Below are 230,686 nucleotides of genomic sequence, written 5' to 3'. Positions count from 1 at the left end.
GATATGGATGATCACAACGTGCACATCGGTCCTTCGGATTATGTTGCTTGGCTTGACGACCGCAAGTTTGCGTTTGTGCGCTTAGAGGGCACCACTTTTGGCGATGTTCCGCTTAGCTTAGAGTACAAGCTCGAAGTGTGGGATTCGCCTAATTCTGCAGGCATTGTTATAGACGCTGTGCGCGCGGCGAAGATTGCATTGGATCGCAAGCTTTCGGGGCCTATTTTGGCTCCTAGCTCCTACTTTATGAAGTCGCCAGCTGTTCAGCATGAAGATAGCGAGGCGCGCGAACTCGTTGAGCGCTATATTGCTGGAGATGTTGAGGCAGATGAGTCGCAGCTTAATGCAGATGTTGAGGCTGCAAAAGAACATGGTAAAAGCGTGTGGCGCGCCTAATGGTGCGGTTTCTTGCGACTTGCGCTCGACTTGTAGCCAAAATCGTGTAATATAGGTAGAGCCTCCGCGTGGCACTACGTCACCCAATCCCCCCAGGGCAGGAATGCAGCAAGGGTAAGTGGCCTCTGGTGGGTGCGCGGGGGTTTTCTTGTATTTTTGTACTGCAAGTGCTCTGTCGCGAGTGGAGTGTTGTTTGATAAAATGCTTGGTATGAGTCTATTTGAAGGCAGCAAGATTAGCGATGGCAGCGACGACAGTGATAATAGCCAAATTAGCGGCATTGGTGAAAATATCAAAAATAGTCAAAATTCTCAAAGCAGCGAGGCTAATCAAGATATTTCTAAGCTCGATCCGCTGATGAATCGTCCTAGAATATCAACAATAGCTTTGTGTGCGCTGTGTGCTGTTCTTTTTGCATCTTTTGCATCAATCATGTGGATTCTAGCCGTTAGAACCGCAATAGGTCAGTCGTATGAAGAAATGGTGATTAGTACTTTTGGATATAGTGCCATTCCGTCGTGGCTGTCTGTTGTACTAACTCCGCTTAGAAGTTCCATACTCGTTATAGTCTTATCTGCCTTGATTTGCGCTGCGGCAGCAATAATATCAATCATAAGAAAACGCTGGTGGCTGATTGCGCAATGCGCTGTAATACTAGTTTTATCTCTAGCTGCAGAGCCTCTAAAACGTGTGCTTCCGCGTCCGATCCTAGTAAATGTAGCAACGCTTGCAAAAAATTCCGCTCCATCTGGTCACATGCTACTAATGGCGGCTGCGTGCGCGTTGCTTGTTTGCGCTGTAAGTCGCGCTTTTAGAGCATGGGTTGCACTTGGCTCAGCAATAATCACATTTCTGCTTGCCATAGCTCTTTTGGGAGGCAGATGGCACAGACCGGCAGACGTTATGATATCCGTACTCATAGTTGGTGCTGTAACGTCAACAGTGTTGATTTTTACAAGATCATCTGGAATGGACGTGCCAGGTTCAAGAAGATCATCTATAAGCGTGCAAATCGTTGGAAGCGCAATGATCACAATGGGAATAATCTGCCTAACTTACTGTTCGTACATGATTTACCAGATTATGCCAGGAATAGATTTAGGTGCAAAATGGGCTATAGGAGTAGCGCACTCTTCCTCATATTGGGCTGTAGCAGGAGTGTGTAGCTTGACTTTCGGCGTTTTGATGGTTCTTAGACAATCCAGTGCAGCTCCTTTAAGTAGGCTCGGATTAGTTGGTGCTCCGCCTACTCCTCCTTCAAAAAGCGAAGTTCCAAAACGTCAAGATGAGGACGATTTATTGTTAAGATTATCGTCTAATTGAATAAAAAATAAGTAAAGTGGTATATATAGGAGTATATGCTGATATTTCGCAAAGTTTGATTTTGTTGATTTTGTTGAATATGAAACGCGTATTGCGTTAGAGTTTGCGTGGATTGAGTAGTAAAAGCGCGGAATATGCATACAAAATGCATCTGTACGAAAGGAGAGCGTATGACAGAGCAGAACAAGCTTGTCATTGTGGAGTCTCCCACTAAAGCGCGTAAAATAGGCGGATATCTTGGAAACGGATACACTGTTATGGCATCCGTTGGCCACATTCGTGATTTAGCACAGCCAAGTCAGGTGCCAGCTGCTAAAAAGGCAGAATTTGGCAAGTTTGGCGTAGATGTAAACAATGGTTTTGAGCCATACTATGTTGTTGGCGCGGATAAAAAGAAAACAGTTTCAGATTTAAAGGCTGCGCTCGCAAAGTCGGGCGAATTGTTCCTCGCAACTGATGAGGACCGCGAAGGAGAAGCGATTGCGTGGCATCTTGTGCAAGCACTTAAGCCAAAAGTGCCAGTAAAGCGCATGGTGTTTCACGAGATTACAAAAGATGCGATTCAAGCTTCGCTTGCTAACACGCGAAACGTTGACGACCATATGGTTGATGCTCAAGAAACACGCCGCGTGTTGGATAGATTGTACGGCTACGAGCTTTCGCCAGTTTTGTGGCGTAAAGTTGGGCCGGGTCTTTCTGCTGGGCGAGTGCAATCTGTTGCAACGCGTTTGATTGTTGAGCGCGAGCGCGAGCGGATGGCGTTTAAAAAGGCGAGCTATTGGGATGTTTGCGCGGATTTGAGCGCAAACGGCGTTGATTTTCAGGCGCGAATGACGGCTCTAAATGGAGAGCGTTTGGCTGCTTCTAAAGATTTTAATTCGCTTGGCGAGCTTCAAAAAACTAAGGGCGAATCTGCTTTAGCGCACTATTTGAATGAGGCAGATGCTTGTGCGATTGCACAGAGTCTTGGCGCGGCTGATTTTGTTGTGAGCTCAATGGACACTAAGCCGTATCGCCGCCGCCCATTGCCTCCGTTTACAACTTCCACTCTTCAACAGACTGCTGGAAACCGCTTGTCGATGAGCTCTCGCCAAACTATGCGCGCGGCTCAATCTTTGTACGAAAACGGTTACATAACCTACATGCGTACGGATTCTGTAACGCTTTCTAAAGAGGCGATTTTTGCGGCGCGAGATTGCGTTAAGTCTAGTTTTGGAGACGAGTATTTAGCGGATTCTCCAAAACAGTATGCTACGACTTCTGCAGGCGCTCAGGAAGCGCATGAGTGTATTCGTCCTGCTGGATCTACGTTTAGAAATCCTGCGGATTTGGCTGGCGTTCTCCCTGCCGATCAGCTTAAACTTTACACGCTTATTTGGCAGCGCACTCTTGCTTCTCAAATGGCAGATGCTACTGGTTTTACAGCTACAGTTAAGCTAGACGCTTCGGCTGGCAGCTTTGGAACGGCTAATTTCCAAGCTTCTGGAACCGTGATTGAGTTTGCTGGATTTATGAAGGTGTTTGGCGGATTTAGCGAAGACGAGCAGTCTAAGGCTTTGCCTCCTATGGATAATGGCGATGTTCTTAAAGCTTTGCGAGTTAGCGCGGATGGTCATGAAACTCAGCCGCCAGCTCGCTACACGGAAGCGTCTTTAGTTAAAACGCTTGAAGCTAAGGAGATTGGTAGGCCGTCTACTTACGCTAGCATTATTTCCACGATTATTGACCGCGGATACGTGTATGAGCGTGGGCGCGCATTGATTCCAAGCTGGCTTGCTTTTGCGGTTATTAAGCTTTTGGAATCTAATTTCCCAACTTACGTTGACTATGCGTTTACGGCGGACATGGAAAATGGTTTGGACCGCATAGCACATGGCGAGGAAGCTGGTAAAGATTGGCTTTACAAGTTTTACTTTGGAGATAATGGGGCGGTTGCTGGCGACTTTGCAATGCATGAAGGTTTGCAAAAACAAGTTGATCAGCTTGGCGAGATTGACGCTCGAGAAATCAACACGATTGATATTGGCGGCGGATTGCACGTGCGCGTAGGCAGATACGGCCCGTATTTGGAAGATACGAAGAATCTAGACGAAGATGGCAATGCGCGCAGAGCTTCGATTCCAAGTACTTTGGCTCCAGACGAGTTGACTGAGCAAGTTGCGCGAGATTTGATTGAGAACAACTCCGACGGTCCGCGCGTTTTGGGTACAGATCCGCAAACTGGAGGCAGTGTAGAAGTTAGGAACGGGCGTTTTGGAGCGTACGTTGCTCTTGTTGAAGCCTCGGATGAGGATGGGTCGAAAGCCGCCGACGATTCTGCTAAAACTGGCGCAAAGTCTTCTGCAAAATCTAAAAAGTCTGCTAAAGCTAAGCCAAAAATGGCGTCTTTGTTTAAAACAATGGACCCTGCAACAATAACTTTGCAAGATGCTTTGCGACTTTTGAATTTGCCTCGATTGGTTGGCGTTGTGGAAGAAGTTGATGAGCAAGGCGAAGTAAAGCGCGCGAAGATTGAGGCGAATAATGGTCGATATGGACCTTATTTGACTAAGACTTACGAGCGTGCGGATGCTGGCGATTCTGCAGCGTCTGCGGATACCAAGCCAGACAATCGTTCGCTTGCAAGCGAAGACGCGATTTTTAGTGTGACTTTAGACGAAGCCAAGGAGCTTTTTGCTCAACCGAAGTATGCAAAGCGCACTCGTGGAGCCGCAAAACCGCCGCTTAGGGAGCTTGGAGAAGATCCAGAAAGCGGCAAGCCAGTGGTAATTAAAGACGGCTTCTATGGAGCTTATATTACAGACGGCGTTACGAATCGCACGCTTCCAAAGCAGTACACGCCTGAGTCGATTGAGCCGCAAGTTGCGTTTGAGCTTTTGGCGCAAAAGCGCGCGGCAGGGCCTGTAAAGCGCAAGAGAACTGCTGCAAAGAAGACGGCCGCTAAGAAAACGGCCGCTAAAAAGCCTGCTGCAAAAAAGAGCACAGCAAAAAAGTCCACGTCTAAAGGCGAGTAAACCTGGTAGAGGTATGCAAAAATGGCTATGGGTCTTAAAAACAGCGGGCTTAGCGGTTTAAACAAAGGTCTTAAGGGTATTTTTATATCTTTTGAAGGTATAGACGGCGTTGGGAAAACCACGCAAGTTGAGGCTTTGCGTGATTTTTTGCAAGCACGCGGACTTGAGGTTGTTGTAACGAGAGAGCCTGGCGGAACACCGTTGGGCGAACAGTTGCGCAACATTCTTCTACACGGCGGAGCGATTTCTGCGCGCACCGAGGCGCTTCTGTTTGCTGCGGATCGCGCTCAACATGCTGCGCAAATCATCATCCCAGCCTTGCGGCGCGGTGCGGTGGTTATAACGGACCGTTACATTGACTCATCGCTAGCGTATCAGTCTGGGGGGCGCGAGCTCACTATGCAAGACGTGCGCGATTTAAGCGAGTGGGCGTCTAATTGCCTTTGGCCAAATCGCACGTATTTGCTAGATATGAGCGAGAAAGATGCTGCTGTGCGATTGCATGGGCAGGCGGATCGCATGGAAAGTGCAGGGCTTGATTTTGCGCGCCGCACGCGTGAAGCGTTCTTAGATCTTGCTAAACAAAATGCGCAAAGATTTTGCGTTTTAGACGCCACTTTGCCAGCTTGCGACTTATCTAAGTTGATTGCTAAAGACATGTGCGAGTTGCTGGATAATGCTGGAATATGTGACAAAAAATCGTCAGAAGCCCCAGAAAATCAAGGATTTTAGGATTTTAGGACTATAGGATTTTAGCAATGGACGTTTGGGAATCGGTAGTTGGTCAAGCGCAAGTTGTTGGACGCCTTAAAAAAGTAGCGCAAGGCGATTCAAGCAAAATCGCGCAATCATGGCTTATCTGCGGATCTGCTGGATTCGGGTGTGCAAAAGTGGCAAGAGCGTTTGCAGCGGCATTGCAATCGAGCGCAAAAGTCGCAAGCAACCGCGCCGCCGAAAACTCCGCCACTCAAATAAACACTCAAATAAACACAGATAAAATCGCAAGTGAAGTATTAGCTGGAACAAGCCCAGACGTAAACATTTTAAGCACGGACAAAGTTACAGTAAGCATTGACGAAGTGCGCGAACTCGTATCAATATCCGAGCAAATGCCAAGTGTTGCACCGTGGCGAATCATAATAATCGAAGACGTTGGGCGCATGCTTGAGCGCACAACAAACGTTTTGCTAAAAGAAATCGAAGAGCCAGCACCTCGCACAATATGGATTCTTTGCGCGGCAAGCGCGGCAGATGTTTTGCCAACAATTCGTTCTAGGTCTCAAATAGTGAATTTGGCTCAACCAAGCGACCAAGATGTGCAAGAATACGTGCAACAAAGCGCACACATTGATGCAAAAACGGCGGCGAGCGTGGCTCGCATAGCTCAAGGAAACGTTGATTTAGCAATGCTCTACGCTACAAGCGAGAGCGCTAGAAGCAGAAGAGAAGAGCTTGTTGCAGGCGTTTTGCGTCTTAGCAGCGCAATAGATGCTATTATGCTTGCACAAACGCTAATAGAAGACGCTAAAAGCCAGGCAGAAGACGAAGTGCAAAAGTCTGTTGAAGCTGAGCAAAGCGATTTTTTGCGCATAAATGGCATTAAGCCAACAGATAAAATCCCACCTAAAATTCGTAGCGCATACAATGCGATTGGCAAAAAAGACGATGTTAAGCGCAAAGTCACTCGCGTAAGCAGAGACGTTTTAAACCGCGCAATAGATGCGATTTGCAGCGTTTACAGAGATGTGCTTGTTGTGCTAAACAATGCGCAATCGCAAACGCCACTTGTGAATCAAGAATTTAAAGCAGAAATTATGCAGCTTTCTAAAAAAAATACAGCAGAGCGCGCGCTTAAATGCCTTGATGCGCTTGCGGTGGCCAAAAAGCGGCTTGCTGGCAATGGAAACGCAACGCTTGTTTTTGAAGCACTTTTATGCTCGCTGTAACGCGCGAGCGTCTTTGCTTGGTATTGTTGTATGAGGGCTGGGTGTTTCTACGTTCGCGCGGTCTAAGCGCGTGAACGTCTTCGCTTGCGTTGAAAGCACACCGTGCTTTCAACCTTAAGCAAGCTCAGCGCTCAGAATTACCTTTTCGCGCTACGATTCTCAAGCGAAAAGGTAGGTCGTCGCGTATAGTCACAGCGGTAGTAGATACTTAAATTATGAATATTTCTGCAGATTTCACCACTATTCCAGACAACTTTGCAAAAGCTGCGCCGGAAGAAAACAAGATTAACGGCGTTCCAGTCGTGTCTTTTCCATTTTATGTAGACAAGTTGCCGGATTTTGTGCACTACTTGCATTGGCGATTTGTAGACGATGACGCTATACCAGTGTGCGGATTCCAGTGGATTCATTGGGTTGTAGCAAATGTTCCAGTGGAAGCGCTTATGTTTGACTTTAACGACTCGCGCGCTTTGCAAATTCCGCAAGACTTTTCTCGCACAATGCCAACCATGATTCCAGAAGTTGTACAAGGGCGAAACTCGCAAGCTAGCCGATTTGTGGGGTGCACGGACCCTGCAATTACAATGCGCTACAATGGCCCGCAGCCGCCAGACAAGGATCACGACTACATGCTAGAAGTGTTCGGCACGCAAAAGCCTCTTCCAAATCTTAAAGAAGGCTTCTATCTTAACGAAATGATGAATGAAATCAGGCATTACGATTCGTATGTAGACGTTAACGGATTATATTTGCGAGGAAAAGCTTAGAGTTTAGGCTTTAGAATTTAGGATTTAGGCTTTATATGACTTCGTGCGGATTAGTCGCAAGCAGCTTACGACTATATATGCGTGCGTAAAATAGTCAAAAATAAGCAAAACCAATCAAACTAATCTAAACAAACAAAATAATCAAAAATAATCAAATAACCAAAATAATCAAAAATTAGAAAAATGAGGATGCAAATATGGCATGCACAACAATTTTAGTAGGACGCAAAGCGAGCTACGACGGATCCACGCTTATCGCGCGTAACGAAGACTCAGCAAATGGCGAGTTTAATCCAAAGCGCTTAGTGGTAGTAAAGCCGCAAAATCAGCCTCGCGTTTATAAGTCCGTGCTTAGCCACGTAACAGTAGAGCTTCCAGATAATCCAATGCAATACACAAGCGTTCCAAACGCAGACTTGCGCGAAGGAATTTGGGGAGAAGCTGGCGTTAACGAAGCAAACGTGGCAATTAGCGCAACCGAAACGCTTACATCCAACGAGCGCGTGCTGGGCGCCGACCCAATGGTTGAGCTTCAAAAAGCGCAAGGCAAGGAAGGTGACGCTGATTATAAGCCAGAAGTTCCAGGCGGAATCGGCGAAGAAGACTTCTTAACTCTTGTTTTGCCTTATATTCGTAGCGCTCGCGAAGGCGTTGAGCGTTTGGGCGCGTTGCTAGAAAAGTACGGCACTTACGAGATGAACGGCGTTGCGTTCTCGGACGTAAACGAGATTTGGTGGATGGAAACTGTTGGCGGACACCACTGGATTGCTAAGCGCGTGCCAGACGAGGCGTATGTTGTTATGCCAAACCAGCTTGGAATCGACGAGTTCGATTTGGAAGACGCTTTGGGAGACCAAGAAGAGCACATGTGCTCTGCTGATTTGCTTGAGTTTATTGAAGAAAATCACTTAGATTTGTCGGTAGAAAACGCTTCGCCATTTAATCCTCGAGATGCTTTCGGCTCTCATTCAGATGCCGATCACGTGTACAACACTCCTCGCGCGTGGTTTATGGAGCGTTTCTTGAATCCTTATGACGAAGTGTGGGATGGCAAAGACGCGGATCACAAGCCAGATAGCAACGATATTCCGTGGGCGCGCCAGCCTGAGCGCAAAGTGACGATTGAGGATATTAAGTACGTTTTAAGCTCTCACTATCAGGGCACTGAGTATGATCCTTACGGCAAGCTTGGCGATGAACATACTCGTCATCTTTTCCGTCCAATCGGCATCAATCGTCAAAGCGAGCTTGCTGTAATGCAAATCCGCCCTTACATGCCAGAGCCGATGCGCGCAATTCAGTGGATTACTTACGGTTCTAATCCTTTCAACTCTTTGATTCCGTTCTATCCAAATGTAAACGAAACTCCAAAGTATTTGGAAGATACAACTACTCGCGTAACAAGCGAAAACTTCTATTGGGAGAATCGCATTATTGCAGCTCTTGCGGATGCCGCATTTAACGACACTGCAAACGCGATCGAGCGTTACCAAGAAGTTGTCGGTTCCCTTGGTCACGCAATGGTTAAGTCTACGGATGCTGCCGTGGCAGATATTCTTGGCGTTTCTTTGAAGGATTACGAACCTGAGCGCGAAGGTGATGAAGGCGAAGATTACGATGATTTAGTTCGCGATCCTGAAGCAATTATTGCAGAGCTTCGTAACGACAAAGTGCGTGAAGCTTTGGCTGAAGCGAACGACGATATGGCAGCAAAGTTAAAGAAAGAAACCGATTCTTTGCTTGACACAGTGCTGTACATAACTAGCATGCGTATGAAGAATGGTTTTAATCGTTCCGATCACTGATCGCAAGCTGTTATAGACATTAGTGATAACGCGCATAGTTTTAATGTAATATTGCTATACCACGCCCATGCAATCGTATAGTATAAAAATTGTTCATTTACATTAGCTATGCGCGTTTACTATTGAGCGTTTATTGGGCATCTGTTATTGAACGTTTGTTATTGAACACTATTGGGCATCTACTAGGCTTTTTGCTTATGAAAGTGGGGAATATGAGCATTCTTGATTCGTTTACTACGCAATTTGGACTGGTTAAAAAAATAGACGCTTTTGGATTTATTGATTATCTAAAGAGGAATCCAAGCGAGCCAAGAAAGCACGGTAAAGTGCTACTCGTTACAGCTGATACTCCTCTTAAGGCTTCTAGAGGAGAAGGCAAAACAACCACCACTATTGCGCTTGTAGACGCGTTGCGTGAGCGCGGAGTAGATGCGGCGGCTGTTTTGCGCCAGCCAAGCATGGGCATTACTGCAGCGGGTTCAAAAGGCGGCGCTAGTGGCGGCGGAAAGTCCTCGCTTTCGCACCCTGAGCTAATCGATTGGGGATTGTGCGGAGAAATGGCTGCCATTGAATGTGCGCAGAATTTGCTTGTTTCTTTTGCAGAAAAAGCGATTGACGAGGGTATTTTAGACACGATTTTAGTGCCGCGCGTAAGTGAAGTACCTTCAAGATCTTTGCGTAGTATTGCTGTTGACTTTGGCAAGGGCACGGTTGCGGAGCGCGTTGTGTTAACGCCAACTTGTGAGCTTATGCAAATTGTAGTGCTTTCGAGAAGCATGGAAGAAATCGCAAATCGCGTTGCTGCCATGATTGCTGGCACAAAGGACGGAAATCCTGTTAAATTTGGCGATTTTGTTGACTTGTGGCGAATCACAAATATTCTTGCCGATGCTGTAAAGCCTGCAAAAACTGAGACGATTAATGGTTCTCCGATTTACGTTCATTGCGGGCCATTTGCCAACGTATCTCTTGGTATTCCAAGCCTTGTAAGCGTTGAAATGGCTTGTGCGTTGCACGATGTTGTTGTTGTGGAAGCAGGGTATGGCACGGACGCTGGTGCGCAAAAGTGGCTAGATATTGCTGCTCGCGAGTTTGGCGCAAAGTGGCCTGCTGCTGCGGTTGTTGTTACTCGTGCAACTACTTGGCGAGATGACGAAACGCTTGCGTGGCGTTACCCATTCCACGTTTCGCGCCTTGAATCTCTTAATATTCCTACTTTCCCTCTTATTAATTTGTGGGAAGGGGAAGATGGACAAGTCCCAGATTTGCTTGAGCAAGCTAAGAATTTGGGATTCCGTAAGCCGATTGTTGGCAATTTATTCCGAGATGGCGGAGATGGGTTGGCAGATCAGCTAGACGATTTTGTGTCTGTGATTACCGCTGATGCTGAAACGAAAGTTCCAGAAAGTAGGCGAGGAAAGTCGCTTCGCGAGCGCATTAATCTGCTTTGCTCCGAGGCGTATGGTGTTCCTGCTGAGCGCGTAATCGACAAAGCAGGTTTTGCTGATTCGTTGAATGAAGCGCAGGATTTGTGCAATAAAGCTGGTGTTGATTTTGATAGCTTGGCTCTTGTTGCTGTAAAGTCGCCAGCAACCATGACTGACGATGATCATGCGCCTGAGGATTCTCGCACTGTGACATTGAAGAAAGTGGAAGTTCACGCTGGAGCTGGGGTTGTTCAAGTCAACCTTACATCTTCACTAACAACGCCAATGCCAAAAATCGTGTGATCTTTCTCAACTATTTCCGCATTTTGCGCGACGACCTGCCTTTTCGCTTGAGAATCGTAGCGCGAAAAGGCAATTCGGAGCGCTGAGCTTGCTTAAGGTTGAAAGCACGGTGTGCTTTCAACGCAAGCGAAGACGTTCGCGCGCTTAGACCGCGCGAACGACACAAAACACCAAAATTCGGTACAAACGCACTACAGTTTTGCGTGCTTATGTAGTGCGTTTGTATCACGACACGCCGTAAACTCAGTACAATCGCACTACATGATTACGTCAAGTGAGGTGGAGATTCGAGATTTTTCGCACTGAATGAGATGAACCTCAGCATGAAATGGTGATTCATCGAATGAAGAAGAAAAATCGAGAATCTCAGCGATTAAGCAATACGCAATTGTTCAAGAATGTAAGAGGGCTGGGTGATTCTTGGTCGAACAGTATAAGAGCGGCAGCCGATACCAAATAATCCAATGATCAACCACTACAAACAAACTTCAACCCAAAAACAAAATCAAAGCCAAAACGGAACAACCGCAACTCTAGACTACACGCAAGAGGCGGAGCGTTGTGAGACAAGAATTAGCCAGCCCTCACACAACAGTAAACAGAGAATGTCGCGCGCTACGCTCTAAGCTCGAAGGCAGGTCGATTAGCACGCAAATGTGCGACGAAGCCAATCGCAAGCAAGCTCAATCCACTGCTGAACTTCTGGCTGAACAAACTCAGGCAGCACTGCGCCATTCTCATCGCGCTTAGCAGTCTCTTTAACAGCCAAAGCCAAGCCGTGCGGACCCTTAGGGAACAAATGCGCTTCCACGCTTACGCCAGCTTTAACACAAGCATTAATAAACATAATTGAGTTTTGAACTGGAACCGTTTGGTCTGTAATCGTTTGCCAAACGAACACAGGTGGAGTCTTAGAATCCACATGATTTTCAAGCGAAAGCTGTTCAACGAGTTGCGCGCGAGTACTAGAATCTACGCTTCCAAAAAGACGGTCGAAAGTTGGCTTATGTGCGTATTCGCCAGCGGAAATCACTGGGTAAGCAAGCATAAGAGCGTTTGGACGAACATCATTTGCGTTGTATCCATTTGCTTCTTCAACATCGTCGCTAACGCTAGTCGCAAGATTTGCTGCAACATGGCCTCCTGCAGAGAATCCAATAATCGCCACTTTTTGCGCATCTACATGCCATTCTTTTGCATTATCGCGAATCAATTGCATAGCTTGTGCTGCTTCCAAAAGCTGAGTCGGGTGTGCACTAGGAACAAGAGAGTAACGCAGAACAAATGCGTGGAATCCAGCTGCAGCAAACTTCATAGCAATAGGTTCTGCTTCGCGATTAGAAACTCGCAAGAATCCGCCGCCTGGCAAAATCAGCACTGCTGGGCGTGTTTGATCCCCTTCGCTATCTAAGTTGTCATCTAAAACATATCCAGTAAGAAGCGCGTTGCTACCGTCAATGCCTTTAATTTGGCGTTCTATAATCTTCATGGTATCTCTTTTCGTTTTGCTTATTTGCAATTCATGTTAAGCATAATTACTAAGCGCAATTACTAAGCATAATTCTAATCAAATATCTTATTTTTTAAGTGCGTTATTTTATAAATTCGTGTAGAGTCTTAAGAAGTTTCATAAGGAGATTTAAGATGCGTAATGAAGAAGATAATTTAGGTAAAGTTGTTCTTGCAGCCACTCCTATTGGCAATATGGGAGATGCTTCATCGCGCTTGATTAATCTTCTAGAAACCGCGGATATTGTTGCAGCGGAAGACACGCGTAGGCTTTACGATCTTGCAAATCGCCTTGGCGTGCATGTTTCTGGGCAAGTTATTGCATATCACGATCACAATGAGCACAATAAGGCAGATGGCTTGCTGGACAAGGTTGAGCAAGGCAATACCGTTCTTGTTGTTTCCGACGCTGGTATGCCTACGATTAACGACCCAGGGCTTGCGATCGTTCGCCGTGCAATAGAGCGCGATTTGCCTGTTACTTGCGCTCCTGGGCCGAGTGCCGCACTAGATGCTCTAGCGCTTTCTGGCTTGCCAACAGACCGCTTCTGTTATGAGGGTTTTTTGCCGCGTAAATCTGGAGACAGACAGCAGCATTTGCGCTCGCTTCTTTCAGAGCGGCGAACAATCGTTTTTTATGAGGCGCCGCACAGAATTGCGGAGTCAATGGAAGATCTTCTTGCAGTTTTTGGCGCAGATCGCAAAATGGCGTTATGTCGCGAGCTTACAAAGGATTTTGAGGAAATAAGGCGAGGAACAATTTCTCAAATATGCAAAAGCGTAGAAAACGACCCTCCGCGCGGAGAAATTGTTCTTGTGATTGCGGGAGCTAGCGATGAAGAAATCAAGCAGCAAAACGTTGATTTGAGCGTTGAACAGCTTGCGCAAATGTCTTACGATCTTTCGCAAAATGAGGGTTTGCGTATTAAAGATGCTATAACGCGTATTGTTTCACAAAATCCTCTTTCAGACGGTTCTTTTGCTAATCGTAAAGAAGTTTATGCTGCTTGTTTAAATATCAAGTCATGAAATCTGTTTCGCGTAATCGTAGCTTTCTAAAAGTACGTCTAAGCTATGCTTAACATCTGGACCGCCTTTCTGTGAAATATACTCCAGTATTTTTGCGTCAGCGGCTGGGTTTGCTATAACCCATTTTCGTAAGTGCGGAATGTTTCTCGCTATGTGCCAAAGTATTTCTTTGTCTGTATTTTCGCAGCATGCTACTTGTTCTGTGAGAATAATTGGCGGTTTTGGTGGTAGATCTTTTGTTTGTGTTTTATGGAAATTTTCTGTATTTTCTTGTACTTGATTTAAATGTTCAATATTAATATTCATAAAAAATATCTTCCTGTTCTATAACGTTTTTTAGCCAATCTTTTGCTTTTTGCGCTCCTGGAAAATGTGGGTTGCTATTTATGATTTTTTCGCATTCTTTAAAGCTTGTGCCATATTCTTGAATCAGATTGAAAATTGTGTCTTTTTTGCGTATCTCGTCGTAAATATTTTTAGACGGTGTTAATGCTATGTCGCAGATTGTTCGAGCAGGAGATGTTATGCGCAAATCTTTAATCACCTTTTGTTCTCTCTTCAACAATTTTCGTCTGAATACTCGTAATGGATGATCATGTGGTACTACACGATAATGGCTGCCAGAGATAACGTCTAATATGTTTGGAATTGTTCCTCCAAGCCAAATCCATGATGCTGTAAACATGCATGCTGCAGAGTCTCGTGGTATTAGCTTTTTGAGTATTTTGCACCGCCCCTCAATGGACTTTGCAGTGGAATGTGCAAATCCGCTTCTTATTGACAATCGTTCAAAAGCTCCGAATTTAGATAATTTCTTCATGCACAATGGTCCTGGCAGATGCGTTGTGTCTAGTAAGGTTGGAAGATTTTTACTAATGTCAATGTGTTGATTTTTATTGTCGTAATTTTCAAGAATTATTTTTGTTTCTTGAGCTATATCTTTAGTCGTACTGTATTTATTCGCATCATAGTTTCTGCTTTTTGAAGTCGTTTTTGAATTGTGCCTTGAAGTCTTTTTTAAATTTTTAGCGATTGGCTTGATCGTGGATTTATCTGTTATTTTATTTGTTCGCTTATCGGTTGTTTTGCATATGTATTTATTTGTAGCATTAGTCGAATTGTTAATAGTTTTGTTTGCAATAATTTCTGCTTCGTTATTCATAATCCCTCCTTTCTTGTTAGACATAATGATTGGGAATAATTTTTTAGACATATGGTTTTAGACAGAATAGATACGTTTGTTCATGTTGTCCATAAGATTTTTGCGAAATGTGTAAAAGTGGATTTTTAAGCCTTTTTACATTAAAAAATGTGCATATGTGTATATGTTTTTTATTAAGGTGTCCTCGCTGAACAAGATAATATTTGGCTATGAGTCATATTTTGGTGAATGTTGCATGGCCTTACGCAAATGGCCCTCGTCATATTGGTCACGTTGCAGGATTTGGTGTTCCTTCAGACGTGTATGCGCGTTATGAGCGCATGAAGGGCAATGACGTGCTTATGGTTTCTGGTACAGACGAACATGGCACGCCGATTTTAGTTGAGGCAGATAAAGAAGGCGTTAGTGCTCAGGATCTTGCAAACCGCTATAATCGCGTGATTACTAAAGACTTGTGCGATTTGGGTTTAAGCTACGATTTGTTTACGCGCACGACTACAGCAAATCACGAGCATGTTGTTCAAGAGATGTTCCGTCAGTGCTTGAAGAACGGCTATATTTATAAGGGTACTCAGAAGGTTGCGATTTCTCCTTCTACAGGTCGTACTCTTCCAGACCGCTACATTGAGGGCACATGCCCACTTTGCGGCGCGGATGGAGCTAGAGGCGACCAGTGCGATGCTTGCGGTAATGAGCTTGATCCAGATGAGCTTATTAATCCTGTTTCTAAGATTAACGGTGAGACTCCGCGATTTGAAGAAACAGAGCATTACTTCCTTGATTTGCCTGCTTTAGCTGATGCTAATTTAAGCTGGCTTAATTCAAGGGATGGTTGGCGTACAAATGTTATCAACTTCTCGATTGGATTATTTAAGGAAGTTAAGCCTCGAGCTATTACGCGTGATATTGACTGGGGTATTCCTGTTCCTGTAGAAGGATGGGTTGATAACCCAAATAAGCGCTTGTACGTGTGGTTTGACGCTGTTATTGGATACTTGTCTGCATCTATTGAATGGGCACGTCGTCAAGGTAAGCCGGATGCGTGGCGCGATTGGTGGTGTGACCCTAAGTCTCCTGGCTACTACTTCATGGGCAAAGATAACATCACCTTCCATTCTCAGATTTGGCCTTCAGAAATGCTTGCATATAATGGCGCTGGCTCTAAGGGTGGCGAGGCTGGAGTTTATGGCCCGTTGAATATGCCTGAGCAAGTTGTTGCTTCTGAGTTTATGACTATGGAAGGCAAGAAGTTTAGTTCTTCGCGTGGAATTGTGATTTACGTGAAGGATATTTTGGCGCGTTATCCTGTGGATGCTGTACGTTACTACATTTCTATTGCTGGTCCTGAAAATTCTGATGCCGACTTTACTTGGGCAGAATTTGTTCGTCATAATAACGAAGAGCTTGCTGCCAGCTGGGGTAATTTGGTAAATCGTGTCGCTAATTTGATTCATAAGAATTTCGGAGAGATTCCTGCGCTGGACGAAAATTCAATGACAGATATGGATCGCGCGCTTTTGGATCAAACCTCTAATGCTTTTGAGATTGTTGGTGGTTTGATTGAACGTCATCATCAGAAGAATGCGCTTAACGAGGCGATGCGTGTTGTGTCGGATATAAACAAGTATATTTCTGCAACTGAGCCTTGGAAGATTAAAGATGATGAAGCACGTCTTGGTACTGTTTTGCACGTTGCAGCTCAAGCCGTCTCTGATGCTAATCATTTACTTGCTCCATTCTTGCCACATTCTGCGCAAAAAGTATGGGAAGCTCTTGGTGGTACGGGTGTGTTCTCTCCTTTGCCAAGAATTGAAGAGGTGACTGACTTAGATAATCCAGATTTTAAGTATCCGATTATTACTGGTGACTATCGTCTTGGTGAAACTGTTCACCCGTGGGAGAGTGAGGAATTAGTGACTGGTACGCCTGTCGCTAAGCCAACTCCGATTTTTGCCAAAATTCCTAAAGAGGCTATTGATGAGGAGCTTGAGCGTTTTGAATCTGCGCTTGCCGCTCGTCGTAAAGCTGACGAAGAAAGATTGGCTGCGGCTAAAAAATCACTAGAATCTAAATGATTAAACGAAAAATTTTAAGTTATAGTGATGCATGTAACAAAAAATAGGTTGACTATCAGGATTTAAAAAATTTTTTAAGGAAATTTTTAGGTTATATGCGTGTTTTGCGAGAAAAGTGTGGTTATAATGAGTATTGCTGATGGTTATCCATCAGTGAGGTTCGTTCGCGGACCCCATAACTGAAACCTTCTTCTCTCTTTCTCTCTGCCCCGGTGGGTCTTCTCTTTCCCACCGGGCTTCTTTTTATCTTTTTCAAGCTCTTGCAGTCTACTCGTATCGCTTGCGTTATATTTGCATCACGAGCGAGACAAATATAACGAAATTAAGCCAAAAAACGTTATAAATATCTCATCAATGATGCAAATATAACGAAAATCAGTCAAAAAACGTTACAAATGCCTCACGAGCGAGACAGATGTAACGAATCTGGGTCAAAAAAAACGCAGACTGCGTGGCAATCTGCGTTTATAAATCAGTTACACTCTATATCAAGTTTAGCGGCAGCGCTTTGTAAGTGGAATCCACGGATCAAGCATTACAGGCTCCTGATCCAATATTGCTCGCGTTGCTTCATCAAGATACTTCTTGTTAATAATGATTTCTGTAACGTAGCGGTCAAACCACTGTGCGGAGCCGACATAGTATCCGTCTTCGCCGTTATCTTTACCCCAGCTGTTTTCAATCTTCCAGCGGTCTGGCTCACCATCTTTGTTAAGGTTTACGCCAGTAAAGGTCATTGCGTGGTTGCCTGGGCAATCCATATATTCCAAACCTTTAGCTTTGTCGAATGTAAACTCTACATCGAATAGTTCGTCTACGCGCACAACTGCAGGATCAAAGAACCCATCTTGTCTGAGTGAGAACTGAGTGCAATCGCAAGCGAACCAGATTGGATGTCCGTCTTTTAGCTGATCGACAGCGGCTTTGCGGAATACTTCTAGCGCAACGTTTGCAAACTCCATTTCCTTCGTCTCAGCAACGTTTGTGGTGTATTTAAGCTGGTAGAGCTTGTTGAACGGAGTGTGTTCCATTGGGGAGTTGCACAAGCTCACAAAGTCGTTTACGTCAATTGGAACGTATTTCTTTGCGAATTCTAGTGGTGTTATTCCATATTCGCGAATCATTGGACGATCGTCTTTGCCAGTCTTTGGCTTATCGTCCTTCTTATCGTCTTCTTTGGCTTCGTTCTTTTTGTCGTTCTTTTCGTCTTTCTTATCGTCGTCATCTTTAGTACGTGCAATAAAGTCGAAACGCTCTGGTGGCTCGCCAAGTGCGATAGCTGTCATACGGTATACGGTTTCAAGGTCGCGGATTTTCATTTCGCGCAACTCTTCTATGGAAGTACCGTTCTTGTGTGCTTCGCGCAATTCAGCCGCGAATTCACGCAACTTGGTGTTTATGTATTGCACGAATGCATCTGAGTCAATAGCATTCTGTGAATCTGGGTATGCGCTTTTTGGTACGAGTCCGTACTTGTTTACCAAGTTAACGAACATTTGCCACCATCCGCCGTCGTCGATCGGACCGTAGTTAATGTTTTCAAAGACTCGACTATCTAGGGTTTCGTCTAATGTTGCCAACACGTTTTCCAAGTACGCATTTGCCTTTTCAATCTTGTCCCAGAAGAACAGGTAGCTTTCGGAAAACTCGAAGTCGTCTAAATTCCACTTGTGCATTAATTCGTAACGCAAAGTGTTAAGGGAAGCGAACATCCAGCAACGTCCAGAGTGCTGTTGGTTTGTTATTGACCCTTGTTTTAATTCTATGGAGAAGTTGCGTGGTAAAGCGCGTTGTCCTTGATAGCTTGTTGCAGCTTTAAGAACGCCGCTCGCTACAGAAGCGTTTGCGGCTACTCGATTTGCTCGCTGTTCGTTAAAATGCTTGGAATATTCGCGCACGTTGTCTATGGTAACGGCTTTTACGTTTTCAGACATATATCTCCTTTTGTTGTTAGGTTGAAAATAGGCGAATAAGCGTTATTGTAGCGTGTTCAATGCACGAGTAGCGTTTTGCGTGGTCTGTGCTTTTTTAATAGGATACTAGTAAAACTAATTGCAATGTGTTTTGTTAGTACGAAATGTTATTGTATTTACACTTTTATTACGATTTACAAAACTAATTTTCGTAAAATTTAAATAATTCCGTTAAATATTCTGATGTTCTGTTGATTTTGTGTATTAATTTTTGTGATAATTGATATTTATTCCGTATTATTGCATGTTTATTTTAAGCAATGTACATAGGTTAGCTAAAAATATACTAATTACATGTCCCATTTATGAGGGCTTACTTAAGTGTGCCTTGAGTATGCTTTTGATTTGCTTTTGCAACTGGGTATAGCAAACGATAGCAGTGTGCAGGCTTGAGGCTTGCAGTTACCAGATGGAGGTAACAATGTTTAGACGTAGAAAAGAGTCACAATGATACGATACATCGTTAAACGATGCCTGAATTATGTTGTGATGCTGTTTGTCTCCGTATCCATGACGTATTTCTTGGCAAGTGCTTTTATGGATCCGCGATCGAATTATATGTCTAGGCATCCGCATCCACCAATTCCTTCGATTAACCGTTCTTTGGATTTGGCGAACATTAACGACCAAACTCCAGTTATTACGAGATATTTGCGTTGGATTACTGGCGTTCTTACTCGTTGGGATTGGGGATTAAGCCCAGAGCAGGCTCCTGTTGGTCCTGCGATTGCGGCTCGTATTGGTGCGTCTGTCCAATTAGTTACTTGCGCAACTGTTCTTGGTATTGTTTTCGGTGTTAGTGTTGGCGTTTATACTGCTATTCGTCAATATAAGTGGCAAGACAGGGTTCTTAACTCTATTGCTACGTTCTTACTTGTTGTTCCAGCTGCTGTGTTTGGATTGCTTATTGTGTTAGCTGCAATTAGCGTTAACAATGCTGCTGGCTCTCGTTTATTCTTTGTTACGGGATTGCATTCTTATCAAGGTTCTAACCCTATTGCTTTTGTTCTTGACTTCTTACAGCATTTGATTTTGCCGACAATTGTTATGACTGTTCCTGGCATGGTTGGATACCATCTTACGCAGCGCACTTATTTGCTTGACACTATGAATGCTGATTATGTTCGCACTGCTCGTGCTAAGGGATTGCCTTTGAACATTGCTATTCGCCGCCACGCTTTGCGTACTTCTTTGATTCCTACAGCTGTGGACGTCGCCTTCTCTATTGCAGGTGTGTTCACGGGTGCTGTGATTACTGAGACCGTGTTCGCAATTAACGGTTTGGGTAGCTATTTTGTGCAAACAATTTCTAATAATGACATTAATGGTTCTGTTGCTATTGCTGCATTCGGAGCTGTGTGTACTTTGGCTGGAGCTTTGCTGGCAGATATCTTCTCTGCTTGGCTTGATCCACGTATTCGCTTGAACTAATTGCAGAACAGTGTAGGTGTTATTGATATGAGTAAAAAAGATGTATCTTCAAACCTTCAAGAGTCTGCTGCAGACAAGAAGGCGACTGCTAATTCTTGGGGTAATTTTAAGCGCACTGGCAAGATTACGCTTTATACGCGTCGTTTCTTTAGGCGACCGTCTGCCGTCGTTGGCTTGGTTTTGCTTGTGTTCTTGATTCTTCTTGCGTTGTTTGGATCTAAGATTAGTAAGTGGGGTTACGATGAGCCTGATTTTACTGCTCTTGCAACTCCTCCTAGCGCAGAGCATTGGCTTGGCACAACGCCTGGCGGTTCTGACATGTATGCAATGGTTGTTCGCGGACTTGGTCGTTCGCTTTCTATTGGTATTGTAAGCTCCATTTCTATTACAATTATTGCTGCTTTGGTTGGTACTGCTATTTCTTACTTTGAGGGTTGGTTTGAGCAAGTTGGCATGTGGGTTTTGGACATGCTTTTGATTGTTCCATCCTTCTTGCTTATTGCTTTGATTGTTAGCTCCGCGACCGGTGGCAATGATTGGCTTTGGCTTGCGTTTGGTATGACTTCCTTTGGTTGGATTGGTTATGCTCGTACGCTTAGAACTTTGACTTTGAGTTTGCGTGAGCGTGAATATGTGCGCGCAGCCAAGTTTGAAGGTGTTTCTTCGTTCCGCATTATTGTTCGCCACCTTGTTCCAAATCTTGGTTCTGTGTTGATTATTAATACGGTTCTCGGTGTTATTGGTGCAATCAACGGCGAAACCGCATTGAGCTTCTTGGGTCTTGGTATCAAGGCTCCAGATACTTCTCTGGGTACTCTTCTTAATGTTGGTCAAAGTAGCGTTATGACCTCTCCTTGGGTTCTTTTGGTTCCTTCTGCGGTTTTGGTTATTTTGACTTTCTCTGTTCAGCTTATTGGCGATGGTCTTCGCGATGCGATTGATCCATATTCTAGGTCTGTTGGTAAGGCCGAGTAAGGCTTGTTGGAGGTTTAAACATGACTGATATGGTGAATGACGCAATTAAGGAAGATTCTGTGATGGAAAATCAGAACAACGAACCACTTCTTTCTGTACGCAATTTGCAAGTTAGCTTTGCTTCGGAAGCTGGTACGGTTCATGCAGTACGCAATATGAATTTTGATTTGTACCGCGGAAAAACCATTGGTATTGTAGGTGAATCTGGATCTGGTAAGTCGGTTACTTCCCTTGCTGTTATGGGCTTGCTGGATAAGAACGCGTCTGTTAAGGGTTCTGTTGTTTATAAGGGCGAAGAGCTGTTAACGAAGTCTGATGCAGAGATGAGTAAGATTCGTGGCAAGAATATTGCTATGGTATTCCAGGATCCTCTTTCTGCTTTAACTCCAGTGTTTTCTATTGGAGATCAGCTTAAGGAAGCTTTGGTTATTCATAATCCAGATATGACCGAAGAACAGATTCGTGAGCGCTCTATTGAATTGCTTAACTTGGTTGGTATCACTAAGCCAGCTGAGCGCTTAAAGTCTTTCCCTCATGAGTTTTCTGGCGGCATGCGTCAGCGCGTTATGATTGCTATGGCAATCGCGAATAACCCAGATATTATTATTGCTGATGAGCCTACTACCGCTTTGGATGTTACGATTCAGGCTCAAGTTTTGGATGTTTTGAAGAAAGCGCAGAAAGAAACTGGCGCCGCAATGATCTTCATTACTCACGATTTGGGTGTTATTGCTGGCGTTGCAGACGAAGTTATTGTTATGTATGCGGGTCATTTGGTTGAGCATAATAGCGTTGAGGAGATTTTTGCTCACCCAACTCAGCCATACACAATCGGCTTGCTTGGTGCTGTTCCGCGCGTTGATCAAAAGCGTACTCGTCGCTTAACTCCAATCTCTAAGCCAACAATGGATATGTTGATGGCAGAAGAAAAGAGTGGAGATACTAGCGACATGATGGGTCTGGAAGCAGAAAGCGAAACTGTTCGCGCGCTGCTTCATGCGGAAACCGAAAAAACGATTAAGCCAATGTTTGAGGGCATTCCTCGCGAGGATCGCAAGGTTGTTTTGGATGTTAAGGGATTGGTTAAAACGTTCCCAATTACAGGTGGCGGTTTCTTGCGACGCAAGGTTGGCGAGGTTCGTGCTGTTGATGGTATTGACCTTGAGATTCGCGAAGGCGAAACTGTAGCTCTTGTTGGCGAATCTGGTTCTGGTAAGTCAACTACTTTGATGGAAATCATGAGTTTAAAGAAGCCAGAAGCTGGCTCTATTACAGTTTTTGGCACCGAGCTTAACGATAAGTTGACTAAAGAGCAGCGTCGCGAGCTTCGTTCTAAGATTCAATACGTGTTCCAGGATCCTATGAGCTCTCTTGATCCTCGTATGCTTGTTTACGATATTTTGGCAGAGCCTCTTCATGTTCAAAAGAAGTCTAAGGAAGAGATTCGTCAGCGTATTGCGGAGCTTATGCAGCTTGTTGAGCTGAATCCAGATCAGGTTGATCGCTTCCCAACGCAGTTCTCTGGTGGCCAGCGTCAGCGTATTGCTATTGCTCGCGCTTTGGCTGTAAACCCTAAGCTGCTTCTTCTTGATGAGCCTGTTTCTGCCTTGGATGTTTCTATTCAGGCTGGAATTATTAACTTGCTTGAAGATTTGCAAGACAAGTTGGGTGTTGCTTACTTGTTTGTGGCTCACAACATGGCGGTTGTTCGTCATATTTCTAGCAGAATTGCTGTTATGTACCACGGACGCATTGTTGAATCTGGCGAAACGGATGAGGTGTTTGATAATCCTAAGCATCCGTACACTAAGGCTTTGATTAGTGCTGTGCCAATTCCAGATCCTGCGATTGAGAAGAATCGTAAGCGTATTATTCTCAATGAAGAAGATTCGTTTGATGACGTTGCAAGCGTCTGATTCTAATCTTTTGTGAATACGCCTAAACTTTTGTTTAGGGCAATTTTGATCGCGTGTGTTATGCAAGACACACGCGATTTTTTGTTACAGGCACATAAATTCTAAAAAAAGTAATATATTTTGTTTTTTAATTAAAATAAACTAAAAAATTTTCTGTTTGACTGTTTTATGTATTTAATTTTCTTTTTTATGGATTAAATCTTAAGTAACAAAAGCTTAAATTCAGTATTTGTTAAAAAAGTCGTAACACAAAATGTCAAAAGATTAGATATACTCTACACACATACCAGAAAGCGGACATCATTTCTGGGGAATGAGAGGAATCATGAAAAAAACTAATGCAGGCAAATTAACTGTATTCGCCGCAGCTGCACTTTCTGTTGCAATGCTGCTCGGCGCTTGCGGTGGCACAACTGCTACTACAGCAGATAAGGCCAAGGGCGGTATGACCGAAGAGCCAGCCGCAGGTGTGGATACTTCCTACACTGGCGCTCTTCCAATGCCTAAGGTTGACAAGCGCTATGACAATCCACAGCCTCGTGACAATGTTAAGGATGGCGGTACTTACACGTTCTCGCTTTCCGACATGGGTCCAAACTGGAACTACGCTTCTAACGACGGTAACACCGCTTACATGGCTACTTTGTGGGGCTTCTACCAACCATCGTTTACTTATTATGACACTGTTAAGGGCGAGAAGGTTAAGTACAACCCTGATTACATTACTTCTGTTAAGAAGGTTAGCGACAAGCCACTCGTAGTTCAGTACGATTTGAACCCAAAGGCTAAGTGGAACGATGGCACAGACATCGATTACACTGCTTTCAAGGCCACTTGGGAAGTTATGAATGGCAAGAACGAAGCATACTCCGTTCCATCTCACGAAGGCTATGATTGCATTGAGTCCGTTGAGCAGGGCGCAAATCCTAAGCAAGTAATCGTTAAGTACAATAAGCCATGCGCAACTTGGGAATTGCTTTTCGCTCCATTGGTTCATCCAAAGGCAACCGATCCTACTGTGTTCAACCAGGGTTGGGTAGGTAATCCTCACAACGAGTGGGGCGCAGGTCCATTCGAGATTCAGTCCGCAACCGAAGATCAGGTTGTTTTCGTGCGCAATCCAAAGTGGTGGGGCAAGAAGGCAAAGCTTGACAAGGTTGTTGTAAAGCGTATGGAAGATACCGCTGCAATGAACGCCTTCCAGAACGGCGAAATCGATTCCGTGGATTCCATCTCCACCAAGGATAAGGTTAAGGCTGCTCGTAGCGTTAAGGGCGCTCAGCTCCGTTACGGCTACAGCACCAAGATTCGTGTTATTAACTTAAACGCAAAGGCTGGCGCATTCAAAGACAAGGCCGTGCGTAAGGCCGTTGTCCAGGCATTCGACGTTGCCACCTACAACAAGATTCAGTTCCAGGGTATGAACTGGAAGAGCGAGCAGCCAGGTTCGGAGCTTCTCTCCATGTTCCAGGCTGGCTACAAGAACAACCTCCCAGCTGATGGTAAGTTCAACGTAGAAAACGCTAAGAAGACTCTTGAAGCCGCTGGCTACAAGATGGGCAAAGACGGTTACTACGCTAAGAATGGCAAGACCGTTCAGTTCACATTCACCTTCTTCGGCGATGACTCCACTCAGGCAGCTCTTGCTAACGCATTCCAGGCCATGATGAAGAAGGCTGGCATGAAGTGCAAGACTGTAAACAAGCCTGCATCTAAGTTCTCTAAGACTGTAAGCTCCTTCGACTTCCAGGTGCTTCCAATGGCTTGGGTTTCCCAATCTCCATTGAGCTTCTTGGCAGCCGCTTCCCAGGTCTACGGTTCTAAGAGCGATTCCAACTTTACTGGCACTGGCAGCAAGAAGATTGATGCTGTTCTAGCCAAGATTGGCAAGACCTACGATTACAAGGAACAGACTGCATTGGCCAACAAGGGTGAGTCCATGGCTTTCGCCGAGTATGGTACGCTCCCAGTTTCTGCTCCTCCAACCTACCAGGCATACAAGAAGGGCTTCGCTAACGGCGGTCCTGCTGGATATGCTAACGTTTTTGTTGAAAACATCGGTTGGCAGAAGTGAGTAAATTTGTAGCGATAACTCGCGCAAGTTTACTAAGCTGATTGCTTAACTTATAGCATGTGGCGTGTGGTCTTTGGCTGCACGCCACATGCTTTCGTGCGCTTTGACTGAGCTTGAAATCAACAGGATTTCAAGCTCCTTCAAAGCGTGATTTGGCTCAATTGTGAAGCACGGTGTGCTTCACATGCCAAATCAGCCGAACGGCTATGCCGTGAGGAATAAGCGCTCGCTACGAAACTCGCTCAACACCAAACAAGAGCTGTCGATTAAACTATAAATTTAAGATTAAGTCTCAAAAAACAAAGTCAAAAATAAGGGAGAATCTAGCGCATGTATGTAAATCCAAGTAAACGCAAAGACGCGAGTAATGTGCGCTGGGTTTTGCAATATTGTAAGCCAGATATGTGGAGAGTAGGCGTATCGCTAGTTCTTTTTACTATAAACGACACAATGGCAATGACAATGCCGCTGCTTTCGGGCTTTATTGTAGACAAAGTCATTATTGGAAAACAGCATGATTTGCTTGCTTTTGTATGCGTGCTAATGGTTGCAATGATGATTATTCGCGTAGGCTCAAGATATATCTACCAGCTTCAAATGGAAAGATTTGGCCAAAACGCCGTGTATCGCCTTGTAAGCGACGAGTACGAGAAGCTGCATTCGCTTGATTTTACATACTTTAATCACACGCGCACAGGCGACATTATGAGCCGCATGACTTCGGATACGGACGCGATTCGCCACATTTTAAGCTGGGTGTCTTATATGGCGCTGGATTGCTTAGTAATGTTTGTGTTTGCGCTAGTTATAATGTTTTCAATCCAATGGCAGCTAGCTCTAGCGCTTATGGCAATTACACCATTTTTGTTCTGGCTTGCAAAGCTTATGGGCAAGAATGCTAGGCCAAAGTTCCTTGCGATTCGCGAATCGTTTGCACGCATGAATTCAATGGTAGAAGAAAACATTGAAGGCAATCGCGTTGTAAAAGCTTTTGTGCGCGAGCCTTTTGAAACACAGAAATTCGATAAATGCAACGAAGACTACTTTAACCGCAATATTACGCTTGCAAAAAACACGCAAAAATACATGCCATGGCTTGACGGCATGGGCTTTGCGCTAGAGCTTGTAACAGTAGGATTTGGCGGATGGCTTGTGCTTAACGGAAGCATGACTTTGGGCGCGTTTGTAACGTTTAACAGCTTCCTTTGGATGCTCCACATGCCAGTAAGAATGGTTGGGTGGCTTATTAACGATTGGCAGCGATTCAACGCAGGATGTGTAAATATTCGTAAGCTTCTTACGCAAGAATCGCATATTGATTTGCCATCTGCCTCCGAGAAAAACGTTAAGGTAAAGGGCCATGTAACTTTTGAACACGTTGATTTTGCATTCCCAGACGATCTTGATTCGCCAATTTTAAGCGATATTGATTTAGATGTTCCAGCAGGCACAAAGCTTGGAATCTTAGGCGAAACGGGATCTGGAAAATCAACTCTTGTAAGTCTTATAGCGCGTTTTTATGATCCTACTCGTGGTCGCGTTTTGATTGATGGAAAAGACGTTCGCGAATGGCCTCTAGAAACTGTTAGAAATCAAGTTAGCATAGTCGCGCAAGAAACATTCCTGTTCTCCGATACGATTGCAGGAAATATTAGCTTTGGATTGCCTCAAAACGAGGAAAATTGCAAAGAATTAGATAACACGATTAGGCGTATGGCAAGAATCGCAGATGCAGACGATTTTATTATGAGCATGCCAGAAGGCTACGAAACCGTTGTAGGAGAACGAGGAGTTGGCCTTTCGGGCGGTCAAAAGCAGCGCTTAAGTCTTGCTCGCGCGCTAGCTAATAATCCTGCAATCTTGATTATGGACGATACAACTTCTGCAGTAGACATGGAAACTGAGGAGCATATCCAAAAAGAGCTAAAAAAGTTAGATGGTTCTCGCACAGTAATCACAATTGCTCACAGAATCTCGTCTGTTAAAGACGCAGACATGATTATTGTGCTAGATCACGGCAAAATCGTAGAACGCGGAACGCATGAGCATCTTGTGGCGTCGCATGGAAGATATTGGGAAATCTACAAAAAGCAGCTTGGTATGCAAATGGGCAAAGCTTTGGGATTTGAAGATTTAGACAAGGCTAAAGGTGAGTAGAATGGCGCAACGCAACACTTATAAAGAAGATGAAAGCCAAGAAGAGCACGTAAATTTACACGAGTTGATGCGCGTTCGCAAATACATAAAGCCGTACGCATGGCAACTAGTCAAAATAGTTTTAGTTGTTATTAGCGGAAGTTGCATTATGACAGTAACTCCAATGATTACAAAAACACTTATAGATGTAGTTTTGCCTAATAAAAACGTTTCTTATTTGTACGTGCTTATTGCATTGTTTGGCGTGCTTATTGTGCTGTATGAGCTTGGGTTAGCCTACAGAACGCTTGCAATTACGCGACTCGGCCAAATGATAATTAAAGATATGCGACGAGATATTTTTACGCACGTGCAATCGTTATCGTTTGATTACTTCGATTCGCGCCCACACGGCAAGATTTTGATTCGCATAGTAAACTACATAAACACGCTTTCCGACACGCTTTCTTCTGGTTTAATCAACGTGTTTTCCGATGTTTTTGTGCTAATCATTACACTAATCGCAATGTTTGCTATGGATTGGCGAATGGCATTGTGGAGTCTTGTATTATTCCCAGTTTTTATAATCTGGACTCGCACTTTGCAAATTTTGCAACGAAAAGCGTCTAAAAAACTATCAAATAAGCAAAGCAATCTTAACGCATATTTGCACGAATCAATCGCAGGCGTAAAAACAACTCAGACTTTTGCGCGCGAATCGGAGCAATACGCTACATTCCAAGAGCAGCAGTCGGGAGTTAGAAAAGCGTGGATGCAAAATGTTAGAGTGCAAATGCTGCTTTGGCCTGGAGCTTCGATTATTGAAAGCGCAGCAATTTCGCTGCTCTACTATGTTGGCATAACAAACGCGAGCAGTATGAACATAAGCACGGGTACTCTTATAGCATTTGTGTGGTATTCGAGCACTTTCTGGGAGCCAGTTGTAAACATTGGTAACTTCTACACGCAACTTATAACATGCTCAGTGTATTTGGAGCGTATTTTTGAGACTCTAAGCATTAAGCCAAATATTGTAGATAAGTCAGATGCAAAAGAATTGCCGCAAATTAAAGGCAGGGTTGACGTAAACGACGTTGTGTTCCGCTACGAAGAGAGCGGAAAGCCGATTTTGAATTTAATTGACTTGCACATTGAGCCTGGAACAACGGTTGCGCTTGTAGGTCCTACTGGAGCGGGTAAAACAACGCTTGTAAGCCTGCTTTCTAGATTCTACGACGTTTCCGAAGGCTCAATCACAATTGACGGCTACGATGTGCGCTCAATAACGTTAGCATCTTTGCGCAAACAAATGGGCGTTATGCTTCAAGACAGCTTTATATTTAGCGGAACTGTTAAAGAAAACATTCGCTACGGCAAGCTTGACGCAACAGACGAGGAGATTGAGTCGGCGGCTCGCGTAGTTCACGCGCACGAGTTTATTGAAGAATTGCCTAATGGCTACGATACGGAAATTGAGGAGCGAGGAGCCACTCTTTCTGCAGGACAAAGGCAGCTTATATCGTTTGCCAGAGTATTACTTGCGAATCCGCGAATTCTAATTTTAGACGAAGCAACAAGCAATATAGATACGCGTACAGAAGAGGCGTTGCAAGCAGGATTAGCTCAATTGCTTAAAAATCGCACTTCTTTTGTAATTGCACACAGGCTTTCTACAATAGAGAATGCGGATTTGATTTGCGTGATTGACCATGGGCAAATCGTGGAGCGCGGAAGCCATGAGCAACTTATGGCGCAGAAAGGTGCGTATTACAGGCTTGTGGAATCGCAATACGCTGCGATTAGTGCTGCGATCCAGTAAGCGCAAAAGTTGCGTTTTAAGTCACGTTTCAAGCCACGTTAAATATGCGACTACACTTGTAAATCATGAGTAAGCATCATCGCGAACACAATTGGGCGCCTTCTTTAACAGAGCAGTCTGAAATATGGCAGAATCTAATTAAAGAAGGCATAACAATCGCAGACGACCACACGCACATGTTAAGCGTAGTGGATTTTGCAAAAAATCTTAATCAAGAATTATCGCAAAAAGGGCGAGAACCAATTGCGGAACCAAGTGCAGATGACTTAGTAAATAGTGCAAAAGCATCAGGCGTTTCTAAAATGATTGAGGTTGGATGCGAATATCCAAATTGGCAGCCAACAATAGATTTTGCGGCAGCTCACGCGGATTGCGTGCGTGCTGCAATAGCGATTCACCCCAACGAAGCGCCTCTACATGGTCATAGGGGAGCAGAAGGACCAGACGGCTTACCGGTGGTTTATAAGCCGTATCATGATATTTCATTTGACGAAGCGATGCAACACTTGCGCTCGCTAGTCGTAGGTAACGCAGAAGAAGTAGTGGCAATAGGTGAAACGGGATTAGACTATTTTCGCACAGGCGAACACGCAAGAATTTACCAACGCGAATCATTCCGCGCGCATATAGCACTTGCAAAAGAGCTTAATTTGCCGCTTCAAATTCACGATAGAGATGCTCATAGTGATGTTGTAGAAATTTTGCTAAAAGACGGAGCGCCAGAGCACACAGTGTTTCATAGCTATTCTGGCGGGAAAGACTTAGCTCAAGTATTAAAAGAAAACGGATGGTACGCGAGTTTTTCTGGAACGATTAGCTATAAGGGTAACGAAGATTTACAAGAATCTGCGCGAATTATCGGCAAAGATCACATTACTGTTGAAACAGATGCGCCGTACCTTACGCCAATGCCGTATCGAGGTCGCCCGAACGCTCCTTATATGGTTCCTTATACACTTGAATCGTTAGCAACCGCGCTTGACTGTTCTTTGCTAGAAGTAGCAAAGTCAACTTTAAAAACAACGAAAGAAATCTACGGTTTTTAGATGATCTAGTCTTATATTCTTGCTTTGATTAAGCCTTATTTTTCAAGGATTCTATGCTGACTTTGCTTTATATATCTGTTATTGTATACAATATTTAGGTACAAATAAATAAAACTGTAAGCAGTAAGACCATATGCGACTTCTTATTATGGCAGATTATTGCAAAGAAGAGGTCTTACTTTTTGGAGGAAAAATCAAGCATGACTAAGTCACGCGTTTCAGCGCTATCTAACGATAACGCTAAGGATCTTCGCAACGGGGCGAAGGAGTCTGAGAAGGCTGCTAAGGGAGTAACGAACCCTAAAGAGGCGATCCTAAAAGCCGCTTCTTTTACAAAAGCGCCAAAAGTTTCTCAGAAAACCACCACTCGCGAAGAACGAGAGGCGTTGGCGTATCAGCAGGCTAAAGAAGTTAAAGAGGCTGAAAAGCTTGCGGATAGTGCGGTTAGAGGTCCACTTGGCAGATGGTGGGCAAAGATACAAACCAGCTCAGATAAATTTACTTTAGGTATGTCGATAGTGGCATTGGGCGTTGTTTATGGAGATATTGGAACTTCTCCTTTGTACACTGCTCAAACATTCTTAGCTGGTCAAGGCGGATTGCAAAACATTAGTCGCGAAGCCGTTTACGGAATGTTATCCCTAGTGTTTTGGTCAATCACGCTGATCACAACCGTAAAATACGTGTTTGTAGCTATGCGCACAGACAACAAAGGCGAAGGTGGAATTTTTGCACTCTACTCGCTTATTAGACGAAAAGGCGCGTGGCTTGCGATTCCAGCAATGATTGGCGGTGCTGCGTTCCTTGCGGATTCTGTTCTAACTCCAGCAGTTTCAATATCTTCCGCAGTTGAAGGTCTGCGAACTATATCTGCGTTTAGGCCTATTTTCTTAGAAAACGACAATCTATCTTTAATGATCACCGTGGTTATTATTGTGATTCTGTTTTCGGTTCAACAGCGAGGAACTGAAAGAATAGGCAAAGTTTTCGGCATAGTAGTTATGATATGGTTCGGATTCCTAGCGCTTGTTGGAATCATGAATATTGGAGAAGATTGGGCAATTTTTGAAGCTTTGAACCCAATTTACGGCTTGAAGTTTTTGTTTAGTTCGCACAATGTGCAAGGAATGGCGTTAATGGGCATCATATTCCTTTCCACAACAGGTGCGGAAGCCTTGTATTCTGATATGGGTCATGTTGGGCGTGGAAACGTTTACGTTACGTGGCCATTTATTAAAGTTGCTCTTGTTCTAAACTACTTTGGTCAAGGCAGCTGGATGCTACAACATCAAAACAATAAAGCATTATGGTCTATAGAAGGCTTAAATCCTTTCTTCCAGATGCTCAGCCCGAATTTACGTTATGTAGCAGTTGTGCTTTCTGTAACAGCAGGCATTATTGCATCACAGGCTTTGATTACTGGTGCATTCACTATGGTTTCAGAAGCTACAAGCCTTAATTGGATGCCTCATCTCCAGGTGCGTTACCCTGCGCGTACTCGTGGTCAGCTTTATATTCCAGTTGTTAATTTTGTGCTTTGTCTTGCAACTCTTACGGTTTTAGCTGTGTTTAAAGATTCAGAGCATATTTCTGGAGCATACGGTCTTGCGCTTACGCTTACCATGATTGCTACAACAACACTTCTTACTGTTCACATGTGGTATCAAAAGAAGAAGATTGCTGCTTTAATTTTTGCCACTGTGTTCTTGATTATCGAGATTTTGTTCTTTATAGCATCTATGGCAAAATTCATGCATGGTGGCTGGTTTACCATGATTCTTGGGGCTACGATTCTTATCGTTATGCTCACTTGGAAGGATGGCACTAAGATTGAGCGTTCGCAACGCTTGCACATGAAGCCTAAGGATTTTTTGCCTGTGCTAGATAAGCTTCATCGTGATTTCCGTATTCCTTATTTTGCAGATAACATTGTTTATTTGACTTCAGATAAGGAAATGAAGCGTTTGGATACTGGAATCTTCTTCTCTATTTTTGCGGATCATCCTAAGCGTGCGCGCGCGTGGTGGGCTGTGTCAGTGGAAACGGATGATGCTCCGTTTACTCGCGAATATTGCGTGGAGAATTTTGGTACGGACTATTTGTTCCGCGTTAAGATCAAACTTGGGTTTAAGGTTTCTCCTTCGATTCCTGCGTATTTGCATCAGATTATGCACGATTTGTCGCATACTGGCGAGCTTCCGCAACAGCAATCTGTGTACCCTAAGGTTGATGCGGATCCAGATATTGGCCCAATTCGTTACGTGCTTTTGCATAAGGCTTTGATGCCTGAGTCGAATATTTCTTTGCGTGGCGCATTGTCGCTAAAAATGAAGTATGCGATTCGTCATATTGCTGGAACGCCTGTTAAGTGGTTTGGATTAGCTCCGTATAATCCTGTTGTAGAAGTTCAGCCGTTGTTTGTTTCCACTCGTAGGCCTCCTCGTTTAAAGAGAGAAGAAGTTGCTTCTTCTAGAGCAGTTCAGTCTTTGCAAGGTTCAGGAGTTGTGTCTGATGTTGCGTCGGATGCTGAACAAACAACTATTATGAACGCTAGAGATATTGTTAATGCAAATGTTTCTAGCGATGGCAAGTCTGAGAAGTCTGAAAAGTCTGCAAATAAGGATCCTAAGGAATCTAAAATATCTAACACTGGCAAAATCGCTAGAATAGATACTGGCCAGATTAAAGCAGTTAAAAAGTGAAGTGATTTAAGCAACTAAGCAACAAGTGCTTTGTTTGTGTTGCTTTGTTGTGTTGCTTTGTTTTAAGGAGCGCGGTGTAATTATGCTTGCAGATTTGCCTGATTTTAATAGGATCGAAAAGTTGCATCGCGCTACTGCGCCAAGTGAAGCTGCGTACAATTTGATTCACTGCCATTGTGTTGTTATTGCTACGATTTCTTGGATGATCGCAAGACACCAAAATCAGTTGTTGGCTTTTAAGCAGCTTGGTAGTATTGAGGATTTTGCGGATAAGTCGCCAGCGTCCGTTGAACAGATTATGCTATGTCAAATATCTAAAATCAATAAAGACTTAAAAAGTAGATGTGATTTAGCAAAGTCGTGTCTTGAAAGATTAATAAATTTAGATCCGTTATCTCTTCCTCAAATCGATGGAGGTGCGGCTCCAAGTGATTATGTAGACGAATATGCTGCATTTGCTGGCGGATTGTTGCACGATATCGGAACTTATTTTGTTTTAGATAAAGACGGTTCGCGCGAAGAGAACGGTAAGTTGGAGTTTGACGGTCCTCATTATATTTTGCACGGCTTGCGCGGCTACAATTATTTGATTGATAACGGTTTTAGCGAAGATACTGCGCAATTTGCGCGTAATCATACTGGTGTAGGGCTGACTCGCGAGCAAGTTGTTTCGCAGAATTTACCGCTTCCAGCTGGCGACTATATTCCGCAAACTATTGAACAAGAAATTGTGATGGTTGCAGATAAATACAACAGTAAGTCGATTCCGCCGCGATTTTTAACAGTTGATACATATAGACGTAAAGCTGAACGATTTGGCGAAGAAAATGCAAAGCGATGGATGTTCTTGGTTAATAAGTATGGCAGAGTGAGTGTTTGCAAGCTTGCAGATTTCTTTGGGCTTAAGGTTGATTAGGCAAGGTTGATTAAGCAAAGTTGATTAAGCTTTGCTTTTATGGCTATAAAGCCGCTAATCCAAGTGCAGTGTTTACTTCTGCTACAATATCGTGCATAGCAGCGCTTGCTGCAGCTGCGTCGCCTTCCATAATTGCCTGCGTTACCTTTTTATGGTTTAATATCGCTTCTTTGTTTGGTTTTTGCGGATAAAGATTTAGCTCAACTCTGCCGCGTAATACGCTTTCGACTATTGAACTAAGTTTTGCAAAAATCGGGTTACCGCTATTTGCAAGCAAAAGAGTATGGAACTGGATATCTGATTCATGAAAATCTGCCAGTCTATTTTCTTCTACCGCTTTTACCATATCGTGACCAATTACGCCCAATTTATAGCGTATTTCTACATCTCCGCGTAATGCACATCCAGCTGCTGCGGCAGGTTCTACAACAAGACGAAGTTCTGTTAATGCTCGTAGTTCATTTTCTCTGTATGGTGAATGTAGTTTCCATGTGATTACTCGTGTATTTAAATCGTCCCAATTTTCTGGATTGCAAGCTATTACGCCTGTTCCGCGTTGAAATTGTACGCAACCCAAAGATGCTAGTAGTCTTGTTGCTTCTCGAGCTACTGTTCTAGATATTCCATATTGTTTTTGAATATCTTCTAGTTTTCGATTAGTTTTTGGCTCCCATTTGTTATTTACTATTTCATCTGCGAGAGAATCTGCTATAGATAGATGTAAAGGAGCGTTTTCGGTCACTAAGTCACTAGAAATTTGACTTTGTGTGGTATTAGACACCATATTTGCCTCGCAGTTTTATGTATATTTATGGTTTCATCCTAGCAAATAGAAAATGAAAATATAGTTATGCTCAAAAAATACCACACAAAGACTCTTAATTCTTTGACAAAGAGTCTTTGTGTGGTATTCTTATAGTGTTGTCAATAACAAAGGAGCTATTATGGCGATTCACATTGTAGTGATGGGCGTTGCTGGTTGCGGCAAGTCTACTGTTTCTGAGGCAATTCGTGATCAACTTGGTTACACTCTGGCAGAAGGTGATGATTTTCATCCAAAAGCTAATATAGATAAAATGTCCGCAGGAATTGCGCTAACAGATGAAGATCGTTGGCCTTGGTTGGATCTTATTAACAAATGGATGGTTGCGCGTGAAAGTCTTGGAGAAAACACAGTTGTTTCAAGCTCTGCATTAAAACGGTCATATCGCGAAGTTCTTTCTAAAAATCTAAACGTGTACTTCTTGCATTTAAACGGAAGCCATGAGTTAATAGCGCAGAGGCTAAAAGATCGTAAAGGACACTTTATGCCACCATCTTTATTGCCAAGTCAGTTCGCAATTTTGGAGCCTCTAGGTAAAGAAGAAAACGGAACCGTTATATCGATTGAAGGTTCTGTTGAAGATATGGTTCATAGAGCTATCAAAGCAGTGAAAACATATGAACAATCGCAGCTGCAAAAACAATCATAAATGCAAAACAATAGCAATTGTAAAGTGGCGCAATTGTAAAGCAGCACAAAAATATACATTCAAAAATTACTAACGCAAATAACAAAGTTGTTAGCGCATTGATCGTAAACAAAAGATCACAAGGAATTATAAATAAAGCATCACAATAATTAAAACAATTCACAAAATCATGGAGGATTTATGAGTGGGTTAATTCTTGCGGCAATATTAGGTATAGCGCTTATTGTCGTACTTATTGCAGTGGTAAAAGTACATCCCTTCCTATCGTTAATGATTGGTTCGATTGCAACTGCAATCATTGCAGGAGTTCCATATGATAAAAGTCTTACAAGCTTTACTAATGGAGTTGGTTCCACAGCATCAGGAGTTGGATTACTCATTGCTTTAGGCGGAATTATTGGAATTCTTCTTACGCGTTCTGGTGGAGCAGACGTGATTTGTGACACCATACTTAAGAAAGCTCCAGAACATAAGCTTCCATGGGCTATGGCGCTGAGCGCATTTATTGTTGGAATTCCACTGTTCTTTGAAGTTGGTGTAGTGATACTTATACCAATTATTCTTCTTGTTGCTCGTCGTACAAAAATGCCAGTAATTGCTTTAGGAATACCGGCGCTCGCAGGCTTATCGGCTTTGCATGCTTTTGTACCGCCACATCCTGGACCACTTGTTGCTATTGATGCTTTGCATGCAAACCTTGGATTGACTTTGGCTTTTGGTTTGATTATCGCCATACCAACTGTAGCAATCGCAGGACCTCTAATGGTTCATTGGATGGTAAAAATGGTTCCTATTCAAGCTAAGCAAGAAGAAGACAATAAGAAGGAAGATAAGCCACAAAATCGCCCTACATTCGCGGAAGCGTCTAGCGTAATTTTACTTCCAGTAATTCTTATGCTTGCAGCCAGTGTTGTTGATATTACGGGGCAATCAAAATCTACATTTGGTAGTGTAATCGCATGGATTGGAACACCACTTGAAGCGCTTACAATCACTACTATTTTTGCGATGATATTATTTGCTATTCGCGCAAAGTGGAGTAGAGATACATTAAATTCTCTGGTAGGCCTTTCGTTCTCCTCAATTGCAAGTATCTTGTTGATCGTTGCTGCTGGAGGTGGATTCAAGCAAACTCTTGTAGATTCTGGAATTGGTAAAGTTATTGCTACGGGCATTGTTCAGGCAAATCTTAATCCTCTTCTTGCTGGATGGATTGTTGCTGTACTAATTAGGCTGGCGACTGGATCTGCAACCGTTGCAACCGTAACGGCATCTGGAATTGTTGCGCCTTTGGCTGCAAATCTAAATCAAGTACAATTAGCGTTACTCGTACTAGCTATTGGTGCTGGATCAATCTTCTTATCTCATGTAAATGATGCTGGATTCTGGTTGGTTAAAGAATATTTCGGTATGAGCGTAGGACAAACATTTAAAACATGGTCATTAATGGAAACAGTATTGTCTGTTGTTGGACTTGCAATTATTATGCTAGTTTCTGCTGTTGTTCCTGTGTTCATATGAAATTAAAAAGATTATCTGAATAAGTTTTGTGTAGGAACAGACGGTTTGTACAAATATTTTTTGCAGATATTTGTAGCAGATATCTTTAAAAATTATTTATAAGAACCATAGATACAAAAGATACAGACGTCAGAATTATTTTATAAAAATTTTATAAGACAGTTTTGCAAAAGTTATTAAAAGTTATCAAAAAATTTGAAAGAAGGCATTTATTATGCAATTAGGTGTTATCGGTTTAGGACGCATGGGTGGAAACATGGTTAAGCGCTTGCGCGAAGGAGGTCATGAAGTTGTTGGATACGATGTTAGTGCCGAATCAAATCGAGATGTTGACTCTTTAGAAAAATTGGTACAAAGACTTTCTAGTCCGCGTATTGTATGGGTTATGGTTCCAGCTGGTTCTCCTACAGACACAACTATCGAAAAATTAAGCAATCTTCTTGAAGATAATGATCTAGTAATTGATGGAGGTAATACCAGGTATATTGATGATCAGCGTCATTCTGCTGAATTAAAAGCAAAAGGAATCCATTTTATGGATGTTGGAGTTTCAGGAGGAGTTTGGGGCTCGACTCGTGGTTACGCATTGATGGCTGGCGGCTCCGATGAAGATTATCAGAGAATGCTACCAATTTTCGAGACTTTGAAGCCTGAAGGCCCTGACGGACTCGTTCACGCTGGTGCTGTTGGCGGTGGTCATTTTGCCAAGATGGTTCACAATGGAATTGAATATGGCATGATGCAGGCTTTTGGTGAAGGCTTTGCAACAATGATGCGTTCAGAATTAATAGATGATCCAGCTAAGGTTATGTCTTCATGGCGCCAAGGTTCTGTTGTTCAGTCTTGGCTTCTTGACTTATTCGCGCGCGCTGCAAAAGACGATCCTACATTAGAATCTATGCCTCCTGTTGCTAATGAATCTGGTGAAGCAAAGTGGATGGTTGAAGCTGCACTTGAACTTGGTGTTCCAACCCCAGTTACAGCATGCTCATTGTGGGCTCGCCAAGTATCTCGCGGAGGTGGAGATGACACTTTGCGAGTAGTTTCATCGTTGCGTGCGCAGTTTGGTGGTCATGTCACTAAAAAATAGTCAAAGTAAGTAGAAAATATCTAAGGTAAAAATAGGTAAAAAATAGATAAAGATTGTATAGATGGGCAGTTATGTGTTAATTGTCCATCTATTTTTGTTTGCGACACTCCCGGGTTTTGTGTTTTTTATGGTTTTTTGTTTGTTTTTTGGGTTGTTTTTGGTTTTGTGTTGGTGGTTGTGGTGGTTTGTTGTGGTTTTTTGCGTGTTTTCGACACGCCGATGTTTTGGCTTGTTTTCAATGGTTTTGTGGTGTTTGTTTGGTGTTGGTTTGCGTTTTGGTGGGGTTTGGTGTAAGTTTATCTCTTGCTGCTCAGCGCGGCTGGTTCTCCTCGGTTGAGGTTGATGAGCCGGCTGGTGTGGTGGTGGTTTGAGAACTCAAGAGCGTGTCTGTACTACTTATTAGTTAATTATTGCCAGTTCATTGTCAGCCTCACAGATTGTGGGGTGCCTGAGAGATGGTTAAATGATGGTGAGGTTTTTTGTTGGGATGTTCTTTCCTTAAAGAATGTCTCGTCTTTTTCTTTTATATTGGAGCCTTTTGTTGGCTCTTCATTGAAGTTTTTCGTGGAGGGTTCGATTCTGGCTCAGGATGAACGCTGGCGGCGTGCTTAACACATGCAAGTCGAACGGGATCTGACCAGCTTGCTGGTTGGTGAGAGTGGCGAACGGGTGAGTAATGCGTGACCAACCTGCCCCATGCTCCAGAATAGCTCTTGGAAACGGGTGGTAATGCTGGATGCTCCAACTTGACGCATGTCTTGTTGGGAAAGTGTTTAGTGGCATGGGATGGGGTCGCGTCCTATCAGCTTGTAGGCGGGGTAATGGCCCACCTAGGCTTCGACGGGTAGCCGGCCTGAGAGGGCGGACGGCCACATTGGGACTGAGATACGGCCCAGACTCCTACGGGAGGCAGCAGTGGGGAATATTGCGCAATGGGGGGAACCCTGACGCAGCGACGCCGCGTGCGGGATGAAGGCCTTCGGGTTGTAAACCGCTTTTGATTGGGAGCAAGCCTTTTGGGTGAGTGTACCTTTCGAATAAGCGCCGGCTAACTACGTGCCAGCAGCCGCGGTAATACGTAGGGCGCAAGCGTTATCCGGAATTATTGGGCGTAAAGAGCTTGTAGGCGGTTCGTCGCGTCTGGTGTGAAAGCCCATCGCTTAACGGTGGGTTTGCGCCGGGTACGGGCGGGCTAGAGTGCAGTAGGGGAGACTGGAATTCTCGGTGTAACGGTGGAATGTGTAGATATCGGGAAGAACACCAATGGCGAAGGCAGGTCTCTGGGCTGTTACTGACGCTGAGAAGCGAAAGCGTGGGGAGCGAACAGGATTAGATACCCTGGTAGTCCACGCCGTAAACGGTGGACGCTGGATGTGGGGCCCATTCCACGGGTTCTGTGTCGGAGCTAACGCGTTAAGCGTCCCGCCTGGGGAGTACGGCCGCAAGGCTAAAACTCAAAGAAATTGACGGGGGCCCGCACAAGCGGCGGAGCATGCGGATTAATTCGATGCAACGCGAAGAACCTTACCTGGGCTTGACATGTGCCTGACGACTGCAGAGATGTGGTTTCCTTTCGGGGCAGGTTCACAGGTGGTGCATGGTCGTCGTCAGCTCGTGTCGTGAGATGTTGGGTTAAGTCCCGCAACGAGCGCAACCCTCGCCCTGTGTTGCCAGCGGGTTATGCCGGGAACTCACGGGGGACCGCCGGGGTTAACTCGGAGGAAGGTGGGGATGACGTCAGATCATCATGCCCCTTACGTCCAGGGCTTCACGCATGCTACAATGGCCAGTACAACGGGTTGCTTCATGGTGACATGGTGCTAATCCCTTAAAACTGGTCTCAGTTCGGATCGTAGTCTGCAACTCGACTACGTGAAGGCGGAGTCGCTAGTAATCGCGAATCAGCAACGTCGCGGTGAATGCGTTCCCGGGCCTTGTACACACCGCCCGTCAAGTCATGAAAGTGGGCAGCACCCGAAGCCGGTGGCCTAACCCTTTTGGGATGGAGCCGTCTAAGGTGAGGCTCGTGATTGGGACTAAGTCGTAACAAGGTAGCCGTACCGGAAGGTGCGGCTGGATCACCTCCTTTCTACGGAGTTTTTGTGCACGCTCGGATTGAGTGTGGTTACTGGTGTGGAAAACAATAGTTAATGTTTTAGATGAGTTTGTTGGGCATGCTTTTGGGTTCCCGGATTGCCACCCCCCTTTTTTTGGGGTTGCGGTCCTGGCCCTTGGATTACAGGTTGAGGCTTTTTGGTTTTTGGCTTGTGTTCTTGGTGTTTGGTGGTTTGAGAACTGGATAGTGGACGCGAGTAAGAATAGTGAGACTGTTTTTTGGTTTTGCTTGTTTTTACTTTTATCAATTTCAACCGGCTCCATTTTGGTGGAGTCGCTTGATCGTTTTGTGATCGTTTAGTGTGATGATTTATTGTCTAGAGAGTTAAGCGATAGGCTTTTTACTGGTGTATCACTGGTAAGGGCGTATGGTGGATGCCTTGGTAGACAGGACCGATGAAGGACGTGACGGGCTGCGATATGCCTCGGGGAGCTGCCGAGTGGGCTTTGATCCGAGGATTTCCGAATGGGGAGACCCGGCCACTGTTATGGGTGGTCACCACAGTTTTTGTGGGGGGTACGCAGGGAAGTGAAACATCTCAGTACCTGCAGGAAAGGATACTCCGTGAGTAGTGGCGAGCGAAAGCGGATCAGGCTAAACCGAGTACGTGTGATAATCGTCAGGTGTTGCGTATTCGGGGTCGTGGGATTGACTGTTCAGCCTCTGACGGGGTTGAGAAGAGTGATAAAATGTCGTGTTATGTGAATGGGATTGAATTCCCAGCCGTAGAGGGTGATGGCCCCGTAGCAGGTTGCGCGATGTCTTTTTATGTTTATTCCCAAGTAGCGCGGGCCTCGTGGAATCCCGCGTGAATCTGCCCAGACCGTTGGGTAAGCCTAAGTATTCCTGTCTGACCGATAGTGTACTAGTACCGTGAGGGAAAGGTGAAAAGCACCCCGGGAGGGGAGTGAAATAGTTCCTGAAACCGTGCGCTTACAATCCGTCGGAGCCTTCTTTGTGGGGTGACGGCGTGCCTATCGAAAAATGAGTCTGCGAGTCAGTGGTATGTGGCGAGGCTAACCCGGGTGGGGGAGCCGTAGCGAAAGCGAGTTTTAAAAGGCGTTTTAGTCGCATGTCCTGGACCCGAAGCGGGATGATCTAGCCCTGAGCAGGTTGAAGCGCGGGTAAGACCGTGTGGAGGACCGAACCCACCTAGGTTGAAAACTGGGGGGATGACTTGGGGTTAGGGGTGAAAGGCCAATCAAATTCCGTGATAGCTGGTTCTCTCCGAAATGCATTTAGGTGCAGCGTCATGTTATTGCTTACAGGGGGTAGAGCTACTGGATGCTTGCGGGCCCATACCGGGTACTAATAGCAGCCAAACTCCGAATACCTGTTAGGTTTATCATGGCAGTGAGTCGGCGGGGGATAAGCTCCGTCGTCAAAAGGGAAACAGCCCTGATCGTCGTCTAAGGTCCCGAAGCGCGTGCTAAGTGGGAAAGGATGTGGAGTCGCATAGACAGCCAGGAGGTTGGCTCAGAAGCAGCCATCCTTGAAAGAGTGCGTAACAGCTCACTGGTCTAGTGGTTCCGCGCCGACAATGTAGCGGGGCTTAAGCACGCCACCGAAGACGCGGCTGCATGATTTAGTTCATGTGGGGTAGGAGAGCGTCCTGTATGGGGTGAAGCGGCAGTGTGAACTTGTCGTGGACTTTACGGGAGTGAGAATGCAGACATGAGTAGCGAGAGACAGGTGTGAATCCTGTCCGCTGAATGACTAAGGGTTCCGGGGCCACGTTCGTCGTCCCCGGGTGAGTCGAGTCCTAAGGCGAGGCCGACAGGCGTAGTCGAATGGATGAACGGGTTGATATTCCCGTACCGGTGTTACACCGTTCGAACTGAATCTGAGAGTACTAACCTTCGTTATTCTGGTTGATTATCTTTCGGGGTTTTCTTCTGGTTTAGTGTTGGGACTGTATCGGTAGTAGGTTAGCGTGGGAGTGACGCGGGTAGGTAGCCGGCTGCGGAGGTGGTTTTCCGTGGCTAAGCGTGTGGGCTGTCCTCTAGGTAAATCCGGGGGATGTTAAGCTGAGGCGTGATGGGTAGGCTGTAAGGCTGATTCCGGTGATCCTGCTTGCCGAGAAAAGCTTCAACGTGAGGTGTGATTCCGCTCGTACCCTAAACCGACACTGGTGGTCTGGTAGAGTATACCGAAGCGATCGGGCGAATCCTGGCCAAGGAACTCGGCAAATTACTCCCGTGCCTTCGGCATAAGGGAGACCCCTGATGGTGATGTTTTTTACAAGCGGAGCTGTTGGGGGTGGCACAAGCTAGGGGGTAGCGACTGTTTACCAAAAACACAGGAGCGTGCGAAGGCGTAAGCCGCTGTATACGCTCTGACGCCTGCCCGGTGCCGGAAGGTTAAGAGGATCCGTTAGCTTCGGTGAAGCGGTGAATTTAAGCCCCGGTAAACGGCGGTGGTAACTATAACCATCCTAAGGTAGCGAAATTCCTTGTCGGGTAAGTTCCGACCTGCACGAATGGCGTAACGACTTCCCCACTGTCTCGGCCAGGAGCCCGGCGAAATTGCAGTACGAGTAAAGATGCTCGTTAAGCGCAGAAGGACGAAAAGACCCCGGGACCTTTACTATACCTTGGTATTGTCGTTAGGTGTGGATCGTGTAGCATAGGCGGGAGGCTGTGAAGCGTGGGCGCTAGCTTGCGTGGAGTCGATCAGTGAAATACCGCTCTTTCCATATCTGGCGTCTAACCTCGACACGTTATCCGTGTTAGGGACAGTGCCTGGCGGGTAGTTTAACTGGGGCGGTTGCCTCCTAAAGAGTAACGGAGGCGCTCAATGGTCCGCTCAGCCCGGTTGGCAATCGGGTGTTGAGTGTAATCGCACAAGCGGGCTTGACTGTGAGACTGACGGGTCGAGCAGGGACGAAAGTCGGAGATAGTGATCCGGTGCCGGCGTACGGACGTGGCATCGCTCAACGGATAAAAGGTACCCCGGGGATAACAGGCTGATCATTCCCAAGAGTCCATATCGACGGGATGGTTTGGCACCTCGATGTCGGCTCGTCGCATCCTGGGGCTGGAGCAGGTCCCAAGGGTTCGGCTGTTCGCCGATTAAAGCGGCACGCGAGCTGGGTTCAGAACGTCGTGAGACAGTTTGGTCTCTATCCTCTGCGCTCGTTGGAATGTTGAGGAGACCTGCCCATAGTACGAGAGGACCTGGGTGGACGAACCTCTGGTATGCCGGTCGTCACGCCAGTGGCGCTGCCGGTTAGCTACGTTTGGAAGGGATAACCGCTGAAAGCATCTAAGCGGGAAGCCTGCTCCAAGATTAGCATTCCTTGCACTTTGTGTGTGAGCCCCCATGTAGAACACGTGGTTGATAGGCTGGATGTGGAAGCCCTGTAAGGGGTGGAGCTGACCAGTACTAATGGGCGATTGTGATACTACTTGTATTGCTTATCGTTTAATTCTCTTAGATAGTATGGAGTGTTAGACGATCATGATTATGGTTGAGTTGTTGATTTTGATGATTGTTTTTCTGTTGCTCGCGTTCATGTCCGGTTCCCAAACCGCCAATTTGCCGCTCGCTTATAGTGAGTGTATAATCTAGTTTTGCGGTGGTCATGGCTCAGGTGAGACGCCCGGTCCCATTCCGAACCCGGAAGCTAAGGCCTGACACGGTGAGGGTACTGCACTCGATAGGGTGTGGGAGACTAGCACGCTGCCGCATTATTCTTTTAGCGGGGAACTTGATTGTTCCCCGCTTTTTTATTATTTAAGTTTAGGTTATCGTTCGCGCGGTCTACTCGCGCGAACGATACATCTCATTCAGTGCGAAAAATCTCGAATCTCTACCTCACTTGCGCTGAAACATGTTAGTGTAAAGAATCTTGTTAGTGTAAAGAGTAGTGTGTAAGTGTAGCTTTAACACAATTAAACTGATTAAACGGAAGTATGTATGAAAAAGGCTCTTATTAACATTGATTACACGAATGATTTCGTGGCAAGTGATGGCTCGCTTACAGTAGGAGAACCTGCGCAAAAGCTCGAGAAGCGCATTACCGAGATATCGCAAGAATTTCTCGATGCTGGTGAATTCGTGGTTTTTGCAATCGACACGCATCATCTAAACGATCCGTATCATCCAGAAACTAAGCTTTTCCCACCTCACAATATTGCTGGAACTCATGGTCAGGAGCTCTATGGAACTCTTGGTGATTTTTATGAGGCAAATAAAGATAAAAGCAACGTGTATTACATTCATAAAACTCGCTATTCTTCCTTTAATGGCACGGATTTGCTGATTAAGCTTCGCGAGCGCCATATTGAGGAGTTGCACTTGGTTGGAGTTTGCACGGATATTTGCGTGCTCCACACTGCTGTTGACGCGTATAATCTTGGATTCAAGATTGTGGTTCACAAAGATGCAGTCGCAAGCTTTGATCCTCAAGGTCACGAGTGGGCTTTGCGCCACTTTAAGACTTGTCTTAATGCAGATATTGTAGAAGGCTAAGATCTTTATCTAAAAATATTAAATAATTATTAAATAATTAATTATTAAATAATCGACGCTGGTTGCTTTGAGCTGCCAGCGTTTTTGTTTATTCGGAGTGTCGACTTGACTATTAATGAGAATCATTATTATTATTGATAGACGTTGTAAAGATGTCTTCAATAGTTATTCGTGAAAGAAGAGCGCGAATAGGCGAATTTGAGAAGATGAAGTGTAGAGAGCGAAACAGTAACATGACTAAGGTCATTAAGAATATGGTAAAACGCGCGTTCGCGATGTGCGGCGTTGCGATACTTGCGTTTGCGGTGCTGGTATCGGGGTTCAGTGCTGCAAATCCTGCGTATGCGGATGAAGAACAAACTACCTATAAGTATGATGCAAGCGCAAAAGATGTGTTGTCAAACGGCCATATGGACATCTTCTATCCATTTATGCATGATGACAAGCTAACAATGGGTTTTGAAGCCAACTCTATGCTATACAAGCCTGAAAATGTGACAATGAAGGTTGGCGAGTCATCATACAGTACGCAAGATTTTGATAATTACAAAAACAAGTTACCATTCGATGCTTCACAAGGTTATTGGCTCTTAGACGAATCTGGTAATAAACAAGATAAAGAGCTGTTCCCAGGGTGGGATACGTCTATAGCAAGATACGCTGTTGACGAAGAAAATCAAGATGGCGCATCAGCAGACATTGTTATACAAAAAGTAACAGCTCCTAAAGGCGGAAAAGTTTTAATATGGCAGTCTGCAAAAAATAAGGATAAAGAATCCATAGCAAAATCATTTGAATATCAAGATAAAGATGATGAAAAAGAAGAAGGCAGCCGATTCGAGCTTCCAGGAGTGATTCATCAATCTCAAGTTACACATCAACATACAAACTGGGTATTCACTCAGCCTGGAACCTATACATTAGAAGCGTACGCTGTTATTAAAAACAAGACAACGAAAGAAACTAAAACCACTAATACTGCCAAATATACTTTTATTGTTGAAGCAAGCCATAATCATACCGTGCCATCTGAGTCTGTCGTTAAAGAACGCGGAAAAGCGGAAATTCCAGTTTTGGATGCAAACACTAAAGACGATGATCCTTCTGAAAACTCTGACTGTGCCGATGGCAATCTGTGCATACTAGGGATTCGCAATACTGGTAGCCACCCACATTATCATTCCTATGAGCCAGGCGGTGGATTGAATCTTTACACGTATCGTGAAGGATTCAAAAAAGATATTGAAGATGGAAAAATAAAACGACCATCATATGAATGGTGTATAAACAGGGCTGACGAACAAGAAAACACATTTGCATCATGCTTCTTAGGTGAAAGGCTAAAGCTGCCAGCTGAACCTGCGATGAACGGAATGAAAGTTCGCGTGATTTTAACTGGAGAAGGAATTGGACCTTTTGATAGAGATAGAGCTTTTGGAACAATAGTCGTAGAAGATCATGGCACTGACGGACGCCCAGTAGTACAAGCATACGGAAAGTCCAAAGTCAATTTAGGAGAAAAAGTTCATCTAAAAGCTAAACTGTTCTCCCCACGAGTTCCTACTGTAAAAGGTGAAGCGTCTGATCCAGAAGAGCCAGCTACATCCATAGTAAAAAAATACAAGTGGATGATTAAAAAAGATGGCGAAAAAGAGTTTAAAAATATTGAAGGTTCTGCCGACGGAAGCACATGCGAATTAACAATTGATGAAAGCATGCAGGATGCTGTCGTACGCGCTTATCTTGTGCTAGACGACGGAACGTTATATAGGAACGCAGGTTTCGATGATTTTTGCGATTGGAATGTCAATATAAAGAATTTAGACAAAAAAGATCATGCGCAACCTGAAAACTCAAAAGATTCTAAGAATAAGAAGAACAACAAGAATAAAAACAACAATAAAACAAAAAACAAGAAGAATAAGAAAAATAAGAAGAATCGTAAAAAGAATAAGAACCATAAGTCTAATGGAAACGATGAATCTGATAGTCAGAATGAGATAGAAGACGGCAATCAGAACGAAGAATCCAACAACACAGGTGGATCAAAGGAAAAGAATAGCAACAAGGAATCAGAGTCAGATAATAAAGATTCTAAAAAGAACAAAAAGAAAAACGATAAGGATAAAGATAAAAAGAAGAATAAGAATAAGTCAGATGAAAACGAAGATGATTCCAATTCGTCTGATTCTTCCAATTCGCATAACTCTTCCGAATCGTCAGACTCTGACAATAACAGTTTTAAGCAATCCGCAACCACTCCGTTAGTTGCAAGAGCTAATACTAATAATGTATTTACAAATGCTAGTGGAAGCTTCACAAAATCTTCTTCTAAAGGATTAGGCGGATTGTCAAATGGTATTTCTTCTTCAAAACATTCTAAGAAGATGAAAAAGTGAAACTGCTTAGTAAAAAAGGCAAAAAGTCAAATAAGACTAAAGCTGCTTCATACAATTCTGATGATGAAAACATTGAGGATTCAGAAGTACTAGAAGATTCAGAAGAAGAACAAGAAGCAAAAAGTCACAAAACAAAATGGGTAGCTGCTGCTGTAGGAACTGCAAGCGTGAGCTTGTGTGCTGTAACAGGAGCTGGGGCTTTCTTGATGAGACCACGTATGAAGTTGTTGTAGAAGGAGAAGAAAAATGACTAAAAACAAGCACTATATAGCAACGGCAATAATAGCATCAATATGCACAGCAATTATGCTACTAGCTACGGCTCTACTCCCGTCTCCATTTATGGGGTCCGCCAAAGCTGCAACAAGCAACCAGCCAGTTATGATTCAGGCAGGTCACGCAGATTTTGGACCAACACTTTCTGGCGGAAATTGGAAAATACAAATTCGCGATGATACTGGCGACGAACCAGTATGGAGAGACCCAGAAAACGTAGTATTCAAACTTGGCAACAGCTCAATAGTTCCTATGCCAAACGATGCAACGTACAACTTTATCGGCGAAAAACCAGGAACAAAGCTTTATGTGATTCCACAAACACAAAACTCTAATGTGGTATGGCTCGGATGGAACACGCAGGAAGGTGGAGTGCTTAACGAGCTAGATCGCGGAGCAAACCTTTCGCTTGATGGCGTTAGCGGACCTGGAAAATTGCACGTCTACCTTGAAAATGGCAATAATGCTCCACAGCAATTATGGGATAGTACTAAAGGATATCCACAAAACAGTTGGATTGAAGCGAACGCGCACACTCACGTAAATTGGGTATTCTCGAAGCCTGGAATTTACCATGTAAAGCTCACTTTTTCTGGAAAACTAAAGAATGGTCGCGCTGTAAGTGACACTCGTGTGCTTAATTTTGCAGTGGGAGAAAAAACAGATCCACAAGCTGCGTTATCTGGAGCAGCGGGAGCAGCCTCTTCAGGCGCGCACTCTCAGTCTGGCTCATCGAATGCAAACGAAGGAAACGACGGAGAAAATAACGAAGAGTCTGACGCAGACAACAATGATGAGAATGCGGAAGGAAGCGAATCGAGCAATGCTTCCGCCAGAAAGCATAAGAAATCTAGTAGCGCTGACGATACAGTAGCGATAGCACAGATTGTGATGATTGTGTTTGTAATTCTAACAATCGTAATTATTGCGTTTATTGTATTTGCTGTAATTAAAAGCAAGAAGGCAAAGCAGCAGGCGATTAGCCAGCATGGTGCGAATCAGCAAGTTTCGCCAATGGCTCCTATGCAGCAACCAACGCAACCGCAAATGGTGGCTCCAGTGCAGCAAATGCAACCGCAGTACGTACAACAGCATGTACAACAACAGCAGTATGGCGTTCCGCAGCAACCAATGTATGCTCAGCCTAATGTGCCAGTGCAACCAGTTGCGCCAGCACAGACATATGCTCAGCCATATTCTCAGCAGTATGTTCAGCCTCAAGTGAATCAGACTTATGCGAATCCAAATCCTCAGTATGTTGAAAATCAAAGTTCACTAAGTGACTTAGTGAATCCTACAGAGGAAACAACGATCTTACCGAACACAGATTTTAATAATTTAGGACAGAACAATGCGTAGTAAAACATTAATTTGTTTCAAACTAATAAGCGCGATTATAAGCGCAATAATATCTTTTGGATTCTTGGCATCGATGTGCTGCTGCAATTGCGGTAGCGCGTATGCGAGTGAAGCACAAAAAAATGGGCTTTCTGCTACAGAAAGTGATAATAGTAGCGATGAGGATGAAGATCCTGACGAGAACGTATATTCGGATGATCCAAGTAGTGATGATTCTTCCAATATGCCTAAAACTGATCAGAATCCTGCAAAAGATCCAAAAAAGAGCAATAATCCTAATAAAACCAGCAATGAAGAAGCTTGCAAGGCCGCTGTTGTAGCTAAAGATTCCAGTAAGCCAAAGGATTCATACACACGATACGAAAAGTGTAAGGTGTACAAGGGGCACACTGATGGCATAGCTGTGTATATGGATAAAAGCGGACATCTTGTGTTAGGCACACAAGGAGATTATTTTCCAGGCGTACCCAAAAATGGTGTTAGGTACAATTCTGATCGCATAGAATTTATGCTTGGAAGCAACACAAAATTAAAAAAATCTGTTTTTGCTAAAGAATTAAGCTTCCTTCCTAAAGATAACAGTGGCGAGTATGTTTGGGCTTTGCCTCAAGTACAGGAAGATAACAAGTTGTGGTTAGGTTTTACAACACAAACATTGCCTCGTAAAACTGTTTCCGCTGTAAAGTTTCGCTTAAAGTCTGCGGATATTCCAGAAGGCGGGGCAGTGTATGCTTATGAGAATGATTCTCACGGTAAGGTAATACCTGTTTTAGGGTCTCCTAATACTGATTTCCCTCATAAGTTTTATAGAGACGACAATACGCATTTGCATGTTAATTGGGTGTTTACCAAACCAGGTAAATATGTGTTGTGTATAGAAGTAACAGTTAAAACAAAAGACGGGAAAATACTTAAAGATTCGCAAGGATACACGTTTAATGTGGATATGCAAGGTGGTGCTACTGGGCAATTTCACATAGAAGATAAAGATTCTGATAACGATAGCGAATTAAATAAACACGAAAATCAAAGTGCAAGCGAAGGTGACGAAGACGGCGACGATAGTGATAATGAAGATGAAGAATCTGAAGACAACGAAGATGAAGATGATGAAGATTCTTCCACTTCGATTGTTATAAACGGAAACAATAACAGAGTTTACGTAACACCATGGCCTGGTGCCAAGCCAAATGGCGGACTAGCTAACCAAAGTTCCGACGAGGAAGATGGCAATGGGAAAAGTGAAGGCGGTGACGGATCTGAAACCGAATCTGGATCTGAAGCCGAATCTAAAGGCAAAAACAAAAAGCAAAAAACCGTCAAAAAATGCTCAAAATTTAAGGATTTACAAGGCGATAAGCTAGTTATTAAACATGGTCACGTTGATTTAGCAACCTATTCAACTGGTAACGGAATAGGATTTGCTGTACAAGAAGACGTGACTGGAAGCCACGTAAAGCGTGACCCGAGCAAAGTTGTGTTTTATGCTGGAAAATCAGCTAAAGATAAAGGTGTGTGGCGACTTCCACAAACGCAAAAAAATAGCGTACCGTGGGTTGGCTGGAGTAACCAGAATTTAAGCCCACACAAGCCAAGCAAAATCAGCCTTAAATCTGTAAAAGGGCCAGGTAGCGTGCGAATTTGGTTGCAAGGCGGACTTGGTGTAAAAGCTAAAACACTCATGTCTAGCAGTGGAAACAGTACGTATACAATCCCAGCAAACACGCATATGCATTTAAACTGGGACTTCTCAAAGTCTGGATATTATACGATTACTTTTGCTGTAAGCGCAAATGGAAAAACAGTTACAAAAGACTTCCACTTTGCAATTGGTGTGGATCCAATGGAAAAGCCAATGAGCTGCTCTATGACAAAGGTTGATGATGAAGACGGAGATTCAGACGATAAATCAAATGAAACTGATGAAAATGGTGATGACTCTGAGAATAACTCCGACGACGAAGACAAACAAAACAACAATAAAAATAACAAAGATAACAATAATAACAGCGACAATAACAACGACAATTCTGGAAATAATAGTGGCGCGACGCCATTAGCAGCTGCAGCTAGAGGAAACTCTGGTTCGGGAGCGTCATTCTTTGGTGGTGGAATTGGAGCATCGAAAAGCGCTAATCGAGGCAAAACTGGCAGGTCTGTAAGTCTTTCTGGCGGAATTGGAAATCATGCAAACAAAGGCATCCAATCAAAATACAATTCCAAACGAGTTAAAGGTCTAAGAAAAAGTTTGCAAAGCGGCGTTAAAAGCGAAGAGCCTAGAGGAATAGTAGGATTGTTCAAACACAAGCCAGTAGTTGCATACACGGCTTTAAGCCTTGGTATTACAGCAATTTCTGGAACTTGCGCAGCTGGATTGTTTATTCTACGCAAACGTGGACTAATACCTGCAGGAGGCTTATTTAGAGCACTTATGAATTTGAAATAAAGCGTAGAAAACGTTGGTAAAATTAATGAAAATCGTTGATTTACTAGGTAAAAAAAGTGTGAAGCGCGCGGTTTCTGCTGCTCTAGCAGTTTTAACCGCGCTGCCGCTGGGCGCGTGCGGTGCGCCTAACAACGCGCTTCGTGCAAATAGCGCGAATAACGCAAAATCTGGGAAAATTAACGTTGTAACAACAACGGGCGTTTTGCGAGACATGGTGGCGAATGTTGCAGGAGACGCTGCAAATGTAAGTGCGATTGTGCCAGATAACGCGGATCCGCATTCGTACGAGCCGCGTTTGCGTTCAATTCGAGATGTTGTGTATGCGGATGTAGCTTTTAGTAACTACATGATGCTGGAAGAGCACGGCGTAATTACAGCTTTGGACGCGAATTTGCGAAAAGGCGTGCCAAATGTGCAACTTGCAGAAGAAAGTGTGAAGCACGCGGCAGATATTATTCCGATGGTAGAAGACGTGTCTTTAGACACGATTTGGCTAGGGCTTGCTACAGAACGCATGGCTGCGCAACCGAGCGAGGAAGCGCATAGTGCGCAAGGCGCTACAAATGCAAATACGCAAAAGCGTGCGGAAGAATCGCCCTCGGCGGCGGCTGGTGAGTTAACTTCGCTAAACAATCTCAATAAAACAAAAACAAATTCAAAACAAGATAGCCAACTAGAAAAGTCAGGCCAATCTTTGCAATCAAATGCGCCTTCAACTGCAACAAAAGAAGGCCGCGCAACTGTAATAAAGCCGAACGCATACAACATGAAAAGGTCCGATAGAATACGCTTAACAGCTACAAAAGTAAGCGGACCAGGCGCGCTTTTTGCTTACTTGACTGGCACTTTTGGAAGCGTAGAAACATACTTTAACAGCGCAAACGGCATAAGCGCAGAAGACCACGTAGACTTGCCAGCAGACGCGCACACGCATTTAAGCTGGGCGTTTAGTAAGCCAGGCGAATACACACTTGACTTGCACGCCGACATGCTAAACGCGCAAAACGAGGTAGTTTCTAGTCTTGGAAACGCTAAAATGCGATTTGCTGTAGGCGTAAATGCGCAAAAAATAGCCAAAAAGCGTGGAGCTAGCGTAGTGCTGAACAAAGGTCATGCAGATTTAGCTTACGACTTAGCAAAACGCGGATTTGTGTACCGCGTAGATACTTTGCAAGAAAAACGCTCCACTACGCCAAAACGCGTGTATTATGCGCCTCGCGATGTGGTTGTAGAAGTTCCAACTAACGCGCTAAAAGAGATACCAGCCGAACAAGGATACAGGTTTTTGGGAGCTGCAAGGCAAAAGATTTATCAGCTGCCACAAGCAGTTTTAGGAAAGCACGTTCACGGAGATATTGATCCGCATTTGTGGCAATCCGTAAAAAATGGCATAGCATACGTGCGCACAATCGCAGATCGCCTTTGTGAAGTGGATGCTAAAAATGCTCGTAAATATCGCGAAAATGCAGATCGATACATTAACAAGCTATTAGATGTAGACGCTTATATGCGCAAAAAAGTGGCGTCAATACCAAAAGAGAAGCGCAATTTGGTTACAACACACGATGCTTTTGCGTACTTAGGTAAAACTTACGGCGTGAATATTGCAGGATTTGTAACGATTAATCCTTCGAGCGAGCCGAGCGTGCAAGATAGGCGTAGATTGCAGCAGATTTTGCGCGATTTAGAGATTCCAGCTGTGTTTTTGGAGCCAAATTTAATATCGCGTTCGTCTGTGCTCAAAGAGCTTGCGGCGCAAGCGCACGTAAAAGTCTGCCCGATTTATGGAGATGCTTTCGACTCTAAAGTTAGAACTTATGCGGATATGATGCGAGCGAACGCGGATTCTTTAGCGAAGTGCTTGAAGTGAGATTGAAGTTGAATTTATGAAGATTAATAAGGGAAATATGGACGCGAATATGGACGAAAATACTGTTATAAGCGCGCAAAACTTAATCGTAAGTTACGGCAGTCGCACGATTGTAAAAGACGTTTCGTTTACGATTAAAAGCGGCGAATTTGTGGGACTTCTTGGTGCAAATGGAGCTGGTAAAACAACGCTTTTCCGTGCGATTATGGGTTTGATTCCGCATACTGGAAAACTCGAAGTGCACGCTAATAAAAGCGGTGAATCTTTGATTAATCCGCGAGTGAGTAACGTTGGATACGTGCCACAACGCCACGATATTGCGTGGGATTTCCCACTTTCCGTACTAGACGTGGTAATGATGGGCCGCATTCGCCACATTGGCTACGTTCGTCGTGCAAAAAAAGAGGACTACGAGATAGCGCTCGCTTCTCTTGAGCGCACAGGAATGGCGGATTTTAGGGATCGCACAATCGGCGAGCTTTCAGGCGGCCAAAGGCAGCGCGTACTTGTTGCGCGTGCTCTTGCAGGGCAGCCGCGATTGTTGCTTTTAGACGAGCCATTTACAGGCTTAGACATGCCTACTCAAGAGCTGCTCACGAGTCTTTTTTTGGATTTAGCAAAGTCGGGAGAAGCGATTTTGATGAGCTCGCACGACATAATCGGATCCATAAACTCGTGTTCTAGAATCATGCTTTTTGACGGAAGCATAGTAGGAGACGGCGCTCCAGAATCATTAAACGCAAATCAATGGGTGCAAACATTCCATGTGGATGCGCAAAATCCACTAATCAAAGCTGTAGAGCGCGTTATGGCGCATGAAAGTGTGGTAGAAAAATAATGCTATCCCCAATCGACTTTATACAAGACCTTACAAACCCAGACCTTTGGTTCTTACTCAAAGCGCTTATAGTAGCGTGCCTTTCTAGCGTAATATGCGGAGTTGTAGGATGCTACGTAGTGCTACGCGGAATGGCGTTTATTGGAGACGCAGTAGCGCACTCCGTGTTTCCAGGACTCGCAATCGCATTTGTGTTGCAAGGAAACTTGCTATTTGGCGGCGCGCTCGCAGGAGTTGCAACCGCGCTAATCGTATCAATCTTTAGCCAAAATCGTAGACTTCGCGAAGACTCGTTTATTGGCGTATTTTTTGTGTCTGCCTTTGCGCTCGGAATCGTAGTAATATCAAAAGCTTCTGGCTATGCAGGATCCCTAGAATCGTTCCTATTCGGCTCCATTACAGGAATACCAGACTCTGACATTGCTGTAGTAGCAATAACAGGGCTAATAATCGTAACGCTTCTAATGATGTTCCACAAAGAGCTAGTATGCGTTTCAATGGACAGAGAAACAAGCCGCGCAATGGGTTTGCCAGTAGCATGGTTGGATGGAATGCTATACGTTTTAGTTGCGATTGCTGTAGTAGTATCTGTGCAAATAATCGGAAACGTGCTTGTTTTAGCGCTTTTGATTACGCCTGCGGCGACTGCGCGATTGCTTACCGACAGACTTGGGAAAATGATGATTTTGGCGCCTGCTATTGGGTGCGCTTCTTCGATTCTTGGAATGTACTTGTCTTGGAGTTTAGACACTGCTACTGGCGGCACAATCGTTTTGGTTGCGACTTTTATGTTTGTTCTAGCGTGGGTGTGCTCGCCTAAACATGGGTTGGTGGCGAGGATTGTGCCGAAACTGCGATCAGTCGTTGCATAAGCGCGCTGTAACGCGCGAGCGACATTTAATATTTACTATTTACTGTTGCGAGAGGGCTGGCTAATTCTTGTCTCACAACGCTCTGCCTATTACGTGTAGTCTAGAGTTGCGGTTGTTCCGTTTTGGCTTTGATTTTGTTTTTTGTGTTGAGGTTTGTTTGTAGTGGTTGGTCATTTGGATTATTTGGTATCGGCTGCCGCTCTTATACTGTTCGACCAAGAATCACCCAGCCCTCTTACGTGCTTGAACAATTGCGTATTGCTTAAACACCGAGATTCTCGATTTTTCTTGCTACTTCAGCGAATCACCATTTCATGCTGAGGTTCGCTTCATCCGCTGCGAAAAATCTCGAATCTCTACCTCACTTGGCGTAATCATGTAGTATGGTTATGGAAATTTTGCGGTTTATAGTTTGCGGCACAATAGACGTATGGTATCTAAAGGAAAGCCTTCGCCTAGAAGCGCAGTTAAGCCGCTCAGTGATGAGCAAGTAGAACGCTTAGCGCGAGCACACAAGTTAGTTGACCCTACTTACTACTACCCAACGGGCGCGCGGACGCCAAATACGGCAGAAATCAACGCGCAAAATCCAAAGGCAACTGAGCGACTTCTCGAAGGAACGTCTCGCGTGCTTAGATCTCGTTGTAAAGTGCGCGCATGGGGATTAGAGAATGTGCCAGAAGAAGGCGTGTTTATAACCGCTTGCACGCACGTTACAATGTTCGACGTTTTCGTGCCAATGACGTCTCTATTCCACCAAGGCCGACGTCCGCGATACATGGCAAAAGCAGAACTCGCTCATTGGCCAATCTTAGGAAAATGGTTCCAGCTTGTTGGCATGCAACCAGTTCCACGCAGAAGCGGAAAAGCGCGCGAAATCGAAGAAGAATCGATTAAAATCCTAACAAACGGTAGGCCGCTTAGCGTATGGCCAGAAGGAACAGTTACGCGCGACCCTCAAAAATGGCCTATGAGCATGAAGCCAGGAATCGGAGTTATTGCGCTCGAAGCATCGCGCAGGCTGGGGCATCAAATTCCGCTATTTTGCGCTGTTACATGGGGTGCTGCCAGCATTAATCATTGGTGGCCGTGGCCAAAAAAGAACGTTGTAATGTGCTACGATGCGCGTCTTGATTATTCGGATCTTCTAAAAGATATGGAAAATTGGGGTGATTTGCCGCCTATGGAGTCTGCTGCCGAATTAGCTCGTCGCGTACGCGTGCGCATGACGGAAATTATGGAAGAGATCCGCGGAGAAAAAGCACCAGAAGGATACTTTGACTATAGACTTATGAAGAGAGTCAAAGAATAGTGACTGTAAATTTGCGGTTCACTAAGCCGTAAAACTTTTGTGAATCATCCGTAAAGCGGGCTGTGTAGAATTATGCAATAGTTTGATTAAAAGTATGCAAACATAAAATCGTAAATACTTAAATCACAAAAGTATATAGATTAAAACCGAAAGGCTAGGCGTAAACATGAACGTTACGGTGTTGGGTGCTGGAGCTTGGGGTACGGCGTTTGGGCAAGTGCTTGCAGACGCGGGAAATCAAGTGACAATGTGGGCAATAGAGCCGCAAATTGTGGAAGGCATTCGAGATAATCACCGCAACGAAGTGAGGCTGCCAAGCGTAGAGCGTTTGCCAGAAAACATGACTGCTACGGGGGATCGCGAAGAAGCTGTAGCAAACGCAGACATTGTAGTAGTTGCGATTGCAGCACAATTTGCGCGCGTTGCACTCGAAGAATTTGCTGGCAAAATTCCGCAACATGCGATTGTTGTTTCGCTTATGAAGGGCATTGAGCGCACAACAGGCAAGCGTATGGACGAAGTTGTGTGCGAAGCTTTAAGCTTACCGCGCAACCGTTTTGCAGCATTATCGGGGCCAAACTTAAGCAAAGAAGTGGCGTTAAGGCAGCATGCGGCGGCGGTTGTGGCGTGCGAGAATCGCGCAAATGCCGAAGTGGTGGCAAAAGCTTGCTCAAACAGCTACTTTAAGGCGTTTGTATCAACCGACGTAATCGGCGTAGAAATGTGCGGATCGCTTAAAAATGTGGTTGCGCTCGCAGTTGGCATGGCTCGAGGCGCAGGATACGGCGAAAACACGGCTGCTATGATTGAAACGCGTGGACTTGCAGAGTTGACGGCATTGGGCGTTGCAGAAGGCGCAGATTCGCGCACATTCGCAGGACTTGCAGGCTTTGGTGATTTAGTGGCAACTTGCGGGTCTCCGCTAAGCCGCAACTACACTTTTGGATCAAATCTTGGAAAAGGCATGAGCGTTGAAGAAGCAACTGCCGTAAGCAATGGTGTGGCTGAAGGCGTTCCAACTACTAGCGCGGTTGTTTCAATGGGTAAGCGTTTGGGAGTTGCTACTCCGCTTGCAAGTGCGATGGCTCGTGTGCTAGAAGAAGGAATATCATGCCAAGAGATGCTTGCAATGCTTTTCGATAACGATGTTTGCGAAGAGTAGTGAAATTCCTTATAAGCCGCGCGCGTAGATAATTCAAAATAATTAAAATAATTAAGATAATTAAAATAATTTTCAAAGGAAAAAAATGACGAAAAAGCGTGTAGTGTTCTTGTATGGCGGTAAAGCAGACGAACATTCGATTTCTTGCATATCGGCTGCTGGAGTACTCAGTGCTGTAGACGAAAGTCGATTTGAAATCGTACGTATTGCAATCACAAAGCAAGGCGAGTGGATTGTTGGCGGCGAAGATCCGCGAAACTTCCGCATGGAGCAAGGCGAGTTGCCAGTAATCACAAAAACCGAGCAGACGCGCGATGTTGTGCTAGACCCAGCTAAAGGTGCCGACGGATTTTTGGTGCGAGAGGCAGATGGCACGCTTACAAGTTTGGGTCATATTGACGCTGTTTTTCCGGTTCTTCACGGCCCAAACGGTGAAGACGGAACCTTGCAAGGTTTGCTAGAAATGATGCAAGTTCCATACGTTGGTTGCGGAGTTTTGGCATCCGCCGCGTGCATGGATAAGTATTACGCTAAGCAACTTTTTAAGGCGGCTGGAATTGATGTTGCTCCAGGAATAGCGCTGGATGTGCGAAAGTTCGCTAATGATTGCGCAAATCACTTTGACGCGTACGCAAACGAAATTCTTGAGCAAGTTGAAGAAGCAAAACTCGAGTATCCACTTTTTGTAAAACCAAGCCGAGCAGGATCTAGTTTTGGAGTTACAAAAGTTGAATCGCGCGATGCTAAAGCTTTAGCAGATGCCGTTTTTGAGGCTTCGAAGCACGATTGGCGAGTATTGATAGAGCAAGGAATTGACGCGCGAGAAATTGAGTGCGCGGTTCTTGCCGCTCGCGACGGCGAAGAGCCTAAAGCGAGCTGGCCTGGAGAAGTTGTGCTGGACAAGCGTCAGGCTGGCGAAGACCAGTTCTACGATTTTGACAGCAAATACATGGATTCCGCAGCTTCGCACGTGGAAGTGCCAGCAAATCTGCCAGAAGAAACTTTGCAGCGCGTTCGCAATACTGCGCTCGCAGCGTTCAAAGCAGCGGACGGTCGAGGACTTAGTCGCGTGGATTCTTTCGTTACTCCAGAAGGACATGTAATGATTAACGAGATCAACACCATGCCTGGATTTACGCCAATTTCCATGTATCCAAAAGCTTGGGAAGCAACGGGAATAAGCTACAGTGATTTAATCACAAAACTTATTGAAGGCGTGATTTTAGACTGAGACAATCTTCAAAAAATCATGGTTTTTGAGGATTAGTCGCCAGCAACCGAAGAATTTGTGCAAATTTGCGCAAATATCAAATCTTAAAGTCTGTATAAAATCAGATTTAAAAGAAAACTTAAAACACAAACGAAGAGGTAAAAATGCGGAAAACTCAGCATAACGACATGTACCATTTAGCGCGAAAACGTCAAGGAGATGTTGGTGTATCGCTGTGCTTATTCCTATTTGTTTGGATTCTTGCAACTATTTTAATAGGTGAACTTATAGGCTTGTTCATTCCAAAAGGTGTTCTAAGTCCTTCATTAAGCTCCTTCGTTTCGTCAGACATTGCGCAATACTTAATAGCGTTGCCGATAGCGATGCTTGTTTTAAGACGAGTGCCAGCGGTAGAAACACGCAAATTCACAATGACATTCAGACAGTTTGCTGGATTTTTCGCAGTGAGCGTACCGATAATGTATGCAGGAAACTACCTAGGTTTGGCGATTTCTGCGCTTATATCTGGCGGAAAAGCTGAAAACAGGATTGCAGATATAGTGGCAGGCGGAAACGTATGGGAAACCATGATTTTCGTTGTTTTCCTTGCTCCAGTTGTGGAGGAATGGCTGTTTAGAAAGCAGATTATAGACAGGCTGCGAGTGTATGGCGAAAAGCGCGCGATTGTGTTCTCGGCTCTGGCGTTTGCGTTGTTCCATATGAACATGTTCCAGTTCTTCTATGCTTTTGGGCTGGGACTTGTGTTCGGCTACATGTATGCGCGTACATCACAGCTTAGATACAGCGTATTTTTGCACATGATTGTAAACTTCCAAGGAAGCGTTATAGCGATGTGGATTTCCGACAATATGATGGATTCAAACGGGAACTTAATTAAAGTTGAGAATCTTACAACGCAAGAAATCGCGGATTTGGCTCCTGGATTCATGTTTATAGGTCTTTACGCGATGTTCATGATTGTTATGTTTGTGTTTGGAATTGTGCTGTTAGCAAGGAGTAAAAAATATCTCGAATTCTACGATTCGCCGCTTGAAATTCGCGGAAGTGCTGGAATAAAGGCGCTTTACGGAACAGTCGGCATTATGGGTTTCCTTGTGGTTTCAGTGCTTATGAATATGATAATGCTTTTTGTGTGAGCGAGAACGCGTTTAGTGTGATTTCGGATTACGGGATTATTTGGGATTGATTAGTGTATTGGAGGCGATTTTATGGTTACGGTAAATGCAGAAAATGCAGAAAATAGTGATGGATTGGTTGCTGGCGACTTTTCTGCTGAGCCAATCCGCGTGGGTCTTTTAGGAGCCGGAACAGTAGGATCGCAAACAGCGCGTCTAATAGTCGAAGAAAATTCTGAACTATCGGCGAGAATCGGCGCTCCGCTAGAGCTTGCAGGAGTAGCATGCTTGCATCCAGAAGATGTGGATGCTCCATGGATTGCCAAAAATCTTCTAAGCGCAGACGCTCTAGCATTATGTGAACGTGAAGATATAGACATAATCGTTGAGCTAATTGGCGGTTTGGAACCAGCGCACACATTTGTAAAAACCGCTCTAGAATGCGGAAAGTCGGTTGTGACAGCAAACAAAGCGTTGCTTGCAAAGTTTGGTCCAGAACTTTACGAGTGCGCGCAAAAAAACGGAGTGGATTTAAGTTTCGAGGCGTCTGTGGCAGGCGCAATCCCAATTTTGCGTCCGCTTAGAGAGTCGCTTGTAGGCGACAAAATCACGCAAATTTTTGGAATCGTAAACGGAACTACAAACTATATTCTTGACGAGATGACGGTGCGCGGGCTTGATTTTGATTCGGCTTTACGCGCGGCTCAAGAAAAAGGGTACGCGGAGGCGGATCCTACAGGAGACGTTGAAGGATTTGATGCGGCAAACAAGGCTGCTATTCTTGCGACGCTTGCATTCCAAATGCCAATAAGCATTGATGACGTTAGCGTTGAAGGAATTAACGCGATTACGGCTGAAGACATTGCTGCGGCAAGTGCAGAAAATCGCGTGATTAAGCTGCTTGCGGCGGTTGCTTGCGATTCGAGTGGCTGTGTGAGCGCAAGCGTTTACCCAGCGTTGGTTAGCAAAGAGCATCCGCTGGCTTCTGTTCATGGCAGCTTTAACGCCGTTTTTGTTAAAGCGCAAGCGGCGGATGATCTTATGTTCTACGGCCGCGGCGCTGGTGGCGCGCCAACAGCCAGCGCGGTTGTTGGAGATATTGTTGGATCTGCTAGAAATATAGCGCGCGGTTGCAGCGATGCCAGCGTGCCAATGTATAACGCCAAATCTTTGGCTTCCACGCGCTCGATTCGTGCGGATTTTGTTGTACGATGCAGCATGGAAGATGCTTCGCTTGCTCTTTGCAGCGAAGTGATGGATGTGTTTGATGCGCATGGAGTTAATGCGGAACGATTGCCTATGCTTTGCCAAACTCAATATGAGGGCGAAGGTGATTGCCCAGCTTGCGGAATCGGCGGTCCTGGCGATTTGCGTGTGCTTGTAAAAGATTGTACAGAGGCGGATTTGCGCGCAATTCTTTCCGATTTGCAAAAAGTGGATGTTGTGTGTGCAAAACCGCTTGCTTTGCGAATTATTGAGTAATCGCGTAATTAAGTAATTAAGTAATTAAGTAGGCTGCTCGAACGGAAAAGGTGCGAAATGAAACCAGTATGCAACAGTGTGTCAGTTTGCGTGCCAGCAACCAGCGCAAATCTTGGGTCGGGATTTGACGTTGCAGGAATTGCGCTTGATTATGCGGATTCGCTAGTTTTTACGCTTGATGATGCTCTTGACGATTCGCAAGATGTTCGCGTGATTATTCATGGCGAAGGCGAAGATGCGTTGCCCAAAGACGAGACTCATCTTGTTGTTCGCGCATTTCGCAAAGCGTGCGAAGCGTTTGACTTGCCGCATTTGCGCTTTACTCTAGAAGCGCATAATCGCATTCCGCAAGCGCGAGGAATGGGGTCTTCCGCCAGTGCGATTGTTTCGGGTGTGGCTGCAGCTTGGGCTTTTGCGCATAATGGAAATCTTAATAAGCAGGCGATTTTTGAGCTTGCAGCTGCGATTGAAGGACACCCAGATAATGTTGCTCCAGCGGTTTTTGGCGGATTAACAACCAGTTGGAAGAATGGCGATGAGTTCCACACTGTTCGATACGGCGTTTCTAAGCAAATTCGTGCAACGATTTTTGTGCCAAACTTTACTCTTTCAACGCAAATGGCTCGCCAAGCGCTTCCAGAAAAAGTGCCATATGCAGATGCCGTATTTAACGTTTCGCGCGCTTGCTTATTGCCGATTGCGTTTGGTGATTTTGGTGATTCTCGCGATTCTGCCAACTCTTGCGTAAAATCCACTCTTTCTAGAAACGATTTGCTTTTTACAGCTACTCAAGACGCTATTCACCAGCCATACCGAGCAAGTCTTATGCAACCAACTTGGGATTTAGTAAAAGCTTTGCGAGACAAGGGGTTTGCGGCTGCAATCTCGGGAGCTGGATCTTGCGCGGCGGTGTTCTATGATGAAAAGTCGCCAGCAACCGTAGATGAAAATAACGCTACTAATATAAGCGAAAAAATAGAAAAAATTGCAGAACCGCTTTTAAGCGGCTGCGATTGGAAAGTTTTGCATGTGCATGTTGATTCTATTGGTGTTGCAATAACTCGCGAATAATTTGTGTGAAGTTGAGGATTATCAAGTCAATAAATTGTGGTACAATTAATTGCGTGTATGAGAATTTAGCTGATGAAAATGTGTCTGCTCCAAAAAATCCTCCTGCAGCTCAATTTTCAGGAGAAGACGCTGCAAAAATTATGCAAACTCTGCTTTCTGAAGATTCCAATGCAACTGAGATATTTGCATCTTTATCTGGACCAGGAAGACCAAATTCAAAAGAAAGGCGCGAAAACAGTGTTCAAGAGCGTTTTCGTGTTCCTAAATCTTGGAGTGAATATATTTCTCGCGCAGCTAAGAGAGATGGTATGCCAAATAAAAGCAAGTATTTACAGTCTTTGATTTTGAGAGATGCTCAGATGCATAATGAGCAATGTCAATTACAAGCAGCGTTGCAATAACTCGCGAATAATTTGTGTGAAGTTGTAAGTGAAGTTATGAGTGAAATCGCAAAAAGAGGGAATATGAAAGTTTCGTTGATTTTGGCTTCTCAATCGCCAGCGCGTAGATCTGTGCTGGCTGCTGCAGGCGTGATTCCTGTGATTCACGTGAGCGAGGTAGATGAGCCAGCGGCGTTGCATAATGCTGCGAATGCGAAAGGTATTAGCGTAGAGCAGATGAGCGCCGAGGAGCGCGTTTCGATTTTGGCGCAAGCAAAGGCATTTGCAGTGTATGAGTCGTGGAAGCTTGTGGCAGATACGGCGGCGAGCGCTAGTGGCGATTTAGTTGTGGGGTATCCGCTGGAGGCTGAGGCTGAGTCTGAGAATGCAGAATCTGAATATTCTGAAACTGCTAGTAGCGCTTTGGCAGACGATTCGCACTCAGACGTAACGCATAACGTAGATACTGCGCAAACTCGCGATTTTTCTGGCGTAAAAGTACCTACCAAGACTTTTGATATTCACGATTTTGCGCATATGAATGAATCTTGTAACGATTGCAACAGCGTGCTTATTGTTGGCTGCGACTCCATGTTTTTGCTAGATGGCGAATGCTACGGCAAGCCGCATACTCCTGAAGTTGCTGCTGCGCGAATCAAGCAAATGAGCGGAAAAACTGGAGAATTGTTTACTGGCCATTGCTTAATCGACGCAAAAAGCGGCAAAACCGTGTGCAAAGTGAGTCGCGCAAGCGTGACTTTTGCACATATGAGCGATGAGGAGATCCGCGCGTACGTAGAAACTGGCGAGCCGCTGGAAGTGGCAGGATCCTTTACGCTAGAAGGCTTTGGTGGTGCGTTTATTGAGGGAATTCAGGGAGATCCACATGGAGTTCTTGGAATCAGCTTGCCGATTCTTAGACAAATGGTTTGCGATCTTGGGTACGCTTGGCCAGATTTGTGGAATAGTCGCAAGTTAGAAAGCGAGGCGATTAAAGACGATCCAACTTCCGAAGAAGTGCCTAAAGAAAACGTGCATCAGCCAGGAGACGGATGGGTTATGTGCGATTGTGGGCGCAAGCATTGGGGCCATAATGGCGCGGCTGGCGTGTTGCTTGCTAGGCGAGACGATGCCACTGGGCGCGTGACTCACGTTGTTATGCAACATCGCGCGCTTTGGAGCGCGGAAGGTGGCACGTGGGGGATTCCTGGTGGCGCAATATCTGATGGTGAAACTGCGATTGAGGGCGCGCTGCGCGAGTCGTTTGAAGAAGCGAACATAACGTCTCAAGACATTGATGTTGTTGGAGCGTATTGCGAAAATCACGGGAATTGGCGTTATACAACGGTTTTTGCGTTTGAAAAGCCAGGGCATTGTGTGAATCCGTGCGCGCACGACGACGAGAGTATGGAAATCAAGTGGGTGCCGATTGACGATGTTCCGAAGCTAAAGCTGCTTACGGCAATGCGCACGGATTGGCCGTCTTTCCGCGCTCGCCTTGATTCTCTAGCATCGCAAAGGTAGCTGTGCAAAGAGATCTGCAGTTTGGAAGTAGACTTCCAAACGTTAGCTAGTTTTTGGGATTTATTAAACGCTACACTTCTATAGTTGTTAATGGCGGTAGAATTAGAGTAATTTGTTTTTTGCAGGTTTTGAGCAAATAGGGCTACGATTATGGAAGTTGGAAAATTTGACCAGTGGGCAAAGCAGCTGTTGGATACTGGTAAGAATCGCAATAACTTAATTAATTTTAAGGATACTAAAACTTCAACATTAGATGTTTTGCTTCCAAGCTGTGAAGATATTTTTCAAAAGTTTTCATCAGAAAATTCTGGTTCATTTAAAATATTTGACCCAGAAGAAGAATTTAATAAAAAGCATAACGACAAGTATTATGTAGATAATTTAGATACGGATGATTTTCATGAGATAGAATATGCAGATGGTAACCCAAGAAAAAAATATGAATCAAAAACTGATTTTAAGAATAATTATTCCAACAAAATAAAAGCTAATCAAATTCTTGCATATAGTTCATCTGGAAAGCCATTAGAAGCAGCAAGAAATATTATGAGAAAATCCAGGGAGATTATTGAAGAGACTGGAGTAAATGTTGCGTTCATTACATTTGGGCTAATTCATTGGAAAGAAGCTAATTATGCTGATACTATTTACAATGCACCAATACTTTTAATACCTGTTCAATTAATTAGTGAGTCGATTGGACGGTCATATAAAATATCTGTTTTAGATAATGATGTTATTGTAAATAGAGCATTTTCTTACAAACTTGATAACGAGTATGGCATAACTCTTCCGAATTATAATAGTGAAACCACGTTAGAAGAATATTTTGAAAATGTACAAAACATGGTTTCTAAACTCGGATGGGTAATAAGTAAAGAGTGCAAAATTGGGCTATTTTCATTTGCAAAGATTAATATGTATGTGGATCTTAAGGAAAATAAAAATGATATTTTAAATAGCCCTACTGTTCGTCAACTTTTTGGCGAAGTAGTTGATTCTGGTAATTCATACTTAGATAGCGAAGATATTGATAAATCTGATTACGATTCAATAATTGATTTATGTAACGTTGTAGATGCTGATTCTAGCCAAATAGAGGCTATAGAAATGGCTAAATCTGGTAAAAGCTTTGTTTTGCAGGGGCCTCCAGGAACTGGTAAGAGTCAGACAATTACGAATATTATTGCTGAATGTCTTAATGATGGTAAGAAAGTATTGTTTGTTTCAGAAAAACTTGCTGCTTTAAACGTCGTTTATAACAAAATGAAGCAGGTTGGTCTTGCGGATTTTTGTCTTCAACTTCATTCAAATAAAGCTAACAAAAAGAGTGTTATTGAAGATATATGCAGAAATCTCAATATTAAGAAGGATATTGTAAGTAATATTAAATTTGATGAAGAAATAAAAGCTAAGAAGAATGTTAAAGAAAAATTAGATTCTTATGAACGTACTCTTCATGAGGTGCAACCCGTAATAAATAAAAGTTTATATGATTTATACGAGTCACTTGCGAAATGGGATTATGCGCCAGAATTTATATGCCCCACTGAAGATATATCAAAATTAGGTTCTGAATACTTGGATAGGTCTACTGATCTTTTAAGAAGCTATGTTGATTATTCATATTATATCGGTTATGACTATCGCAAGAATCCTTGGTATGGGTATATAAATCAAGATAATTCAATTGCCGAAGAAGTGCGATTAAAGGGCAGTATTTCTTCTGCTGTAGATACTTTGAACGACCTAATTCCATTGTTGGACCGGATTTCTGAACAGTATGGTGTTCGTTGTGAAAGTTTAAAAGATGCTCTATTCTGGGGGAAATTCTTTGACTTTGTTGCTAATTCAGCATTAGTTACGCCATCTATATTAAAGAGACAGAATTTTGATATTGCTTACAATGCGCTAGAAAATCTAGAATCAATGAGCAATAAAATACATGCTTTAATGCAGAAATTATCTGATTGTAATGAGGATATTTATTATCTGGATGGTTTAGATAACTACAATAATTTAAGACAATTTAGAAGCGTATTATCTAGAATTTTTAATTCTGAATATAAAAAAATTGTTTACGATATACGTTCATGCAAGAAAGTAAATAAAAAACCTAATTATAAAGAATCAATTCTTTTGATGGAGCTTTTGGCGAAATATCAGAAATCTATTAGTGAATATTCTGACGCTGAAGCTTCTATAAAATCATTGCTTGGTTCGGCTTATAAAGGTATTGATACTGATTGGAATTATGTTAGCAGTCAAATGAGAATTCTTAAAAATATGCTTGATAGTGGATACTCATTTGAATCCTTGGAAAGATATTCAAGCTTTGCGTCTGAAAGCAAAATTTTTGTGGAATATTCTCATCAAATTAACAATATTTTGAATGAAAATAGCATCAAAAATATAGATTACGTTTCTGGATGTTTTGATAAAAATATTGTTGATTTTAATGCAATTGATGCTGTTAAAGTTCAATCTAGATTGCATAAGTGCATTGAGTCTTCTGATACATTGCAAAAATGGTGTACTTTTAGAGACATTCTTGCTCGTTTAGAGAAGAATGGGCTTATTCCTTTTATTCATGAACTTATAAAGAATAATGTTAGTAAAGATAATATTGTTCCTACATTTAATAAGCAATTTTATTTACAGTGGATTGATTTTGTAATTTTAAAAAGTCCGATTCTTTCTCAATTTAATAGAGCAACTCAGGATAGATTTATAAAAGATTTTATAGAGAAAGATTTAGAAGAATTTGATATTAATAGAAAAAGGTTGCGTGCAAAGTTAGCAAATGCATGTCCTGTAAGGGAATGTGCTGTTGCTGGGAGTCAATTAAGTGAGCTTTTGTATGAGAATCAAAAATCAAGGAATAAAAAGAATATACGTTTACTTCTTTCAGAAACCAAAGATGCTGTACAAATAGTTAAACCTTGCTTTATGATGTCTCCTTTAAGTGTGAGCACATTTCTTAATTATAAAGATTTAAAGTTTGATGTTGTAATATTCGATGAGGCTTCTCAGGTCTTTCCATGGGATGCGGTTGGTGCAATTAGCCGTGCTAAACAAGCTATCATAGTTGGTGATTCAAAGCAGATGCCACCTAGTAACTTTTTCGCAACATCTGTTAATAATGATGATGACATAGATGACTATGACGATATTAGGAGCTTCGATTCCATACTAGATTTTGCTTCTAGCACTATGCCTCAGCTTAGACTAAATTGGCATTATCGCAGTCGCAGTGAACAACTTATTGCATTTTCAAACAAGAATTTTTACAACGGTAGCCTTATAAGTTTTCCCGCTGCTAAAGATAATTCAGAAGGTATGGGTGTGGATTATTACTACGTAAATGGAGTATTTAATCGTTCATATCATAATAATCGAAAAGAAGCTGAATATGTTGTCGATTTAATTTATAAAAACATTGAGAAATATCCTAATAGGAGTTTAGGCGTTGTTGCTTTTAGTCAGTCTCAACAAAATCTCATAGATAATTTGCTTTTTAAGCGCCGTCAAATTACTCCTGAAAAAGAGTTTTTCTTTGATTCTGGTAAGGAAGAGCCTTTCTTTATAAAGAATCTTGAAACAGTTCAGGGAGATGAACGTGACGCAATCATTTTTAGTATTGGTTACGGTCCTGATAGTAATGGAATGTTCTCAACTAATTTTGGTCCTTTAAATCGCGATGGAGGGCAAAAGAGGCTGAATGTTGCCGTTACAAGGGCAAAATATAATATTCAAGTTGTTTCTTCCATGCATGCAACTGATATAGATTTAAGTCATAGTGAGTCAGATGGCGCTCGTCTTCTTCGAGAATATCTTGATTTTGCTGAGAATGGTGAGATTGCCTTGCAGCGCAGTGAAAGCGTGGCGAGTTATGATCAGTTTGATTCCGATTTTGAGGTTGAAGTATGTGAGTTTTTGCGGAATCATGGTTATTCGGTTGATACGCAAGTGGGATGCTCTGGATTTAGAATAGATCTCGGTGTTAAAGTTCCTAATAGTTCAGATTATCTACTTGCTGTCGAATGTGATGGCGCCACTTACCATTCGTCAAAGAATGCGCGAGATCGTGATAGATTGCGACAAACAATTCTAGAAAATATGGGTTGGAAGTTCTATCGCATTTGGTCTACCGAATGGTTCAGGAATAAGATTTCTGAACAAGATAAACTTTTAGGATTTGTTCGTAAGGCAGTGGACAACTATAAAAATCATAAAGATGATTATGCAGAGAATCTTGAAGACAGACTGCCTGTAAGTTCCTCATTTTTATCTGATACTGAGGCTGATTTATGCGGAAAATCTTTATACAATGCTGAGTTCTCTGAAGAATCAACTAATAGTATTCTTAATGATATTCCTTTTAGTTTTGTTAAGTATAAGATGGCGGATACTAATAAGGATTGCAAGAATATTTTTAGTAAATATAATAACGCTGATTTCAAAAGTAGTGTGAAAGATATTTTGGAAGTTGAGTCGCCTCTATCAGAAAATCTTCTTTTACAAAGAATACTTTGGTATTTCGAGCGCGAAAAGGTTACTTCATCAGTGCAAAAAAGGTTTGACATCAAAATGCGTGGATGCGAATATTTTGGTATTGTCAGGGAAAATGGATTTATGTATTTGAAGGATAAACCGATTACTTTCCGGCTCCCAGGAGATATTGTTCGTGATTTTAAACAAATTGCTCCAGAAGAGCTAGGTGTTGGCATGATGGAAATTATTAGTAAAAATGTTGTTTTGGCGAAAGAAGGATTATATCGCTTTATGCTTGGCTTGTATGGTAAAAAGAGAATTGGTAAATTAGATGGCGAGGCTTTAGATAATGCTTTATCTATGCTGCTTCAATCCGAGAAAATAGTTGAGACTGATGGACAGATTTCAGTCAAATAGTTGTTTTTTATAGTTTTACTGGTGTAAAAGTGCAATCAAATGGCTGATTGAGCGATATCAAGTAGTTGTAGATAAGAAGACTGGTATTGTACGAAATCCAAACGGAGCTTGTGATAATCCGCGTTACATTGTTGATTTGGTTAAGAAGGTAGTTCGCGTTAGTGTAGAAACAATAAACATTATTGACGGTTTGCCAAAACTTAATGAAATCACTAATAAGCCAGATTGTTGGCCAGATGCGTGGAATTAGAAAGTGTGGAGTGACCGGAAGTAGTCTTACAGCTTGCATAGTTTTAGTTAGAGCATTGTTTTGAGGATTAGCTCTTTATTTTGCTTTTCGCTTTTTGTTGTTCAACACGCCGTTTTGAGCGACATTCTCGGGAAATCCTCTTGCTTTGTAGAATTATATTTATGCGCTGATGCATGCTAGTTTTCTACTAGTTGTTAGATGTTATATGGCTTGTGCTTGATTTTTGTAATTTTGTTTGTGATTCATGGGTTTTGTGTTAAGCGCATAGAAATAAAGTAAACAAATCAAATAAAGCAACTATTTGCGTAGATTTGCGTAAAAATTAGGGGGGAAATTATGTCTAATGCGTCAAATATTAAAAAAGATACTATTAAGGCAAAAGGCTTTACAATTCAGGTTTATACGGAAGATTTTAGGAATGATTACGTTAGTTTAACCGATATAGCGAGATATAAAAACAAAGAAGAGCCTAATGTGGTTGTTGCAAACTGGATGAGAAATTACAGTACAATAGAGTATTTAGGCATATGGGAGAGACTAAACAATCCGAATTTTAAACCCGTCGAATTCGAGGGGTTTTTGAAAGAAGCTGGTAGCAATGCTTTTACGCTATCTCCTAAAAAATGGTCAGAAATCACGAATGCAATAGGTTTACTTGTAAAATCCGGTAGAGGTGGTGGAACTTACGCTCATAAAGATATAGCATTTAAGTTTGCAGCTTGGATTTCAGCAGAATTTGAACTATATATTATCAAAGATTATCAAAGACTTAAATCTGATGAGAACTCAAGGCTTTCACTGAATTGGAATTTGAACCGTGAGATTTCGAAGATTAATTACAAGATTCATACGGATGCTATTAAAGAATATTTGTTGAAGGATTTGACTCCTGAGCAGTTGATGTATAAGTATGCAAATGAAGCAGATTTGTTAAATGTTGCACTGTTTAATAAGACTGCTAAACAGTGGAGAGATGCAAATCCTAAGTCAAAAGGCAACATTAGAGATGAGGCGAGTATTAATGAGCTTTTGGTATTGGCGAATATGGAAAGTTATAACGCTGTTTTGATTTCTAAGGGCTTGCCACAGGCTGATCGAATGGTGGAACTTAGAAATTTGGCTCGAACGCAGATTTTATCTCTTGAGAATTTGAATAATTCTGGAATAAAGAGTTTGGATTCCGTGCTAAAAAATTGAGTTTAATCACGCTTTGAAGGAGCTTGAAATGCGTTATGCAATTTCAAGCTCAGTCAAAGCGCACTACAGTTTTGTGTTTACATAAGGGTAGCTGCGGTTTGTAAGTAGGCTTCCAAGTATGAGCGAGTTTTGCGTAAGTTGTAAGTAGGCTTCCGATTTTTGCCGTTCGGCTGGTTTGTGCAAAGTTTGTGTAAAAAATGACGCGTGTTGTTGTGTGAAAATATTGATTTAGGGCTACGGGGGGGGGTATTCTAAGTGCTGATAGTCCATGTTTTAGGTCTTAGATTGCGAGAATATTCAGTTGTATTCTTGCGATTGCTCTCTTCGCACGCTTATACGTGAGAAGGAAGAAGAAAGGAAGATCATGTTAAATAAGAAAGCTATTGCTGCGTTTGCTGCAGCCGCGACGCTGGTTTCTGGACTAGCGCTTGCTGTTCCTGTAGCTGCTACTGCATTTGCTGAACAAAGCACTCAGACTCCTCCAGCTCCAAAGGTTGATACTACTAAGGAAGATGCTGAGTTTAAGGCGGCTCAAGATTTGGCCTCTCAGAAGGCTCAGAACGCGTTACTCCTGAAGCAGATGGCAGAAGGTAGTGTTAAAGCTTTGCAAGCTAAGGTTGCTAAGGCTACTGGTGCCGAAAAGACGAAGCTTCAAGAACAGTTGGAGAACGCTCAAAAGATTGCTAATTCGCTTAGCGAGTTGAATGATAAGGCTACGAGCATGGTCAAGGCTTACACTCAGGCTGCAACTATTCGCGGCGAAGTTAAGACTCTTGAAGGAAAGGTTGCCGCGGCTCAAGCAAAGTTTGACGAGTTGGCAAAGGAACAGACTGGTCCAGCAGGCTCAGAAGCTTACAATAAGGCTGCTGAGGAGCTTGGAAAGTTGCAGAAGCAGCTTACAAGCAAGAAGAATCTTCTCGAAAAGGCTAATAAGGGTGTAACCAAGGCTGAAGAAACGCTTGTAAAGCGGGAAACTAAGGTTCAAGAAGTTCAGAATCCTAAGAAGCAAGACCCTCAGACTCCTCCAGTAGTACCAACCCCAACTCCAAAGGTTGATACTACTAAGGAAGATGCTGAGTTTAAGGCGGCTCAAGATTTAGCCAACCAGAAGGCTCAGAACGCGTTACTCCTGAAGCAGATGGCAGAAGGTAGTGTTAAAGCTTTGCAAGCTAAGGTTGCTAAGGCTACTGGTGCCGAAAAGACGAAGCTTCAAGAACAGTTGGAGAACGCTCAAAAGATTGCTAATTCGCTTAGCGAGTTGAATGATAAGGCTACGAGCATGGTCAAGGCTTACACTCAGGCTGCAACTATTCGCGGCGAAGTTAAGACTCTTGAAGGAAAGGTTGCCGCGGCTCAAGCAAAGTTTGACGAGTTGGCAAAGGAACAGACTGGTCCAGCAGGCTCAGAAGCTTACAATAAGGCTGCTGAGGAGCTTGGAAAGTTGCAGAAGCAGCTCAAGAGCAAGAAGAATCTTCTCACGGCTGCTAATAAGGGTGTGACTAAGGCTGAAGAAACGCTTGTAAAGCAAGAAACTAAGGTTCAAGAAGTGCAGAATCCTAAGAAGGAAGAGCCTCAAGCACCAAAGTTTAACGTTCATGATGCTCTCGCACAGGTTAATGGCGATACGGTTGCAGACTACAAGTTGACTCCAGCTGATGTGAGTGAACTTGTTGGCGAAAAGAAGAATACAGATCCAGTTGTTCCACCAGCTCCAAAGCCTGTGACTCCAGAGCCAAAGCCAGTGACGCCTGTGACGCCTCATCATGATAACCCATCGGTTACACCGTCTGTGACGCCAACTCCTTCGACTCCATCGGATGAGACTCCATCTTCTGATGACACGACTCCATCCTCGTCTTCCACTCCGTCTGTAACAACTCCATCCGCTTCGACTCCTGCTCCAGCTGCATCGTCTCCATCCGCTGCTTCTGCACCTGCGTCTGCTCCTGCTCCTACCTCCACAGCTGCACCTGCTCCTGCTTCTGCACCTGCGTCTGCGCATGCTGGTGTTCCTGCTGCTCCAGCTTCTGTTGCTGATTTGTTGCCAGAGTTGAAGGGCATGATTACGGTTGGCACTAATAATGTTGCTGTTGCTGGTGCTGTTAATAGAGTGACTTTGAGCATTTCTAACCAGGCGTTCCTTGATCGTTTGAATCGTGATGGTTCTGCTAAGGCTTATGCGTTCATTTACTCTAGCCCACGTCTTCTTAAGGGTGCTGAGGGTACGGATTATGTGACTGTTCGCTTGGTTAATGGTAAGCCTCAGTTTGATGCCATGTTCCCTGCTGGTTATTCTGGCAAGCATACGGTTGTTCTTGTTGATGAGCAGGGCAATCAGCTTGGTTGGACTGATATTACTGTGAAGAATGGTACTGCTACTCAGGGTGAAGGATTGCCTAATTCTGGTGTTGGCATTGCTTTGATTGCTTTGACTGCTAGCGTTTTGGCTGGCGCTGGTGCAACATTCCGTAAGATTCGTCGCTAAGCTACCGCTTGTGTTTAGTGCTGAATGGTGCTGAATACAGTAGAGACTAATATAAAAGGTCTTTGTGCGTAATGTGTGCAAAGACCTTTTTGTATGTATTGCGCCATTTTGCGTTATTTTGTGTTAAATATAAAATTGAGCGGTACCATTGATTTCGTGAAGATTGAGAGAAATAATACCTTGATTTTCGTGAAAATCCAGCATATTTTTACCACTGATTTTGTGAAATGTTTATAGCAAAACAGTAGTGTTTTCAACGGTTTTGTGTTAATTAATAAATGCTTTTAATATGTCGCCTGTTTTCGTTTCCTTTTGCCTGCGTTTGTTTCTATTCTGCTAAAAGAGGGAACAAACTCGGGAATTTAATTGGGTGCGATTGTCTTGTAGTGTGGTGTTGGTTTGACGTCGGTATTGTGTTGGTGGGGTGTCGGCGTGTTGCGTGTGTGATGTGTGTGGAATGTTGATTTTTCAATGGTTTTATAGTGTTAGTGTTCTTGTTCGAGTAGTTTCCTGAGAAAAGTCTGGGAAAATTCTTTAAAAACCTTGAAACAATGTGTTTTTACGGTTTTATTAGTGTTAATCCACAAATATTATGGTGAAAATAGTTTTTATTGTGGATTAGTTTGTGTGTAACATTATTTTTTTCTGTTTGTTTTGTGTGATTGCCTCTTGACTTTTTTAAACGGGGGGGGGGTATGTTAATAACAGCTGCTAGCTAGATGCTCTAGATGGTGGTTATCCACAATGTTTTGAATGTTGTTGGATGTTTAAGATTTTTCTTCGTGTACCTGCACGGAGGAGAAGAAGAAAGGAAATTAAAATGATGAATAAGAAAGCTATCGCCGCTTTCGCTGCTGGCGCTACTTTGCTTGCCGGCTTCGCTGCCGCTCCAGCATTCGCTGCAAACATTAATCCAAAGGATTTTCCAGCTTTCCAAAGCCCAGAGTATAGCGCGGATACTGAAAATCACGCTAATGTAAATGCAGCAAAGAATGATCGTTCTTTGGAGCTTGCTCGTATTAAGGCCGCTAAGACAAACGGAATGCGCTATGGCACCTTGAGTGAGCGTACTCAGCTTGTTGGTGAAGCTAGGTTGGCTGCGGCAACTGCTCTTGAGACAGCTAAGAATGCTGCTAATGCTGCTAAGGCTAATGTGAATACAGCAAAGAATACTTTTGATGCGGCTGAGGTTGCTGCGAAGGCTGGTTATGCTGCTGCTAAAGATGCTGTTGAAGAAGACGGTACTCTTAAGGCTGGTTATGCTTTCGGCACTGGTACAGCTTTAAAGGGTAAGGTAGTTAAGGTTGATGCTGCTACTCAAGCTGAATCTCAGGATGCTGCTGCTAAGGCTGCTGACACTTATCTTGGCTTGTTAAAGACTGCTAATGAGGCGAACGGTAAGTATGTTGAAGCTCAGGATGCTGCTAAGTCTGCAGAAGAAGCTTTGGCGAAGGCTCAGACTCCAGATCAGGCTGAACTTGCTGTTACTAGCAATTATCTTGTTTTGACTGCTGATGGTGAGCATGTTGATTCTGCTACTACTGCAGCTGCTTTGGAGCGTGTTGATGAGGATGCTTATGTTAATGGTCGTATTGCTTCCACTAGCGAAGATGATGTTTACGACAAGGATGGCGAGCATTCTAATAATCGTACGATGAACAATGATCATCGTAAGGGTTTGAAGAAGAATCACAAGAAGTCCCACAAGAAGGACGACAAGAAGAAGGATGATACTACCACTCCTGATGAGAAGATCAAGGATCTTGGTAAGTTGAACTTGTCTGATGCTGCTAAGAAGAAGCTTGCTGCTCATTACGTGTATGAGGCTAAGCTTGCTTTGGATGAGGCTGATAATAATCTTGCTGAGAAGAAGGCTGATTATGCTGCTAAGAGGAAGACTCTTGTTGAGACTATGACTGAGCTTGCTGCTCGTAAGGCTGAAGGTGCAGCTGCTAATCAGGCTTTGACTGATTTCTTGGCTTCTGGTGAGAATAATTCTGCTAAGGAAACTGCTCTTCGTGATGCCGTAGACCGTGCTAATGCTCATGCTATGCGTGCTTTTGATGCTGAGCAGAAGGCTGAAGCTGAGTTTAATGCTGCTCGTGATGCTGCTTTCGCTGCTGTTGCTGCTTATAACAAGGCTTTGGCTGAGTATAAGGATGCTTATAATGATGCAGTTCGTTTGGGTGTGAATCCTGCTGCTCTTCCTGCTGTTGTGACTTCTGATCCTTTGGCTGCTGATTTCCCAGCTGTTCCTGGTACGAAGCAGATTTATGCTGATGCTTTGAATGGTAAGTTTGGTCCTGCTGCTCAGGCTTCTGCTAAGAAGACTGAGGCTGCTAAGGCTCAGGCTGCTGCTCCAGCCGCTGCTGCTGGTAAGGCTGGCGCTGCTGCTGCTAAGGGTGAGCTTGCTACAAGGGTGGCAATGGCCAGTAAGGCTGGTGAGAAGCTTGGTAATGCTGGTGTTGGTGTTGCTTTGACTGCTTTGGCTGCTTCTATGCTTGCTGGTATGGGTGCTGCTGTTCGCAAGATGCGTCACTAAGCATTATTTACCACCTTATTTAGGGTTTGCGCTCAACGACTAGTGTGGTGTTTTGTAGGGAAACATCACACTGGTTTATTCCCGATTCTCTTTGGTTTTATTGTTTTAACATTGGTTTGCTATTGTTTTTCTTTTCTTCCCAGTGTTGATTCGTTTAGCTTGTTGGGTTTTGGGTGTTGAGTGTTGTTGCTTTCGGTTTTGTTTGCTACTAGGGGCTTGCAAAACCGGAAGCATTTTTTGTTTTTAAGGGCTTATTGTGTTGTTTTGTGGATATTGTGTTTGGTTGTAGAGTGCGGTCACATTGTTCGCATGGATTAGCTGCGTTTACATCTTCGCCGCGCGTAAAGTCCACTGGACTTTACGTTTGAGCGGCTCAGCGCTCCAAATTGCCTTCGCGCGTTACACTTTAAGCGCGAAGGCAGGTCGTCGCGCCCATGTTTGTAGTCAGATTTGCTTAAAAAGGGAACAAACGCGGGAGGATTAGTCACCCTAAAACTGCTGCGATTAACGCAATACAAATCGGACTCGTAACCGTAGAAAACAGGATTCCATCGCGCGCAAAACTCAAGCCAACATTGTATCTTGCAGCGTAATTGTACACGTTTTGACCAGTCGGCAGCGCCGCCAGCACAACACACGCGTAAAGAGTGGCACCTCGGAAACCCATAACAAAATAAGCCAATAAAAACGCAACAATTGGCATAATCAAGTTTTTTAAAATCGCAACTGTAGCAATAGCAGCGCGATTAGAATCCTTTTGTAGCGGCTTGCTGCCGTAAAGTGACATTCCAAAAGCCATTAAAATCATAGGAACCGCGGAATCGCCAATCATCTTAATCGGGTCATAAAGAAAATTCGGCACAGGGAAATATCCAACTTTTGCGGAAATTGCCGAAATAATAATTCCTCCAAGCGATCCGATTAAAAGTGGTTGTTTAAGAGGCTGCTGAGCAATGCGTTTAAGCGAGCACTTTCCAGTAGTTGTAACGTCTAAAACCGTTAGTCCAACAGGCGTAAAAACAGCTTGCTGCATAACTAAAATCGGTGCAACAAGCGCGGGATTTCCAAGAATATAAGTTGCAACAGGCAAGCCAATGTTGTTTGAGTTTAAGTAAAGCGAGTTAAGCGCGCCAATTGTGCAATCCGCCGCAGGAAGGTGGAAAAACAGGCGATTAAGCAGAATAAATGCAACGCCAACAATCATTGCGGAGAAAAACGCAACAAAAATTGACGAGTGGAAAATCTCAAAAATTGGCTCTTTTGCAAGGATTGCAAACATTAAACAAGGACTAGATACGAAGAAACTCACGCGATTAAGCACCATTTGTGCTTGCGATCCGCCGATGTGAAGACGCGCGGTTACATATCCAGCGGCAATGACGATGCCAATTACGCAAAAGCCTTGCATAGCACTGATTAAACCCATGAAAACGATTTTAGCGCTGATTTTTGGATTGTGGGTAATGCGCAATCGACTTTTATTGGCGTATGTTACTTTTATTGGCGCATGTTATTTGACGTTGCAATATGGCATACTAGAAAACGGTGGTGCTGCAAGCCGCCAGAGCATTCGACGGCGTCGATCCCCTCACGTGATTTTCACGCATGATTTTGGGCGAGGCTGGTGTCCGCTGTCGTGCAGCTAGACTTTATTGATAGCCTTAGGGGTGGCTCGCATAAGCGTGTGCATTCTTCAGGCTAAGAGCGCGAAACTATTGCAGAGTTTCGCTAGGAGCATAGTGCCCAGAGTAACACGAGAAGGCTTCACCGTGCCCGAAGCCAATAATGATAAAAATGAAGATAAAAATCTTTCATTCGTAGCAGCAAATTCAAGCGCGAACGAATCTACTAACGCAGCTGACGAGCAAAGATCAGCAGCTGCATCAACTATTACATCACCCGTTACAGCAGGCGTTGTCAATGTGGTTTCAGGTTCGCAAGACGCAGCGTCAAGCACACGACGCAGAAGAGCTGGAAGACGCGTTGTAAGAGTTGCAGGAGCAGCTGGCGAATCGATGAAACTACACGTACAAGGCGGAAACGATTACGATACACGCTCTGAGGAAACTGAATCTGAAAGTGTTGTTGAGCACCAAACTCCTGTAAGACCGATAACATCGCTACTTTTTCAGGAGCCTGTTTTACCTCATCGTTTGCCTGAAAACAATAGTCGTATGCGCGATTTAGATTACGACGATGATGCAAATGAAAGCGATAGAGAAAACAGTCGAGATGATTTAGACAAAGACAATAGTCGCAGTTCACGAAAGTTGCGTAAAACGCGTTCTGGCAGGAATGACAGGAAGAATCGCAATGAAGACGAGGATTTAAGTAGAGTACGTAGTCGCAAAAATCGCAATAATCGTGACAATTTTGACGATAACTATGATTCTGAATCTGACGATGATACACGTGTTATTCGTGTGCGTTCCAGAGTAAATCGTGCAGATCGTGCAGATCGATCCAATCGTGCAAATCCTGAAGATTCAAACGAAATTGATAATAGAAGCGATAGCAGAATAAGTAGAAATAATCGAGATTATCTGGATAAGGATAGCTTGGATAAGTCTAATTTTGATAAAGCTAACCTTGACAAAGATAATGGTGACAAATATAGCGATAATAACAATAATGGTCGTAAGAATCGTGACAATCAGGATAATTACGATGATCAAAATCATAGAAAGTCACGCAAGAATCGCAGACTAAACGCTGCCGAAAGACGCGCCGCCGCAGAAGTCGAGCAAATAGAAGAAGACCTTGAATACGATGACATAGTTTATTCTCCAATCGATGATGTAATTGACGAAAGAATTGAAAATAGTGTTGAGTTAGATAATGATGTAGATTCTGAATCAACCCGCAAGTATGCAAAAACTTCTGATTTAGAAAATAATGATGATGAAGACGGAGAAATGATAACCCGTCGTCGCCGTCGTCGCAGACCGTCTCGCGCAGATAAGGAAGATAGGACAGATAGGGCAGATAAGTCTGATAGATCAAGCCGTAGAACAACATCCGACCTATCTTCGGATGATTCTTCATATGCTGACGATTATGACATAAACGAAATAGAAGTTTCTCAAGAAGACCGCGATTTAATTCCAGATCCAGACGAGTTGCGATCTCAAGATGACGAGGAAGTGTACACTCGTCGTCGCCGTCGTCGCAGGTCGAAATCTTCTGACGATTCGTCTCAAAGTTCCTCAAGTTCGCAAAGTTCGCAAAATTCACAAAGCACACAATCTCGTTTTGTGTCAATAGACTCCGATTCGTCTAGTCGAAGATCTAGAAAACAGCAGTATATTGACGAGATTACGGATATTGAAGGTTCTACGCGACTTGAAGCCAAAAAACAGCGTCGTCGCGACAATCGCAGAGAGCGTAATCGCCAAAACTTGCTTATGGAGCAAGACTTTTTGGCAAGGCGTGAAAACGTTGACCGACTTATGGTTGTGCGCGAGCGCGATCGTCACACGCAAATTTCTGTAATCGAAGACAATATTCTTGTAGAACACTATGTTTCTGATATTCAAGAAGTTGCAACCGTTGGAAATATCTACCTTGGTCGTGTACAAAACGTGCTGCCAAGCATGGAGGCTGCATTCGTAGACATTGGTCAAGCCCGAAACGGCGTGCTTTACGCTGGCGAAGTCAACTGGGATACAACACGATTAGAAGGACAGCCACGAAGAATGGAGCTTGCGTTTAAGGCAGGAGATCCTGTTTTAGTGCAGGTTACTAAAGACCCTATAGGCCATAAGGGTGCGCGACTAACATCGCAAGTAACGCTTGCTGGTAGGTTCCTTGTGCTTGTTCCGTCTGGAGCTATGACGGGCGTAAGTCGCAAGCTATCCGACCGTGAACGCAGCCGACTTCGCGCAATCGTAAGCAAAATCGCGCCTAAAGACATGGGCATAATCATTAGAACCGCCGCAGATGGTGCTAGTGAAGATGCGATTGAAAAAGATCTTGAATCGCTTGTAAAACAGTGGGAACGAATCGAAGCGAAGCGAGAAGAGTTCTTGCATGGCAAGCGTCCAAAGCTTTTGCAAGGCGAGCCAGATGTGGCTATTCGCGTTGTTCGAGACATATTTAACGATGACTTCCAAAAGATGATTGTGGAAGGCAAGGGCGCGTATGACCGCATTTGTGAATACTTGGAGATGATGGCTCCTGATTTGCGCAGCAAGATTGAGTATTGGGATCCTGCTGAGCATGAAGGCAAAGACGTGTTCGACAAGTGGCAAATCGACAGCCAGCTTAGAAAGGGCATGGAGCGCCAGGTTTATCTTCCTGCAGGCGGTTCGATTGTTATTGACCGAACGGAGGCAATGACAACGATTGACGTAAATACGGGTCGTTTTATTGGTCGCGGTAAGTCTTTGGAAGAGACTGTGACTCGCTGCAATTTGGAAGCTTCCGAGGAGATTGCGCGTCAGCTGCGACTTCGCGATATTGGCGGCATGGTTATGATCGATTACGTTGACATGGTTATGCCAGCGAACCGCGATCTTGTTTTGCGTAGGCTTGTTGAGTGTCTTGCGCGCGACCGCACAAAGCATCAGGTTGCGGAGGTTACATCTCTTGGTCTTGTCCAAATGACTCGTAAGCGTGTTGGACAGGGTCTGGTCGAGGCGTTTTCGGAGGAGTGCCCGACTTGCAAGGGTCGTGGGTTTATTCTTCACGACGAGCCGACTGTGTCTTCGGAGTATGCGGATCCTTACGCGCTTAAGGGCGGTGATCCGTTTATTAAAACCAATAAGCACGGTCATGGAAGTATTGCGGACCCTATGCCTGTGGTTAAGCAGGAGTCCAGTGCGGATGTTCGCGCCAAATTAGCGCGTATTGCTGCCGCTGCAGCGTCGTCGGCTTTCTTGGAGGAGTCTTTGCGCAAAAGTGACGAAAAAGACTATAACGATAATAAAGACGATAACAATAATGATGTGAATGCTGTAGCTGCAGATGACGTTGCTAATGGTGACGATGCAGGCGATAGTGTTGTTGACAGTGTTGATGGTGTTGACAGTGTTGATGAATCTTCGGTTGCTGGCGACTTTTCTGCAGTAGATGCGAGTAATGAATCTGCAGAAAGCAGTGAAGAATCGCAGGTAGTCGGGAAAATTGAGGAATCTGATGATTCGCAAGAATCTCAAGAATCTCAAGAATCCACAGAAAGCTCTCAAGAATCTAGTGAAAACTAAAAAATAGACGCAAAGTATACGGCTCGAGTACAATAATGTCTATTGCTTATTTCGACTTTATGAATTAAGACTTGACGTTAGTACAGGGGTCGGTGTAATTTTGATAGTCGGTGTCTTGCCGCAGGTTCAACGCTGCGCGTGAGGCAATAGTAAAGCTTTCAATTTAGCTAAGGAACGAATTATGTACGCGATTGTGAAGGCCGGTGGCCATCAAGAGAAGGTTGAGGTTGGAGACGCCATCCTCGTAAACCGTCTCGATGCAAAGAAGGGCGATACCGTGGAATTCCCGGTCGCGCTCGTTGTTGACGGTGCTAAGGTGACCTTAAGCGCTAAGGATCTTGCAAAGATCACAGTTAAGGCAGAAGTTCTTAACGACGAAGCTAAGGGTCCAAAGATTAGCATTATGAAGTATAAGAACAAGACTGGCGTGGCTCGCCGCAAGGGTCATCGTCAGAAGTTGACTCTCGTCAAGATCACGGCCATCGCCTGATTGACGGTGTTATAAACCTGAAAGGACAGCAAGATGGCACATAAGAAGGGTGCGTCTAGCTCGCGCAACGGTCGCGACTCACAGGCGCAATATCTTGGCGTTAAGAAGTTCGGTGGAGAAGCTGTTGTGGCTGGAAACATTATTGTTCGCCAGCGCGGCACCAAGTTCCATGCAGGACAGAACGTTGCTTTGGGTAAGGATCACACGCTGTACGCTTTGGTGGACGGCAATGTGAAGTTCGGCATTCGTCGCGATCGCAAGGTTGTAGACGTAGTTACCGCCTGAGTAACTCATTAATCTTCTAGCCGCACCCAGTTCGGTGCGGCTTTTTTGTTTTTGTAAATCTGGCGAGTATTGACGCTTTTTGTTGTTGATTTTGGCGTTTTGAGCTACAAAGTGCGTAAGTGTTTTCCGCTTTTTGTACCAAATTTGGCCTAAATTACGTACAAAATGCGGAAAGGCAGGTCAAGACGTTCGCGCGTTACAGCGCGCGAACGTCTTCGCCGCGCGTAAAGTCCACTGGACTTTACGCTTAAGCGGCTCAGCGCTTTGAAGGAGCTTGAAATGCGTTATGCAATTTCAAGCTCAGTCAAAGCGCAGGCAAATCTGGCGAGTATTGAGCATCAAGTAAGGTAAAAGTTATGAGCGATTTTGTAGATCGAGTAACGGTACATGTTAAAGGCGGCGACGGCGGCAATGGATCCGCAGGCGTGCGCAGAGAAAAATACAAGCCACTTGCAGGTCCAAATGGCGGAAATGGCGGAAATGGCGGAAGTGTTATATTCGTAGCCGATCGCAACGCTAACAGCCTACTCGACTACCGATTCATGCCACATCGCGTAGCGCAGAGTGGCACAATGGGTCTAGGTGATACAAAGGACGGCTCCAAAGGAGAAGACCTTATGTTGCCAGTGCCAGTCGGAACCGTAATTTTTGAGGCGAAGGGTGCATCGGGCGCGCAAAAAAAGCCAGGCAACGTTTTGGCTGATTTGCAACATGTAGGCGACACATTCGTAGTCGCAGCAGGAGGAGCAGGCGGGCTTGGAAACGCCGCTCTTGCCAATAAAACTCGCCGCGCTCCAGGTTTTGCACTACTAGGCGAACCTGGTGAAGAACGAGACGTAATCCTAGAACTAAAGTCGATAGCAGACGTGGCGCTAGTGGGCTTCCCGTCTGCAGGAAAGTCAAGTCTTGTAGCTTCAATCAGCGCTGCAAAGCCAAAAATCGCAGATTATCCGTTTACAACGCTTGTTCCAAATCTTGGTGTGGTCAGCTTTGGCGAATACCGCTACACAATCGCAGACGTGCCAGGATTGATCCCAGGAGCTTCCGAAGGAAAAGGGCTTGGTCTAGAATTTTTGCGCCACATTGAGCGCACGGAAATAATCGCCCACGTAATCGACTGTGCAACGTTAGAGCCAAATCGCGACCCAATCAGCGATTATAAGGCTTTGGAACACGAGCTTTCGCAATACGCAAACAAGTTGGATTTGCCGCTTGGAGCAATTCCGATTCCAGAGCGTCCGCGAATTATTGTGCTAAACAAGATTGATGTGCCAGAGGCAAAAGAGTTGGCAGAATTTGTGCGAAGCGACTTTGAAAAAATGGGCTTTCCAGTTTTTGAGATTTCTACTGCGTCTCACGAAGGCTTGAAAGAGCTTGGTTTTGCGCTTGGAAAGATGGTGGCTAGTATGCGCGAAAAGCTTGCTGAGCAAGAGGCGGCACGTGAAGAAGAGCGAGTTGTTATTCAGCCGCTTGAACAGCCAGCATTGAGACGACGCAGAGATGATGGCCGCGGAAGTGCTAGCGACTTTACAATCGAGCGCGAAGAAGACAAAAATGGCGACTTCTGGTTTACTGTTACGGGCGCTAAGCCGGAGCGTTGGGTTGTGCAAACAAACTTCGACAACGACGAGGCAGTTGGCTATTTGGCGGATCGCCTAGCAAAACTTGGTGTAGAAGACGAGTTGCGCAAGAAGGGTGCGCGTCCAGGAGACGAGATTAGGATTGGTCGCGGAAACCGCATGGTTTGCTTCGACTGGGATCCAAGCATTGCAGCAGGTGCGGAAGGTTTGGACGGTGCTAGCTTGGGCGCGCGTGGAAAAGACTTGCGACTTGAAGCAAATGACCCGCGTGGCGCAAGGCGCACGAATGCGGAGCGCAGACGCGATTATCACATGATGATGGATGCAAAGAGCGCTGTACGAGACGCTATGATGGCGGAACGAAAGCAAGGTCATTGGGCAGATCCATCGGTAGATGACGACAAACACGATGAGCAGAGTTTATTTGGACGTGGTGAGTAAATGATTAATAAGGCAGTTGAGCCTACCGAAGATGAGATTCGGCGTTCAATTAGCAATGCGAACACAATAGTCGTAAAAGTTGGCTCTAGCTCGCTTACAGACTTATCTGGTCATTTAGACGTGCAAAAATTACGTGCTCTTGTTACGGCTATTAGCCGTGCTCAAATGTCTGGAGCTAATGTAGTTTTAGTATCTTCTGGTGCTATCGCAGCGGGATTTGGACTACTTGGTTTTAATGAACGTCCTAAAGATGTGCCGACTCAGCAAGCAACAGCATCAGTTGGACAAGGCTTGCTCATGTACCAATATGAGTCAGCATTTGCGGAATTCGGCATAAGAGTAGGGCAAATGCTACTAACGGCAGACGTTACTATAAGCCCTTCGCGTTACCGTAATGCCCAACGCACAATGCTTAGGCTGCTAGAATTGGGCGTTGTGCCAATCGTAAACGAAAACGATGCTCTGTCTAGCAACGAAATACGTTTTGGTGATAACGATAGGCTTGCGGCGCTTGTGGCGAACATTGTGCGAGCAGATGCGCTGGTTCTTTTAACAGATGTTGACGCGCTTTACACGGCTCCGCCTAGCGAGCCAGATGCTAAGCGGATTAGTTTTGTTCCAGATGTTACGCGCGCGCTAGACGATGTTAAAGTTGGCTCCAGCATTTCGGGTGTAGGCACAGGCGGAATGATAACCAAGATGGATGCGGCGCACGTTGCTGCTGTTTCTGGGATCCCAACACTTTTGACATGTGCTAGTAACGCGGAGGACGCACTATCGGGGAAAGCAGTTGGAACCGTGTTCGCGCCACTAAATTCGCGCGCGTCTTCCAGAAGACTTTGGATTGGTTTTGCGTCTAATCCACATGGCTCGATTATTGTAGATTCTGGTGCAGCTGCAGCCGTTCGAGGAGGGAAGGCAAGCCTGCTGGCTGCTGGAATCGTAGGGGTTGCTGGCGACTTTTCTGCAAGCGATCCAGTGTGGATTGATGATGAGCATGGCAATCATTTAGCCAAAGGGCTAGTTGCATTTGATTCAGACGAGATACCGCAGGTAATGGGTCTTACTACGGACGATTTAGAGGCGACTTTGGGGCGGCAATACGCGCATCCTGTGGTGCATCGCGACAATCTTGTGCTTTTATAGGATTTTGTTGCGCGAGCGATATTCTTTGTTTGGTGTTGCGCGAGGGCTGGCTAATTCTTGTCTCACAACGCTCCGCCTCTTACGTGTTGGTTGTTGTTGCGGTTGTTCCGATTTGGCTTTGATTTTGTTCTTTGGGTTGAAGTTTGTTTGTAGTGGTTGATCATTTGTATTATTTGGTATCGGCTGCCGCTCTTATACTGTTCGACCAAGAATCACCCAGCCCTCTTACGTGCTTTAACAATTGCGTATTCCTTAATCACCGAGATTCTCGATTTTTCTTGCTCTCTCGGCGAGTCACCATCTAGCGACGCTGAGGCTCACCTCGCTCGCTGCGAAAAATCTAGAATCTCTACCTCACTTGCGCTCCGACCTGCCTGAGCGCTTAAAGCGTAGCGCGCGAAGGCAATTCGGAGCGCTGAGCCACTCAAGGCAGAAGCACTGCTTCTGCGTGGCGAAGACGCTCGCGCGCTTAGAGCGCGCAAGCGATTTTCCTGACTTTGTACCAAATTCTACCCAATTTATGCGCAAAATCGGGAAATAACGTGTAATGGTTACACTGTAGAGTATGGCAGAAAATATCGCAGCAAATACGGCAGCAAACGCATCAAACTCTCAATGGCGCTCTATGAGCAATCGCATTAACAAAGTGGCACCGAGTGCAACGCTTGCTGTAGATGGCAAAGCAAAAGCAATGAAAGCCGCAGGAATCGACGTTATTAGCTTCGGAGCAGGCGAACCTGATTTTCCAACGCCGCTCTACATTGTTGAAGCCGCAGCCGCCGCATGTAAAGACCCAAAAAACTACAAGTACACGGCTACGGCTGGTCTTCCAGAGCTTCGCGAGGCGATTGCGCGCAAAGTCAAGCGCGATTCTGGCTACGATGTTTCCCCAAATCAAGTTGTTGTAACGAATGGCGGCAAACAAGCTGTTTACGAAGCATGCCAGATTTTGTTAAACGATGGCGACGAAGTTATAATCCCAGCGCCATATTGGACAAGCTACCCAGAGGCAGTAAAACTTGCAGGTGGCATGCCTGTTCCTGTTATGTCTGGCGCGGATCGCGGTTTTGAGCCAGATATTGAGGCGATTGAGGCGGCTCGCACCCCACGCACGCGTGCGATTATTGTAACTTCGCCTTCTAATCCAACAGGCGCTATTTGGAGTGCGCAAACGATTCGCGCGATTGGCGAATGGGCTGTAAAACACCATATTTGGGTACTTTCCGATGAAATCTACGAACACTTGCATTACGATGGCGTAAAAACGTCGTATATTGGCGTAGAAGTGCCAGAAGTGCGCGACCAGCTGCTTGTTTTGAACGGTGTCGCTAAAACTTACGCAATGCCGGGTTGGCGTGTTGGCTGGATGGTTGCGCCGCTTGATGTTGCAAAAGCTGCGATTAAGCTTCAAAGTCACATGACGTCTAACGTTTCCAATATTTCACAGCGCGCAGCCCTTGCAGCGGTTGGTGGGCCCTTAGATGAAGTTGCAAAAATGCGTGATTCCTTCGATGCTCGTCGCAAGGCGATTGTGCAAGCGTTAAACAGCATGGAAGGCGTAACTTGCCCTCTTTCGCACGGCGCTTTCTACGCGTTTGCAAACGTTGAGGCGCTTCTTGAGTGCCCGATGGGCAAGGATTCTAAGATTCCAGGCACGTCGTCTGTGCTCGCGCAAATGCTACTTGATGAAGCGCATGTTGCCGCTGTTCCTGGCGAGGCTTTTGGTGCGCCTGGCTACTTGCGATTCTCGTGTGCTTTAGCAGACAGTCAGCTTGCCGAGGGCATGAGGCGTATGAAGCAGTGGGTTGAAGGCGGCAGCGCGTTTTAAAGGCGCCAGCGCGTTGTTTACGCGCGCAAAAGTCGCCAGCAACCGAGCGTTTAGCGACACTCGCTAATCATAATAAAACCCTTAAATCTTGCCCTTCCGCTAACATATCTACTTGGCGGTTTTGCCAAGTCAATCTTTTTAAGGTATGATTAGCAAGTTCACCTAGGGATGTGGCGCAATTGGTAGCGCAACGGTCTCCAAAACCGTAGGTTGTGGGTTCGAGTCCCGCCGTCCCTGCCAGTTTTATTGTTAACAATTTTCAAACGAAGGATTCAAGCATGGCCAAGGCAAAAGAGAAGAAGCCGAATTTGTTCATGCGTATTGGCATGTTCATTAAGCAAACTATTGATGAGACTCGCAAAGTCGTTGCTCCTCACGGCAAGGAATTGTTTGCTTGGTCAGCTTCCGTGTTTATTTTTGTTATTTTCTTGATGGTTTTCGTCACTGTTATGGACTTCGGTTTGGGTAAGTCTGTTATGTGGCTGTTTGGCTGATTTCAACGAATTTTGAGGGTGTGCGAATATGACTGACGAGTTGAATCTCGAAAATGTTGATTCTGTGAATGATCTTGCGGATTTTGACGCAGCTGATATTTCGGCTGATTCTGCAAATGTTGAGAACACAGATGCTGCAGATACTGTTGTCGTAGAAGATGCTTCTGAAAATAGTGAAAACGTAGCTGGTGAGACCGAGTCTCCTGCTGAGCCTACTGAAACGGTTGCTGGCGATTCTTCCGCTTCGCAAGAAGTTGATGCTACAGATGCTGGTGCTGCCGCTGTTGCGGAATTCTCTAAGACTTTGCGCACTCTTGAAGGCAAGTGGTACGTTCTTCACACCTACTCTGGCTACGAGAAGCGCGTTAAAACTAACGTTGAATCTCGTGTACAAAGCTTTGGTTTGGAAGACAAGATTTTCCAGATTGAAGTGCCAATGGAAGAGGTTGAAAAGCACACTGACAAGGGTAAGAAGGTTATTACTCGCGTTCGCGTTCCAGGTTATGTGCTTATTCGTATGTGGCCAGATGAGAATGCTCGTCGTATTGTGCGCGAAACTGAAGGCGTTACTGGTTTTGTTGGCCCATCTAAGGAGCCTGCTCCTCTTAGCCGTAAGGAAGTTATCGATATGATGGCTCCTATGATTGCGTCTGAGGCTTTGAAGAAGGCTGGAGATAAGCCTGCTGCGGCTCGTAAGCGTACCGTTGAGGTGGCTTACAAGGTTGGCGATCAGGTTACGGTTACCGATGGTCCATTCGCTACTATGGCTGCCGTGGTGTCGGATGTGGATCCTACAACGCAGAAGCTTACGGTTCTTGTTTCTATCTTTGGTCGCGAAACTCCTGTGGAGCTTGGATTTAACCAGGTAGAGCCTATTGTTTGATTTTTAATGCGCGTTTTGTGATTGTTGCGCGTATCTGATTTTATCAGTGCATAAGTCGGGGTGTGGTGTTTGCTGCATCCCGACTTTTGTTTTGCTTTGTTTTTTTTGGGGGGGGGGGGATAATCCGTAATTTTGTAATGTAATTTTTTATAATGTAATCAAAAACCCCGAGTTATTAACCCGGGGTTATGAAAGAGAAGAGAAGAAGAGAGGTTCAGTTATTAGTTCTTGCAAATCATTCGTTATGTTGATTTGCTTTTTCCTTGATGTCTCTATAATAGGCATCCTTTACTTAAGACAAAGATGTTATTGCCTGTGAATTACCTGAAAATCTTGTAAAAAATCTCTACGTTTCGCCATTTTTGTGTATATTTCTTTATTTTTCTGTAGTTCGAGTGCAGTCTTAATAACTTCGCGTTAAATTCTTTGAATTTTGTTAAATCTTTTGTTGATACTGTTCTCTGATGTGCCGTATGCTTGAATCATGTCAGAAATTGCAGAATCTACGAATAGCGATGAGTCTAAAGTTTTACCCACTTCTGAATCGGCTAATTCTTCTGAATCGGATAATTTGCCGATGTCTATTTCTGCACGATTAGGTAAATTGCAATTCCATCTTTCTGGCAAATTTCGTGTTTTGCAGTTTGCAGATGTTCAGGATGCTCCAAAAATTAGCAAAGATACAATTAGGCTTATAGAGTCCGCTTGTGATGCTGTTAAGCCAGATATTGTGATTTTTACTGGTAATCAAATTGCTGGATATGTTAAAGATTTTGCAGATACATTTGTACGCAGACGCTGGTCTTCGGAGGCTTTCGACTCTTCCTCAGGACGATTTTCTGATAATTACTCGCCTAAGGATGAGTCGTATGCAGAAAAACTAGATGCAACGCGAAAAAAAGTTATTGAGCACATTAAGCGTATGGTGAAGCCTTTGGAAGATCGTTCAATTCCATGGGCGCTGACTTACGGAAACCATGATTTTCAATGTGGGTTAAGCAATGAAGAATTGGATTCTTTGTATCAAGAGTTTAAGGGTTGCATGAACCGTTCTTCGCAAAACAAGTCGAATAATTATGATTCTTCTAGTTGCAATGTTGCAGCTTTGCAATCTACTAAATGCATATTGCCAAATCAAATTATTTTTCCTTGTGAAGCTGGTACGTTTGCGCTTCCAGTTATGGATGTGAATCAGGAAAATGTTGTATTTTCATTAGTTTTGGTTAATTCTGGAGACTATGAGAAGAGTGGAGGTTATGGGAAACCTTCGGATAAGGCACTTGATTTTTTGAGAAATTTGCCAAAGTTATTGCCTCCAAAATTCTGTGTTTTCCAGCATTTTCCTCTTCCTCAATACTATGGTTTAATGCGTGAAGTTTCTAAAGATTATGCGTCTCAGGAACACGCTATCGAGGGGTACAGGCGTTTCGCTGGAAAATATTACGCGTTAGACGATAATCGCGTTTTGCCAGATGGTTATCTTGGAGAAGGTGTGAGCTGCCCAGATAAAGACAGTGGGGAATATGATATTTTGCAAAAGATTGGCACTTTCGCTTTCTGCGCAGGGCATGATCACAGAAACGCGTTTGCTGGACGTTGTAAAGATTCGGATATGCTACTTATGTCTACTGCAACGTGTGGTTTTGGATCTTATGGGCCAGCTGCATCTAAATGTGGTGCAAGACTTATCGAATTTGACATACGTCACCCATATGAGCCTAGAACGCAAATGCTTGAATTTGGTGATTTAGTTGGAAAACCTTCGTCTAAAAAGGCGTATACATATGGTCTAAACGCGGATTGCGATCACGATTTGCCAGAAGTAGATTTATTGCAAAAACCTTCGCTTTTTGCAAGGCTATTGAGAAGATGGCGGTCTCGCGCAGCAAAGTAGCTTGGTTAATGCTCGAATTGGTACGTGTTATTGGCACGCATGTCGGTATTATAGTGATTAGTTTTAGTTGCAAACGAAAGAGGTAAATGTGTCTGCGCATAATACGGCTGAACAGAACGAAAGTGGCATTGACACTGCAGACGTTTTGCATGTAGAAGGTGGCAAGCCGCTTAACGGAGCTATTAAAGTTCGTGGTGCAAAAAACTTTGTTAGTAAAGCAATGGTTGCAGCTTTGCTTGCTCCTGGGAAATCCGTGTTAAAGAATGTTCCAGAAATCAGAGATGTTCACGTTGTTTCTGATTTGCTGCGTTTGCACGGAGTAAACGTAGATGTCGATGGTGCTGCAGGCGTTGTTAGCATTGACGCAAGCAAGGTTCAGCTTGCTGATGTTGCAGACGTAGATACATTATCAGGATCTTCGAGAATACCTATTCTCTTCTCTGGTCCGCTTCTTCACAGACTTGGTGAGGCTTTTATCCCAGCTTTAGGTGGGTGCAATATTGGAGGGCGTCCAATAGATTTCCATCTTGAAACTTTGCGTAAACTTGGTGCGAATGTAGATAAAGATCATGAGGATGGTATTCATATTACTGCTCCTAACGGTTTGCATGGCACTAAAATTCATCTACCTTATCCATCGGTTGGTGCTACTGAGCAAACTCTTCTTGCAGCCGTGCTTGCAGAAGGTAAAACAGAGCTTTCGGGTGCTGCAATTGAGCCAGAAATTATGGATTTGGTGGCTGTTTTGCAGAAAATGGGCGCAATCATTTCTGTAGACGTTGATCGAACATTTAGGATTGAGGGTGTTGATAAGCTTCAAGGCTACAATCATACGGCTTTAACAGATAGGATTGAGGCGGCATCTTGGGCTTCGGCGGCGCTCGCGACTCATGGTGACGTGTTTATTAAAGGGGCTACTCAGCCAGAGATGATGACCTTCTTAAACGTGTTCCGTAAAGTTGGTGGTCAGTTTGACGTTACGGATAACGGTATTCGCTTCTGGCATCCGGGTGGTGATTTGCATCCTGTTGCTATTGAAACCGATGTTCATCCTGGTTTTATGACTGATTGGCAGCAGCCTCTTGTTGTTGCTTTAACGCAGGCTAAAGGTTTGAGTATTGTTCACGAAACTGTTTATGAAAATCGTTTTGGCTTTACAAAACCGCTTGTTCAAATGGGCGCTATGATTCAGTTGTACCGCGAGTGCTTAGGTTCTCTTCCTTGCCGATTCCAGCAGCGAAATTACAAGCATTCTGCTGTGATTTTTGGTCCGACGCCTCTTACTGGTCAAGATATTGATGTTCCTGATTTGCGAGGTGGTTTTAGTCATCTTATTGCTGCTCTTGCAGCTAAGGGTCCATCTAACGTTAAGGGTATTTCGCTTATTGACCGCGGCTATGCAGATTTCCGTGGTAAGTTGACTGCTCTTGGCGCGGATATTGATTGAGCAATGTGAGCAATGTGGATAACTTTTCCCTTATTTTTCTAGGGTTTTGATGGCTTTGGTACACATTGTTCTATAAGTATTTTCAATACGCAAATTAGTCTATAAAGTTTGCAGCACAGGATTATTGTCATTTTGATTTTATGAAAGTGCGGCAAATATGGTTTGTGCGGGCGGAAGATATCAGATTCTCGGAAAACTGGGAGCTGGAGGAACATCTACTGTTTATCTTGCGGTAGATAATGTTCTTCATAAGCAGTGGGCTATAAAAGAAACTGCTACTGATTTTGATGACGATAAAAAAGCCTTGATTTTGCAGTCTTTGCGTGCAGAAGTTGAGGTTTTAAATCACTGCAATCATCCTTCTATACCTAGAATTGTTGATTTTTTTGAGGAGAATGGCAGAGCATACGCTGTTCGCGACTATGTTGACGGATTTTCTTTAAAATCAATGATTTTACAAGAAGGTGTTATGAATCCTGCCGAAGTGTGTAATTTAGGTATACGATTGTGTGGCTTATTGCAATATCTTCATTCACTTAATCCTTCTATTGTTTATTGCGATTTAAAACCATCTAACATTATGCTTGGTGCGGATTCAAAAGTTTATTTAATTGACTTTGGATCTGCGTTAGAAATTAAAAATAAAGATGGTGTGTTGGTGCAACCAAGCAGATTTAAACAAGATGCGCGTTTTGCTACTCGTGGATTTGCTGCTCCAGAACTTTTTAAGACTGAATCCAAAATAGGCGTTTTTACTGATGTGTATTCTCTTGGTGCTACATTGTGGTTTGCTCTTACGGGTAAATGTTTTTCTGATAATAAGACTATAGACTCAGAAAACTCAGAGCATTATGATGCTACAAAGCACTTTACTAACTTCGACTTAGCTGATGGTGGTTTTGCTAACGATCTTCAAGCTGTTTTAATGCGCGCTATGTTAGAAAATCCTTTGGAGCGTTATGCGGATTGTAAAGAATTTGCTCAGTCGTTAGAGGATTGTTTAGAAAATTATTTAGGAGACAATTTAGATTCTGGCGTAGAGGGTATAGAAAATATCAGGTCGCGTGTAAATCATTATAAGAATAATCGTCGTGATAAACGTAAGAGTAGTCGTAGGAGTATGCGTAAAAATACTCATAAAAAGAGTGGTAGGAATAGTTATCGAAATATTGTAATCAAAATTATTTGCTGCATACTGATGGTTGTTGTTGGATGCTTTTTGATAGGAACATCATTGCATTCTTTAACATCAAATAGTCAAATAAGTAGTCGAAAAAATGATTATGCGCGACTGACTCGTAACAATGATGAAAAAAGAAACAAGAATGCTATAGAGAAAATAAGTGATGTTGAAAAGTATAAAAACTACATGAGAACAGCGGCAAAATCAGTGGATTCTAAGCAGGTGATTCAAAATGTTAATCAAGCCATGCGATTGCAAATAAAACTTTTTAATGCAAATATTCAGCCGCTTTCCATTCAACCAATACTCAGACTTTTAGTGCATCAAATTGAAGATTTTCGGTGGACTCTTGATGAAAGAGAAGATTTTACAGCGTTGATCAATGAGTATAAAAACACGCTTAAAAAATCTGAAGATTGGTATGAACTGTGCTTATCTGTGGGTAAAGCATATTGGTATTATAGCGTTGAAAATGGGGAAGAAGTTAGTGATTCAAATAGAAAAACTCGCATAACAGCAGCATCTGAATGGTTTAAAGAAGCGTTAAAAGGTGTTAAATCAAAAGACTATGAGTTGGCATCAATGTATTATTCGATTGGAAGTGAGTATTTAAGCTTTGCATCTTATGCGGAAGGAAAATCCAAGCCGCAAAATGTTGATTATATTACGAAGTTGCATAATTTTATTGAAAATGCTAAGAAAAATCAGAACGAGATTGTAAAAATAGATGCGTGTGAACTTGTTTTTAATTCGCTAAAATCGTGGATTAGTTTATTTAAGTCTTATGCTGTTAGTCAAGATAGTATTGAAAATATTTTTGACGACGCATTAGATTTAGCGCGATCTATAAAGTCGCAAAATAAAAACGTTGACAATAGAGTTAAGCAAATAATGAGCCAAGCAGATCCGTTAATTGATTCAATTGAAAATATATTTGATTAGTCTATACGCAATTGTTCATAAGTGTAAGAGGGCTGGGTGATTCTTGGTCGAACAATATAAGAGCGGCGCCGATACCAAATAATCCAATGATCAACCACTACAAACAAACTTCAACCAAAAAACAAAATCAAAACCAAATCGGAACAACCGCAACAACAACCAATACACAAAAGGCAGAGCGTTGTGAGACAAGAATTAGCCAGTCCTCGCGCAACACCAAGTAAGGCGAATCGCTCGCGCGGATTAGACGCGCTCACGTCTTCGCTTGCGTTGAAAGCACACTGTGCTTTCAACCTTAAGCAAGCTCAGCGCTCCGAATTGCCTTTTCGCGCTACGCTTTAAGCGAAAATGCAGGTCGTCGCGCCCGCGCAACAGTAGGTAAGAAAAGCGCGCAACAAAATGCGCCAATCTAGTTTAATAGTAAATAAGGAGGATTTGCAAAGAAAAAGCCCACTGCGGTGGAATGAATGCAGTGGGCTTAGTGGAGCTAATGGTAATCGAAACCACGACCTCTTCGATGCGAACGAAGCGCTCTACCAACTGAGCTATAGCCCCATTGTTCTACAACAACTCTGCACACTGTACTACAAGGTGCGTAAAAGTACAATGCTAAACCAGTATGGAGTGTTGCAAAAAACGTTTAAATGTCAATAATAATGTGCCTAATGCTTATTTGTATTTTCATATAGTGCACACATTTATTATGCATATGTGGAAGCTACATTGCTGTCATAAATCCGCCAAAAATCACCACAAGAATCGCTAAGACTTCAATAGTATAGAACATTATTAATGATGCCCAGCTGCGAGTCAGCACATTTAAGCGTGATGTTTTAGGCACTATTACAAGTAGTCCTACGAATAAAACAGCGTATACAGCAACGCCAAATCCTGCAGATATTATTCCAAGGTTTGCTGCATTAGCCAGTCCAGCTGCAGACCCATAAACGACGTATGTTGAGTACCAAAAGCTTAGTCTTAGCAAGCATAAGCCGCTTATAAATTGTTCAATCGTTAGAAAAATAACGAATAAGAATCTCCACAGCCATTTTTTAGACTCTATTAATGCCATTGCTAGTGTTGTAGCTGTTGCAACGGTTGTAACCCATGCTATAAACACAACGCCTTGTGGTGTTAAACCAGAATAATGTTGAACAACCCATGAAGTGTGTTGTACGGCTAATGTTCTACCTATCCAATATGGAATGACTATTGCTGCTAGAAGCACTGCAAAGTAGAGTATCCAGCGTTTAGGATTAGAGTGACGTTTGGAAATATCTGCTATCGATAGCTCAGATTCCAATTCGTTAGGTGATCCAAGTGTTTTATCTGCGTTAGCATCAGTGTTTGCTTTACGCTGATCCATCTTTTGCCACTCTCCTTTAAACGCGTTAAACACTTTAAAGCTAGATCAAATTTGTAATATCAAATTCTCAATGACTACATTACCAGCAAAATAAAATATACGCGAAAAACGCCTGATTGTCTGTAAAAAATCTCGAATCGTTAGCTTGTTAATCATCTTGTTAATCATGTTTAATCGTTAGTCTGTATTGCGTGTGCACGGTAAGTGCGCTAGCGTTCTTGGTTTTGTAGTCAAATGTCGGTTTTAAGGAAACAAAGTCGGGATTCAAAAATGAAACAAATTCAGGATTCAAATCATAATCTCATAATCTAAAGCGTGCAATATAATTGTTAATCCGCGCAAAATGCGTGCATAGAAAGTGCAACACGGCACTACAAAACAGGATTTTAGGTATTCGTATGGGATTTATTCATTTTATTCTTAATCTTCTTAAAGACCCGCGTTCAGCTATAGCTGGTTGGATTGCTATGGGTACAGCTCCTGCTTTGGGATTGATATTCTTAATCGTTTTTATTGAAACAGGCGTTGTGTTTTTCCCATTTTTGCCTGGAGATTCTTTGCTTTTTGCAGCAGGATTCTTTGCCGCTCCAGATTCGCAAACTGGTAAAAGTTCTCTTCCGCTTATGCTTTTGCTCGCGGTTGTGTGGATAGCACCTATTGTTGGCGACCAGTGCAATTATTTCATCGGACACTTTTTCGGCAGAAGAATTGTTGAATCTGGTAAAGTTAAGGCATTGACTCCAGAACGCGTTGCTAAAACAGAGAAGATGATTGATAAATGGGGTCCTCTTGCTGTGTTTTTAGGTAGGTTTTTCCCGTTTATACGAACTTTTATGCCTTTTATTTCGGGTATTTCTGGAATGCGTTGGACTCGTTTTACTCCTTTCTCGATTTTTGGTGGAGTGGTATGGTCGTCGCTTTTTACAATGCTCGGATATTTCTTCGGCAATATTCCTTTTGTTCAGAAGAATTTTGAGCTTGTTATAGTGGCGATTCTGCTGATTTCTCTTGTACCAACGTTTATTGGACTTTATAAAGCTCATGCTGCTAACAAAGCTAAGAAATGTTTGGAGAAGTAGGGTATTGGTAGAATTACGAGTATTCAATCGAATTAATCTTGTTAACACGTTGTTGTAGAATCAACACTTGGCGTGTAACGCCCGCGGATTGAGAGCGCTGCATCATAAGGTTGCAGCACCGCGCAGTGATATTAAGGAGGACGCCGTGGCATTGACGGCTGAAGATAAGAAGAGCATCATCAACGAATACGCGACACATGAGGGTGACACGGGTTCCCCAGAGGTCCAGGTTGCTTTGTTGAGCAAGCGTATTGCTGACCTTACTGATCACTTGAAGGAGCATAAGCATGATCACCACTCTCGTCGTGGTATGATGCTCATGATTGGTGATCGTCGTCGTCTTCTTGATTATTTGAAGCGTGTAGACATCAACCGTTATCGTTCTTTGATCGATCGACTCGGATTGCGCCGATAAGTCTTTTTTGCCCGGGCATAAGCTCGGGCTTTTATATTTTCATGATGAATATTTTCATTATGTATTTATCGGGTTTATCGGTTTTAGTGGGTTTGAAGTAGAATAGAAAAGCTTGAATTAAATCTATTAGTTTTAAACAGACTTATAGTGTCTAATTTGTAAAGTTATAGAAAAACTATAGAAAATATTGTAGAGACTTATATTTTTGGATTTTAGAATTTAGGATTCATAAGATTTATAACTGAAGATTTAGAAGCATAATTGAATATGGATGATTGAAGTAGCCGAAACAAAAAACACTACGAAAAGAAACATTGGCATATGCAAATTTGCAAATTCGCGTGGATGTTAGAGGTAAACAAATAACAAAAGCGAAGTTGTCAATGTTATTACGCATGTTGGTTGATTAGGTAAGTTAAGAAAAGGAGGAACCCGTGGAGGGTCCCGAAATTAAGGCTGTAGAAGCCGTTATTGATAATGGTTCATTTGGAAAGCGTACGCTACGCTTTGAAACTGGTCGCCTTGCTCAGCAAGCAGACGGTGCTGTTGCCGCATATTTGGATGATGATTCCATGATTTTGTCGACGACGACTGCAGGATCTAGCCCAAAGGAAAATTACGATTTCTTCCCATTAACTGTTGATGTGGAAGAAAAAATGTATGCTGCTGGAAAGATTCCAGGATCTTTCTTCCGTCGTGAAGGCCGTCCTTCTAACGAAGCAACATTAGCGTGCCGTATTATTGACCGCCCATTACGCCCATTGTTCCCACACACTTTGCGTAACGAAGTGCAAGTTGTGGAAACGATTTTGGCAATTAATCCAGATGATGCATACGATGTTATTGCTTTGAATGCTGCATCTGCATCTACTATGATTTCTGGATTGCCGTTTGAAGGCCCAGTTTCTGGTGTGCGTTTGGCTTTGATTGATGGTCAGTGGGTTGCTTTCCCACGTTGGAGTGAGCGCGAGCGTGCAGTATTTGAGATTGTTGTGGCTGGTCGTGTTATTGAAAATGGCGATGTTGCTATTGCAATGATCGAAGCAGGCGCTGGCAAGAACGCTTGGAATTTGATCTATAATGAGGGTCAAGTAAAGCCAGATGAAGAGGTTGTAGCAGGTGGTTTGGAAGCTGCAAAGCCTTTTATTAAGGTTATTTGCGACGCTCAGAATGAGTTGAAGCGTATTGCAGCTAAAGAAACCAAGGAATTCCAGCTGTTCCCAGAATACACTGACGAACTTTATGCCAGAATCGATGAGATTGCTCATGCTGATTTGAACGAGGCTCTTTCTATTGCTGAAAAGCTTCCTCGTCAAGATCGCATTGCTGAAATTAAGGAAGGCGTGCGTGCTGCAATCGCAGAAGAGTTTACTGATATGGACGATGAGGAGAAGGAAAAGGAGCTTGGTAACGCCTTCAAGGAGTTGCAGCGCCAGATTGTTCGTCGTCGTATTTTAACGGAAGATTACAGAATTGATGGTCGCGGTTTGCGCGATATTCGTACTCTTAGTGCAGAAGTAGATATTGTTCCACGCGTTCACGGTTCTGCGCTATTCCAGCGCGGAGAAACCCAGATTTTGGGCGTAACTACTTTGAACATGCTTAAGATGGAGCAGCAAGTGGATGCGCTTTCTGGTCCACAAACCAAGCGTTATATGCACAATTACGAAATGCCTCCATATTCCACTGGTGAAACTGGTCGCGTTGGATCTCCAAAGCGTCGCGAGATTGGTCATGGTGCTTTGGCGGAGAAGGCTTTGGTGCCAGTTTTGCCAAGTCGTGAAGAGTTCCCATACGCTATTCGTCAAGTCTCGGAAGCTATTGGTTCTAACGGCTCCACTTCTATGGGATCTGTTTGCGCGTCTACGCTTTCTTTGCTTGCAGCTGGTGTGCCTTTGAAGGCTCCAGTTGCTGGTATTGCTATGGGCTTGGTTTCAGGAGACGTGGATGGAAAGCATATCTTCAAGACTTTGACAGATATTCTCGGTGCAGAAGATGCTTTCGGAGATATGGACTTTAAGGTTGCTGGTACTTCCGAGTTCATCACTGCTTTGCAGCTTGACACTAAGCTTGATGGCATTCCAGCTGATATTTTGGCTGCCGCTTTGCAGCAGGCTCACGAAGCTCGTGCAACGATTCTTGAAGTTATCAACGAGTGCATTGATTGCCCAGCTGAGATGAGCCCATTTGCTCCACGCATTATCACAACTACGATTCCTGTAGATAAGATTGGTGAAGTAATCGGACCTAAGGGCAAGATGATTAACCAGATTCAAGAAGAAACTGGTGCCGAGATTGCCATTGAAGACGACGGTACTGTTTATATTTCTTCTGAAGGCGGCGAAGCTGCTCAAAAGGCTAAGGAAATCATCGACTCTATTGCAAATCCTCGTATTCCAAAAGCTGGTGAAACTTTCACTGGTAAGGTTGTTAAGACAACAAGCTTTGGTGCTTTTGTAAACTTGACTCCTGGAAGTGACGGATTGCTGCACATTTCTCAGATTCGTAACCTTGCTAATGGTGAGCGTATTGATACCGTTGAAGATGTGCTTAAGGAAGGCGATAACGTAGAAGTAATCGTACAAAGCGTGGATGAACGCGGTAAGATTTCTTTGGCCATTCCAGGTTTTGAGAATCAGGAATCTTCTACTCCAGCGCCTCGCGAAAACCGTGGTCGCGCTCCTCGCGAAGATCGTGATGATAGGGATGATCGCAGAAGCGATCGCCGACGCGCTCCACGTGACGATAGGGATGATAGGGGCGATAGGGATGAGCGCCCTCGCCGCCGTAATGTTCGTGATGATCGTGATTCGCGTTATGACGATAGGAATGATCGAAACGATAGAAGCGATCGTTCTGACCGTTACGAGGATCGTTCTTCCAGAAGGGATGATCGCAGGGATAATCGTTACGATAACAACGATTTTGAAGATCGTCCTCGCCGACGCGCTCCTCGTGAAGATCGCTATGATGATAGGGATGATCGCAGGGATAATCGCGATGATCGCCATGAAGATAGGTCTGCTCATCGCAATGCCGATCGTCGTGGAAACGACCGTAATCCACGTTACGCAGCTGATGACGATCACTATGATGAGTATCGCGCGTCTCGCGAAGAGCGTTCTGAGCGTCCTCGTCGTAGGATCCGTCGCGATTTTGACCCATTTGACGAGGATTAATCTTAAGTCAAATAGATGAACGCACAAAAGCGTAGTCGCATAAAATAAAAATAATTCTAAATGCCTTCAAGTAGCTTTTGCACTTGGGGGCATTTTAAAACGGCTTAAAATAAGGGAAATACTATTATGGATCGCATTTTAGGGTCATTTAAAACCACTGCTATTGGTTTTGGTGAAATGCCATTGACGATTGAAAACAATCTTGGACACGATATGGGTATCGAAACTATTCATGCAGCTCTTGATGCAGGCTGCACTCATATCGATACAGCATGGGCATACTATTGTTCTGGCGGCGAGGAACAAACTGGAGAAAAGCTTGTTCGCGAAGCTTTAGAAAGTTGGAATGGAGACAAGTCTTCTATTTTAGTTGCAACAAAAGTCGGACACTTCCGCAACTTTACTGACGGACGACCAACATGGGGTAAAGATGGTAAGCCAGAGCATTTGATTGCGCATGCCAAAGAGTCAGCAATGGCTCTTGGCGTAGATACGATTGATTTGCTTTACTTCCACAGGCCAGATCCAGAAGTTCCATACAACGAGTCGATTGAAGCAATGCAACAGTTGCTCGATGAAGGAGTTGCGCGCGAAATTGGCATTTCTAACGCATCTGTTGAGCAGATTGACATTGCGCGCGGAATTCTTGGAGAAAAGCTTGTGGCTGTGCAAAACCAGTATTCTCCAGTGCATTTAGAGAATGAAGACACGTTGCAATATTGCAAGCAGCTTGGAATTGCGTTTGTTTGCTGGAGTCCTCTTGGAGGGTTCCGTCACCCATATGACGAGCATCTTTTTGATCCGTTCCGCAAAGTGGCAGATGCTCATAAAGTTAGCTATCAGCAGGTTGTTTTGGCTTGGGAGCTTGCTAAGGGAAATAACGTTTTTGTTATTCCAGGCGCTCATAGACCAGCTACAATATTGGATAGTCTAAAAGCTGCGGATTTGCAGTTAAGCGATGAAGAATTAGCTTATTTGGGCTAACTTTTACGGCAAATAACTTGTTACGGCAAATAAAACAAAACGAAAGCGAATAATATGCAGGAAACTAGCGTAGCAGGAATGCCACTTGCTCATGAAGACGAGCATGGGTTGCCAATTCCAGTGACAATTCCAGTGCCATTGGGGTCGCGCGCTCACGCCGTTTTTACAACACGATTAGGTGGCATTTCCGAAGGTGATTTTGCGTCGCTTAACCTAGGTGGCAAAGCTGGCGACGATGCTAAAGCTGTGTTTAGCAACCGTTGTGCTTTGCAAAATACTCTTAAAGCCGACTTGTGTCTTGTTAGCCAAGTGCATGGAAATAGCGTGTTTGATGCAGATTCAATAGTTGATTCGTGGAACACTCCGTATGGTTTTGATGCAACAGGTTTTGCAGATTCAAAAGTGCGAATTGAGGCTGATGCGCAAGTTTCAACAGCATGCTCACTCGCTTTAGGTATGTTTGCTGCAGATTGCCTACCAGTTTTACTTGCCGATAGTGAATCTGGAGTAATAGCTGCAGCGCATTGCGGACGAAAAGGCTTAATGGCTGGAGTACTTGATTCTACTATTGAAGCAATGTGTGAAAAAGGAGCCGAACGCTCGAATATAACAGCTGTTCTTGGACCATGCATTTGTGGCGATTGCTACGAAGTTGGCGAAGAAATAGCTAGCGACTTTGAACGCAGATATCCACAAACTGTAACACAAACGCGTTTTGGTGGAGTGGGAATTGATATTGCTGAAGCTGCCCGCATTGATTTAGCGCTGGCAGGAGTTGCAAACGTTGTTGACGCTTTGCCGCGAGTTACAGCCGCAACTCAATATTTGGCAGAAGACGAAGAATTGAGTACAGTTTGCGATGTTGATTGCGAAGGTGGAACGCTGAAAAGTCGTCTTCAGGCGTTGCAAAACCCAATGTGCACGTTGGAAAATCCACTCTGGTATTCTCATAGACGCGCAGGTCTTGCTGGAAAATCACATGAAGGACGATTGCTTGCGCTTATAGTCAAAGATAAGTAAAAAGCAAATCTATTCGTAGAAAGCTATTGTTATGAAGCAAATTAACGTAGTTATTTCAGGATTTGGACCATATGCTGATCTTAGCGTAAACCCGTCTTACGAAGTGCCATTGGCTTTAGAACAATATTCAAGTCAGGAGCTTGATCTTCCAGAAGATGTTAGAGTAAATATCAAGTCTGTAATGCTGCCGATTAGCTTTGCAAACGCATGGCCTCAGCTTTTAGAAATGATTAATGCGCAAGATGCGGATATTGTAATAGCAACAGGGGTAAAACATACTGCTCGCGGAGTGCAATTAGAACGGTGCGCCACAAATATTATGGATGCAACTAAACCAGACGTAGATAACCACACTCCACAAAGTGTACAAATTGTTGAAAATGGACCATCTGCATATTGGACTAGGTTGCCATTGCGAATGATTCTGAACGATTTTGCTCACGACGCAATAGCGTCAACACTAAGTTCGGATGCAGGAACATACGTTTGCAACTCACTGTTTTATAGGCTATTAAATTGGGCGTCCAATAATTCTAAAAAGCAGATAATCGCAGGATTTGTAAGTTTTCCTCCAGTTGTTGCAACTCATGACGCTAGGCATGGGCTGCCGTTAGATTCGCAAATAAAAGCTGGTCAAAACATAATTCGTGAAGCCGTAAAATACTATATGAAACCTTCATCTTTAAGCATATTGCTCGAGTAGTTCGCTCGACACGCCCGAGTGTTTTTGCGTCTAAAGTGATAGCGTTATTGCTGATGGAGTGTGCACGATAAGTTAGTGAATCGTGCGGGGGTTTGTGAAAGGAAAAACTATGGTGCCAGATCGTTTCCCAACTGCTTTGCGCGGATACGACAAAGATAAAGTCAACGAAGCCTTTTCTAACTACGAGCGCACAATATCGCGTCTGCGTGAACAAGTGCGATCTAGTGATGAATCTATTCTTCAATTGCAAGCACAATTGCAAGAAGAAAAAAATAATGTTAAACGTGCAAAAAGCGGGAATACTTTTGCATCTTTGGGCGCAAATGCGCAACAATTACTTGCGTCGGCAGAACAGACGAGTGCGCAGCTAATTGAACGCGCAAAGCAAGACGCTGCGTCGATTAAAAAAACTGCTCAGGCGCAGGCGGGAACCTTGCTAAATAATGCAAAATTAGACGCAGAGCATTTGCTGCAAGAGGCTCAAACAAAAGCGGATACGCTGCTTTCTACAGCAAGCAACAAGGCAAGCCAGATGACGAGTGCGGCAAAAGAAGACTCGCAGCGTTTGCGTGAAACAACAAACAAAGATGTTACTGCACAAAGAGATGCTGCAACGCTGGAAATAAACAACGCTAGAGAAGAACACACGAAGCGAATGGCATCCGAAAAATCCGAGCAGGAGCGTGCAATTGCACAGCTAAAAGCGGATGCAGCGCAGAAAATCGCGGAACAAAGGTCTGCGGCAAACGCGGAAATTGCTCATGCTAAAGCAGAGACAAATGATCAGATTGAGTCGGCTTTGGCAGAAGCAAACAAGAAACTTGCAGACATGCAGGAGCGAGCAACAAAGATGATGGCGGATGCGCAGCGCAAGGCTGGAGAAATTACAGATGCTGCTGCTGCGAAAGCCCAGGAGATTGCAGACGAAGCGCAAGTTGAGCGCACGCGCACGCTAAGCCAGGTTAGTGCAGAAGTTGAGCAAATTAGAAACGATATTGCAGCTCAGCAAGAAGAAGCAACAAAAAAGGTGAACGAACTTATATCTGGATTGAAAGAGCGAGAACATGCTGCTCAAGAAGAGGCTGATGCGCTTGTTGCTAGGGCAAAAACTATTCATCAGGATGCGGATAATTATGCTGCACAGGCGCATAAGGATGCAGATGCTCAGGCTGCACAAATCGTTCGTAAAGCTATGCAAGATGCTACGGCTCAAGTGGAAGAGCGTAGGGCAGCGGCTCAGCAGGAGCTGGATGGTATGACTGCGCGCCTAACACAGTTGCAGCATAGGGAAGCGCAAATTACGCAACGTGTTACCGAGCTTAGGTCTTTGTTTGCAAACGCTTTTTCTGGATTTGATTTTGGTGATGCTGTTTCTGGGCAGGGGCATTCTGGCGATTCTGCAGATGCGGATGCTTCGGATAATAGCGATGCTGATGCCCAAAAACAGGCGAGGAAAGACGCACAAGCCCAAGTTGAAGAAGCTATCGCTCAGGAATCCTGAGTGGCGAGTTGCGAGTAGCGAATTGTGCTGTGTGGTGGATTTATAAGTGAAAACTCATAAAGAAAAGCAGTAAAGAGATTCCACGGAAAAGTCGCAAGCATCCGAAGATTTGCATAAAAAGCTAAAATAAACTATAAAAAATAAAGATAAAATAAGGAAAAACAAGAAAGGTTAGACAGTGACTGAGATCTCTGAATTAAGTGCCGAGGCTTTGCAAGGTTTGCGTGACGATTTTGACGCGAATCCATTGAATCGTTTAGCAATGAACGGTGTTACTGCCGCTGGAATCGACAAGGTGGCGCGCAACTATGACCGCGCGCGTTTATTGCAGCGCCGATTCTCAACGGTTGTGGATAATGGTGACGCAAGGCATCAGGATCATTCTGGTCGCTGCTGGCTATTTAGCTCTTTGAACGTTGCGCGATTTGTGGCTAAAAAAACGCTTAAAGTTAAGGATTTTGAGTTTTCGCAAAATTACGCAATGTATTTCGATAAGCTTGAGCGAATCAACTATTTCTTAAAGGATGTTGCGGCTCTTGTTCGCTCTGGTGAACCAGCTGATTCTAGACTAGTACAGCATTTGTTGCACGACGTTATGGGTGACGGCGGTCAGTGGACAATGGCTATGAACGTCTATAAGAAGTATGGTGCCGTGCCTAAAGACTTGTATCCAGAAACGGAATCGTCTAAAGATACGGACGCTATGAACACTCAGCTTCGCCGTTTGCTGCGAACAGCTGTTGCACATATGTACGCTAATGCTGCAGATATTGACGACATAATTGCGGAAACAACTGCTGCAGGTCATAGGATTCTTACAATCCACTTGGGTGAGCCGCCAAAGAGCTTCGACTGGGAATGGGCGGACGAGGACGGAAAGTTCCATCGCGATGGCGAGATTACGCCAGTTGAGTTTTGGAAGAAGTATGTTACGGCTGGGCTGGAAGATTACGTTTGCCTAGTAGACGACCCGCGTGCGGAGCATCCAAAGGGCAAGAAGATTGCGATTGAGCACTTGGGTAACGTTGCTGGTGGAGACGCTACGGAATATTTGAACGTACCAAATCAGTTTATGAAGGATTGTGTGCGTAAGATCCTCGTTGAGCAGGGCATTCCAGTTTGGTTTGGTGCGGATTGCCATCCTATGATGGATCGTGTAAACGGTGCTTGGGCTACGGATTTGTTTGAGTATGATCGCGTTTATGGCGTTGATTTTGATTTAAACAAGGAGCAGCGTGTGCGTTTTGCTGATTCGGCGATGAATCATGCGATGGCGTTTGCTGGGGTTGATGTTGCGGAAGATGGCACGACTACTCGCCGCTGGCGCGTTGAGAACTCTTGGGGCGCGGATATTGCCGACAAGGGTTACTTTACTATGAGTGACGATTGGTTTACTGAGTACGTGTATGAGGTTGCTGTGCCTAAGGCGCTTTTGCCAGAGGAGTATCGTAAGGCGCTTGAAGAGCCAGCAATTGTTTTACCAGCATGGGACCCAATGGGCGCTTTGGCTTAACGCGAAGCTGCATAATGCGCTTCGCGTTACTCCAAAGCGCCCGAGCTGCTTAGGGCAGAAGCATTGCTTCTGCTGCAGCGAGGACGTTCGCGCGCTTAGACCGCGCGAATGTTGTAGCTTAGGCTAATTTCACTAGGAAATTAGCCTACTCTAATGCGCCCGAGCTTGCTCAGGTTGAAAGTCCACTGGACTTTCAACGCAAGCGAGGCCTGCTGCGTCTCGATTGACGCAGCAGGTGTCACATTGTGTATTTATGTAGTTTTTGCGCTTCGCGTTACTCCAAAGCGCCCGAGCTGCTTAGGGCAGAAGCATTGCTTCTGCTGCAGCGAGGACGTTCGCGCGCTTAGACCGCGCGAATGTTGTAGCTTAGGCTAATTTCACTAGGAAATTAGCCTACTCTAATGCGCCCTAGCTTGCTCGAAGTTGCTAGGTTAGTGCGTTTATTGTTCAAAGATTGCAGAATCGTCAGTTGGGTATCCGTTTGAATACGCGCTTATTATGTGTGAAACTACGATATCTGCAAGTACACCTATAAAATCTTGATTTTCGATACTTACAATCGCATCATTATTTATTTTTCCGTCTTTGTTTATGGGGAAAATCGTTTGATTTAACGCGGCTAGTTCTTCTCTTGCACAATCCATATAGGCTATTGCAACAATAGGTAGTTCTTTTCCTGTGGCGTTGTCTTTAGCGATTCCTGATTCCAAGTTTTGCTGAGGTATCTCATAGACTTTTTGACGCAAGTCACTTCCACTTGATGCAAAGTGCATAAGTGTGTTTGAAATTGTAGCCGTCATGTCGCTTTGCCGAAGTGAAACGTTTTTTGCATCTCTAGCAGCTAGCGTTTGCAATAGAAATGCGAGTTTGTCTTGTGCTACAGCTGCTTTTGCTAGCGGATCATGATTCCAGTATAGGTTTTTGTTATTGTCTGCAAAGTCTTGGATTTTTTTGTAAGCGTTTAATTCTAGTTGCTCAGCTAGCTTAATTGTTTCAGAATTTCCAGTTTGATTTAAATTGGCTAATTTCCAAATGTTTTGGGCACTGAACACAACGCCTTGAGCGAATCTACTGTTACATTGAACTGCGACTTTTTTCCATGTGTCAGAAGCATTCTTTAAGTCTTTAGATGTTAAGTTATTTATTTTTTTATCCACTTTTTCTTGGCTTGATTTTGCTTTTTGCATAATTTTGTAGCAAGGTTCGTGGTTTTGCAAAGAATGCAGATTGTTGTTTTTTAATTCTTTTGTACTAGAACATGCACTGAAAAGCATTGTTATTGACATTAATGCTGCAACTATTAAAAGATGATTTTGCGTATGCTTTTGATTGCGCTTTTGATTGTGTTTTGTGCGCTCTAATAGGCTTCTTAACAAAACAAACTGTGTCTGCATAATCTACTAAAATAGTCCGTGACTGTGACCAATGTTTGCTTGTTTTGCGTTTGGCATTGTATGCTTAACATTTTCAATTGCAGTCATAAGATTTTGTGCTTTACAACCGTTGTTAGATTTAGATTTTAACGCGTTTGTTGTGTGCTAATCGCGATAAAAGAAAAATAAGTTAATTTTATAAGTGAATTTATAAATGAATTTTCAACAGGAGGACATGCACGATGGAATTGGATTTGGCGGGAATGCATCAGCTTGCGGCGCAGCAGGGGATTAATGCCGAGGAGCTGGACGAGGCACTCGCCGAGGCCTTGCGTCTTGCATATATGAAGACTTCTCACCCAGCTAGGCATGCTCGCGTTGAATTAGATGAGCGTGCTGGCAGCTTTACAGTGTGGGCAAAAGACGAGATTCCTGGAGTTCCTACGGAAGATAATCCTCATCCAGCACCAACTCTTGGCGAAGAATACGATGATACACCTCGTGATTTTGGACGTCTTGCTGCTGCTACGGCACGTCAGGTTATTACTCAACTTTTCCGTAAAGTAGAAGATGACCGTGTATTTGGTGCTTTTTCTGGACAAAAAGGAAAGTTGATTAACGGCGTTGTGCAGCAGGATTCTAAAGATCCTTCTAATATTCATGTTGCTGTTGGAGATGTTGAGGCGATTTTACCGCGTCGTGAGCAGGTTCCAGGCGAAAGATATCGTCATGGTGAGCGTATTCGTGTTTACGTTGTGAACGTTGCTCGTGGTTTGCGTGGTCCAGAAATCGTTGTTTCTAGGTCTCATCCTGATCTTGTTCGTAGACTTTTTGAGCGCGAAGTTCCAGAACTTGTTTCTGGAGCAGTTTCGATTATGGCTATTGCTCGCGAAGCTGGCGCTCGCACTAAGATCGCTGTTCGCGCCAACACGGAAGGTGTTAATCCAAAGGGTGCTTTGATCGGTCCTGGTGGTTCTCGTGTTCGTGCTGTTATGGAGAATCTTGGTCCAGAAAAAATAGATATTGTTGATTGGTCGGAAGATCCAGCGAAGTTTGTTGCCGCTGCTCTTTCTCCAGCAACAGCAACACAGGTTCATGTTGTTAGTGAAAAGAGCCAGACAGCTGTAGCGTTTATTCATGATTCTCAGCTTTCTCTTGCTATCGGTAAGGAAGGTCAAAACGCAAGGCTTGCAGCAAAACTTACTGGTTGGAAGATTGGTATTGAGTCTGCGGAAGAACATGCTAAGAAGCAGGAAGAAATTAATGCTGATTCTAAGGTTTCAGCAGAGTAACATCCCGTGGATTAGCATTAGCGACACTCCCGAGAATCCAACGTTTCGAGTATGCTGAAAGCTGCAATTTGGGCTTATGCGCAGCTTTCTGCCTAGTGGGAACGAGGTACGGAAAATCATGGTTGAAATCATGGTCGCACGATGAGATATCGCATTATGAGGTATCTCACTAAAGAGCATAAGAATAAGAATCTTATAAAAATATAAAGTGGCTGCGTTCGTTTTGCGCTGCCACAGACTGAGGAGAACACTGAGTGGTAAAAAAGCGCGTATACGAACTAGCTAAAGAGTTTGGTGTAGACAGCAAAACCGTGTTGGAGCGGTTGAAGAGCATGGGCGAATTTGTTAAGTCCGCGTCTTCAACAGTAGAGGCTCCTGTTGCACGTAGATTAAAAACAGAGTTTGCGTCCGCTGGATCATCTTCTGGATCGTCTGCTGCAAAGAATGATGCGAAACCTGCTGCAAATAAGAATGCTGATAATTCTTCGAATAAGACTAATCATTCTTCTAATAAATCGGAGTCGTTGGCTCAGAATAATGCTGAAAAACGAAATTTGGATAAGTCTTCAGAAAAAGCTTCGGAAAAACAGCATTCTTCGCAAAAGTCACATGATAATCATGATAATAGTGACAATAAAGAAAATCATTCATCTTCCACTCCAAATGGTGTAATTCCTAAGCCTTCTGCTGGTCACGTAAAGCCACATGCTATCGCTAACGCTGATTCTAAGCGTGGAGGCGATAAGCGTGGCGAAAATCGTAACGATGCACGAGGCGATAAGCGCGGGGAAAATCGTTCTTCTAAGTCAGATCGTTCTTCTCAGATGCCTCCACGCCCTCGTCCGCATCAGGGTGCTGGCTCTGGTTCTGCTCCTCGTCCAGGTAACAATCCGTTCAGCCGAAAGCAAGGTATGCGCGCTCCTACACCTGGTGATATTCCTCGTCCTCACCCAATGTCACGTCCAGGCGCTGCTGCAGAAAATTCTCGTGGAGCAAAGCCTGGTCAGGGCGGCGGTAATGGCAACGGCGGTGGTCGCGGTCGCGGTGGTCGCGGAGGCGCTCGTCAGGGCGGCGGTAATGGTTCGAACCGCTCTTCGCAGTGGTCTGGTTCACATCGTCAGGGTGGCGGTAATGGCGCAAGCTCTCGTCCGTCTGCAGAATCGCGCTTTAATGCAAATCAGGCTGCAAGTTTCCAAGCTGCGGCTGCAGGCGCTCCAAATGCTGGTCCATCTCGTGGCGGTGGTCGCGGTCGCGCAGGTGCTGCAGGCGCATTTGGTCGTCAGGGTGGAAAGTCCTCTAAGGCTCGAAAGAATCGTCTTGCAAAGCGCAGAGAATACGAAGAGCTTAAAGCACCAGTGATTGGCGGCGTGCGTATTCCTTCTGGAAATGGTGCTACGATTCGACTTCGTCAAGGTGCAACGCTTTCTGATTTGGCAGAAAAGATTGATGTAAATCCAGCTGCTTTGGTGACTGTTTTGTTCCATCTTGGAGAAATGGCTACAGCTACACAGTCTTTGGATGAAACAACATTCCAGATTCTTGGCGAAGAAATCGGTTGGAATATTAATCTCGTTTCTGCAGAAGAAGAAGATAAAGAGCTTCTTCAACAGTTCGACATTGATTTGGATGAAGAGGAACTTCAAGAAGACGATAATCTTGTAACTCGTCCTCCAGTTGTTACCGTTATGGGTCACGTTGATCACGGTAAAACTCGCTTACTCGATACTATTCGTAAGTCGAATGTTGTAGCTCGAGAAGCTGGTGGAATTACTCAGCGTATTGGCGCTTATCAGGTTACGGTTACTTTAGACGGAGACAAGCGCAAGATTACGTTCTTGGATACCCCAGGCCACGAAGCGTTTACTGCTATGCGTGCTCGTGGTGCAGAGCTTACAGACGTTGCAATTCTTGTTGTTGCAGCAGACGACGGCGTTATGCCTCAAACTGTTGAGGCAATCAACCACGCTCAGGCTGCTCACGTGCCTATTGTTGTGGCTGTAAACAAGATTGATGTTGCTGGAGCAAACCCAGATAAGGTGCGCGGTCAGCTTACAGAGTACGGTCTTGTGCCAGAAGAATACGGCGGTGACACCATGTTTGTGGATATTTCCGCAAAGCAGGGAACTAACGTAGATAAGCTTCTTGAGGCTGTTCTTTTGACAACTGACGCTGAGCTTGACCCTAAGGCAAATCCAAACATGGATGCTCGTGGTGCAACCGTTGAAGCTCGACTTGATAAGGGTCGTGGCGCTGTTGCTACTGTTCTTGTTCAGCAAGGAACGCTTAAAGTCGGAGATTCTATTGTTGCAGGTACCTCTTATGGTCGTGTTCGCGCAATGCTCGACGAAAATGGCAACCACTTGCAGGAAGCTGGTCCATCTACGCCAGTTCAGGTGCTTGGTTTGACTTCTGTTCCAACTGCAGGAGACTTGTTCTTAGTCACATCCGACGATCGTTCCGCTCGCCAGATTGCCGAAAAGCGCCAAGCTACAGAGCGTGCAGCTCAGCTCGCTAAGCGTCGCAAGGTTGTGTCTCTTGAAAGCCTTAAGGAACAGTTTGCTAAGTCCGAAGTTGATATGCTCAACATTGTTATTAAGGGCGATTCTTCTGGTTCTGTTGAGGCTTTGGAAGATTCCTTGATGAAGATTGAGGTTTCCGACGAAGTTGGAATTCAGGTTATTCACCGCGGTGTTGGTGCAATTACTCAGAACGATGTGAACTTGGCAACAGTTGATAAGGCTGTGATTATTGGCTTCAACGTGCGTCCAAACCGTCAGGTTGCCGATTTGGCAGACCGCGAGGGCGTGGAAGTCAAGTACTACTCGGTTATTTACAAGGCTATCGAAGATATTGAAGCTGCTTTGAAGGGTATGCTTAAGCCAGAGTTTGAAGAGGTTGTTACTTCTCACTCTGAGATTCGTGAAATCTTCCGTTCTTCCAAGTTTGGCAATATTGCTGGCGTTATGGTTCAAGACGGCGAAGTTAAGCGCGGTACAAAGTGCCGTATTTTGCGTAACGGTGTTGCTACTGTTAACGATCTTGAAATCTCCAGCTTGCGTAGGTTCAAGGATGATGTTCAATCCGTTAGCGAAGGCTACGAGGCAGGCATTAACCTTGGCAGCTTTAACGACATTGAGCTTGGCGATATAATCGAAACCTTTGAAATGAAGCAGATTGAGCGCAAGTAATTATGGCAGGAACAAACCCTAGAGCCGCGCGAATTGCGGCTCTGATTCACAGAGTGATTGCGTCCAACATGGAGGCTCATTTACACGATAAGCGACTTGCTAATGTGACTATTACAGAAGTGAGAGTTACTAACGACTTGCAGATCGCTAAAGTGTATTGGACACAGCTTGGTACTGTTGGTAAAGAGCAGGGTGAGCGTCAGCGTGCAGCTCAAGCTTTGCAGCAGGCTAAGGGGCGTTTGCGCACTCTAGTTGGAGCTAAGGCTGGATTGCGTTTAACTCCTCAAATCCAATTTGTTTACGATGAGGTTCCTAGTGAAGCTCATGAGATTGAAGACATTTTGGTCGCCGCGCGTAAGCGTGATGAGGAGCTAGCTAAAGCGCGAGAAAATGCTCGGTACGCTGGTGAAGAGGATCCGTATAAAAAGCCTCGTGAAGATGAGGATTTTGACGATTCCGATGATTCTGATGATTTTGATGACTCCGACGAGTATGAGGATTATGAGAACAGCGAAAACGATTTTGTAGAAGATAAGTCGCCAGCAACCGACGATTTAGATGATTCTGCTCATTCGGAATTATAGTTTTAAATCAAATAATTAATCAAATAAAATTTAGTAATGAGTAGTTCTCAAACATCATCTTCAGGCATTTTATTAGTAGATAAGCCGAAAGGCGTTACCAGCCATGACGTTGTGTCTTGTGCAAGAGGATTGTTGCACACTAAACGCGTAGGTCATGCGGGAACGCTTGACCCAATGGCTACAGGATTGCTGATTCTTGGTTTGGTAACGCCACTCGCTTGCTTAACTATTTGCTTGGTCACGATAAGACTTATGAGGCTGTGATTCGTCTTGGCGAATCAACCAATACGGATGATGCAGATGGTGATGTCGTTTCAAGTGTTGATGATGAAAATAGCATTCTAAACTCTGCAAATACTGATGAGATTCTTAAAGAATTGCGTTGTGTAATCGCTGAGAATTTTACTGGGCATATTATGCAAACGCCAACGGCTTTTTCGGCTATTAAAATAAACGGTGTGCGTGCTTATGACTTAGCGCGTGAAGGTAAAGATGTTCATTTAGAGCCGAGAGAAGTTGTTATTCATGACTTTTCGCTTCTGGATGCGCGCTTTAATGTGGGTGTAAGCGGTGTAAAAGTTGTTGATGTGCGTGCGAGTGTTTCTTGTTCTAGCGGCACGTATATTCGCGCACTTGCTCGCGACTTAGGACGTGTTCTTGGTGTAGGAGGACATTTAGTAAGTCTTAGGCGAACTCGAATTGGTGAATTTTCGGTAGAAGATGATAGGGTTCTTAAGCTTGAAACTAGGATTCGTACGTTTACGGACAAGAATGGCGTGACTCAGACTCGTGCAAAGGCTGTTGTATCTGACAGACACGATAGTGTTTCTAACTATTTTTCTGACAGTGTTTCTAACAGTTCGGTTGCTTGCGACTTATCTGGAGATTCTTCTTGCAAAAAATCTGCACAAAAAAATTATGATTTACAAAATCGTGTTCTAAGTATGTTTGAATCCGCAAAATTAACCATGCAAACAGTTGAAATCAGCGAAAATCAGGCTAAAGACTTGCGTTTTGGTAGAAAAATAGTGATTCCTGCGATTAGTGGAAAAAATGCTATTGCATACGTAAAAGCCGAAAAAGATGATCAAAACGATGTTGTTGCAGTTCTGGAAACCGCTGAAAAGTCGCCAGCAACCGCAGGGGGAAGCAGAGCGTTCTCCAAGTTACAAGAAAAAAATGAAAAAAACATAAATCAAATAGAAGCTAAACCTATTGTGGTATTTGTACAAAGCTAGTTTGCTGGTAAAATAGTTAATAGTGTGAAAATAAGGGTTCGCGGCAGTAATGCTGCTTATTTCGGATAGTTGCGAATAGTAAGGATATGATGAAGGTCATCAACATTCGACCAGATGCCAACGGCATGATTAATTGGCCAACATTAAGTGCTCAGCGTAAGGCGATTGTTACGATAGGTGTGTTTGACGGCATGCACCTAGGGCATAGAAAAGTTATTGAACGCACCGTTGATCTTGCTCGCAAAAACAATGCGTTTTCTGTTGTTATAATGTTTGATCCGCGACCAAGCGTGGTTCATGAAAACCCAGATTTATTCGACGATTTTGGAGATAACGCACAGATTCCAGTGGATTCGCAGGCGTTAACAAGTGTTCGTCAGCGTCTCAGGGTTTTGCAGCAGCTAGACGTGGATCATGTGATCATTGTTCGATATAGCTTAGCTTTTGCTGCAAAATCATACAGATTCTTCCTAGGGCAGCTTGTTGGAAAACTTGGTATGCGTGCACTTGTGCTCGGGTCGGATGCAGCCCTTGGAGCGCGTAGAGCTGGAAATGTTCATGCGATTAAGGAGCTTGCGCAGGCTACGGGCGTTTTTGATTTGGTTGTGGTAGACGATTTTGGTCCAGGGGATGTTCGTGTTCCAGACCCAATTGTGCCAGAAGTTCCGTCTGAAGATGGAGAGCCAAAAGACCCTGCGGATGGTATGAACAAGGCGGAATATCGCGCTTGGAGTAAAGGTATGCCGAATAAGAAGGTTCGTGCTTGGAGCTCTACGAATGTGCGATGGATGCTCGCGAATGGTAGGGTTCGCGATGCTAGGGATGTTCTTGGTCAACCGCATAGAGTTGAGGGTATTGTGGTTCATGGTGCCGAGCGCGGTCGTGAAATCGGTTTCCCAACAGTGAATTTGGGCGAGCGTATTGATGGGTATGTGCCTGTTGATGGAGTTTACGCTGGCTGGATTGTTGATTTAGATGCGGACGAGGCTAGTGCAGATAATTTGCATTCTTCTAACATTCCGAGTGTTGGCGTTTTGCGCAAGGATGAGTTGCATCTTGGAGTTCATTCGCCATGGCGTTGGGCTGCTGCGATTTCAATTGGAACTAAGCCAACTTTTGCTGAATCGAATGAAGGTTCTTCTGTTAAGAATGTAGTTTCTGGTGATTCTGGCGATATCTTTGAATCTGATTCTATCTCTGATTTTGGCGACGATTCTGCCACGTATCCTAATGATAGTGAAAATCGCGTGGTTGAAGCTTATGCTCTAACAGATAAGTGGCAGGATTTGTATGGTCATCGCATTTGCATTGAATTTGCGCAATTCTTACGTCCTCAACATGCCTTCGATTCTGTTGAAAGTCTTAAGGATGCTGTGAGACACGATGTTGAGAAAGTGCGAGAAATAACTGATGCTGAAAACCGATAAGCTGGTTTAGATTAGTTTAGGCTGATTTTTCTTGATCTAGCTTGATTGTAATCTGATTTAATCAGATTATTGGCTGAAGCTGTGGTGTTTTGTGCTTAAGATTGGCGGTGATTATGGAGTTGGATATTAATAGCAGCGATATTAGTGGTATTGAGCCTAGTACAAGTGATCTTAATTGTAAATCGTTTAACAGCAATGCCTTAAATCACTCGGATGCTCGTGCTGTTAAAAAAGCTGTTGAAGAAGGGAAAAATCCACTCGATTCATCTAAATTCGAGCGCTGGGAAGACCAGGTTGGAGTAGATCGTATAATCAACCGTCGCGTGTTGGAGTTGGAGCCGCTTCCCACTCCTGCACAAGTTCTTGGTGAGTTGCCACTTTCTCCGTATGCGCAAGATATTGTTGCAGAGTCACGCGATGAGATCCGCAGATGCCTTAATGGAGATGACGACCGCCTTCTTGTTATTGTTGGACCGTGTTCTGTGCATGATCCTAAGGCAGCTCTTGACTACGCGTCTCGTTTGGCTGATTTGCGCGCAAAGCTCGAAGGTGAACTTTTGATTGTTATGCGCGTTTACTTTGAAAAGCCGCGCACAACAGTTGGTTGGAAGGGCTTGATTAACGACCCCGATATTGACGGCACGCACGATATTCACAAGGGTTTGCTTTTGGCGCGTCGCACGCTTCTTGGCGTTTTGGACGCTGGTTTGGCTGCAGCAACCGAGTTTTTGGAGCCGACTAGCCCGCAGTTTATTGCAGATGCGGTTAGCTGGGGTGCGATTGGCGCACGAAACACGGAATCGCAGATTCATCGCCAGCTTGCTAGCGGTCTTTCTATGCCAGTCGGATTTAAGAATGCAACGGATGGCTCTGTTACAGCCGCCGTCAATGGATGTTTGGCAGCTAGTCAGCATCACACTTTCTTTGGAATCGACCATCTTGGACGCGCTTGCGCTGTACAAACACTTGGAAACCCTGATTGTCATGTTGTTTTGCGTGGCTCTAGCAAGGGTCCAAACTACGATGCGGCTTCTGTTGCAGCTGCTGTTGCGTCGGTTCGTTTGAGGCTCGGCGCGGATTGCGTGGCGTCTAATGGCGTTGTAATCGATTGCTCGCACGGAAATTCGGGCAAAGATGAGAATCGCCAGATTCAAGTTGTGCAAGATATTGCGGATCGTTTTGCACATGGCGAAAAAGGTATTAAAGGCGTTATGATGGAGAGCTTCTTGCAAGGCGGAAACCAAGATTCTGCGCCTTTGAGTGAGCTTGAGTACGGAAAGTCGATTACGGATCGATGCATTTCTTGGGAAGATACTGAGCAATTGCTTAACACTCTTGCGCAGTCTGTTTCTTCTCGCCGAATTAAGTCTTGATTCGTCGCGCGCGACGACCTGCCTTTTCACTTAAAGCGTAGCGCGAAAAGGCAATTCGGAGCGCTGAGCTTGCTTAAGGTTGAAAGCACAGTGTGCTTTCAACGCAAGCGAAGACGTTCGCGCGCTTAGACCGCGCGAACGATTTCCCTTACTTGGTGTTGTGTGAGGGCTGGGTGTTTACGCTCGCGCGGATTAGCCGCGCTCGCGTCTTCGCCGCACGTAAAGTCCACTGGACTTTACGTTTGAGCGGCTCAGCGAATCGAGGTGATTTCTCGCGCATTACACAGCTCGAAATCGTCGATTCGCACAACGCTCCGCCTCTTACGTGTTGTCTGTTGTTGCGGTTGTTCCGATTTGGCTTTGATTTTGTTTTTCGTTTAAGTTTGTTTGTAGTGGTTGATCATTGGATTATTTGGTATCGGCTGCCGCTCTTATACTGTTCGACCAAGAATCACCCAGCCCTCTTACGTGCTTGAACTATTGCGTATCGCTTAAACACCGAGATTCTCGATTTTTCTTGTAGTGCGATTATATTGCGACACGCCGTATTTTTTTTAGGTGCAAACCATTACAATAAAACCTCAAATATGCAGCATTTTTGAACAAAGGAGTGCAAAATGTGCGAATCGCCAGCCCCCGAGTACAACAGTCTTCCTAAAGATAAAGATGGCGCTTTAAGCCGCGCCCTGACGATTGCGCGATACGCGATTTTTGCGCTTCTGCTTGCTGGCGCATTTCTTCTGGCGTTTGCGTGGTATCGCGGCACTCACAGCAAAGGCTACACTGTTGTTGCCTGTTCCGCACTATGGTTTAGCGTTATTGTTCCGTTTATTACGTTGATTGTGCTTTGCGTTTTTGTGCGCGGATGGCGTCTTGTTGTTGGCTCTATAATTTGCGTTTTGCTAATAGCGTCTTTCTTTGGGTTTATTTCGCTTCAAAATCAAATCATGGAGTTTTTGAATGTTCCCGCTACAAATCCTTGGTTTGAATTCACGTGTAGTGCTTCGCTAAAAATTGCAACCGCGTCTTTTGTTATTATGTGTTGTGTAAGCGTATTTTTGATTAAACGCAATGCAACGCACAATATTAAAGGATGATTTGACAAATGCCTAAGTTTACAAAAATTGCCATTATTGGCGCTATGGAAGAAGAAGTTGCGCACATTGCCGCTTCTCTTAGCAATGTTAAGCATAATAAGGCAGCCAGCTTAGATGTATCTTGCGGCATGCTTGAATGCGAAGATGGCGGAAAAATCGAAGTTGCTGCAACAGTTGGCGGAATGGGACTTGTAAATGCCGCTGCAACTGCACAGTATTTAATTGATGCGTACAAGCCGCAGGCCGTAATCTTTTCGGGAATTGCAGGAAATCTTAATAAAAATTTGCATACGAATGATGTTGTTCTTGGAAAAACATTAAGATATTTAGACACCGACATGCGCATGATTAGTCAGTGGAAACCGTTTACAAACGAATATCATTCAGACGATTATCTTCTTAAAACTGCAGACAGCGTTTTAACAAAGATGGGCATTAACCACATTTTGGGAACAATCGCCTCTGGCGGATATTTTGTAGACACGCCCGAAAAAGTGGCGGAAGTTATTGAGGCGACTCAAGCGGATGCTGTAGAAATGGAAGGCGCTGCGATTCTTCACGTTGCTGCAAGAAACGACGTTCCAGCGTTAGTTGTGCGCGCAATGAGCGACAATGCAGACACAAAATACGAGGAGTTTCACACTTTCGACATATCCGAATACGCGGATACAGCTGCAAAAATGACGGTAAATATTGTTAGGAATTTGTAGAATTCAACACGCCGATGTGGTCGCCGACGTGCTGCATCGCCAAACAAAAGGCGAGTAGCGCTAAATGCCGCCATTTTCTGAGTGCAATCAGATTTTGGCGGCAAGGTTTTTACCCCCCTCTTATGATTGGCATCGTTAATAGAAGAAAAAAGGTAATAAGAAATAAAAGATGCCAGTTTTAGACATTAGTTTAAATAGTTTAAGAGGAAAATTTGCGGTAGGTTATACGAGAAACGCAGATTGGCTGGCATGATGGCAATTCTTCTTGAAAGGAATGAAGAATATGCGTAAAAATGCAGTAAAAAATAATGCAGTAAAAAATAAATCAATCAAGTTGAACACAAATTTGAACATTCGCGCGATTGCAGCAGGATTGCTAGCGTCCGCAACTTTAGTGAGCTTTGCAGCTTGTGGAGATAATGTTCCTGCAAGTAATTCGCAATCGTCCGCAAATACTAGCGCAAAAATCGTAGGAAACTTCCAAGGTTCGGGTGCATCTTCCCAGCAGGTTGCTGTAGAAGCGTGGATTGCAGGATTCCAATCCAAAAATCCTGGCGCAAAAATCGCATATAATCCAACTGGCTCGGGTGCAGGAGTTACAACGTTTATGACGGGAGCCACAGCGTGGGCTGGGTCCGATAAATCGCTAAGCGATGACGAGTTAGAAAAGTCAAAGTCGGTTTGTGCAAATGGCACTACGGCTTTCGACGTTCCAGTATACGTTTCTCCAATCGCAGTAATCTTTAATCTAAAAGGCATTTCGGATGCTGGAAAACACATAAATATGGATGCTTCTACAATCGCAAAAATCTTCGACGGCAAAATTACGCGTTGGAATGATGATGCGATTAAATCGCAAAATCCAAAGCTAAAGCTACCAGATAAGCCGATTACAGTTGTTCACAGGTCCGATAAGTCTGGCACGACGCAGAACTTCTTAAGCTACATAAAAGACGTTGCGCCAAGCGATTGGTCCTACGATCTTAGCGAAAATTGGCCAAATAGCGTGGGTCAGGGCGCAAAAGGCACGTCTGGCGTTGTTTCCACAATCCGCATGGCAGACGGAGCGATTGGATACGCGGACTTTTCGCAAGTTGGAAAGCTTGGAACTGTGGCAGTAAAAGTGGGAGATTCTTACAACGAGATTAGCCCAGAAGGTGGCTCTATAACCGTTAATGATTCAAAGGTTGACGAAGATGCTGCAGCAAAATCAAAGCACCGCGTTGTTGTTAAAATAAACCACAAGACGGAAGAAAAAGGCGCTTACCCAATTGTGCTAGTTTCTTACGATATTGTGTGCGGTGCTTACAAAGATGCTGCAACCGCGCGATTTGCAAAGTCTTGGCTTAGCTACGTTACTAGCAAAGATGGCCAGGCTGCGGCTCAAGGTGCTGCTGGAACTGCGCCTTTGCCAGAAAAGCTTATGGGCAGGATTAACAAGTCGATTCAGTCTATAGGCAAGTAAAAATAGCATTTTGCAAAGATTTTAGAGTAGTTAATAGAGTAGTCAATATATTGCTACTGATAGCATTTATATAATGACTACAAAAGGAGCATGAGTGAGTTCTAAACAAAGAACTGAAATCAGTAAAGATGTGCGCAAAAGTGGCCATTTTGCCGACCGCTTGTTCAAAAGCGTAGCTATTGCTTGCGGATTGCTGATTTTAATGGTGCTTACAGCTGTGGCGCTGTTCTTGCTGTTTCAAGCGTGGCCGATTGTAGGCGCAAACAAAAGCCAAGTAAGTCAAGTATTTTTAGACTTTACGGGCGGTAAAGCGCACGATTTCCTAAGCTACGTAGCGCCAATGGTTTTTGGAACTGTTCTTATGTCTGCGCTCGCTCTGCTCCTTGCATTCTTTGTTTCGATTGGAATCGCGCTGTTTATAAGCCACTATGCTCCGCCAAAAATGGTGCCGCTTTTAAGTGGTGTAGTCGACTTGCTTGCTGCGATTCCGTCCGTAATCTACGGTCTTTGGGGCGGATTGGTGCTAGTTCCATCCATATACCCATTCTGGAAGTTTATCTCGCACATTTTTGGCTGGATTCCGCTTTTTGCAGGTCCTGCGGCAAGTCCTTCGCGTAGCGCTGCAACCGTTAGTGTTGTTCTTGCTGTTATGATTTTGCCGATTATAACTTCTATGGCGCGAGACATTTTCCAGCAAGCTCCGCGATTGCAGCAAGAAGGTGCGCTTGCTCTTGGTGCCACAAAGTGGGAGATGATAAAGCTAGCGGTTTTGCCGTTTGCAAAGTCGGGAATTGTTTCCGCGTCTATGCTTGGTCTTGGTCGCGCTTTGGGCGAAACAATGGCAGTTCTTATGATTTTGTCTCCAGGATTCACCTTTAAATTCAACATTTTGCAAGCTTCACAAAACCAGACGATTGCAGCAAACATAGCAGCGCAATACCCAGAAGCCAACGGATTGGGTGTTAGCGCGCTTATTGCTACAGGTTTGGTGCTGTTTGTTATTTCATTCGCTGTAAACCTTATTGCTCGCAAAATCACGGGAAAGGCGAGTGCATGATGCAAAATTCAGAATCGTTACAAGCTGGCTCTGTTAGCGCAAGCAGCGAATCCCCAAAAATCGACTTTAACAAGTTCCGCCCAACGCGCTCTAGAATCGCAAGCCGCAAGCGAAAAGACGCGTTTATGCGCGTGCTAATCTTCCTGTCTTTTGTAGTTGCTCTAATTCCGCTTCTTTCTTTGCTTTTTACGACTATTGTAAACGGCATTAAGCGACTAAACCTTGACTTTTTAACGCATAATATGACGTATGTGGTTGGTGGCGTTGCTACTGGCACAGGCGGTTACGGCGGTATTTTGCACGCCATTATTGGAACTTTGGAGATTACTTTTGGCGCAATGCTGATTTCGATTCCGATTGGAATTATGTGCTCCGTGTATTTGATTGAGTATGCGCGAGGAAGTCGCTTATCTACGTTGATTAATCTTGTTGTAGACGTTATGAGCGGAATACCTTCGATTGTGGCTGGCTTGTTTGCGTTTTCTAGCTTTACGATTTTTGTGGGTCCTGGAACAATCAACGGTTTTGAAGGGTCGGTTGCGCTTTCGCTGCTTATGCTTCCGACTGTTGTTAAGTCGTGTCAAGAAATGCTAAAAATTGTGCCGAATGATTTAAGAGAAGCGGCGCTGGCTCTAGGTGTTACAAAGCAGCGCATGATTACAAAAATTGTGTTGCGAACCGCCTTGCCTGGCATTGTTTCTGGCTGCATTCTTGCGGTTGCGCGCGTGGTTGGAGAGACGGCTCCGCTTTTAATGGCAGCTGGGTTTATTGCATCCACGAATTTCAATCTTTTTGACGGGCAAATGACCACTTTGCCAGTGTACGTTTACCAAGAGTATTCAAAGCTTTCGGCGAATTGCCCAGCTAACGCGCCATCTTCGTGCGTTACTACGATTCCAATGGAGCGAGCATGGGCAGCGGCTCTTGCCTTGATTGTGATTGTTTTGTTGCTGAATATTGTTGGGCGAGTTGTGGCGCGCGTGTTTTCAGTAAAAGCAAAGTAAGACGAAGGATTTTAGAAAGTGAGGCGCAAATGGGTCAGCGCATTGATGTTAAGCATTTGAACATTTACTATGGTGATTTTCTAGCAGTAGAAGACGTTAACATAAGCATTGAGCCAAACAAGGTTACGGCTTTTATTGGGCCTTCGGGATGTGGAAAATCAACGGTTTTGCGCACTTTAGACCGCATGCACGAGATTACTCCAGGCGCTCGCGTGGAAGGTCAAGTGTTGCTTGAAGGCCGCGATTTGTATGGCAAAGATGTGGACCCTGTGGCCGTTCGCCGAGATGTTGGAATGGTGTTCCAGCGCCCAAATCCTTTCCCAACAATGTCTATTCGAGAAAACGTTCTTGCAGGAGTTCGCTTAAATAATCGCCATATTTCAAAGCAAGATGCCGACGACCTAGTTGAGTGGGCTTTGCGTGGCGCGAATTTGTGGAATGAGGTTAAAGATAGGCTCGATAAGCCAGGAATCGGGCTTTCTGGCGGCCAGCAGCAACGACTTTGTATTGCGCGAGCTGTGGCTGTGCATCCGCAGGTGCTGCTTATGGATGAGCCTTGCTCTGCTCTTGACCCGATTTCTACTCTTGCTGTAGAAGATTTGATTAACGAGCTTAAGCGTGATTACACGATTGTGATTGTAACGCATAACATGCAGCAGGCTGCGCGCGTGGCCGATTACACTGCGTTCTTTAACCTTAAGGCTGTTGGAAAACCAGGGCATCTTGAGTATTTTGCAGATACAACCACTATGTTCAACAATCCGCGCAATACGGAGGCGGAACGCTACATTTCTGGCCGCTTTGGGTGATTTTTGCATTCGTGCGATCCACTACACGTTTTCTTTGCATGGTTCTTTACATGATTTTCTTTGGTCAGCACGTGCGCGTAAGGTCGAACCTGTTCGGTTGTTCAAAGTTCTATAAGTCGTTTCAAATTTCGCGAGTTTTCTAGCGTGTTTATTCGGCTTGTGCTTTGTGCGTCGAGCGAGTCGCAGTAACCTCTGCGTGAATGCCCAAATGTAATTGCGTCCGCGATTGCTCAAGTGCTATCGCCACGCTTTTTATGGTCTTTTGCGCTGTAAACCAAGGAACAGAGAGTTTATGGAAAAGTTCTTCCATCTCAAAGAAAACGGCACGAATGTATCAACGGAGATCACTGCAGGTCTCACTACATTCTTTGCAATGTCGTATATTATCGTCGTAAACCCAATGATTTTAAGCCAAACTGGCATGCCTAAGGGTGGCGTTTTCCTCGCTACAATCATCGCAGCAATTATTGGCACGCTTGTTATGGGCTTGTTTGCTAACGTGCCTTACGCTCAAGCTGCTGGCATGGGTCTTAACGCATTCTTCACATACACAGTTTGCTTTGGCTTGCATTTTACTTGGCAAGAAGCCATGTGCATGGTGTTCTTGTGCGGTTTAATTAACATTATTATTACCGTTACCAAGATTCGTAAGATGATTATTCGTGCCATCCCAACTTCGTTGCAACATGCGATTGGTGGTGGCATTGGTTTATTCGTTGCATACGTTGGCATTATGAGCGTTGGCTTAATCACCTTTACTTCCAAGGATCCTGCTGCCGCTGCTAAGAGTAAGCCAACTGCTGCTATTCCAGGTCTTGCAGTTATTAACAATCCTGTTTTGTGGCTATTTCTTATTGGACTTGTTTTGGCTATTGTTCTTACTGTTCTTAAGGTTCGCGCAAGCTTGCTTATTACGATTATTGCAACCTCTTTGATTGGTATTCCGCTTAGCTTGACTTCGTTAAATAACGCTGTTTCTGTTACAGATGCTTTTGCTCAGCTTCCAACCACCTTTGGTGCTATTTTTGGTCCGCAAGGTTTCCCTGCTCTCTTCTCTAATCCAGCACGCATTCCGCTTGTTTTGGTAACTATTTTCGCCTTCTCTATGTCGGATACTTTCGACACTCTTGGCACGTTTATTGGTACTGGTCGCAGAACTGGCATTTTCTCTGAGGCAGATGAGAAGGCTTTGGAAAACGGATCTGGCTTTAGCTCCAAGATGGATCGCGCGCTGTTTGCTGATTCGATTGCAACTTCGGTTGGCGCAATTTGCGGTACTTCTAACACCACTACTTACGTTGAGTCTGCTGCTGGTATTGGTGCTGGTGGTCGCACTGGTTTGACTTCTGTAGTTGTTTCCGTGTGCTTTGCGCTTTCGATTGTGCTTGCGCCTTTGGCTAGCGCTGTTCCTGCTGCTGCTACGGCTGGCGTGCTTGTAGTTGTAGGCTGCATGATGGCAAGCTCGCTGAAGGAGATTGCTTGGGACGATATTTCCGAAGCAATTCCTGCGTTCTTCGCTGCCGTGTTTATGGCGTTCTCTTACTCGATTTCTTACGGCATTGCCGCTGGATTCATCATGTACTGCTTAGTTATGACTTGCAAGAAGCGTGCTAAAGACGTTCATCCAATGCTTTGGATTGTTTCGCTTTTGTTCATTCTTGACTTTGTTGCTAACGCAGTTTTGTAAATCTGTTAGTTTGTATTAGTTAAGTTAGATATTAGTTAGATATTAATTTAATTAATTATTTTAAGAGCGTATTTGGTGCGTACGGTTGCTTTCGACTTTTCCGCGTTAGTTTGGGATAAGTCGCAAGCAACCGCGCGTGTTGAGTACGCTCTTAAATAATCTTAAATAAAAATAAATTATAAAGTTTGCGAAAAAATATTGACATTGTCGCAAGTAGGTATTAAACTTGCCCAACGTAAACCACAGACCGTTGGTGGAGTCGAAAGATTCCTGAAAATGATGTGTCATGCCAGCACAGGTTGAGCAGTGATTGTTGCGATTTATTTGCGATTTTTCACAAACTTTTTAACACTATGTGTTTTTTGGATGCTCTGCCGTGCGCAGGGCTTTTTTGATATGTTATTTCCATTCCGACGGCCAATTTAGGAAGGAACGCCATGAAGAGGCCCGAAAAGGAAGCGGTAGTTGCAGAGCTTACGGATTTGTTCCGTAACGCCGACGCTGTCTACCTTACCGAGTACCGCGGGCTTACAGTTCCGCAGATTTCTTCTCTGCGCGAAAAGCTAGGCCGCGATACTTCCTACTCTGTGGCTAAGAATACGCTTGCTCGCATTGCCGCTAAGGAAGCGGGCATTGAAGGTCTTGATGAGCTTCTTGCTGGCCCAACTGCAATCACCTTTGTAAAGGGCGATTTCATTGAGGCTGCTAAGACCTTGCGTGATTTTGCCAAAGAGAATAAGACCCTCGTCATCAAGGGCGGTTTCGCAGATGGAACCGTTTACGATGCCGAAGGCGCCAAGCAGCTGGCAGACCTCAAGTCTCGCCCAGAATTGCTTTCCGAGATGGCTGGCGCGCTCAAGGGCACCATGTCCAAGGCCGCCTACCTGTTCAACGCTTTGCCAACCAAGGCAGTGCGTACTATCGACGCTTTGCGCGAGAAGCAGGAAAAGGCCGCTTGATTCCCTTGCAGCTTGCTGCATGAGACCAAAAAATAATAAAAATGTTATGGCTCTAAGGCACAAGGTGTGTCTGGCCAAGTAAGAAAGGAAGCCATTATGGCTAAGCTCACTAGCGAAGAGCTTCTTGAAGCTTTCGGTGAAATGACCCTCGTCGAGCTTTCTGAGTTCGTCAAGGCCTTTGAAGAGAAGTTCGATGTTGAGGCTGCTGCTCCTGTAGCTGCTGTTGCTGCTGCTCCAGCCGCTGCCGCTGGCGCTGCTGAGGAAGAGAAGGACGAGTTTGACGTTGTTCTCGCTTCTGCAGGTGCTCAGAAGGTTGCCGTCATCAAGGCTGTTAAGGCTTTGACTGGCCTCGGCTTGAAGGAAGCTAAGGACATTGTTGACAATGCTCCAAAGCCAGTCCTCGAGAAGGCTAAGAAGGAAGATGCCGACAAGGCTAAGGCTGCTCTCGAAGAAGCCGGCGCAACTGTTGAACTTAAGTAGTTCTAGGCTCTTTTGTTAACGCAGGCGGCTGGTTGCTGGTGCAATTTGCTAGTTAGTGATTTGCTAGTGCACTAGTCGCGAATGCGTTTTGAACGCGGCAAGGTTTTCGTGGTTTCACGGATTCCTTGCCGCATTTTTATTGTTCTAATCGCTGTTTTGAGCTACAACATGCGGAAATAGTTGACGGATTTTGTACCACATTTGGCCTAAAACACGTACAAACTCGGGAAAACATTTCACCAAATCGTCGCGGCAAAGTGGCATAATAGGAAAGCTTGTGACTGGAGGAGTAATCCGCTAGCACAGCACAGCAATATAAGTTGCGGGAGGATCCTTAAAACGGCTTAATATCAACGTTTTAGGGCGCCGAATGAACCGCTTCAAAAGAAAGAAGAACCATATTATGGCTCCAAAAAAGAAAGTCTCTGCGCTTATTAAGCTCGAGATTCAGGCTGGTAAAGCAAATCCAGCCCCACCACTGGGTCCTGCTTTAGGCTCCCACGGCGTAAACATCATGGACTTCTGCAAGGCCTATAACGACCAGACGAAGGACAAGATGGGTCAGATTGTCCCAGTAGAGATTACTGTTTACGAAGATCGTTCCTTTACATTTATTCTTAAGACTCCACCAGCTGCTGCTTTGTTGCTTAAGGCTGCTGGCATTCCTAAGGGCACCGAGAACCCATTGACCCACAAGGTTGGTTCTGTAACCAAGGCTCAGGTGCGCGAAATCGCCGAAATCAAGATGCCAGATCTTTCTGCACGAGATGTTGAAGCTGGTATGAAGATTATCGCGGGCACTGCTCGCTCGATGGGTATTACCGTTACCGACTGAAAGTGAGTGGAAAAAATGGTGAAGCGTTCTAAGAAGTATCGTGAAGCGGCTGAGAAGATTGACCGCAACAACCTTTACACCCCAGCTGAGGCTATTGCTTTGCTTAAGAGCATGCCAAAGCACGCTTTCGACGAGTCTGCTGAGGCTGTTATGCGCCTTAATGTGGATCCTCGCAAGGCTGATCAGTTGGTTCGTGGCGTTGTAAACTTGCCTAATGGCACTGGTAAAACCGCTAAGGTTTTGGTGTTTGCTCGTGGTCCAAAGGCTACTGAGGCTCAAGAAGCTGGCGCAGACATCGTTGGTGATGACGAGCTTATCGAGAAGGTTGCCGGTGGCTTCCTTGACTTCGATGCCGTTGTTGCAACCCCAGACATGATGGGCAAGGTTGGTCGCCTTGGTCGTGTGCTTGGTCCTCGTAGCTTGATGCCAAATCCTAAGACTGGCACCGTTACAATGGATGTTGCAAAGGCTGTTGCCGATATTAAGGGTGGTAAGATTGAGTTCCGCGTTGATCGTCAGGGCAATCTTTCCTTCCTCTTTGGCAAGCTTTCCTTCGACGAGAAGGCTCTTGAAGAGAACTTCAAGGCTGTTGCCGATGAGATTCGCCGCTTGAAGCCTACTACCATCAAGGGTCGTTACATCACTAAGGTAACGATTACCTCTACGATGGCTCCTGGTGTTCCAGTGGATATTGCAAGCATTGCTGCGTGATTTTAGCCAAGCATAGCTGAGTAATTTTATTAGCGCTGAAAATAGTGTGTTCTTTTATAGAATTCATTGTTTTCGGCGCTTTTTGTTTTAGCTCTTTTTGCTTTAGCGCGCAGAATCGCGGATGCGCCCAATCGTAATTGCAGTTTGTAAAACGTATGCTTCACGCGGATCGGTGGCGTCCCAGCCTGTTGTTTGTGCAACTTTGCGCAAACGATATCGTATTGTGTTTGGGTGCACATTAAGATTGTGTGAAGTTTGGTCTAGTGCGCCGCCAAATCGCAAGAAAGCGTCGACTGTTTGCAAAGTCGGGTCGTCTGGGTTGTATGGTGCCAAGCTCTGATACACCTTAGTGTACAAGGTTTCTACGGCGGTTTCGTCGCCTATAAGCGCGCGCTCTGGCAGAACGTCGTCGCATCGTATTATTTGTGGCAAATGTGTTACAGATGGCGCAACAGCAAGCGCTGCTAGAGTTGCTGTGATTTCTTCGCATATTTCTTGTGCGCCGACTGCAATTTCGCTTATGCAAATTGGCTTACCTGATTTTGTAAATACTTCGCAAAGTTTGTTTAGCGCGTCTTGGTTTGGGTTTTCTTTTAAAGCTAGGATGATTATGTGTGACGGGGCAGGAAATTCATCGTCTTCTTTTGCTTGAGGTTTTGCGGCTATTTTCCATGTTTTTGTTCTAGATGTAATTGCGTCTTTTTGAACGCGGTCTACTATCGCATCGTATGCTCCACATGCGCCAAGTTGCGTCCATATGGTTCGTCGTAAAGTGTCTGTGTTGTTTTGCGGCGCGTGAGTTGTTGTTTTTCGTGTTGGACTGTCTTCGTTTATGTCGAGTGTTTCGTATGTACCAGCTATTGCCAGGAGTCGCGTATTTTCTTGCCATTGCAAGAGGTGCATTAGTGCGCTTACGCGGCCGTCTGCAATGCCGTTCATCAGGCACGCTCCAATTATTGTGTGTAGTCGCAGGCGGGTTGCTGAGTCGAAGATTTTTCCGTCTCGATTGTCAAATATTCCACTTGTGTCTTCGTTTTTTGGCGCGCATGGCAGTGGCGTAAATTGTGGTGTTGTGATAGTAGCTTTTTCTGTAGTTTCGTTTGATTGTTTTCTGCGCCATAAAAGATGATGTTTTTTATGTGTTTCTGTTTGGTTTTGGTCTTGAGTTTCTTCGGCTTTTTCACCGCTGGTTGCTTGCGATTTTTCCTTAGCTTCGTTTGAGTTCCTATTATAAATATTGTTTCCGTTTGGCAATATTCCTGTAAGAATTGTTAGAAAATCAACATCTTCTGTGATGTTGCTAGTAGTACTATAGTCTACGTCATAAAGCTTGCTGGTTGCGTCAGCAGTAGAGTCGCCAGCAACCGCGCTATCGTAAAGTTCGTTGTTCATTTGTCACCTCCAATCGTTTCTATATTTAATTTTGGCAATTTTGGCAACTGTGAAGTATTTTCTATTTTTGTATTTGACGTTATATCTATAATATTATCTCTGCCAAGCAATTTAGACTCTCTTAAAAATGTTAGAGCCGTAAAGAAGAATACGAACGTAATAGGGAGCATATGTCGTTCAAAATTGTTTGCAGGAGCCAACACCATTACTCCCATTAACAGCGCAAGAGGAATATGCAAAACGAGTGTTTTCCAACGTTTAAGAACGATTTCTGCAACTCCGATAAGCAGTGTGCCAACAACATACAGGTTTCCATGAATCAGCCAACCTAAAATCGGCGTATTACTCCACGATTCAACAGTATTTGAAACACCTGCACGCCATTCTGGTAGCCAGTAGCGTATCCACTCTGAGTTTTTTATGTTGTCAGTATTTATGTAGTATTCTGGTCCGACATAAGGGATGTCTAGAATGTCAAAATAACCGTAGGATTTGGCTAAGAATGCGTCCGTTGCAACAATTGGACTGTGTTTAACCATAAGCCACCATGCGTGGTTAAACTTTTTCATGTCGTCTTTTGTAATGTAACGCCAACGGTAGCTCACTTTTTTAGACTGTAAGCCAGAAGATTTTACAGGATCTGCGTCTTGAGGTGTGTATGCTTCAGCGGTTTGGTTGAGATTAAAAATTGGCGCAATTTCTCGTGCTGCTTTATGAGGTATGCTTTTTGGATCTAGTTTTGCGATTCTGGCTATTTGCTGAAGTTGTACTCCGCGGCTTTCAATAGGATCTCCATTTATTATGGCTCCGCTAGATATGGCTATTATTATGGCTCCGTGTATAAGAATTGTTGGGAGCAGAATGCATAAAACCCATATTTTCCAACGTTTTATGCTGTAAAACATTAGAAGTACAAATTGAATTACAAGAATATACCACGCGTATTTTGCTGCGATTAGCATAATGCAAACGCTTATTATCAGTTCAAGAATCGTATGTTTGCGTGAAATTTTTGTGTTTTGTATTGTGCAGTGTAGTTCGTAAGATATTCCAAACCACCATACGAATGCAAATGCGAATAATGGTGATTTTGTTAGTGCGATTGTTGAAAAAACTACAAGTGGACTGAATAAAAATGTGATTATTACGGCTGCGCGGAAGAAGATTGGTGTTGGTAAAGCAGTTTGCGTTCCGCTTGTTTTAGATTTAGCCCACGGTGTGTTTAGGAATCGGTTCGCTGTGGCGGCACAACACCATGCTGCAAAAATGAATTGCATAATTGCAAGTAGTATGATTCCAGCATCGTTTGATTCGGTAAAATATCGCGATACTGCTGCTACGGCACCGTAAATTAATGTTAAAACAATATTGTGTTGGTCGCTTAAATACGTAGGTTTTGCCGGCCAAAGATAGTGTGCTGTTGGGTAGATGTCTGCTGGAACAAAGCTAAAGAATCCAATGTATGGTTGTTTTATGCCAGTTATTTGGTTCCATGTCCAGCTGTATTCTCGGATTTGTGAGCAAATATCGGCTCCATAAGCTGCTAGAAGTGTTATTGGTGCCCACAGCCAGCCGATAATCAGTGTTAGGAAAATGTTTCGTTTTCTACAAGTTGAATGGTAAAAACACCATTTTAGAGTACGTTTTATTGAAAAAATTATCTTAGGCTTTTTAGCGGCGATGCTTCTAAATGGGTGAAAAAGTGGTTTTGTGATTTTGTAAGTTGTGATTTTTAGTATTTTTAGTATTTTGTCGTTTTTGTCGTTTTTGTCGTTTTTGTTATTTTTCCCAAAATGAATGATGGATCTTAAAATAGCGTAATAAACGCAGAATACTGCTGCAAAAATAAGTGCGTTAACCCAATTAAAATCGGTTAAAGATCCCTGATTGCGGTAAATCACGCCTAAGCTTGTGCAAAGAGCGAGCCATATGCAAGTAAAGAGTATTAGTGCTTGAGTCGCAAGCTGACTTACGAGATTAAATATTGATGTTTTTGTCAAGCTTGTTTTTGATGTGCTTGTTTTTGGATCGATTTTCATTTCAGATTTCGTATCTGGTTTTATATCGTTTTTCGTATCTGGTTTTGCATTGCAAGTATCAGTAGGTTCTGCGACTGTCTTTGCGCTCGCATAGTCATTTTTAATGAATTTCATATTGGCCTACTGATTTTTAATCCTAATAAGTAATTTGTGTAAAGTACTTGTGTAAATTATACCTGTTGCACAATCTTTTTAAATTATATTAAAATTTCTATAATTTCTGTATGAGTAATTTTTTTGAACGCACTAAAAATGTTGCAGACGGTTTTGTTTATTTTGAAGTTATTGATTCAACGCAGAATTACGCACGCAAAATTCTCGCTGATGGGTGCGCTGATGGGTGCGCTGATGGGTGTACTGATGATTGCGGCAATATCTGTTTTGTAAAAAGACAAGACGAGTTGCCTGCGATTTGTGTTGTTGCTGCTTGCCATCAGACAGCTGGCAAAGGAAGATTGTGTAGAAAATGGGTTAGTAAGCCATTTGAAAGTCTACTAGCTTCTTTTGCTACGATTTTGCCAAGTAGCATTGTTAAGAATCCAAGTTACAATGGCTGGCTTCCTATAATTGCTGGTCTTGCTGCGCGAGATTCGATTATTGGCGCGCTAAAAGAGTTTGGCGCTACGCAGATTGAAAATGGGGAATCGCCAGATTATAGCGAGATCAGTCTTAAATGGCCTAATGATATTTTTATTGGTGACTGTAAAGAAGGTGGAGTTTTAACTGAGATTGTTTTGACTCCAAAAACGGTTGCTGGCGATATTGTCGATCCTAATATTGGAGTTATTTTCGGGATTGGTTTAAATCTTTTTATGGATAAGCAGTCGCTTCCAATCGAGGAAGCAACTTCGCTTAAAATGCATTACGATAATCTGCCAGATTTTGCTGAGCTTGGGGATAATATAGCTGCGCGATTGGTGGAAAATCTTAGGATTAGGTTGGGGAAGTTTGTAAAGAATACGAATGAATACTCTTTGGATCTGCTTAAAGAGGCGAGTGAAGCATGTTGGACGTTGGGGCGCAAGGTGATTGTTCGTGCGCCGAATGATGACGGTTTAGGTATTGATGCTGGAGTTGACGATTCTAATCACGCTGATGCTTATGATGTTGGCGCAAAAAGTTTTACTAGTGTAGAAGGAGTTGCTCAAAATCTTATGCGTGATGCTTCTATTCAAGTGCGTAAGGATTCTGGGCAGATAATAACTGTTCGCACTGGCGATGTTTGTGCTGTGCGAATTTAGGTGCATTCGCGCGTTACGCTTTAAGCGCGAAGGCAGGTCGTCGCGTCAGTGTTTGTTTCTATATTTGCCTGATATGTACCCCTTTTTCTGGACTGTTAGTGAAAAAAGGGGTATTTAATGCCAACTAGTAAATATAGTTACGAGTTCAAAAAGAAGTGTGTTGAACTATACCGTCAAAACCTAGAATTACCAACACCTAATACTATTAGTAGAAATAATTTCCGCGGTATTGTCTCATACTGGTCGCGTCTAGTAGAAGCTAAAGGGTTTGAAGTACTTAAACCACGTGTTAAAAAACATCGGTATTGGGATCCCAAGGAAGAGCTTTGCTTGGTTAATCAAGTTCTCTCTGGGAGCAGTATGAGACAGGTAGCAATTAAGAACGGGTTACTGGAAGGTCAAGTAAGAAGATGGGTACAAATATATGAAACGGAAGGTTATAGTGGTTTAGTAAAACATACTCGTAAAAAACCAGTAAAAGAGCCTTGTATGAGTCGTAAAAACACAAAAAATTCCCAGCCTTTAACCGTGAGCGAGCGTGAAGAGCTTAAGTTTCTTCGTGAAGAAAACGAGTATATTAAAGCGGAGAATGCAATACTAAAAAAACTAGATGCCTTGAGGAGGGCAAAGAAAGCTGCTCTACTCAAGGCGAAAAAGCAGAATCAGTAAAAGAACTCGTTAAACAGGGATATAAGCTGAAACATCTTCTTCATGCTATAAGAATGTCGAAGTCTACTTACTATTTCGAGTTAAGCAAAATAAATGTGGTAGAACTACGCAATAAAACCTTAATGAGTATTATTCAAGAAATATTTACTCACCATAAAGGCAGGTATGGTGTTAGAAGAGTATATGGTGAGCTAGTAAACCTTGGGTTTAGGGTTAATCATAAGCGTGTTCAACGTTTAATGCGTGTTATGCGACTGGCTGGTAAGCGTCCGAAGGAGAAGTATCATTCATACTTGGGTGAGGTTGGTAGAGTCGCAGCTAATATTATTAACCGTGATTTTACTACTACTGCTCCTTTACAGAAGTGGACTACTGATGTTTCACAGTTTACTTTCCAGTGGGGTAAGTGTTATCTTTCGCCAATACTTGATATGCATACGAATGAGATTATTGCTTATGATTTATCGTTGCACCCTAATTTAGGTCAGGTAAAACGCATGTTAGATAAGGCTTTTAAACGTTTCCGAATGGTTGAAGGGCTTGTGTTTCATTCTGATCAGGGTTGGCAGTATAGGCATGCTTATTTTAGGAGTGTTTTGAAGGAACATGGGATTATTCAGTCTATGAGTCGTAAAGGTAATTGTTATGATAATGGGATTATGGAATCGTTTTTTGGTAGGCTTAAGAACGAGATGTATTACGGGCATGAGCATGAGTATGCTTCGTTTACTGAGTTTGCTAGAGCGTTAAAAGAATATATTTATTATTACAATAATGAGAGGATTCAGAAGAAGACTGGGTGGATGCCTCCTGTTAAATACAGGGAAGCATCCACGCGAGCGATATGATTAAGTAAAAGGGATATGTGTCCAGAAAAAGGGGTACATATCAGCCAAAAAATGGAACAAATGTGGGCTTATGTTCTTATGTTTTGACTTTAATAGCTTATTTTGTACTTCTGCTAATAAGCGTATTTCTTTTATGACTTAGTTTTTGATTCTCATTTATGTTGTCTATTATTGATGAAGATATTGTATCGTCTTCCTCATCCTCTATTCCCGTCATTTCTCTGATTATTTGGACATAATTTGTTTCACTAACATCATGATTTCCAACGATTTTTCCTTGTCTTAGTACAACTATCCTAGTTGCAACTGCAAATACGTCTGGAAGATTATGACATACCAGTATAATTGTGCGACCCTGTGATCGTAGGCGTTTCATATAAGATAGTGTTTCAGCTGTTTGTGTTAAAGATAATGAAGCTGTAGGTTCGTCTAATAGTATGAGTTTTGGATCCGATAGTAGCATTCGTGCCAATGCGACAGTTTGACGTTGTCCACTTGATAGTAATCGTATTGGAGTATGTATTCTTATGGCACATGTTAGTTCTTGTAATGCCTTTCGGGCTTCGCATGCCATTGCATCTTTATTGAGTGTATGACATGATTTATTTCGCATCTCTTTGCCTAAGAATAGATTTGATGCAACGTCCAAATTATCGCAAAATTCTTGTCCTTGGAAAACTGTTGCTATTCCAAGATCATTTGCTTCTCGTATGGAGTGCAAATTCACTTCTTTATCTTCAAAGATCATTCTTCCTTTTGTTGGTTGAATCAAACCAGATATTGTTTTAATAAGAGTGGATTTTCCGACGCCATTGTCTCCAACAATTGCCACTATTTCTTTGCTATAAATATCGAGTGTTATGGATTTAAGTGCTTCTGTAAAGCCAAAGTTTACGCTAATATCTTTTAGCTGTAGGAGTGGATTTTGTCCGTACATTACGTCTCCTTGTTGATATTGCTAATAATATTGCAATCGATATTACAACCTATTTCTATAGGTGTTGAGATGTTTTGTGATGTATTTTTTCTGCAGCATCAATACCTTCTAGTGCTGCTCCTAGTGCAGAACAATTAGTAAGATTTGATGCAACTACAACTTGTATAGGAGTTAAAACATCAGGGAATAGTAAGCGGTGCAATGACTCTCTAAAAGCATCGACGAAAACTGATCCACTTTGCACTAGGAGTCCTCCTATAACTACAATTTCAGGGTCTACTGATGTACATAGTTCTGCTGCTACTGTTCCTATTCGTATTGCAGTATCAGCTATGATACGTCTGCATCCTGGGTCTCCTTCATTTGCTAAACGTACAAGATCTTCTACAGTTAGATCTCCATGGGTAACTCTTAATAACGATGTTATTCGTTCTTCATTTATAAAAGTATTAAGGCACCCACGGTTTCCGCATGCGCAAATGCTTCCGAGTGGATCAACTTGAATATGCCCTATTTCTCCTGCCATTCCAGTTACGCCGCGCCATATTTTCCCATCTGCCATTATGGAGGCACCAGCTCCGTCATCGGTATTTATGTATATGAAATCTGTGGTTTTTGTAACAGATCCTGCTCTTGATTCCCATACTGCGCAACAGTTTGCATCGTTATCTAAAGTAACTGGAATATTAAAAATTGATTGTAGATACGAAATAATGTCGAAATTGTTCCAATGTGGCATAATGCCAGGTATTGCTATTGTTTTTGTACGTTTATCTATTGGTGCTGTTATAGATACGCCTATTGCTATTAGTTCTTTTGCAGATGCGTTTATGTTGGACAAAGTTTCATTTATGAGTAATGTTGCTCGTTCGAGAGTTACATCTGGAATATGTTGTTTTGGTAATAGTAATGTTCGTTCCGCGATTATGTTAAGTTCGTAGTCAATAAAAATTAGATCTAGAGAGTGTCTGCTAATTTTTAGTCCTACGCTTATTCCTTTTCTACGAGCTAAAGCTACGAGTGTTGCTCTTCTTCCGTTATGTATTGTGTTTTCTGTGTACAACCGCCCTTCTTTTACAAGTTGTCTTACAAGAGTTGATACGGTTGCAGTTGATAATCCTGTCGCTTCAGCAAGCTCTATTTGCGTAATTGCACCAAATCTGCGTATGTAAGAAAGTAATGCAGATCGATTAGCTTCTCGCAATGAAGTTTGGGATCCGAATAAATGCGACATAATATAAGCATATCTATATTTTGAAGAATTGTCATTCATTGATTTGAAACTTTTGTTCTTTATTGGTTAAATTGGTTGAATTTATATTAAATAATTGGTACGAGCAGTTAATTCATGTAGATTAAAAATTGTATTAAATTTATATATTAAACAAAAAATAGAAAAATTTGATTTATGTGTTTGACAACTTAACACAATAGTTTATAATAAAAAATTAGATAGCGTTGTAGCTGTCTATATCAAATAACCTTTTGATGCAAAGGAGCGTCGATGAACATAGGTAAAAAGGCAATCGCTTTATTTGTAGGTATTGCTGTAGTTGCTGGTTTATCAGCCTGTTCAGGTTCAAGAGGTGGTGCATCCAAAAACGTAAGTCAAGGAATTGAAAAAGGTGCCACCATTGGTGTCTCTATGCCAACAAAGTCGGAGGAACGTTGGAATAAAGACGGTAATAACCTAAAGAAGAAGCTAGAAGATGCTGGCTATAAAGTTATATTGAACTTTGCAGACGATAAACCAGCTCAGCAAAATGCAGATATTGAAAATATGATTAACAACGGCGCTAAGGTTGTTGTTGTTGCTGCAAAGGATGGTAGTGCTGTAGGACCTGCAGTAGAGAAGGCTCATGATGCTGGAGCTAAAGTAATTGCCTACGATCGATTGATTATGAATACAAAGGCTGTTGACTATTATGCAACATTCCAGCTTGAGCAGACTGGTATTCTTGAAGCAAATTATATTATTGATAAGTTGGGTCTTAAGAATGGTGCAAAGGGACCATTCAATATTGAGCTTTTCACTGGTTCTCCAGATGATAACAATGCTAAGTACTTCTTTAAGGGTGCATGGGATTTGCTGCAACCATACTTTAAATCTGGTGCCTTAGTTTCCCCATCTAATCATGGTGGTGGCGTGAATAAAGACTTTAAGGTTCAAGATTGGCAGAAGATTTCTGTTCAAGGGTGGAAAGCTGAACAGGCTCAAAAGGATATGGAATCAATTATTGATTCTGCATATGCTAAAGGTCAGCCACTACATGCAATATTAAGCCCTTATGATGGTATTTCGACTGGTGTTATCAACGCCATTGAATCTAAGCGTCCAGATTTAAAGCCAGGTACAGATAATTGGCCAATTATAACTGGACAGGATGCTATGGAGTCAGCTGTATCTTCAATTGCACGTGGAAAGCAGAGCCAGACAGTATTTAAGAATGTCAATAAGCTTGCTGAAGCCGTTTATCAGATGGTATTGGAAATTGCTAAAGGCAAGAAGGTGTCTGGTATTAACGGAAAGTTCAATAACAACAAGATAGACGTTCCTTCTAAATTGCTAAATCCACAAGATATTACTAAGGATAATCTTACTGACTTAGTGAAAGATGGCTATATAACACAAGAACGCTTTGATAAGTTAGTACATTAAAAATTAACTATCAATTTGAACTAATATGGGGGCACGATCAGTGCCATAGTTGTGCCCCCATTAGTTGAAACTGTGCGTTGTAATGATTGGAAGTAGATGATGTCGCATAAAGACACAATATTGAGTATGCAGCACATCACAAAAACGTTTGGTTCACTAAAAGCTCTTACTGATGTTAATCTTTCGGTTGATCGCGGTGAAATTCATGCAATTTGCGGCGAAAATGGTGCTGGTAAATCTACGTTAATGAATGTGCTATCAGGTGTTTATCCTTACGGATCTTACACGGGAAAGATTATATTTAACGGAAAAGAGTGTAAATATAGTAATATTAAAAATTCAGAACGTGATGGAATTGTTATTATTCATCAGGAGCTGACTTTAAATCCATTTCTTTCAATTTCCGAAAATATTTTCATGGGAAATGAATGCTCAAAAAATGGAGTAATTGATTGGAGCGAAACTCGCGCTAAAGCTGCAGAACTTCTTAAACGCGTTGGTTTGCCAGAAGATCCAGATACAAAGATTATGGATATTGGTGTTGGTAAACAGCAGCTTGTAGAGATTGCTAAGGCTTTATCTAAAAATGTAAAGTTGCTGATTCTTGATGAACCAACTGCAGCATTAAATGATGAGGACTCTGCGCATTTACTACAGCTTGTTCGCCAATTAAGAGATGAACATGGCGTTACAAGCATTATAATTACGCACAAGCTTAATGAAGTTGCTGTAATAGCAGATAACGTTACTATAATTCGTGACGGATCGACAGTTGGTGAAATGTATATTACACCAGAAACGCCATTAGATTACGATGAATTAATTCGTAAAATGGTAGGTCGAGAATTAACCAATCTGTATCCTAAGCACGAAACAAATCAATCTGGTGAAGAATATCTTCGTATAACCAATTGGACAGTTCATCATCCAATGGATAATAGCCGAATAATAGTCGATAATGCTAATTTGTATGTTCGTTCTGGCGAAATTATTGGATTGGCTGGATTGATGGGTGCTGGCAGAACCGAATTGGCTATGAGTGTTTTTGGACGCTCATATGGCTCCAATATAACTGGTGATCTTTATATTAAAGGTAAAAAAGTCGAATTGCGCAATGTGCAAGAAGCAATTAATGCTGGTTTGGCTTATGCTACAGAAGATCGTAAAGGTTATGGTTTAAATCTTTTGCAGAATATTCGCGAAAATTCATCTATTGCTTCATTGTCAAAAATGAGCAAATTAGGTGTTGTTGATGGAAACATTGAGCGAAAAGAAGTTGATGCATATCGAGAGAACTTTAATATAAAATGTCAAAACATTGATGTGCAAGTTTCTACGCTTTCTGGCGGAAATCAGCAAAAGGTTGTATTGGCAAAATGGGTTCTTTCTGATCCAGACATACTCATTCTCGATGAGCCAACTCGTGGTATAGATGTTGGTGCAAAGTATGAAATTTATGAAATCATCGATAAGCTTGCCGATCAAGGTAAAGCTGTTATAGTTATTTCTTCTGAACTACCAGAATTGATTGGTATATGCGATCGTATTTATACCGTAAGTCAAGGCGTTATCACAGATGATGTTAATAAGAATGGGTTTACCCAAGAATATCTGATGAAATGCATGACTAAGGAAAGGAATTAGCGTTATCATGAGCAAAAACAGATTAGCCCAAGATACGAAGGGTGAACAAAAATCAAGTATTCTTTCGACAATTACCGATAATGCAAGACAATATGGAATTGTTGGAGCTTTAATCGTTATTGTCGTTGTGTTCCAAATACTGACAAAAGGTGTTCTTTTAACTCCTAACAGTTTTGTTTCTTTAATTCAGCAGAATGCATATGTGATTATTTTGGCAATAGGCATGGTGATGGTGATTATTGCTACACACATTGATCTTTCTGTGGGATCTTTAGTCGCATTTATTGGTGGTGTTTGTGCACTGTTGATGGAACGCTATGGTGTTAATTGGGTATTAGCGATTGCTATATCAATTGTTGCTGGCTTACTCATTGGTTGTTGGCATGGTTTCTGGGTGGCTCGAATGGAGATTCCTGGATTCATCACCACTCTTGCAGGTATGCTGATCTTCCGCGGTTTATCTACGGTTATAGTTGGCGAATCTGTGCCTATCACCTCAGACGCGTTCCGCGGAATTGCTCGTAACTATCTTCCTAATATTCTCGGTTGGTGGGGTCCATTTGATGGTCTTACGATTGTTCTTGGTCTTATGTGCATTGCCTTGTTTGCTTGGAGCCAAATTAATAAGCGTAAGCATGTAGAAAAAGTTGGATTAGTCCCAGAACCACTATCGATTACTGTATGCAAGATCGTATTTGCTGCTCTTGCAATCATATTTGTAACATATTTGTTAGCATCCTCTGGCAATTCCGAGATGGGTGGAACTCCAATTATGTTGGTGATTGTTGCGATTTTGGTAGTTGCATACAACTTCATTCTTACAAAGACAGTTTTTGGACGTCACATATATGCTGTTGGAGGTAACCGTAAAGCTGCAATACTTTCTGGTATTGATGTTAAGCGTGTAGATTTCTGCTTGTTTGTTCATATGGGATTCTTGTCTGCTATTGCTGCTGTGGCTATGCTTTCTCGTCTGGCATCTGCTACTGCACAAGCTGGTATGGAATTTGAAATGGACGCAATTGCATCCTGCTTCATCGGTGGCACTGCTGTAACTGGTGGTGTTGGAACTATACCTGGAGCCGTTGTTGGTGCTTTTGTTATGGGAGTTATCAATCAAGGCTTGTCTATCATGGGCGTTGACACTGCAATTGTGAAAACAATTAAGGGCCTTGTGTTACTCGCTGCAGTGGCTGTTGACATAATGAGCAAGCGTCGTAAGCGCTAAAAATGCCGTATATATGGGCGTGCGCTTCAGATATTACACAAGCGTTGTGAACGAAAAGTGTACGCCCAGTTTTGTTAGTTATTAACAGATATTAACAGGTGTTAATCAGAATAAAAGAACAATAAGGAGGAATATATGCCAAAAAAATATATTCAAAAGACTAGAATGTACGCTCTAACTACCTTTTTTATGTCGATTTGGTTATTCCAGTCTTTATATGGTTCCTATAAATCTGGTGACTTATTCGCTTGGTACACTCTTATTTTTTCATTGTGCTTATTAATTGTAATCGGCTATTGCGGTTACAACGCTTTTAAAGGATTCAGTCAAGAGCGTAAAGATAAGAGCGAGGATTCTAAAAAGTAATAAATGATTGATTATTCAAGATTTTCTACATATTGAATAAATGAATCTTATAAAAGCATGCAAGGGAGCATCATGTGTGATATTTCGAGTGTATCATCTAATAAAAAAGATATTATTAATGCAAACACTTATCTTGGTATTGAGTTGGGTTCAACTAGAATTAAAGGTGCTTTAATTAATGGACAATATCAAGTTATTGCAGAAGGATCTTATAAGTGGGAAAACAAACTAGAAAATGGTTTGTGGACCTATGATTTATCTGATGCTTGGCATGGAATACAATCTGTTTTTTCTCAGATAAGTAATCAAATTAATAAAGACTACCAATTGCGTTTAAATAATATTGGCGGCATTGGTATTTCAGCAATGATGCATGGTTATTTAGCCTTTGATAATAGAAATCAGTTGCTTGTGCCATTTAGGACTTGGAGAAATACCAATACGCATGATGCTCACAGAATTCTTTCTAGCGAATTAAGTCTTAATATACCAGAACGCTGGTCGATAGCTCACTTGTATCAATGTGCGCTTGACGAGGAAGAACACGTACATAATGTAGCATTCTTTACTACGCTATCTGGCTATATTCATTGGAAGCTTACTGGCAAAAAAGTATTAGGATTGTCGGATGCTTCTGGAATGTTTCCTATGGATTCAAACAGTTTAAGCTGGGATGAGAATGCGCTAAATAAAATTGAGAATCTTCCTGAAATATCTAATCAGCCTTGGAATTTGAAGGATATTTTACCTACGCCTCTTTCAGCTGGAGAATTTGCTGGTCGATTGACAGTTGATGGTGCTTCTCTTCTTGACCCTAGTGGTATTTTAAATCCAGGAATACCATTTGTTCCTCCTGAAGGAGATGCGGCAACCGGTATGGTTGCAACCAATACATTAAAGCCTGGTACTGGTAATGTTTCGGCTGGGACATCTATTTTTGCAACTGTTGTTTTAAAGCGCCCTTTGTCAAAAGCTCATAAAGAGTTAGATATAGTTATGACTCCAGATGGTCATTTATCTGCAATGAGTCATGCTAATAATTTCACTACAGATTTAAATGCTTGGGTTAATTTATTTGCTCAATTTGCAGATGCAATAAGAAAACCAATATCAATGGATTTGTTATATACAAGCCTGTTTAATTCTGCTGTTGATAATGGAACTGAATTTGATGCTGGAGGAAATATTAACTACTGTTTTTCTTCTGGAGAGTTTCAAGCAGGTTTGGAAGAAGGGCGATTTGTATTTGCTCGCGGTCCGCAAGCAAAACTTTCACTCGGAAACTTTATGCGTGCTCAGCTATATGGAGCATTTTGTCCAGTGACTATTGGAATGAATGTTTTAACAAAAGAAGAGCATGTTGAAATTGATTCTTTGCTTGGTCATGGTGGTATTTTTGCCACCCCTGAAGTTTCTCAGCGTATTGCTTCGGCGGCGTTTGGTGTTCCAGTAACCACTATGCCTACGGCTTCTGAAGGCGGATCGTGGGGAATGGCGATTTTAGCATCGTACATTAGGCGAAAAAATATAACATTAATAGACTTTTTGCAAAATGAAGTATTTGCCCATGTGAATTCAGTTACCGTTTTCCCTCGTAAGGATGACGTGGAAGGATTCCAGAGGTATTTTGAGCAATTTATGAGGTCATTGCCAATAGAACATGCAGCAATAGCTACGATGCCGTAAAAATATTGCGCAAAAGATTGCTTAAGTCAGACTAAAAATAGTGTTTTCTCATCATATTTTTAAAAAATTTATTAGAAAGAAATAGTAATTATGAAAACTTTAAAAGATTATTCACAAGAAACTCAATCTGAGGTAAAACAGGTACGCGAATTAGTATCCAATTTGCATGATCAACTTATTAAATGGAATTTAGTTGTGTGGACTGCGGGAAATGTTTCTCAACGTTTGCATACTGCTGATTTAATGGTTATTAAGCCTTCTGGAGTACGATACGAAAGACTAACTCCTGAATCAATGATTGTTTGTGATCTAGATGGGAATGTTGTTGATGGATCCTATTCTCCGAGTTCTGACACAGCTTCGCATGCTTATATTTATAGGAATATGCCTGAAGTATTTGGAGTAGTGCACACTCATTCGACTTATGCTACTGCTTGGGCTGCTATTGGAGAAAATATACCATGTGGATTAACAATGATGGGAGATGAGTTTGGCGGCCCCGTTCCAGTTGGACCATTCAGGTTGATTGGCAGTGAGGCCATTGGGCAAGGCGTTGTTGAAACATTACGCAAATATCCTAAGTCGCCAGCGGTTTTGATGCAAAATCACGGTCCTTTCGTAATTGGAAAAGATGCAGAAAGTGCTGTGAAAGCTGCTGCTATGACAGAAGAAGTAGCCAAAACAATGTGGGCTGCTAGGCAAATAGGGAAAATAATCGATATAAAGCAAGAAGATATCAATTCCCTTAATAAACGATATCAAAATGTTTACGGACAAAACTAATAAAAATAATCTAAAAACAATTACATATATAAGTCTTATAGGAGTAAATAATGGCTATGGAAAATCCTTTTGAAAACAAAGAAGTGTGGTTTGCTGTAGGTTCGCAAGAACTATATGGTCCAGAAACACTAGAACAAGTGGCAACACAAGCTGGCGAAATCGTAGATTATTTAAATAATAAACATTCGATACCTGTGAAAATTGTTTTGAAACCAACCTTAAAGTCATCTGACGCTGTGCGTAATTTTATGGTTGATGCATCTTCAAAAGAATCTTGTATAGGCGTGATCGCTTGGATGCACACGTTCTCGCCAGCAAAAATGTGGATTCGCGGATTAGAACTGTTGCGTAAACCTTTGCTTCAGTTGAATACTCAGTATCATCGTGAAATACCTTGGGACAGTATTGATATGGATTTTATGAATTTAAATCAAGCTGCTCATGGAGATAGAGAATTCGGTTATATTGTTTCTAGACTTGGTATCAGAAGAAAAATAGTTGTTGGTCATTATACGAATCCAGAAGTTTCGGATCGCATAAATGCTTGGGTTCGTGCATGTTTAGGCTGGTGGGCGTCTAACAATATGAACGTTATGCGTTGGGGAGACAATATGCGTAACGTTGCAGTTACTGAGGGAGATAAAACTGAAGCTGAGAAAATCTTTGGTGCATCCATTAATACTTGGTCTGTAAACGAATTAAATTCATATGTTAATCGTGCTACAGATAAGCAAGCTAAAGATTTGATAGAAGATTATAAAAATAAATACAATGTTGATCCAGAATTATTAAATCAAAAATATGATTCTCTGTTAATTGCAGCTAAGCAGGAAATTGGAATGGTATCCATGATGCGTGATTATGATGCTACTGCTGCAGTAGATAATTTTGAAGATCTTGGTGGTCTTTCCCAACTTCCAGGAGTCGCTGCTCAACGTTTTCCTTCCGAATATGGATGGGGTTTCTCAGCAGAAGGGGATTGGAAAACCGCAATATTGGTTCGTTTGGGATTAGTTATGGGGTATGGTCTTGAAGGTGGAGCTTCTCTTATGGAAGATTACTCGTATCATTTTGAGCCAGATAACGAAATGATATTAGGATCACATATGTTAGAAGTTTCGCCTTCTATTGGAAGTATTCAAAAACCTCGTCTTGCTATATATCCATTGGGTATTGGAGGAAAATCAGATCCTGTTAGACTCGTGTTTACTGCTGCTCCTAAAAAGGATGCTGTTGTGGTTTCTCTTGCAGATATGTGCAGTAGATTTAGACTTTTAATGAATGTCGTAGATGTTGTAGAGCCGTCTGGAAGCCTAAAGAATTTGCCTTGCGCTCGCGCCATGTGGAAACCGCAGCCAAGTCTATCTTTGTCTGCGCAATGCTGGTTATTAGCTGGTGGATCCCATCATACTTGTATGACAACGTCAATTGGTAGAGAAGTTTGGGAAGATTTTGCGCGTATCTCTGGTGTTGAACTAGCTGTGATTGATAAAAACACTAATACCCAAGATTTTGAGCGCAATCTACAGATTTCTCAAATGTATTACAAGCTTAATGTTAAGTAATATTGGCGTTATTGCGTCTCTAGTGATGAATGTTTGTTGTGTTATTATTTCCTTTGAAAATAATGGTCAATTTTATAGCGAAGAGGTGTTTTAATGAATGAAAATATGCACATTGTGCCTAACATTTTATTATCGGATGGCAATTCTATACCACAAGTTGGTTTAGGTGTACTTCGAGTTGATAAAGTAAGTATGCATGATGTTGTAGAAAGCGCTCTTTCGCTAGGATACAGACATATTGATGCTGCAGCTGGATATAACAATGAGAATGAACTAGGCGAAGTATTGTGCGCAACTGGTTTTAATACTGGCGAATTGCGAGAAAACCTATGGGTGACTACAAAGGTTAGAGATTCACAGCAGGGGTATGACAATACTTTAAAGGCTTTTGATTCTCAGCTTGCGGATCTTTGCTTGAACTATGTGGATATGTATATGATTCATTGGCCTACACCATTTAATTGGCGTTCTGCAGAAACATGGAAAGCATTTGTTAGGTTAAAAGAGGAAGGTAGGGTGCGTTCGCTTGGTGTATGCAACTTTATGCCTTCTGATTTGCAGCGTTTATATGATGAAGTCGGTCAGTGGCCTCAAGTGAATCAGATTGAATTGCATCCGAGCTGGCAGCAGTCTAATGTAGTTGATTTTTGCAAGAAGCATAATATTGCTATTGAAGCGTATTCTCCATTGGCGCGCGGACGTGATTTGAATATCGGCGATGGTGTTTTGGAAACTATTGCTAAGAATCATGATGTTACTTGTGCTCAGGTGATTTTGCGCTGGCATATTGAGCATGGATACATTATCATACCTAAATCTGTTTCAGCAAATAGGCAACTTGAAAATATTAATGTTTTTGGATTTAGTCTTAAGGATGACGAAATACGCGCAATAGATGATTTGAACACTAATGAGCGAATGGGGCATGACCCTGCAACGTTTAGTTATGCATGATTGTGTGGCGTTTCTTTTATCCTGTGTTTGTTCCCAAAATCGCCAAATACGTAAACAAACACGGGCAAGTGTTCTTGGTTTTGTTTCTATATTTGGTGTTTTGGTAAACAAATGTGGGGAGGTGTTCTTGGTTTTGTAGTCGGATTTGGTGGTTCTGGGAACAAACGCGGGAATGGGGTTACGCTTATGTGAGCGCAATTACTGCGTAGTTCCCAAAAAATCAATGTCGGAAAGACTTAAAGAAGTTTTGCGTTTCTGGGTCTGTGCAAGCGTCCATAACTTCGTATGGTGTGCCATTTTCTGCAACAACGCCGTTTCGTAGCAAAACCACTCTGTCGGCAGCTTCGTGAGCAAAATGCATCTCGTGAGTGGCCATTAAAATCGTGGTTCCTTGCTCTTTTAGTTCCGCAACCATGTCTAGAACTTCGCCAACAAGCATTGGGTCTAGTGCGGAAGTAATCTCGTCTAAAAGCAAAAGTTGTGGGCTTGTCATAAGCGCGCGTGCAATCGCCACTCGTTGCTGCTGTCCGCCCGAAAGCTGATCCGGATAAGACTTTGCTTTATTTTCTAGCTTAATCCTAGATAGAAGCTCCATTGCGCGGCTTTCTGCACGGTCTTTGTTCCAATGATGAACTTTTCGCGCAGCAAGAGTCACATTATCTAAAACACTCATATGCGTAAAAAGATTGAATTGCTGGAACACAACTCCGATTTGAGACCTAATTTGATCCTGATTTATACGAGGATCTGTAATATCTGTGTTTCCAAGCCAAACTTGGCCGTCGTCTACTCGCTCAAGCAGATTAATGCACTTCATAAGAGTGGATTTTCCGCTTCCAGAAGGTCCTAAAAGAGCCACCACTTCGTGAGGCGCAATATCAAAAGAAATGCCTTTAAGAACAGGTGTTGAGTTATATGATTTTCGAATATTGCTTAAGCGCAAAACTGGGGTTGAATCCGTGTAATCACTTGTATTCGTTTGATCACTTGTGTTTGTGTAATCGCTCATTTGCTGATTTACCTTCTGGTTTGTTAAGTTATTCATCACACGGTTCCTCCGTTTAGCTCGCGTTTGCGCAGTCTTGCCGTATACCAATCGTTTAGAACAATAAACGGAATGCTCAGCGCTATAAACACAACGCTTGCTACAACGTATGGAGTGAAGTTATAAGAAGTTGCAACAGATATTTGCGCGGCTCGAACAGCGTCTACAGCGCCCAAAACCGATATGAGTCCTGCATCTTTTTGCATAGATATAAAGTCGTTCATTAAGGCAGGAGCCACTTTTCTTAAGCCAAGAGGAATTACCACTAATCGCACAGTTTGACCAGATGTTAAGCCAAGTGATCTTGCGGACGCTCGCATAGATGGATGCACGTCTTCAAATCCTGCGCGCAATACCTCTCCAACGTATGCGGAGTAGCTCATAACAATGGCAATTGTACCGAGTATTGCTGGTGGGATTCGTCCAAAAAGCTGTAATCCTGGTATGCCAAAGCCGATTAAGTAAAGCACAACAAGCATTGGTATGCCGCGCATAATAGTTGTGTAGAATTGCGCTATAGCTCGCAAAGGGAAAAGCATTGGGCTTACGCTTGTACGAATAACAGCTATTAAAGTTCCAAGTATTGCTACTCCAATAACAGCGAAAACAAGCACCTGCAGATTAAGCATTAAGCCTTGCAAAACGGATGGCAAAGATAGCATGAAGTATTTGCCAGAGAAGAATGTTTCGCGCACTCTTGGCCAACCAGGGCTCATTGCAAGTGCTGCAATGCACACGCCAAGTAATACTAAAGTGCTTATTATGCTTGTTAAAACTGATTTAAGATTTTGCTTTTTGCGGATTGACCTACGCTCAAGCTCGATATTGCTTAAAGCGTATTCTCCAGCGTTGTTTGATTCACTGTTTAATGCATTGCCGTTAAGTACTGTCATTGGCGGCACTCAAGCCTTTCGACATAATGAATGATACGCACTATTGTAAGCACTTTTGTGTGACGATTGGGTTACAAGTTGCTTACAATAATGCGTATTGGTAATGACGTTAGTACGATTTTTATTTATTTTTGGTTTAGTTTTTACTTCAGAACTGGCACATTAGTCGTGTACTCTGCAAGCCACTTTTCTTGGAGCTTCTTCAAAGTACCATCTTTTTCTAGCGCATTCACAGCCTTAGTGACGTCTGCGGTAAGCTTAGATCCTTTTGGAAGTACCAATCCAGTTCCTTCCTTATCTTCCGATCCTGCAATCTGTCCAAGAACAACACCTTCTTTAACCTGCTTGCTGCGCACAATGTTTACGGAAGATGGAGTATCTATAACAAGTGCGTCAATCTGCTTAGAATCAAGAGCCTGAACCAAAGCGTCATTATCGTTAAAGGTTTGAATATCGCTCTTAATCTTGTCTTTAGCAAAGCTGTAGCTTGTTGTTCCAACCATTGCGCCAATTGTAGCGGTTTTAAGGTCTGCTAAAGTCTTCGCGTTAGCGAACTTGCTATCTTTTTTGACCACAACACCTTGAGTTGCGTTGTAGTAGCTTGGCGAAAAGTCTACTGCCTTCTTGCGTTCTTCTGTAATAGAGAACTGCTGAAGGTTAAAATCAAAGTCTTTTGGTCCTGGGGTTACTGCGGAGTCGAAGGTTGTGCGAACCCACTTTACTTTGTCTTTATCGTATCCGAGTTTCTTTGCAACAGCGTATGCTACTGCAGATTCGTAACCCTTGCCGTTTTCTGGCTTGTTATCGTACATCCAAGGTGTGTAAGTTGGCTGAGCTGTGCCGATTGTCAAAACGCCTGGAGTAATCGTCTTTTGGTTTGTATCTTGTGCGTTTTGGCTGCCGCATGCTGCTGTGCTAACCATTGCTGCCATTGCTAATGCTGCTGCTGCAATTTTTGTAGCAGCGATTGCTACGCGGTTGGTGTGCAAGTTGTTGTGTACGAAAATAGCCATTTTTTCTCCTTGTTTTTGCTAAAACCTTAAGATTTTTCGCTTATTCGTTTTTTTAAGCGATTTAAGTAGGTTTTGCGGCCGTACATTTGATAGTTTATAAGATGCTGAAAGCATTTAAGGCTTAATTGTTACAGAATTGTTATCGCGATTGTTTATAACGCGCTATATTTTGTTGATTTAATACGTGGTTTTGTGGTGATTAGACTTAAGTCGTAGTATGTTAAGTGTCAGTTACATACGGTGTGTTGCTTTTTGAGGAGTATTTTATGTTAAATAATTTTGAACATAGCGCGGCTGACGATTTTTCTGAAAGTTCTAAAGATTTTAGTCATCTTTCAAAACTTGCTGTTATAGTTGCACTTCAAAAAGAAGCTCAGCCTATTTTTCAAGCATTTTGTGGGGATTATAAAACTTGGGATTCGTATGGGGTTACTTTTATTCAGGGCAAAATCGCTTCGAATGGCAAAGGTGAAAATCCTACTCTTACAATATGTGTTGCTGGAATGGGGAAGTCTGCTGCAGCAGCTGCAGCTCAAGCGTTGATAATCGAATCCAATCCACAAGTGTTGATTTTTAGCGGAATCGCAGGTGCTTTAAATCCGCGTCTTAGTGTTGGAGATATTGTTATAGGCAAAAAACTTCACTATTTAGAAACAAATACGCAGATTATTGCAGAGTGCGCTCCGCATAAATCTGTTTTTGAATCAGATCCAAAATTATGCTATTTAGCTGCTAAAGAGGCAGAATTATTAGGATTTAGGCTTGAGAAGTCTTTGGAAGAATCCTCTTCGGTTGCTGGCGACTTATCCTCGGACTTTAAGCAAAACGAGTCTAACATAAATAGCGTTGCTTATGTGTGTGGAAACATAGCAACAAGCGACCAATTTAACACAGATCCTAATATTTTAGACGCTGTGCGAGCAACGGTTTTTGGCGATTGCGAAGAGATGGAAGGCGCTGCTGCTGCACATATTGCGGCTAAAAACGGTGTTCCATTCCTTGCGATTCGCTCAATGAGTAATCGTTGTGGAGAATCATACGAATCTGTGGATTCGCATAAGGATGATTTGGTTCTTGCAGCTGATCAAGCAGGATCGTTAACTTTGCGTGTTTTGAAGGCGCTTGTTAAATAACTGCAGACTAGTTTACTTATTTGAATCGTTTTGTTCTGCTAAATCAAATCCGCTGAAAGTAAATCCAGGGCTTACTACGCAAGAAACAAGAACATCGCCATCGCTTGGTATTGTTCTCTGCCATGTTCCAGCAGGAATTACAAGATGTCCGCGCGTGGATAAGCCATTGCATTCCTTAGTGTTTCCAAGAGTAAAACGCTGCAAATCTGCCTCTGCGCAAGGATTTTTGCCACATCCACCAAGTTCAATCGTAAGATTTGACGGTCCATGCCATAGCCAAATCTCGTCTGCATCAACTTTATGCCATGCGCTTGAATCGCCAGAAGGCAAAAGGAAGTAAATAAGAGAGGCCAATGGTCTTGGTGCGTCTGCGCCAGCGTTTTCGTCAATTTGCGTATTGTTTGTGCTCGCGTTTGAAGTATTTTCATTGTTGGTTGCGCTATATAGTTGCGCTGCTTGCCAGTCGCGGGTGTACCATCCGCCTTCTGGATGGGCTTCTAGCTGTAATTCTTTAACAAGATTTTTGGCGTAATCACTCATATTTTCTAAACTGACACTCATAATGCATGCTCCTTTTATTTTTCATATTTGCGTTAAATATTTGAGTTAAATGTGTTCTTATCTGTGCTTGCATCAGATTATTGAGCAAAAGCACCATTATTGTATACAAGATTTCCAGAAATAACTGTTGCTTTTGCACTACCTGCACCGTGACGCACAAAATTGTGCAAAGTCTCTTCAACTCCTTGTGGCGAGCTTGTGTCTGTTGGAATATCAAAGAACGCAAGGTCGGCTGTTGCTCCAGCATTAATTTGGCCAATTCTGTGCGGTCCTACGTGTAAGCCCATAACGCTTGCGCCGCCTAAAGTAAGCATGCGAATAATTCGATGTGTTAAATCATCTTTTCTATATCCTTGCGCTGTTGCTAAATCATAGACTTTTGCAGCGTCGTCTAAAACGTCTAAAGATGGGGAAGAAGATAGTGAATCCGTACCAATCGCAAGCAAGTTTCCTTCTTCCATGTAGTCGCGAATTGGCGCGTCTCTTTCCGTAACAGTAATGCGGTTGGATCTTGGGCACAATGCCACTCCCACTCCGCGTTGACGCAAAATTCTGCGGTCTTCGCCATCTGCCCAAACTCCGTGAGCAATATGTACGTCTGGTCCAAGGGAGCCAAGCTGATCCAAAAACTGAATTGCGGAAGCTGTCATTCCATGTGCTTTAAGTTCGCTGTAGCTTGCCCAAACGTTAGCATTCCAATCTGGGGCGGAATACGTGGTGAGTGTATCGGCGTGATTTCCAGCCTCCATAGGTGTTTCTGCTAAGTGTATGTGCAAGCGCATGTTTAGCTGTCTTGCAATGTCTGGCAAATCCACAAAAGGTTCGGTTTCTAGACTGTAAGGTGCGTGTGGGCTAATTCCTATACTCGGCACTCTGCCGTTGTCCATCATGTGCCCAAGCATTTCGAGCAGCTTAGCGTAGCCTTCTTCCTTCCAGTCAACGTTTTTCCAGCCCATTACCTCCCAATAGGCTATCCCGTGCATGCCTTGGCTTGCAAGCGCTCCAACGGCTTCGATATCAGTTACAATGTCGGCAGCTGCAGTAGTGCCAGCTTCCACCATCATTCTTGCGCCTTCGTATGCAGAAGTTTTCCAAGTCATCAATGCTGGGTTATGCTGTTTTTCTTCTTGTAATTTGTCATAAACAACATTGAATCCTTCTTCCCAGTCTCTAAAATTGCGGTATTCGCCGCGGCCTACGCTTGCCATATTCGTGTATTGCAAATGCGTGTGTGCGTTTATAAGACCTGGTGTCATAAGACCATGCCAATGTCGTTCGTTGTTAAACATTTTCCTGTAGGAATCGTTTGACATTTCATCTTTTAGAGTGTCTAGTACCCACTGTCTTGTTCCAACGTGTACAACGCGTCTATTTGATACTGCTACGGCTCCTTCGGGAATAATAGGACCTGTTACTGGAATAACCATTGCTGCACTGTATAAGGTTACTTCGCTAAGCGGCGTTGGGTGTGCAAGTGCGCGTATTGGATCTGTAAACATTGCTTTCCTTATGGAATTATCGTTTAACTAATTTTGCTTCTGTTACTCTATTATTGCTTAGATTTATTATGATTTGGTTAATTGGATTTCATCTAAATATTTTCGTCTTCGGCAAATCTTGTTAAATCCCATCTATAACCATTATCTTTATTGGATTCGCTAGCACTATATCCGCGTTCTGCTAATGCAATACTTGCTATTTGATTATCGGAGCTTTCTGGCAATTGGTAAATTCCAGAATCAAGCCGATTTTTGTCGCTATTTTTCTTGTTTTTCCCATTGTGCTCTAGCAAATACGCTACTGCGCTTACTTGAACAGCAAAACTAAAGTCCATAATCTCAATAGGATTTCCACCGCCAGTAGTGTAATTTGTGCCGTCTCCTTCACTTATTAGTGTGATTTGCGGACCGCACGGAACTTGGATTTTTCTTTGTGGAGTTCCAACAACTGGCTTAAAATCAGGGATTTCGTCTAGTGCAATCTCGTTTGCAATTCCGCCAATAACAGCTAAAATCGCGTTTTCTTGCATGTTTTGCATGTGTTGCAATGTAATCGTGTGTCTAACGCCTGTTGCAGAAACAATCATATTGCTTGTATCAACAGCGCATTCAAGATTTTTAGCTTCAAAACCGTCGAAAACTGCGCGCAAGGACTGTACAGGATTTGTATCGCAAATCGTAACTTTTGCACCCAATGCGCGTATTCTTAATGCGAATCCGCGACCAACTGGACCGTATCCAACAACAGTTACTTTAGCGTTTTTAAAGCATTCGCTTCCAAGAATTTGCTGCATAGTAGTAACGCATGTTTCGCCAGTTCCATGACGATTGTCAAAATCGGTTTTTAGAGCGCTGTTATTTACTGCAATCACAGGGTAGTGCAAGTGCCCAGCTTTTTGCATTGCTTCAAAAGCGCGCACTCCGCTAGTTGTTTCTTCTGCAACTCCTATTAGATTAGCTGCGATTTGCGGGCGTTCAAGGCTTGCTAGGCGCGCAAAACTTGCACCATCGTCGATTATTATGTCTGGCTGTATTTCGTCTAAGAGTTTTAGCGCACCTTCATGAGTTTGTTCAGGTGTCCAATCTCGGTTTGCTTGTACTAAAATGCCTTCTTTTTTAAGCTGATCTGCTACTCGCTGGTCAGTTTCGTCTGGACCGCAAAAAACGCCAACAATCGCTCCGTGCGCGTGCAATTCTCTAAGCAGTACAGCTGTTTTTGGTTCCAACACAAGGCAAACAGCTATTCTAACGCCTTCTAAATTAAGACCACTTTCTTGTAAATTGTTAAGTAGAGTGCGCATTACTGGCATATGTTTTTGCGCGTAATCTATTGCGTCTTTTCCGCTTAAATTAGGCGCATTCACCATAGTGTTTTCTATATTTTCGTAAGATTTAGTGGCATCAAAATCTGCGTATTGTTTACAAGTCGTAGGAATTATTCCCCAAGATTGCGCGCTCTGTAAGAATTTTTCTACATCACTATTTTGGTCACTATTTTTAGCATTCTCATTTTGAATATTGTTATCTCCAATAAACACGCGTGCCCCAGCAAGAGATTGGTTAGTTCTCTGCGAAGTAATAGCAGCCCATTCGCTAAAATCAATCATATTAAACTCCTAAAAGCTCTTATATTTATTATCCCTATAATCCAAGTGCGTTCAAAGCTTCTTTTAAATTCTCTACTTCGATTATGTCAATACCGGGAATGCTAATTTTCTTTCGCATATTACACACGATCGCACGCTTATAGCCGATCCTAGCTGCTTCTCTAATTCTAGGTTCCATTCTAGAAGCTGGGCGAATTTGACCAGTAAGACTAATCTCACCAATTGCGCAAGTTAAAGGTAAAACTGCCTTATTTTTGGCTGCGCTCGCCAAACTTGCCACTATTGCTAAATCGCAAGCAGGTTCTTTCGCCTTAGCTCCAGCAATCGTAGAAACGTAAATGTCTTTAGATAAAAGATTTAATCCACCATGTCTATATAAAACAGCGGTAAGCATGGCAATTCTGTTTGTGTCTACTCCAGAAACTGCGCGTCTAGGGGCTGGCAGAACTGAATCTGTAACAAGAGCCTGAATTTCAATAGGTATGCTTCTGTGTCCTTCTAAAGTAAAAGTTACGCACGTTCCTTCGTTTTTACAATCTCCATTAGAAGACAGGAACAGCCCAGAAGGATCTGGAACCTCTTCAATACCATCGCCACTCATGTCGAAGCAGCCAACTTCGTCTGTAGGCCCAAAACGATTTTTAACAGCGCGAAGCATGCGTAATGCGGTTTGACTATCTCCTTCAAATTGGCAAACAGTGTCTACAAGATGTTCCAGTGTGCGAGGACCTGCAATCGAGCCGTCTTTTGTAACGTGTCCAACAAGAAGAATTGGAATATCGCAAGTTTTAGCAACGTCTATAAGCGCGCTAGCTACTTCTCGAACTTGAGTGGAGCCTCCTGTAATTCCTTCAACATCGCTAGAAACAATAGTTTGTGCCGAATCTACAATTGCAAGAGTTGGCTTATATTTTTCGATTAGCGCTAAAGCTGTGTTTAAGTCTGTTGTAGAAGCAAGAAGAAGATTTTGACTTATGGCATTTATGCGTGATGCGCGCAATTTTACTTGCGACTTTGATTCTTCGCCAGAAATGTACAGGACTAAATTTTTTGTGTATTCGGCAGTGTTTTTTGCGGATTCGTTGCAATTCTTGGCAATTTTTCCTGCTGTTTCTAAAAGTAGAGTAGATTTTCCGATTCCTGGTTCGCCTGCTATAAGCGTTACTGATCCTGGAACAAGCCCGCCTCCTAAAACGCGGTCAAATTCGCTAAATCCTGTGTGGATTCGCATGCCATTATCTGCTGTAATTTCACTGATTGGCTGAGCATCTACGCTAGAATCAAGATTTGTTATTGTAGAAATGTTATTTTTTGCATTTCTAGATCTTGTGGAGGCTCGTGAAACTCCGCTTGTAGCTTTAGGCTCGTGAAACTCGCTTAATGTACCCCATTCGCCACATTCTGGACAGCGACCATACCATTTTGAACCACTCCAACCGCATTCGGAGCATAAGTAGTAAGTAGTAGATTTTGCAGCCATGATTTGACGCTAGCTGCATTTGTAGACATTTTACCGTCATACTTTTGTGAGATAATCCAAGTATGTTGAACAGTGTTATGTGGGGTAAAAAATATGAATTCTTATGCGAATAATCCTTCTAACTCGACTTCATCTGTATCTGCTTCTCATAACAACTTACGAAAAGTTCTTATAGTTGCCGTAATAGTGGTCGTTTTAGCTATAGTTTCCGCATTCATATGGCCTGGCTGGGCGTTAAATCGCCAGCAACCGCAGTCTGCTAAAACTCAGGTGTCTTCTGCAAAAACTCCGTCAATTAAGTCTAAAGATTTGCCTAGTACATCTACTGCACTGTTAAGATCTATGCCAGATAGTGTTCTTGATTTTGCGCGTGTTGATGCTTCTCCTAGTGCTAAATGGTCTTCCGCATCTCCTTTGGAAGAATACACTGTTAGATATTCTACGGGAGAATCTGGCAGTGATGTTTCAGTCGTTGTTGCTCAATGGAGTAGTCGTGATTTAGCAAATAAGCAATATGAGCTTTTGACTGATGCATTAGCTGGAAGTGATATTGCTTCTGGAAAGATTCAGGTTGCTGGTAAGGCTACTGGAAGCTATGTTTTGAAGGCAGATGATAATAGTAAGACTAAAGCTAGTGCCATCTGGCAAAATGACACTGTTGTATTTGAAGTGACTGGTTTAAAACAGTCTGTTGAAAGATTCTATAAGCAATTCCCAATGTAACTTTCGTAGTGATATAGGCTGTTTTGTACGTGTTTTTGTAAAATTTTGTTTTAAAATTTTCCAAAGTCGTCAAAACGGTGTAACATTAGGCAAGTTGCACACTTTACATATGAATGGAGGCTTCAGATGGGTTCTGTCATCAAGAAGCGCCGCAAGCGGATGAGCAAGAAGAAGCACCGCAAACTGCTGCGTAAGACTCGTCATCAGCGTAAGTAGTAGCTGTTTGGCGCGCCTGCCCGTTTGGGCACGTAACACTTTTGAAAGCGTTGGATTTTTCCAGCGCTTTTTTTATTGCGATTGAAGACTGCAATGATTGAAGAATGTAAAAAATTTCCCGAAAATGTACGTAAAACAGTGGATTTTACGTACATTCTCGGGAAATGATTGGTTAAATTTAGATATGCAGTTTACTTATTTGGGTTTGTGAGTGTGCGAGGTCCGTTTGGATCACCAACAATCACAGTGTCAACCATATTCAAGAACAATCCGTGTTCTACAACGCCAACAGTCTCAATCAAATCCTTAGCAAGCTCTTGCGGGTGCTCAATGCGCTCCAAGTGCAAGTCAACAACAAAGTTATTTTCGTCTGTACGCACTTCCTTGCCATCTGCATCAAGACGCAAAACTGGCTTGTATCCGCGCTTTTCAAACTTGCGAATCACTTGTGCAGATCCGAATGGAATTACCTCAACGGGAAGCGGGAACTTGCCGATTGTATCAACTACCTTGCTGGCGTCCACAATCCAAACGATTTTATCGGAGTTAATTGCAACAATCTTCTCCCAGAGCAAGGCTGCGCCGCCGCCCTTAATGCCGTTAAAGTTCTTATCGACTTCGTCTGAACCATCAATAGTAACGTCAATATGGTCAACATCGTTAATGTCAAGAATCTTAATGCCGTAGCCCTCTGCCTGCTCTTGCGTGCGTCGAGAAGTTGTGACACCAGTGAAGCTCAAGCCTTCTTCTTTTACTCTGCGACCGAGTTCGTCTACAAGAAAACGAACAGTAGAGCCGGTTCCAAGTCCAACCATCATGCCATTTTGTACAATCTTTGCGGCCTCAATGCCAGCTGCCTTCTTAAGAGCATCTTGCTGTGCTTTATCCATTTGTGCCTACTTTCTTATCTTTCTTGTTGGCGTGGCTAAAATATCAGCGCGTTTATAGCGTTTTTACCAACCGCCACTTATTTCATACATACTACATATTAGTCTGCGTTCAGATTTTATTCTGTTTGGTTTGCAGCTTTTGTTTGAATATAAAACTCGGTTGGATCTAGTTTAAGAGTGCCATCTGGCTGAACATATCCGCTTACTTGTATGTTTCCTAATACGTATCGTGGTTGACCATTAAAGCTTGGGCTCGTATTTGGAGCAGGTGTGAATTGTAATGTTCCAGATACACATAATCCTGGCACTACTTGATATTTTTGTTCTGATTTATTTTGAGATTGTTTATTTTTACGCGACTCGTCGGATGCTTTCGATTCATCCTGTGTATTAATGTTACGCGTAGTTGAATCGTTAGCAACGCTGTTATCGGAGTATTTAATGGCATCATCATCGGATGTTTCACGTTTTGTTTCACGATGAAAATCGCCTTTAAAATCAGGATTAATATCCTTACCAACGCATCTTCCTATGTGATATTCTGCATCAGAAATCTTGCCGTCTAAAAGCATTTTTGCGTCTTCTGGTACATCAACACCGTCTGCATATGTAGAAGAAATCAACGATTTCCATCCTTCTAATGGCAAATATCCATCCTTCAATCTGCTACGGCAATCTTCAGCATAAGTTCTAGCCAGCTCATCAACTTTTTCGTTTCCAGCGTTTCCAGCGTGTCCCTTAACCCAGACGAACTTAACGGAGCCTTCGCGTTTAGTAATCTCCGAATCGATTGCGCGAATCAAATCTGCGTTTTTTACAGGCTCTTTTTTGGAGTTCTTCCAACCGTTCTTCTTCCACCCGTGAATCCACGTGGTTGAGCAGTTTATAGCGTATTGCGAATCAGTTTCGATTGTAAGATCCTCGCTTCCAGGGTGTGCTCTCAACGCTTCGAGTACTGCGCATAACTCACCGATTTGATTCGTGCCATTTGTAGCTCCGCCTGCATCCGCGTTTCCTGCATGTTGATGCTCGTGCGTGCTTCCTGCTTCATCAGTGTGGTCTGCCCAAGCCCAACCCATTGATCCATTTGGATTTCCAAGTGCTGAACCATCGGTAGAAACAACAATCATCACAAAACCTTTCAAAAATGCGCCGGTTGCAGATTGCAACCAGCGCAATTAGTAGATTCTTTACTTACGAAAGATTATTACGTTACGCTAAAGCCTTGTCTACTACTGCAGTAGCTTCCTCAAGCACCTTGTCAAGTGCTTCTGGAGAAACGAAGGACTCAGCATAAACCTTGTAAATATTCTCGGTACCAGATGGGCGAGCGGCGAACCAATTGTTCTTAGTCGTCACCTTCAAGCCGCCAATCTTTGCGCCGTTTCCAGGAGCTTCCGTAAGCTTTGCGGTAATATCTTCGCCAGCGAGCTTAGTTGCTTCAACATCGTTGCCACTTAGAGCCGCAAACTTCTGCTTTTGCTCAAGAGTTGTTGGAGTATCTACGCGCTTGTACCAGCTTTCTCCAAAGCGAGCAACCTGATCTTGGTGAAGCTGAGCAGGGTTCTTGCCAGTCTTTGCAGTAATTTCTGCAGCGAGCAAATCAGGAATCAAACCATCCTTATCGGTAGTCCACACGCGGCCGTCTTTGCGCAAGAAGCTCATGCCAGAGCTTTCCTCGCCGCCGAAAGCAACTTCGCCGCTAAAGAGTGGGTCAACGAACCACTTGAAGCCAACAGGAACTTCCACAAGCTTAGCGTTAATCGAAGCAGCTACGCGGTCGATCAATGAAGAAGACACAAGCGTCTTGCCGATAGCAGTATTCTTTGGCCAATCTGGGCGAGCGCCGCCGAACAAGTACTCCACGCACACTGCAATGTAGTGGTTCGGGTTCATAACGCCCCAATTCGGGCACACGATACCATGGCGATCGGCATCTGGATCAGTGCCTCCAACCAAATCGTACTTATCCCAAGCGCCAGCGTTAAGCTGATCAACTAAGCCCTTCATCGCGTAAGGGGAGCTTGGATCCATACGAATCTTGCCATCGTGGTCAATAGTCATGAATCGCCAAGTTGGGTCAACTTCTGGACGCACAACGCCAATGTTTAAACCGTACTTTTCGTTCATAAGTGGCCAGTAGTTTACGCTTGCTCCGCCGAGTGGGTCAATTCCCAAACGCACGCCGCTAGAGCGAATCACATCGAAATCGATTACGTTAGCCAAATCGCTAACGTAGTGCTCGCGGTAATCGAAGCCTTCAACCAAATCAGACTTGATTGCCTCCTCGAAAGGCACGCGCTTAACGGACTTGTAGTTGTCAAGCAATTCGTTTGCGCGAGCTGCGATTGCGTTAGTTACGTCTGCTGGGGCAGGGCCGCCAGTTACAGGGTCGTACTTAAAACCACCGTCGGTTGGAGGATTGTGCGAAGGAGTGACGACAATGCCATCAGCCAAGCCGTCTCCGCTAAAACGCTGAGTGCCGTCGGCTGCGCGATTATGCGTCAAAATAGCCTGAGAAACAACAGGAGTTGGCACGAAATCGCCGCGAGAATCCACGCGAACGTGAACTCCGTTAGCAACCAAAACCTCGATAGCGGTTTTTTGAGCAGGCTCAGAAAGAGCATGCGTATCGCGACCAATATAAAGAGGACCAGTTACGCCAGCCTTCTTGCGATATTCAGCAATAGCTTGAGTAATAGCCACAATATGAGCTTCGTTAAACGAAGTTTTTAAAGCAGAACCACGGTGACCGGACGTACCGAAAATCACGCGCTGTTCTGGAATATTGGAATTTGGAACTTCATCATAGTAAGCGCCAACCAAAGCATCGACGTCTACTAGATCTTCTGGGGTGGCGGGCATTCCCGCATTTTTTGCTACCATAATTTTTTATTTTGCCACGGCGACGGTATTTTAAGATAAGTCGGCGGTATTTTGAGTCAAAGAAGATTGTAAACTCTCTGGTATGCGCACGCATAGAGCCTGTTTGTCTACGCTAAAACGCAAGTGTTTTGTGTAGCCCAAAATATCTCCATCAACTTGCACAGGAGCAGATCGTTCTATCTTGACTTCTGCCTCAACACCTTGCGATTGGTCGATTTTAGAGTTTGTAGAAAGCGGACTTTGCTGTGCTTTTCCTGTAACGGTTTGGTGTACAACGTCTCCAAATAGGTTAGCCCATCCAATTAATCCGCCAGATGTGTCAATAATTTCGAAGTCTAATATTCCATCATCGTAAACGGCTTCTGGCATTAAAGAAAGCATTGGTATTTGTCCACAATTACCAGCCATAAGTGTGCGGAATGATATTCCTCTAGCTGTGTGATTTGTACCGTTTTCTCTAATAAAAGTAACGTCTCCGCGGTATTTTGACGCAAATAAGTGTTTAACGCCAGCAACAAAGTATGCAAGCCAGCTTATGTTCTTTTTAAGCGCAGGATTAGTGTCGTCTATCATAAGAGCGTCGAAGCCAATTCCTGCAATAATCAAAAATGCGTGACCATGGTCTTCATACGGCTTGTCGAGTATAAAAACACGCCCAACGTCAACTTTTTTAGATCCGTGGCTTGTTGCAACTCTTAGTGCTGCTTGAACATCATCTACTGGAATACCCATGTTGCGCGCAAATAAGTTCCCTGTGCCAATTGGAATTATTCCCATCGCGTGGTTCGTGCCAGAAACCGCACTCGCAACCGTTCTAACAGTGCCATCTCCACCAACTGCCACAACAACATTTGCGCCGTTTTTTAAGGCTTCGAGTGCGCATTCTCGCCCGTCTTTATTTAATTGAGTGTCTATTATTTCGTATGTGAAATTGTGTGATTTGCAATATTCTTTAATGTCAAGTCTATATTGTTCTGCTTGAGGTTTAGACGGGTTTAGTATGAAAGCGTAATGTACACTATCTCCGTGTCGCTCTGCGAGTTTTTCTGCTAAATGATGCTTTTTCAAGGCGCGCGTAACTATCATAATGATGAAAGGCGCAAGTACTAGCGCAAAAACAATCATCATTAACGCAATCGTCGCTTGAATTGGCATATCTGGCATATTTATTATTCTTGCACATATCTTTAATATATGGTGATTATTTTTAGAATATTTGCGAATATTTGATTACTTTTCACATTTTCATCACGTATTGAGCATATTTTTTATTTTTGGCTCGCATTTCTATTATTTATTTCTATTATTTCTATTTACATGTTTTACATTCCTTATGTGAGTTATATGCTACGCAAGTGCTAAACTTGCCACATGCGATTTTTGTTCCATTAATCGAGCAGGGGTTTAAGAGTATGTCCGAGTTAGAACATAATAATCCAGACGTTTTTGAGTCTGAAAATATTGATAATATTGCTAATAATATAGACGTAAACAGTGTAGATAATGACAATATTGACAATAACAATATAAATCAGACTGCTGTTTTAAAGAATCGTCATAAGTCGAACAAGTCTGCACTGGTTCTTTTATATTCTTTGGTCATATTCGTTATACTCTTAGTTTGCGCTTTTCTTGGCACACAAGCGTATTTCCATGATCGTGTTGCCCCTGGTGTACATTTTGCTGGAAGTAGTCAAATTGTTGGCGCTCAGTTGGCAGCGGTTTCTAAAAATGTAGATAATGCTGTTGATAGCACCAAAATAGAAATTAAAGATGATCGTGGTAAAACAATCAACGCGAATTTTGAAGACTTGTACGTCAAAGTAGATAAGAGCGCAACGGTTAAAAATATAATGCGATCTAAGCATGATAACGCGTTTACAATGCTTATGCCTTGGGTTCAGAAGAATGTCGCTTTGCAAGCAACTCGAAACGACATGGATATGGATGCGTATATCATCAAGAAATTTGTTAACGATAAAGATCGTGCAATGCCTTATACGGCAAAATACGATTCTGGTTCTGAATCTTATGTGGTGGAAGATGGTGTTCCAGGTCGTACAGTAATAACATTGCCTGTTCGTGAGGCTGTTAAAAAATCGCTTGAAAATCCTGGTAAAACAGTAAAAGTTACTATTGAGTCTCGTAGGATTGAAGCACCGATTAAGCGTGATGTTGCTAAGAAAACTGTGGATCAGCTTAATAATATTCTTACCAAGAAAATCACTTTAAGTAATGGCGATTCAAAAGATTTTACGATACCTAGATCTGCAATCGCCTCTTGGATTAAGGTTAATGCTGACGAACAGAGAAAGCAGATTTCGTTTACTGTAGATAGGGAAGCAGTAAATACTTGGCTTTCAAAAGAGCTTGCTAAGAATCTGAACCAGCAGAAAATAGATCAGGAAGACACTTATAATAAGAAGGGTCAGTTCATAATGACCACTCTTAAAGGTGTTAATGGCGTAGAGGTTCGCTATTCAAAGGATGTAGCAAACAAGGTTGTGGATGCTATCGAAAAGGGTACAGACGCAAAGATTACGGTTCCAACAAATGTAGTAAAGTTTGCTGTTGAAAAGAAGATTGTTGAGATGCGTATTGTGGTTGATAAAACCACGCAGACAGTAAGCGTTTACAAAGATGATCAATTAATACGAACAATGCCAGTTTGCACGGGCTCCAATGGATATTACGAGACGCCAAATGGAACATTCCACATTTACTTACGTTATGACGTTCAAGCTATGCAAGGATTTAATAGGGATGGTTCTAGATACTATTTGCCTGGAATTACTTGGGTTAGCTACTTTAACGGTGGAATTTCATTCCATACAGCAAGGTGGAATGATGTTGGTATAGCACAAGGATACCCAGCAAAGCATGGTTCTCACGGCTGCATTAATATGTACGAGCAGGATTCTAAGTGGGTGTACGACAATTGCCCGCGTGGAACAATCGTACAAGTGGTTGGCGAGCAGCCAGATGGTCCAGTTCGTCAATAATTCATTACAATAGTGAGTTATAGATTTTATAAAAGTTATAAAATTCATAAAAGCGAGTAACAATTTGGCTAAATTGGATGACAATAACGCTGTAAGAGGCGGCGAACAAGCCAAGCAAGAATGTGATTCTCCAGCTGTAGCTAGAAGAATAAGCAGTACGCCTATTCAAGTGCGAGTTACAGCCACGCTTTTTGATGCTCCTTCGGATGAAGAGCGTATAGATAAAAAGCCGCCTTTTATTCGATTTGTCAGAAAACTTGTTACATCAAGCGTTGGATTTTGGATGCGTGTAAGCGGTAAGATTATGCGCCGTTTGGGTTGGTTCCCAAGCGTTGAGCCTTATATTGGTTATGGAACTGATAATTATGCTCGTCTGATTTGCCGTACGGTTCTTGCTCCTAAAGCTGGGCATCATTCTGTTTTGAAGCGCGGAATATATGCGATGCTTGTTGTTCCTGCTGTTAGGATTCGTGTTTCTTTAAGCATTGATGGTGTTCCTGTTGAATCTGCGCAAGTTGGTGATTCGTCTGTGTACGATAAGCCAGATGCTAGTTTCAACAGTGGTGCTGAATATTGTGTTTCAGACTGTTCTGGTTATCTTGATTTGATTACTGAAAGATCACTTAATGTTGGTGAACATAAAGTGTCTTACAAAGTAGATAATCGTGAGCCTGTTGATGCAAGCATGTTTGTTATTTCTGAAAAATCTACTTTGGGAATAATTTCCGACGTTGATGACACTATTATGGTCACTCAGGCTCCTTCTCCGCTAAGAGCAGCTTACAATCTGCTTATTATGAATCCAGAGCACAGGCATGCTGTTAAGGGTATGAATCATTTCTTTAATAAGATTCGTGATTTTGTTCCTAACGCCCCGTTTTTCTATCTTTCAACTTCTCCTTGGAATGTGGAAGCTTCTATACGACACTTCATTTCGCGTGAAGGTTTTCCATCTGGACCGCTTCTTCTTAGAGATTTAGATCCTAGACCTAAGACTTTTGTGCCGACTGGTCCTCAGCATAAGCTTGAGTTTGCTCAGCAGCTTATGGATGATTTTCCAGGTATGAGATTTGTGCTTATTGGTGATGATGGTCAGAAGGATCCAGCTACTTATGCGAGTATTATAAAAAAATTCCCTAATCGAGTTTTAGCGGTAGGCATAAGACAGCTTAAGGTCAATTCAACTATGACCGATTTTAGGAGAGCAATGTCTAAGGATTTTGGGGTTACTCTTGCGTCTTCTAGAATTGCAAGCGTTGGTGATGGTAATTTTGTTAATGCTAAAGGTGCTGCTGGAACTTTTGAAGGTGTCCCATTTTTTGCAGCTCCAGATGGTGAATCTTTGAAAGATATTATGATTCCATTTATTATGGATGCTGTTTAATGTTGTGTAGTTGATATTGTGTAATTGTGCAGAATTTTTATGTTTTCTATGTGTTGTAAAGGTTATAAATGCAAGATAGTTCGCTAAAAGTCGGTGAGTTTGATTCTTTAAATAAGGCTGCTGGTTTTAAGCCTATGCCTGCTACAAAAGTTGATTATGTTCGTGAGTTTCACAATGATGTGTTTGTAGATGAATATGCTTGGATGAAGGATAAAGAGAGCAAAAGACTTCGTGAATATATTGATTCTCAAAACAAGTACACTGAACAACGCGTTTCTAGGTTAGATTCTTTACGTAAACAACTGTTTAATGAGATGAAATCGCGTATTCAAGAAACGGATATGTCTGTTCCAACAAGAATGGACGGATATTGGTATTATGTGCGTACCGTAGAAGGTAAACAGTACGGGATTCAATGCCGAATGCCTGTTAAAAATGAGAATGACTGGGATCCGCCAGTTATAGATGAACGCGCAAATCCTGGAGAAACAGAAGGCGAAGAAATTATTTTTGACGCCAACAAAGAGGCATCGGAATTTGGTGGAGATTTCTTCCAACTTGGAGGAATGGATATTAGTTTAGACGGCACGAGAATGTTGTTTGGTGTCGATACTAAGGGTGATGAAAGATTCGATTTTTATATTCGTGATTTTTGCAAAAGTAGCAATGATTTTATAACACTTCCAGATTGCATAAAAGGCATATCTTCTGCGCTTTTAACACCAGACGGGAAATGGGTTTTTTATGTGACTTTAGACAGCGCATGGCGACCATACCAAGTGTTTAGACATAAAATTGGAACTTCTGTAGAAGATGATGTAAAAGTTTTTGAAGAATTGGATGCGAGATTTTTTGTTAGCGTTTACGAAAGTTTCGACGAACGTAGCATTATGATAAACAGCAGCTCAAAAACAACTTCGCGCGTATTAATGCTTCCATTAAGCACTCCAGAAGCAGATTTTAAGATGGTGTTAAAGCCTATAAAAAACGTGGAATACGATGTTTCTTTCGCATGCTTTGAAAATGCTGGAGATGATGGTAAAGATATTCCACTCATGTTTGTAAGCCACAATCTTAAAAATCCTAATTTTCAGATTGACGTTATAGATTTGCGAAAGCGATCTATGGAATCAATGCCATTTAACATTGGCGAAGGCGATTGTGTTGTTCAGGGATCTCCTTACGGCTGCAAAAATGGTGATTTATTAGAACCAGGAGCCAGCAAAAAAGCAGTTAGTGAACCGTATTACAATAGCAAAAATCCTAAGATTTTACAGGGAACTTGCGGATTGAGCATTGATGGTTTAAGCGTTTATAAGAATTATGTGGCTCTTTCTTTCCGAGCGAATGGCTTGCCTCAGCTTGCTGTTATGCCTAAAAGCAATGCTGTTGAAGATTTTAATGCTGGACGACCTTGGCGTTTTATTAGGGTTGGGGCAGAAGGTTTTATAAAGGAAACAGCGGAAGAGTGGCAACCAACCGATGTTGTAAAAGATAATTTGTCTGATTTGTCTGATTTATCTATCCAAAATCAAAATCAAAACACCGCTCGAATTGAACTATCTAAAATAACCAATGAACAAGCTAAAAATAGTCGTGTTTACCTTATTGGAGCAACTGGTAATCCTTCTTACGAAGCTCCAAGAATGCGTTATTCTTGTTCAAGCTATGCGACACTAGGGTCTTTGCGTGAAATAGATCCTATTACAGGCAAAGACGTTTTGCTTAAGCGTGGGAAAATTCTAGGCGATTTTAACGAAAATGACTACGCAGAAAAACGAGTGTGGATTACTGTCCGAGATGGAGAGCGCGTACCCGTATCCCTAGTGTGGCGTAAAAACACTGTGGCTAAATCACAAGCAATGTTCATCACCGCTTACGGAGCTTATGAAATAAGCAGCGACCCGTATTTTTCTGTGGCGCGTCTAAGCATGCTGGATAGAGGAGTGCTGTTCGTACAAGTGCATGTGCGAGGCGGCGGAGAAATGGGTCGTGCGTGGTATGAGAATGGTAGGCGTCGCAACAAAAAACACACGTTTGAAGATTTTGTAGACGTTACGCGCGCTTTGCAACAAGCTGGGTATGCTGATGCGAATCAGACTGTTGCAAATGGTGGTTCTGCAGGCGGCCTTCTTATGGGCGCTGTAGCAAATATGGCTCCGCAATGCTACGCGGGAATCGAAGCTGATGTTCCGTTTGTTGATGCGCTTACGTCTATGCTAGACGACTCGTTGCCGCTTACTGTTACAGAATGGGACGAATGGGGAGACCCATTGCATAATGCGCAAGATTACGCTTATTTAAAGTCTTACACGCCTTACGAGAATGTGCCTGAACATGTTGAGCCAGGTGAGTTTCCAAAGATTCTTATAACTTCTTCGATTAACGACACTCGCGTTCTTGTTACGGAGCCTCTTAAGTGGCTTGCTCGTTTGCAGGCTGCAGGTGCGGACGCGATTGCGCGCATTGAAACAGATGGCGGTCACGGTGGAAGCTCTGGCAGGTACAAAAAGTGGGAGGAAGTTTGCTATGAAAACGCATGGTGTTTAGATGCCATGGGTATTTCGTAGAATATTTTTAAAACACATTGGAGGCTGATTGTGGTAAGAATTAAGCCAGATAAGCCCTACACGGAAGACCTTCCTTTAACGCATACAGCGTTATTTAAGCAAGTGCCACTCGATCAAGCGAGGGAGCTTCTCGAGCATTTGCATGAGTCGGTTTTTTCTAAGGGGCAGGCGATTTTTAACGAAGGAGATACTGATCGCCGCATGTATCTGCTTGAGCGTGGACGGGTTAAGCTTGTACGCCATTCAAGGGATAATCGTGTGCAATTGCTTAGTATCCACACGCACGGTGAGATTCTTGGAGAGATTCCTGTTTTTGACCCGTTCGGCGGTCCGCGTACAGCTTCTGCAATAGCAATTACAGATAGAACTCGCGTATTATGGCTAGAAAACGAAGTTCTTTTTAAGTGGCTTGGCCATCATCCTAGGGTTGCTGTAGACATGCTTCAGGTTTTAGCTGCACGTTTAAGAGCAAATAATGAGCATATTTCTGATCTTGTTTTTATGGACGTTCCAGCTAGATTGGCTAAAACGCTTTTAAACCTTGCTTCTAGGTTTGGAGAACCTGTTAGGGAAGGTGTGCTTGTTCCTCACGATTTAACACAAGAAGAACTTGCTCAACTTGTTGGGTCTTCTAGAGAAACAGTTAATAAAGCGTTGATGGATTTTGCTCAGAGGGGTTGGATTAAAAGGCACGGTAGGTCAATTATTATTTACCAACCTGGAATGTTGATTCGCAGAGCAGAAAGATAAATTGCGATTTTTGCGTGCCGCAACGTAGAGGCAAACCTCTAGAATAGTTCGCATGCCTAAGAAGAAATCCCTCACAACTCGTCGCGTGTTAGCACTGTTTCTTACGTACATCACATTGTGTGTTGCAGGTGGTGTAGTATCAAGTATTTTATTTGTGCCAGGAGTGATGAGCGTAAACAGTGTGGTCAAGTCTGTTGTGCCTTCTCTTAGAGTTGATGGCATTGATTTTGACGTTACGGCTTTACCTCAAAAGTCGCGTTTATACGCTTCTGATGGCAAAACAGTTATAGCAACATTTTATGCTCAAAATCGCACTGTTGTGCCATTAAGACGCATATCGCAATACATGCAGCAGGCAATGGTTGCGCGTGAGGATCGTAGGTTCTTTGAACATTCAGGCGTTGATGTGCAAGGCGTTATGCGTGCGTTTGTGCAAACATTTATTAAAAAGTCTGATATGCAAGGTGGATCGTCTTTAACACAGCAATACGTTAAGAATGTTCTTATGATCAAAGCTAGAGAAGACAATGATCCTATTTCGGAATATCATGCTGCAGAAAGTACTGTTGCTAGAAAATTGCGAGAAATGTTAATCGCAATCCAAATGGAGAAAAAATACTCTAAGCTAGAGATTTTACAGGGATATTTAAACGTTGCACAGTTTGGTAGTAATAATCTTTACGGTGTAGAAACTGCTGCAAAACGCTATTTTAATACCACTGCAGCCAATCTTAATCTTGTTCAAGCTGCGACTATTGCAGCAATCACAAAGAATCCTTCTAGGTACGATCCTTCTATTGAAGAAAATCAGCCTGAATCACAGAAGCAAAGAAATATAGTTCTTGATTTAATGCTTCGACAAAACTTTATAAGTCAAAAAGAACATGATGATGCGGTTGCAACACCAATTAAAAGCACTCTTAATATTCAGCATGAAGTTGCTAACGTCGGTTGCCAGGCTGCTGGAGATGCAGCATTCTTCTGTGATTATGTTACTAAGAAAATCTTGAATTCTAGAGAATTTGGCAAAACAACTGTAGCAAGGCAGAAGCTGCTTAACGAAGGCGGATTAGACATTTACACAACAATGGATATTCTTGCAAACTCTTCTGCAATGGATACAGCTAGGGCTACTGTTCCAATAAACGATCCAAGCGGTTTTGAAGTTTCGATTGCTGCTATTAAACCTGGAACTGGAGAAGTACTTGGATTTGGAAGCAACCGTATTTACGATGCTACAGATGCAGCAAAATCAGACCCTACGCACACTGCGATTAACTACGCTGTAGACGAGCGAGACGGCGGCGGCTTAGGCTGGCAGATTGGTTCTACGTGGAAGCCAATTAACATTGTTGCTTGGCTGCTTGCTGGAAAGTCGATTAATCAGCCTCTAAGAACAAGCATGCTTTATAACAACACTGATTTTTCTTGCGCAAGGTATCGTGGAATTGGCCGCTGGTCTGTTCAAAACTCTGGTGGCGGTAGTGTTAGCCCAGAAACGCCTTTAATGGGTCTTGTTCATTCTCATAACACTATTCAGGCTGCTATGGGTGCTCAGCTTAAGCTGTGTGCAGTGGCAGAGGCTGCGAAAACACTTGGGTATCACAATTCGCCACTGGGTCAAGAAGATGTGTTCTCTAAGAACTCGTTCAATCCTCCTATGTTGATTGGTGCTGTGCAAGCTTCGCCGCTAACAATGGCTAATGTTTTTGCAACTATTGGCGCTAATGGTGTTCAATGTGATCCTATAGCAATTAAGCGAGTAGTAGACAAAAATGGCAAGCGACTTCGTGTTCCTAGTGCGCATTGCCATCAAGCTATTCCAAAGAAGATTGCTCAAACTGTTGCATACGCTATGAATCAAGGTGTTGTTCAGCCAAGTGGTGTTGCTCATGGCGCGCAACTAGAAGGCGGTCGTAAGACTTTTGCTAAAACAGGTACGAACGAGCAATACTACATGACTACTGCTGGATTTGTGCCAAATAAGGTTTCTGCTTTTGTTGCCGTTGGAAATGCGGAAGTACAAAAGAGCTTTAGCAATATGAGAATTAATGGCGTCTACCACAGCACATGGTATGGTACCTACATTGGTATGCCTGCTTGGAAAAAGTTTATGGATACGTACCTAAAGGCATCTAACACGCCTATGGATAACGATTACGGAAAACCAGATCCAAAGTATATGGCTGGTGGAAAGATGCCGTCATTAACTCCGCAAATGCGTCAGGAAGATTATGCAGAGCAACAGCGTAAGCGCGATGAGGATGCTCGTAGACAGGCGGCTCAAGATCAGGCTCAGGCTCAGGCAAATCAGGGTGCGGCTTCGACAGATCCTGCGACTGGTGGATCGTCGGTTACTGGCGATGGAAGAACGAGTACATCTTCTGGTTCTACGTACGGTAATACGGATGGAACAGGAGACACATCTTCTGACGGTAATTAAGCTTCATCTGGTTAGTTGAAAATATTATTAAAAAATCAGCTGGCATTGAGGTATTGTGCGAATACTTCGATACCAGCTGATTTATTGTAATTTATTGTTATCTATTCTGGTTTTTTTTTTAATCTACATCAGCTGAAACTGCATCTTTAACTGTTTCAAACCCATCTTTTCTGAGTAAATCAGCAAGTCCGCGCTTTAGAACAGTTATTTGCTGAGGACCTCTATACATAAGAGAAGAAACGAACATAACTAGGTCAGCTCCACTTCTAATCTTTTCATAAGCTTGTTTTGCAGTAAATACGCCACCTATTCCAGCAATAGCAAAGCGAGACCCAAACTCGCTTCTAGTGCGCTTAATAAGCTCATTGCTTGCATTGTAAGTTGGAGCCCCAGAAATTCCACCTTTCCAATCTGCTGGAATATTCAATCCTTCGCGGTTCTTTCGCAGATTTGCAATGCTCACGCCATCAACCTTGTGTGCGCTTAAAACGTCTAACAAAGACTTAAATTGAGGCCATCCGCCTTTTAGATTCAAAGGCATTTTTACAAGAGTTGGCTGAGGGCGATCAACTTTATCTAAAACATTAAAAAGCTTATCTAAAGCTTCTGGCTCGCTAAAAGGCTCGCCAGCCATAGTGTTTGGACAAGAAATGTTAACCTCAATCATGGAGCTTTTGCCACTTGCTCGCTCCATAGATATGCGATAATCTTCAATACCTTCGTCTAAATCACCAACAAGATTATCATTGGTACGCGCAATGCTCACAGAAACACGCATGCTTTTAGCATTAGTCCACGCTTTTTCCACTCTAGGAATCACAAACTCGCTGCCATCGTTAGCAAGACCCGCATGAACAAGAAGAGAATCATATTGCGGAAGCCTATGATACCAAGGTTTAGCGTTTCCTTCGCATGGGCGGGCAGTTGTGGAGCCAACTGTTTCAAAACCAAAGCCAGCGTTGTCTAGAACTGTGCACAAATCGCAGTTTTTATCGAGTCCTGCGCTTAATCCAAATGGATTCGCAAAATCCACTCCCATAACTCGCGTTTCTAAAATTGGATCCGTGTAATTGAGCATTTGCCGCAAAAGCCACATTAATCCAGGAATGCGCTCACTCGTCTTGCAAAATGCAATCATTCGGTCGTGTGCTTCGTCTGGTGGAATGTTAAACACTAAGTGTGGTTTAATTACATGCTTATAGCTAAAGGTGAATAAGTCTGTTGCAGCTTTGTTCACAGCATTGTGTAAAGAATTTTCAGATACATAACCCATAACTCAATATTATACGACATTCAATATTATGCGACTTTACGCTTTTTGTTGTTGATTTTGGTGTGTTGAGTTACAAAATGCGGAGTTGTTTTCCCGAGTTTGTACCAAATTCGACCTAAATCACGTACAATCTCGGGCAGGTCCTGTCGTTCGCGCGGTTAATCCGTGCGAACGACGACCTGCCTTTGCGAATGGTATAGCAGCACAGCTATATTTGTGAGTTATGCCTACTTATGATTTGGGACTAGAACGCGTATCGCTTGAATTTGCAACAAAAACTATTTTTAGAAATGTGACTCAAGGCGTTTTTGAGGGAGACCGTATAGGAATTGTTGGAAAAAACGGAGACGGAAAATCCACGCTTCTTAAGCTTCTTGAGGGTAGTATGGACCCAGATTCTGGCAGAGTTACGCGTAGAAGCGGATTGACATTTGGCATTTTAAGCCAGCGAGATCCACTGGACGATAATGCTACAGTTCGCCAAGCTGCATTGGAGAATCGACAGGATTATGAGTGGGCTGCTGATTCAAAGTCTCGCGAAATTGTTGAGGCTCTTCTTGGCGGAATCAATCTTGAAGCTAAAGTTGGTACGCTTTCTGGAGGTCAGCGTAGGCGTGCGGATTTGGCTAGGTTGCTGTTGCATGATTGGGATATTTTGGCTTTGGATGAGCCTACGAATCATCTTGATGTGCTTACAATTCATTGGCTCGCAGAGCATCTTTTGCACAGGTGGCAAGACGGGCAGGGCGCGCTTTTGCTCGTTACGCACGACAGGTGGTTTTTAGACGAAGTTTGCTCTTCTATGTGGGAAGTTCACGATGGAGCAATCGACCCGTTTGAAGGCGGATACAGTGCGTACATGATGCAGCGCGTTGAGCGCGAACGTCAGGCGGATGTTCGCGAGGAGCGCAGGCGGAATTTGGCTCGTAAAGAGCTTGCGTGGCTTTCTAGAGGTGCTCGCGCGCGTTCTACTAAGCAAAAGTTTCACGTTAAGCAGGCTCGCGAGCTTATAGCAGACGTTCCGCCAATGCGAGATACTCTTGAGTTGAAGAGAATGGCAACTTCTCGTCTTGGTAAGCAAGTTGTTGATTTGATTGATGTTACGCAAATTTTTGAAGATTCGTCAAATCCTGCTGGAGCCGATGCAGATATTGTAAAATCACCATTTTCTCAGCCTACACATGTTGGTAGCGTTACGATTTCTGTAGAAGAATCTCCAGAAGCACCATTAAAAGAAACATGTGCCGCATCGCAAAAAAAGATTAGCGGCCGCATGCTTTTAGACAATCAAACGTGGTTAATAGGACCTGGAGACCGATTCGGTATAGTCGGAGCTAATGGCGCTGGAAAATCAACGCTTTTAAGCATAATCGACGGCTCTTTGCATCCAACTAAAGGGCACGTAAATATTGGTAAAACTGTAAAATTTGCTGTGCTTTCTCAACGATTAGAAGAACTGGAAAAGCTTGGAAAATATAAAGTCAAAGAGGTTTTGAGTAGATATAAACCAAGCTACATAATCGACGGCAAAGAAGTGACTCCTGGTCAACTTATGGAGAGACTTGGTTTTAAACCAGAGCAACTTATGACACCAATTGCAGATCTTTCGGGCGGCCAGAAACGCCGCATGCAATTGCTTTTGATTCTTCTAAACGAACCAAATGTGTTGATAATGGACGAGCCTGGAAACGATCTAGACACCGACATGCTTGCAGTTATGGAAGATTTACTTGACACTTGGCCAGGCACTTTGATTGTTGTGTCTCACGATAGATACTTGCTTGAGCGCGTGACCGATCAGCAATTTGCGCTGATTGATGGGAAAATTCGTCATCTTCCAGGCGGAGTTGACGAGTATTTAAAGATTATGGAAGACTATGAGCGTGCAAATATGCAAGAGTCTAAGGCGGGTTTTGAGTCAGAATCTGAAATGAAATCCGAGTCTAAAGAAGGAATTGAATTAGATTCTGATCAAAAGTCTGAGACAAAATTAAGCGGAAAAGCTTACTACGATGCTACTAGAAGAGTTTCAGCAATAGAGCGAAAACTAGAAAGGCTTGAGGAAGAAAAAAGCGAGATTGAGCAAAAAATGGCAAGCCACGATCCTAGCGATTTTGTTGGCTTGCAAGAGCTTAACGAGAAGTTACAGGCGAATCAAAGCGAGTCTAGCGCGTTAGAAGAAGAGTGGCTTACACTTAGTGAGCAAATTTGATACAAAAGTCTACGGTTTTGCATAGCGATTTTGCTCAAGATTAATGCTGCGTGCTAGTTAATGCCGCGTGCTAAATTGTTGAATTATGGCTCAAATTAAGGATATGTTGGAATCTGTAAAACCTATTCGCTTTGATGGCAGAGATGTAGACGAGTTGCGGCCAGTAAAAATCACGCGCAATTTTACAAACGTGCCAGAAGGCTCCGTTTTAATCGAGTGTGGTAACACGCGCGTTATGTGCACTGCCACTTTTACTATTGGAGTTCCGCGTTGGAGGCGAGACACTGGTTTAGGTTGGGTTACAGCCGAATACTCAATGCTTCCAAGAGCCACTGCCGAGCGAACTGATCGCGAGTCTGTTAAGGGCAAAATCGGCGGCCGCACGCACGAGATTAGTCGCCTTATTGGTCGCTGCCTTAGAGGTGTTATAGATATGAAGGCAATGGGCGAGTGTTTGATTCAAATTGATTGCGATGTTCTTCAAGCAGATGGCGGCACGCGTACAGCTTCGATTACGGGTGCATATGTTGCTCTTGTAGATGCTTTGAATTGGGCAGAAAAGCACAAGCATATTCGTAGTGCTAAAAACGTTCTTAAAGACTCTGTTTCTGCTGTTTCTGTAGGCGTGATTAATGGCACTCCAATGCTTGATTTGCCGTATGTAGAAGATAGTCAAGCAATGACAGATATGAATGTTGCTATGACTGGTTCTGGCAATTTTATTGAGATTCAAGGCACTGCGGAGCATCGCCCGTTTAATCGCGATGAGCTTAATGTTTTGCTTGATTTGGCAGCTAAAGGTAATCGTGAGCTTCAGGCTGCTCAGCGCGCTGCTTTAAGTCAAAATTAAATAAAGTTTATATCTATATCTGTTTATTCGATAAATTACTAAGGAGTGGCGAGCGTGAAACTTGTTGTGGCAACGCATAATGAGGGTAAACTCGTTGAAATTAAGCGGATTCTTAACGAAGAGTTTGCGGAAATGTCGGAGCATATTGAGCTTGTTACTGCTGGCTCTTTGGGGCTTCCAGATCCAGTAGAAACAGGCGTGACTTTTGAGCAAAATGCGTTAATCAAAGCTAGAGATGTTTCTTTAAGAACTGGTTTGCCTGCAATAGCAGATGATTCAGGTTTGATTGTAGATGTTCTCGGAGCTGCTCCAGGAATATTGTCTGCGCGTTGGAGCGGTGTTCATGGAGATGATAAGGCGAATAATGAGCTTTTGCTTAAACAGCTTGAAGACATTCCAGATCAGTGTAGAACAGCACGATTCCGCTGTGCTGCAGCTTTAGCTATTCCTAAGGGTTGTGGTGAAACAGAACTTGAAAACAGTATGTGGAAAACAAATGGTTTTGAAACTGTTCGCGTTGGAGAAATGGTTGGTAGACTGATTAGAGTTCCACGTGGAGAGAATGGTTTTGGTTACGATCCGCTTTTTGTACCAGATAATCAGCCTGTTAGAAATGGCATTCAAATGCAGGATTTGACAAGTGCTCAGCTTAGTCAAGAAGAGAAGAACGCCATTTCACACAGGGGCAGTGCGTTACGAGCGCTTTTGCCAGAGTTAAAAGCTATGTTCCTTGGGAAAACTAAGTAAATAAACTAAGCAAACCAGAAGTAAACTAGTTGATTTGTAAAATTGGATTTGCGATTTTTAATCCGTGAACAAATCTTTAGATATGATAATGCGATTTTCAGCAACCTGCTTTAAGTGCTTGCCATAATTGCTTTTACCATATTTTTCTGCCGACTCAAGCAAACGCTCGCGACTAATCCATTGATTCTCGTACGCAATCTCCTCAAGCACTGCGATTGGCAGTCCCTGCGCTCGCTCTATTGTGCGCACAAATTCGCCCGCTTCGTAAAGCGAGTCCATTGTGCCAGTGTCTAGCCACGCGTATCCGCGACCAAGAGTCATAACGTTTAGTGAGCCATTTTCTAAGTACATTTTGTTAAGGTCTGTAATCTCAAGCTCGCCGCGTGCGCTCGGCTTAACTTGTTTTGCAAACTCTGTAACTCTGGAATCGTAGAAGTATAATCCTGTAACAGCATAATTTGATGCTGGGTGTTCTGGTTTTTCTACTATGCTAACTGCTTTGTGATTTTCATCAAATTCCACAACGCCGTATCTTTCTGGGTCGTCTACGTAGTAGCCGAATACTGTAGCACCGTGTTCTACGCGTGCAGCGTGCTTTAGAATAGCTCCCAGGCCATTTCCGTAGAATATATTGTCTCCAAGTACGAGCGCGCAAGAATCGCCGTTTATGAACTCTTCTCCGAGTATAAATGCTTGAGCAAGACCGTCTGGCGATGGCTGAACTTTGTAAGATAAGTTGATTCCAAATTGTTCTCCGCTTCCAAGTAGCCTTTCAAAATTAGGCAAGTCTTGAGGAGTAGAAATCACAAGAATATCTCGGATTCCAGCCATCATAAGCACGCTAAGAGGGTAATACACCATTGGCTTATCGTAAACTGGCAAAAGCTGCTTAGACGTTACTGTAGTAAGTGGGTATAGGCGTGTGCCAGAACCGCCAGCAAGAATAATGCCTTTCATCTTTGAAACATCCTTTACTTGTTGTTTTGTTCAATTCTATTTACGTAAGATTCAAGCAAATCTTCCCAATCGCATGGCGTAAATCCAGCGGACTCGATTTTTTGCAAGTCAAGTGCGCACTTGTGTGGTCTAGGAGAGCCATTAGATATGCGCGTGTAATCGTCTACGCGATTTGCTTCGATTTTGCTTGTGTCTACATTAAGTTGTGTAAACACTTTTTGAGCAATATCGTGCCAAGACGCGATTTTTCCTGAACCTGTAAGATTGTATGTTCCGTATTGTGCTTGAGTGTTTAGAAGATGGAACATGCCTTTTACTAAGTCGCTTGCAAAAGTGAGTCTGCCAGTTTGATCTATTGGCGCTTGAACACTAACAGATTCGCCATTTTTTAAACGGTTTGCAAAGTCAATCATGCGCGTTACAAAGTTTCGTCCTTCTCCAACAATCCAGCTTGAGCGAATAATATAATGCTGTGGAACGTTTGCTACTAGAGAATCTGCTGCAGCTTTTGTTTCGCCATACACGCCTAGTGGCGCAAAGTCTTCGTTTTCTTTGTGATTTTCTTGAGTGCCGTCAAAAACATAGTCGCTTGAAATATGCACAAGAGTAATGTGGTGTTCTTGCGCTATTTTTGCAAGATTTGCCACTCCTTTAACGTTGCTATTCCACGCGGCTCTTCGCCCTTGTGGCGTTTGCGCGCCATCTACAGACGTATATGCTGCTGTGTTAATAATCGTTCCGTACAAATCCCAGTCGTAGCGGCTGTAATCGTCTTTATTTGCTATATCGAAGCTATCTAAGTCTACGTACTCAAATCCTTCTAAATCATGCTCTTTAGCATAATTTTGTATTGCGCGACCAAGTTGACCGTTGCATCCAGTTACAAGAGTGCGCTTTGGTGCCATTGGCTTTGCATCTTTTAGCATTGGATGGTGTAAGTCAGCTTCGCTGCGCTCGGATTCTTCTAAAGGTATTGGCCAATTAATGTGTAAATCTGGGTCTGCAAGGTTTACAAAAGTGTATGTTTTCTTTTGCTCTAGCGACCAATGTGCGTTTACTAAATAAGTGTATGCCGTGCCATCTTGCAAAGCTTGGAAGCTGTTTCCTACGCCTCTAGGCACGTAGATTGCTTTGCTAGGGTTTAGTGTGGTTGTGTACACTTGACCGAAGCTTTGCCCTGGTCTTAAATCTACCCATGCGCCAAATACTTCGCCAGTAGCAATGCTTATGTATTTATCCCATGGTTCTACGTGGATGCCTCTGGTTACTCCGCGTTTTTCGTTGAACGAAATGTTGTTTTGTACAGGTCCAAAGTCGGGGAGACCTAGAGCCGTCATTTTGGCACGCTGCCAGTTTTCTTTGAACCATCCGCGGTTATCTCCGTGTACTGGAAGATCGAACACGATTAAACCTGGAATGTTGGTTTTTGTAACGCTTAGTTCTTTTTCAAATTCCATAGCATCCTACAAATTCTTTATTTTTGATTAGATTCGCGACTAGATTTTTGTTAGATTTGCATACAATTTGTATACAATTTGTATACAAGCAGACTTGACTTTTAGGCGATTCACTGTCCTTGTGCTTTATATTTCGCTTCAGTCGCGCTTTTAGCGCCTTCCCACCATGCGCGATTTTCTGTGTACCATTTGATTGTTTGCTCTAAGCCTGTTGTAAAGTCTGTGTGCTTTGGCTTCCATCCAAGTTGCGTTTGTAGCTTTGTGCTGTCAATCGCGTAGCGGCGATCGTGGCCTGGGCGGTCTTTTACAAGTTCAAAGTCGTTTGCATCTTTGCCCATCATTTCTAGAATCATGCGCAAAACTGTTATATTGTTTTTCTCGCCATTTGCGCCAATCAAGTACGTGTTTCCAAGCTCTCCCTTTGTGAGGATTGTCCAAACAGCACTGCTGTGGTCTTCTGTGTGAATCCAATCTCGAACGTTTAAGCCTTGACCATACAGCTTTGGCTTAATGCCTTCTAGAATATTTGTGATTTGGCGCGGAATAAACTTTTCAACATGCTGGTATGGTCCGTAGTTGTTTGAGCAGTTGCTGATTGTTGTGTGCAAACCATATGTGCGGGTCCATGCGCGTACCAACATATCGCTTGCTGCTTTTGTGGAGCTGTATGGGCTGGATGGGTGGTATGGCGTTTCTTCCGTGAATTTAGCTGGGTCGTCTAATGCCAAATCTCCGTACACTTCATCGGTAGAGATGTGGTGGTATCGAATCCCGTACTTTCTAACTGCTTCGAGAAGTCTAAAAGTGCCTTCAACATTGGTTTTAAGGAATGGTTCTGGGTTTGCAATGCTGTTGTCGTTGTGTGATTCTGCAGCGTAGTGCACAATAGCGTCGTGCCCTGGAACAAGCTTATCTAAAAGCTCAGCATCGCAAATATTGCCGTGAACAAAGTCAACTCTGTCTTCTGGCAATCCTGCAATGTTTTCAATATTTCCTGCATACGTTAACGCGTCTAGTACCGTTACGTGCGTTTCTGGGTGATTGTTCACTACGTAGTGCACAAAATTAGACCCAATAAAGCCGCATCCGCCAGTTACAATTATGTTTTTTGGCTCAAAGTTTGTTGTGTTACTCATGTTTTCCATAATATCCTCTTATATGCCTTTTTTAGTTTTGATTATTGTTTATTCTTTATTGATTATTGTCTAAGATTTTTCGTTTAAGCTTTTTCGCATTTCGTTAAATGCTGGCTCGGCTTGACCGTCGTAAATCATGTGTGAATGAGACAGCACTATGCAGCGAGAGCAAAGTTGCTTAATTTGATCTTCGCTGTGAGAAACAATTACCATTGTTTGCCCACGTTTTTGCTGCTCTTTAAGTCTTGTTATGCACTTGTGTTGAAAAGCTTCGTCTCCAACTGCAAGAATTTCGTCGATTAAGAATATGTCTGGATCGCTGTGCGCTGCTACAGAAAACGCCAATCGTAAAAACATTCCAGAAGAGTAGAACTTAACTTCTGTATCCATAAAAGGCTCTATTTCGCTAAAGTCTACTATTGATTGGTATTTATCGTCTATTTCTTCTTTTGTCATTCCAAGTATTGCGCCGTTAAGATACACGTTTTCGCGACCAGTTAAGTCGGCAGCAAATCCTGCTCCAACTTCGATTAGCCCTGCGATTCTTCCGCGCGCACAAACTTCGCCTTCGTCTGGTTGCATAACTCCAGAAAGCATTTTAAGCATAGTGGACTTTCCAGATCCATTCATGCCTATTAATCCAACTGTTTCGCCGCGTTTAATATTAAAACTAACATTGCTTAAAGCAGTAAAGTTTTGTGTTGCGTGCTTTTTAGACGGCGGTGTTAGCAGGTTTACAATAGATTCTTTAATCGAATGATTTGCGCGCAGCGAGAATCGCTTAGTAACGTTAGAAACGCTTAACACAACGTCTTCTGGAAGTGTGTTGGAAGGATTATTCATACATAACTCCTGCTGCTTTTAAAAGTAAAATCCAAATCTTAGTAAGCTTAAATTTCTTGAGCAAACTTGCCTTCAAGATGTCTAAATGTAACTTCGCCAATAAGTAATACAGCAAATGCAACTATAAGGCTTTCGCAAAGTCTTAAAGACCATGCCCCTGCAAATTGGAAAGTACGATCTGTGGCGTTTAGCCAGAATCCTCTGTGGAATGCTTCAACACTTATTGCAATAGGATTTGCATAATACATCTCTAAAACCCATCGTGGTGCGTGAGCTGCAACCATTTGCCACGTGTAGAAGCATGGAGCTAGCCATACAGCAACCATTGCTACTAAGTCTGTAATGTTTTCTGCATCTCTGTAAAAAACGTTTATTGCTCCAAAGAATAATCCAAGACCAAACGCAAACGTGCACACGCTAATAAATCCGATTATTGCCACTATTATGCCTGCAAAATCTGGAATCCACCCCATGCATAAAGCTCCGATTATAAGCACGATTACTTGTGGGAAAAAGTGCACAAAAGCAACTCGTAGCGACGCAAGTGGGAATAGCTCTCTAGGAAGATAGATTTTTTGTATTAGGCCAGCATTAGAAAGTATTGATCTTGTGCAATTAGAGAATGCTTCTACAAAAAAGTTTGTTACTATAATTCCACTAAAAAGGTACAGTGGGTAGGCTTGAATTCCGCCTCCGCGGCCAAGTCCTAAGAAAATTCCCATTGCAACGTAGAACACTACAAATTGCGTTATTGGCTTTACGTACGTCCAAGCCATACCGAGCCACGAACCGCGATATCTTATTCGTACTTCTTTTTTTACAAGTAAGTCAAGCAAATAAAGGTACCTTGGAATGTCTATCAAACCTTTGCTTCTACCAGGGTGATAGATGGCGTCAGACTTTGTTGTCATCGCTGCCTTTCTTACAAAATTTGCAGTGTGTATGCACATATAACTTTGTTAAGTTTACATTTGGGGATTGATTTGATTCAATATTTGGCTAAATAGTTGGCTAAATATTTGGTTAAATTATGCGCAGTATTGTGAGCAGTATTATGCGAGATATTATGTTCATCATTATATGTAATAATTTTAGCTTTTAGATTAATTGTTAATGTGATTATGTTGTGATTATTTTGTGCTTATGTTGTTCTATTTATTTTGGCATGTTTGAAAGTTTTTATACGCTGCTAAACTGAAAAACTATGAGTAAGCGAATTCTTGTTACTGGTGCTGGTGGATATATTGGTCGTCACGTTGTTAAAGCTCTTTTAGATGCAGGTGCTAGCGTAATTGCTTCCGACTTGCGTTTAGACGGTGTTGATGAGCGAGCAACGCGTATTGAAGCGAATATTTTTAGCGATGATGCTGATTTGTTTGCAAAGCTTGGGTCTCCAGACGTTTGCTTGCACATGGCTTGGCGCAACGGTTTTAAGCATGCTGCAGACACGCATATGGAAGATTTATCGAACCATTACCGCTTTATTCGTCTTATGCTTTCGGGTGGCTTAAAGCAGATTGCTGTTATGGGTTCTATGCACGAAGTTGGCTACTGGGAGGGTGCTATTGACGAGAACACGCCTTGCAAGCCAGCTTCTATGTATGGCATTTCTAAGAATGCTTTGCGTGAAGCTACTTTGCTTTTGGGCAAAGAGTATGATGCCACTGTTCAATGGATTCGTGCGTACTACATTGTTGGCGACGACGCTCGTGGAAACTCTATTTTCTCTAAGCTTCTTCAAGCTGCTCAAGAAGGAAAGAAGACTTTTCCGTTTACTACTGGAAAAAACAAGTACGATTTTATTAATGTAGACGTGTTGGCTAAGCAAATTGCTGCAACCGTTTTACAAGATAAAGTAAATGGCGTAATTAATTGCTGCACGGGTGAGCCTGTTTCGCTTGCGGATCGCGTTGAACGTTACATTCGCGAGAATAATCTTGATATTTCGCTTGAGTATGGCGCATTCCCAGATAGACCATACGATTCTCCAGCAGTTTGGGGAGATAATAGCAAAATACAAAAGATTATGAATACTAAATAAGAGCTAAAAATAAACAAAAATTATGATCTAAGTGCCGGGGACATTTCCCCGGCTTTTGTTTTATAAAACAGGTCAGTGTAAGAGCTGGAGAATTAACACGGGTTTTTAATGAGTGATAAAGAATCTAAAAACTGATTGTGTTTAGTAGTACAATAGATATGATTTGTGCTGTTTTACCGATTAGTGTGCAATGGAGACGATTTATGAATCCTGCAATTTCCGTGGTGGTTCCTGCATATAACAAGGAGCCGTATATTAGGCAGTGTATGGATTCACTTGTTAATCAAACTTTTAAAAACATTGAGATTATTGTTGTTGATGACGCTAGTACGGATAATACTTTGCAAATTTTGCGCGATTATGAGCTTAGGGATTCTAGAGTAAAAATTATTGCTAAAGATCATAATTGCGGTAGACATGTTGCGCGTAAAACTGGTGTTCAGGCAACTAGCGGTGATTACGTTCTTTTTGTTGACGCAGACGATGAGATTGAGCTTAAAGCTTGCGAAGTTCTTTACTCGTACGCTAGTAGTCATCCAGCAGATATATTGCATTTTGGTGTTTCTATTCACCCAGAAGGCAAAGCGGATGAAGATTTTGCATACAGCTACGATCAAATGTATGCGCAAAATAATGGTGATCAAACTGGCGATAATATTATTAAATCAACGTTTTCTAGTGATTTTCCGCATTGGACACCTTGGAATGTTATAACAGCGCTTTTTAAAGGTGACTTAGTTCGAGATGCGTTTAAAAAAACAGTTTCAACACGACTTTCTAAAGCAGAAGATGCTTACGAATATTTCGCTATTGCAGCCTTTGCCCAAACTTTAAAAGACTTAACAGCGTTTCGCGCGCTTAAATACCATATTGGCAGAGGAATTTCTGGAAGATCTAAAATAAGCGTTGAAAAATTCACTGTAGAACAACGCAGTGTTAAAGATGTTATAAGCACTGTTTACGATTTTGCTAATGATTTTGCTAACGAGCCTTCGATGAAAAGTCGAAAGCAAACCATTGAAGAAGCCTCACGCTGGTTTGATAATCGTGGATTAAAAATAGTAAAAGATGAGTTCTTTACAAGACTAAAAATCGAGGATTTTCAAGAAGCAATAAACGCTGTTATTGAAACATGGGGATTAGAACGCGCGTGCTCAATTGTGCTAGAAAAGCTTGTAGACCTTATGAATCAAGTTGTAGAAAGCGATTGCATAATAAAACACGGCTCTGTATGTGATGCTCTTCTTAACGTTTATAGAAATATTAAACCAGATAGTTTTAAAGATCCGCAAAACACAACTTACGATAAGCAAGTAGACTTAATGTCTTTGCATATTATGCAGGTTCATCAGCAAAAATATGAAGAAGAACAAAAGCGTTTGCAAATCGAAGCGCAAAAACGTTATGATGCAATGCCAGCTTATAAGCGTTTTGCAAAAAAGATAAAAAATATGGTTAAAAACTTAACTAAATCAAAGAATGATAAATAAAGTCTAAAAAATAAATTTGCGATTAAACAAAATACAAGATTACACAATAGAATAATCAAGGATAATTAAAGGTAAATCAGGAGATAACATGATTTTGGAAAATCCAAAGCGCTTGGGCATTTTCTTCTTCTACGATGCGCAAGGTCACGCAGACCATTATGTGTCTACGCTGCTTGACGGATTCAAACCATTCTTTAACGAGCTTGCGATCGTAGTAAACGGCAAAATCGACGAGCCAAGTAAGTCGATGCTTAAAAGCTATGCGAACAAGTTTATTTTGCGCGAAAACAAGGGTTTTGACGTGTGGGCGTACAAAACCGCAATGGACTCTTACGGTTGGGCAGAGTTGGAAAAGTTTGACGAAGTAGTGTTATTTAACGCTACGATTATGGGTCCAGTTTATCCGTTTAGCGAAATGTTTAACGCTATGAACGCAAAAGACCTTGATTTTTGGGGCATAACAAAGTTCCATAAAGTTAATGGAGACCCGTTTGGCTACAGCCCATACGGATACTTGCCAGAGCATATTCAATCGCATTTCCACGCATACAGAAAAAGCTTTATTCAATCCAAAGATTTTCAGGATTATTGGAACAATCTTCCACCAATCAACAGCTACTTTGAGTCGGTTGGATTGCATGAATCAGTATTTACAAAGCGATTTGCAGATAAGGGTTACAAGTGGTCTGTATACGTTGATACGAGTGATTTAGAAGGCTATTCTTATGGCCCAATAACGTATGCTGCAAGGCAGATTGTGGAATACAAGCGATGCCCGATTTTTAAGCGCAGGTCTTTCTTCCACGACTACTCCGACGTTTCTACGCAATCTGTTGGAAACCAAGCATTAGACTTATACGAGTATTTGAAAGACCACACAGATTACAACACGGATTTGATTTGGGAAAATGCTTTGCGAAGCATGAATATGGCAGATTTGATGAAGAATCTTCATTTGCGATACATTTTGCCGCAAAATCATGTTGTAGAAAACTCGTCAACAGCTACATCAACATCTACGGATAAGCCAAAAGTCGCGTTGTTTATGCACTTGTATTACATGGATTTGCTAGATAAAAGTTTGCACTATATTCAATCCATGCCGCAAGGATGTGACGTTATTTTAACTGTAGGATCGAAAGAAAACCAGCAAATCGTGAAACAGCGTGTGGAACATCTTCCATATAACGTAGACGTGCGGTTAATTGAAAATCGCGGTAGAGATGTGAGCGCATTCTTAGTGGGCGGCGGCGCAGATCTTATGAAGTACGATTACGTATGCTTTGCTCACGATAAAAAAGTCACGCAATTATCTCCTCGAAGCATAGGCGACGGATTCGCGTACAAGTGTTTTGAAAATATTCTTGCAAGTAAAGAGTATGTGCAAAATGTTATAAATCTGTTTGAAACGCATCCGCGACTTGGAATGGCAATGCCAACGCCGCCAAATCACGCAGACTACTTCCCAGGATTTACATACACTTGGGGTCCAAACTTTGAAGGCACGAAGAAATTCCTAGAAAAAACGTTAGGAATTAGCGTTCCGTTAGACGAAAACAAAGACGCTATAGCTCCTCTTGGAACAATGTTCTGGTTCCGCACGAAAGCACTGCACGGGCTATTGGATAGAAAGTGGACTTACGAAGATTTTCCAGCAGAACCGCTAAAAATAGACGGAACGTTGTTGCACTTTATAGAGCGAGCATATGGGTATGTGCCGCAAGCCAACGGATATTATGACGCATACATATTCTCGGACCACTTTGCACGAATAGAAATGACGAATCTAGAATTCGATGTTCGAGAACTCACAAAATCTGTGAGCACGCCATGGATTAAACGCAATTTGGAAGAAACTTGTAGGGAAGTAATGCGCGGAAAGCGATTCCGTTACGCTGCTTTAAGAGTGTTAAGAAGTATTGCAAAGCGCGTATTTTATAAGACTTTGTACATAGGTCAAAGAATTGTGCACATTGGTCGTAAAGGTAAAGAAGATGAGTGATATAAGCGTAAATACAGCTGCAGCAAATCTTACGCGCGCAAGAAAACCGCGACTTTTCTACTTGGATTGGATTCGCGCAATAGCTGCGATTTTGATTGTGGTAACTCATTTCAACAATCCATATTTGGAGCCAATGCGGTTCTTTGTAAATAGACCGTTTGGAATCTACATTGGTGGATTAGGAGTATCGCTATTTTTGATTATTTCTGGCGCTGCTCTTATGTACAACTACGGGGATAGAGAAAGCCTGGATTTGCGCACATTCTACACAAAGCGCGCAAAAACACTATACCCAATGTTTTGGGTAGCATTCATAGTGGCGAATATTTTACTGTTTATTCGCAATAATGGATATATTTTTGTACCAAGGCATAAAATAACAGCAATTTTTTCGCTTTTTGGAATGGATGGTTATGCTTCTGCATTCGGTGTAGGAACTTTTTATGTTCTAGGCGAATGGTTCTTAGGGTTCATAATACTGTTTTACATAGTGTTTCCACTTTTAAGAGTTGGCGTAAACAAAATGCCAATAGCAACTGTTTGCATTGTGATGGCTCTATACGCTGCAACAGTTGTGTTCTTTACTTTTTACCAGATTCCACGAGTTCCGTCTGATATTCTTTTAACAACAAGATTGCCAGAATTAGTATTTGGCATGATTTTTGTAAAGTTCATAAAAAAAGTGCCGCATTGGCTTGCTGCAATATCTTTTGTGATTCTTGCATTGCAACAATTAACGCATGCTTTACAAGGAAATATTGCCGTTACGATTGTAGGAATATTAGCATTTTTGCTGCTTTCTTATATTGGCGAACTTGTTAAAAGTTTTAAGCCATTAAGCGCGTGTACAAAGTTTATATCCGCGTATTCGTACCAGATTTTTTTGGTACACCATGTGTTAATAATGCAAGTGTTTACAGTAATATACCCTACGTGGCTTAATCGCTGGCAGGCGTACGGATTGCTAATCGCAGAGTTTGTGGTAATTCTTGTGCTTTCTGTAATACTCAAGCGTTTTACAAACTTGATTGTTGGTTTTGTGAGCAAATGTTGGGTGAAAATCGGCAGCAAGAATCGCAGTTTGGACTAACATGCGTATTTGTTCTGGAATAATCACCTATAATCCAACTTTAATAGATGTAAGCACGTGTTTAGAAGCGCTATGCAATCAAGTAGAGCGCGTAGTAATCGTAGACAATGCGTCTAAAAATGTTAAAAGTTTGCAAGAAGTTGTAAGCAAATACGCAAACGTGACTTTAGTTAAAAACAGTCAAAATATTGGTTTTGCAAAAGCATTAACGCAAGTGCTTGAATGGGCAAAATCGCAAGGTTTCAACTGGGTGCTAACGCTTAACGACGATTCTGTTGTGCCAAGCAACATGATTAGCGAATACAAGAAAATCCTGGAAAGTCAGGGAAATCTTGTAAATCAAAAAAATGCAAAAAATTCAAAAATCGCAATTGTATGTTCTTTGCTAAAAAACCGTTTAGACGGCACGATTTTACACAGCAAATGCCACGAAGACGAATGCATAACGTCTGGAAGCTTAACAAGCGTAGAAGCGTGGCAGAAAATCGGCGGATTTGACGAATGGCTAGAAATCGACGGAGTAGACTTCGACTTTTCAAGGCGACTAGTGCGAGCAGGGTGGAAAATCGTAGAGTGCCAAAACGTTATAATGGAACACCAAATCGGCAAAGCGCGCTCAATAAACTTGATTATAAAACACCCAATCGTGTGGAATCACAACGCAAATCGCAAGTATTACATAGCGCGAAATATGCAAGTAGTGGATTACAAAATGGGAACATACTCGTATGCTAAGTCGTTGCGTGCAGTTGTGCGAGATATGATTTTCGTTGCGCTGTGGGAAAAGAATAAATTTGCGAAAATTCGCGCAATGATACGCGGATTTAAGGATGGGCAGCAAAAGATTCGTCAAATGCGCAAAATCTCATCTTGTAAAGCAGAACAGAACGCGGTTTGAAAGGATAGAAATGATAGCAATGGAAAATTATGCTAAAAACGAAAATCCGCTAGTTTCTATAATCGTGCCAGTCTACAATTCTGCAAAATATTTGAGTGGATGCGTGGACTCGATTCTTGCGCAAACGTACAAAAACATAGAGCTGATTTTAGTAGACGACGGATCCAAAGACGACTCTGGCAAAATTTGCGATTCCTACGCATCAAAAGATTCGCGAGTTAAAGTAATACACCAACAAAACGGCGGAATATCTCGCGCACAAAACGCAGGGCTTGATGCGGCAAGTGGCGAATTTATAGCGTTTGCAGACAATGACGATATTCTAGATTGCAAAAATATTGAGATTCTTCTAAACGCTATTTTGCAAAGCGGAGCTAGTATGAGCAAAGCAAAATGGCGTCAATTTGGACTAAGTAGCTTAGAGCAGATTAAAAAAGAAGCTGGTTTGGGTGCACGTGGTTTGAGTGCGGAAAAGTCGCAAGCGACCGCGCGTTTAGAAAACATGCCTCAAATAAAAATCGTAAAAAATCCTCTAAAAGCGTATCAAACTGTATTTTGCAAAATATTTAGAATAATCGGAAACAAGCTGGGCAAAAACAGCGAAACGCGCTACTTTAACGAAGCGAATTGGTGCAGGCTGTACAAGCGAGAGGTTTGGGAAGGAGTGCGATTCCCAGAAGGAAAGTTTGCGCAAGATACTGCGATGGCAAGCGTGCTGTACTCGCGCATGAATTACGTGGCACATGTGGACGAAGTGCTGTATTACTGGCTGCAACGCGCGGATTCCGTAACGCATAAAATGCGAGACGCGGGCTTTTACCACGATCATATTGACGCTGTGCGAGCAAATTGGGATTTGTGCTTAGAACACAACGTTGTGCCAGCAAGAAGCTACTACACAATGGTTGGAAACTTAAGGTATGAGCGATGTGCGCTGAAAAGTGAAAAAAATACGCTTAATGGCGGAAAAAATAGCGACGCAAAAATCCAAAAAATATACGAAAAAAATTATGCTAAAGACGTAGAATTTGCTAAATCAGCTGTTAAAAAGCTTACGATTTTACAGCGCGCGCAATGTTTTACTATGGCGTGTGTTAGGAATCTTGAAAAAATAATCTACGATTACAAAATCAAAAATATGAAGTAATGCAATTAAAAATATGAAGTAATGCAATTAAAAATCGAAGAGTAAAGTGTAAATCAGAAAGCAAGAAATGAGTGGGAAAATGAGCGAATACCCAGATTTAGTAGTTGTTGGAGCAGGCTTATTCGGCTTAACTGTAGCTCAGCAGGCTGCAGAACGCGCTGGCGCTCGCGTTGAGATTATTGACGTGCGTAATCACATTGGCGGCAACGCTTACTCGTATTTTGACGAGCGAACGGGAATTGAAATTCACAAGTATGGCGCGCATCTTTTCCACACAAGCAACAAACGTGTGTGGGATTACGTGAACCGCTTTACAACGTTTACTAACTACGTGCATCGCGTCTACGCAACTCACGACGGCGAAGTGTATTCGTTGCCAATCAACTTAGGTACGATTAACCAATTCTTCCACGCACATTATACGCCAGAAGAAGCAAAGGCTTTGATTGCAAGCCAAGCGGGGGAATTCGCTGGCAAAGATCCGCAAAATCTAAACGATAAGGGTATTAGCCTAATTGGGCGTCCGCTTTACGAGGCGTTTATTAAGAATTACACGGCAAAACAGTGGCAAACGGATCCTTCTAAGCTGCCTGCTGGAATTATTAAGCGCTTGCCTGTGCGATTTAACTACAATAATCGCTACTTTAAAGACACTTGGGAGGGATTGCCTACTGACGGTTACACAGCTTGGATGCAGCGCATGATTGACGATCCGCGTATCCACGTTTCGCTTGGCGTGGACTTTTTCGACGAATCGCAGCCGTTTAACAAGCGCGCGCTGGCGGAAGCTGGAGTGCCAGTGGTTTATACGGGGCCAGTGGACAGGTATTTTGATTACGCGCTTGGCGAGTTAAAGTGGCGAACTGTGGACTTTAAGGAAGTGCGTTACCAGGAGAGCGACCACTTTGGCTGCCCAGTTATGAACTATTCGGATGCTGATGTGCCGTTTACGCGTGCGATTGAGTTTAAGAACTTTAATCCAGAGCGTGAGGAGGTTGAGGGCGTTGCTAGCGACGATGCTAGCTGCGATGCTGATTTTGTGCCGGGCAAAAGCGTTAAAGCCGGGGAAACTGTTGTGTGGCAGGAGTATTCTCGCGCTGCAACTCGCGACGATGAGCCGTATTATCCAGTGAATACGGAGGAAGATAAGGAATTGTATGCGCGCTATGCGCAGCTTGCGGAGGCGCAGCCTAACACTGTTTTCGGTGGGCGATTGGGAACATACAGCTATTACGATATGCACAACGTGATTGATATGGCTTTGCGCGCTTACGAATCGCAAGTAGCGCCACTTATTGCTCACTAAATGCAAAATATAAATTAATAAAAATAAATAAAAATAAAGAGCTATACATCAAAAAGTGTATGAAACTAAACTGACTAAATTCTATTTCAAGAACATACATCAGAACAGTTTTATACACTTTTTGACATATAACCCAAAAGGAGAAGATTATTTGATACTAAACTAAATGATCTCGCGTGTCAAGATACAAAATTTAGACTCAAACTATAGTAAAGTCACGCTTCCCACTTAGTAGGCTCAATAACTTCCTTGCCACCCATATAAGCTTGCATAGCCTTTGGAATATCAATCGAACCATCTTCATGCTGATGATTTTCCAAAATAGCCACAAGCCAGCGAGTGGTAGCCAAAGTGCCGTTAAGCGTGCTAACTGGGCGAGTTCCGCCATCTTCCATGCGTTCGCGAACATTCAAGCGGCGAGCCTGATACTCAGTGCAGTTAGAAGTAGAAGTAAGCTCACGGTAACGACCCTGAGTTGGAACCCAAGCTTCGCAATCAAACTTACGAGCGGCAGAAGAACCAAGGTCACCAGCAGCAGTATCAATAATGCGGTAAGGCACTTCCACCTTAGCAAGCATTTCCTGCTCCATACCGAGCAACTTCTGATGCTCAGCGCGAGAATCTTCCTGCTTGCAATAAACGAACATTTCTACCTTATCGAACTGATGCACGCGAATAATACCAGAAGTATCCTTTCCAGCAGCACCAGCTTCACGACGGTAGCAGCTCGACCAACCGCAATAGCGCAAAGCACCATTGCTTAAGTCAAGAATCTCATCCTCGTGCATGCCAGCGAGCGCAACCTCTGAAGTACCAACCAAATACTGATCATCTGGCTCACGAAGGCGATAAATCTCGTCTGCGTGAGAATTCAAGAAGCCAGTTCCGCGCATAACTTCTGGACGCACAAGCGTTGGAGTAATTGCAAGGGTAAAACCGTGCTCTTCGGCTTGATCTACAGCCATAGTAAGCATTGCGATTTGCAATCTAGCCACAGCACCGCGCAAGAAGTAGAAGCGAGAGCCTGCAACCTTTACGCCTCTGCGCATATCAATCCCAGCAACACCAGTTCCAAGAGTCAAATGATCCTTTGGCTCAAAACCTTCTGCAGCAAAGTCGCGAGGAGTGCCAACTTTCTTAACTACAACGTAGTCATCTTCTCCGCCTTCTGGAGCTTCATCTTCAACGATGTTAGAAAGCTTCCACATTGCTGTAGTGTAGTCGGCAGTAGCCTGCTCAGATTCAGCTTTGTATTCTGCAACCTTTTGAGCAAGTTCTTTAGTCTGAGCAATAAGTGTGGCTTTCTCGCTATCTTGAGCAGCTGCAACCTTTTTTCCTATTGCTTTCTGCTCTGCTCTGGCTGCTTCAAAAGCCTTTAAACTGTTGCGGCGCAAGTCGTCTGCACGAAGCACCTCATCGACGAGCTCAACGGACTCGCCACGCTTGCGCTGCGATTCCTTAACTACGTCGGCATGTTCACGAATAAATTGGATATCAAGCATGTTTTCTAGCCTAGTGCCGCAAGGCGACAGATACATATATAATGGCATGAATAAGTGATTGCACTAAAAGGGGTAAAAATGGCGGTTATTCATGCTACGCAAGATAATTTTGAGAAAATTGCTGGTACTAATGAAATAGTTGTTGTTGATTTTTGGGCAACTTGGTGCGGACCATGCCGAGCTTTTGGTCCTATTTTTGAACAAGTTAGCGAAAAGTTTGATGATGTTCCATTCGTTAAGGTAGACATAGACCAGTCTCCTGATTTGGCAAGTGCAGCTGCGATTAAAGCGGTTCCAACGGTTATGGTTATCAAACGTGGAGATGTTATTTATCGTCAAGCTGGGGCTTTGTTGCCAGCTGATTTAGAAGATTTAGTCAATCAAGCTAAGGCTTACGATCCTAGTAAAGATGCTGAAGGTAATTCTGGCAGCGAATCAAGTGAATCTGAAAATGATGGGGAATAGTAGTAAGAACCTTGATTTTAAGCCATTCTCTTTGCATGAGTCTACAATTATATATACTTTGTGCAAAAAGCTGTATGAGGATTATTTATTTTTAGATTTACGCTTTGTGCATTAACTTCTACCAAGGAGAGTTATGACAAGTCACCGAAGGAAAACTGTTACACTTACCTCATTGAGTGTTCGTCAGTGGGCAAGAATTGTAGCGATTTTTGTTGGTTTTGTGTCTGTAGTAACTCTTGGTATTGCGTCTAGGAACTTTTATTCGGCATCAAAGAATCATTCTGCGAAGCCTTACATAACTGCTTATTCTGCTACAGATTCCGCTAATCAGGTTTCGCGTGGCACGTATCGTAATTCGCTTAAAAGTGTTAAAAAAGGCGCTACTTCTTACATAACTGTGAATATCAATGGGAGTCATCGTACTGTTCTTGGCACGGATTTTACAAACGTTAAGTCTGTTCTAGAAGCTGGAGATATTACTCTTGAGCCTAATGATGTTGTAGAGCCTGCACTTGATTCCAAGGTAACCGAATCGACAGTTATCACCATTAAGCGTGCAGGCGCAAAGCTTGAAACTTCTGATGAACCGATTGCTTTTAACACGGTTAAGAAGGAAACTGCAGCTCTTCCAAAGGGCACAGAAAAGGTTAAGGATCAGGGTGCTCCTGGCGTGATGGAAACAAGTAAGATTGTTACTCGCGCAGGTGATAAAGTTGTTTCGTCTAACGTTTTTGTATCGTTTGTTAAGCAAGCTCCAAAAGATAAGGTCATTCTTGTTGGCACAGGTGGAGCTAGCGTAGATTCAGATTTTGCATCTTCTATTGGTACTACAGTTCCTGCTGGTGAAATGCAGGAGTGGGCGCATTCTTGGCTTCTTTCTAACGGTTACAGTGAAGCTGATTTTACTGCTACAGTGTTTATTATTTCACATGAATCAGGTTGGCGCGTAAACGCTATGAATCCTTCTGGTGCATACGGTTTGCCTCAGGCTTTGCCTGGAAGGAAGATGTCTTCTATGGGTGCTGACTGGGCGACTAATTATCAGACTCAGCTTCGTTGGTTCTGGAATTATTGCAATGGTCGTTACGGTTCCATTCAGGGTGCTTACAGGCATTGGTTGTCTCATAGAAGCTACTGATTTGTATTATACTTGCTACTATTATGAATTTTGCGGCAATTGTAAGTTTGTGAGAATTATAGATTTATAGACGCGCAGACTCATAGAGTAGACTTATAGATTTGTTTTGAAGCGATTATCGTAGAGTCAAGTATGTTTCTTGGTTTTACGATAATCGCTGATTATTTTATGCGTGTTGTGTGATTATGGAAGGAAATTTAAGTGACAATATTGCCTAGAAAATCATGGTTTAATAAGGGTGATGATTTTGTTAGTGAGTCTGCCAAACGCAAGCCTTTTGGAGATTTGTCTAAACTTAGTCATGCTCTTGTTGGTGAAGAAGCGTATAAAAACAATCGTCTTACTCGCGCGGCCTTGGTTTCTTTGGCGATTTTAACTTTTATAACTTTTATTGGCAATTTTGCGCAATTGCAGCTCACGGCTGCATTACCTACTATTGTGCGTGAGTTTAACATAAGTGTTACTACGGGACAGTGGCTTACGTCTATTTTTCAGCTGATTATGGCTATTATGGTGCCCCTAACAGCATTCTTGACTAGACGATTTTCTACTCGTCAAATTGTTATTACTTCCATGATTCTTTTTACTCTAGGCTCAGTTATGGCATGGCTGAGTAATGATTTTATTATGGCGTTAGCTGGGCGAACTCTAGAGGCTATTGGCACTGGAGTTATGTGGCCTGTTCTACAGATTACTGTGTTTTCTGTATACCCAGTTACTCGTAGAGGAATGGCTATGGGTAGCGTTGGTATGGCAATGAGTATTGCTCCAGCAATTGGACCAACAGTTGGTGGTATGCAAACTGATTTTAATGGTTGGCGTTCTATATTCTTATCTCTTACAATTATTGGCGTAATTTCTATTGTTCTTTCCATATTTTTCTTACATAATTTCGGTGAACATGATCGCTCTGCCAAAGCAGATTTCTTCTCCGTTGGACTTTCAATTGTTGGCTTTGGTGGAGTTATGTTTGGTTTCACAAACATTGAGTCTTATGGCATTTCAAATCCGCTTTCGTGGTCACCTATGGTTGTTGGAGCATGTGGAATAACGTGGTTTGTGATTAGACAATTGCGTGCGCGAGTTAAAGGAAAGCAGCCGTTGCTTGGAATAAGCGTGTTGAAGAATCGCTATTTTACGATTGGCACCGCTTGTGCATGTTTAACATTCTTTGCGTTTAGCTCAATTATGGTGGTTATTCCGCTGTATATTCAATCAGATCGTGGTTTTTCAGCTACCATGAGTGGTCTGGTATTGTTGCCTGGCGCGTTTGGAATGGCAATTTCGCAATATTTTGGTGGGCGTATGCTCGATCGTTTTGGTGTACGACCTGTAGCAATGGCAGGCTCTCTTATTTTGCTTTTTGGCACAGTTATGATGAGTCTTATCGACAAAGACACATGGATTTGGTGGATTTCAATCTGGCAGTTTACGCGACAAATCGGCATGGGATTTTTGCTTATGCCTGTTACAACATGGTCTTTAAATTGCTTGCAACCTAGTGAGTTGGGCGATGGTTCTGCAGTCACTAATACAATGAGACAGCTTTGGGGTGCTATTGGTGCTCCAGTACTTGTTGTTACTATGGCTACTTTTACTCAGTGGCATCATATGCTTACTGGAGTTGGTTCTGCAGATAATTTGGCAGCCAGTATTTTTGGTGTTCAATGGACTTTGAGAATTAGTGCGATTATTACGGCTGTTATGGCTTTAATTGTGATTTTTGGGGTTAAAGGTGATGGGGCTGGTTCTGCTCATCAGCTTGCGCGTAAGGCGATTGATCGTATGCGCGTTTTGCATATTCCTCATGCGTCGGAGCATAAAGACGTTATGCACGATCACACGCATCATCAATACTGATATATTGCACGCTCTTTGACTTGTTTGCTGTTGCGCGCTTTCTTGTTTGGTATTGTGCATCTTCCTTGTTTGTTGTTGTAGGAGGGCTGGGTGTTCCTACGTTCGCGTGTATTAGCCGCGCTCACGCCTTCGCCGCATGTAAAGTCCACTGGACTTTACATTTAAGCGGCTCAGCGAATCGAGGTGACTTCTCGCGCATTATGCAGCTCGAAGTCGTCGATTCGCACAACGCTCTGCCTCTTGCGTGTAGTTTGTTGTTGCGGTTGTTCCGTTTTGTCTTTAATTTTGTTTTGGGTTGAAGTTTATTTGTAGTGGTGGCTCATTGGATTATTTGGTATCGGCTGCCGCTCTTATACTGTTCGACCAAGAATCACCCAGCCCTCTTATGTGCTAGAACAATTGCGTATCGCTTAATCACCGAGATTCTCGATTTTTCTTGCTCTCTCGGCGAGTCACCATCTAGCGACGCTGAGGCTCACCTCAATAGCTGCGAAAAATCTCGAATCTCTACCTAGCTTGGTATTGGTAAATTTTGCATAATCATTTGTTCGTTTTGTTGAATTTTGCAATATTTTGCATGAATTTTGTTAACTACCTAACGTTTTTCACATAGAAACGCTCATTTGAGTTTGTTTTTTGCGTTTAGTTGTGCGATAATGTTCACATGATTTCTTCTCAGCGTCAGCAGTTGATTTTAAGCCGTCTTCGCACTAGAGGGGCTGTGCGTATTACTGCTCTTTCTAAAGAGCTAAGTGTTTCGGCGATGACTATTCGTAGGGATATCGCGGAGCTTTCAGACAAAGGTCTTTTAAAAAGAGTTCATGGTGGTGCTGTTACAACTAACACTCTTCTTTCTGAGCCTCTGTTTTCGGTAAAGTCGCAGATGGATATGGGCTTAAAGGACGCAATCGCCGGCAAAGCTGTGGATTATGTTCAACCTGGAGATGTTATAGCTATTGGTGGTGGCACCACTGCTTATGTATTTGCTCAGCATCTACTTGAGTCTCGTAGAGCTTCTGGTATTACGATTTTAACCAATTCGATTCCTGTTGCAGAGCTTGTTCAGGCGCTTGAGTCTAAAGATATTGAGGTTATTGTTACTGGCGGAGTTATTACTAGATCTAATTCTCTGGTTGGTCCTATTGCGGATAAGGTTGTTTCGTCTTTGCGCGTAAACACCGTGTTTTTGGGCACTCATTCCGTGAGCCTACCTCGTGGATTCCTAATGCCTAATTCTCTTGAAGCCGCTACAGATATGGCTTTGATGGATATTGCGGATCGTACGATCATTTTAACAGATCACACTAAATGGACTTGCACATCGCTTTCACTGTTTGCTCGCTTCGACCAAGTGGATACTGTTATTACAGATGATTGTCTGGATGCGGATTCTCAGCTTCGCACGCGTGAGCTTGTTAAAAATTTGGTTCTTGCTCCTACAATAGATTCTTTGGAAGAAGAGTAGCTTTTAGCTCAGTATTGCATTACTTATTGCGTATTGTGTGGGGCTTGTGTTAGGCTCAGTTAGTTCATGACTTTGTAGTGATTACACATTAAAGTTGCGCGTCTTATGCTTGCGATTCACGGTTTGCTTGTTTTGCGCACTTTTGCTGCTTTGCAGTCTGTAGATTAATTTTGTGCAATTACATTTGTAATTGTGCCTTTGAATGTTCGTAATTACGCATTGTCAACATTATATAGTCAACTATGTTGAAGTAATTTACGAAAGGCTATTGTGCCACATACTCATTATGCTGCGTCTGCTAAAACGCAAGGTGCTAAGAAATCTATTGGTAAAAAATCTGCTGGTAAAAAATCTGCTGTAAGTCAGGGAGCTAATAAGAATTTTTCTAAAAAAGGCTATAAGTCTAATAGAAACCCATTTGAATATCAGGGAAATCGTAAGAATAACGAATTTAATGCGCGTAAAGCACGTAATCGCAAGGCAGACAAAGCTAGAAGTCGTGCTCGTGAAAAGGCTTTGCAATATGAAGAGATTGCAATTCAAGAAGCTGAACAAGATTTTGGCAAACGCGATTTAAAAAAGCGAGATTTTGATTTTGACAATCGCAATATGAAGAAGAGTAGAGATAGTCGCCACAATAGACACCAGACAAGTCGCCAGCAACCGACAACTATTGATACTGAGTCTTCAATAAAGAAAAATCTGGAAATTACAAAAAATTCCGTAATGATTCCAGATACAGCTGTGGAATCTCGAGAAAACTATAGTGATGATGTTACTTTTGCACAGCTTGGCGTTCCAGAACCATTGGTTAACGTTTTGCGTGCAGACGGCAAAAACACGGCTTTCCCAATTCAGCAGGCTACTCTGCCAGACTCTTTACAGGGTGCAAACATACTTGGTAGAGGGCGTACAGGAAGCGGTAAAACTTTAGCATTCTCGATTCCTCTTGTAGCAAGATTAGCTGAAAACTTTGTTGATTTAATAAATTCTGGTCGTACTTCTAGAAAAAACAAAAATCGCGAAGATAGTAATATTCCAGCACCTCATGCGATGATTTTGGCTCCTACGCGAGAACTTGTGCATCAGATTGATGAGGTGATTGCTCCTCTTGCAGCAGCATATGGGATGCATACTGTTACTATTTACGGCGGAGTAAGATATCAGAGACAAATTGCTCCGTTAAGGCAAGGTGCTCAGATTATAGTAGCATGCCCAGGGCGATTAGAAGATTTACTAAAACAAGGCGCATTAACGCTTGAAAACATAGAAGTCAGTGTTTTAGATGAGGCTGACGAAATGGCTGATATGGGGTTCTTGCCAGCTGTAACAAGGCTTTTAGAGCAGACAAATCCTAATGGTCAAAGAATGCTGTTTTCTGCTACTTTAGATAAGCAAGTTGCTGCTATAGTAAATCGCTTCTTGCCGAATGCTGTTGTGCACGCTGTGGATGATGCGGATTCTCAGGTAGATACAATGACTCATCATGTGTTTGGAGTGTCTGCAGGAGATAAGTATGAGGTTATACGTAAATTAGCGTCTGGTAAAAAACGCTCTATATTCTTTACTCGCACAAAATACCAAGCTAAGAACATGGCTAAAAAGTTCATTAGTCAGGGTATTCCAGCCGTCGATTTGCAAGGAAATTTGTCTCAGAATCAGAGAGATAGGCACTTGGCTGTGTTTTCTGATGGGCTAGTGCGCGTGCTAGTGGCTACAGATGTTGCGGCTCGAGGCATTGATATTAGCGATGTGGCGCTTGTGGTGCAAACCGAGCCTCCAGAGGATCCAAAATCGTTCTTGCATAGATCTGGGCGTACTGCGCGCGCTGGGGAGTCTGGCGATGTTGTAACTCTTGTGTTGCCGAATCAAAAGCGCATGGCGCACACTATGCTTCGACGCGCTGGAATTCATGCTAATGCAGAAGACGTTAAGCCAGATTCGCCTGTTTTGCAAGAAATTGTTGGGGATTTGGCGGATTTGCAAGAGGGCTGGAGTATGCCAGAGCCAGAGCAGCCAAAGCGCAGAGGCAGAGGAAGAAGCAGAGGACACGGTAGAGGAAGAGGACACAATGATGGTCGTGGCAGCAGTCGTGACCATGGTCGCAGGCGTGAGCGCAGCTAATCTGCGCAAATGATGTAACCTGTCTTAGTGGCTTTGTTCTAGATTTGTTAGATTTGTATCACTCGTGATGCAAATCTAACGTTTTTTGCCTGTTTTTGGTTATATTTGCATCATTGATGAGACAAATATAACGTTTTTTGACCCAAATTCGTTATATTTGTCTCAATCGTGTTAAAAATGTTACTTGCTCTGACCCTTGCCGAATGCGCGCAAGCGGATTCCGTTCCAATCTTCGCTTACGGTTAAAGGAGTTGCAGCATTCATGCCAGCTGTTTTAGCAGCGGATTGCACTGTGCTGGAGCTTGGAGAGCCTTCGCGACCAGGCTTAGGCGTTAGAACCCACATCGGAGCTTCGTCGTCTAACATGTTTGTGGCATCCATAATCGTGTCTGCCAACTCATCCTCATCGTCGCCATCGCGCCACCAAATAATGACGCCGTCAACAGATGAGTCGTAATCTTCATCTACCAGATCTTCTCCAGTAAGATTTTCGATATTGTCGCAGATTGCATCGTCAACGTCATCGTCCCACAGCCACTGCTGTACGATATCTCCAGGTTGGAAGCCAAATTCTTCTGCATGTTGAAAAGCTGTCTGTTCCACGTGACTCAATATATCAAAGTGCCACGAATTTGTGCGATTTTTAAGTTTAGTGCGTGTTTCTTGATAACGGAATGCATATATATTCCGGTTGCATCGAGACACGCCTCAAAAATCGCGAAAATATCCAAAATCACTATATATAGTTTGTTTTTTGAATAAAGTTCCCTAGATATTGTGCAGAGGTTGGGTTATAGTTGAGCAAGTTGTTTTGAATAATGGTCATTATTCAAAACAGGATGGATAACAGGATAAATAAACTGTAGATGTAAGAAAGGTCTGTAGGATGCAGGTCTCTGGTACGACTTTAGAAGACATGACTTTAGAATCGCAGCTAAGCGATGTTGATGTAGAAATGGCTGATTCTATCTCTGATAGTGATTCTTCTAAGAAGTCTCGTGTGCAGGTCGAAAAGCGTGATGGTCGCGTTGTCGATTTTGATCAAATGAACATTATTATGGCGATCAAAGCCGCTTTTAAGGATTTGCGCAAAGAAGTCGGTCCTCAAGAAGAGCAGATGATTCGCGATATTACGGACCATATAGAAGCTGAAATTCAGGATCGTTACAATGGACCTGCGAAGATTGAAGATATTCAGACTCTTGTCGAGCATGGTCTTATTGAAAATCACCTTTACGAAGTTGCGCGTTGCTACACAAGCTATCGTCTAAACCGAGATATTGACCGCGCTAAGGCAACCGATATTAACGAAGCAGTAAATCGTCTTGTAAACCGAGATGAGTCGCTTGTTCGCGAAAACGCCAACAAGGATTCCAACGTTTACGCCACTCAGCGCGATCTTCTTGCAGGCGCTGTTTCCAAGGCTTCCGCGTTTTCTATGCTTCCTCATGCAGTTTCTAACGCGCATATGAAGGGTGATATTCACTTCCATGATGCCGATTATTCGCCATTTACGTGCATGAGCAACTGCTCGCTCCCAGACTTTGGTGATATGCTCGCTAAAGGATTTGCTCTTGGTAACGCAATGATGGATAGCCCAAAGTCTATTGGCACCGCCGCAACTCAGGTTACGCAGATTATTAAGGATATTGCAGGCGCACAGTACGGCGGTCAAACAGTTAATCGTGCAGACGAGATGCTTGAGCCTTACGCTAAGTGCGATTACGATAAGAATCTTGCTATGGCTCATGCCATGATTCCTGATTCTACGCCGATCGAAGTTGCCAAAGATATGATTGACGGTTTGAAAGCTCAGGAGCCTAAGAATCTTCATTGTTCGGATAGGGATCCGCTTCCTGCCGACACTCCTTTTGATGAAAACTTGAGTGAGCTTGATCAGATTCGTGAAATCTATGCAAAGATTATGACGCGCAAGGCGATTTACGACGCTATGCAAACTATGGAATATCAGATTAATTCCAACCGCGTTTCTAACGGTCAGACTCCGTTCGTAACTGTTGGATTTGGCTTGGGTACTTCTTGGTTTGCTCGCGAAATTCAGCGCGCTATCTTACTTAACCGTATTCGTGGATTAGGTAAAGACCGTCATACTGCTATCTTCCCTAAACTTGTGTTTACTATTAAGCATGGTGTAAACGCAGATGCTGGCGACCCGAACTACGATTTGAAGCAGCTTGCGCTTGAGTGCTCTACTAAGCGCATGTATCCAGATGTTGTGTTCTACGAGAATATTATTAAGATTACTGGCTCCTTTAAGGCTCCTATGGGCTGCCGATCCTTCCTTCAGGGCTGGATTGATCCAAAGACTGGCAAAGACGTGGAAGACGGCCGCATGAATCTTGGCGTTGTAACGGTTAACGTGCCGCGTATTGCTCTTGAATCTCATGGAGACGTGAACCGATTCTGGAAGCTTTTTAACGAACGTATGGAAGTGGCTCATCAAGCTCTACGATTCCGCATTATGCGTTGCAAGCAGGCAACCCCTGTGAATGCTCCAACGCTGTTCCGCTACGGTGCTTTTGGTCGTTTGGAAGCTAATGAGAGCGTGGATCAGCTGTTCCGCAACGAGCGTGCAACGGTGTCTTTGGGCTACATTGGCTTGTATGAGGCTACATCCGTGTTCTTTGGCAAGGATTGGATGCAAGATCACAGTTGGAATGAGGATGGCAAGCAATTTGCGCTTTCTATGGTTCGCCGTATGAATCAGCTTTGCCAGCAGTGGTCAAAAGCTGAAGGCTACCATTATTCCGTTTACTCAACTCCTGCTGAGTCTTTGACGGATCGCTTTAACCGCATGGATCGTCAGAAGTTTGGCCGTATTGAAGGCGTTACCGATCACGACTTCTACACCAATTCCTTCCACTATCCGGTTTGGTTGCAGCCAACTCCTATGGAGAAGCTCCGCTACGAGGTTGACTTCCCGTATCTTGCTTCTGGCGGCTTTATTAACTACTGTGAGTTCCCGTGCTTGCAAGCGAATCCTAAGGCTTTGGAAGCTGTTTGGGATTATGCGTATAAGATTGGCATTGGCTACTTGGGTACGAATACGCCAATCGATCATTGCTTCGTTTGCGGATTCCAGGGCGATTTTGAGCCGACTAAAGAGGGCTTCCGCTGCCCAGAGTGTGGAAACAGTGACCCAGATAAGTGCAATGTTACTAAACGTACTTGCGGTTACTTGGGTAATCCTGTTCAGCGCCCAATGGTTCACGGACGTCACGAGGAAATCGCTCATCGCGTTAAGCACATGTCTGGCGAAACTGGTCATGTTGTTCTTAACAACGGTGAGTCTCGTGAATGGTACGAGGAAACCAAGTAGTAGCGGAATAGCGTGAAATAGCGTTTTAGTTTGTGTTTATTATTTGGTGATATGCAATATATCTAGCCGTTAGAAAATGTTAATCGCATTTTTTGACGGCTGGATTTTATTTTATTTAACAAAAGTTAATATAATTTAACAAAAGTTTATTTAAGATTATTTAATAAAATATTTAAATCTAGAGGAGGTGGACTATGGCTCGCATAAGTTTACATGATTTTGCACCATCAGATGTTAACCGTGGACCGTGGATTCCAACCTCTCTTTCTAACAATCCTCGCGCAGGGCAGTGGTCCAGTGATCGCATGAGCAAGGGAATGGTGGCGGATTATAAGCGATTTCTTATGACAGACGGCGAGGGAATTCGCTGCTCGCTTTACGTTTCTGGCTGCCCATTCCATTGCGTTGAATGCTATAACGAGTCAATTTGGGATTTTCGCGCTGGTCACCCTTATACTCAAAAGCTCGAAGACCAAATTATGGAAGATTTAGCGCAACCATATGTACAAGGATTGACGCTTCTTGGCGGTGAGCCGCTGCTTAACACTGGCATATTGATTCCACTATGTGAGCGTATTCGAAGCGAATTCGGCAATACAAAAGATATTTGGAGTTGGACTGGTTACACATGGGAAGAGCTTATGCGACCGGGGGAGACTCCTGACAAGCTTGAGTTATTGCGATACATTGACATTCTTGTTGACGGGCGATATATGAAGAATCTTCACGATTCGCTATTGCAATTCCGCGGCTCTAGTAATCAGCGAATTATCGACGTGCCAAAGTCGCTGGAAAATCCACAAAATCCGCCTGTAATCTGGGAAAAGCTTCACGATCAAGAGCGTTTTATTCCATCAATCTACGGCAAGGATCGAGCAGTTGGTGAAGGTGACGCTTCGTAATCCTATTGAATGCGCCACTCATACGATATATTTAACAATGTTTGCGGACGATTATAAGAATGCATACATATACACATGTTAAGCTAAATATAATTAACCTAGTAACGTCTGTATTGCAAACTGTCAAAAGAATTATGCTAACTATGCTCATAAATACTGTAACTAAACGATATACAGTTGGGTATGTTTTTTCTTTGCATAAATATAAAAGATAGATTAGTAATATTAATAGGACGAATGCTTGAATGGTGAGACTAACAGTATTAATACAAGTGTTATCGTCTTTTAAGTCCTTCAATTGTTTAAAGAAATAAATAGCTGACGAAATATAACAAAGCAGCGTTATTGGCAGTAGAACTACGTGTTTGCTGTTCATATTGTTCCTCACATAATTGTTGATATTAATGTGGAAATTCTCACTGCAAGTCGACACGAATGCCTTTCTGCTGTGCTACAGCGCCAACTATCTTTGTGTTACTCATAAGTTTCTTCTTGGGTGTTGGCTTGAACTTGCAATGGTAGTAAAAAAGACATGGATAATGCTACTGAGCAAGTAAGTATTCTATTAATAGCTTTTTTATATTCATGACAGTACCTCTTTATACATGCGAATATACATTCTTTCATTGTATAATTTTTATAAGATGAAATCAATCGTTGTTTATAATTTGAATGTGTAGAAGCACTTTTTCGTATGTGATTTGTCTGTATACTACTATGTCAAAGATTCATCTATTTATGCATTTGGTAATGAAGTAACTCAATACGGAAATGCGCCATGCGCAATAATTCAAATATGTATTTGAAGAAGTGATATTATTAAACCTACACATGACGTTATGTAGGGGAAGGGATGCAATGGCAGAGAAGCCGAAGAACAATTCACGAAAAATTAGCAATAATCCTCCTCGCGCATTGCGTACGATTATGTCATCTTTAAAAAAGTACCGTTTTCTTGGCGTTTTAACGGCTGTTACTATTCTCGTTGAAGCTGCTATGCAAATTGCAATCCCTACAGTAATGTCAAATCTTATTGATTTTGGCATTATGTCACGTTCTCAAGAAGATGTGCAATATTATGGTTTGCAATTGCTTATTTTTGCCGCAATCGCAATGATTACAGGCATTATTTCTGGTATTTGCTGCGCGCATTCTAGTGCTGGTTTCGGTAAAAATTTACGTCACAACATGTTTTCACGCTTACAAAGTTTAAGTTTTTCTGATTTAGATAAGTTTTCTAGCGGCACTGTTGTTACGCGTATGACTAGCGATGTGTCAAATGTGCAATTTGCTTACCAAATGATTATTCGCTCTGGTGTTCGCAGCGTTATGATTATCATAACTGCCTGGTGGTTTACTTTTTCAATTAGCCCTGCTATCTCGTGGGTTTTTCTTTCATTCGTGCCTATTGTTGCTGCAATTGGCGTTTTTGGTGCGAGTATAGTTGCTCCAGCATTTTCTCGAATTTATCGAATGATTGACGAGATGAATAATAGAGTTGGCGAGAATTTGCATAATATTCGCGTCGTAAAGTCTTATGTGCGTTCTGATTATGAAATAAGTCGTTTTATGCGTATTTCGCATAAAATCTATGATTATTTTATTAAAGCTGAGTATGTGTTAAATTGTAGTATTCCTTTGTTTAACTTATGTTTTTATTCTGGCATGCTACTCATTGCGTGGTTGGCTTCGCACGAAATTGTGGCTTCAGGAAATAATCCTGCTTTTGGTTTAACAACAGGAAATCTTGCTGCTCTATTTGTGTATGTTTTGCAAATTTTGTTTGCTTTAGCGAATTTAGTCGCAGTTTTTGTTATGTCTGTAACTGCGCGCGCTTCTATGCGTCGAATTGCAGCGGTTTTGCAATCTAAAAATACTGAGACTGTTTCTTCGAATCCGCTTACTAAACTTTCGGACGCTTCTGTGCGTTTTGAAAATGTTTCGCTACGCTATCCTCAATCAGATAATACAGATGAATCCACTCCAGCAGAACAGGAAATTTTACACGATATAAATATATCTATTCCTTCTGGAGCAACTGTTGGCGTCGTTGGTGCGACGGGATCTGGAAAATCAAGTTTAGTGCAATTAATTGCAAGACTTTATGACGTAACTTCTGGCACTCTTTTTGTAGGCGGAAAAGATATTCGCGATTACGATTCTTCTAGTTTGCGTGAAGAAGTTGGTTTTGTTCTACAAAAAAATATTTTGTTTAGTGGCACAATTGCAGAAAATCTTCGCTGGGGTAGAGCGGAAGCAAGCGATGATGACTTGCGTCAAGCTTGCGAAATTGCTTGTGCTGATGAGTTTATTAAAGATTTACCAGACGGCTACAATACGCATATTGACCAGGGTGGTAAGAATGTTTCCGGTGGCCAACGACAGCGTTTGTGCATTGCGCGCGCACTTTTGAGGAAGCCGAAAATTTTAATCCTCGACGACTCGATGAGTGCGGTTGATATGAAAACGGATAGTAAAATTCGCGATGGCTTGAAAAAGTTTATGCCTGATTCTACGCAAATTATCGTTGCTCAGCGCATATCTTCAATTGAACATGCAGATATTATTGTTGTTCTTAAAGATGGTCGTGTTGTTGCTAAAGGTTCGCATGATGAATTATTTAAGTCTTGTGAAATTTACAGAAATATGGCAGTTTCTCAAGAAAAAAGTCGCATAACTAGCGCAACTAAAGAAGAAGGAGCTAAGTGACAATGTCTAATAATAAAACGGCTCACTCTTCTAAAAAAGATTCAGCTATTAGTTGGAAAACTCTTAGCAGACTTGCCTCTTATGTGCTTGTGTATCGAGTTAAAATTTGCGTAATTATTGCATCAATAATAGTTAGCGCAATTGTGCAAGCTGTAAGTGCAGTGTTTTTGCAATCTCTTGTTGACTTGTATATTCTTCCGCTTGTCGGCAAACATAATCAGGATTGGATGCCTCTTATTCGCATGATTATTCTGATGGCAAGTGTATACGCTGTTGGCGTGTTTTGTTCTTGGCTTTGGAGCAGGCTTGTTGCGAATATATCTGAAAGTGTTATGCGTGATTTAAGAGATTCTATGTTTAAGCATCAGCAGAAGCTTTCGTTGCGTTACTTAGATTCTCAAGGTTACGGCGATATTATGAGCCGTTACACAAACGATACTGAGGTTCTTCGTAACGCAATTTCGTGGGCTTTTCCAGACTCTTTTTCTGCACTAATGTCAATTTTGGCAGCGTTTATATCTATTATGTGCTTATCGCTTCCAGTTGCAGTTTTTGTAGCTATATTTACTGTAATATTGCTTTATTTAGTGCGTTTTATGCTAAAGAAATCTGGCAGTTTATTTGAGCAATTCCAGCATGCATTAGGCGAGTTAAATGAGTTTGTTGAAGAATCTGCAACTGGCAGCAAAGTGATTAAAATTTTTAATCATGAGGAAGATTCTATTGAAAAATTAGATAATTGTGTAGAAAAAGTGCAAAAAATTTCTGCAAGTGCGAATTCTTATGCGAATAATGTAATGCCTGTTATTAGCAATGCAAGCTATTTGCTTTATGTATTAATTGCTTTACTTGGTGCGTGGGCTGCTTCAGCTGGTTTGCCAACGCTGGGATTAGCTGGATCTAGTACTCTTACATTAGGTACGCTTATATCTTTGCTGGCACTTTCGCGCGCATTTATTAACCCTATTGGCGAAATTACAATGCAAGCTAACGCACTTATGATGGCTCTCGCAGGAGCTTCTCGTATTTTTGAGTTACTTGATGAAAAGCCAGAACTTGATTCTGGCAGTGTGCAATTAGTTAAAGTGCGTGTACTTCAGTCTGCTGAAGAGCTTGAAGAAAAATCAGCATTTGATGTGCTTGAAGAAGTAGACGAAAAATCTGAAGGAAGCAATATTTATTGGGCTTGGAAAAGATCAAAGCAAGATAATGGCACTAAAGCCAAAAAGCGAGCTCAAAACTTAAGTGAAATGGCTCAAGAGATTGTGTGCCATGCAAAGCGAGATGCTCGCACTTCTAAAGATGGTAGCTATACTTTGCTCCGAGGAGACGTACGTTTTATAGATGTGATTTTTGGGTACAAGCCTGATCAAACTGTTTTACATGATATTACTTGGTTTGCTCGCGCTGGACAAAAAGTTGCGCTTGTAGGGGCTACAGGCGCTGGCAAAACCACAATAGCTAATCTGTTAACTCGTTTTTACGACATTAACGATGGGCAAATTTTGTACGATGGAATTGATGTGCGTGATATTCGCAAAAATGATTTACGTCATGCGGTTGCTACAGTTTTGCAAGACATTAGTTTATTTAGCGGAAGCATAATGGACAATATTCGCTACGGATGCCTTGATGCTAGTGATGAAAGTTGCATAGCTGCAGCAAAGTTAGCTCATGCGGATTCGTTTATTTCTCAACTGCCAGAAGGGTATAATACGCATCTCAAAGATGGAGGGAAAGGGCTTTCGCAGGGTCAAAAACAGCTGATTGCTATTGCGCGAGCTGCTGTTGCGAATCCTCCTGTGCTGATTTTAGATGAAGCTACTTCGTCAATCGATACGCACACAGAAGCGCTTGTTCAAAGCGGAATGGATGCTTTAATGCAAGATCGTACTGTGTTTGTGATTGCCCACAGGCTTTCTACAGTGCGAAACGCGGATGTGATTATGGTATTAGACCATGGCAGGATTATTGAGCGTGGTTCGCACGAGGAGCTGTTGGCAAAGCGCGGAGAATATTATCAGCTTTGTACAGGTGCGATTGAGTTGGAATAATTTGGAATGAGGCTGTGTTTTTGCTTGATTTTAAGCTGCAACACGCCGAACACGCTTTGGAGCTTGCTTTTCTGTCAGGATTCTGTAAGATAGTGACTCGGCTGTTCGAGAGAACAAAGCCACGGCCCCGTAGCTCAGTTGGTTAGAGCGCCGCCCTGTCACGGCGGAGGTCACCGGTTCAAGTCCGGCCGGGGTCGCGATTAGTAGGAGACCCGGTTCGCCGGGTTTTTTATTCATCTCGGCTCTGTAGCTCAGTTGGTAGAGCGAACGACTGAAAATCGTTAGGTCAGCGGATCGATCCCGCTCGGAGCCACTGTCAAAATAAGCGTTAGAAGTGTTTGATTGCTTCTAGCGCTTTTTTGTTTTTGCGTCTTGCCTACATTATCCATCCTCACCCTGTTTTGCTGCTTTGATACCATACGATGAGTTGATATTATGAGTCGTAGTTTAACAATTTTATGTGAATAGAAGTGGAATAAAGTGGAAGAATCTCAAATAGTAAATTTGCAATCTGACGAATTAGAATCCAATATTTTGGAATCTGATGAATTGAATGGTATGAATAAGCATAAAGATAATAAAGACGATAAAGATAATAAAGACAATGGTTCTGCTAGAGTAATTCTTTCTTTTGTAAGAAGGTCTGCTCGTTTGGACGCGCGTCTTGAGCGAGCAAAAGAGCGATATTCAAGCCAATATTTATTAAATGTTGAAGATAGTTTAGGGTCTTTACGCGTAAAAAGCGATTTGCTGGTAGACTCCAACTGGGTTGCTAAAAATTGGGGTAATTCGAATCCTCTTATTGTAGAAATAGGATCTGGTCAGGGCGAAAATATTGTAGCCGCAGCCGAATCAAATCCAAATACTAATTTTCTTGCACTAGAAGTTTATGATCCAGGAGTGGCACACACAATGCTATTAGCTGGAAAACAGGGTGTAGAAAATCTTAGAATAGCGCAAGTTAATGCACCTGATTTTCTAGCTTCATGCTCTAATGGTGTTTTGAAAGAAGTTTGGACTTTCTTCCCAGATCCATGGCCTAAAATGAGACATCACAAGCGTAGGATTGTACAGCCTTCTTTGGCGGATGCGGTGCATAACGCACTTATTGATAAAGGCATTTGGAGAATTGCTACGGATATTGAGGATTATGCACTACATGTTCATGAAGTTATGGATGAACGAGAAGATTTTGAAAATAATGGAAAGTTACAAGTAAGTTTGCCGATTGAGCATGTTGGTAAGGGCAATGCTCAAGATGCTAAAGATTTGCCTCATGCTGATTTCGCGGAATCTGTAAGATTTGAAGGTAGGGTTTTGACGAATTTTGAGCGTAAAGGATTAGAAGCAGGTAGAAAAATTCACGATTTGACTTATGTTGCTAAATGAGTGACAAAATGATTCAACACGCCGTAATTTGCTATGTGAGTTTATGAGTGTTAATATCATATGGTTTGGTTAAAGCCCCCTTCGTCTAACGGTTAGGACACCAGACTTTCAATCTGACAACAAGAGTTCGACTCTCTTAGGGGGTACAAATTCTAAGCCACTTAGTTTGCTAAGTGGCTTTTTGATTATCAATGTCTTGTTGCAAGTAGTGATTTCAGGGTAGCGATTACTCCGGTTACCCGTAATTCAACCAAAGTTAATTGCAAATAAGAAATAAGATTATGCTAGTGGTCAGTGGCGCGTTTAGTGGCATGCAGGGTAAAATGATGAACAGCGTGTGTTTACAAGATTATTTGTAGATAATATACAAAATGTGTAAATAGCAATGACTATTAGTTAGACGAAAGAGGCTGGTTATGCCAAATATGTTCGGAACAGATGGTGTTAGGGGATTAGCCAATCGAGATTTAACCGCGCAGCTTGCGTTGGATTTAGGAGATGCTGCAGTACGTGTTTTAGGCGAGACAACGCATAGTAGCGAGTCGCATAACGAAGATGCAGGAAAGAAAATGCATGCTCGACGCAGAGCGTTGGTTGGGCGAGATACTAGAGTTTCTGGAGACTTTTTAGCATCGGCTTTGGCTGCTGGAATGAGTGCAGGTGGTTTTGATGTGATCGATGCTGGCATAATACCAACTCCTGGCGTGGCTTTTCTAACTTCTGTGCTCAATGTAGAAATGGGAGCTGTGATCTCTGCTTCGCATAACCCAATGCCAGATAACGGCATTAAGTTCTTTGCACGCGGTGGTTTTAAGCTTCCAGATAGTAAAGAAGACGAGATTGAGGCTGTTTTAGGAAAAGAATGGCAGCGTCCTACAGGCAGCGGCGTTGGACGAATCAGCCATGACACTATTACCGCAACAAACCTTTACATCGATCACCTCGTTTCTTCTGTTGCTCCATTAAACAGCGAAACATCAACACGTCCAAAGCCTCTTTCGGGATTAAGAGTTGTGGCAGATTGTGCAAATGGTGCAACGTCTGTAGTAGCACCAGAAGCATTGCGAAGAGCAGGCGCAGAAGTAATAGTAATTAACGCTTCTCCAGACGGATACAACATTAACGATCACGCAGGTTCCACACATCCAGAACAATTGCAAGCTATGGTTAAGGCGTCTAAGGCCGATTTAGGAGTAGCCTTCGATGGTGATGCAGACCGTTGCCTAGCTGTAGACGAAAATGGAAACATGGTTAATGGCGACCAAATTATGGGCATTCTTGCGCGTTCTAAGAAAGCTGAAGGAAAGCTGAATCACAATACTCTTGTTGTTACAGTAATGAGCAATCTTGGATTAAAGCTTGCGCTAAAAGACATGGGTATTTCCACTGTTCAAACAAGCGTCGGAGACCGCTACGTTCTAGAAGAGATGCTTAGAGGTGATTATTCTCTTGGCGGTGAGCAGTCGGGTCACGTGATTAATCGCGAGTTTGCAACCACGGGAGATGGCACACTTACAGCACTTACGCTGTGTCGCGAGGTTGTGCGCGAGGGAAAGAAGCTTTCGCAAATGGCTGCCGACTTCCCTCAGCTTCCGCAATGCTTAGTCAATGTGCCGAATGTAGATAAGATGGCGTCTAAAACTAATGCTGCTGTTCTTAAAGCGGTAGAAAAAGAAAGCGCGCTTTTAGGTGATACAGGGCGCGTTCTTCTTCGACCAAGCGGAACAGAACCGCTTGTGCGCGTTATGTGCGAAGCTGCAACGCAAGAGCAAGCAGATGAGGTTTGTGCACGACTCGCGCAAGTTGTAACTGATAATCTTAAGCTGTAGCGCGCGAGCGATTTCCTGAGAATGTTGTTAGACACGCCGTTTACAGCTACAAAAAGCAGATAACCTTGATATACTAATCCTTTTGGTATTGTTGTTTGAATGTATGTGATTTAGCAACAATAGTCAAAGTTGGCTTTGTAAATTACTTTAGAAGTTTTGTAGAATTAGCCTTGGTAAAGGAGCCCTATGTTTACGCATCACGCAAGTGTTGATACTAAGCTTAGCCGCGCGGTGGAGCGCCTTTTAGATTCCGCTACAGATGATGGCGTGCTATCTATAGTTCAAGCAGGAGAGCCTGTGTTAAGACAACGAACAGTGGCTTACGACGGTCAGCTAACACGTGCTACTCTTAACAAGCTTATTTCGCTTATGCACAGCACTATGTTAGATGCACCAGGAGTTGGCTTAGCTGCTCCACAAATTGGTTTAGGTCTTGCAATTGCTGTTGTAGAAGACCATGTTCGAGACGATGCAGATGATCCTAGGGATATTGCAGAATTGCCATTTAGGGCGATCATAAATCCCCACTATGAACCAATCGGAACACAAACACGCAGTTTTTACGAAGGATGCTTGAGTGTTGCAGGATATCAAGCGGTTCGTCAGCGTTGGTTAGATATTCAAGCTACATGGCAAGATGAAGATGGCAAGCAGCATTCTGAACGTTTGCATGGTTGGCCAGCGCGAATCTTCCAGCATGAAACAGATCATTTACGCGGAGAGCTTTATATTGATCGTGCTGAGATGCGCTCGCTTTCTACAGATGAAAATCTTGAAGATTATTGGGCAGATGAGGCTGTTCCTGTAACAGCTGCTAGAACACTCGGTTTTGCGATTTAAAATAAAAGACGAATGCAAAATAAAATCCCCCACAAGTTTTCTTGCGGGGGATTTTATTAATCACAAATATCAGATATGGAAGTAAAGCTCATACTCAAGTGGCGTTGGAGCCAAACGAGCCATATCCATCTCTTCATGCTTTAGATTAAGCCAAGTTTCAATCAAGTCGCTAGTAAACACATCTCCTTGCATAAGGAAGTCGTGATCTTCTTCCAAAGCTTGCAAAGCCTCACCAAGCGAAGAAGGAACTTGCTTAATGCCGTCATGCTCTTCTGGAGGAAGCTCGTAAAGATCTTTATCAACAGGAGCAGGAGGCTCAATGTGGTTCATAATGCCGTCTAATCCAGCCATAAGCTGAGCAGAGAACGCCAAGAATGGATTGCAGGAAGGATCTGGCGCGCGGAACTCAATGCGCTTAGCAGAAGGAGCCTCGCCAGCAAGAGGAATACGAATAGCTGCAGAACGGTTACGAGCAGAGTAAACCAAGTTGACTGGAGCTTCGTAGCCTGGAACAAGGCGGTGGTAAGAGTTAAGCGAAGGATTCGTAAAAGCGAGCACAGAAGACGCGTGCTTAATCAAACCGCCAATGTACCAGCGCGCAATATCGGAAAGCTGAGCGTAGCCAGTTTCCGCATAGAACAATGGCTTGCCATCCTTCCAAAGCGACTGATGGCAGTGCATGCCAGTGCCGTTATCGCCAGCAATTGGCTTTGGCATAAAGGTTGCAGCCTTACCAGCCAAAGCAGCAGTTTCATGAACAACGTACTTGTATTTCATTAAGTCGTCGCCAGCATGAACAAGCGTATTGTAGCGGTAGTTGATTTCCTGCTGACCTGCGCCGCCAACTTCGTGGTGAGAACGCTCAAGAATCAAGCCGACCTTCTGCAAATTGTAAACCATGTCATCACGTAAATCTTGATTGTGATCAACAGGTGGCACAGGGAAGTAGCCGTGCTTTACGCGATTCTTAAAACCAATGTTGTTGCTGCCATCATCTTCGGTATCAATGCCAGAATTCCATGGAGCTTCGTTGGAATCAACCTCGTAGAAGGAACGCTGCATGTCGTTTGCAAAACGCACCTTGTCAAAAATGAAGAACTCGGCTTCTGGAGCAAAGCTTGCGGTATCGGCAATGCCAGTGGCCTTTAAGTAGGCTTCGGCTTTAATTGCCACCTGACGAGGATCCCTAGAATAAGGCTCATCTGTTACAGGATCCACAATCGAAAAAGCAACGTTCAAAGTCTTGTGCTTGCGGAATGGGTCAATGTAAGCGGTGTCTACGTCTGGAATAAGCTTCATATCGGACTCGTTAATAGCTTGGAATCCTTGCATAGAAGAGCCATCGAAAGCCATTCCATCAGTAAACGCGCTGTTTAAGAACTCGCTTGCAGGCACAGTAAAATGCTGCTGAACGCCAATCAAATCGGTAAATCGAACTGATACGTATTCAATGCCTTCTTGCTTAATCAAAGCTTCGGCATCTTCTTTAGTTTGTAAAGCGGTCATGCCACAATCCTTTCGTAAAAATCTCAGTAAATAGTTTAGATTGTTGCATAAGATTTTGGATTTCAGCGACTCGACTATCTGGTTACGATTGTGTTACACGCTACCCATTTGTGTTTACATGCACAAAAACATGCAAGCGGCTCTTGCTCTCACGCTATAAAGTACAATGTATTTTATGAATAATAAAGAACAACATGAAGGCAGTATAGATAATCACGGCACAAGTGCAAAGCTTGATTTAGCCGCGATTTTCCCAGCCAAAGGGGATGATAGGCGCCCGCCAGATTGGCTTAGCCGCGCGCTTATGTATGCTGTTATTGCAGCGTTCGTAGCGATTTTTGTGTGGTTTGCTTGGGGAAATATCGCCTTTATAGTCTTCGATGTTGTAGTATCCATTTTTATAGCGTTGGCAATTGAACCTCTTGTTGTGCGGCTCATAAAACACGGGTGGAGTAGAGCTTTTGCATCTTTGGCAAGCTTGTTTGGGCTGCTTGCAATAGTTATTTTGCTTCTTGTGCTTTTTGGTAATCTTTTTGTGCAACAAGCAGTTTCCATGGTTTTAGGTCTACCTGATTTATACAACCAGTTTGCCCATTTTGTACTAAATTCCACTGGTTTCAAAATGCCAAACATTGAGCAACTCGGCATGGAAATTCTTAAACACGTTCAAACCTCCTGGGTTGTAGATTTTGCTGGACAAGCAATTAATACAACGTGGGGATTATTGGCGGTTTTGCTTGATTTGCTCACTATTCTTATGGTGACCTATTACATTTCTGCAGCTGGTCCTTCTATGCGCAGAAGTGTGTGTAGGCTGTTGAATCCTAAGTCTCAGAGGCGATTTTTATTTATCTGGTCCGTTGTACAGGAGCAGATATCAAGCTTCCTATTTTCGCGCACAATTTTGGCAGCTATTAACGCAACGGGTACTGCGATTTTCCTAATATTCATGAATGTTCCATATTGGCTTCCGCTTTCACTGTTTTGTGGAATCGTTTCGCAATTTGTTCCGACAATAGGAACATATTTAGGTGGAGCACTACCAATTTTATTTGCGTGGGGATCTAACGGTTTTGGATCAGCTATAGCAGTTTTGATTTTTGTGACAATTTATCAGCAGATTGAAAACATGGTGATTTCCCCTAAGATTTCCGAAAAAACCATGGACTTAAATCCTGCCGTAGCCTTTTTATCGGTGTTGATTATGGGTGCCGTGTTTGGTGCTCTCGGTGCATTCTTAGCACTTCCAGTAACCGCTAGTTTGCAGGCAATTCTCAAAGTCTGTACAAAACAATACAATCTAGTTTCTTCACCTTTAATGGACGATCCAAAGCCTAATCGTAAATCAATTATGGTTACGAGTGTTGAAGCTATAAGAAACAGTTTCGTTAAACCTGTTAAAGATAGTGTGCTTAGAGTTATGAAAGGCTCTTCATCTCGAGTATCTATTAACGAAGACATTATGTATTGGTATAAGCAAGCCTATAATTCTTCAGACGAAACTATTGAAAATGAAAATTCAGTTGACGATTCTGGGTATGTTGAAACTATGGCAATTTCACGCGATATTTTAGACGCTGTAAATAAAGATATTGCTAAAAAACGCGCAGAAAATTCAGATTCGTATAAGTCGCCAGCAACCGATCGAGATAAGGAAGAACTAAAGTCAAAAACAAATAAATCTGGTACAATTCCAAACGAAAATAAAAAAGAAAATAAAAAAGCAACAAACTCAAATAGTAATCCACGAAGTGGGTGGAATAAATGATTCTTTTGTCTATTTTCGACGTTTTAGTAATCATAATTGGCGTAAGTAGCGTTGTATATCAAGGTGTTTGCGCAGTCGCGTCGCTTGTAGCAAAGCCTATTGTGTTTCCGCAAGCACCAATGGACAAGCATTACGCTGTTCTAATATCCGCGCGCAATGAGGAGGCTGTAATAGGAAACCTCATAAAATGCATACAATCCCAAACTTACGATCAAAAATTAATCGACATTTGGCTAGTCGCCGACAATTGCACCGACAGCACGGCGCAAGTTGGAAGAGAGTACGGGTGCAATGTTATAGAGCGATTCGATAAGCAGCATATTGGCAAAGGCTACGCTTTAAGCTACCTGCTGGATCACATAATGGAGCTTGGAAAAGACAAAGATTACGACGCGTACTTTGTTTTCGATGCCGATAATAAGCTGGATTTGCACTATTTTGAAGAGATGAACAAAGGATTCCACGCAGGATACCAGATTCTAACAAGCTACAGAAATTCAGTGAATTTATCGGATAATTGGGTGTCTTCTGGGTCGGCATTGTGGTTTATACGCGAATCGCGATTTACCAACAATTCGCGCATGCTTTTTGGGTCTAGCTGCCATGCAGGCGGAACAGGATTCATGTTTTCGCGCGAAATCATGCACAGAAATCGCGGGTGGAAATTCCATCTGCTTACAGAAGACCTTGAGTTTACAATGGACTCGATTTTGCACGGCGACAAAGTGGGTTATTGCGGATCGGCGGTTCTCTACGACGAGCAGCCAGTATCGTTTAGGCAAAGCTGGAGACAGAGGCTGCGCTGGAGTAAAGGCTTCTTGCAAGTGTTCCGCTATTACGGAGCAGCTCTTATACGTCACGGAATCCGCGAGCGCGATTTTTCGTCAGTTGACTTTACGCTTATGCTATGCCCGTTTATGGTGCTTGCGATTGTGCGACTCATACTCGGATTTATTTTTGCCGCGTTTGGATTTGTCACTTGGACAAGCCAGATTGACTCGACGCTTAACTTTATAACCACTACTGTCACAAGCGTTTTAGGTATGATGGTGTTTGTTTCGCTTACCATTCTTGTAGAACACGATAAGCTTGGAGCCACTAACAAAGAGCTTTTTGCGTACGCACTCAGCTTCCCTATTTTTATGCTTTCGTACGTACCGATTGCGTTCCAAGCTGTGTTCTCTAAGAGCGAGTGGAAGCCGATTCATCACACGGGGCGGTAGGTCGGAGCGAGCGACATTCTCTGTTTACTGTTGCGCGAGGGCTGGGTGTTTCTTGTCTCACAACGCTCCGCCTATTACGTGTTGTCTTGTGTTGCGGTTGTTCCGATTTGGCTTTGATTTTGTTTTTTTGGGTTGAAGTTTGTTTGTAGTGGTTGATCATTTGGATTATTTGGTATCGGCTGCCGCTCTTATACTGTTCGACCAAGAATCACTCAGCCCTCTTGCATGCTTGAACAATTGCGTATCGCTAGTCGCCTGAGATTCTCGATTTTTCTTGTTCTCTCGGCGAGTCACCACCTTCGGTGCTGAGGCTCACCTCGTTCACGGCGAAAAATCTCGAATCTCTACCTCACTTGCGCTCCGACCTGCCTTTTCGCTTAGACCGCGCTAACGACATGACCTGCATCGTAGTGTGTTTATACGCAATATATGAGATAATAGAAGCCTTGGTGTAAACGTGCGATTGCGCAATAATGTAGCGCAATACGTGCGTTTATCTGTATGTTGCGAGGTTCTTATGGTAGATTCTGTTCCTTCTGCAAATATGTCTGGCAGTGTTCCAGTTTTTGGCGTAAACGCTTACGACGCTACTAACGAAGAAGTTCCAGCGGTTTCTATTCGCGGATTTGTTAAGACTTTTGGAAAAAAAGTTGCTGTAGATAATCTTTCTTTAGACATTCCAGCAGGCTCTTTCTACGGATTGGTAGGTCCGAACGGTGCTGGCAAAACCACTACGATTAAAATGCTTACGGGCTTGCTTATGCCAGATGCTGGCTCGGCTTCGATTTTTGGCAACGACGTTTGGAGCGACGTAAATCGTGCTAAGCGCGCAATCGGTTTAATGCCACAAGCAGATGAGATTTTTAAGACGATTACTGGTTTGCAGCTTTTAACTTACGCTGGCATGCTTCGAGATATGAGCCGCGCTGAATCCGTAAAGCACGCGAACGATTTGCTTTCTGCATTCGACTTAACAGAAGCTGCAAACACTATTGTTTCCGACTATTCAACTGGTATGACAAAGAAGATTTGCCTTGCAACAGCTATGATTCACAGCCCTCGCGTGCTTGTGTTGGACGAGCCTTTTGAGGCAGTTGACCCTGTTTCTAGCGCAAATTTGAAGGATATTCTTGCCGAGTATGTTTCTACTGGCGGAACGGTGATTATTTCTTCGCACGTTATGGAATTGGTTGAAAAAATGTGCTCGCACGTGGCGATTATTAACGAAGGTCATGTTGCAGCTTCTGGCACTCTTGAAGAAGTTGCTCAGGGCAAAGATCTTGAAGATTGTTTTATGGAGCTTGTTGGCGGACGTCACGCGGCTGCGCGCATCGACTGGCTTAACGGTGGTAAGTCTGACAACGCTCCTGCATCTTCCACCGATCTCAACGCTTAAAAAAGGAGAGCCGTAATGTCTATGATTTTCACAATGGTTCGCCTTCGCTGGGCGCTTACTTTTTCTGTTATGCGAAAGTCGATTTGGCAAAAAATCGGCTTTGGTATAGTCATTGTTTTTGGACTTGCGATTATATGCGCTCTTGGTTTTGCTGGTTTTCAAGCGGGAAAGTATCTTAATCCAGGAATGCTTGCAGATACTAAAGATTGGCAGGAATTCCAATTGGTTCCAATAATGCTTGCGTCGATTGCATCAATTTTTACGCTGTTTATAAACCTGTTTATGTTTGGCAGTGACACAACGCTAAAATCGCGTAGTTTTGCGCTTTACGGCATTCCTTACGTAAAGCAGCAAGCTGGTATGCTTCTTGGCTCTCTTTTTGGAGCGATTTCAATAAGTTGCACAATCGCGCTTGCTTTGTGGTCTTTAGCTTACAGAAACTTTGGAATTGTGCCGGTTGTAGTAAGCGTAATCGCGGCTCCGCTTTACATTGCAACAATCGTGTCTTTAAGCAAAATGCTTATTGAGCTTTTAGATACTATTTTAATAAACAAGCGTTCAAGAAACATCTTTTACTTTGTTATTTTTATAGCGTACATGATTTTTGTTGCGTCAATGAACAGGCATAGCCCTTCGCCAAATGGAATTGCGTTAGGTACAAGTTTCTGCGCTGTTTCTGCTTTTACGCCGTTAAGTGCAGCTATGGCTTTGCCGCTCGATGCTATTAATGGGAATTGGTTTGCTCTTGCTATTCGTTTCTTTATTTGCGTTGTAACGATTGCTGCTTGCTTTGCAATATCCGTATTTTGCGCAAAATTAGAGCCGAAGCTACTTCGCGGTGAGCAAAAAACAGTTGTTAAAACTAAAGGAATTGGCTTATTTGCAGCAGTTCCAGACAATATAGTTGGTGCAATTATTGCGCGAATTATTAGCGTTATGAGAAGAGACCTGCGTCAACTGTTTTTGTTTATTGCGCCGCTTTTTATTCTGGTAGTTGCAGGAGGAACTAGTTTTAACACTAAAGGATTTGATTCTTCTAGTTTTATAGCAGATAACCTAGGCTTTTCTACCTGGCTTATGTATGCTGCTTTGCTTATGGGCATTGTTATTGGAAACAATATTGCATACGATGGTACAGCTTTTACTATGCACGCGATAATTGGTGTAAAAGGCATGCACGATCGCTTAGCGCACGCAATAGTTTGGTCCGTGATTTGCGCTGTGTATTTTGCGCTTCTTGGAGTAGGAGTTTACTTCTTCCTTTTCTTCGTAGCAAATGTTCATCAAAGTGTAAGTGCAGTTATGTTCCAAACTCTTTCTCCAATCGGAGTAGCTTTTGCTACCATAGGCATTGGCTTAATTTCTTCGTGCATAGTAATGTACCCTGTGCCGTCAATCGAAAAGCCATTTTCTAGGCCACAAGGTTCTGCAGGAGCTAGATCTTTTGCTTCAATAGGTTTTATGCTGCTATCTTTCGTATGCATGATTCCGTCTATTGCTTTGGCTATTGCGTTGATGATTCTTAACATGAATCTTTTGTGGATTGCATGCATTCTGTTCGTAGTGAACGGTTTGATTGTGCTGGCTGTTGGCGTAATTATTGGCGGCAAAGTAATGGATAAGCGCATGATTCGCATTGTAGAAAACTTGCGCAGATTCGCCTCGATTACTGCTTGAGTATTAATGCGCACGCCTCTATAAAAAAACTATATTATGCACACAAACTTACTCTCGGCATATGCAAGTGTATAGTTTGTATAGTTGTAAAGAATTGCAATTAACTTAAGTACATACACATACAACTTAAGTACATACACATAGGCGGCGTGCGCATGCAAGACGATGAAGACCTTAAGAATCTAGATAACATAGTCGAGATTCCAGAAGATGCTTTCACGTCGAAAGAGGCTAGGGAAAAAGCTGGTTTTAAGTCCAGTTTGCAAACAGTATCGCAAAAAGTACCCTCGCCAACAGTATCGCAAAAAAAGCAAGCCGAAACATTGGATGAATCGCCAGCAACCGAACTTAGTGTAGAAAACCGCGCTAATAGCTCTATGTCAAAAAACCGTTTTCTAGTCTGCTTAATATCGGTAATTGGCGTAATTTCTTTAATGGGTGGCTATATTCTGTTTGATTGCCAAGATCTTTTGCAAAATCGTTTTATTAATCAGTTTGAAATTGCTGCGCGTGATCATAAGATTTTTCAAAAGTTAACTAGCCCAAAACCTAAGAGATTAGCTAAATATGCTAGCTTGCTTAAGCAGGTGGATAAGAATAAGCCCGTTGACAAGTCATCTGCGGAAAAGATTTTGCAGGAATTTTTTGAATATCCAGGTCTTGGTCCTAATGCTTCAGCTGTTATTGCTGATGCAAACGGAAAGATTATAGCTGCTAAAAATGAAAATCTTGCTTTGCAGCCTGCATCTACTATGAAAACGCTTACGGCTCTAGCTGCCTCGCATGTTCTAGACATGGGCTCGACTCTTTCTACAACAGTTTACGCAAACTATGTTGGAAGCTCCAGAAATGCTGATTCTGCTGTATCTGGCGTGAAAAATGGTTTTGCTAGGCTCGTTCTTCATGGCGGCGGCGATATGCTGATGGGTGCTGCAACCAATGATCCAAATCATGTAAATGGTAGAGCTGGTCTTGAAACTCTTGCTAGCAATACTGTGAATTCGCTTAAAAAACAAGGTGTAAAAGTTGTTGAGCTTGCTGTTGATGATTCCTTGTTTGGAGAGAAACGTTATCCTGATTTGATTCATGAAAATGATGAAGAAGGACGTTTTTATGCGCCAACATCGTCTTTAGCTGTTGATGAAGGCAGAGATCGTAATTTTGCAGCATGGGTGGCTGCTGGCAATGATGCTGATGACCCAGATGATTATCCACTTTTAGATCGGCATCCAGCTGTAAGTACGGGATTAATTTTTGCGAATCTACTCAAAAAATTTGGTATTGACGTGAGAACTTGGAGCACTGATTCTGCAAAAATTGGCAAAACTTCCAAGATTGATGGATTATCATCCATATATGTTAGCTCTAGAAAACCGATGATTTCCTCTGATTTTAAGCAAATAGCCAGCGTTTCTTCTGCTCCACTTAACGAAATTATGGCATATATGCTAAGGCATTCGGACAATTCTATTGCGGAAGAATTTGGTCGTCTTACTGCGCTCGCTATGCGTAAAAGTAATTCTCCAGAAGGCGCCACAGATGCTGTACGCGACGTTTTGCGCGATTTAGGCGTTGATATAAACGGATTGCACATGTCTGATTGTTCTGGGCTTTCGCCTAAATCCGCTGTTCGTGCTGTGACTCTTGTGCAAGTTCAGGCTCAGAATCTTAAAATCGGTAAAGGTGCTGCAGCAGCAGAAGGCTTAGCTTTACCTGGTGTATGGTGCACTTCGGCACGCCATCGTTTGTCAGATCCTTTGGCAGCTGGCTTACTGCGTGTTAAAACTGGTTTTCTGGGTGATGTGTCATCTATGGTTGGCAATGTTTCTAGAAGATCTGGTGGAGCTCTAACTTTTGCTGTTGTTGTGAATCCGCCTGGAGACATTGGATACACTTTTACAGGCGTGAATAAGATGATGGCTGAGCTAACTAATCTTTAGTGCGCGCCAACCTGCCTTCAGCTTAGAGCGTAGCGCGATTCTCCTATTTGTTGTTGCGCGAGGTTTGCGTATTTCTCTCCTCGCAAGTGACGCGCACTTTTACGGATAGTTTATGAACGTTAATATTCTAAGGTTTTAGGTTTGAGTATGGCGCTATTTATTGCTCGTAGAGAAATACATCAAACCTTCTGAATATCTAGGACTTTTGCGTGGTTTTCATCGCCGAGATTCTCGATTTTTCTTGCTCTCTCGGCGAGTCACCACCTTCGGCGCTGAGGCTCGCCTCTTTCGTTGCGAAAAATCTCGAATCTCCACCTAACTTGGCGTAACCACGCTCGAACGATTTTCCGCATTTTGTACCATATTTGACCGAAATCACGTATAAATGCGCACTCTGACCTGCCTTCAAGCTCAGTCAAAGCGCGCGCAAATAGTTATAGTCTGTGATTTTCTGCTTGCCGCATATCCGCCAGGAAGAGCTACAGGTTTTTGACCGTGCCAGTTTGTAATTAGTTCGTCGATTGATTCTATATGATTTGACGAAAAACGTATTCCAGCGGCGGTTAAAGCGCGGGCGATTATTCTGCGTCTTATCGAAGTGTGTTGTTTTGTTAAAGGTGATATTGCTATTTTTACTTTGTGTGTGCAAGAATCATAATTTTGCTTTAAAATCGTCTCTCTTTCTATTATGTCAACTTGAGAATTAATGTAATCTAAATCGTCTTGTGCAAATTTGGCACCTTTGGCAAGTAGTAAAGTCATGTCTGTAGCAAAAAACCGTGAAATATAAGGCATTAGAGTATGTCTTATTCTTGAGCGAAGAGGGTATGACTTTGGTAGTTCAACATCGCTTTGTGTTAAATCGCCGTTTGTTGGATCATCCCACCACTCAATGCCCAAATCTTTGCAAATATTGGTTGTTTCAAGCCTTCTAAGGTTAATTAGCGGTCTAGCAAAACGTATTCCACTTCGAACCGTAATATTTTTCATTCCAGCTACAGCCTCAAGACCTGCAGAGTCTCGTAAACCTATAATCACTGTTTCTGCTTGGTCGTCAGCCGTGTGCGCTAAAAGAACTGCGGATGCACCCAAATCCTTAGCCGCGTCAATAATAGCAGCGTATCTAGCGTCTCTTGCTGCAGATTCTTCTCCTTTTTCGCCATCTTTAACTTGCACGGACTCAACGAATATAAGTGATTTGTCTACTCCTAAACTTGCAACAGTATTAGCAGCGTTTTGTGCAACTTTTGCGGATCCTTCTTGCATGTTGTGGTTCACTATAATCGCTGCACATCGAATACCTCTGCTTGCGCACACTTTGACTGCCAGTGCTGTTAATGCTAGCGAATCGCGTCCTCCAGAGCATGCTACCAGCACGATTGGTGCGTTTGGTAAAGCCAAATGTTGCCCATGCTGCAAGAATTGTGGATCTTGCACTTCTAGCCCAAGATTATCGAAGCAGCGTTTTACTTCGCCAATTCCTTTACGCCAACTAGGTGAGTAAACCATGCTTATAGTCTAAATCATAATGCGTAAGTTGTAACACGTCCGTCATTCGTTTATGCAATCATAGTTAGCATGCAGATTGCTGATATAAGAGATGATATTGATTACGAATTGATCAGTCACGAAGAACTTATGAAGCGTATTCGTGAGGTTGCTGCTCAAGTTAGCAAAGACTACGAAAACCGCGATATTTTGCTTGTTGCAGTGCTTAAAGGCGCTGTAAACACGCTTGCTGTTTTCTCGCAGGAGCTTAGTCTTAACGCTCCTATGGATTTCATGAGTCTTTCCAGTTATGGCAGTGGCACTAAGACCAGCGGCCATATTACGGTTCGCGAGGACTTAACTACAGATGTTCGCGGTCGAGATGTGCTGATTGTTGAGGATATTGTTGAATCAGGTCGCACATTAGCTTGGTTAGTGGATGAGCTTAAAAGCCGCGGAGCTAACAGTGTAAAAGTTTTTGCTTTACTAAGTAAGCCAGAACGACGCGAAGTAGAAGTGCAAATCGACTATTCAGGATTTGAAATTCCTGGCGCATTCGTGGTCGGTTTCGGAATGGACTACGACGAAAAGTATAGGAATCTTGATTCTATCGCGGTTCTTAAGCCATCTGTGTATGAATCTTAAGTATTCTTTATTGATTTTGAGTAGTAATCTTAAGAAACTTTGGTTAGTCTTAAAAAATCTTGATTAATTTTAGGTAATCTTGAATAATTAAGTACTGATAATAGAAACCAAATAGTAGGATTTAATCCTAGTTTTAAGCATATTTCTATGTAAGGAGCCTTCAGAAGGATCCTGAAAGGAGCCTGATTATATGGGCGCTTCTCCAATGTCGCCTCGCGGACCTATGGGTGGACCTATGAAAAGTCCTTTGGGAGGTAACGGGAATAATCCGTTCCTTCCGCCTAATTTTGGAAAAAATCCAGATAGGAATAGTGGGAATAATAAGAACAATAAAAACAAGAACGGCAATAAGAATCAGAATGGTAATGATTCGCAGAATGATAATAATCCTGATTCTCGTCGTAAGTTCTTTAAATCTCCTTGGACTTGGATTGTTCTTCTTGTGATATTGTCTGTAGCAGGATTCCAGATGTTTGTGCATAACGGTACACAGACAATTGATACGCAAGATGGCTTGGAGTTGCTTCATAAGCGTAGTGCAAATTATGTAGAGGTTATTGACAACAAACAGCTTGTAAAGCTTACGCTTGACAAGAAGTATGTTAAGTTCGATAAGCGCGATAAGCAGAAGCACGATTATGGAAAAGACGTGCAATTCTACTATACGATTGCTCAGAGTAAGACTGTTGTTCAGGATATCGAAAAAGCTAAGCCAGTTAATGGCTGGACTGTTAGCATGCAGTCTTCTAGCATAATTTCTTATCTGATCACATCTATGCTGCCGATTTTGATTCTGCTTGGGCTTGTTTGGTTTATGTTTGGCAGAATGGCAAGCGCTGGCGGCGGAATGCTTGGAATGGGTGGCGGCCGTGGTCGCGGAAAGCTTTTGGAAGGTCAAACACCTAAGACTAAGTTTGCGGATGTTGCAGGTGAACAGTCTGCTGTAGAAGAAGTTGAGGAAATTAAGGAATTCCTTAAGGATCCTTCTCGCTACAAGGCTTTAGGAGCGCGTATTCCGCGCGGTGTGCTGCTTTATGGCCCTCCAGGAACTGGTAAGACTCTTCTTGCGCGTGCTATTGCAGGCGAAGCTGGTGTGCCGTTCTATGCCATGGCTGGTTCGGACTTTGTTGAGATGTTTGTTGGTCTTGGTGCTTCTCGTGTGCGCGAGCTGTTTGATGAGGCTAAGAAGAACGCTCCAGCAATCATCTTTATTGATGAGATTGATGCCGTTGGACGCCGCCGCGGTAGCGGTATGACTGGCGGTCACGATGAGCGTGAGCAAACGCTTAATCAGCTGCTTGTAGAGATGGACGGCTTCGATAACGACACTAATTTGATTATTATCGCTGCTACGAACCGACCAGATGTGCTTGATTCTGCGCTTTTGCGACCAGGACGATTTGATCGTCAGGTTGCTGTGGAAGCCCCAGATTTGGAAGGTCGCGAGGCGATTCTTAAGGTTCACGCTAAAGGCAAGCCTTTTGTTCCAGACGTAGATCTTCATATGGTTGCTGTTCGAACTCCTGGTTTTACTGGCGCGGATTTGGCTAATGTGCTTAATGAGGCGGCTTTGCTTTGCGCTCGTTCTGGCGCTCAGCTTATTGACAATCGCGCTATTGACGAGGCGATTGATCGCGTTCAAGCTGGCCCTAGAAAGAAGTCTAAGGGCATGGCTTTGGATGAGTTGCGCAACACGGCTTATCACGAAGGTGGTCACGCGCTCGTTGCTGCTGCCTTGCATCATACGGATCCTGTTACTAAGGTTACGATTTTGCCTCGCGGACGCGCTCTTGGATACACGGCTGTTATGCCAACTAGCGACCGCTATTCTCAGTCGCGAAATCAGTTGCTTGATCAAATGGCGTATGCTATGGGCGGCCGTACTGCGGAAGAGGTTGTGTTCCACGATCCAACTACTGGCGCTTCTAACGATATTGAAAAAGCTACAGCAATCGCTCGTAAGATGGTTGTTGAATATGGTTTCTCCTCTAAGCTTGGTGCCGTAAAGTGGATGGACGCTGATCAGGATTCTTCTGGTTCTTTGGATTCTTTGCAATCGCGTAAGTTCTCTAATAAAACTGCCGAAGTGATTGATGAAGAAGTTCACAAGTTGATTGAAACGGCTCACACTGAGGCGTGGGAGATTATTAATAATAATCGTGATGTTTTGGATGAGTTGGTTCGTCAGCTTCTTGTTAAGGAAACGCTTAACGAGAAAGAGCTTGAGCAAATCTTCTCTAAGATTCGTAAGGCTCCAGAGCGCGATTTGTGGCTTTCTAATTCGGATCGTCCAGATTCGCCTCTTCCTCCTGTAGAGATTCCAGAAAGCTTGAAGCGAAATATTGGTGTTATTAAGGATGATGCCTCTGAGGGTAATTCTTCTAAGGATAATACTGAGGATAATGCTGAGGATAAGTCGCCAGCTGATTCTACAGATGAAGATAAAAGTCTAAAATAATAATTTAATTTAAATAATAATTTAATTTAACAATTTTACGCGCGGTGTTTAGCGATTATGCAAAGCATCGCGCGTATAATATTTTTGGGAGGCGATTATGGACACAATTAAGTTAAGTGGTATTAAACCGAGTGATACTGATGCTTTTATTGGCTTATATACTCGCCTTAGTGTTGATGCTGTTTTGAGTTTAGATTTGAGGGCAGCGGTTGCTGGCGACTCTACCCAAACGGTTGATATTGCCCAGATTTCTAAAAGACTTAGCCGCGTTTTGGACTCGTGTGTTCAAGATGATGATATTGCTAAGAATTCTTCGATTTGTTTGGAGCTTACGGCTGGAAGGCTACTGGATTCAGCTATGAAATCTTGGCTTGTTAAACAGGCAGAGATTACTGTTAATGCGAAGTTTAAAGCTGATTTTAACGATGCTTATTATGATTTACCTAATGCAGATGGCGTGTCTATTACGATTCGTAGGGTTGCAGACGATGTGGAAACATCGCAGATTTTTGGATTGGCGAATCCTACGGACGCGTCGCTTTTTGCGGCTGCGCAGAAGGAAAAATTACAAGATGAGACTTCGAAAGATGAGTCGAGAGATAAGTCTAAAGATAAGTCGCAAGCAACCAGCGATTCTAATTCTTCTTTAGATTCTGTCTATAGCCAATCTGGCTATAATCCAATTATCACAACTGCAGTAGTGTCAATGCAGGGAGAAAAATCAGAGTCAACAAAATTCGCCATGCTAGATGTAATCACGAGTTTGGAGCAATCGAAAGAACCTATTTCAACTCAATTAGACGGCGTTTCGGCGCTATATCAGGTAAGCTCTGATAAAGGCGAAGAATATTCCGCAATAATAGTGGTATCTAGTACAATGGTAGAAGATGATTTAGCGCGTAAGATCAAGGAAATGCAGATTTCTCAAGAACAAAATTTGCGATTGAGAATTTTAGGCACGAGGCAATATGGATCTGATAGTTCGAATACAAAGACCATGGATTCAGATAGGCTTGATTCACCGCTAAATGCTGCACAATTGGAGCCATGGATGCAGATTGAGCCAGATGCTTCAATTGATGGAGAACCACTTGCGTACAAACTTGCGTTTGCACCAGATGCAGCGCGAGTCGGTATTTATTCAGAACGTTGGATTATGGGAGAGTGTTGATGAAAGCTTATCGCACGCCTTGGTGGTACTTTGTACTCGGGGTGCTATTCGGATTTGTATTCGGCGCATTCCTGGTGTCTATTACGGAATCAAGTGCAATATCGCTTTCTGGTGCGCCGTGGGTTGTTCTTGCGTTTATGACAATTGGTGGAATAGTTACCTTTATTCTTACTTGGCAAACGCATCAGTATGCTACCGCAAAGCCAGAAGAGCATAAGCATTTAAATATGCAGCTTGCTGTTGCAGCTCTTATGCTTGCAAAAGCGCTTGGAATGGCTGGAGCGATTCTAACTGGATGGTATGCTGGGCAACTATTCATGTGTTGGCCGCATGCAAATATTCCGCTCTATTCCAACATTATTCGTGAATGCATTATAGCTGGAATAGTATGTCTTGTAGACATGATTATTGGTATTGTGGGTGAGTGGATGTGCCAACTTCCTCCAGAAGATGGTGCGGATGCATCAAGTGGTACTTCCGACAGAGCACAGTCAGCTGCTGCGATTTAAAAATTATTTAAAATATAAAATTTAAAAATATAAGTATAAAACATAAACACAAAACCGAAATACAAAACATAAAAACAAAATCTAAAATTTAAAAATCTGCTGTAATAATTTAATTTTGATTCAATTTTTAAGGATGGTATATTACTTTGGCTGAATTTATCTATCAGATGATTAAGGCACGCAAGTCTTACGGGGATCGCGTGATTCTAGACGACGTTACCTTAAGCTTCCTCCCAGGCGCAAAGATTGGCGTTGTAGGGCCTAACGGCATGGGTAAATCAACGTTGCTGAAGATTATGGCTGGTTTGGAGAATGTCTCGAACGGCGAGGCTTCGATTACGCCAGGTTATACCGTTGGAATTTTGCAGCAGGAGCCACCTCTCGATGAAACGAAGACGGTTGGTGAAAACATTAAGATGGCTTTTGGTGAGATTGCGCAAAAAGTAGCGCGTTTTAACCAAATCGGCGAAGAGATGGCAAATCCAGATGCTGACTTTGATGCGTTGATGGAAGAAATGGGTAAGTTGCAAACAGAGATTGATGCTGCAAACGGTTGGGATTTGGATTCTCAGCTTGAGCAGGCGATGGATGCTTTGCAATGCCCAGATCCAGATTCGCCTGTTTCTGTGTGCTCTGGAGGCGAAAGGCGTCGAGTGGCTCTGTGCAAGCTTCTTCTTGAAGCCCCAGATTTGCTGCTGCTGGACGAGCCTACGAACCACTTGGATGCGGAGTCGATTCTTTGGCTGGAACAGTTCTTGCACAAGTATGAGGGTGCTGTTATTGCTGTAACCCACGATCGCTACTTTATGGATAATGTAGCAGAGTGGATTTGTGAGGTTGATCGCGGCCAGCTTTACCCTTATAAGGGTAATTACACGACTTACTTGGAAACTAAAGCCAAGCGTATGGAGATTCAGGGCGCTAAGGATGCAAAGCTTGCTAAGCGCTTAAAGAATGAGTTGGACTGGGTGCGTAGTTCACCGAAGGCTCGTCAAGCTAAGAATAAGGCTCGTTTGGAGCGTTACGACCAGATGGAGCAAGAGGCACGCAATTCTAAGAAGCTTGATTTTTCGGAGATTCAAATTCCAGCAGGTCCACGCTTGGGCTCGCAAGTTTTGGAAGCAAAGCATATTCACAAGGCTTTTGGCGACCGTGTGCTTATCGACGACTTGTCGTTTACTTTGCCGCGTAACGGTATCGTTGGCGTTATTGGTCCGAATGGTGTTGGTAAGTCTACGCTTTTCAAGACGATTGTGGGCTTGGAGCCACTTTCTGGTGGAGAGCTTACAGTTGGAGACACTGTAAAGATTTCTTACGTGGATCAGAATCGTGCAGGATTGGATCCTAATAAGAACTTGTGGGAAGCTGTTTCAGGCGGACTTGATTTTATTGAAGTTGCAGGCGTTGAGATTCCTACTCGCGCATACGTTGCAAGCTTTGGTTTTAAGGGTTCGGATCAGCAGAAGCTTACTGGCGTGCTTTCTGGCGGTGAGCGCAACCGCTTGAATTTGGCTTTGACGCTTAAGCAGGGTGGAAACTTGCTTCTCCTCGATGAGCCTACTAACGATTTGGATGTTGAGACGCTTGAAAGCTTGGAGAACGCTTTGCTTGACTTCCCAGGCTGCGCTGTTGTGGTTTCACACGATCGCTGGTTCCTTGACCGCGTTGCCACGCATATTCTTGCGTGGGAAGGTGATGATGAGAATCCTGCAAAGTGGTACTGGTTCGAAGGTAACTTCCAGGCGTATGAGGAAAACAAGATTGCACGCCTTGGTGAAGAGGCTGCTCGTCCTCATCGCTTGCATCGTAAGCTTACTCGCTAAGTCGCGTATAACTCGTGTTATCAGAGTAAAACTGAATTAAAATCACGTATTGAGCTAAAAAGGAGAACAAATGCCGATACTTGATAAAAATGATTCTTCTAAAGTCCAAGAGTATGAGGAATTCATAAAGCATTCGCCTTACGGAAACGCTATGCAAGATATGCGTTGGGCAGATGTGAAAAGCAACTGGATTAGTGAATATGTTTATCTAGAAGAAAACGGTAAGATCACGGCAGCAATGTCTGTTCTCGGCATAAAAGCTGTTGATGATAAAATGTTCCTCTATGCTCCTCATGGGCCAGTAAGTGATTTTTATGATATAGAAACCACTAAGAAGCTAATTGAAGAAGCTAAGCCCCTTATTGAAAAGTACAATGCGTTTTTGCTGCGAATGGATCCTTGCGTTCAAAACGATCAAGATCTTGTTAATAAGTATAGAGAGCAAGGCTTTACTTTTAGGAGCGATGGGGAAAAACTTCACTCTTTCTCCAATCCTCGCTATGAGATGATGCTAGACCTTGAGGGTAAGTCTACGGATGATCTTCTTGCTGGGTTTAGTGCAATGACAAGAAGGCATATAAGGGCTTCTTTAAAAGCTGGCGTTACATCTAGGTGGAGTCGTTCTCAGGAAGATATTGACAAGTTCTATGAGCTTACTGAGATTATGGCAAAAAGACATGGTATTACATACAGGCCTAAAGAGTATTTTGAGAGGTTGCTTGCGGCTTATCCAGAAATGAGGATTTATAGCACAGACTATGAGGGTAAGACTATTGCGTGCATGATTGGTTTGCCTTATAACGGTGAATTATGGTACATGTATGGTGCTACTGCGACCATGCAGGGCAAGGTAAGCCCAGGGTATTTGTCTATATGGGATTTGATTCAGTGGGCGCATGAGCTTGGAATGAAGTACTTTAACATGGGTGGGGTGTTCTCGCTTGATGTTAGCGATGGTCTTTATTTCTTTAAGTATGGTTTCTGCAAGGCCACTGATCCGTTCATTTGGATTGGTGAGCTTGATGTTGTTGCAGATGAGGATGCATACAGCAAGTTCGTTAATAGGTGATTGCCTGAGATTTGCTATTTCTATAGTTCTGTAGTGCGCGAGCTATATTGAATCTGGCGCAAAGTGCGTCACATGTCGTTCGTGTGCTACAGCGCGAGCTTGCGTCTTCGCCTGTTTTTGTTTCTTTTATCTTGCTTTTGTTTCTTTTATCCCGTGTTTGTTCCCAAAATTGCCAAATGCGTAAACAAACGTGGGCAAGTGTTCCCGCATTTGTTTACCAAATGGGTCAAAAAGGGAACAAACACGAGAAAGTGTTCTTGCTTTTGTTTACCAAAACACTAAATACGTAAACAAACGCGGGGAAATCGTTCGCGCGTTACAGCGCGTTCATGTATTCGCCGCACTTAAAGTCCAGTGGACTTTAAGTGCGGGTCAAATCACGCTTTGAAGGAGCTTGAAATGCGTTATGCAATTTCAAGCTCAGTCAAAGCGCCTCTCGCGCTACGCTTTAAGCGCGAAGTCGTAGATTCGCCTGTTTTTGTTTCTTTTGTCCCGTGTTTGTTTCCAAAATCGCCAAATACGTAAACAATCTCGGGCAAGTGTTCTTGCTTTTGTTTACCAAATGGGTCAAAAAGGGAACAAACGCGGGAAGTTAATTGGGTGCGATTGTCTTGTAGCGTGACATTTGATGTGGTGCTGGTGCGGTATTTGGTGTGGTATTCGGTTTGGTGTGATGTTTGTGCGGTGCCAGTGTGGTTGTTGGCGTGGTGTCGGCGTGTTGCGTGTGTGGGTTGCGTGGAATGTTGATTTTTCAATGGTTTTATAGTGTTGATGTTCTTGTTTGAGTAGTTTCCTGAGAAAAGTCTGGGAAAATTCTTTAAAAACCTTGAAACAATGTGTTTTTACGGTTTTATTAGTGTTAATCCACAAATATTATGGTGAAAATAGTTTTTATTGTGGATTAGTTTGTGTGTAACATTATTTTTTTCTGTTTGTTTTGTGTGATTGGGACTTGACTTTTTTAAACGGGGGGGGGTATGTTAATAACAGCTGCTAGCTAGATGCTCTGGTTGGCAGTTATCCACAATGTTTTGAATGTTGTTGGATTTTAATGTTTTCTCTTCGCGTCTTTTACGTGGAGGAGAAGAAGAAAGGAAATTAAAATGATGAATAAGAAGGCTATTGCCGCTTTCGCTGCTGGCGCTACTTTGCTTGCCGGCTTCGCTGCCGCTCCAGCATTCGCTGCAAAAATTAATCCAAAGGATTTCCCAGCTTTCCAAAGCCCGGAGTATAGCGCGGATACTGAAAATCACGCTAATGTAAATGCAGCAAAGAATGATCGTTCTTTGGAGCTTGCTCGTATTAAGGCTGCTAAGACAAACGGAATGTCCTACGGCACTTTGAGTGAACGTACTCAGCTTGTTGGTGAAGCTAGGTTTGCTGCAGCAACTGCTCTTGAGGCAGCTAAGAATGCTGCTAATACTGCTAAGGCTGCTGTGAATACAACTAAGCTTGCCTTTGAGCAGGCTGAGGCTGCGGTAAAGGCTGGTTATGATGCTGCTAAGAAGGCTGTTGACGAAAACGGTAATCCTAAGGATGGTTATGCTATCGGCACTGGTACAGCTTTAGCGGGTAAGGTAGTTAAGGTTGATGCTGCTACTAAAGCTGAATCTCAGGATGCTGATACTAAGGCTGCTGACACTTATCGTGGCTTGTTAGAGACTGCTGCTCAAAAGAACAGTGCGTATGTTAAGGCTCAGGATGCTGCTAAGTCTGCAGAAGAAGCTTTGGCGAAGACTCAGACTCCAGATCAGGCTGAACTTGCTGTTACTAGCAATTATCTTGTTTTGACTGCTGATGGTGAGCATGTTGATTCTGCTACTACTGCAGCTGCTTTGGAGCGCGTTGATGAAGATGCTTATGTCAATGGTCGTATTGCTTCCACTAGCGAAGATGATGTTTACGACAAGGATGGTGAGCATTCTAATAATCGTACGATGAACAATGATCATCGTAAGGGTTTGAAAAAGAATCACAAGAAGTCCCATAAGAAGGATGACAAGAAGGACGACAAGAAGCAGGATGATACTACCACTCCTGATGAGAAGATCAAGGATCTTGGTAAGTTGAACTTGTCTGATGCTGCTAAGAAGAAGCTCGCTGCTCATTACGTGTATGAGGCTAAGCTTGCTTTGGATGAGGCTGATAATAATCTTGCTGAGAAGAAGGCTGATTATGCTGCTAAGAGGAAGACTCTTCTTGACACTATGACTGAGCTTGCTGCTCGTAAGGCTGCTGCTGAGAAGGCTAACCAGGATTTGACTGATTTCTTGGCTTCTGGTGAGAATAATTCTGCTAAGGAGACTGCTCTTCGTGATGCCGTAGACCGTGCTAATGCTCATGCTATGCGTGCTTTTGATGCTGAGCAGAAGGCTGAAGCTGAGTTTAATGCTGCTCGTGATGCTGCTTTCGCTGCTGTTGCTGCTTATAACAAGGCTTTGGCTGAGTATAAGGATGCTTATAATGATGCAGTTCGTTTGGGTGTGAATCCTGCTGCTCTTCCTGCTGTTGTGACTTCTGATCCTTTGGCTGCTGATTTCCCAGCTGTTCCTGGTACGAAGCAGATTTATGCTGATGCTTTGAATGGTAAGTTTGGTCCTGCTGCTCAGGCTTCTGCTAAGAAGACTGAGGCTGCTAAGGCTCAGGCTGCTGCTCCAGCCGCTGCTGCTGGTAAGGCTGGCGCTGCTGCTGCTAAGGGTGAGCTTGCTACCAAGGGTGGCAATGGTCATAAGGCTGGTGAGAAGCTTGGTAATGCTGGTGTTGGTGTTGCTTTGACTGCTTTGGCTGCTTCTATGCTTGCTGGTATGGGTGCTGCTGTTCGCAAGATGCGTCACTAA

The 230,686-nt window shown here is 43.1% G+C and carries 163 protein-coding genes, 5 tRNA genes, 3 rRNA genes, 1 other RNA gene and 3 pseudogenes (1 of these 175 cut by a window edge); 140 read left to right on the top strand and 35 right to left on the bottom strand.

Annotated elements, in window-relative coordinates:
* The 9 genes from HXT24_RS00875 to HXT24_RS00835 all read left to right on the top strand — a co-directional run.
* Nucleotides 1-396 carry the final stretch of an inositol-3-phosphate synthase gene (locus HXT24_RS00875; protein WP_004124088.1) on the top strand. Its footprint begins 747 nt before the window's first position, so the window shows 396 of its 1,143 coding nt (coding positions 748-1,143); its start codon lies off the left edge, out of view; the stop codon is at nt 394-396.
* A gap of 55 nt (nt 397-451) precedes the next feature.
* Nucleotides 452-548: signal recognition particle sRNA small type (ffs, locus tag HXT24_RS00870), an RNA gene on the top strand.
* A 49-nt stretch (nt 549-597) separates the two neighbouring features.
* The gene (locus HXT24_RS00865; RefSeq protein WP_020761404.1) at nt 598-1,719 is read left to right on the top strand and encodes a hypothetical protein; all 1,122 of its coding nucleotides are present in this window, start codon (nt 598-600) and stop codon (nt 1,717-1,719) included.
* Between the two features lie 170 nt (nt 1,720-1,889).
* Nucleotides 1,890-4,733, top strand: a complete 2,844-nt coding sequence (gene topA, locus HXT24_RS00860; protein ID WP_422119442.1) for a type I DNA topoisomerase — start codon at nt 1,890-1,892, stop codon at nt 4,731-4,733.
* Between the two features lie 21 nt (nt 4,734-4,754).
* A complete protein-coding gene (gene tmk / locus HXT24_RS00855; RefSeq protein WP_415690692.1) occupies nt 4,755-5,465 on the top strand; it encodes a dTMP kinase in 711 nt (236 codons plus the stop codon).
* 26 nt (nt 5,466-5,491) lie between these two features.
* Entirely contained in the window at nt 5,492-6,679 is a 1,188-nt protein-coding gene (locus HXT24_RS00850) for a DNA polymerase III subunit delta' (RefSeq protein WP_422119441.1), read from the top strand.
* 215 nt (nt 6,680-6,894) lie between these two features.
* Complete coding sequence (locus HXT24_RS00845; RefSeq protein WP_020759648.1) at nt 6,895-7,446, top strand: YbhB/YbcL family Raf kinase inhibitor-like protein; 552 nt, start codon at nt 6,895-6,897, stop codon at nt 7,444-7,446.
* Nucleotides 7,447-7,643: 197 nt separating this feature from the next.
* Entirely contained in the window at nt 7,644-9,251 is a 1,608-nt protein-coding gene (locus HXT24_RS00840) for a C69 family dipeptidase (RefSeq protein WP_422119440.1), read from the top strand.
* A 212-nt stretch (nt 9,252-9,463) separates the two neighbouring features.
* A complete protein-coding gene (locus tag HXT24_RS00835; RefSeq protein WP_422119439.1) occupies nt 9,464-10,981 on the top strand; it encodes a formate--tetrahydrofolate ligase in 1,518 nt (505 codons plus the stop codon).
* A gap of 643 nt (nt 10,982-11,624) precedes the next feature.
* On the opposite strand, the gene HXT24_RS00830 is transcribed toward HXT24_RS00835, so the two are convergent.
* Complete coding sequence (locus tag HXT24_RS00830) at nt 11,625-12,470, bottom strand: alpha/beta hydrolase (protein WP_422119438.1); 846 nt, start codon at nt 12,468-12,470, stop codon at nt 11,625-11,627.
* 155 nt (nt 12,471-12,625) lie between these two features.
* Between HXT24_RS00830 and rsmI the strand changes: the two genes are divergently transcribed.
* Entirely contained in the window at nt 12,626-13,519 is an 894-nt protein-coding gene (gene rsmI, locus HXT24_RS00825) for a 16S rRNA (cytidine(1402)-2'-O)-methyltransferase (RefSeq protein ID WP_422119437.1), read from the top strand.
* Here rsmI and HXT24_RS00820 read toward each other — a convergent pair.
* Together HXT24_RS00820 and HXT24_RS00815 are read right to left on the bottom strand one after the other, a co-directional pair.
* Nucleotides 13,514-13,825, bottom strand: a complete 312-nt coding sequence (locus HXT24_RS00820; RefSeq protein WP_004113848.1) for a hypothetical protein — start codon at nt 13,823-13,825, stop codon at nt 13,514-13,516. The two genes, rsmI and HXT24_RS00820, sit on opposite strands and share 6 nt — an antisense overlap.
* Nucleotides 13,815-14,681 carry a hypothetical protein gene (locus tag HXT24_RS00815; RefSeq protein WP_422119436.1) on the bottom strand — a complete coding sequence of 289 codons (867 nt, stop codon included), beginning with the start codon at nt 14,679-14,681 and terminating at the stop codon, nt 13,815-13,817. The genes HXT24_RS00820 and HXT24_RS00815 overlap by 11 nt, the downstream gene beginning before the upstream one ends.
* 209 nt (nt 14,682-14,890) lie before the next feature.
* On the opposite strand from HXT24_RS00815, the gene metG reads away from it, so the two are divergent.
* Nucleotides 14,891-16,756 carry a methionine--tRNA ligase gene (gene metG / locus HXT24_RS00810; protein ID WP_415681523.1) on the top strand — a complete coding sequence of 622 codons (1,866 nt, stop codon included), beginning with the start codon at nt 14,891-14,893 and terminating at the stop codon, nt 16,754-16,756.
* A 494-nt stretch (nt 16,757-17,250) separates the two neighbouring features.
* Here the strand turns inward: metG and HXT24_RS00805 are convergent, their stop codons facing one another.
* Nucleotides 17,251-18,690 carry an aminopeptidase C gene (locus HXT24_RS00805; RefSeq protein WP_285064651.1) on the bottom strand — a complete coding sequence of 480 codons (1,440 nt, stop codon included), beginning with the start codon at nt 18,688-18,690 and terminating at the stop codon, nt 17,251-17,253.
* 486 nt (nt 18,691-19,176) lie between these two features.
* Between HXT24_RS00805 and HXT24_RS00800 the strand changes: the two genes are divergently transcribed.
* The 9 genes from HXT24_RS00800 to HXT24_RS00760 all read left to right on the top strand — a co-directional run bounded on the left by HXT24_RS00800 (nt 19,177) and on the right by HXT24_RS00760 (nt 33,744).
* Entirely contained in the window at nt 19,177-20,160 is a 984-nt protein-coding gene (locus tag HXT24_RS00800; RefSeq protein WP_004138444.1) for an ABC transporter permease, read from the top strand.
* Nucleotides 20,161-20,187: 27 nt separating this feature from the next.
* Nucleotides 20,188-21,135, top strand: coding sequence for an ABC transporter permease (locus HXT24_RS00795; protein ID WP_004113854.1), 948 nt, complete (start codon nt 20,188-20,190; stop codon nt 21,133-21,135).
* Nucleotides 21,136-21,155: 20 nt separating this feature from the next.
* The gene (locus HXT24_RS00790) at nt 21,156-23,051 is read left to right on the top strand and encodes an ABC transporter ATP-binding protein (protein ID WP_020760736.1); all 1,896 of its coding nucleotides are present in this window, start codon (nt 21,156-21,158) and stop codon (nt 23,049-23,051) included.
* Nucleotides 23,052-23,376: 325 nt separating this feature from the next.
* The gene (locus HXT24_RS00785) at nt 23,377-25,125 is read left to right on the top strand and encodes an ABC transporter family substrate-binding protein (protein ID WP_032836560.1); all 1,749 of its coding nucleotides are present in this window, start codon (nt 23,377-23,379) and stop codon (nt 25,123-25,125) included.
* Nucleotides 25,126-25,455: 330 nt separating this feature from the next.
* Entirely contained in the window at nt 25,456-27,282 is a 1,827-nt protein-coding gene (locus HXT24_RS00780; RefSeq protein WP_422119435.1) for an ABC transporter ATP-binding protein, read from the top strand.
* A gap of 1 nt (nt 27,283) precedes the next feature.
* Complete coding sequence (locus HXT24_RS00775) at nt 27,284-29,080, top strand: ABC transporter ATP-binding protein (protein ID WP_116437951.1); 1,797 nt, start codon at nt 27,284-27,286, stop codon at nt 29,078-29,080.
* A 65-nt stretch (nt 29,081-29,145) separates the two neighbouring features.
* Nucleotides 29,146-30,126 carry a TatD family hydrolase gene (locus HXT24_RS00770; protein WP_101888013.1) on the top strand — a complete coding sequence of 327 codons (981 nt, stop codon included), beginning with the start codon at nt 29,146-29,148 and terminating at the stop codon, nt 30,124-30,126.
* A gap of 200 nt (nt 30,127-30,326) precedes the next feature.
* Complete coding sequence (locus HXT24_RS00765) at nt 30,327-32,828, top strand: KUP/HAK/KT family potassium transporter (RefSeq protein WP_422119434.1); 2,502 nt, start codon at nt 30,327-30,329, stop codon at nt 32,826-32,828.
* Nucleotides 32,829-32,910: 82 nt separating this feature from the next.
* Nucleotides 32,911-33,744, top strand: a complete 834-nt coding sequence (locus HXT24_RS00760; protein WP_422119433.1) for an HD domain-containing protein — start codon at nt 32,911-32,913, stop codon at nt 33,742-33,744.
* A gap of 43 nt (nt 33,745-33,787) precedes the next feature.
* Here the strand turns inward: HXT24_RS00760 and HXT24_RS00755 are convergent, their stop codons facing one another.
* Nucleotides 33,788-34,528, bottom strand: coding sequence for a FadR/GntR family transcriptional regulator (locus HXT24_RS00755; RefSeq protein WP_004124026.1), 741 nt, complete (start codon nt 34,526-34,528; stop codon nt 33,788-33,790).
* Nucleotides 34,529-34,688: 160 nt separating this feature from the next.
* Here HXT24_RS00755 and HXT24_RS00750 point away from each other — a divergent pair, with 160 nt between their 5' ends.
* From HXT24_RS00750 to HXT24_RS00625, 26 genes and pseudogenes are all read left to right on the top strand, one after another.
* Nucleotides 34,689-35,216 carry a gluconokinase gene (locus HXT24_RS00750; protein WP_004112729.1) on the top strand — a complete coding sequence of 176 codons (528 nt, stop codon included), beginning with the start codon at nt 34,689-34,691 and terminating at the stop codon, nt 35,214-35,216.
* Between the two features lie 180 nt (nt 35,217-35,396).
* The gene (locus HXT24_RS00745) at nt 35,397-36,737 is read left to right on the top strand and encodes a GntP family permease (RefSeq protein ID WP_004112718.1); all 1,341 of its coding nucleotides are present in this window, start codon (nt 35,397-35,399) and stop codon (nt 36,735-36,737) included.
* Nucleotides 36,738-36,951: 214 nt separating this feature from the next.
* Nucleotides 36,952-37,827: a phosphogluconate dehydrogenase (NAD(+)-dependent, decarboxylating) gene (gnd, locus tag HXT24_RS00740; protein ID WP_004118197.1), complete on the top strand. Its 876-nt coding sequence runs from the start codon at nt 36,952-36,954 to the stop codon at nt 37,825-37,827.
* A 561-nt stretch (nt 37,828-38,388) separates the two neighbouring features.
* Nucleotides 38,389-39,916 (top strand): 16S ribosomal RNA (locus HXT24_RS00735).
* Nucleotides 39,917-39,946: 30 nt separating this feature from the next.
* Entirely contained in the window at nt 39,947-40,243 is a 297-nt protein-coding gene (locus HXT24_RS00730) for a hypothetical protein (RefSeq protein WP_422119432.1), read from the top strand.
* Nucleotides 40,244-40,290: 47 nt separating this feature from the next.
* Nucleotides 40,291-43,350, top strand: a 23S ribosomal RNA gene (locus HXT24_RS00725).
* Nucleotides 43,351-43,516: 166 nt separating this feature from the next.
* Nucleotides 43,517-43,633, top strand: a 5S ribosomal RNA gene (gene rrf, locus HXT24_RS00720).
* The 16S, 23S and 5S rRNA genes sit together here, the layout of an rRNA operon.
* Nucleotides 43,634-43,861: 228 nt before the next feature.
* Nucleotides 43,862-44,416: a cysteine hydrolase family protein gene (locus tag HXT24_RS00715; RefSeq protein WP_004125197.1), complete on the top strand. Its 555-nt coding sequence runs from the start codon at nt 43,862-43,864 to the stop codon at nt 44,414-44,416.
* Between the two features lie 233 nt (nt 44,417-44,649).
* Nucleotides 44,650-47,048, top strand: a pseudogene (locus HXT24_RS00710) (choice-of-anchor M domain-containing protein).
* A 13-nt stretch (nt 47,049-47,061) separates the two neighbouring features.
* Entirely contained in the window at nt 47,062-48,450 is a 1,389-nt protein-coding gene (locus tag HXT24_RS00705; protein WP_422119431.1) for a choice-of-anchor M domain-containing protein, read from the top strand.
* A complete protein-coding gene (locus HXT24_RS00700; RefSeq protein ID WP_422119430.1) occupies nt 48,443-50,896 on the top strand; it encodes a choice-of-anchor M domain-containing protein in 2,454 nt (817 codons plus the stop codon). Before HXT24_RS00705 ends, HXT24_RS00700 begins: the two co-directional genes overlap by 8 nt.
* Before the next feature lie 25 nt (nt 50,897-50,921).
* Nucleotides 50,922-52,766, top strand: coding sequence for an anchored repeat ABC transporter, substrate-binding protein (locus HXT24_RS00695; RefSeq protein WP_422119429.1), 1,845 nt, complete (start codon nt 50,922-50,924; stop codon nt 52,764-52,766).
* Nucleotides 52,767-52,782: 16 nt separating this feature from the next.
* Nucleotides 52,783-53,604: an anchored repeat-type ABC transporter ATP-binding subunit gene (locus tag HXT24_RS00690; protein WP_422119428.1), complete on the top strand. Its 822-nt coding sequence runs from the start codon at nt 52,783-52,785 to the stop codon at nt 53,602-53,604.
* Nucleotides 53,604-54,476: an anchored repeat-type ABC transporter permease subunit gene (locus tag HXT24_RS00685; protein WP_004115980.1), complete on the top strand. Its 873-nt coding sequence runs from the start codon at nt 53,604-53,606 to the stop codon at nt 54,474-54,476. Before HXT24_RS00690 ends, HXT24_RS00685 begins: the two co-directional genes overlap by 1 nt.
* 430 nt (nt 54,477-54,906) lie before the next feature.
* Nucleotides 54,907-55,788: a lysophospholipid acyltransferase family protein gene (locus HXT24_RS00680; RefSeq protein WP_014554798.1), complete on the top strand. Its 882-nt coding sequence runs from the start codon at nt 54,907-54,909 to the stop codon at nt 55,786-55,788.
* A 166-nt stretch (nt 55,789-55,954) separates the two neighbouring features.
* On the top strand, nt 55,955-56,950 hold the full coding sequence (locus HXT24_RS00675; protein WP_004113710.1) for an NAD(P)H-dependent glycerol-3-phosphate dehydrogenase: 996 nt from the start codon (nt 55,955-55,957) through the stop codon (nt 56,948-56,950).
* Nucleotides 56,951-57,035: 85 nt separating this feature from the next.
* Entirely contained in the window at nt 57,036-58,181 is a 1,146-nt protein-coding gene (locus HXT24_RS00670) for a D-alanine--D-alanine ligase family protein (RefSeq protein WP_014554796.1), read from the top strand.
* Between the two features lie 143 nt (nt 58,182-58,324).
* Nucleotides 58,325-59,317: a CPBP family intramembrane glutamic endopeptidase gene (locus HXT24_RS00665; protein ID WP_014554795.1), complete on the top strand. Its 993-nt coding sequence runs from the start codon at nt 58,325-58,327 to the stop codon at nt 59,315-59,317.
* 72 nt (nt 59,318-59,389) lie between these two features.
* Nucleotides 59,390-60,778, top strand: coding sequence for a homoserine dehydrogenase (locus HXT24_RS00660; RefSeq protein WP_415690560.1), 1,389 nt, complete (start codon nt 59,390-59,392; stop codon nt 60,776-60,778).
* Between the two features lie 57 nt (nt 60,779-60,835).
* Complete coding sequence (gene thrB, locus HXT24_RS00655) at nt 60,836-61,849, top strand: homoserine kinase (RefSeq protein ID WP_415690562.1); 1,014 nt, start codon at nt 60,836-60,838, stop codon at nt 61,847-61,849.
* Nucleotides 61,850-61,902: 53 nt separating this feature from the next.
* Nucleotides 61,903-62,250 (top strand): toxin-antitoxin system protein, encoded by a 348-nt coding sequence (locus HXT24_RS00650; protein ID WP_422119427.1) that lies wholly within the window; start codon nt 61,903-61,905, stop codon nt 62,248-62,250.
* A 63-nt stretch (nt 62,251-62,313) separates the two neighbouring features.
* Nucleotides 62,314-63,753 (top strand): Maf family nucleotide pyrophosphatase, encoded by a 1,440-nt coding sequence (locus HXT24_RS00645; protein WP_415690564.1) that lies wholly within the window; start codon nt 62,314-62,316, stop codon nt 63,751-63,753.
* 150 nt (nt 63,754-63,903) lie between these two features.
* Nucleotides 63,904-68,664, top strand: coding sequence for a DUF4011 domain-containing protein (locus HXT24_RS00640; protein WP_422119426.1), 4,761 nt, complete (start codon nt 63,904-63,906; stop codon nt 68,662-68,664).
* Between the two features lie 586 nt (nt 68,665-69,250).
* A complete protein-coding gene (locus HXT24_RS00635) occupies nt 69,251-70,111 on the top strand; it encodes a KilA-N domain-containing protein (RefSeq protein WP_410312145.1) in 861 nt (286 codons plus the stop codon).
* A gap of 364 nt (nt 70,112-70,475) precedes the next feature.
* Nucleotides 70,476-72,596 carry a hypothetical protein gene (locus HXT24_RS00630; protein WP_422119425.1) on the top strand — a complete coding sequence of 707 codons (2,121 nt, stop codon included), beginning with the start codon at nt 70,476-70,478 and terminating at the stop codon, nt 72,594-72,596.
* A gap of 820 nt (nt 72,597-73,416) precedes the next feature.
* On the top strand, nt 73,417-75,138 hold the full coding sequence (locus tag HXT24_RS00625; RefSeq protein ID WP_422119424.1) for a hypothetical protein: 1,722 nt from the start codon (nt 73,417-73,419) through the stop codon (nt 75,136-75,138).
* 484 nt (nt 75,139-75,622) lie between these two features.
* Here the strand turns inward: HXT24_RS00625 and HXT24_RS00620 are convergent, their stop codons facing one another.
* Entirely contained in the window at nt 75,623-76,564 is a 942-nt protein-coding gene (locus tag HXT24_RS00620) for an AEC family transporter (RefSeq protein WP_410312063.1), read from the bottom strand.
* A 343-nt stretch (nt 76,565-76,907) separates the two neighbouring features.
* Here HXT24_RS00620 and HXT24_RS00615 point away from each other — a divergent pair, with 343 nt between their 5' ends.
* From HXT24_RS00615 to HXT24_RS00555, 13 genes are all read left to right on the top strand, one after another.
* A complete protein-coding gene (locus HXT24_RS00615; RefSeq protein ID WP_422119612.1) occupies nt 76,908-80,342 on the top strand; it encodes an Rne/Rng family ribonuclease in 3,435 nt (1,144 codons plus the stop codon).
* Between the two features lie 181 nt (nt 80,343-80,523).
* On the top strand, nt 80,524-80,832 hold the full coding sequence (gene rplU / locus HXT24_RS00610; protein ID WP_004111933.1) for a 50S ribosomal protein L21: 309 nt from the start codon (nt 80,524-80,526) through the stop codon (nt 80,830-80,832).
* Between the two features lie 33 nt (nt 80,833-80,865).
* Nucleotides 80,866-81,117 carry a 50S ribosomal protein L27 gene (gene rpmA, locus HXT24_RS00605; protein ID WP_004106248.1) on the top strand — a complete coding sequence of 84 codons (252 nt, stop codon included), beginning with the start codon at nt 80,866-80,868 and terminating at the stop codon, nt 81,115-81,117.
* Between the two features lie 356 nt (nt 81,118-81,473).
* Entirely contained in the window at nt 81,474-83,138 is a 1,665-nt protein-coding gene (gene obgE, locus HXT24_RS00600) for a GTPase ObgE (RefSeq protein ID WP_004111934.1), read from the top strand.
* Nucleotides 83,139-84,284 (top strand): glutamate 5-kinase, encoded by a 1,146-nt coding sequence (gene proB, locus HXT24_RS00595; RefSeq protein WP_004575022.1) that lies wholly within the window; start codon nt 83,139-83,141, stop codon nt 84,282-84,284.
* A 565-nt stretch (nt 84,285-84,849) separates the two neighbouring features.
* Nucleotides 84,850-86,112, top strand: coding sequence for a pyridoxal phosphate-dependent aminotransferase (locus tag HXT24_RS00590; RefSeq protein WP_422119423.1), 1,263 nt, complete (start codon nt 84,850-84,852; stop codon nt 86,110-86,112).
* A gap of 164 nt (nt 86,113-86,276) precedes the next feature.
* A tRNA-Trp gene (locus HXT24_RS00585) sits at nt 86,277-86,352 on the top strand.
* Nucleotides 86,353-86,390: 38 nt separating this feature from the next.
* Nucleotides 86,391-86,606: a preprotein translocase subunit SecE gene (gene secE, locus HXT24_RS00580; protein WP_004111941.1), complete on the top strand. Its 216-nt coding sequence runs from the start codon at nt 86,391-86,393 to the stop codon at nt 86,604-86,606.
* A 28-nt stretch (nt 86,607-86,634) separates the two neighbouring features.
* Complete coding sequence (gene nusG, locus HXT24_RS00575) at nt 86,635-87,489, top strand: transcription termination/antitermination protein NusG (protein WP_422119422.1); 855 nt, start codon at nt 86,635-86,637, stop codon at nt 87,487-87,489.
* 484 nt (nt 87,490-87,973) lie between these two features.
* Nucleotides 87,974-89,383: a metallophosphoesterase gene (locus HXT24_RS00570; protein ID WP_422119421.1), complete on the top strand. Its 1,410-nt coding sequence runs from the start codon at nt 87,974-87,976 to the stop codon at nt 89,381-89,383.
* A gap of 88 nt (nt 89,384-89,471) precedes the next feature.
* The gene (gene murA, locus HXT24_RS00565) at nt 89,472-90,830 is read left to right on the top strand and encodes a UDP-N-acetylglucosamine 1-carboxyvinyltransferase (RefSeq protein ID WP_422119420.1); all 1,359 of its coding nucleotides are present in this window, start codon (nt 89,472-89,474) and stop codon (nt 90,828-90,830) included.
* A gap of 157 nt (nt 90,831-90,987) precedes the next feature.
* Entirely contained in the window at nt 90,988-92,955 is a 1,968-nt protein-coding gene (locus HXT24_RS00560; protein WP_422119419.1) for a serine/threonine protein kinase, read from the top strand.
* Between the two features lie 183 nt (nt 92,956-93,138).
* Nucleotides 93,139-93,297: a hypothetical protein gene (locus HXT24_RS00555; protein ID WP_422119614.1), complete on the top strand. Its 159-nt coding sequence runs from the start codon at nt 93,139-93,141 to the stop codon at nt 93,295-93,297.
* A gap of 140 nt (nt 93,298-93,437) precedes the next feature.
* Here the strand turns inward: HXT24_RS00555 and HXT24_RS00550 are convergent.
* Together HXT24_RS00550 and HXT24_RS00545 are read right to left on the bottom strand one after the other, a co-directional pair.
* Nucleotides 93,438-93,510, bottom strand: a tRNA-Ala gene (locus tag HXT24_RS00550).
* Between the two features lie 163 nt (nt 93,511-93,673).
* Nucleotides 93,674-94,321 carry a hypothetical protein gene (locus HXT24_RS00545; RefSeq protein ID WP_019261886.1) on the bottom strand — a complete coding sequence of 216 codons (648 nt, stop codon included), beginning with the start codon at nt 94,319-94,321 and terminating at the stop codon, nt 93,674-93,676.
* Between the two features lie 398 nt (nt 94,322-94,719).
* On the opposite strand from HXT24_RS00545, the gene HXT24_RS00540 reads away from it, so the two are divergent.
* The 8 genes from HXT24_RS00540 to HXT24_RS00505 all read left to right on the top strand — a co-directional run bounded on the left by HXT24_RS00540 (nt 94,720) and on the right by HXT24_RS00505 (nt 104,715).
* Entirely contained in the window at nt 94,720-95,400 is a 681-nt protein-coding gene (locus HXT24_RS00540) for a DedA family protein (RefSeq protein ID WP_422119418.1), read from the top strand.
* Between the two features lie 145 nt (nt 95,401-95,545).
* The gene (rpsO, locus tag HXT24_RS00535) at nt 95,546-95,815 is read left to right on the top strand and encodes a 30S ribosomal protein S15 (RefSeq protein WP_004111957.1); all 270 of its coding nucleotides are present in this window, start codon (nt 95,546-95,548) and stop codon (nt 95,813-95,815) included.
* A gap of 434 nt (nt 95,816-96,249) precedes the next feature.
* A complete protein-coding gene (locus tag HXT24_RS00530) occupies nt 96,250-98,994 on the top strand; it encodes a polyribonucleotide nucleotidyltransferase (RefSeq protein ID WP_422119417.1) in 2,745 nt (914 codons plus the stop codon).
* A 126-nt stretch (nt 98,995-99,120) separates the two neighbouring features.
* Nucleotides 99,121-99,978, top strand: coding sequence for an aldo/keto reductase (locus HXT24_RS00525; RefSeq protein ID WP_020761090.1), 858 nt, complete (start codon nt 99,121-99,123; stop codon nt 99,976-99,978).
* A gap of 54 nt (nt 99,979-100,032) precedes the next feature.
* Nucleotides 100,033-100,998, top strand: coding sequence for a polyphenol oxidase family protein (locus tag HXT24_RS00520; protein WP_415681425.1), 966 nt, complete (start codon nt 100,033-100,035; stop codon nt 100,996-100,998).
* A gap of 31 nt (nt 100,999-101,029) precedes the next feature.
* The gene (locus HXT24_RS00515) at nt 101,030-101,701 is read left to right on the top strand and encodes a pyroglutamyl-peptidase I (RefSeq protein WP_004115940.1); all 672 of its coding nucleotides are present in this window, start codon (nt 101,030-101,032) and stop codon (nt 101,699-101,701) included.
* Between the two features lie 109 nt (nt 101,702-101,810).
* Nucleotides 101,811-103,202 carry a cell division protein gene (locus HXT24_RS00510; protein ID WP_019261882.1) on the top strand — a complete coding sequence of 464 codons (1,392 nt, stop codon included), beginning with the start codon at nt 101,811-101,813 and terminating at the stop codon, nt 103,200-103,202.
* Nucleotides 103,203-103,380: 178 nt separating this feature from the next.
* On the top strand, nt 103,381-104,715 hold the full coding sequence (locus HXT24_RS00505) for a C1 family peptidase (protein ID WP_422119416.1): 1,335 nt from the start codon (nt 103,381-103,383) through the stop codon (nt 104,713-104,715).
* Nucleotides 104,716-105,155: 440 nt separating this feature from the next.
* Here the strand turns inward: HXT24_RS00505 and HXT24_RS00500 are convergent, their stop codons facing one another.
* Complete coding sequence (locus tag HXT24_RS00500) at nt 105,156-106,109, bottom strand: hypothetical protein (protein ID WP_422119415.1); 954 nt, start codon at nt 106,107-106,109, stop codon at nt 105,156-105,158.
* Between the two features lie 221 nt (nt 106,110-106,330).
* Here HXT24_RS00500 and nusA point away from each other — a divergent pair, with 221 nt between their 5' ends.
* The 17 genes and pseudogenes from nusA to rplA all read left to right on the top strand — a co-directional run bounded on the left by nusA (nt 106,331) and on the right by rplA (nt 126,004).
* Nucleotides 106,331-107,380 carry a transcription termination factor NusA gene (gene nusA, locus HXT24_RS00495; protein WP_415685883.1) on the top strand — a complete coding sequence of 350 codons (1,050 nt, stop codon included), beginning with the start codon at nt 106,331-106,333 and terminating at the stop codon, nt 107,378-107,380.
* A 254-nt stretch (nt 107,381-107,634) separates the two neighbouring features.
* Nucleotides 107,635-110,568: a translation initiation factor IF-2 gene (gene infB / locus HXT24_RS00490; protein ID WP_410312054.1), complete on the top strand. Its 2,934-nt coding sequence runs from the start codon at nt 107,635-107,637 to the stop codon at nt 110,566-110,568.
* A gap of 2 nt (nt 110,569-110,570) precedes the next feature.
* Nucleotides 110,571-111,152 (top strand): 30S ribosome-binding factor RbfA, encoded by a 582-nt coding sequence (rbfA, locus tag HXT24_RS00485; protein WP_019261878.1) that lies wholly within the window; start codon nt 110,571-110,573, stop codon nt 111,150-111,152.
* A gap of 36 nt (nt 111,153-111,188) precedes the next feature.
* A pseudogene (truB, locus tag HXT24_RS00480) lies at nt 111,189-112,390 on the top strand (tRNA pseudouridine(55) synthase TruB).
* A gap of 89 nt (nt 112,391-112,479) precedes the next feature.
* On the top strand, nt 112,480-113,817 hold the full coding sequence (locus HXT24_RS00475) for a riboflavin kinase (protein WP_415685964.1): 1,338 nt from the start codon (nt 112,480-112,482) through the stop codon (nt 113,815-113,817).
* A gap of 113 nt (nt 113,818-113,930) precedes the next feature.
* The gene (locus HXT24_RS00470) at nt 113,931-115,190 is read left to right on the top strand and encodes a 3-deoxy-7-phosphoheptulonate synthase (RefSeq protein ID WP_422119414.1); all 1,260 of its coding nucleotides are present in this window, start codon (nt 113,931-113,933) and stop codon (nt 115,188-115,190) included.
* 617 nt (nt 115,191-115,807) lie between these two features.
* On the top strand, nt 115,808-116,287 hold the full coding sequence (locus HXT24_RS00465; RefSeq protein WP_422119413.1) for a hypothetical protein: 480 nt from the start codon (nt 115,808-115,810) through the stop codon (nt 116,285-116,287).
* Between the two features lie 8 nt (nt 116,288-116,295).
* Nucleotides 116,296-116,997, top strand: a complete 702-nt coding sequence (gene mtnN, locus HXT24_RS00460) for a 5'-methylthioadenosine/S-adenosylhomocysteine nucleosidase (protein ID WP_422119412.1) — start codon at nt 116,296-116,298, stop codon at nt 116,995-116,997.
* Between the two features lie 283 nt (nt 116,998-117,280).
* A complete protein-coding gene (gene pstS / locus HXT24_RS00455; RefSeq protein ID WP_032836838.1) occupies nt 117,281-118,462 on the top strand; it encodes a phosphate ABC transporter substrate-binding protein PstS in 1,182 nt (393 codons plus the stop codon).
* A 94-nt stretch (nt 118,463-118,556) separates the two neighbouring features.
* On the top strand, nt 118,557-119,519 hold the full coding sequence (pstC, locus tag HXT24_RS00450; protein ID WP_410312048.1) for a phosphate ABC transporter permease subunit PstC: 963 nt from the start codon (nt 118,557-118,559) through the stop codon (nt 119,517-119,519).
* Nucleotides 119,516-120,523: a phosphate ABC transporter permease PstA gene (pstA, locus tag HXT24_RS00445; RefSeq protein WP_422119411.1), complete on the top strand. Its 1,008-nt coding sequence runs from the start codon at nt 119,516-119,518 to the stop codon at nt 120,521-120,523. The genes pstC and pstA overlap by 4 nt, the downstream gene beginning before the upstream one ends.
* Before the next feature lie 29 nt (nt 120,524-120,552).
* Nucleotides 120,553-121,332 (top strand): phosphate ABC transporter ATP-binding protein PstB, encoded by a 780-nt coding sequence (pstB, locus tag HXT24_RS00440; RefSeq protein ID WP_004111995.1) that lies wholly within the window; start codon nt 120,553-120,555, stop codon nt 121,330-121,332.
* A gap of 292 nt (nt 121,333-121,624) precedes the next feature.
* Complete coding sequence (locus HXT24_RS00435) at nt 121,625-123,019, top strand: NCS2 family permease (RefSeq protein WP_004118365.1); 1,395 nt, start codon at nt 121,625-121,627, stop codon at nt 123,017-123,019.
* Between the two features lie 437 nt (nt 123,020-123,456).
* Entirely contained in the window at nt 123,457-123,978 is a 522-nt protein-coding gene (gene rplJ / locus HXT24_RS00430; protein ID WP_004112001.1) for a 50S ribosomal protein L10, read from the top strand.
* A gap of 96 nt (nt 123,979-124,074) precedes the next feature.
* On the top strand, nt 124,075-124,458 hold the full coding sequence (gene rplL / locus HXT24_RS00425; RefSeq protein ID WP_004112006.1) for a 50S ribosomal protein L7/L12: 384 nt from the start codon (nt 124,075-124,077) through the stop codon (nt 124,456-124,458).
* 403 nt (nt 124,459-124,861) lie between these two features.
* Nucleotides 124,862-125,293: a 50S ribosomal protein L11 gene (gene rplK / locus HXT24_RS00420; RefSeq protein ID WP_004112010.1), complete on the top strand. Its 432-nt coding sequence runs from the start codon at nt 124,862-124,864 to the stop codon at nt 125,291-125,293.
* A gap of 15 nt (nt 125,294-125,308) precedes the next feature.
* Nucleotides 125,309-126,004 (top strand): 50S ribosomal protein L1, encoded by a 696-nt coding sequence (gene rplA / locus HXT24_RS00415; RefSeq protein ID WP_004112012.1) that lies wholly within the window; start codon nt 125,309-125,311, stop codon nt 126,002-126,004.
* A 102-nt stretch (nt 126,005-126,106) separates the two neighbouring features.
* Here rplA and HXT24_RS00410 read toward each other — a convergent pair whose 3' ends face one another.
* Nucleotides 126,107-127,396, bottom strand: a complete 1,290-nt coding sequence (locus HXT24_RS00410) for a helix-turn-helix domain-containing protein (RefSeq protein WP_422119410.1) — start codon at nt 127,394-127,396, stop codon at nt 126,107-126,109.
* On the bottom strand, nt 127,393-129,549 hold the full coding sequence (locus HXT24_RS00405; RefSeq protein WP_422119409.1) for a DUF6020 family protein: 2,157 nt from the start codon (nt 129,547-129,549) through the stop codon (nt 127,393-127,395). Before HXT24_RS00405 ends, HXT24_RS00410 begins: the two co-directional genes overlap by 4 nt.
* Nucleotides 129,550-129,659: 110 nt before the next feature.
* Between HXT24_RS00405 and HXT24_RS00400 the strand changes: the two genes are divergently transcribed.
* The 3 genes and pseudogenes from HXT24_RS00400 to HXT24_RS00390 form a co-directional block, all read left to right on the top strand.
* Complete coding sequence (locus HXT24_RS00400; protein WP_422119408.1) at nt 129,660-130,676, top strand: biotin--[acetyl-CoA-carboxylase] ligase; 1,017 nt, start codon at nt 129,660-129,662, stop codon at nt 130,674-130,676.
* A 117-nt stretch (nt 130,677-130,793) separates the two neighbouring features.
* Entirely contained in the window at nt 130,794-131,345 is a 552-nt protein-coding gene (locus HXT24_RS00395) for a transposase (RefSeq protein ID WP_422119407.1), read from the top strand.
* 5 nt (nt 131,346-131,350) lie between these two features.
* Nucleotides 131,351-132,193: pseudogene (locus HXT24_RS00390) on the top strand (IS3 family transposase); the annotation flags it as partial.
* 97 nt (nt 132,194-132,290) lie between these two features.
* On the opposite strand, the gene HXT24_RS00385 reads toward HXT24_RS00390, so the two are convergent.
* Both HXT24_RS00385 and HXT24_RS00380 read right to left on the bottom strand, forming a co-directional pair.
* Nucleotides 132,291-133,130 (bottom strand): ATP-binding cassette domain-containing protein, encoded by an 840-nt coding sequence (locus tag HXT24_RS00385; protein ID WP_415681414.1) that lies wholly within the window; start codon nt 133,128-133,130, stop codon nt 132,291-132,293.
* 55 nt (nt 133,131-133,185) lie between these two features.
* Complete coding sequence (locus HXT24_RS00380) at nt 133,186-134,364, bottom strand: ROK family transcriptional regulator (protein ID WP_116692654.1); 1,179 nt, start codon at nt 134,362-134,364, stop codon at nt 133,186-133,188.
* Nucleotides 134,365-134,634: 270 nt separating this feature from the next.
* On the opposite strand from HXT24_RS00380, the gene HXT24_RS00375 reads away from it, so the two are divergent.
* The 8 genes from HXT24_RS00375 to HXT24_RS00340 all read left to right on the top strand — a co-directional run bounded on the left by HXT24_RS00375 (nt 134,635) and on the right by HXT24_RS00340 (nt 144,015).
* On the top strand, nt 134,635-135,789 hold the full coding sequence (locus HXT24_RS00375) for a sugar-binding protein (RefSeq protein ID WP_004117014.1): 1,155 nt from the start codon (nt 134,635-134,637) through the stop codon (nt 135,787-135,789).
* Between the two features lie 99 nt (nt 135,790-135,888).
* Nucleotides 135,889-137,433: a sugar ABC transporter ATP-binding protein gene (locus HXT24_RS00370; protein WP_165847622.1), complete on the top strand. Its 1,545-nt coding sequence runs from the start codon at nt 135,889-135,891 to the stop codon at nt 137,431-137,433.
* 7 nt (nt 137,434-137,440) lie between these two features.
* Nucleotides 137,441-138,661, top strand: a complete 1,221-nt coding sequence (gene mmsB, locus HXT24_RS00365; RefSeq protein WP_415685299.1) for a multiple monosaccharide ABC transporter permease — start codon at nt 137,441-137,443, stop codon at nt 138,659-138,661.
* A 135-nt stretch (nt 138,662-138,796) separates the two neighbouring features.
* The gene (locus HXT24_RS00360) at nt 138,797-139,027 is read left to right on the top strand and encodes a CDP-diacylglycerol--glycerol-3-phosphate 3-phosphatidyltransferase (protein ID WP_004115879.1); all 231 of its coding nucleotides are present in this window, start codon (nt 138,797-138,799) and stop codon (nt 139,025-139,027) included.
* 72 nt (nt 139,028-139,099) lie between these two features.
* On the top strand, nt 139,100-140,713 hold the full coding sequence (locus HXT24_RS00355) for a xylulokinase (RefSeq protein WP_415681412.1): 1,614 nt from the start codon (nt 139,100-139,102) through the stop codon (nt 140,711-140,713).
* Between the two features lie 90 nt (nt 140,714-140,803).
* Nucleotides 140,804-141,496, top strand: coding sequence for an L-ribulose-5-phosphate 4-epimerase (locus tag HXT24_RS00350; protein WP_004115871.1), 693 nt, complete (start codon nt 140,804-140,806; stop codon nt 141,494-141,496).
* Nucleotides 141,497-141,546: 50 nt separating this feature from the next.
* Nucleotides 141,547-143,061, top strand: coding sequence for an L-arabinose isomerase (araA, locus tag HXT24_RS00345; protein ID WP_422119406.1), 1,515 nt, complete (start codon nt 141,547-141,549; stop codon nt 143,059-143,061).
* Nucleotides 143,062-143,154: 93 nt separating this feature from the next.
* Entirely contained in the window at nt 143,155-144,015 is an 861-nt protein-coding gene (locus tag HXT24_RS00340) for an aldo/keto reductase (RefSeq protein WP_422119405.1), read from the top strand.
* 220 nt (nt 144,016-144,235) lie between these two features.
* Here the strand turns inward: HXT24_RS00340 and HXT24_RS00335 are convergent, their stop codons facing one another.
* From HXT24_RS00335 to HXT24_RS00325, 3 genes are all read right to left on the bottom strand, one after another.
* On the bottom strand, nt 144,236-145,060 hold the full coding sequence (locus HXT24_RS00335; protein ID WP_410312066.1) for an amino acid ABC transporter ATP-binding protein: 825 nt from the start codon (nt 145,058-145,060) through the stop codon (nt 144,236-144,238).
* The gene (locus HXT24_RS00330; protein ID WP_410312043.1) at nt 145,060-145,953 is read right to left on the bottom strand and encodes an amino acid ABC transporter permease; all 894 of its coding nucleotides are present in this window, start codon (nt 145,951-145,953) and stop codon (nt 145,060-145,062) included. The genes HXT24_RS00335 and HXT24_RS00330 overlap by 1 nt, the downstream gene beginning before the upstream one ends.
* 143 nt (nt 145,954-146,096) lie before the next feature.
* Nucleotides 146,097-146,966: an ABC transporter substrate-binding protein gene (locus HXT24_RS00325; RefSeq protein WP_116692528.1), complete on the bottom strand. Its 870-nt coding sequence runs from the start codon at nt 146,964-146,966 to the stop codon at nt 146,097-146,099.
* Between the two features lie 266 nt (nt 146,967-147,232).
* On the opposite strand from HXT24_RS00325, the gene HXT24_RS00320 reads away from it, so the two are divergent.
* Nucleotides 147,233-148,099: a nucleosidase gene (locus HXT24_RS00320; RefSeq protein ID WP_422119404.1), complete on the top strand. Its 867-nt coding sequence runs from the start codon at nt 147,233-147,235 to the stop codon at nt 148,097-148,099.
* Between the two features lie 12 nt (nt 148,100-148,111).
* On the opposite strand, the gene HXT24_RS00315 is transcribed toward HXT24_RS00320, so the two are convergent.
* From HXT24_RS00315 to radA, 4 genes are all read right to left on the bottom strand, one after another.
* On the bottom strand, nt 148,112-148,660 hold the full coding sequence (locus HXT24_RS00315; RefSeq protein WP_422119403.1) for a cupin domain-containing protein: 549 nt from the start codon (nt 148,658-148,660) through the stop codon (nt 148,112-148,114).
* 77 nt (nt 148,661-148,737) lie between these two features.
* Nucleotides 148,738-150,159, bottom strand: a complete 1,422-nt coding sequence (locus tag HXT24_RS00310) for an amidohydrolase family protein (RefSeq protein ID WP_410312409.1) — start codon at nt 150,157-150,159, stop codon at nt 148,738-148,740.
* A 92-nt stretch (nt 150,160-150,251) separates the two neighbouring features.
* Nucleotides 150,252-151,766: an adenosylhomocysteinase gene (locus HXT24_RS00305; protein WP_422119402.1), complete on the bottom strand. Its 1,515-nt coding sequence runs from the start codon at nt 151,764-151,766 to the stop codon at nt 150,252-150,254.
* Between the two features lie 34 nt (nt 151,767-151,800).
* Nucleotides 151,801-153,246, bottom strand: coding sequence for a DNA repair protein RadA (gene radA, locus HXT24_RS00300; RefSeq protein WP_004116987.1), 1,446 nt, complete (start codon nt 153,244-153,246; stop codon nt 151,801-151,803).
* Between the two features lie 93 nt (nt 153,247-153,339).
* Between radA and HXT24_RS00295 the strand changes: the two genes are divergently transcribed.
* Nucleotides 153,340-153,969 (top strand): hypothetical protein, encoded by a 630-nt coding sequence (locus HXT24_RS00295; protein ID WP_004112066.1) that lies wholly within the window; start codon nt 153,340-153,342, stop codon nt 153,967-153,969.
* A 126-nt stretch (nt 153,970-154,095) separates the two neighbouring features.
* Nucleotides 154,096-154,185: a 30S ribosomal protein bS22 gene (locus HXT24_RS00290; RefSeq protein WP_004268639.1), complete on the top strand. Its 90-nt coding sequence runs from the start codon at nt 154,096-154,098 to the stop codon at nt 154,183-154,185.
* Nucleotides 154,186-154,376: 191 nt separating this feature from the next.
* Here the strand turns inward: HXT24_RS00290 and rpiA are convergent, their stop codons facing one another.
* The 4 genes from rpiA to HXT24_RS00270 all read right to left on the bottom strand — a co-directional run bounded on the left by rpiA (nt 154,377) and on the right by HXT24_RS00270 (nt 159,125).
* Nucleotides 154,377-155,075 (bottom strand): ribose-5-phosphate isomerase RpiA, encoded by a 699-nt coding sequence (gene rpiA / locus HXT24_RS00285; protein WP_020761369.1) that lies wholly within the window; start codon nt 155,073-155,075, stop codon nt 154,377-154,379.
* A 116-nt stretch (nt 155,076-155,191) separates the two neighbouring features.
* Complete coding sequence (locus HXT24_RS00280) at nt 155,192-156,253, bottom strand: ribonuclease H family protein (protein WP_415698620.1); 1,062 nt, start codon at nt 156,251-156,253, stop codon at nt 155,192-155,194.
* Nucleotides 156,254-156,287: 34 nt separating this feature from the next.
* Nucleotides 156,288-157,961, bottom strand: a complete 1,674-nt coding sequence (gene pgm / locus HXT24_RS00275; RefSeq protein WP_004125604.1) for a phosphoglucomutase (alpha-D-glucose-1,6-bisphosphate-dependent) — start codon at nt 157,959-157,961, stop codon at nt 156,288-156,290.
* A gap of 30 nt (nt 157,962-157,991) precedes the next feature.
* A complete protein-coding gene (locus HXT24_RS00270; protein ID WP_422119401.1) occupies nt 157,992-159,125 on the bottom strand; it encodes a diacylglycerol/lipid kinase family protein in 1,134 nt (377 codons plus the stop codon).
* A gap of 248 nt (nt 159,126-159,373) precedes the next feature.
* Here HXT24_RS00270 and HXT24_RS00265 point away from each other — a divergent pair, with 248 nt between their 5' ends.
* From HXT24_RS00265 to HXT24_RS00245, 5 genes are all read left to right on the top strand, one after another.
* The gene (locus HXT24_RS00265; RefSeq protein ID WP_032836524.1) at nt 159,374-160,963 is read left to right on the top strand and encodes a L,D-transpeptidase; all 1,590 of its coding nucleotides are present in this window, start codon (nt 159,374-159,376) and stop codon (nt 160,961-160,963) included.
* A gap of 64 nt (nt 160,964-161,027) precedes the next feature.
* Entirely contained in the window at nt 161,028-162,347 is a 1,320-nt protein-coding gene (locus HXT24_RS00260) for an App1 family protein (RefSeq protein ID WP_422119400.1), read from the top strand.
* Nucleotides 162,348-162,415: 68 nt separating this feature from the next.
* Entirely contained in the window at nt 162,416-164,917 is a 2,502-nt protein-coding gene (locus tag HXT24_RS00255) for a S9 family peptidase (RefSeq protein ID WP_422119399.1), read from the top strand.
* Between the two features lie 30 nt (nt 164,918-164,947).
* Nucleotides 164,948-165,667: a Crp/Fnr family transcriptional regulator gene (locus HXT24_RS00250; protein WP_004112109.1), complete on the top strand. Its 720-nt coding sequence runs from the start codon at nt 164,948-164,950 to the stop codon at nt 165,665-165,667.
* 52 nt (nt 165,668-165,719) lie between these two features.
* Entirely contained in the window at nt 165,720-168,110 is a 2,391-nt protein-coding gene (locus HXT24_RS00245; protein WP_020761252.1) for a transglycosylase domain-containing protein, read from the top strand.
* 118 nt (nt 168,111-168,228) lie between these two features.
* Here the strand turns inward: HXT24_RS00245 and HXT24_RS00240 are convergent, their stop codons facing one another.
* Nucleotides 168,229-169,383 carry a quinone-dependent dihydroorotate dehydrogenase gene (locus HXT24_RS00240; RefSeq protein WP_004137927.1) on the bottom strand — a complete coding sequence of 385 codons (1,155 nt, stop codon included), beginning with the start codon at nt 169,381-169,383 and terminating at the stop codon, nt 168,229-168,231.
* 223 nt (nt 169,384-169,606) lie between these two features.
* Between HXT24_RS00240 and HXT24_RS00235 the strand changes: the two genes are divergently transcribed.
* The 3 genes from HXT24_RS00235 to HXT24_RS00225 all read left to right on the top strand — a co-directional run bounded on the left by HXT24_RS00235 (nt 169,607) and on the right by HXT24_RS00225 (nt 173,192).
* Nucleotides 169,607-171,595, top strand: coding sequence for an ABC-F family ATP-binding cassette domain-containing protein (locus tag HXT24_RS00235; RefSeq protein WP_004574991.1), 1,989 nt, complete (start codon nt 169,607-169,609; stop codon nt 171,593-171,595).
* 85 nt (nt 171,596-171,680) lie between these two features.
* Nucleotides 171,681-172,445 carry a ribonuclease PH gene (gene rph, locus HXT24_RS00230; RefSeq protein WP_004112121.1) on the top strand — a complete coding sequence of 255 codons (765 nt, stop codon included), beginning with the start codon at nt 171,681-171,683 and terminating at the stop codon, nt 172,443-172,445.
* Nucleotides 172,446-172,499: 54 nt separating this feature from the next.
* The gene (locus tag HXT24_RS00225) at nt 172,500-173,192 is read left to right on the top strand and encodes a non-canonical purine NTP pyrophosphatase (RefSeq protein ID WP_410312033.1); all 693 of its coding nucleotides are present in this window, start codon (nt 172,500-172,502) and stop codon (nt 173,190-173,192) included.
* A gap of 57 nt (nt 173,193-173,249) precedes the next feature.
* Here HXT24_RS00225 and rfbA read toward each other — a convergent pair whose 3' ends face one another.
* The 5 genes from rfbA to HXT24_RS00200 form a co-directional block, all read right to left on the bottom strand.
* A complete protein-coding gene (gene rfbA / locus HXT24_RS00220) occupies nt 173,250-174,149 on the bottom strand; it encodes a glucose-1-phosphate thymidylyltransferase RfbA (RefSeq protein ID WP_004112125.1) in 900 nt (299 codons plus the stop codon).
* A 14-nt stretch (nt 174,150-174,163) separates the two neighbouring features.
* A complete protein-coding gene (locus HXT24_RS00215) occupies nt 174,164-175,606 on the bottom strand; it encodes a sugar nucleotide-binding protein (RefSeq protein WP_422119398.1) in 1,443 nt (480 codons plus the stop codon).
* Between the two features lie 110 nt (nt 175,607-175,716).
* The gene (rfbB, locus tag HXT24_RS00210; RefSeq protein ID WP_004125576.1) at nt 175,717-176,751 is read right to left on the bottom strand and encodes a dTDP-glucose 4,6-dehydratase; all 1,035 of its coding nucleotides are present in this window, start codon (nt 176,749-176,751) and stop codon (nt 175,717-175,719) included.
* 60 nt (nt 176,752-176,811) lie between these two features.
* On the bottom strand, nt 176,812-177,585 hold the full coding sequence (locus tag HXT24_RS00205) for an ABC transporter ATP-binding protein (RefSeq protein ID WP_419397804.1): 774 nt from the start codon (nt 177,583-177,585) through the stop codon (nt 176,812-176,814).
* A 47-nt stretch (nt 177,586-177,632) separates the two neighbouring features.
* Complete coding sequence (locus HXT24_RS00200; RefSeq protein ID WP_165847579.1) at nt 177,633-178,496, bottom strand: ABC transporter permease; 864 nt, start codon at nt 178,494-178,496, stop codon at nt 177,633-177,635.
* A gap of 293 nt (nt 178,497-178,789) precedes the next feature.
* Here HXT24_RS00200 and HXT24_RS00195 point away from each other — a divergent pair, with 293 nt between their 5' ends.
* From HXT24_RS00195 to glf, 7 genes are all read left to right on the top strand, one after another.
* A complete protein-coding gene (locus HXT24_RS00195) occupies nt 178,790-179,626 on the top strand; it encodes an NAD-dependent epimerase/dehydratase family protein (protein WP_419397803.1) in 837 nt (278 codons plus the stop codon).
* 203 nt (nt 179,627-179,829) lie between these two features.
* Nucleotides 179,830-181,116, top strand: coding sequence for a glycosyltransferase family 2 protein (locus HXT24_RS00190; RefSeq protein WP_419397845.1), 1,287 nt, complete (start codon nt 179,830-179,832; stop codon nt 181,114-181,116).
* Between the two features lie 88 nt (nt 181,117-181,204).
* Nucleotides 181,205-183,118 carry a rhamnan synthesis F family protein gene (locus tag HXT24_RS00185; RefSeq protein WP_419397802.1) on the top strand — a complete coding sequence of 638 codons (1,914 nt, stop codon included), beginning with the start codon at nt 181,205-181,207 and terminating at the stop codon, nt 183,116-183,118.
* Nucleotides 183,111-184,208, top strand: coding sequence for an acyltransferase family protein (locus HXT24_RS00180; RefSeq protein ID WP_419397801.1), 1,098 nt, complete (start codon nt 183,111-183,113; stop codon nt 184,206-184,208). The genes HXT24_RS00185 and HXT24_RS00180 overlap by 8 nt, the downstream gene beginning before the upstream one ends.
* 1 nt (nt 184,209) lies before the next feature.
* A complete protein-coding gene (locus HXT24_RS00175) occupies nt 184,210-185,106 on the top strand; it encodes a glycosyltransferase (protein WP_419397800.1) in 897 nt (298 codons plus the stop codon).
* Between the two features lie 19 nt (nt 185,107-185,125).
* Complete coding sequence (locus tag HXT24_RS00170; protein WP_422119611.1) at nt 185,126-186,253, top strand: glycosyltransferase family 2 protein; 1,128 nt, start codon at nt 185,126-185,128, stop codon at nt 186,251-186,253.
* A 79-nt stretch (nt 186,254-186,332) separates the two neighbouring features.
* Nucleotides 186,333-187,559, top strand: coding sequence for a UDP-galactopyranose mutase (gene glf, locus HXT24_RS00165; protein ID WP_422119397.1), 1,227 nt, complete (start codon nt 186,333-186,335; stop codon nt 187,557-187,559).
* Between the two features lie 215 nt (nt 187,560-187,774).
* Here the strand turns inward: glf and serS are convergent, their stop codons facing one another.
* Nucleotides 187,775-189,061, bottom strand: a complete 1,287-nt coding sequence (serS, locus tag HXT24_RS00160; RefSeq protein WP_004574367.1) for a serine--tRNA ligase — start codon at nt 189,059-189,061, stop codon at nt 187,775-187,777.
* Nucleotides 189,062-189,139: 78 nt separating this feature from the next.
* On the opposite strand from serS, the gene trxA reads away from it, so the two are divergent.
* From trxA to HXT24_RS00135, 5 genes are all read left to right on the top strand, one after another.
* A complete protein-coding gene (gene trxA / locus HXT24_RS00155; protein ID WP_019261321.1) occupies nt 189,140-189,526 on the top strand; it encodes a thioredoxin in 387 nt (128 codons plus the stop codon).
* 133 nt (nt 189,527-189,659) lie between these two features.
* On the top strand, nt 189,660-190,664 hold the full coding sequence (locus HXT24_RS00150) for a G5 domain-containing protein (RefSeq protein WP_004125533.1): 1,005 nt from the start codon (nt 189,660-189,662) through the stop codon (nt 190,662-190,664).
* Nucleotides 190,665-190,865: 201 nt separating this feature from the next.
* Nucleotides 190,866-192,524 (top strand): MDR family MFS transporter, encoded by a 1,659-nt coding sequence (locus HXT24_RS00145; protein WP_004125531.1) that lies wholly within the window; start codon nt 190,866-190,868, stop codon nt 192,522-192,524.
* Between the two features lie 664 nt (nt 192,525-193,188).
* Nucleotides 193,189-193,989 (top strand): DeoR/GlpR family DNA-binding transcription regulator, encoded by an 801-nt coding sequence (locus HXT24_RS00140; protein ID WP_004125528.1) that lies wholly within the window; start codon nt 193,189-193,191, stop codon nt 193,987-193,989.
* 270 nt (nt 193,990-194,259) lie between these two features.
* Nucleotides 194,260-196,113 carry a DEAD/DEAH box helicase gene (locus HXT24_RS00135; RefSeq protein ID WP_422119396.1) on the top strand — a complete coding sequence of 618 codons (1,854 nt, stop codon included), beginning with the start codon at nt 194,260-194,262 and terminating at the stop codon, nt 196,111-196,113.
* A 180-nt stretch (nt 196,114-196,293) separates the two neighbouring features.
* On the opposite strand, the gene HXT24_RS00130 is transcribed toward HXT24_RS00135, so the two are convergent.
* On the bottom strand, nt 196,294-196,716 hold the full coding sequence (locus HXT24_RS00130) for a DUF3052 domain-containing protein (protein ID WP_004112197.1): 423 nt from the start codon (nt 196,714-196,716) through the stop codon (nt 196,294-196,296).
* A gap of 283 nt (nt 196,717-196,999) precedes the next feature.
* On the opposite strand from HXT24_RS00130, the gene nrdD reads away from it, so the two are divergent.
* From nrdD to HXT24_RS00080, 10 genes are all read left to right on the top strand, one after another.
* A complete protein-coding gene (nrdD, locus tag HXT24_RS00125) occupies nt 197,000-199,453 on the top strand; it encodes an anaerobic ribonucleoside-triphosphate reductase (protein WP_004112200.1) in 2,454 nt (817 codons plus the stop codon).
* Nucleotides 199,454-199,647: 194 nt separating this feature from the next.
* A complete protein-coding gene (gene nrdG, locus HXT24_RS00120) occupies nt 199,648-200,355 on the top strand; it encodes an anaerobic ribonucleoside-triphosphate reductase activating protein (protein ID WP_415698630.1) in 708 nt (235 codons plus the stop codon).
* 858 nt (nt 200,356-201,213) lie between these two features.
* Nucleotides 201,214-203,064 (top strand): ABC transporter ATP-binding protein, encoded by a 1,851-nt coding sequence (locus HXT24_RS00115; RefSeq protein WP_422119395.1) that lies wholly within the window; start codon nt 201,214-201,216, stop codon nt 203,062-203,064.
* Nucleotides 203,065-203,066: 2 nt separating this feature from the next.
* Nucleotides 203,067-205,118, top strand: a complete 2,052-nt coding sequence (locus HXT24_RS00110; RefSeq protein WP_422119394.1) for an ABC transporter ATP-binding protein — start codon at nt 203,067-203,069, stop codon at nt 205,116-205,118.
* 123 nt (nt 205,119-205,241) lie between these two features.
* Nucleotides 205,242-205,315, top strand: a tRNA-Asp gene (locus HXT24_RS00105).
* Between the two features lie 43 nt (nt 205,316-205,358).
* Nucleotides 205,359-205,431 (top strand) — tRNA-Phe (locus tag HXT24_RS00100).
* A gap of 167 nt (nt 205,432-205,598) precedes the next feature.
* A complete protein-coding gene (gene trmB, locus HXT24_RS00095; protein WP_422119393.1) occupies nt 205,599-206,507 on the top strand; it encodes a tRNA (guanosine(46)-N7)-methyltransferase TrmB in 909 nt (302 codons plus the stop codon).
* A 74-nt stretch (nt 206,508-206,581) separates the two neighbouring features.
* Nucleotides 206,582-206,653 (top strand) — tRNA-Glu (locus HXT24_RS00090).
* Nucleotides 206,654-206,923: 270 nt separating this feature from the next.
* Nucleotides 206,924-208,336, top strand: a complete 1,413-nt coding sequence (gene glmM / locus HXT24_RS00085; RefSeq protein ID WP_422119392.1) for a phosphoglucosamine mutase — start codon at nt 206,924-206,926, stop codon at nt 208,334-208,336.
* A gap of 186 nt (nt 208,337-208,522) precedes the next feature.
* On the top strand, nt 208,523-209,176 hold the full coding sequence (locus HXT24_RS00080) for a peptide deformylase (RefSeq protein ID WP_004112219.1): 654 nt from the start codon (nt 208,523-208,525) through the stop codon (nt 209,174-209,176).
* Nucleotides 209,177-209,245: 69 nt separating this feature from the next.
* Here HXT24_RS00080 and glnA read toward each other — a convergent pair whose 3' ends face one another.
* Nucleotides 209,246-210,682: a type I glutamate--ammonia ligase gene (gene glnA / locus HXT24_RS00075; RefSeq protein WP_019261314.1), complete on the bottom strand. Its 1,437-nt coding sequence runs from the start codon at nt 210,680-210,682 to the stop codon at nt 209,246-209,248.
* A 175-nt stretch (nt 210,683-210,857) separates the two neighbouring features.
* On the opposite strand from glnA, the gene HXT24_RS00070 reads away from it, so the two are divergent.
* From HXT24_RS00070 to HXT24_RS00050, 5 genes are all read left to right on the top strand, one after another.
* Nucleotides 210,858-212,450 carry an AI-2E family transporter gene (locus HXT24_RS00070; RefSeq protein ID WP_422119391.1) on the top strand — a complete coding sequence of 531 codons (1,593 nt, stop codon included), beginning with the start codon at nt 210,858-210,860 and terminating at the stop codon, nt 212,448-212,450.
* Entirely contained in the window at nt 212,447-213,673 is a 1,227-nt protein-coding gene (locus HXT24_RS00065; RefSeq protein ID WP_004115768.1) for a glycosyltransferase family 2 protein, read from the top strand. The genes HXT24_RS00070 and HXT24_RS00065 overlap by 4 nt, the downstream gene beginning before the upstream one ends.
* A gap of 517 nt (nt 213,674-214,190) precedes the next feature.
* Entirely contained in the window at nt 214,191-215,069 is an 879-nt protein-coding gene (locus HXT24_RS00060; RefSeq protein WP_422119390.1) for an ABC transporter ATP-binding protein, read from the top strand.
* 15 nt (nt 215,070-215,084) lie between these two features.
* Complete coding sequence (locus HXT24_RS00055; RefSeq protein ID WP_422119389.1) at nt 215,085-216,746, top strand: hypothetical protein; 1,662 nt, start codon at nt 215,085-215,087, stop codon at nt 216,744-216,746.
* Nucleotides 216,747-216,901: 155 nt separating this feature from the next.
* Nucleotides 216,902-218,686 (top strand): D-alanyl-D-alanine carboxypeptidase/D-alanyl-D-alanine-endopeptidase, encoded by a 1,785-nt coding sequence (locus HXT24_RS00050; RefSeq protein WP_422119388.1) that lies wholly within the window; start codon nt 216,902-216,904, stop codon nt 218,684-218,686.
* A 411-nt stretch (nt 218,687-219,097) separates the two neighbouring features.
* Here HXT24_RS00050 and tilS read toward each other — a convergent pair whose 3' ends face one another.
* Nucleotides 219,098-220,195 carry a tRNA lysidine(34) synthetase TilS gene (gene tilS, locus HXT24_RS00045; protein WP_422119387.1) on the bottom strand — a complete coding sequence of 366 codons (1,098 nt, stop codon included), beginning with the start codon at nt 220,193-220,195 and terminating at the stop codon, nt 219,098-219,100.
* Between the two features lie 69 nt (nt 220,196-220,264).
* Between tilS and hpt the strand changes: the two genes are divergently transcribed.
* From hpt to HXT24_RS00015, 6 genes are all read left to right on the top strand, one after another.
* Nucleotides 220,265-220,819 (top strand): hypoxanthine phosphoribosyltransferase, encoded by a 555-nt coding sequence (gene hpt / locus HXT24_RS00040; RefSeq protein WP_422119386.1) that lies wholly within the window; start codon nt 220,265-220,267, stop codon nt 220,817-220,819.
* Between the two features lie 190 nt (nt 220,820-221,009).
* Nucleotides 221,010-223,277 carry an ATP-dependent zinc metalloprotease FtsH gene (ftsH, locus tag HXT24_RS00035; protein WP_422119385.1) on the top strand — a complete coding sequence of 756 codons (2,268 nt, stop codon included), beginning with the start codon at nt 221,010-221,012 and terminating at the stop codon, nt 223,275-223,277.
* A gap of 97 nt (nt 223,278-223,374) precedes the next feature.
* A complete protein-coding gene (locus tag HXT24_RS00030; RefSeq protein WP_422119384.1) occupies nt 223,375-224,448 on the top strand; it encodes a dihydroneopterin aldolase in 1,074 nt (357 codons plus the stop codon).
* Complete coding sequence (locus HXT24_RS00025) at nt 224,448-224,957, top strand: DUF3180 domain-containing protein (RefSeq protein ID WP_004122989.1); 510 nt, start codon at nt 224,448-224,450, stop codon at nt 224,955-224,957. Before HXT24_RS00030 ends, HXT24_RS00025 begins: the two co-directional genes overlap by 1 nt.
* Before the next feature lie 146 nt (nt 224,958-225,103).
* Complete coding sequence (ettA, locus tag HXT24_RS00020; protein WP_004122991.1) at nt 225,104-226,780, top strand: energy-dependent translational throttle protein EttA; 1,677 nt, start codon at nt 225,104-225,106, stop codon at nt 226,778-226,780.
* A gap of 70 nt (nt 226,781-226,850) precedes the next feature.
* Nucleotides 226,851-227,849 (top strand): lipid II:glycine glycyltransferase FemX, encoded by a 999-nt coding sequence (locus tag HXT24_RS00015; RefSeq protein ID WP_004125440.1) that lies wholly within the window; start codon nt 226,851-226,853, stop codon nt 227,847-227,849.
* Nucleotides 227,850-228,253: 404 nt separating this feature from the next.
* Here the strand turns inward: HXT24_RS00015 and HXT24_RS00010 are convergent, their stop codons facing one another.
* On the bottom strand, nt 228,254-228,604 hold the full coding sequence (locus HXT24_RS00010) for a hypothetical protein (RefSeq protein WP_422119383.1): 351 nt from the start codon (nt 228,602-228,604) through the stop codon (nt 228,254-228,256).
* Nucleotides 228,605-228,952: 348 nt separating this feature from the next.
* Here HXT24_RS00010 and HXT24_RS00005 point away from each other — a divergent pair, with 348 nt between their 5' ends.
* On the top strand, nt 228,953-230,686 hold the full coding sequence (locus HXT24_RS00005; protein ID WP_422119382.1) for a hypothetical protein: 1,734 nt from the start codon (nt 228,953-228,955) through the stop codon (nt 230,684-230,686).

The organism is Gardnerella sp. DNF00354 (assembly GCF_049262755.1).
Lineage (GTDB): Bacteria > Actinomycetota > Actinomycetes > Actinomycetales > Bifidobacteriaceae > Bifidobacterium > Bifidobacterium vaginale.
This window is presented reverse-complemented; position numbering and strand designations above follow the sequence as displayed.

What these genes read in the sequence shown, in the direction of transcription:
- glnA (WP_019261314.1), bottom strand. Translation starts at nt 210,682, where the DNA reads ATGACCGCTTTACAAACTAAAGAAGATGCCGAAGCTTTGATTAAGCAA.
- HXT24_RS00375 (WP_004117014.1), top strand. Translation starts at nt 134,635, where the DNA reads ATGAACATAGGTAAAAAGGCAATCGCTTTATTTGTAGGTATTGCTGTA.
- HXT24_RS00770 (WP_101888013.1), top strand. Translation starts at nt 29,146, where the DNA reads ATGAGTAAGCATCATCGCGAACACAATTGGGCGCCTTCTTTAACAGAG.
- rpmA (WP_004106248.1), top strand. Translation starts at nt 80,866, where the DNA reads ATGGCACATAAGAAGGGTGCGTCTAGCTCGCGCAACGGTCGCGACTCA.
- nusG (WP_422119422.1), top strand. Translation starts at nt 86,635, where the DNA reads ATGACTGACGAGTTGAATCTCGAAAATGTTGATTCTGTGAATGATCTT.
- HXT24_RS00245 (WP_020761252.1), top strand. Translation starts at nt 165,720, where the DNA reads ATGCCTAAGAAGAAATCCCTCACAACTCGTCGCGTGTTAGCACTGTTT.
- HXT24_RS00705 (WP_422119431.1), top strand. Translation starts at nt 47,062, where the DNA reads ATGACTAAAAACAAGCACTATATAGCAACGGCAATAATAGCATCAATA.
- HXT24_RS00700 (WP_422119430.1), top strand. Translation starts at nt 48,443, where the DNA reads ATGCGTAGTAAAACATTAATTTGTTTCAAACTAATAAGCGCGATTATA.
- HXT24_RS00795 (WP_004113854.1), top strand. Translation starts at nt 20,188, where the DNA reads ATGAGTAAAAAAGATGTATCTTCAAACCTTCAAGAGTCTGCTGCAGAC.
- HXT24_RS00760 (WP_422119433.1), top strand. Translation starts at nt 32,911, where the DNA reads ATGCTTGCAGATTTGCCTGATTTTAATAGGATCGAAAAGTTGCATCGC.
- HXT24_RS00055 (WP_422119389.1), top strand. Translation starts at nt 215,085, where the DNA reads ATGTCTATGATTTTCACAATGGTTCGCCTTCGCTGGGCGCTTACTTTT.
- HXT24_RS00235 (WP_004574991.1), top strand. Translation starts at nt 169,607, where the DNA reads ATGCCTACTTATGATTTGGGACTAGAACGCGTATCGCTTGAATTTGCA.
- rpiA (WP_020761369.1), bottom strand. Translation starts at nt 155,075, where the DNA reads ATGGATAAAGCACAGCAAGATGCTCTTAAGAAGGCAGCTGGCATTGAG.
- HXT24_RS00670 (WP_014554796.1), top strand. Translation starts at nt 57,036, where the DNA reads ATGACGAAAAAGCGTGTAGTGTTCTTGTATGGCGGTAAAGCAGACGAA.
- HXT24_RS00625 (WP_422119424.1), top strand. Translation starts at nt 73,417, where the DNA reads ATGATGAATAAGAAAGCTATCGCCGCTTTCGCTGCTGGCGCTACTTTG.
- pstB (WP_004111995.1), top strand. Translation starts at nt 120,553, where the DNA reads ATGGGTCAGCGCATTGATGTTAAGCATTTGAACATTTACTATGGTGAT.
- HXT24_RS00175 (WP_419397800.1), top strand. Translation starts at nt 184,210, where the DNA reads ATGCGTATTTGTTCTGGAATAATCACCTATAATCCAACTTTAATAGAT.
- nrdG (WP_415698630.1), top strand. Translation starts at nt 199,648, where the DNA reads ATGGCTCGCATAAGTTTACATGATTTTGCACCATCAGATGTTAACCGT.
- HXT24_RS00790 (WP_020760736.1), top strand. Translation starts at nt 21,156, where the DNA reads ATGACTGATATGGTGAATGACGCAATTAAGGAAGATTCTGTGATGGAA.
- proB (WP_004575022.1), top strand. Translation starts at nt 83,139, where the DNA reads ATGATTAATAAGGCAGTTGAGCCTACCGAAGATGAGATTCGGCGTTCA.
- HXT24_RS00115 (WP_422119395.1), top strand. Translation starts at nt 201,214, where the DNA reads ATGGCAGAGAAGCCGAAGAACAATTCACGAAAAATTAGCAATAATCCT.
- HXT24_RS00715 (WP_004125197.1), top strand. Translation starts at nt 43,862, where the DNA reads ATGAAAAAGGCTCTTATTAACATTGATTACACGAATGATTTCGTGGCA.
- secE (WP_004111941.1), top strand. Translation starts at nt 86,391, where the DNA reads ATGGCCAAGGCAAAAGAGAAGAAGCCGAATTTGTTCATGCGTATTGGC.
- HXT24_RS00385 (WP_415681414.1), bottom strand. Translation starts at nt 133,130, where the DNA reads ATGTACGGACAAAATCCACTCCTACAGCTAAAAGATATTAGCGTAAAC.
- HXT24_RS00405 (WP_422119409.1), bottom strand. Translation starts at nt 129,549, where the DNA reads ATGAAATTCATTAAAAATGACTATGCGAGCGCAAAGACAGTCGCAGAA.
- HXT24_RS00525 (WP_020761090.1), top strand. Translation starts at nt 99,121, where the DNA reads ATGGATCGCATTTTAGGGTCATTTAAAACCACTGCTATTGGTTTTGGT.
- HXT24_RS00360 (WP_004115879.1), top strand. Translation starts at nt 138,797, where the DNA reads ATGCCAAAAAAATATATTCAAAAGACTAGAATGTACGCTCTAACTACC.
- HXT24_RS00030 (WP_422119384.1), top strand. Translation starts at nt 223,375, where the DNA reads ATGGACACAATTAAGTTAAGTGGTATTAAACCGAGTGATACTGATGCT.
- HXT24_RS00850 (WP_422119441.1), top strand. Translation starts at nt 5,492, where the DNA reads ATGGACGTTTGGGAATCGGTAGTTGGTCAAGCGCAAGTTGTTGGACGC.
- HXT24_RS00695 (WP_422119429.1), top strand. Translation starts at nt 50,922, where the DNA reads ATGAAAATCGTTGATTTACTAGGTAAAAAAAGTGTGAAGCGCGCGGTT.
- HXT24_RS00805 (WP_285064651.1), bottom strand. Translation starts at nt 18,690, where the DNA reads ATGTCTGAAAACGTAAAAGCCGTTACCATAGACAACGTGCGCGAATAT.
- HXT24_RS00350 (WP_004115871.1), top strand. Translation starts at nt 140,804, where the DNA reads ATGAAAACTTTAAAAGATTATTCACAAGAAACTCAATCTGAGGTAAAA.
- HXT24_RS00680 (WP_014554798.1), top strand. Translation starts at nt 54,907, where the DNA reads ATGGTATCTAAAGGAAAGCCTTCGCCTAGAAGCGCAGTTAAGCCGCTC.
- rplU (WP_004111933.1), top strand. Translation starts at nt 80,524, where the DNA reads ATGTACGCGATTGTGAAGGCCGGTGGCCATCAAGAGAAGGTTGAGGTT.
- HXT24_RS00465 (WP_422119413.1), top strand. Translation starts at nt 115,808, where the DNA reads ATGTGCGAATCGCCAGCCCCCGAGTACAACAGTCTTCCTAAAGATAAA.
- HXT24_RS00005 (WP_422119382.1), top strand. Translation starts at nt 228,953, where the DNA reads ATGATGAATAAGAAGGCTATTGCCGCTTTCGCTGCTGGCGCTACTTTG.
- araA (WP_422119406.1), top strand. Translation starts at nt 141,547, where the DNA reads ATGGCTATGGAAAATCCTTTTGAAAACAAAGAAGTGTGGTTTGCTGTA.
- HXT24_RS00765 (WP_422119434.1), top strand. Translation starts at nt 30,327, where the DNA reads ATGACTAAGTCACGCGTTTCAGCGCTATCTAACGATAACGCTAAGGAT.
- HXT24_RS00560 (WP_422119419.1), top strand. Translation starts at nt 90,988, where the DNA reads ATGGTTTGTGCGGGCGGAAGATATCAGATTCTCGGAAAACTGGGAGCT.
- HXT24_RS00255 (WP_422119399.1), top strand. Translation starts at nt 162,416, where the DNA reads ATGCAAGATAGTTCGCTAAAAGTCGGTGAGTTTGATTCTTTAAATAAG.
- HXT24_RS00830 (WP_422119438.1), bottom strand. Translation starts at nt 12,470, where the DNA reads ATGAAGATTATAGAACGCCAAATTAAAGGCATTGACGGTAGCAACGCG.
- HXT24_RS00520 (WP_415681425.1), top strand. Translation starts at nt 100,033, where the DNA reads ATGCAGGAAACTAGCGTAGCAGGAATGCCACTTGCTCATGAAGACGAG.
- ftsH (WP_422119385.1), top strand. Translation starts at nt 221,010, where the DNA reads ATGGGCGCTTCTCCAATGTCGCCTCGCGGACCTATGGGTGGACCTATG.
- HXT24_RS00295 (WP_004112066.1), top strand. Translation starts at nt 153,340, where the DNA reads ATGAATTCTTATGCGAATAATCCTTCTAACTCGACTTCATCTGTATCT.
- nrdD (WP_004112200.1), top strand. Translation starts at nt 197,000, where the DNA reads ATGCAGGTCTCTGGTACGACTTTAGAAGACATGACTTTAGAATCGCAG.
- obgE (WP_004111934.1), top strand. Translation starts at nt 81,474, where the DNA reads ATGAGCGATTTTGTAGATCGAGTAACGGTACATGTTAAAGGCGGCGAC.
- mmsB (WP_415685299.1), top strand. Translation starts at nt 137,441, where the DNA reads ATGAGCAAAAACAGATTAGCCCAAGATACGAAGGGTGAACAAAAATCA.
- HXT24_RS00470 (WP_422119414.1), top strand. Translation starts at nt 113,931, where the DNA reads ATGGAGTTGGATATTAATAGCAGCGATATTAGTGGTATTGAGCCTAGT.
- HXT24_RS00215 (WP_422119398.1), bottom strand. Translation starts at nt 175,606, where the DNA reads ATGGAATTTGAAAAAGAACTAAGCGTTACAAAAACCAACATTCCAGGT.
- HXT24_RS00630 (WP_422119425.1), top strand. Translation starts at nt 70,476, where the DNA reads ATGTTAAATAAGAAAGCTATTGCTGCGTTTGCTGCAGCCGCGACGCTG.
- rsmI (WP_422119437.1), top strand. Translation starts at nt 12,626, where the DNA reads ATGCGTAATGAAGAAGATAATTTAGGTAAAGTTGTTCTTGCAGCCACT.
- HXT24_RS00240 (WP_004137927.1), bottom strand. Translation starts at nt 169,383, where the DNA reads ATGGGTTATGTATCTGAAAATTCTTTACACAATGCTGTGAACAAAGCT.
- HXT24_RS00590 (WP_422119423.1), top strand. Translation starts at nt 84,850, where the DNA reads ATGGCAGAAAATATCGCAGCAAATACGGCAGCAAACGCATCAAACTCT.
- HXT24_RS00015 (WP_004125440.1), top strand. Translation starts at nt 226,851, where the DNA reads ATGCCGATACTTGATAAAAATGATTCTTCTAAAGTCCAAGAGTATGAG.
- pstS (WP_032836838.1), top strand. Translation starts at nt 117,281, where the DNA reads ATGCGTAAAAATGCAGTAAAAAATAATGCAGTAAAAAATAAATCAATC.
- HXT24_RS00540 (WP_422119418.1), top strand. Translation starts at nt 94,720, where the DNA reads ATGGGATTTATTCATTTTATTCTTAATCTTCTTAAAGACCCGCGTTCA.
- HXT24_RS00840 (WP_422119440.1), top strand. Translation starts at nt 7,644, where the DNA reads ATGGCATGCACAACAATTTTAGTAGGACGCAAAGCGAGCTACGACGGA.
- rplK (WP_004112010.1), top strand. Translation starts at nt 124,862, where the DNA reads ATGGCTCCAAAAAAGAAAGTCTCTGCGCTTATTAAGCTCGAGATTCAG.
- HXT24_RS00340 (WP_422119405.1), top strand. Translation starts at nt 143,155, where the DNA reads ATGAATGAAAATATGCACATTGTGCCTAACATTTTATTATCGGATGGC.
- topA (WP_422119442.1), top strand. Translation starts at nt 1,890, where the DNA reads ATGACAGAGCAGAACAAGCTTGTCATTGTGGAGTCTCCCACTAAAGCG.
- HXT24_RS00080 (WP_004112219.1), top strand. Translation starts at nt 208,523, where the DNA reads ATGTTTACGCATCACGCAAGTGTTGATACTAAGCTTAGCCGCGCGGTG.
- HXT24_RS00545 (WP_019261886.1), bottom strand. Translation starts at nt 94,321, where the DNA reads ATGGATCAGCGTAAAGCAAACACTGATGCTAACGCAGATAAAACACTT.
- HXT24_RS00820 (WP_004113848.1), bottom strand. Translation starts at nt 13,825, where the DNA reads ATGAATATTAATATTGAACATTTAAATCAAGTACAAGAAAATACAGAA.
- HXT24_RS00865 (WP_020761404.1), top strand. Translation starts at nt 598, where the DNA reads ATGCTTGGTATGAGTCTATTTGAAGGCAGCAAGATTAGCGATGGCAGC.
- HXT24_RS00355 (WP_415681412.1), top strand. Translation starts at nt 139,100, where the DNA reads ATGTGTGATATTTCGAGTGTATCATCTAATAAAAAAGATATTATTAAT.
- rplL (WP_004112006.1), top strand. Translation starts at nt 124,075, where the DNA reads ATGGCTAAGCTCACTAGCGAAGAGCTTCTTGAAGCTTTCGGTGAAATG.
- rplJ (WP_004112001.1), top strand. Translation starts at nt 123,457, where the DNA reads ATGAAGAGGCCCGAAAAGGAAGCGGTAGTTGCAGAGCTTACGGATTTG.
- tilS (WP_422119387.1), bottom strand. Translation starts at nt 220,195, where the DNA reads ATGGTTTACTCACCTAGTTGGCGTAAAGGAATTGGCGAAGTAAAACGC.
- HXT24_RS00475 (WP_415685964.1), top strand. Translation starts at nt 112,480, where the DNA reads ATGAAGGTCATCAACATTCGACCAGATGCCAACGGCATGATTAATTGG.
- gnd (WP_004118197.1), top strand. Translation starts at nt 36,952, where the DNA reads ATGCAATTAGGTGTTATCGGTTTAGGACGCATGGGTGGAAACATGGTT.
- HXT24_RS00310 (WP_410312409.1), bottom strand. Translation starts at nt 150,159, where the DNA reads ATGTTTACAGATCCAATACGCGCACTTGCACACCCAACGCCGCTTAGC.
- HXT24_RS00320 (WP_422119404.1), top strand. Translation starts at nt 147,233, where the DNA reads ATGTTAAATAATTTTGAACATAGCGCGGCTGACGATTTTTCTGAAAGT.
- metG (WP_415681523.1), top strand. Translation starts at nt 14,891, where the DNA reads ATGAGTCATATTTTGGTGAATGTTGCATGGCCTTACGCAAATGGCCCT.
- HXT24_RS00510 (WP_019261882.1), top strand. Translation starts at nt 101,811, where the DNA reads ATGGTGCCAGATCGTTTCCCAACTGCTTTGCGCGGATACGACAAAGAT.
- HXT24_RS00645 (WP_415690564.1), top strand. Translation starts at nt 62,314, where the DNA reads ATGAAAGTTTCGTTGATTTTGGCTTCTCAATCGCCAGCGCGTAGATCT.
- HXT24_RS00395 (WP_422119407.1), top strand. Translation starts at nt 130,794, where the DNA reads ATGCCAACTAGTAAATATAGTTACGAGTTCAAAAAGAAGTGTGTTGAA.
- serS (WP_004574367.1), bottom strand. Translation starts at nt 189,061, where the DNA reads ATGCTTGATATCCAATTTATTCGTGAACATGCCGACGTAGTTAAGGAA.
- HXT24_RS00675 (WP_004113710.1), top strand. Translation starts at nt 55,955, where the DNA reads ATGAACGTTACGGTGTTGGGTGCTGGAGCTTGGGGTACGGCGTTTGGG.
- HXT24_RS00635 (WP_410312145.1), top strand. Translation starts at nt 69,251, where the DNA reads ATGTCTAATGCGTCAAATATTAAAAAAGATACTATTAAGGCAAAAGGC.
- HXT24_RS00270 (WP_422119401.1), bottom strand. Translation starts at nt 159,125, where the DNA reads ATGCCAGATATGCCAATTCAAGCGACGATTGCGTTAATGATGATTGTT.
- hpt (WP_422119386.1), top strand. Translation starts at nt 220,265, where the DNA reads ATGCAGATTGCTGATATAAGAGATGATATTGATTACGAATTGATCAGT.
- HXT24_RS00750 (WP_004112729.1), top strand. Translation starts at nt 34,689, where the DNA reads ATGGCGATTCACATTGTAGTGATGGGCGTTGCTGGTTGCGGCAAGTCT.
- HXT24_RS00325 (WP_116692528.1), bottom strand. Translation starts at nt 146,966, where the DNA reads ATGGCTATTTTCGTACACAACAACTTGCACACCAACCGCGTAGCAATC.
- tmk (WP_415690692.1), top strand. Translation starts at nt 4,755, where the DNA reads ATGGCTATGGGTCTTAAAAACAGCGGGCTTAGCGGTTTAAACAAAGGT.
- HXT24_RS00640 (WP_422119426.1), top strand. Translation starts at nt 63,904, where the DNA reads ATGGAAGTTGGAAAATTTGACCAGTGGGCAAAGCAGCTGTTGGATACT.
- HXT24_RS00835 (WP_422119439.1), top strand. Translation starts at nt 9,464, where the DNA reads ATGAGCATTCTTGATTCGTTTACTACGCAATTTGGACTGGTTAAAAAA.
- HXT24_RS00140 (WP_004125528.1), top strand. Translation starts at nt 193,189, where the DNA reads ATGATTTCTTCTCAGCGTCAGCAGTTGATTTTAAGCCGTCTTCGCACT.
- HXT24_RS00185 (WP_419397802.1), top strand. Translation starts at nt 181,205, where the DNA reads ATGATTTTGGAAAATCCAAAGCGCTTGGGCATTTTCTTCTTCTACGAT.
- rplA (WP_004112012.1), top strand. Translation starts at nt 125,309, where the DNA reads ATGGTGAAGCGTTCTAAGAAGTATCGTGAAGCGGCTGAGAAGATTGAC.
- HXT24_RS00690 (WP_422119428.1), top strand. Translation starts at nt 52,783, where the DNA reads ATGAAGATTAATAAGGGAAATATGGACGCGAATATGGACGAAAATACT.
- HXT24_RS00755 (WP_004124026.1), bottom strand. Translation starts at nt 34,528, where the DNA reads ATGGTGTCTAATACCACACAAAGTCAAATTTCTAGTGACTTAGTGACC.
- HXT24_RS00665 (WP_014554795.1), top strand. Translation starts at nt 58,325, where the DNA reads ATGCGGAAAACTCAGCATAACGACATGTACCATTTAGCGCGAAAACGT.
- rfbA (WP_004112125.1), bottom strand. Translation starts at nt 174,149, where the DNA reads ATGAAAGGCATTATTCTTGCTGGCGGTTCTGGCACACGCCTATACCCA.
- HXT24_RS00435 (WP_004118365.1), top strand. Translation starts at nt 121,625, where the DNA reads ATGGAAAAGTTCTTCCATCTCAAAGAAAACGGCACGAATGTATCAACG.
- HXT24_RS00620 (WP_410312063.1), bottom strand. Translation starts at nt 76,564, where the DNA reads ATGGGTTTAATCAGTGCTATGCAAGGCTTTTGCGTAATTGGCATCGTC.
- HXT24_RS00785 (WP_032836560.1), top strand. Translation starts at nt 23,377, where the DNA reads ATGAAAAAAACTAATGCAGGCAAATTAACTGTATTCGCCGCAGCTGCA.
- HXT24_RS00745 (WP_004112718.1), top strand. Translation starts at nt 35,397, where the DNA reads ATGAGTGGGTTAATTCTTGCGGCAATATTAGGTATAGCGCTTATTGTC.
- HXT24_RS00305 (WP_422119402.1), bottom strand. Translation starts at nt 151,766, where the DNA reads ATGATTGATTTTAGCGAATGGGCTGCTATTACTTCGCAGAGAACTAAC.
- HXT24_RS00570 (WP_422119421.1), top strand. Translation starts at nt 87,974, where the DNA reads ATGTCAGAAATTGCAGAATCTACGAATAGCGATGAGTCTAAAGTTTTA.
- HXT24_RS00815 (WP_422119436.1), bottom strand. Translation starts at nt 14,681, where the DNA reads ATGAATAACGAAGCAGAAATTATTGCAAACAAAACTATTAACAATTCG.
- pstA (WP_422119411.1), top strand. Translation starts at nt 119,516, where the DNA reads ATGATGCAAAATTCAGAATCGTTACAAGCTGGCTCTGTTAGCGCAAGC.
- nusA (WP_415685883.1), top strand. Translation starts at nt 106,331, where the DNA reads ATGGAATTGGATTTGGCGGGAATGCATCAGCTTGCGGCGCAGCAGGGG.
- rfbB (WP_004125576.1), bottom strand. Translation starts at nt 176,751, where the DNA reads ATGGAAAACATGAGTAACACAACAAACTTTGAGCCAAAAAACATAATT.
- HXT24_RS00330 (WP_410312043.1), bottom strand. Translation starts at nt 145,953, where the DNA reads ATGACAGTACTTAACGGCAATGCATTAAACAGTGAATCAAACAACGCT.
- HXT24_RS00685 (WP_004115980.1), top strand. Translation starts at nt 53,604, where the DNA reads ATGCTATCCCCAATCGACTTTATACAAGACCTTACAAACCCAGACCTT.
- mtnN (WP_422119412.1), top strand. Translation starts at nt 116,296, where the DNA reads ATGCCTAAGTTTACAAAAATTGCCATTATTGGCGCTATGGAAGAAGAA.
- HXT24_RS00370 (WP_165847622.1), top strand. Translation starts at nt 135,889, where the DNA reads ATGTCGCATAAAGACACAATATTGAGTATGCAGCACATCACAAAAACG.
- HXT24_RS00515 (WP_004115940.1), top strand. Translation starts at nt 101,030, where the DNA reads ATGAAGCAAATTAACGTAGTTATTTCAGGATTTGGACCATATGCTGAT.
- HXT24_RS00205 (WP_419397804.1), bottom strand. Translation starts at nt 177,585, where the DNA reads ATGAATAATCCTTCCAACACACTTCCAGAAGACGTTGTGTTAAGCGTT.
- radA (WP_004116987.1), bottom strand. Translation starts at nt 153,246, where the DNA reads ATGGCTGCAAAATCTACTACTTACTACTTATGCTCCGAATGCGGTTGG.
- HXT24_RS00335 (WP_410312066.1), bottom strand. Translation starts at nt 145,060, where the DNA reads ATGAATAACTTAACAAACCAGAAGGTAAATCAGCAAATGAGCGATTAC.
- HXT24_RS00065 (WP_004115768.1), top strand. Translation starts at nt 212,447, where the DNA reads ATGATTCTTTTGTCTATTTTCGACGTTTTAGTAATCATAATTGGCGTA.
- HXT24_RS00180 (WP_419397801.1), top strand. Translation starts at nt 183,111, where the DNA reads ATGAGTGATATAAGCGTAAATACAGCTGCAGCAAATCTTACGCGCGCA.
- HXT24_RS00780 (WP_422119435.1), top strand. Translation starts at nt 25,456, where the DNA reads ATGTATGTAAATCCAAGTAAACGCAAAGACGCGAGTAATGTGCGCTGG.
- HXT24_RS00290 (WP_004268639.1), top strand. Translation starts at nt 154,096, where the DNA reads ATGGGTTCTGTCATCAAGAAGCGCCGCAAGCGGATGAGCAAGAAGAAG.
- HXT24_RS00845 (WP_020759648.1), top strand. Translation starts at nt 6,895, where the DNA reads ATGAATATTTCTGCAGATTTCACCACTATTCCAGACAACTTTGCAAAA.
- HXT24_RS00660 (WP_415690560.1), top strand. Translation starts at nt 59,390, where the DNA reads ATGGTTACGGTAAATGCAGAAAATGCAGAAAATAGTGATGGATTGGTT.
- HXT24_RS00025 (WP_004122989.1), top strand. Translation starts at nt 224,448, where the DNA reads ATGAAAGCTTATCGCACGCCTTGGTGGTACTTTGTACTCGGGGTGCTA.
- HXT24_RS00775 (WP_116437951.1), top strand. Translation starts at nt 27,284, where the DNA reads ATGGCGCAACGCAACACTTATAAAGAAGATGAAAGCCAAGAAGAGCAC.
- HXT24_RS00060 (WP_422119390.1), top strand. Translation starts at nt 214,191, where the DNA reads ATGGTAGATTCTGTTCCTTCTGCAAATATGTCTGGCAGTGTTCCAGTT.
- rbfA (WP_019261878.1), top strand. Translation starts at nt 110,571, where the DNA reads ATGGCAGGAACAAACCCTAGAGCCGCGCGAATTGCGGCTCTGATTCAC.
- HXT24_RS00170 (WP_422119611.1), top strand. Translation starts at nt 185,126, where the DNA reads ATGGAAAATTATGCTAAAAACGAAAATCCGCTAGTTTCTATAATCGTG.
- HXT24_RS00400 (WP_422119408.1), top strand. Translation starts at nt 129,660, where the DNA reads ATGAGTAATTTTTTTGAACGCACTAAAAATGTTGCAGACGGTTTTGTT.
- HXT24_RS00110 (WP_422119394.1), top strand. Translation starts at nt 203,067, where the DNA reads ATGTCTAATAATAAAACGGCTCACTCTTCTAAAAAAGATTCAGCTATT.
- HXT24_RS00315 (WP_422119403.1), bottom strand. Translation starts at nt 148,660, where the DNA reads ATGAGTGTCAGTTTAGAAAATATGAGTGATTACGCCAAAAATCTTGTT.
- glf (WP_422119397.1), top strand. Translation starts at nt 186,333, where the DNA reads ATGAGCGAATACCCAGATTTAGTAGTTGTTGGAGCAGGCTTATTCGGC.
- HXT24_RS00070 (WP_422119391.1), top strand. Translation starts at nt 210,858, where the DNA reads ATGAATAATAAAGAACAACATGAAGGCAGTATAGATAATCACGGCACA.
- HXT24_RS00150 (WP_004125533.1), top strand. Translation starts at nt 189,660, where the DNA reads ATGACAAGTCACCGAAGGAAAACTGTTACACTTACCTCATTGAGTGTT.
- glmM (WP_422119392.1), top strand. Translation starts at nt 206,924, where the DNA reads ATGCCAAATATGTTCGGAACAGATGGTGTTAGGGGATTAGCCAATCGA.
- HXT24_RS00265 (WP_032836524.1), top strand. Translation starts at nt 159,374, where the DNA reads ATGTCCGAGTTAGAACATAATAATCCAGACGTTTTTGAGTCTGAAAAT.
- trxA (WP_019261321.1), top strand. Translation starts at nt 189,140, where the DNA reads ATGGCGGTTATTCATGCTACGCAAGATAATTTTGAGAAAATTGCTGGT.
- HXT24_RS00410 (WP_422119410.1), bottom strand. Translation starts at nt 127,396, where the DNA reads ATGAACAACGAACTTTACGATAGCGCGGTTGCTGGCGACTCTACTGCT.
- HXT24_RS00200 (WP_165847579.1), bottom strand. Translation starts at nt 178,496, where the DNA reads ATGACAACAAAGTCTGACGCCATCTATCACCCTGGTAGAAGCAAAGGT.
- HXT24_RS00050 (WP_422119388.1), top strand. Translation starts at nt 216,902, where the DNA reads ATGCAAGACGATGAAGACCTTAAGAATCTAGATAACATAGTCGAGATT.
- HXT24_RS00190 (WP_419397845.1), top strand. Translation starts at nt 179,830, where the DNA reads ATGAATCCTGCAATTTCCGTGGTGGTTCCTGCATATAACAAGGAGCCG.
- HXT24_RS00500 (WP_422119415.1), bottom strand. Translation starts at nt 106,109, where the DNA reads ATGCAGACACAGTTTGTTTTGTTAAGAAGCCTATTAGAGCGCACAAAA.
- HXT24_RS00380 (WP_116692654.1), bottom strand. Translation starts at nt 134,364, where the DNA reads ATGTCGCATTTATTCGGATCCCAAACTTCATTGCGAGAAGCTAATCGA.
- HXT24_RS00195 (WP_419397803.1), top strand. Translation starts at nt 178,790, where the DNA reads ATGAGTAAGCGAATTCTTGTTACTGGTGCTGGTGGATATATTGGTCGT.
- thrB (WP_415690562.1), top strand. Translation starts at nt 60,836, where the DNA reads ATGAAACCAGTATGCAACAGTGTGTCAGTTTGCGTGCCAGCAACCAGC.
- rph (WP_004112121.1), top strand. Translation starts at nt 171,681, where the DNA reads ATGGCTCAAATTAAGGATATGTTGGAATCTGTAAAACCTATTCGCTTT.
- HXT24_RS00800 (WP_004138444.1), top strand. Translation starts at nt 19,177, where the DNA reads ATGATACGATACATCGTTAAACGATGCCTGAATTATGTTGTGATGCTG.
- pgm (WP_004125604.1), bottom strand. Translation starts at nt 157,961, where the DNA reads ATGGTAGCAAAAAATGCGGGAATGCCCGCCACCCCAGAAGATCTAGTA.